This window comes from Bradyrhizobium sp. WSM1417 (assembly GCF_000515415.1).
Taxonomy (GTDB): Bacteria; Pseudomonadota; Alphaproteobacteria; order Rhizobiales; family Xanthobacteraceae; genus Bradyrhizobium.
In genome coordinates, this window is the sequence record NZ_KI911783.1 from 7,510,693 (window position 1) to 7,741,378 (window position 230,686).

A 230,686-nucleotide genomic window follows, 5' to 3' on the forward strand; every position below is an offset into this window, starting at 1 on the left:
CCAAGCGGTGTTAGAATGGCGATGTCGTTCTGGAATCCGATGACTTCCGCGGACAATTCACAGTTGTTCTCGGGATTGCGGAGCGCGCACAGGTCGCCTATGCGGGCGCCAGGTGCCGTTGCACGGATAGTTGTCCCGACGATTTGAAGGACTCGGCCGCGGACGCGCATTGCCGACGTCTGCGCCACAACCGTGCGAGCAAGCTGGAACAAGCGATCGATGCCGTCGTGCGAAGAATAAATGGCGGTGACTGCCCTTGGCTGCTCGGGTTGCCCGGAAATCACGGTGCAAAGGCCTTTAGGCTGCTGCGCAGGCCGGCTTCGATCGCCGCTAATTGGCTTTCGATCGTGGCGTCGACCAGTCCAGCATCGGTCTCAAGGATGCAGCCGGCATCTTTGACACGCGGATCAGAAATTACTTCGACGACGGCGCGCGACGTCGCCGTCGAGAGCAGTTCGTCCAATTGTCTGCGAACTGTTTCGACATGCGCCGGTGCCACGCGTAAGCGGACGAGGGAGCTATGACCTGTGAATTTGAGGCTATTCAAAGCGATCCGCACCGCCGCATCATCCGGCCCGATGGTATCGATTACCCGACGTGCGATCTGTAGGCCCATGTCGACAATCCGCTCTTGATTCTCCTCCATGATCCGCAGAGACGCCACCGCGATCGCGGTCAAACGTTGTTCGATGGCCGCTTGCGCCGTTGTCAGCGCGGCTTCCTTGGCTGCCGTCTCGATCATCCCTGCGCTTTCGCGCGCCTCATCCACCAGCGCGTCCGCATCGCGTCGCGCCTGAGCGAGCAATTGCTCTGCGTCTACGATCGTCTGTGCGTTTTCTGCCGGCAGGACGCGCCCTGGGCCCAGGATCCGGACCCTGCCAGACGTCAGTTGAACCAATGCGACCATGTTGGCATCTTTTTGCGGGCCAGGCGCCGCATCGCACGAAAGGCATCTTCGCCGGCACTGTCGTCACGGCAGGCGTCCGCCACCACCATCCAGATCGCTGCAGGTCGGCGCAATCGTAGTCGGGCCCGCAGCCCATGTGGAATGGCGCCTATTGCGAGGCCGAACATCACCGCACCGCGGTAGAGGAATGCGTTAGGCCCAACCGGCATCTCGGAAACGCTAACCGCGGACATCAGTTCGGCGGTCGGTCGCGGTAGCAAGACGGCATGCGAAACGAATGCCAAGGCCTCTTCTCCGAGAACGGCGCGTGCCGCCAAAACATCGGCCATCCGAAGAAGGCCGATGAGGCTGGACACGCCGGTCCAAGCTCCAGCGAAGCAGATAAGGCGTGCAGCGTCCGGCGTCGGCAGAAATGCGAGCCGGCTTCGTGGTGCGTTGCCGGCCGAAATAATCGCCGACGCTTCACCACCTTGGCCGCGAAGCAGCCAACGTCCAAGCTTGACGCGAATAAACGGGTCGGACTGAGCAAGGTCCAGAGGCATCCATTCGGGCCAATCGGTTGCTATTGTATCATCGAAATTGGCCGCAGGATCGGCGATGCAGCGCATTATCGCTCCCGCCCACGACGTATCGAGCCATTCATCCTGCATTGTTGCTGAGCTCATTGCGAGCATAGTCGGATTGTTCGCTTCGCCGAAGTTCATGACGCTGCCATAGCGTTCCCATGGCTAAAGCGCCGCCGCCATATGAGACAGACGAGCACTGCGTTGCCAATCAGCGATGCCGCCATGCCGGCGACGAGGCCGATCAAGAGGCGCGATGAGTCGCTACGTTCGAACGCTCCGGCAGTCACTTCCGTTCGACGAAGCGTGGTATTGTCCTGATTTGCCTCTACAAGGGCAACTGAGACATGATCATAGGACAGGCCCTTCACGCTATTTGCGACCAGCTCCTTGATCTTCGGCACGACCTGATCGATCGGGGCACCGGGCTTGTGACGGACGAGCACAGCGGCAGTTGGCGGGGCGGGCGGACTACGATCGTCACTCGCACTTTCCGGCAACACCGCGTGGACCCGGGCATTGAGCACGCCGTCGATACTGGACAGAGTCTGCGAAAGCTCCTGTGTGACGCCATAAATGTAGCGCACACGCTCTTCTGTGTCCGATGAGATCATCCGGTCCTTCTTGAAGAGAGTGCCCAAATCGGCAAAATGATCGCGAGGCCACCCGGCGCTGTCCAACACAGCCATGGCAAGCGGCACGTCTTCTGTTGGCACCACGAGCGAGGTCGTGCCGCCGGTTTCGGCCGTCCGTTCCGCGTGGATGCCTTGTCGCATCAGCAATGCAAGCATTTCGTTCCCCTCGCGCGCTGAGAGGTTGCGATAGAGCTCAATCTTCGATCCGCAGCCGACCAGCATGAATAGCACCAGAAGTGCCACCGCCCGCTTCAATACAAGAACCACGCCCCGCATCACCGTGGCTCATTGGCCGCTCAGGAAAGTGTCGAGAGTGTGGGTCGCCTTCCCAACCACCTTGGTCACAATGTCGTATTGCAGGCCCATAGCTGACAGCTGGACCTGCGCATCGAGCCATTCAGCCGAGCGGATGCTGCCCGCGTTCATGCCTTCGGCGGCCCTGCGCACACCTTGCATGGATTCTGTAAAACCGGCGCTCAGTTTTTCCATGCCACTGAGGATATCATCGGATAAGCGAGGAACGAGCGCCCCCCCGCCCTCCTCCGCAAGCTCGCCTCCAGCCATGATCAGCGGTTCGTCAGCTCGCTGCGATGGCACAGGCGGCTCGAGTGCGGCTCGAAACGCCTCGACGGATTCAGCCGATACTTTCGATGTCACTGGCACCTCGACCGCCAAAAACGCTGACCCTGTTTGCGGGAGGATACTACCTACGCTGCTCATTAGATGTCCTTTCCTGTGGTATGGCTGGCTCGGTCTGGTCCAAGGCTGTGAGGAACCCCTCGAGGCCGGGCTCGCCGCTTGGCAGGCTCCTGAGCACAGTATCGCGTTCGCTTAGCCGTCCATTAAGCCCAAGAGCCAGGGCCTGAAATGCCATCCCATATGCATCATTTGCTTTGGCAAGAGGATCGAGGCGGTCCAGCGCTGCTGCAACATCGCCTGCCGTCAGATCTGCGACCGCATAAGCAATGACACACTCCCGGCTGCCCGGCGCAATGACCTCAAGTCCCTTCGCGATCCGCCTCGCCCTCACCACGTCGCTCGTGACACAAGCCAAGAATGCCGTCTCCGTGAGACGTCGCAGGAGGCGGGAGCGGCTGTCGGGCGTCGCACAAGTCGACAACAAAGACATAGATGCCGAATCCCTTTCCCTAACCGAGTCATGTGTCGTTTGCCGATCATCCATGTTATGTCCTGCCACCGACCTCCGCCGGGAAAACATCGCGCCTGAGCTCCGAAAGGGCGCACGCTCGCAACACGGCCCGTGACCAAGCACTCACCTCGCCACCACATGACAAGAGCGTCTGCCGAGTGGCGTTGCGCGCTGGAAGCGATCTATTCTCATGATGATCTAATTCGGCGTCTCGCTCGGCGCCAATACAATACGGGCATGGAGTCATAACGGTAGCCTATGGATAATGGCGCCCTCCGTCAGCCGCTCGGTCCGGCACAAAGTGTGAGCTGCTCGCGGCGTTTCGTCCAAGGCGACTGCAGAACCCGATCCGCCGTCACTGCGATCCTCAACGTTACCTGCTTAAGGCCAAACATGCATACGGCCCGGCGACGAGTTCTTGCCGAACGAGTCATTTAACGCAACGACACGCATTTCCGGATTAGCGCCCCCGTCTCAAGCGCTCGCGCGGAGACGCACCGATCCATCGCGGGCGACTATGCCTTCATAGCGATCAAGTATTTCGCGCCATGTGCCGCCTCTAGTAGTGATGCCTGTCGGTGGCCTTGAGCGGCCAGCCCCGAGAGCAGGTCGTTGCCCCTTGAGCGGGGCTAGTGGCGCAAGCGGTTTCGAATCCTGCAGGCGCTACAGTGTGTTGGCAAGGAGACCGTCTGGGAGGGTCAATGAACCTCGATGACACGATGGAGGCTGCACGACAGACCATCGCACAGATGGATTGTCTTTTGACGCGGGCTCGCGAACAACTTGGCCGTTGTGCTTGGCCGTCGGGCGACACCAGCATGAGTGCCGCTTCAATTTCTGCATTTGTCGCCGATCAGGACGAAGCATTTCAAAGGGCGTATGCGGACGAGCAGGCGGCGCTCAGTCACATCCTGCCAAGCCCCCAATCAATGTCGCATGGTCCAAGCACCAAGCCGGCTCCACGGAGAGTGTGACATGATGAGGATGGCGGACGGTGAGCTATTGAATGGTGGTGATGCGACACACACCGAACGGCTGGCACAGCTCGCCATCGACTTCGTGGCAGGGCGCGCGGACCTAGCTAGCGTCGTTGGGATCACGGATGATGAGCTTGAGGCCTTATATGTATTTGGCCACCGCTACTATTCTTGCGGCAAGTATGAGGAGGCCCGGAATTTCTTTCGCTTCTTGTGCCTACACCGGCACATCGACGCACGATTCTGGTTTGGTCTGGCTGCTACTAGTCAGATGCTTGGGGACCCAGAGAACGCCATGCACGCCTATCGGTTCGCCGGGCTCCTGGATAGTGACGATCCGCAGATGCCGCTTCGTGCGGCGGAATGTTTCATCAAACTCGATCATCCCACAGCGGCCATCACCGCACTCGAGAATAGCTTGGCGCTGAGTGTCGGAAGGCCCGAACACAAGGCTTTGGCCGGGCGTGGGCTGATGATGCTTAACCGCCTCAAATCCCAACTTGGGTCCGGCCATGGATAGAGTGAACATGTGGGCGCTGACGAGCAAAACACTCCCCGAAGTCGGAACGCTGCCTTTCAGTGCCTCCGCCACCGGGCTTTCGGGCAATGGCTGCAAGACTGACGCCAACTTGTTGCCGCAATCAGTTTTCGGAGAGGCTGTCGCGTCAGGTTCGATTCCAGGATTATCGGCACCACGTGCGCTCGACACGATTGACCTCCTTACCACGTTTCTGGCTCTGAAGACCAAGATGACCGATGGACAGGTTGCAGCCGGAATAGAGGACGCGCGACACTGGGGAGAGCAGCAAAGGCAGTTGCACGAGCAAACCTCTAAAAGCAACATTGAAGCGGCAAAAAGATCGGCAGAAGCAAAGAAGAGCTCCGGCATCATGAAGCTCTTCGGATGGCTAGCGGTCGGATTGACGGTCCTGGCGGCCGTTGCCACCGGCGGAACACTTGCAGTCATGGCGGCGGCAGTTGGCGTTGGAGTAGCGACTCTCATTGAGACGGGGCACATCGATAAGATGACGGCGGCAATTGTGAAGAGTCTCGAGAAAGACGGAGTCGAGGGCGGCAAGGCCAACACCTTGGGCGCGGTCATCACGATTGGAATCATATTCGCTATCTCGGTGCTAACGGTCGGCGCTGGCTTTGCTAATGCAGGTGCGAGTGGATTGCGTATCACCGCCTTGATACCGTCTAACTCTGTCAAGGCTGTTCAGATAGGCCAAAGAGTTTCGACGGCGGCTCGAGTCGGCGAGGCAGTGGCATCGCTGGGCGAGGCTGGCGCCGGCATCGCCAATGGCCTTCAGCAGAAGGAGGCAACAGACGCCCAGGCGGAAACGTTGGACATTAGCAGGTGCATTGCAAGATTGAGATCACTGCAAAGCGATGAAATGGACTTCATCAAGCAGCTGCTTCTCGACAGGACGATGACCACACGGAGGGTTGCCGAGGCCATTGAGGGGCAGAGTGTCTCCAACGCCAATCTCGTAAGGCATTTCGCCTGACAGGCTTGCGTGGGGCCACTTATCGAACCTAGGGAATGTAGCGATGGTATTTGCGATTGAACCTGAAACGACCGTTGGCGGGTACGACCTGCTGGATGCTGCCGTGCATCAACAGCCTCCGTGGGTGCCGACCTCTGCTACGGTCCGCGGCAGAAACGTGCCAGAAGGCGAGATCCCACGCCCTCTTGCAGATCCCGTTGAGGGGACGCGGGGTTGGGGATCAGTTGGCGTACCGGATCTAGCGGACGTTGTGATCCACGAGAAGCTTTCCAATGTCCAGGTCAAGCTGAAGGACTTTGTTACGGGGAACGACATATCAGCGGTCGCGGCGCTTATCGTTCGGCTCAATGCGGAGTTCCGCGAGGCGGCGAGGTCGGACCGGTCGGCTGCGCTTGATGACGAGATTGCTGCGCAGGAAGCTGCTGCCAAGGCGCTTCGCAATTCAGGGCTATGCCAGTTATTTGGCGCAATAGCCACCTCTGGCGGCGGGATGTTAGGTGCCGGCGTGAACCTCAAGGGCGCTCGCCAGATTCAATCCCGCTTCGACGAGCTGTACAAGGCCAAGATCCAGACGCCGCTCTCGAAGTCTAGCGTGGAGACGCCAGCCCCGAACAGCCCTTCAGGTCAAGCGCAGCGCTTTGACAAACAAGGCGAGCCGGAGCTCTACGACAAGCCTCACGACAAAGCGCAATGTACCCAAGCACCGGAGCGCGACGCGCGGCCCTTGGAAGATAACATCGAGATGACCCGTCTTCATGGGAGCAAAACATCAAGCAGCAATACACCTAGCGACCCGCTTAGGCTGGACACGCCCCATAGCATGACGGATCCACTTGAGTTTACGCGCGTTGTCCAGGCACAGACAGCAGCCCAGCAGGCGGCCATGAGATGGAATGGCATGGGCACAATCGCAACAGAAGCCTTTAAACTTCCGGGAGCCGGTCTGAACATGGGCGCGACGCACTACCAGGAGGAGAAGGCGAAGCTGGAGGCGCGCGGCACCAAGGCGCGGGCGCAGATGGAGGAAGAGAGGGAATTCATGGCAAGCTATGAGTCGGCGATTCAGGATTTTCTCGGCAAGCTTGCAGAAATTCGTCGCGCCGATACCGAGGCGAGAAGCAAGATTGTCTATATGGCTTGAGTGCATCGTTTGGACAAAAAAACTTCTTAGTTTGAGAATGACGTAAGATGATCAAGGCAATGTCTGGATACCAGACCTATGCGTGGGCCAACAGCGCAGGAAATGTTCTGCCGGGTGGCCTGTCTTTGGGCTCGATTATGACGCTGGTTCTGATGCAACGGCATGACATTTACCAGAATCAAATCCGATCTCAAACCGACGATATGCAGGCGCGCAACAATTTGCTGAGAGAAATGAATAAGGCGTTGGCTGCCCTGCGGACCAATCGACCTACCGATGGAAAGTCGGTTAGAGACTACGGCAGCTTCGTCGATTGGGAGGGCAAGACTCAGGATGTGTTTGATTGGATGCAGGCAAACGGCATCGCCATGGAGTCGGAGAATTCCGACAAGAAAGGTGTGCAGTCGCAGTTCGACGCTGCCATCACCAACCTTAAGGCGGCGATTGACAGCGACAATAGCGAAGGGCAGGTGGCGTTGATTTTTATGCAAGGGCAGCTTGATAAGCTCAATCAGGTTGCAGCACTGATGTCTAACCTTCTTGCGAAAGATGAAAAGATCAAGGAGATCATTATTGGCAACTTTCGTTGAGGGGGGCCGCACCAGTAAATAGTGCAAGACGGGGTCCTCATCCCTGTTCTACCCAACTGTCCTCACACAGTTGCAATGAGCACAGGCGCAGCGGTGGATGGAATGTTGAATAGATGCGTATTCTTTCTCGGCAACGCTGCTTCCTCGATGCCTAGCAGGATTTTGCTAACGCTCCTTTGTCTACTGCTTACGCGATGTACCGGCTCCGACTCGATTGCTGAACGCGGTGTTCTGCTGGCTTCGCCAAGCGTCGGCTGGCACGCGTCGGAGCCCTCCTTCTCGGCGGGGAAACCGCAAGCACGTAGCTTTGAACTGCTGGCACAGCCGTCGACCCGGCCGGTCACCGCCTCGGTGGAGCGGCGGCTGCCCGTCACCTCCAACAGCACTCGCGTGAGCCTCGACTACGCCAATGCCGATATTCGGCAAGTTGTGAATGACGTCGTGGGCGACATTATGAGCATGCCTGTCATCATCGATCCGGGCGTTGGGGGAAAAATGACACTTCGGACTTCGGGCAAAGTCCCCGTGAGTGATGTGCCACGATTACTCGACCAAGCGCTAGCACCATACGGCTACGGACTGGCCGTGGTTGACCGCGGAGTTCGGGTGGGGCGCTTGGTCGATCTCGCCGGCGGAGTACGAAGCGATGTCCAAGTGGTTCCCGTGCGCTATGTCGATCCAGCCGATGTCATCAAGGTGATCCGACCAAACGTCGAGGAGAGCGTGCGTCTGACACCCGCGCCGGGAGAACAAGGTATTGCCATAAGTGGACCGCCGGGTTCGGTGAGTTCCGTGCGCGAACTCATCGGCTTACTTGACACTGATGCTATGGCTCACAAATCGTTCGCACTGTATACGCTGGCTCATGCGAGTCCGGCCGCCGTAGAGCGAGAACTCAGTTTCTTGTTCAACCAGAATGACCAGGGCAGAGCGCGCGTTCGGCTTGCGGCACTCGAGCGGCTGAACGGCATTCTTGTGGTAGCGGACGACCCTGTGCTAACTCAGCAAGTTCGTCGAGCTATCGCGAAGCTGGATAAGACGTCGGAAGCGGCGGCAAACGTTCACGTGCGTCCACTTCGGTACCGAAAGGCTACGGAAGTGGCGCAGGTGCTAGCACGAATCTTTGGCGCTCAGCCGCCCAGTGTCGTATCTCGCGCGCAGCCCGCGGGAGAGTTTGGGAAGTTGTCAATCGGAAGCGCATCCGATCGATCGAGTTTGCCCCTAAACGTTCCCGGCCTGTCGGACGAAAGATCGGATGCGGCCGCGTCAGCAACCCAAGCAAAGGACGATGCGGCGGTCTCCGCAGTCAGTCTTGGCCTGTCGGCGCCGGTCCGGATCCAGGCAGACCCCAGCCAAAATGCACTCGTGATCTTGGCAACGCCGACCGACTACAAAATCATCGAAGCCGCAGTCCATCGGCTTGACGTCAAGCCGCGGCAGGTCCTGATCCAGGTCATTGTCGCGGAGGTGCGGTTGAGCGATCATTTGCGATACGGTGTCGACTATCTTCTTTCCTCTCTGGATTTGGGTGCCGTTCCACAAGGTGGTTTGTCCTATGTGTTCCCAAATAGGGATGTCAACGTTGTGCTACGCGCGCTAAGCGGCCTCGGGGACGTCAAGGTCGTATCGGCGCCACGTATTCTCACAGTTGACAACCAAACCGCGACAATTGAAGTGGGCGATCAGGTTCCCGTCCTCGCGCGATCCTCACAATCCACGCTAAGCCAGAGTTCATCGATTGTGAGCGACGTCGAACTGCGCGACACGGGGGTCATTTTGGCCGTAACGCCAAGCATCGGCGCCGGGGGTAGCGTGACGCTCGACATCTTTCAGGAGGTCAGTACGGCGAACAAGAACACACTGACCAACGTCCAATCCCCGGTCATTTCGGTACGTCGCCTCCAAAGCACCGTATCGACACGAAACGGTGATACGATCGCGATTGGCGGTTTGATGCAGGATAGCACCAACCGGATGGAGTCTGGGGCTCCCGTGCTGAAGGACATTCCGTTGTTGGGACCTCTATTCGGTAGCACGGAGCACGCCAAAGACCGAACCGAACTCTTGGTATTACTGAATCCTCGGGTGGTTGAGAGTGGCCCCGACGCGCGGGCTTTGACTGAGGAGCTGCGGGAGAAGTTCGAATCGCTAGCGCCCGATCTCGGCCGCCACCTGATGCCCAAACGTAAGCGTGTTCTCAGTCCGCGGCTTTGAGGGCTTGGGCGCGGTAGGCGCAGGGCAGAAACTGTGCGATGTCGTGGTTGGGACAGCCGCCGGTGACCTTAATCAGGACGTCAGAGTCGGGCAAGCGGATCGACATCGTTAAGCTTTGCTGCCTTGACCAGGGACGCGACGACAGTCCAGTGTTGGGACCCACCGCCGGATCCGGCAAGCAGCGCGTTTTTTGTGGGGATGTCCCGATCGGTGTTGAAACGAATCTTGCGCGGCCGCGTCGAGTGCTGCTAGAGTTCGCGGGAAAGCCCGCCACGTCCACTCCCAGACTTCGCAAGGCCGAGGTGCGATCCGCGGGATCGTCAAGCCTCTCGGTCTGTGTGACCAGGTGCTGTTGGAACCCGCGTGAAAGCCCCGTCGCGCACAGTCCGAGGTCCTCCAGAGCGAGGACGCGATTTGCGGGCTCGTCAAGCTTGTCGGCGAGGGTGACGAGGCGCTCTGAAGTGGACCCCGGAAATAGGACCAGATCTTAAGGTGTGAAGCGTCCTGCTCTGTCACAACCGATGGAGCACGGATATGACCAAGTCACGCAAGAAGTTTGATGCCGTATTCAAGGCCAGAATTGCCCTGGAGGCGCTTCGAGAGGTCGCGACGGTGCCGGAGTTGGCGAAGCGGCACGGCGTTCACCCGAACCAGATTTACGGCTGGAAGAAGCAGGTTCTCGACAATGTGGCGAGCCTTTTCGCGCCCGGTGCGAGCGCCTTTGGGGATGGCGAGGAGGAGCACGAGCGCGAGACGGCGAAGCTCTACACCAAGATCGGCCAGTTGACGGTTGAAAGGGATTTCTTGGCCAAGAGGCCCGGGCGATGAGTATACCCGAGCGTAGGGCGATGGTCGAACGGCCGAGCGAGAATTTGTCGGTTCGCCGGCAATGTGCGCTGCTGAATCTGGCACGTTCGGGCGTCTATCGTCCCATTCCGGCGACCTGCGCCGACGATCTGGCCATGATGCGGCGGATCGACGAGTTGCATCTGAAGTGGCCGTTTTACGGCTCGCGGCGAATGGTTTTCGAACTCAACCAGGCGGGCCACGGCATCAACCGCAAGCGCGTGCAAAGGCTGATGCGCGTGATGGGGATCGAGGCGCTGGTCCCGCGCCCCGGCACCAGCAAGGCCACGCCCGGCCACAAGATTTATCCCTACCTGCTGCGCGGTGTCAGCATCACCGAGCCCAATGATGTCTGGGCCAGCGACATTACCTATATTCCGATGGCGCTGGGCTTTCTTTATCTGGTGGCGATCATCGACTGGGCCACCCGGGCGGTTCTGGCGTGGCGGCTGTCAAACACGATGGATACGGGCTTTTGCATCGCCGCGCTCGACGAAGCACTGGCGCGGCACGGCACGCCGAAAATATTCAACACCGATCAAGGCGCGCAGTTCACCAGCGCCGCCTTCACCGGCAGGCTCGAGGCCGCGGGCGTCGCGATTTCGATGGACGGACGCGGTCGCTTCATGGACAATATTTTCATCGAACGCTTGTGGCGCTCGATCAAATATGAAGAGATACATCTGAAAGCCTATGCTGACGGGCACGAAGCGCGCGACGGCATCGGAACGTGGATGAACTTTTACAATCATCGTCGCCCGCATCAGGCGATGAACAACCAGTTTCCCATGGCGGCATGGCGAGCCGGCACGGACAGGATCGAGGCGGCGAAGACTGTGGATATGCCGCTTCGCTTGGACAACGCAAACGCGTTGCCCACATACCCACAGCAGACGCAAACGCAGCAGCAGGAAGCTGCTTGATTTGAACGACAAAGGCAGGCGCGACTACACCTTAACTTCGGCGACACCTGGTCCCAGGTATGGGGTCCACTTCACTCCTGGAGTGTAGGCTCAAGCGTTGCCACCCGGCACCACATCCAGAGGCTCCGCCAGACGACGCTCGCCGCCTTGGAGGAACTCCTTGGACCAGCCATAATACATTGCGGCGGCGATGCCCTCGCCACGGCAGAGCTCGGGGATATTCTCCTCGCCCGCCGCCCTTCCAACACGAACGGATCTTATCTTCAGCTGAATACTGCCCGCGTCTCTGGCGCAGAATGTCCTTTAGCACTTGTTCTCCGAGCGCTTTGGGCGGTCCGGGTTTTCTGCTTCATATTCGCTCCTGGCGGCCACGATGAAGCAGTAATCCTCCTGCCCCTTCGCAAAACCGTAAATTTGTCTCTCAAGCCCTGACGGCGAACACATCACCGCTGCGATGCTCTGGATTAGAGCCGTCAATGCGGCCTAGCTTTCGCAAGGTGAATGGCTTTCAAACTAAGAAACCGGTTGAAGCGGTTGCGCCAACGCGGGGTCCATTTCACGGCATCCTATGGCCGGGAGGCGCGGTCGGCGGCGTACCGACACTCGATGTATCCAAGATCTGATGCTCACGATGTGCTTTTAACGCTAGCCATTCCGTCCATGAAATGGCATCCGCTTTTTCAAGAGGCTGTTCTTTTGCATACTGAAAAAATGTGTTCATCAGCTCGCTTTTCTCGTTCCGCAACACCTTGTTTAACGCCTTGCTTGTTGGAAATTCGTCGCGTCTTCTTAATTTTATCTGGCGTTCTATGATGTGCGCACATTGCACTTTGTCGGAATTGTGCAACATGTCTGCCAAGGTCATCAGCAGCGTTGTACGCCCTATGCCGCCCCGGCAATGAAAATGCAAATGAACATCACCCGCACGGGCGAGGTTTCGCAACTCCGATACAAGCTTATCTATTTCAGCATCGGTGGGGCGCGCATGATCTGGTGTCGGAATGCGCAGATATGCCACACCCTTTCTTTTAACTAATTCCTCTTCCGTTTCTATTTTCACTTTACCGAAATCGAGAACCTTTGGAGGCGCCGAAGAAGCCTTTCCTTTTACGACACTCCCGGATTCTATGGTCAGACCAAAAGGAAATTTAGTCGGTAGTTTTGCGAGCTTCTTTGTCTCCTTCGCGGGAATAATTTCAGCAGGCTTTTCCACGTTACCCCAGTTATAATTATCTGCAGCATACCAGGATATTGGTTCTCCATTTGCGAATCCATGGAACTCTTGCCTAGTATCTATAATGACGATCCGTTTTGGACGTGTCAGTGTAATTAGTTCTTCTAGCTGCCGCTCAGAAAATTGTTCACTCCCAGACAAGCTTAAACCGTCAAACCCAGTCAAGTCGCAACTCTCCATCCCGGATGTATCGGATGTGGTGCGAAAGGTAGAGGGTTCAATCATGTCATATACAAGCGTTGGGGGATTTTGGTCGGATATTTTCTTCGGTATTGTTGTCGGTGGAATTCTAAATGGCGTGCGTGACTCGACGCTCGATGAGGCTGGAGCGCGAGCGCCGAGATCGGAATCTGGCGCCGGCATTTGATATGAAAGACCGACAGGCTTGCCGGGACCACACCGCATAAGTCTCTCCTTTGAGCAGCAAAAAGATAGCCCCATCAAAATGACGCAGGCTAGGTACGGCAGGTCGCCGCGCACTACCCAGCTCCAGCACTGAACGGAGCGTGCACTCCGAGGCGCGGCAAACCAAGCACGAGCGAGCTGCGTTCCGCATCCTGACACGGCAAAACAAATCCTTCACCTACCGGCTTGCGGGGGGGGAGCGGTGGCGCTGTTTAACGCTTCGCCACTACTCGGGCTGCTTCCATGCGCGCGGAAGCCATCCTGCGCGGGCTCATCCACAGCTAGTAGCTCGTCGCAGTAATTTTGATTCTTTGGATATGCCTGGATAAGCGCTGCCCAGTTTGGTGCGAGCTTTGTCCGCTGTAAACATCCAGTTGATACGGGCGCGAATTTTGTTTCGCTGCCGCTCCCATGCTGCGATCTCGCTTCTAAGGCGCTTTGGATCGACGATCCGCCGGCCGAGACGCTGCCCTTGGAGCGCGCCGATCTAGATCTCGACCATATTGAGCCAACTGGCGTGTTTCGGGGTGTAGTGGAAACTCGATGCGGCGGGCCTCGGCGGGGCAAAGGCTTGTTAGAGCGCGCCGGGGGCATGGATCGACAGATTGTCTTGCACGACACCGATGCAGGCGGCCTTGGGGTCATGGACATCGACGAGTTCGCGCATGCCGTGAGCACGATCCACGGCGGTGCGCCGCTCGGTGACTTTGACCTTGCGCCAAACTCGATGCGGATCGAAGGCAACGAAGAGATTGGCCGTGCCGTTGCGGCGGTACCGCCGCCGCTCAGCATCGCCGCCAGTTCCTCTCGCTCGGCTTGGCTCAATTCGATCCGGTACCATACATTTATCGTTCGCCTCCCTATTGGGGGCTCCGGAGTCGATCCATGAGTCAAAAATCAGACGCACGCCCTACCAAGTAGCAGGGCCATGATCTGGCTTTCATCTATACCTACTTGCACGCGCTCGGACGCCCATGCATCGCGTTTTGGCATTGCGAAGCCGCGGTGTGCACGTGGCAGCGGTTTCACGCGAGCTCCAGGAACGCCTCGTCCCATGGCGGAGGGACTCGCCGATCCCACAAACCGCGTCTTGGCCTTGCGGAGCGTCGGGGCAGCCGTGGCGGAGCTTCCCCGCGAGCTCCAGCGGCGTCTGTCTGTCCTCGCCGAGAGTCTTCCTCAGCCTGCGGATCGGGCTCGAGCCTTGGCAGCATTGGGGTCGCAGGAGGTACGGGACGATTTGCAAGTCTGCCTCAACGGCCTCCGCTAAACGGCGCGACTGCTTCCAGTCAAGCCTCTGCCTCCAAAATCGGGGCGATCTTAGTCGGCCAGCACTCCAAACATAAAACGGCCTGCGTCTCACCCGACAAGCACGCCGCGACAACCCTTGCCAATTGCGGCATGTCATGCCGATCAGCCGTATGTGTGAGTAACCTCCGAAAATCGCTGGTCCCTGCTCATTCAAACCGGCTATTGGACGCTGAGCATGTTGTTCCTGAAAGGCATAACCTCATCAGCTGATCCCATATCGAAATTGTATTGGCTTCTGGTCGACCGTGAGTACATGGAGAAGTGGATGCTACTCCGTTGAGTGGCTGGCTGCTCTTCTCCTAGGAAGTAGGTTCCGACAAATACGATGTCCTGGAGACGTAGGCCCAGTGAAAACTACTGTTGTGATTCGGTAAGTCGCCGTGATGGTGAATGGTGTGTCCTGCCGAGCGCCTCAACGCGGCTGAGCCAGGTGGCCCAGTCCCACAGCGGTCAAAGTTAGCGGTGAGTTAGATGCAACTAGCGATAAGGGCTGCGATGTCGTGCATCACACCACGTGGCCGTTCAATTCCGGTGGCGGCCCCGGTGCCGACGTGTGTGCGTAGCAGGGATATAGCTTGGTTCTCGCAATTGATCGAAGAGGCGAATCTAGACGCCTGCGAGGGGGCCGATCGCGCACCTGATTGCAAGGATTTCGACAATGATCCGCATGATCTGGCCGAAAGCGAAAGCGCCACGTCTTCTTCCTTGATTGTCGGTTCGATCATCGGTGCCATGCCGGACCCTATACGGCGTCGGCGAGCGCCCGAAGAGCTTTCGCGATTGGTCGAACTCACTGAGTTGACCAGGAGGATTACCGAGCACACTTTGGTCAGCCAAGATTGTGCCGGCAATACCGAGGTGCAGATCATGCTGAACCGCGAATTGTTCGGCAATGCGCGTGTAATCGTCAGTTTCCAGCATGATACCCTAAGGGTTTGCATCGAATCGGAGCGGCTTTGGCCTATCCTGCAGGTACATGGTCATCCATTTGCGCGCGATTTGTCCGATCGACTTGAAATGCGCATCGTGATGGTCGTCTTCGCCCACAGCTCAATATCGGACGAACAAGGCAGCAACCGGCGATCTCGCGGATTTGAGACACTACTCTACTATGAAGTTGAGAAGCGCGCGTGATCGATCTGCCTTGCTATGGCCCACGTGAGGCCGTCGCCGTTTCGCGTCTTGCTACACGTCTGCCAGTCTCCTTCAACATCGCTGGCATCGACGTGGAAGCTGTCATGCCAGGTTCGACACCTCCGCGCCGTCCGGCGGATTACTGCCAGGCCGTGATGCGCCCAAGCGGCCACAGGATTCGCGTGGCAGTTGACTCGACGCTCCTTCCGGCGGCTGCTGTGCAACATTGGCCGGAAATTACCGCATTTCCTCCGGGTGACGGCCTGCGAGAAATCCTGTTCGACATTGTCTTCCGAGATCTCGCGATCCAGGTGGAACAATGGTGTGGGCATCGGCCGATCTGGTCTTCGGCCGGGAGCATTGAAGCGTTTCCCTACGCATTTGAGATTCTTCGCTTGGAGCGTCCGGGCGATATCCTCGGGATGGTCGAATTCGATGGCGGTGGACTGCAATGGATCGCCGACTGCTGCTCTACGCTTCCCGTCGTGTGCGCCGTGCTCGATGATCTGCCCGTTTCTGTCGATCTGCTGGTCGCCGGCATCAGCCTTATCTTGACGGATCTGCATCAACTCGCTTCAGGGGACGTCGTCCTGCTGGATACCACGCCCGTCGACCATGACGGCGTCATGACTGTTCTTCTATGCCTCTCTGGCGGTCCTTGCTTTCGAGCTTCGATCTTCGATGGCCGCCTTGCCATCCTTTCAACTGTGGACTGTATGATGGATAGACCGGATCCACTCCCGCCGGAAACCTTCGACAGCATTGATCTTCCTGTTGATGTGGATGCTGGACGTCTGACCATGCCGCTCAGGCAGCTTCGCGAATTGGCTGTCGGCCAAGTGCTGGATCTTGGTTTTGATGCCACTACCAACATCAGTTTGCGCGTCAATGGCCAGGTCGTCGCAACCGGTGAACTGGTGCGCATCGCCGAGCGAACAGGTGTGCGCGTGCTCGACCTGCGATTAGCACGAGCAGAACGATGATGGCGCAGCCTGATCCCGCGACGCTGATCGTCCTAATCGCCTGCGTCGCGATCGCCCCCTTCGTTGCTATTACCGTCACCTCTTACGTGAAGCTCGTCGTCGTCTTTGGGCTCATTCGCAATGCTCTCGGCGTTCAGAACATTCCGCCGAACATGGCGCTGAATGCGATCGCCATCCTGCTCTCGGTCTACATCATGCAGCCAGTGGCTAAAGGTGCGTATGAAGCAGTGCGCGACAAACCAATCGCATCCCAAGATATCCGCGAATTAGGGACAACGATAACGCTAGCTGCTGAGCCAGTTCGCAACTTTCTCCTGAAGAACACGTCGCAACGGGAACGGCAATTCTTCGTCAATGCGGCTCGGGGATTGTGGAGCAAGGAGGACGCCGCCGCCATAAGCGGCAGCGAATTTATGATTTTGATTCCGACCTTCATGACATCCGAACTGGAAGACGCGTTCAAAATCGGCTTCTTATTGTTTCTGCCGTTTATCGTCATTGATCTCGTCGTTTCGAACATCCTTCTGGCAATGGGCATGATGATGGTCTCGCCAATGACCATATCCTTGCCATTCAAGCTGTTCTTGTTCGTTGCCGTGAACGGGTGGCAGCGCCTAATTCATGGCCTCGTCTTCTCCTACGCGGGAGCAGCACCATGAATACCGCCACTCTCACCAACATTGCCATTGGCGCGCTCAAACTGACACTTGTCCTGTCGATGCCCACAGTCCTCGTCGCTACGGGCGTCGGGCTGATCGTCAGTGTTATGCAAGCTCTGACCCAAGTTCAGGAGCAGACACTCTCTTTCGCCGTGAAGCTGATATGCGTGAGCCTGATGCTGGCCGCCACCGCGAATTGGTTTGGTGAGCTTAGCCGGTATACGGTGAACATCTTCGACCAGATCGCCGGGATGTAAGTCTGGGGCCCAACGGACTTGCTAAATTTGCCTCTCTTCGCCGGGCGGCACGCAACAAGAACGACCCCACCAGCTGGGCAAGCGCTAGAGTAGTCCATTCCATGTCACCACTTGATCCAGCTCACCTGCGTACTTTCCTTGTTGTCCTGCCGCTTGCGATGGCACGGGTGACAGGGATGGTGCTTGTCATGCCCTTTCTGGGACGCGGTATGGTGACGGCGCCGGCGCGCAACGGCGTGATCATGGCATTGGCGCTCCCGGCAATGGGGTTTGCTTGGACAACGAGGCCTGCGGATCTCGACATCACACGTCTGATGCCGATCCTGGGCCTGGGGCTCAAGGAACTCTTGCTCGGGTGCCTCCTGGGCATGCCAGTTGCCGCGACTATGTGGGGTGTGGAAAGCGCGGGCACGTTCATTGACCATCAGAGGGGAGCCACGATGACAAGCCTCTTGAGCCCGGGAAACCTCAATCTGGACTCGCCGCTTGGGACCTTCCTAGCTCAGCTTTACGCTACATGGCTGTTCGTCAGCGGCGGCTTTTCCAAACTATTAGAAGCGCTCTATCGCTCCCATGAAATCTGGCCGCTGTGGAGCTTTCACCCTGCATTTGGTCCGGCCTTCGTCACCGGTATGTTAGATCTTGCAGACCTCGTGATGCTGCTGACATTGCTTCTCGCCGGTCCAGCCATTGTTGCGATGTTTCTCAGCGAATTCGGCTTGGCACTGGTCAGCCGGTTCGCGCCGCAACTGGAGGTCTTCTTTCTCGCTATGTCGGTCAAGAGCGCAGTTGCCCTTCTGCTGCTGATTCTATCGCTCACGATTGTTTTGGCCAATGCCGACAAGCATATGCCGTCGCCTGTCGCGATCGTCAATCGCGTCGCCAGGTGACTGTCGTGACCGGCAGAAAGACCGAAAAGCCGACCCCCAGGAGGCTGCGGGGCTTGCGCAAGAAGGGACAGGTTCCGCACAGTAAGGAAGTCGTGTCGGCGGCGGTGACCCTTGGGTTCTTCGCGCTGTTCTTCGCCTCTTTGCCTGGCCTAGTAGACCGACTTAAGGCAACGATCCTGTTGCCCGTATCGTTTCTTGAAGAGGACTTCCTAATTGTCAGCCGACAGCTACTCGAGTTTTATTTCGGTGAAGTACAAAGTATGGTCGCACCTTTCCTCGGCATCGTCCTAGTCATTGGCGTGGGCGCTAACCTGCTGCAGAACGGGGCGATTTTCTCCCCCGAGGCTGTCACGCCATCGCTGAAAAAGCTGAACCCCGGTGAGAATGTCAGAAGGATAGTCTCGCTGCAGAATCTCGTCGATCTGGGTAAGGCGATCGTGAAGGTGCTGATACTCAGCCTCGTCATAATGCTTGTGCTGCGCCAAGGTGTGCATGCGCTTGTGTGGACGCCGAGCTGTGGCATATCATGCCTAAGTGCCGTGACGGGTAACCTGCTGCTCGGGATCGCTAGTTATGTGGGGGCGAGCTATCTTGTGCTGGCAATTGCGGATTTTGCGTTCCAGCGATGGCAGTTCACGAACAAGAATTTGATGTCGCTGGACGAAGTCAAACGAGAAGCTAAGGAAAATGAGGGCGACCCTCTGATCAAAGACCGACGCAGGCGCCTCCATTCGCAATTGTTAGCCAGGGACGCGATTGAGCAGTCGCGTAGAGCGACCGTGTTGATCACCAATCCCACACATATTGCAGTGGCGATCTACTACGATCGGCAGCGCACCCCCCTGCCCATGATCGATGCCATAGGTACCGATCTCTTGGCGCAGCAAATGATTGATGCCGCGGCCGCTGCGGGGGTGCCGGTGATGCGAAACATTCCGCTGGCGCGCGCGCTCCTGAAGGACGGCCTGGTGGATGAGTATATTCCATCGCACCTGATTGTACCTCTCGCGACGGTTCTGCGGGCGCTCGGAAAACTGGCGGCTGAGACCGGTTATCGGTCCTGACTTCAGCTTGGTTCTCGCAGTTTTGAACAGCCCGCCGCCGGTGCGACGGATCTGCCGTTCTTGTAGCAGCCATAGGCAAGAGATATTGCTTCATAATGAACATCTATTTGTTCTCGAGATAATGCGCGTCTATCTTCATGTACGTGGGAGAGGAAATGGGCGCTGCCCAATGCGACGGTCCCATCGGGCTCGAGATCTTGCCGCCAAGATGCATGTCGACGCGAGTGGCCTCTCTTGGAGATCCGTTCGTCCCCTACTTATCAGCCTAAGGCGGAATAATCGATGCTCTTCGCGGTCGCTTGGACATTTATTGGCCATAGCACTAGCTGTGATGGTGACGGTACCGAGATGCTTGCGGAAGCATGGCGTTGGGGTTTATCGCGCGACGAAACGACTTCAGTTTGCCTAGTAGATAGTATTCGACGAGGTGACGCTGCGCGGAGAGATGTTTGTCGAGTGGGTACTTCGGCAACCGAATAGCGATCTTGAGAATAGCGGCTTGCGCGCCTTTGTCGGCGGCAGCCCGGATGATGATGGCTGTGGAGCACTAGGAAGAACTCATCCATTTGCCGCTTTGTAGGAGGTGAATCATGAGGGGTATTGACGAACGCGGCAAGGCGCCGATGGTGGGATATGAGACCAACGAAGCCAATGGCGCGGACGATTCTCCCACTGGGCCGGCGATTAATCTCGAAGGAAGCGGCCCGTCCCGTTCTGTCGTGGAGCAGACACGCTCTAACCCTCAAGGATCGAATGCTGCTGCGCTGCCTATCGAAGGGCACGGCCCTCATCTGACGATGGACGTACTCGGTGTAATTGCTGAGCAGCTCAGCCCGATCGATCCGTTGATGACGTCGAAGACAAGTCGCCGACTGCGTGATGCCGCCCAGCTATCTGCGGAGCTTCACGAAACGCGTCAGAACCTGACCAGAGGGCGGCAGGAGCACCTCGTCGCACTCGCCGAAGGGCTTAACGACCCCGAGCATCGCGTCTCCGTCATAGAGTACCTCGGGGAACGCATGGGAGAGCTTGCGCCAACGCTCCAAGGACGTCTCGTTGCCCTCGCCGAGGGGCTTAAAGCCCCCGAGCATCGCGTCTCGGCCGTGTGGGGCCTCGGAGCGCACGTGGCAAGGCTTTCGCCCGCGCTCCAAACGCGCCTCTTCATCCTTGCCGAGGGGCTCGACGACCCCGAGCATCGCGTCTCCGTCATCGGGGCCCTCGGAGCGCGCGCAGGACAGCTTACGCACGCGCAGCAGGAGCGCCTTGTTACCCTCGCCGAGGGGCTTGACGACCCCGAGCATCGCGTCTCCGTCATCGAGGGCCTCAGGGAACGCATCGGAGACTTTGCGCCTACGCTGCAAGAGCGCCTCGTTGTCCTCGCCGAGGGCCTTAGCGACCCCGAGCATCGCGTCTCGGCCGTGTGGGACATCGGAGCGGGTGCGGCAAGGTTTTCGCCCGCCCTCCAAGAGCGCCTCGTCGTCGTCGCCGAGCAGCTTAACGACCCCGAGCATCGCGCTCAAACTATGATGGGTATTGGAGCGCATGTGGGAGAGTTTGCGCCCACGCTCCAGGAGCGCCTCATCGTCCTCACCGAGGGACTTGACGACCCCGAGCATCGCGCCCAAGCCTTGGAGGGCCTCACGGGCGTCGGAGAGCTGGCGCCCGCGCTCCAGGAGCGCCTCATCACTCTCGCCGAAGGACTTCACGACTCCGCGCATAGGGCCTCTGCGGTGGAGGGCCTCGGAGTGCGCGTGGCAGACTTGGCGCCCGCACTCCAAAGGCGCCTCATCGCTCTCGCCGAAGGGCTAAACGAATCCAGCCATCGTGCTCAAGCCTTGGAGAGCCTTGGAGTGCGCGTAGGAGGGGTTTCACCCCCGCTGCAAGAGCGCCTCGTTACACTCACCGAGCAGCTTGACGAGCCCGAGGATCGTGTCTTGGCCCTACGAAGCCTCGGAGTGGGTGTGGAAGGGCTTGCGCCCGCGCTCCAGGGGCGCCTGCTCACCCTCGCGGAGCGGCTTAACGAGCCCGAGCATCGCGTCTCGGCACTATGGGCTCTTGGAATGCATGTGGGAGGGCTTTCGCCCTCCTTCCAGCTGCGCCTCGTTGCCCTCGCTGAGCGGCTGGCTCAGCCCGAGGATCGCATCTCGGCGCTATGGGCCCTAAGGGCGCATGTAGGCCGGCTAGCGGTCCCGGTCCAGGAGCGCCTCGTCGGCCTTGCCGAGGTGTTCAACAGTCCCGGGCATCGTGTCGTGGCCTTGCAAGGCCTCGGAGAGGGCCTGGCGGAGTTTGCGCCCGAGCTGCAGAAGCGCCTCGTCACCCTTACCGAGGGGCTGGACGACCCTGCGCATCGTGTTTCGGCTTTGCAGAGCCTCGGGGGAAACCTGGTACGGGTTGCTCCCGCAGTTCAGGAGCGCCTTGTTGCCCTGGCGGAGGGATTTAACGATCCTGAGCATCGGGTCTCGGCGCTGCGACATCTCGAGGCAGGCATGGGAGGACTCCCGCGCGACCTCCAGCGGCGCCTAGCTGCCATTGCCGAAGGCTTTGCCCAGCCTAGCTATGAGGCTCAAGCCTCGACGCCACTGTGGCCGTAGGAGGCGCGACGATCCGATGCGTAGATTCCGCAAACTCCGGTTTGACGATATCGCAACAAGACAGCGTGATTTCATTGGGGCGCTGGAGGGCTACAGCGTGAACGAGGCTAAAAATAGCTACCCCTTTGCATGGCGAGCCGCAGGGATTTAGGGATGCGCTGTGCTTTCCCGGCGCCGCCGATTCGATACCGGCCCCAGGATAAAGAGCCGCCGCTGGTAACGGTCCGGCACGTGCGGCTAGTTATCGCTTTTCTGGTCGTCCGTGAACAAGGCTCTAAGCGATTGAGCAGGAGTCAGTTTTCCGGTTGCGGCGGCATTTGAGATTGCAGGGATTGGGGGCTTGAGGCCCCCAAACCTTGCAATTTTGGTTTGTGGATTCCCTTTTGCTGCGGACCATGATTCTGTGTGCATCGGAGGGGCCGATGCGACCGAAGAAGCACAGGACGACGGGATCGAACGATCTGTTCCGGGCGCGGCTGGACCGTACGCATCCGACGGGGGCCGTCTTGCGTGACGGATGGTAATTCGCGAAGCGTGTGACCTTAAGTCTAGCTTTAAGGTCATCAGGTGATGCGGGTCGAGGTTTTGGGCGGGCTGGAGCGGCGGCGGCGCTGGTCGCAGGACGACAAGGCACGGATTGTCTGTCAATCGGCTTGCAAATTTGGCTCTGACGCATATTCGATGATCGTGTTTGTTTTTATGGCGCGCCAATCAGCCTAGCCTGAAGGAGATCGAGCTTAGCGCGCCCGTACATCTGCCGCTTGACCAGCTTGAGCTTGGTGATCTGAGCTTCCACTTGGCCATTGGACCACGGTTGCGTGATAGCCGCGTGCACCGCGCCCTTGTCGTTGGCGATCCCATTCGCGAACGAGCCAATGAGGCTCCGCTTGGATTCATCTATCCAAGGTTCGAGCTCGATCTCGGCCCTCTTTCGGATCATCGCGTGGAAGCGGCCAACGAGAGCGTTGGCATCGGCCAGCATAGGGACGCTTTGTTCAATAGCGGCAACCGTGACGGTCTCGGCCTTGGTTAGGTGGTCCCGCTTCATCGTCATCAACTGCACTATAGTCCGGGCGGCGGGGACCCTCTGCAATTGTTGACGGCTGATGGTCTCGGCGCGTCGCCGTCGCGTGGCCCATTCCGCCACCACGCGCAGCGATCCCTTAAAGCCTTGCCCTCTCAAACGGCGCCAGAGTTCGGCACCGTTACGACAGCCGCCTGACCACTGCGCGTCCAGGAACGGCAGGTGCCCATCCAGGGTGCTTTGACGGGTGCGGAAGATATCCGTACCGCCGCCGCGACTAATTTGGCGAACCAGATTGCGACTATGTCCTGTGCGGCGGACGATCTCCTTGAGCGGCACACCGTCGCTGACAAGAGCCGCGATTGCGGCATGGCTGTCCTGGCGCCGCAGATAACCCTGATAGCGAAGCTTTTCCGCGCAGGTCAGCAGTTTAAGATCGATCGTCGTCGCCCCGATTGCGGCTCGGATTTTGCTCATCGAACGGCGCACCGCTTCAAGGAAGGCCGCGCTCGCGTTTTCCATCAGATGCCAGCGGTCGGCGACCTGGATGGCGTTCGGCAGCGCCTTGGCTGCTGCCTCGCCATATCCACCACCGCGATCTCGCGACACAATGTTGATGCCCGGGTGCTTCGACAGCCACGCCTGAACGGTCGCCATTTCCCGGTCGGGTAGCAAGGCAACGATCCGCCGACGCTCCAAATCGCACACGATGGTCCCGTACCGACGATTTCTCCGGAACGCCCAGTCATCAATACCCACAACAAGCAAGGGATCCATCGGCATCGCCGCCCGCCGGCGGACCACCCGCAGCAAGGTATCGTTGCTGACAGGCAGCATGAGCCGCTTGGCGAAGCTTGCTGCCGGCCGGCCGCCGAGCGCCAACCCCAGGTGATGGACGATGTGTTCGAGCCGTGCCGTCCGACGCCGTCGAAGCGGAACGACGTCTTCTCCGAACCGCTCCGCGAAGATCCGCCGGCGGCAATGCGGCACCTCGCATGTGAAGCGCCGCGTGAGTAATCGGAGGCGCACCTTTCTGCCCGCTGATGGCAAATCGGCCACGTGCCGGATGTAGCGGCTATGGACTCGGCGCGATAGTGTCGCGCACAAAGGGCACTGGGCCTCCGCAGCCTCTGACCGAACAGCCAGAATAACCGAATCCTCTGAATCACTTACGCCATCAAAGACCAAACCACTCGGTACTAGCGATGAAATTCGAAAGCCTGTCCGCATGGCGCCGATTCTCCGTTGAAGAACCACAGTCGCCGGCGAACTTCATCAGAAATGAGTCAGAGCCAAATTTGCAAGCCGATTGACAGCCATGCCGGCGTAGCGACAGAGCGACCCCGAATCGCCCGGTTGAAGAGTGAACTCGGGGCCGCCCCTCCGCCGGCCCGCTGTTGGGGAGTGGACACGGCATCCAAGTGAAGCACCGGTTTCTGTCCCGAGCAACCGGACAGCGTTTCTGACGGGCTCTAGAGAGTCGCTGAGTGGCATTGCGTGAAGCGAAGGCCACCACCACAGGCGTGCCCGATGTGCTTCAACGAGCTGAAGCTCGACAAGGTCGAGCAGCATTGGTCCGGCTCAACCGAAGAGCCATCGCCAAATTTTGGTGACGGCTTGAGCCGGTCAGGCGGCGGCGGTTGTGGGCTGGCGGTCGGTCGACTTGGCGATGACCTCGATCCCGTCATTGAATGTCACACCGAGAACGAGTTTTGGCAACTGGTTATGACCATCGAGACGGCGCCAGGTTCTCTGCGCGCCCTCGACCAGTTTGAAGACCATCGCGAGCGCGGTCTTGTTGGATAGGCAGCCTTTCGATCGAATGGTGCGGTGGCGCACGGTGGCGAAGGTGCTTTCGATGGGGTTGGTCGTCCGCAAGTGTTTCCAGTGCTCGGCCGGGAAGTCGTAGATAGCCAGCAGCGTGTCCCGATCCTTGTTCAGGCAGTCTGCCGCCTTTTCGTATTTCAGCGCGTAGCTCCCGATGAAGGCGCCGAACGCCAGCTCGGCGGCGACCTTCGTTTCAGCCATCCAGATCTCCTGCAACGCGCGCTTGGCTTTCGGCTGCTGGGTCTTCGGCAACTTGGCGAGCATGTTCGCCGTCTTGTGCACCCAGCAGCGCTGCTCGCGCGTTTTCGGCCAGACCTCGCCGGCAGCTTTCCAGAAGCCGAACGCTCCATCGGCGATGACGAGCCGCGGAGGCACGGCGAGCCCGCGCCGCTTCAGATCAAGCAGCAGATCGCGCCAGTCGTACGCGCTCTCGCGGGCACCATTGGTGAAGCCGACCAGTTCCTTACGGCGTTCCGGCGTCGCACCGATCAGCACCAGGATGCACTGCTTTTCGTCTTCGAGCCGCGCCTCCAGATGGATGCCATCGGCCCAGATGTAAACGTAGCGACGCCCCTGCCACGCGGCGTGTTCGTCGATCCAACCGTCCTTCAGCCGACCGATGGCGGATGCCGACAACCCGGCAGCATCCTTGCCGAGCAGCGCCGCCAGCGCCTCCGAGAAGTCGCCGGTGGAGATACCCTTCAGGTAAAGGATCGGCAGCCGCGTCTCGATCGATTTCGAGCGGCGCATGTAGGGCGGTAGGATCTTCGAGGTGGTGCCGACCGAACGCGGAGAATTGACGCGATAAAAGCAAATGCACTCTTTCACTCACCGCGATGTAGAAGGATGACCATTACCTCTCCGTGGTGCCAAGACCTTGGCGGAGACCGTGGTCCTCGAGTCGTCGGAGCGAAGGGGTATCGGCGCTGGCCCATAGCCTACGAATCCAAGCCATAGTAACGACTGCCTTATGCGACCATAGCGGGCCATAGCTGGCATGCTCTGTTTTGTATGCCCCTGCTGTGCCCTCCGTGAAATTCCTTGCACAACAGAGCTGGGGATGTGGAGGGAAGGGTCTGATATCCGTTTCTCTTTTTCAAAAGGGCGTGTGCCCAGTCGATGTGGGGCACATGCCGAGGGAATGAGAGAACTAACCCCTTGGATAAAAGGGGCTAATGGTGGGCGCACAAGGGATCGAACCTTGGACCTCTCCCGTGTGAACCACAATCCGTAGACCCGAGCCAACCAAATCCGGCCATAGTTGAAATGTAAAAACCCCTTTAATTAATGTGGGTTGTAGCCCTATTCGGCCATATGAGCCCATAGGTGACCTTACTACATTTTGTATGCCCCCGTTGTGCCCGCCGTGGATTTTCCCTCGGGGCACAAAAACGGGGGAGGTCTGAGACCCGGTTCTGTTTGGGTCTGTGGATCCTCCCCGCGCGGGCACACGGCAAAAGGGGAGGGTCTGAGGCCCAGTTCTGTTCGAGGGCTGACCGCCCTTCTTGCGGGGCACGCTGGGCACAGAGAGAGGGAAGGAATCATGACGGAGCCGGCCAACCAGCTTACACTCACCGATACGGTGATCCGCAACGCAACGCTGCCGCCGGGTAAGGCGCAGCACTATCTCCACGACGACAAGCTGCCCGGCCTCGCCTTGCGCATGCGCGCCACCGGCGGCCGGACCTGGGTCTACCTCTTCACCAAGCCGGGGGTGAGGGGTACCCAGCGCAAGACCCTCGGCGCGTGGCCCAAATATAATGAGAAGGCCGCGCGCAAGGCCGCCACCATCGCAGCAGGCGAGGTCGTCAAGGGCTTGGACCCAAACGACGCGAAGCGCGAGGCGAGGCGGCAACAGGCAGCCGAGAAGCAGCGCACCACGCTCGCGACCCTCATTGTTGAAGATGGTCCCTACCAGACGTCCCTGACCGAACGTCAAGTGGTCAATTGGAAGCCAGCAATGTCGGCGCTGCGGCGCGGGCTCAAGGATCACGCCGAAAGCGGTGTGGGGGACCTAACGCGACGGCAGATCATGGCTGCGGTCGACAAGATTGCCAAGACCGGCAAGCGCGGTGCAGCTAGGGACTTGCGCAAGCACGTGCATACCTTCCTCGAATGGTGCGTCGGCGAGGGCTATGTCGAGCACAACGTACTCGCTGGCTATCGCGCGCCCAAGGAAACGCGCGCGCAAAGGGTCGGACGCCGAACGAAGGGTCGCGCGCTGACCGATGAGGAAATCATCAAGGTCTGGGATGCATCCGGCAAGCTCGGGGCTTTCGGTCTCCTGGCACGCATGTGTCTGCTCGGCGGCCCGCGCCGCAGCGAGCCTACCATGATCGAGTGGCAAAAGCACATCATGGACGGTCGAATCACCTTCGATGCGGAGTGGACCAAGATGGGGCTGCACCACGATGTGCCGCGCACTCACCTAGTTAACGAGGTGCTCACGGCCGCGAAACATTTCCAGCGGGCAACCTCCGACTATGTCTTCCCATCACCAAAGACCGGCGGCCAGATGTCCGGCTTCACCAAAATGGTCAACCGCTTGGTTAAGGAAGCGAGCGTCGCCAAGTTCACCATGCATGACTTAAGGCGCAGCTTGCGCACGATCATGTCGCGCTGCGGCTACGACAACGAAATCCAGCGGCTGTGTGTTGGGCAAAAGCCGGGCGGAATTGATCAGGTCTACAATCACGACGAACAGTGGATCATCCGCAAAATGGCGTTCGAAGCGGCCCACGACTACATTGCGGAATTGGTCGGCGCGAAACGGGTCGGCAAAATCGTGCGCCTTCAGCGGACGAATCCGCTTGACCCTATCAAGGCCGAGCTCCTCGGCCGTCTCCGTGAGCATTATGCGGCTGAGGCGCCCTAGTGGTCCTATCGCACTTGGCCAGATAGTCGCGCACCGCATCGACACGATAGAGGGGCCGGCCATCGACGTAGCGCCATTTCAGGGGGTGGTTCGGATCGCGCCGCCACTGCTCCAGTGCGCCGGGCGTGCGCCGGATAACCGCGGCCGCCTCTAGGGCCGTCAAATTAGAGCTGTTCGGCAATGTATCAAAATCGAAGGTCGCGGGCGGCGGCATGCCACGGTTCTTGCGAGGGCGCTTCGTGGCACGCGGCGTCTTGCTGGAATCTGCCGGCCCAAATAATTCGGTCCGTAGCTCTTCCTCCTTCTCTGGCATGCCTCCTCCCCCGAACCATGATCGGTCTGATGCAATAAGACCGTGGGCTGCTCCAGCAAGAAAGAAATCAAGCGCACAGGTATGGCTGCCGGATAGCTGTGGCGTGCAAAAAGGACGCCATTCTTTGCCGAGAGCTTGACTTGTGAATCGAAGACCGATCGCTATCCTAAATGTTGGCTGGAGGTCGCATAAGTGGGGCAATATTCCGATCGAAACACCATTGATTAACTGTCGATTCGGAAGGCGCACGACTTGCAACCAGACCGTTATGAGCGCACCACCATGGCGGCGGAAAATTCGAACAAAATCAGCGTTTCTCGATCAAGATCATTCACGTTTGTGCGCGTTTGTTCACGGGGTTCTGCCGGATAGCTGGTGGCATGGAGGGCCGCCGCAAACCACCAACCGGCCTCGAAGGACGGGTTTGCGTTTCGTCCGTCATGCCGCTATCGGGCTAAAAGCGGACTCGAAGGATAAGCCATTTCGGTAGCGATTGGACCCAGACCGGAAGTCGCAGGCGCTGCAAATCGCGAGTGCGGCGAGACAAGAATAATCAGATTACGGTGCACACTTAATCCGTGAGCTTTCGAGCCCATGCATTGAGTGCATTTGGCACCGCAATCGCGTAATCCCAAAATAGAAATTCACACCGAGCTTGATCGTGTCATCCTCGCGCCGGAAGGTATAGTTGAGGGCCGGCGATGGTGTCGGTTGGATTTGGCCACCGCTCCAAGCGCGCCAGCAAAAAAGAATTGGTGCTTTCTGCCTCGACTTTAGGTAGAGTTGCATGGGCATGCTGCCTTTGCGGCGCTCGACGCGAGAGCGCGTGGCTCTCCCGAGGAGATGTTTCATGATTGCAGTTCGACCGGGGACTGTCGTGCGCGCGATGATGGCGGCGACCGTGACGTTGCTGTCGGTGACGGCGGGGCTTGCGCGCAACGCGCAGAGCATCCAGCCGGCGGGTACCACGGTCGCGTTCGCCCAAACCATGTCGTGGTTCGACAAGACGCACTTTGCGGTCGGTCGCTGGGACGGGACCATCTCGATATTCCGGGTACCGAATGCAAATGAATTTGGCCCAGTGGTAACGCAGGCCATGGCTCTCCCGTCAGGGCGCGGCGTCGAGATGGTTGCAGCCGTCGACCAGGCGACGATTGCTTCCTCCGATACCAATGACGCGATCATTCTATGGCGTCGGAACGCGGCCACGGCCGGCGATACGGGGAAGGGGTTCCAAGCCGGCGAGCGGCTTACCTATGATCCCAGTTTCGGGACGGCCAACAGCGGGCTGTCTCTCGCTGTCGCGGGCCAAGACTACCTCGTTTCGGGTCATGAGGGTGGTTACATTCTGTTCTGGGCCAAGATGGCGGATGGTACGTTTAACCTCGCCAAGGCGGTTGATGCCCGATCGAAGTCGACTCCAGCTAATCCTTGGGGACTTCGAAACATCAGGGGCCTGGCAGCTTGGCGGAATTATATCCTAACTGGATCTGAAGACGGGGACATCGTCGCGCTCAGCGTCCCGGACGGCGATGAGCATTTCCGGCTGCGCTACAATGATAAGGCCCAGCGCGGCATCAACAATATTTCGGTACTCGGCGATTTGCTCCTTGTTGCAAACTGCGCCGTCGGCTCCAGCGATAAGAACCTCTGGCTGTTCGATCTTTCGTCGGGCACGCCGGTCCTAAGCGATGCGGAAAGTTTGGCCGTCGACTTGTCGAAGTCGCAGGTGTTCGACTTCGATGCGGTGCTCGTTAACGGCACGAATGGTCCGATCTTCTTCAGTAGCACTGAGGAAGGAATCCTGTGGGAGGGCGAAGTGCGTAGCGGGCAACTCGTTGTCACCGGTATCACAAAATCGTCTCCCGAGGGAGGATCGATCATCGCGCGTGCTCCGGACGGAGATCTCATCGCGGTAGCGACTTATGCGATCAGATTGTTCAAGACTAAATAAAAACCGGAAATGTTCGCCTCCGCTGACGGCTCCGTAGTGCTAGCCCCATTGTGCACAAATCTGCAGAAAGCAGCCGGAGGCATTTAATGCACTATCACCGTAGTCCCGCAATCCGGCATCGATTTGAAGAATCTTCAAGTGGGGCATCGCGGCGGCGAAGGGATGCCGACCAAGTGAATATTGAGATGGGCTTTTGAGCCCCATTCCATACCCTCCGTTCTTTGGAGAGCCCGCCGTTTTGGCTGCTATTAAAGGTTCTTCTTTCTATTGTTCAGCAATTGAGTCGCCATATATCGCTTTATTGCTGACCGGCGGCCCACATTTGATTTTCGGCTTGCTGGTCAGCCTTACCCCTTCTGTGAAACTCCGTGTACGATCTTTACAAGCCATTCCGGAACTACATGCGAAGGTTTCCGTTTGCGGATTCCATGGAAACGATATGGCTTTTTGCCGGGCACCTTGCGGGGCAGGGGCCGCAGGCTGACCGCCTTCGGCTTCCGCGTGAGCAAGGATGGCCGGACACACTGAAAGATACGATCTTTCCTTGGGATTTGGAGCTTTTGGCGCGTGAAACTATCCTTAATTCACCGACAATGGGTGGCGACAAGAGTCTTGGCCGATGGGAGGAGTTCGCGGGCGCAATCAACTTCATCCGTCACATCGACAACGAAATCTCAAGACAGAGTGACGGTGAGGAGGTTTTGCGCGAGCTTCACCGTATTGTGCATCGCCAATTTCATTGGCAACGGCCGCCCAGTGCTACGAGCATCATGCGCTACTACAAAATATTCGGTGGGAGCGAGCTGAAGCCGGCCGTTGAACAACAGACGGGCATTCCGATCCACAAATTTTATCTATTGGCGTTCGCCGTGTCAGGGGGCTTCCTAAGATCCGCCGGTATCAATATGGCGACTGACTACAGCGCGATCGGGGTAAGCAGAGAGGAGAGCGCCGCCTTCTTCCAAAAGATGTCTACAACACTTCCCGTGCTGCGTGAGCAAACGCGAGCCCTCCAAAGGTATGACGATGGATGGTTTTAGCTTGGAATCCCCTCCAAGCGAGACCCCTTGTCGCGTTTGATCCTTCGTACCCAGAACGCGCCTATTGCCCAATCCCTATGTACATGCTCCGCCGAACGTCAGACGGGCTTTTTTACGATCTTGTAAAGACGACCGGCTTCGACGATGCCTACGGCGCAGCCTTTCAGAGTTACGTCGGCACGGTTCTCGCGGAATTGCTCAAACCTCCGAAATTCGAAGTACTGGCTGAGGCGCCCTACGATCTTGGCAAAGCTTACCGCAAGCATGGTGTTGATTGGACGGTCCTCGACGCAACAGCGAATCTTTTTATCGAGTGCAAAACCAAGCGGTTGCGGCAGGACGCGAAGTTTATTGTCTCGGGTACCGGCCTGGAAAATGCCATGGACACGCTCGGCTCTTACGTAGTCCAGCACTACAAAAACATCGTCGATGCACTCGCGGCTAAAACCAAGTGGTTGCCGAACGAAAAACCGTGCTTTGCGATCATTGTCACTTTGGAGGATTGGTGGATTTTCACGCCGCCGATCGTGAGCATGCTTGACGACAGTGTCACACGTCACCTCGCCGAATCCGGTATCGATAGGTCAATACTTGAGCGTGTGCCGTTTACCGTTGCATCAATCGACGAATTGGAGATCGGGTGCCAAATAATGGCTGAAATCGGTATTGAGCCATTTCTCGGTATGAAATCCGGTGCCGAACACCGCGGCTGGTCTCTGTCCCCGTTTTCAATAGCAAAGTTTCCCGAGCAGGCGGCACGGGCAAATCGTCGCCTCTTTGGAGACGAATTCCTCAGTTTTGGCTCGAGCCTCACTAACGGCTCTCGCTAAATTTTCTTGTTCCTGGCAACTTCTATCGCGTCGATTGTTGGCCTCAGCCGGTGTTGCCGGCTTTAGAGTTTAAGGTGTTGCCCGTCGGATTGCGGGCAAATTGGCCCGACGGGCAATATCGCGCTTCACCGCACCCTCAAATCAGTGATTTAACTACGGCCATCCCTTTCCGGTAAGAGGGGCGGTCGCGCATCGTCACGAACGCGGGGCGGGATGTGGTGGACGCGAGAGCGTCGGCGCGCCATTACGGACGTTAGATCAATATGTGTAGCGGACTAAGCCTTGCCAACCGCGCGCTGTGTCACCATTGGAACTGTGACGATGAAGATTGTGAGAGAGATAAACGCGAATATGAGCAAGAGCGACGTGATATCTTTATGCGCAACTCCAGAGCCGCCGAGATTAGCAAGCCCGTGCCGCTCGGAGCCGTCATCCCTTTCCTGTTCCACTCGTGAAGGCGCAGTGAGCCTTTGATATGAGCGCGAAAGCACCAGGGCCGTCCGATACAACTCAGAGTGAACTCTATGTGGAGTACTGCAAGAAGGGCGAAATCATCCATCGTTTCGCAGAGAACCTGGCGCAGACGCTCGGTGTGTTCCATGGAATTAACAGCACAGGAAAGGCGCTTCGGTTCCAAGGAGAAGCGACGGGCGCTCTAAGCACCATCTTGTTTGACCAGTTGCAGATTATGGTGATCAGACTGAGCGCGTTATGCGACAACGGCACCAGAAATGATGACGCCTCGCTCGGACAGCTTGTGAGTGGCGTGAGCGTTCCCGGCTTCCAGCAATTCTTGATCGACAAGGAGACGCAATGGCAGTGTGCCGTTGGCCACAGGGCGGGAACGACAAGAGACATACCGAGGTTGATAAGGGTGCTGAAGGCGCGATGGTCCATCCTAAAGGCAGAGCAGGACGCTCTAACGAGGATAAAGCACTATCGGAACAAAGTTCTCGCCCACGCCACCACCGGGCTTGATCCAAGCCAAAGGGTTCTCATTCGCGATATCTGGCGCCTGTCTCGATCGACATTGAGCGTCGCCAAATACATCCGGCTATTGTTGGAGCGCGACGAGTGGAACTATCTGGAGCATTCAGAGGATGGCAAGAGCTGCGGTAGGACGTTGGTGCGTTCGCTACATCGCGACAACAAGGTAAGTGGACTCCAGAAAGGGGACAATTGATGGCTCTCAGCGAACGAATGAAGATCTTGCAAGATGCAATGTCCGCTTACAGCGACATGACGGTCAAGAGCTTCCGCACCATTGAAGCGCTTGGAGATGCTATCGTGCAACGTCTGCCGATCTATCTAGGGGAAGGCTCTGAAGCGCGTGGCGTGCCGCCTGAAGGCGAGTATCGAGAGGAGGCTGGCGACTACCGGGGTGCAAAATTCAGCACTCATGACAAAGGTACCTTGACGTTGGCCCCCATCCAGATGGGTGTTGCTGTGGGGATTCCGCGTACAAGCGCCAAGGGCAAGTTCTGGCCTCGCGTGGTGCTAGAATTTGAGATGATCGGTGACGCCATAACGGTCAGGATTGGCGATAGCCCGCGAGCGGTGCGAGGCATTCCACTCGACTTCAGCGAAGAGGACGTTGAACGGGTCTGCGAGGAGATTCACGAGTACATCAGGGTAGTATTGGAGAATCCCGTTAAAGTCGCGACTGCGGTGGGTAAGGGAAAACTTGGCTTCATCTAACGGCCACGGCAGAACGGTACTCATGGAAGCCACCTTCGGCAGCGCCGATTTGACGGACTATGCTTGGCGGCGCATAGCGCTCGCCCTCTATGCAAAGGGCCAAAGTTTCCTTGGCGCGTCCATTTTTCTGCAACGCCACGGGGGCGACGAATACGTAGTGCTCCACCTGACCAGCCAGGGCACGGAAATCATTGTGAAGGCGCTTCTGCTGCTTCTGGACTACAAGAAATTCGCTAAGCCGATCAGGAGATACGGGCACGATTTAGAAGGCGTTGCAGCAGAGGCTCTAAGGGTCTTTGGCCTCCATCCCATGCGTCCGGCGCTCGCGCAGGAAGTGAAAGTCCTGAATGTCTTCTATAAAGGAAACCTGCTCAGATATAATGGTCTTCCCGACATTTTCATCGATCCAAAGACAATCGGCCGGCATAGGTTGCTGAGGAGAACGACTGCTGTCATTCGGCTTGCAAATCGCGAAAAGAGCCGGCTCCGCAAATTTGAACAGGTCGATAAGTGGAGTTTCTGCCTGACAGCGGGCACGCTGATGCCTGCGAATCAGGAGCGACGATGAGCAGACGAGCACGCCGGAACCACACACCGGCCTTCAAGGCGAAGGTGGCGCTTGCCGCCGTCAAGGGCGACCGGACGATCGCTCAACTGGCCGAGCAGTTCGACGTCCACCCCAATCAGATCACGGCGTGGAAGGCGCAGCTGGAAGGCGGCGCGTGCGGAGTTTTTGGACCTGGCAGCGCTGCGCCCGCCGCGCCTGCGATCGACGTGAAGTCGCTGCACGCCAAGATTGGAGGTAAGCGCTAATTTCTCCGCACCTTTTGCTTTTGAGTGCCCTGATGCATGAGGTGTCCACCAAAATAGGTGGACACCTTGTGATGAGCGACGATGATCAGAAACTGCGGGTCAGGCTTGTCGGCCGGAACGGTCGCCGGCGTTACGAGGCGGCATCGAAAGAGCGTCTTGTCACGGCCTGCCTCGAGCCTGGGGTTTCGGTATCGAGGCTTGCACTCGAACATGGGGTCAACGCGAACCTCCTTCGGAAGTGGATCAAGAAGCACAGCGCGACCAGGTCGCTGCCGCCGTCCTCACGCCCGGCGTTCATCCCGGTTCAGCTTGAGGGGAAGGCCGAGCGGGACCTGTCGCGAAAAGACAGCGTGGCGACGGTTGATTTGCCGGCTTGCGATGAAGTGCGTGGTTCGAAACCCAAAGGGACTCCAGCTTTTTGTTCTCCGGCCAAAGTGAGCGTGTCGCTGCCGAACGGCGTGAAGCTCGCGCTGGAATGCGGCGATGTGGATGCATTAACGGCGATTATCGGAGCGCTGGGCGATGTTTAGACTGGGCGGTGACCTGCAGGTCTATCTGCACCGTGAGCCGATCGACTTCCGGGCTGGCATCAACAGCCTTGCGGTCCTGGTCCAGGAGACGATGGCGCTCGATCCATTCACTCCGGCGGTTTTTGCGTTCTGCAATCGCCGTTGCGACCGGATGAAGCTTCTGTTCTTCGATCGGTCCGGCTTTGTACTGGTCCTGAAGCGGCTGACCGAGGACAGGTTCCGATGGCCGCGCCGCCAGGAGGCGATCGTCACGCTGACGACGGAGCAATTGCACTGGATCCTTGACGGCATCGATATCGATGCGATGGTCCGCCATCCGGTGCGGCAATATCAGGTTGCCGGCTGAGCTCTCGAGTTGAGCGGTTGACGCGTCGGTACGGTTCAGATTCAAGAATCCGATGAATCGAACCGGCGATCCGAGTGTTGAAGTGCTGTTGGCACGCATTGCTGCGCTGCAGGCGGAGAACCATCAACTCGCCGACCGCGTCGCCAAGCTCGAGGAAGAACTGGCGCTGGCACGCCTGCATCGTTTTGCGCCGCGCAGCGAAAAGCATGTTGATCGTCTCTTCAATGAAGCCGAGCATGCCTCCGATGAGGATGACGCCGGCAGTGAAACGAACAATATCGCCGAACTTCCGGACACGGGCTTGCCGCCCGTCGAAAACACAACGGGAAAGAAGCGCGGCCGGAGGCCGCTGCCGGGGAACCTACCTCGTGAGCGCGTCGAGTATGACCTGTCCGACGATCAGAAGGCGTGTCCTTGCTGCCGTGGCCAGATGCATCGCATGGGCGAGGCTGTCACCGAGCAACTTCATATCGAGGTGAAGGCGAAGGTTTTACAGAATGTGCGCTTCAAATATGCGTGCCGCCATTGCGATCGCACCGGGATCCACGCCCGTGTTGTGACCGCGCCGATGCCGACGCAACCGTTGCCGGGCAGCGTTGCCACGCCCTCGACGCTGGCGTTCGCGCTGGTTCACAAATATGTCGATGGCACGCCGCTCTACCGCCTGGCGCAGGCCTTCGAACGTGCAGGTGTTCCTGTCAGCCGCGGCGCTTTGGGCCACTGGGTGATTGGCTCGAGCGAGAAGCATCTGCGTCGCATCTACGACGCCCTGAAGCTGCGGCTCAGATCACAACCTCTCATCCATGGCGACGAGACGACGGTTCAGGTCCTCAAGGAGAAGGACAAAAAGGCCACCAGCACATCGTACATGTGGGCTTATCGTAGCGGCAAGGGCAGCCACGAGCCGATCGTTCTTCTGGATTATCAGCCAGGCCGCGGCCAAATCCACCCGCAAGCCTTCCTCGGCGATTACCGTGGCATTGTGATGAGTGACGGCTATACCGCATGGCGCACGCTGGAAGGGGCCACCCACATTGGATGCATGGCCCACTCCCGGCGGCGCTTTGTCGATGCCCTCAAAGCCAGGAAGAAGGGCGGCGGTCCGCCCGAGCAAGCGCTGCGGTTCTTTGAACAGCTCTACCGGGTTGAAAGGCAGGCGCGGGACGGAACACCGGAGAAGGGTGAAACACAGGCCGACTGCATTCGCCGCTTCCGCCAGCAACATAGTGTCCCCATCCTCAATGCTCTCAAAGTATGGCTCGATGACATGGCCCCGAAGGTCTTGCCTGACAGCAAGCTCGGCGATGCCGTATCCTACACCCAGAACCAATGGGAATATCTGACGCGCTACACCGGGGACGGCAGCATGCCGATTGACAACAATCTTCTGGAGCGCGACATCAGGGTTTTTGCAACTGGCAGGAAGAGTTGGTTGTTCAGCGATACTGTGGACGGAGCCAAGGCCAGTGCCGTCGTCTATAGCCTGATGCTGTCCTGCCGCGCCTCACGTGTCGAGCCGTTAGCGTGGTTGCGCCACGTCCTCACCGAATTGCCTCAGCGCGCCGGCGACGCCGATATTACAGACCTGCTGCCCTTCAACTTCCACAAAGCCGCCACTGCCTGAACGGCCCGGTATCGCGCGATACCAGGGCAATCCATCAAAACCGCCGGCGTGCGAAGAAAATCGCGCTTACGATTGGAGAGCTGACGCTGGAGAACGATTTTTTAGAAGGAGCGCTCACCAAGGCGGGATTGCTGAGCGCAAAGCGATGATCGACCGTGAGCACCATCTGTCGATCACCAGGCAGGCGGAGGTACTGCAGATCAGCCGGGGCAGCATTTATTACCTGCCGCGTCCGGTGCCGGACGCCGATCTCGCGATCATGCGGCGTCTCGACCGGCTGCATCTGGAGTTTCCCTTCGCCGGCTCGCGAATGTTGAGAGGCCTGCTGGCTGCCGAGGGGTGCAAGATCGGCCGCCGGCATGTCAAAACGCTGATGCGGCGGATGGGGATAGAGGCGCTCTATCGCCGTCCGCGCACGACGAAGCCGGAACTCGGCCACAAGATCCATCCGTATCTGCTGCGCGGCATGGAGATCACACGGCCGAACCAGGTCTGGGCGATGGACATCACCTACATCCCGATGGCGAGTGGGTTCGTCTATCTCGCCGTGGTGCTGGACTGGGCAACACGCCGGGTTTTGTCGTGGCGGCTGTCGATCACCATGGAAGCAGCCTTCTGCGTCGAGACGCTGGAGGATGCCTTGGCCCGTCACGGCAAGCCGGAGATTTTCAACACCGACCAGGGCTCGCAGTTCACCGGACAGGCTTTTACCGGCGTGCTCGTCGACAACGGCATCGCGATCAGCATGGACGGCAAGGGCGCATGGCGGGACAACGTGTTTGTCGAACGGCTCTGGCGCAGCGTCAAATACGAAGAGGTGTATCTGCGGGCCTATGACAGCGTCAGCGAGGCTCGCAGTTCGATCGGCCGATATCTCGACTTCTATAACACCAGGCGTCCCCATTCGAGCCTTGACGGCACTACGCCGGATCAAGCCTACTTCACCCCACTGCCACTCCGCATGGCAGCCTAACCCCGGCAGAGGCTCCACCTATCGACGCGGAAACTCTGTTCAGACAACCGGGACCAGCTCTGTTGTCCATCGGGAAGAGACGGTTGAAAGGTGTCAGAAAACCGTATATATTTCTGACAAGAGAATGGCCATGCAACGGTTAACCGAACAGATTCTTGCGCATGCCGAAGGGCTGCCTGAAGGTACGCCCGTGGCGGCTAAGAGCTTACTCCACCTCGGTAATCGCGCCGCGGTGGATCAGGCCTTGTCGCGACTGACCGAGCGGGGCCGACTCATCCGAGCCGGCCGCGGTCTTTATCTGCGTCCCATCACGAGCCGGTTCGGCACGAGGGCTCCCTCCGTCCAAAAGGCGGTGGAGGCGCTCGCCAACCAGCGCGGCGAGGTCATCGTCCCGAGTGGAGCGGCGGCGGCCAACACTCTCGGCCTCACGACACAGGTGCCGGTCCGATCGGTCTATCTAACCTCTGGCCGCAGCCGAACGATGAACTTCGGCAAACAGGTCGTCGAGCTTCGCCACGCTCCGCGCTGGCAACTCGCCCTGGCTCACAAGCCGGCTGGCGAGGCGGTGCGAGCGCTGGCCTGGCTTGGGCCGGAAAAGGCGGAAGCCGCCCTGAAAACATTGAAGCGGAGGCTCCCGCCGGCCGCCTTCGGCGAACTGGTCGCAGCCGCGCCACAGCTTCCCACCTGGCTCGCGCGCAGCGTGGGAAAGGCAGCGCATGGCTGATGCCTTTCTCCTCCTTCCGGCAGCCGACCGCCGCGAGGCGCTCGGCGTCGCGGCCGATCGGTCTGGCCGGCCCGCGCACCTCCTGGAAAAGGACGTGTGGGTGGTTTGGGCGCTTGCGACCCTTTACGGCTCGGCGCTCGGCGAACATCTGGTGTTCAAGGGCGGTACGTCGCTATCCAAAGCCTATCAGGTCAGCCCTCTGCGAGGAACGCGTAGCAGAGCATTTCCGCCAGCGTGGTTTTGCCGACGGTGGGCCCGATATGATGACCACGTGGTCCGCCTCCAGCGTGTCGCGCGCGCCGTCGAAGCTCGGATTGGACGCGTAAATGCGGACCTTGGATTCGATCTCCTCCTTCGTGATCCTGGTGTAGGCGTGAGCGGCCGAGCGCACGACCTGGTCGAGAACGGCAGAGTCGGATAGCCAAAGCTTGATATGGGACTTGACGATGTCAGGATGTTTCCGGAATAGGGCGTTCAGGTCGCCCGGTCCCAGGATGTCTTCCTCCCGCGAAAGCAACGGCCCTATCGCCTCGGCGAGTTCGAATTTGTTCTTCGGCGTCAGCGGGCACGACGTCGCCAATATGTAGCGGCCGCGAGCCAGATCTTCGATGACGCGTCGCTCGCGCTTCATTTGCGACTTCAGCGAGGCGTAAGACGACCTTCCGTAGTGCTTCGCCTGCAGGATCGTGGCCGCGGCTCCCGGCGCACGACGCCCATCCATGCCGCCGTCGGGGCCCGCCGCAAAGGCCTCGAACCTCACGCCGAATTCCCGTCCTACGAGGTCGCGGACCAGATCTTCGAAATCCGCCGGCGAGAGGTTTCCGAAATCGTAGGCCACGACTCAGAGCTCATTGTAGATCGGGATCGATGGGGCGTGCGCGTCGACGGTTTCGACGACCTTTCGCTCCAGCGGAAGGTCGGCCTTTAGCTCCGCCCACATATTCTTGAAGCGCTGGACCGTTTCCGCAGCCGTATCGAGGACCAGCTTTTCTGAGACTTTCGCCTTCGCCGCCAGATGCTTCAGCTCGTCTTTGGAAAATTCGTCCATCCTCTTCGTGCGCGAGTAGTTCAGCGCCATCTTGTCGTCCGCAATGTAAGGGATTGTCGACAGCAGATCGTAGGCGGGCGACAGGACGGGCGTCCGGCGGTCGGGGTAGATCAACGACCAATTCTTCAGGTGCATGTCGGCGTTGCCAATCAGCGTGCTGAACACGAGGCGCCGGACGAACTCGGCGACGCCCGCTTCGCCGGTCTCGATGCCGAGAATGTGCGCGATCCCTCTGTAGTTGGCCTTGTTGTACTTTTCGTCCGGGAATACGCCGAATACCTGCGCGAAGTCCTCCATATGGACTGGGCCGTCAGCAGAGCGGTCGAACCGCTTGACGGCGAGTGCCCTTCCCTTCAGCTCGCCTATTCCTTCCGGCAGCCCCTTGATCGCCTCGACGTCGATCAGTTGGAGATCGGGCACTTCCATGCCCATCTTCTTCGCAAGGGTCATCATGGAATATTCGTTCTCGGGCACGCCTGCATATTGATGCGAGGGCAGCTTGACGATCCACGAGCCGCCGACGCCCTCGACGGGAATTGTCAGGCCGCCATGTTTGGGATCGTTCTTGAGCGCGGAGAACTTCAACTGGACGCCCGCGAGCGAGAAGCGCAGCATGTTCTGCCGCTCGTCCGGCGTGAGATCCTCGGCCACCTGAGGTGGCAACGCTTCTCCTTCCGCCGGATGGACCGACAGAGCGCCGGGTAGGTCCCGGCCGAGCATCCAGAGAAGAAAGAACTCACGCTTTTCCTTCACGCCCGCCCGTTCCGCGAGATAGCGACGCAGCGGGCCCTCGGGCAGCAGATTGGAGAAAAAGGGCGGAACGACCTGCTGATAGGTTTTGAACCCCGTGAGCAAGTTTCCAAACGGGTCCTTGAAGGATAAGCTCAATGTCGGGCGTACGACGTCGTCGATATAGTTCTGGTTGAAGGCAAGCAGCGATCGGTCGCCCTGCACGAGGGTGATGGTCGCGATCGGGGTGTCGTGTAGGCGGACGTCGAGGACCGATACGTCAGGCATCATCGTCCTCATCATCGAGAGCGTAGGCTGAACGGGGGGCTTCTACAGGATGTGCGATCCGATTGCGTAGATCTTGCAGTACGCCTGCGGAGTTTTCCAGCACGGAATTGGGTATCGGTTCGGAGCGGTAGCCTCTGAGTGTGTCGACGATGTCGTTGAGGAGGCTCAGGTCAGTTTTCGAAAGGTGGACCTGCTTCAAGAAGCGGAAGTATTCGGCGATGCGGTCTAGCGACGCGGAGCTGCCGTGGCGATTCCTCAGCTTGGAAACGATTCGTTCAGCCCTGACAAAGATGTCCGACGGGCCTTCATTGTTGGAGAAGTCGTTGGCGTTGGAGCGCAGAACGCCCTCCACCGCTGGAAGCAGCTTCTTGGGCACGAGTACGACTTCTAGGTCGAGCGCCCGTACCATCTGGATGAAGCTGGACAGGCCGGGTTCGAGGCGGCCGGTCTCTATTTGGGAGATGTGCGCTTGCGTCAGACCCGATCGGTCGGCCAACGCACGTTGGCTTATACGCTCTTGCGTACGTTTCGACTGAACGGTCCGGATAAGCTCTTCACTCAGGTAGGACATGATCTATAATCCTGATCAAAATAACCATCTTGATAAGAATAGTATATCGAAAGCCTAAAGAACTCAAGTCCAATAAGTATACTTATCAAACTCAAATTCTGATAACAAAAATATATCAACCTGATGAGCCTCCAAAGGGAGAGCCAAGCATCGCGACCACGGCGCGAGATCAGGCTTCCAGAACATCGTCGCAGTGCCGACAAGAATCTCGGCACCGGGGCCGAAGCCGCGCTGCTCTGCCGAAGAAGTCCGTCTCGTCTTCCACAGTGGTCCGGACCACCTGATCAAGCCCGCGCTCGAACCTCTCGCGGTTCGCCATCCCCACTCCCGGTGATCGACCGTGGCCATAGATCGTGCGCGCATCACGCTCGAAATCGGTCGGGACGCCGATAAGTCCGTCATTCCGAATTCTTTTTGAATTTGTCCCTAAGCCAATCCTGGTGATCGGGATGGCCCCAGCGCCAGAGGAGTTCGCCGTCCTGGGTGACCCTGACTCTGGGCCCGTTGAGCAGCTCGGCGACGGGATTCACGGGACAAAGCAGACGAAAGGGATGCTTGACCAGCGACGCCCCATCAAGTACGGGGTCGAGCCCCATCGCCTCGCCCAGATTGAACGGCGCGTTGCAGAGCCTTCTTTCGTAGCCCCTGGCGCGTACCTTAACGACGCGGTCGGCACCAGCCGCCCTGCTGCGGCGCTCGGCCATGATATCGATCCCGAGGATGGGGTGACCCGCGCGGACGAGCACCGTGCTGCCCTGACCTTCTTCCTCGCAAACGATGTCGAGGCCCCACATGTCGCGGCTGCCATGGATGCGAGCAGTCCCGTGCGGCATCAGGTTCTTGGCCCCCTTGTTGCGGCGCGAGCGGTTCTCGGGATGAAGGTGGGAGGCACGGTCGTTCCCTCCACCGTAGGCCTCGACATCGATCAGCATGATCGCGGTCTCGGCACCTCGGTTGTCGTGGTGCAGCACGCATCCGATCAGTCGCGGTGCCACCTCGGCGGCGGGCGGGGCGAAAAAGTCCGCATCGACCTCGACGTACTTCCTTCCGAAATATTCGGTCATCAAAATTCCTTTCCTTGGAAACGAAATCGCGTGGAATGCGAAGCGTCCCGGGCTCTATGATGCGTCCACAACATCAAATAGAGCTTGTAGTTGCATATATTCTCGAGCTTCAAAAATCTTGAGATCTCGTTTTCCGGAGTGTGCGAACGCGGAAGCCGCGCGGCGAGCGTCAGTTCTCCGACCAGCTCTACTTCGTCACCCACCTGGGCCGCTGAAATTGGAAGAGATCCCGGATCGGGCGGGCCTGCTGGAGCCGGCGTTGTCGAATAACTAGAAGCCTGGCTTAGCTGGCGCGAGGCCTGCCGGCGCCGATCCGCTCCGAGGATATGCCGAGCTGGCGGCTAGAGGCGACGTCGACATGGCGATACCAACAGATGATGATTAGCTCCGGCGGGCGTTAAATGGCGCTCGCGAGCACTGCGCGCTCAGGAGCGTGGAGCATCGAAGGTCGATGACCGTGATGCATACCTTCGCCCTCGGATCAACCCGGGGCTCGCGAGTTGATCAGCGGTTTCGGGGGTGACCGTGACGAGATGGTCGAGCATTGATGGCGCGGCGCAGCAAACGCTTGGGGGTCTAGTCGAAATACTTGGCCGCCCCCTTGTCGGCGCCGCGGAAGGGTGTATTTCCCAGCGCCCGTAATCTGGAGATTCCTATGAAGATGTCCCTGAAGATTCGCGCCTTCTTGGAAGAGCCGGCTTCGCTTGCAACGATCATCGCTGCCCTGCGCACCGGACGTGCGCCCGTGCGTGCCCTGGATACTCTGGTCACCGATCGCTTCGGAGATCTGACGCATGGCATGCGCCGCGCGTTCGGGAAGGAAGTCCGGTCCCTGGTGGAAACGCTCGGCGGGCAGCACCTCCGGACTGGTGCGCACCCTGTGAAGCCACAGCTCAAGTCCGGCTCAACCTACACATAATGAGGTGAGAGATGCCAGCCTACAATAAGCGGCGCCGCGAACGAGATTTCGAAGAAGGAATGGCGGAACGGAAGCAAGCCGCCGAAGACGCCCGCCGTGCTGGCTGGGTCTCCCATGATGATGACGGGCTGGCGGTCTGGACACACCCAGACAGGCCTGGCGTCAAGCACTACGGGCATGCCATTAACATCCCGGAACAAGATCGTCACTGATGAGAGGGCGCGAGGGGCCCTTATCTTAGTTCTCGATTGGCTGCCCGCGTCAAAGCTGAGACGATCGAACGGCTCTAGTTGATCACGCAGTCGGTCGGCCTCCGAACAACTAGGGTCTTCCTGGTTTTGAATTTCTATGCGTCGCGGACCACAGTAGCACGGTGTCGCCGCCGGGCAGTTTGCCTCTGGGGCGCGACCGCAAAGATCGTTATCGCCGATGCGGGACGAGTTATGAGCAAAAGACCGCGGGAAAACGACAATAAAAGTGGAAGTGCGGCAGGGGCGCTCGCGACCTTTCGTGTGCTGGTGAAACAGGCTCTCTCCATCGACGTGAGCAAGACCGAAGACCTCGATATTCAAGGCGTGCCTTGCCGGATCGCGATAAGGCCGGCTCACAACGATCTGGCGACGCAGAGGAAGCTCGGCGGAGCCACTCTTGCAGTCGAATTTCGGAAAGCCGCCGACTACGATCTGATCGCGGCCGCGCGCGACGGTTTCGAACTGATCGAGGACTTTCTTTCAGACAATCACGGTCGTATCGGGAACGACGTTCGCCCCATCCGAGATCGTCCAAGTCGCGAAACTCCGCGATGGCGGCAAGGGCGACTGCGACTTCGTCCAATTCCTGCCGCTTTCGGTCCGTCATTGGCACGAAGAGATAACGGACGACAAGCTGAACTCGGCGCGAAAGCTGTTGGCACATTGGGACGGCTTGGAGAGCGGCCGTCGGCTGCGCCGGGCGGCCCGCAGGTATCGCTTCGCGGCAGGCACTATGGACGACGGCGTTCTTGGAAGCCTATACGGGCCTCGAGGCTATGGAGAAGCCGCTTGCGATCGCGGCAGGACTGTCGCCCGGCTCGGAAGACAAGCAGGCTATCTGTCCGAAGTGTGGTCATAAATACTCTTACAAGCGGACGACGCTCGTCGGTGTTCGTGCGCTGGTCCATCGGACGACCGATCCTGCCCAAGCAGATGAGGATCACCTGGCGGATTGGAAACTGATGAATTCGCTCCGCAATGAGGTGCCCCACAGCCTCGTCGACGACTACCAACTGGAGGATCGACCTCTCAATGCGCTTATCGCGACGATGCACTATCTGCACGATGCGATCTGCACATGTTCACACTGCCCGGAGATCTCGTCAGCGCAGTACACGCTTGCGAGAGGGCCGGTCGACTTGATTCTTGTAGGGCGTTACGCGACATCCGAATGGCCGGTTCTCGAAGACTGGTCGCAGATTCTCAAGAATCCCGTCTACGAATGGGTACCGCACCCGGACTACACTGACCTGATCCCGGAGTTGCACTTCGAAGTGAAGGGCCTCGGAAGCGTCGGTGTCTGACCTGGGCGCTTGAGGAAGGCTTTTGCCGTCGCATCTATGAAAGACATCGACCGACAAAATTTCGAGCACGACTGAGGCGGCGACCGCAATCATAGCCTTCAGCGAGAGTTCCTGCACCGACGGCATCAGGCGGCGGCGAACGAGCGACGCTTTTGGCGCAGGTATCGTGATCTCCGGCAACGTCATTAAAGGCAGCGAAGAAGACCGGGCGAGGACGCAAGCAGGACCGGGCCAGCGTCGCCGGCGGGCAGAAGACCGGCCGCTCGGTCTCCGACGTCAAGAAAGCGGTCAAGAAGGTCGGCAACGCCCGCAAGCGAGTGGAGAAGCGTCTCGGCCCGTAAGCCCGCGATCGCGGGCGTCGATCACGACCGCCTTGTCAAACCCGGTTGGAAAATCGGTTGAAGGCGGTCAACGTCTGCAGTCGTGGCTCGACGTCGCGCAGATAGATGTCCTTTCTGAGAAAGGCGATCTCGTCGTCGAGGGCGGTCTCGCAGACGTCGATGTACCAGGATTTCGGCCGACCGTCGCTGCCGTCGGACCAGCGATAGCCGCGACGCTTGAGCGAGTCCTTGAGGTCGAACGGCGACTGCTCCGCCCAGACACGCACCGTTTTCTTCCGCGCGGTCTCGAGCAGGAGCGCGAGTGCCGACGCTCCGGTCGTCGGCAGCGTGAAGTCCAGGATCTCCAGCAGTGCGTGGCAGTCGTCGACGGCCCTGTGGGCCTGGTGGAAGTATCCGGCGCCGTTCAGCAGGTATCCGAGTTGGGCCCCTGCGAAGCCGAGCTTCCGCCAGTCGACCTCGGTCGCGCTGCAGGCCCAGGCTTTTTGCTCGAACACGGGCCAATAACGTTCGGCGAATTTGCGATCGAAGCCGGAATTGTGCGCGATCGCGATGACCGCGTCGTCGACGGATGCAGAGACCGCGACGTCGTCGATCCGGTGGCCGGCCACCATCTCGTCGGTAATGCCGGTGAGCGCCGTGATCTCGGCCGGGATGGGTTCGGACGGCTGGTTGAAGGCTGAGAAGATGTCCCTGACGCCGACGATGCGGCCGTCCGACAGATAGTCGAACTTGACCATGCCGAGTTCGATCACCTCATCCTTCTGGGCATCGAGGCCGGTGGTCTCGGTGTCGAGCAGCACGGCGGTCTTCGTATCCGGACCGAAAGGCGGAGTGAAGGGGACCCGCGGGACAAGGCGACGAAGGACTCGGTAGTCCGCCGACCTGCTCAGTGCGTCGGCCATAGCGGCCAGACTGATGGTATCCTGAAACATCGCTTCCCGAACGGCGTATGATCCGGATCGTACGATAGCGGCGAAGCGTCTTGCCTGGTACAGAAAAGTCGCGTAATGCAGAGGCTTTCCGCAGCGGTTGGCTCATGCCGGTCGCGTTGCGGGGTGATGAGAGATGATGGGCCTTCAAATCGGCCGCCGGACTTTTATTCCCGCGAATGTCCGGCAGCGAACTCGCCGTCATCCAGGACACCAAGTTTCTTCGCGAGCAGTTCGACCGGATGCTACTGAAACTGGTCGACGCGAGCGACGGCTACATCGACTACGCCTCTCTGCGTTTTCCATCCGCCCCTTGCGGACCCGCCGCAAATATGACCTTAACGGCGATCCCGGCCACCACCTGAGCGTGTTGGAGCCCGCCGGAGCAAGCGTTAAACCCGCGAGGATACCGATGATTCCGATCCGCTTCTCCAAACCGATGGGCCTCCGCCTGGATGGTCGGCGCCAGATCCGGCAGGACCCCCGGCTCGGTGTCGATCGTGCCCCGCGACGGCCTTTCGCCTTGCGGGGCACCTGTCCCGTGTAGAGGCAAACGCATGGCTCGGTTCAAAGATTGGTGCGATTCGCTCGACGGGAAGGTCGGGACCCATCACCGCCGGGTCATGACCGGAAAGACCGCGATGCTGGACGCCGGCATCGAGGCGACCGCAGCGGTCGTCCCCGGCCACTATGCGTCTGAGGAACGCGTCGTCCACGCCCTCCGCCGTCTCGGCAAGAAGGGCGCTGCGAAGCTTATCGAGGACAAGCTTCCGACGACGAAACAGATCCGGTCGGGCGATCTCGGGGAGATCTTCGCGACGGAGTGGATCGACGCGTACGGCGGAGGCTTTCGCGCGCCCGTTAAGCGCCTGCGCTGGAAGGACCACCGAAACATGGCGATGCGCGGTGACGACGTCATCGGCATGAAGCTGGACGACAAGACTCAACGCCTGCTGTTTCTCAAGACAGAAGCCAAGAGCTGCGGCAACCTCACTGTTCAGGTCCTCGCGGAGGCCCGTGCCGGCCTGGACAAGGACGGTGGGCTCCCATCGGCGCACGCGCTGACGTTCATTTCGGAGTGCCTATTTGGAATGAACGAGATTCAAATGGTCGACGCGATCGACGACGCGCAACGAAAGTACCGCATCTCGGCACAGAGCGTGACGCATCTGCTATTCGTCTTCACCGGCAACGCCCCGGAAAAGATGCTGACGACCGCTCTGCAAAATTATTCCGGCTTGATCGGCCAATGGGGGATCGGCCTCCACGTGAATGACCACGGAAAGTTCATAGCTGCGGTCTACGACAAGGTGATCGCCGATGCCAACGACGCCTGAAGCGATAGCGGCCGACATCGCGGAAGCGGCCACCGCCGGATTTCGCGGAAGTCTCATTGCGCGGGGCCAGGCGCGCGCGATCATCTGGCGCGACGGAGCCCTGCCTCCGGACGCCCCGGCATTCGCCCCGCAACTCAGCTACGATCTGCATTCCTACGGATACGCGCTTCTCGGACTCGGACTTCGCTTGCTGGAGCTCGGCGGCGACGCGACGCAAGCTAGAACGGCTTTCGAACAAGCCGCGACCGCGCTCGAGTCGGTGATCGCCAAGGGCAATCGCGGCGAGGTCGACCGCGACTTTCATTTCGTCATGGCGGCGGCGAGCTATCATCTCGCGCATTATTCGGCGCGCGCCTATTCGCTGTTGGCCATCGTCGAAGCCGACGAGAACTTCTCTCCGACGGAGCGGGTGCTCGCCCAACTCATGCGTCGGAATTTCCGCGGTTTCCGCCGTACCGCGCTTGACTATCGGGCCTCCGGAGAGGGCAGCGATGAGCACATCATCCACGCCATCCAGGTGGCGACGGAAGGCGTCGACGGAGCCGGAGGCGAGGATTTTCTATTCGACGGTCTCGATGCGGCGCTGACGGACGGGTTCATGGCGGCGATGTCCTTGTTCGCGCAGGCGGTGGAGCGCGGAGAGCGCGGTCTGCTCGACCATGCCTTGGAACGGCTCCGGACCGGCCTGACGATATGCGGCGAGTTGAACATGCTGCCGCAATGGTGGACCCACCGCGTCGCCGTCCATCTCATCGGAGATCTGTGGTCGAACACCTTCCACGAACGGTTGCCACGGCAGCCGGCCGGCGGAGAAGCCGCGGACTGGCCGCGCCTTCGCGAGCTCTTCATCGCGCTGTTGCAGAGCCGTCAGAGGTCGACGCGGCGTCGCGTGCCGTGGATCAGACCGACAATTTGGTCGTTTCGCTGCCAACCAGCGCCGGCAAGACCCGGATAGCGGAGCTCTGCATCCTGCGCTGTCTCGCCGGCGGCAAGCGGGTGGTCTTCGTCACCCCGTTGCGCGCTTTGTCGGCGCAGACGGAAACGACCCTGCAGCGCACCTTCGGTCCTCTTGGCAAGACGATATCTGCTCTTTAGGGCAGCATCGGCGTTAGCGGCTTCGACGAGGACGCCATCCGGGAGCGCGATATAGTCGTGGCGACGCCGGAGAAGCTCGACTTCGCCCTTCGCAACGAACCATCCCTTCTCGACGATGTCGGCCTTCTCGTCTTCGACGAGGGGCACATGATCGGCCTGGAGGAGCGCGAGGTCCGCTACGAAGTGCAGATCCAGCGGCTGCTCCGCCGCTCCGACGCGGCGACGCGGCGGATCGTGTGTCTGTCGGCCATTTTGCCTGAGGGCGACCAACTCGACGATTTCGCGGCCTGGCTGCGGCGGGACCAGTCGGGCGGCGTGATCAAGAACGATTGGCGACCGACCCGATTGCGGTTCGGAGAGGTCGTCTGGTCGAAATCGTCGTCCTCGGCGCATTTGAACCTGCGCGTCGGCGACGAACGACCATGGGTCCGGCGGTTCATCGTCGGAGCGGCCCCGCCGAACTGGGTGCGGCCGAAGCGCGAGCGCAAGATCCCGTTTCCTCGCGACCAGAAGGAGCTTTGCTCGCTGCGGCATGGCGCCTGGTCGAGGACAAGCAGACCGTTCTCGTCTTCTGCCCGCAGCGCCGAAGCGTCGAACCTTTCGCCGACGTCATCGTCGATCTGCACGAACGCGGCTCGCTTCGCTCTCTGCTCGAAGCCGACCCTGCCGTGCTTAGGACGGCGATCGCGCTGGGCGAAGAGTGGCTCGGATCTGACAGTGCGATCCTCAAGTGCCTCCGCATCGGGGTCGCGCTGCATCACGGCGCGCTGCCGACCGCCTACCGCAAGGAGATCGAGCGTCTGCTGCGCGAAGACGTCCTCAAGGTCACCATCTCGTCGCCGACACTTGCCCAAGGGTTGAATCTGTCCGCGACAGCCGTGATCATGCATTCCCTGCATCGCTCCGGCGAGTTGATCAAGACGTCCGAGTTCAAGAACGTCATCGGACGCGCCGGGCGGGCCTACGTCGACGTCGAAGGCATCGTGCTGTTTCCCATGTACGACGAAGCCGCGAAGAAGCAGAGGAGCTGGGAAGCGCTGATCGGCGATCTCAGCGCGCGCAACATGGAGAGCGGGCTGATCCAGTTGATCGCGGCTCTGCTGAACCGAATGCACGCCCGCATCGGCGGCGACATCAACCAATTAATCGAGTATGTCGTCAACAATGCGACAGCGTGGACGTTTCTCGAGATCGCCAATGAGAGCGCAGACGTACGCGAGAGGGCTTTGGAGGACTGGGAACGCCATGTCGCGACGTTAGACACGGCAATCCTGAGCCTGATCGGCGAGGCCGACGTGCCGGACGCCGGGATCGAGGCTGCGCTCGACGACATCCTGCAATCTTCCCTCTGGCATCGTCGGCTGCAACGTCGCGACGGCGCGATCCAGCACGCGTTGAAGGCGGGGCTGGTCTCGCGCAGCCGGCTCATATGGAAAATTCGACCGCGACACGACGTCGGGGGTACTTCCTCGCCGGGGTAGGTCTGTCCGCCGGACATTCGCTCGACGCCATCGCGGCGGAGGCGAATCCGCTCCTGGTCCGGGCCAACGCGGCCGTCGCGCAGGGCGACGCCGACGCGGCGATCAAGGCCATCACGCGGATCGGCGAGCTCGCCTTTGCGTTCCAGCCGTTCATTCCGGACCCCATGCCATACGACTGGCGCGACGTGTTGAAGACGTGGTTGCTCGGTCGGCCGCTCGCATCGACGGCCATCGGCCACGAAACGGAGACGCTGCAATTCATCGAGGGAGGACTGGTCTTCAGGCTTCCGTGGGCGCTCGAGGCCATCCGGGTCCGCGCCACGACGCACGCCGACACCGTCGACGGCATGTCGATCGACGACTACGATCTCGGCTACGCCGTTTCCGCCGTGGAGACCGGGACGTTGAACCGGTCCGTCTCTATCCTCATCCAGGCGGGTTTCAATTCGCGGCTCGCGGCGATCAAGGCGGTCGGCGACACCGGCGCGACCTTCGAGAGCGGTCAGGAGCTACGGCAGTGGCTGGCTTCGAAGGATGTCGACGCGCGAAGCGCGCTCGGCGATTGGCCGACCGTTGAGACCCATGCGATGTGGATCCAGTTCCTGCGGAGCTTCAAGCGCAGCGACAACCGCACGTGGGCGGATCGGCGGTATTGGGCGAACGTAGCCTGGCTCGGCGTTGCGCCTCCGCCGGGCACTCACGTCCAAATCCACGAATTCTCCGGACAGGCACGCGTGCTCGCAGCGGACGGCGCGCCGCACGCTCAAAGGGGACGTCAATCCCGAAAGGATCGGTTTGGCGCGAGCGCAGGTGTCGCTTGAGGCGGGAAGGATCGACATTTCGTATCTTGGTCCAGAGGACTTCCTTTCTGCTGGGCCCCCGTAGCGCCGACCACTCGTCAAGGAGCGCCGTGGCCGGGAGCAGATACGCTCTCGACGCGGCAGGTCGCCGTCGCTCCACATCCGCTCGTTCCAGCTTTCGCAAAGAAGTCTGTCGGCCTGCTGGATCATCGCCTCACCTTTGGCCCTCATCTCCACCGATTGGGCAGCCAGGATGTTGGCCATCGCGCGTGCCTTGCCGAGCTCTTTCGCCAGAGCCTTAACGGTGACGTCGACACCCGCCGAGACGAGGTGTACGGCGGTGACGTGTCGGAAGCTGTGCGGCGTCACATGCGTAGTCCGCAACGTTGGCGTGGTTTCGGCCGCCGCCTTCACATGGGCCGCAAGCTTGAACCGAACGTCGGATGGGCTGAGCGGCTCGCCATAGCGGTTGACGAACAACCGCTGGTCCAATGCACGCGGCTGTCGCTCCAGCAGCGTTTTCAGCAACAGCACGGTTTCCGGCCAGAGTGGGCAGATGCGTTCCTTGCGGCCCTTGCCGGTAAGACGAACGCAACTTGGGCTATCGAACCGGATCGCCCCGGGACACAGATCGAGAGCCTCCTGTATCCGTGCCCCGCTGTTGTAGAGGAACGAGAGCAGTGCGTGATCGCGTATGCTTTCGAGTGTGGAGCGGTTTGGCTGGGCAAGGATCGCTGCTACCACCGCCGGGGCCAGATAACAGGGGTCTGACACCGGAGCCGCTTAACCGGGATGTGAAGGATTTCCACGCACTGAGCGATCGATGCGGGGTTCTTGGTTGCGACGAAGTTGAAGAAGTTGCGGATCGCGGCAAGCCTGCAGTTGCGCGTGCCGATCGTACCGCCACGGTCGTGCTCGGCGTGACGGAGGAAGGCCGCCACCCCGTCGGCAGTCAGATCGGCCAGTGTGATCACCGCCACCTCCTTTTCCGCGCGTTGTGTGGCGAACCGCAGGAACAGCCGCCAGGTGCCACGCTAAGACCGGACCGTGTGGATCGATGCATTACGTTGCTCGACGAGCCATTCGTAGAAGAACGCACGCATCAAATCCGGGAACGCGTTCGCCTTGTTCATCGCCGCACCTCCTATCCCAGATCGAGGAGGAGCGCGGGTTGGCGCTTGCATCAGAGGTATCAGCGTATTTTCAGAGGCATCAGCGTATTTGAAATCACCGCTAGATTAAGGCTTCCAAATATATTCTTGCTTCATTCAGCGTGTTTTCCCAAGCACGTCGGGACGGGGTGCGGTTTGCCGCGCTCACCTTGTGCGTCACCCATAGTCAGCTCCTTTGGTTGCTAAGTTTCTCAGACATCAACCCGCCCTTGATCTCGTCGAGAAGATGCGAGTGTGGCTGGCCGATCCAGGTACAAAGGTAGTCCATGTGAACCAATCGCTCCTCCCTCTTCAGAGCTGGCGATTGTGGAAAGGCTTGCTGTCGCCTTTGCTCCGCCGGGCAATAGGGATCGCGCGCAAGCATGGTCGTGCCGCCCGTCATGTGCCGACGATACAGATATGACCTGGCCACGCATCCCCCGCCGCATTTGGCGAGCAACGAGCACCCGCTGCATCCCTCGACTATGTCCGGATTTGCGTTGCGCTGCCTGAACACGCGAAATTGCGGGCTGGAAATGATCTCCGACAGCTCATTCGTCAGCAGATCGAATTCCGATTTGTAGTCATGTAGATAGACGCAAGGACTCACATGGACCTTGCCGTCTGGCGAGATCGAGTGGATTCTGAATGACGTTCGTCCGCAAGGACATCGCCGAGCCTCCGAGGTGTTGGTCACCGCCGCGATGGGAGGTTCGCCCAGGTCCACGGGATCGCACAACTCCATCAGCCGGGCGAAACCGGCATAGTACATGCTCGGCGGAAGCGCGATCCTCATATGCGCGGGCTCGGTCGGCTTGATCGGGTTGATCCGGACGTTGGCGTCGTGCGATTTCGCTAACTTGGCGAGTGCTTCAATGTGCCCGATGGAGAAGTTCCAGTTCATCGCCGCCATGATGCAAGTCCGCGAGATGCCCTCGCGGCGGCAGATATCGAGCGCCTCCACAGCTTGCCGAAAGATGCTAGCTCCCCGATTTTCATTGTGTTCGTCTTCGAACGGCGAGTCGAACGAGATGTCGCAATCGTTCAACAGACGAAATTCCCGATAGTGATCCTTGTACAACCGCACCAACGATATGCCGCTGGTCGTGAGGCCCACCAGGATGTCCTCGTCCGCGAGCCTCCTGATGATGTAGGGCAGCAAGGTCGCCTTGGGGTTCAACCCATTGGTGAAGAGCGGTTCATTTCCGCCGAGATTGACCGTTTCAACGCCGTGCTTCTTCAATTGATCGACGATCCGATCGATCATCTCGACGGTAAGGTCGCTCCCCTTCTCCCTAGCATTCATGCTGTAGCAGTGCGTACAGCGATATGGACAATCGTTCCCCAGCGTCCAGCCGATATTCTTGATCGCAACCTCGCACTCGGGCAGGTCGCCGAACTCCTGCACCGGGCCCACGTTGAGCTTATAATGTTCGAGCCGGTCGAAGCTGATCGCGAATGGCTTTGACATTTTGAGCCTTCTCATCCGAAGAAAGGATTGGCGTCGGCGTCATACACCAGCCCGGCCGACGCGTAGGCGTGGTCAACCCGTGTCGCCAGCGTCTGGTATTTGATCTTGTTCCCTGCGACCTGAGCGTCAACAAGGCCATCGACGTCATGCTCACCCGACTCAACGGCGTCCAGGAGGAGTTCCATGAAGGCGAGGTCGTGCCGCCGCAGTTCGGTCGCAAGCGCGTGGAATTCGACCAGTTCCTCGTCCTCGAGTGCCTTTGGCGCGCTGATGGCGTCGATCGCTTTGTCGTAAAGGCGAAGATGGCTCTTGTGCCAGCGCTTTAGGCCCGTATAGGCCTGAACCACGTCTTCGTCGGCCAGACGATAGTTTCGGTTGCCAGTCCCATCGTCGTTGGCGTCGATCAGATTTCGTTTTCGCAGCAGCCTCGCGAACGGCGTTCCTTCGGCCGCATACATCTCGGAGAAAATTCCCTTGCTGATCGTCCAAACGTAGTCCGACATGCGACGGTGATTTTCCCGCAACTCTTCCATCGTCGTGCCGTGATCAAAGAGAATGTGCCCGGCTTGCACGTAGATGGCGTGTTTCTTGAAGACATCAAGGGCTTGCAGGTTTTGATCAACGCTTGCACTCTTCGCCATCCTCTTCAATGCGGATTCCGAATAATTCTCAATACCGCACGAAAACGCGAAGAAGCCGGCTCGCTTGAGCGGCCTAATTGCCTCGTCGGTCACGCGATCCGCTCTGATCGAACCTCGCAGGCGCACGCGCAGGCCTCGCGATTGAATATCGTCGGCAAGTTCACGGCACCACAGCTCGTCTCGAGGCGGCTCAATAAGGCTGTCGTCGATGACTTTGAAACACGTCGCCCCGAGGCGGCTAACCTGCTCCAGCTCGTCGACGAAGTTTTCGATCGAACGCTGCCTCCAATGCGAACCATCCGATACTTTCGCAAAGGCAACGATCGAGCAGAACGTGCAGTGGGCTGCGCAGCCGCGTGACGAAAGCACGGGCACAGCGCTCCGCCGCTCAAGTGAGGCGCGGATCGTGTCGCGGCTAGGAAAAGGTATGGCGTCAAGGTTCGCGACCGCTGGCCTGCGCCCGCTACGAACGATCTTGCCGTCGTGTTTGTAGCTGATACCTGAAATGTCGGAGAGGTCCAGTTTACCGAATGCGAAGTGCTCGCTCAACTCGCAGACAGTTTCTTCGGCCTCGCCGAGGACCACGACGTCGAACCCAGCGTTCAGGAACTCATCCGGGTGAAAGGTCGGCCCGTAGCCGCCGGCGATCGTCGGGGTTTGTAGATCACGCTGACGAAGCAGCTGCATGACTTCGATTGCCCGAGCCATATTGGATCGGTAGCAGGAAAATCCGATCCACAGCGGAACCGGCAGCAGGGCTATCGAATCTACGATCTCGTCACTCGTCAGACCGCCCAGCCAACCGTCGATGATTTGGACATTCGCCCCCTTGCTTCTGAGAATACTCGCCAGGTAACCGAGCCCCAAATTTTCCTCGGCGGTACGGTGCGTGATCGGCGCTGGCGTAGCCAGAACTATCGGCGGAATACCGCGTAAGGGTAAGACTGCCTCGCGCAACGCGAACCTCTCGGTATTGCTTGTGAGCTAGTTCGCGGTGCGGGTTACTTCATAATCGCTTCGGCCTCTGCACGAAACGCGTGGCGCGAGCCATCTCGTGAATAGAACATGTGGCCGCCTGGATAGACTACGAGTTTGACGCGCGGTGCTGAGGCAAATGGCGGCAATTGGTCGAGCACGATCTGTGATCCGAAATAAGGGGTGACGAGGTCAAACAGGCCGTGCCCGACTAGCAATTTCATCTTCGGGTCCGCTGCGAGAATCTGGCGCAGCTCCGACAGCGACTCCGGAGGCCCGCGGCCGTAATCCCAAGCCTGCCCGACCGCGTCGTTGACTAGCTCATAGGAGCCGTCCGGCCGCCAGTTTAGCTTGCGCGTAAGGAGATCGACAGTGGCGCTGGTCAGAGGTGCGAGCAGCGTGTCGCTCGACGGATCGTCGGAATGATGGAAATCCGAGTCCGGATACGGATCGAGGCCACGCACTGAAGCGTCATAATTGCCGATTAACTTGCCGTTCTTACGATCGAACTCACGGCCAAACGCGGCGGGGTCGAAGCGGCCCGCGAGCCTGCGACTCACCGCCTGATCGATGCCGGTCAGCGCCGCGACCTTGTCGGCCAGACGCGTGGTCGCTTCCTTGTCCGCCTGACCTTTGATGAGGTCGGTCAGAAACTCTCCGCGTGCATAAGCTTCCACGTCGGCGAGATCGGCTCGCTTTACCGGGCCCTCGGCTTCACGCAGCGTCGCGACATAGCTCGGCAGTGTTGCGATGTATTGCAGCAGGCCAGTGCGGGCGTAGTCGAAGATTGGCGAGACCATTATCAGGCCCTTGACGCCTATGCCCTGCTGCATCTGCAACTGGTGCACAACCTTTGGCCCACGAATGCCCCCATAGCTTTCACCCACGATGTATTTCGGCGACAACAGCCGGTCATGCTTTTCGAGCCAGCGACGGACCACCAGCGCGAGGGCGTTGACGTCGCCGTTAACGGAAAAGAGCCGCTTGCGCACATCATTGCCGGTCCCCACGAAACGGCTATAGCCTGTGCCCACGGGGTCGATAAACACCAAATCGGTGAAATCGAGCCAAGTCTCCGCGTTTGGCCTCACCTCCGGAAAAGTGGATGGCGTGACCTCGTCTGCATTGATCGGCAGCCGCCACGGTCCGGCATTGCCGAACTGCAGCCAAGCCGATGATGAGCCCGGTCCTCCGTTGAAGAAGAACGTTACCGGGCGCGTGCCGCGATCGGTGCCGTCAAGCTGATAGGAGGTATAGACGATGTCGGCGTCCGGCTCGCCCTTCTTGTCGAACAGGCGGATGGAGCCGGCCGTCGCGGTGAAAGAGAGCGTCCGCCCAGGGAGATCAAGCGTTTGCCTGGTGCTGGAGTCCGGCGGCAGGCGATGCTGCTCGGCCGCCGACGGCGTACTCGGCGCTTGGCCGGCGCGTTCGCCGGGGCCGGCGTTCTGGCCGGCTGGCGTTGTGGCATTGGCGGGCGGCGGCGGCGGATTGTCTGCCCGCACGCTCCCCATGATCCCGCAGGCAAAAAGGATCAACGCAAGAGAGGTGCTGCGCAGTGCGGTCGACGACATAGAGGTTCTCCTGTGCAGGGCTTGCACTGTTGGTGCGCAAGGCGTGTCTGTCAAAACGACCTAGTCACTAGCTCATGCGTGGAAACAACAAACCTACTAGAGTCAGTAGTTGTCACCGTCGGCGGGTGCAGATTATATGCCCCCACCATCGCCAATCGCCCCCGATTGGCGGCTTGACCGCTGATCAGCTCAACGCGCTCGGCCTGCGAAGTTCGAAGACCCGTGGAAGCTCCCGTCGTACACGTTTATCCTCCGCCACACCAAAGGGCGGCGACCAGAGCGAAAATCGCGGCGCCCGCAAAACCCTTAGTGACTGCTGACGTAGGCTTGCTCTGATTGTAGGTGATTCAACAGATCGGCCAGGTCGTCGGCGTCTTCCAGGGGAAGGCCATTTTGGGCGACGTCATTGATTAGCGCAGCAAAACCAGTGCGGATGTCGTAGGCCGTCCAGCCATTCGTCTCGGATCGAATATCGTATCGTACAGTCATTCCTCATCATGAGACGCGACATGGTTGTTTTCAAAATCCATGTTTGAGGGTTCAATCGAGTCGAGCGGAACTGTTCGAGCCGGATCAAGAATCTGACAGGCCGTTTCGATCGCTTCCAGATGGCGGTGGTCTTGTCGGGGAAGGGACTTGACGTTTGCCGTGGTTGGGAGTGCATCGCCGTGGTAGAGCCGCCCCCAGAGAGGGCTCTTCCAGCCGGCGAGGTCTCCTCGTGACAAACGAATAGTTTATTCCTGATTGGTACCTCGCATGTCGGGAAGTCGACCTGTGCGCATCGCATCGGCCTGGCCACCGGCTTGCCAGTGATTTCGACCGACATGTTAGGGCGTCATCCAGGGCGACCTTGGACCGGCGTGCCTGACGCCGTAGTAGAATTCTATCGTCGTCTATCGAATGACACGATCCATTGGTTCCCCGCGGGTGCATCATGAGAATATGCGGCCAATCATTCGGGAGAAGATCAGAGCGCAACGCCAAATGGGAGATGGTTTTCTATTTGAAAGTGCTGCGCTTCGCCCTGAATACCTAGCTGACTGGGAGATCGGCGATGCTCTGGTTGTGTGTTCCACGTTGAAGATCCCGTCCTGCGCGAGCGTATCGTGCATGGGAGCCGGTATTCGGAGCAAGGCGAACAAGTGAAAGCCGCAATAGAGAAGTTCGTGGAACGCTCGCTGCGCGAAAACACAGCCTTGGCTGAAGCTGCCAAGGCGCACGGCGTACCGCGAATTGACGTCACTAAACCCGAAAACGCCGATCCTTCAACTAAGGAGTTGGTGTCGCGTCTTGTCGGCTCGTCGGACCCATCTTGAGGTACGAGTCAACTGATGCCATTAGCCGGAGAAAACTGCATGCGCATGTACCACCAGGTGGACGCTTTCGCAGAGGGACTTTTCGCCGGCAATCCCGCAGCCGTTCTCGTTCCTTGACGGATGGCGAAGCTCCAATTGGTCGTCCGACAAGCACCATTTCAGCCTGCTCTTCCGATGAGAGTTCCATGCTACCGCATATCTGCTCTGCTCATTGCATGTCGGCTGTGGCGAGGCGTTGCCTTATTGGTATCGAAGCCCGTCTCTAGGGGCAGGACGGCATGGAACAGGAATTACGAGCGACGGTTGAGCGGGCGATTGTCGCGGCGGTTCGCGTTCACGAACCGCCTCGCTGCTCATCAATCATAGACGCGTCGTCGACACGCGGCGCATGCGGGAGTTGGCGCAGCCCTTGGCGGGTGATCTTCCTCCCTTCGCCTTCATGCAGGCCCCGCAGCCATCGCTCCGGCCCCACCCAAGAGCTTCACGTTGAGGCGGCCGCCGGTGAACAGCATGTCGTCGAGCGCTTCCTCGATGTCAGCTGTGGTCACTGAGTTTCCGCCGTCACGAGCGATGCATGATTGCGCAATGCGTCGCATCAGCTCCTTAATGAAAGCGGCGCTGACGCCCTCAGTGCGGCGCACCGTCTCGGCTACGATCTCCGCCTCAAGCGGCAGGCCCATGCCGTAAAGCCGGATCAGCTTGTCGCGGCCAGTCGTATCAGGCAGCGGCATCTCGATCGCCTGGTCGATGCGGCCGGGGCGACCGGCCAGGGCGCCCTCGAGTTGCTCGGGGCGGTTGGTGGTGAGCACAAAGAGGATGTCAGCGTCTTCCTTCAAGCCGTCCATTTCATTTAGGAGCTTGTTCAGCGCGGCCTCCTCACATGATGTCAAGTCGTCGCGCTTGCTGGCGATCAGATCGACATCCTCGATCACCACCATGGTAGGCTGCAGCAGGCGCGCGAGCGCCATATAGGCGCTCAGCTCACCGACCTCTTCGGCGGTGATGATTAGCGTGGTGTGTCCCGGTAAGTTGGTGGCGAGATAGCGGATGGTGTGGGTCTTACCGGTGCCGGGCGGGCCATAGAGCAGGATGCCCTTGCGGGTCGACTGGCCGAATCGGCGGAGTGCGCCACGCGTGGCGACAAAACTCAACACGTTGCGATCGAGCAATTTGATAGCCTGTTCCCGCAGGACCACGTCCTCGCGCCTCACTGGTGCCAATCGATGCACCATGATGCCTCTTGAGCGGCCGCTGTAATCCGCACCTTTCTCGAATGAGAGAATCTTGCCGCGATAAGAACGTGCCGCGTGTACCGCCCGTTCCAGTTCGTCAAAGCTGCGCTGAACAAAGGCTTCGCCGCCAGACCCCGCAGGGGCAACGATTTCAATCCGGATCCTCGGCTCTTGCTTGAACTCGAACTCAGTAGAGAGCACGACGGCATAGAAAAATTCGCTCGCCCGGCAAAGCCACAGTCCATTGTACAGGCATTTGACCGGCGCCGTCTCGCCAGTATCAACCTGGTGATATTGCGGTGGCACCAGCGAAATCGCATTCTGTCCACGCTTTTTCATCCGAGCGAATGAAAGCGTCTCGTACCTATGTTCTGCATAGGCGCCGAAGAAGCGGACCGGATCGGCGAATAGCTTATCGACCGCGACCTGAACATCGGCCTGCATGTGGCCCGGGAATTGCCGCACAGTTGTGGCGAGTTCGCTCGGCGGTATATTGGTGAAGTGCCACTCAAGCGCTTCGTAGGCATATTCGAATTGCACGTCGGACAGGTCGGAGCCGTCCGGTTCGCCCGCGGCTTCGCCCGTGATCAGCAGGGGACATCCTTCAGCTCGGATACGCTCTTGCGCCGCCTCGAGGAGCGCCTTTGCGACTGAGGGAGGATAGCGTCCGCAGACAGCCTTGCCATGCTGCAAGACGAGTTTGGCGAGCGCAATGGCATCCCGCTCCTGTTTGTCGAATACCTCGCGCAGCAGGCGTACCACGAAACCGAGAGTCGTCTTGCCGTCATTGTGCAAAAGAAGCTGAGTGGGCGCACCGCCTGCGCAGATATTGTCCACAAAGACCCCCGGTGCGTGTTCTAGTTGTTCGGCAGTGTTCGTCATGTGGTTTCCGATCTAAGCTCATCACCGGACTCTTCGGCCGGCTTAGACACGTTATGCAAATTGCTTGCCGCCGCGTTCCTTACGCTTCATCGGCTGAATCCATAAAGAAGACACGCAAAGCCGCCGCAATCCCTCGAAGACCTTTGTCAGCAACCCTACACGCGCCGCAAAGCCAACAGGCGCGATCTCGGACAATGTCAAGCTCGGGCGCGCTGGCATGCGACTTGCCAATTCCTATGCAACGACCCAGGCAAAAAGGATAGCCATGATCAATCTGACGGATAGCGCAATGAATGCGCTCAAGAGCTCGATCTCGGCTTCGGCGCAGCCGACGAGCGGCCTGCGCATCATGGTCGAGGCCGGTGGCTGCGACGCGTTCAAATACCGGATGAGCCTGGCCGACGAGGCTAAGCCTGACGGCACCGTGATCGAGCGCGACGGCGTCAAGGTGATTGTCGTCGACAATAAGGGCCCGTCCATAAACAACTGAGTCATAATTGCCACAGATCGCGAGGATTATTTGCGCAGGATTCACAATGATGAGTCGCGCGACAGCGTCGTGGGATGATTCGAGCCGCTCAGGCGCGCGCCGCGCGGAAGCGCTATCGGGAGATGGCCCCTGTTCTGAATGAACAGAGCCTCCGGCGCTTTGTCGCCCTGGAGGCAAAAGCGCTGGGACACGGCGTGGTAAGCTTGATGTCCGGCATCAGCGGATTGGCGCGCTCGACGATTTATCACGGACTTTCTGACATTCGCGACAACGTGGCGGTTCCGGCTGGACGTGTCCGTAAGGCGGCCGGCGGGCACAAGAAGAAGTCGCCCCGGGATCCAACCCTCGCGGCCGATCTCAAGCGCCTGGTCGACCGATGACGCAGGGCGATCCGATGCAGCCATTGTTGTGGACGACCCGCAGCCTGCGTAACCTCGTGACCGAGCTGGTGAAGGAGCGTCATAAGGTTTGTCCGACGGTTGTCAGCGAGCTTCTGCGCGGCATGGCTACAGCCTGCAAGCGAACAACAAGACACGAGAAGGCGGCCAGCACATCGATCGCGACGCGCAGTTTCAATACACAACACGCAGGCCACGACGTTCCTGGTGGCGAACGAACCGGTCATATCGGTCGACACGAAGAAGAAGGAATTGGTAGGCAATTTCAAGAACAACGGCCGGGAATGGCGTCGCCAAGGCAGGCCTGAGCTCGTCAACATTCATGACTTTATCGATCCCAAACTAAGCCGCGCCGTGCGGTACGGCGTGTACGACATCACCAATAATGTCGGCTGGGTCAGCGTCGGCACGGACCACGACACCGCCAGTTTCGCGGTCAATGCGATCCGCCGATGGTGGCCGGACGATGCGGAAGAAGCGTCATCCGACAGCCAAACACCTGATGATCACGGCCGACGGCGCCGGCAGCAACGGGTCTCGTGTACGGCTGTGGAAGGTCGAGCTTCAAAAACTGGCGGACGAGTTCAAGTTGCCGATCACGGTTCCTGCCGCCCGGCACCAGCAAGTGGAACAAGATCGAGCATCGTCTCTTCTTCTTCATCACCATCAACGCGGGGAAAGCCACTGCGTAGCTATCGCACGATCGTCCAGCTGATCGCCGCGATGACAACACATGCCGGCCTCAAGGTGTGCGCCGAGCTGGACGAATAGAAATATCCCCAAGGCGTCAACGTTTCCGATCTCCAGATGGCTGCCCTCAACAATGCACTAGCCAACCCCACCGTGCCGAACGGGAGTCCGCCCCGGCGGGATCGGTTGAATTCGATGCAGATCATAGTCCTACGCTCGAACTGCTCGTGGACGCGAATGGCGCCGTTGCTGGCGCCAGCGGGCTGCGCCGGCAGAAGCATGATCGCTGGACCGTGCGCGCCGAGGCGGTCGTAATTGCGACCGGCGGCTGTGCGCTCCTTAGCAAGATCCTGGGATCGAATGTTCTGACCGGCGATGGCTCATCTGATGGCCGTGCAGGTCGGCGCTGAATTCAGCAGCATGAAGTTCTCCAATCCATATGTAATCTCGCCGGCCAAGACGCTGTTCTGCGGTTGGGCGACATTCACTTATGAAGACGGCAGCGTTGTCCCCGGTGCGGCGTCGAAGGGCGGGCGCTTGGCCATCGCCCACGCGCTGCTCGAGGGTGCGATCTATGCGCGGCTCGACAAGGCTGACGATGACGTACAGCGTCAGATGCGCGCGTCGCAGCCGAACTTTTTCCTGCCGTTCGATCGTACCGGTATCGACCCGTTTAGGGATCGTTTTCCAAATCGTGCTTAGGCTCGAAGGCACCGTCCGAGGCACCGGCAGCTTTGCATCTTGACGACAGTTGTGCGACCAACGTACCAGGGCTCGCCGCAGGCGGCGCAGCGACGCGCGAGTTGATCTGCGGCGGTTTTACCAGTGGGGCAGCCACAATGCCGCTTGGGCCGTATCGTCGGGAAGCTGGGCGGGGAGGGCGCTGCCGATTACGCCAGGCAGCTTGGTACGACCACCAAGCGAAAGCCGTCGTCTGCGGGCACCGTCGTCCTTCGTAGTCGGTCGCCGCGCGCGTTCGCACCAGCGGCGCTCGCTAGAGCGGTTCAGGACGAGGTCTTTCCATATGAATTGAATTACCTCTGGGATGCGTCACGCCTGGATCGAGCACTGGCGCGCCTCGACGTCGCATGGTTCGGCGTTTCGCAGGCGGATGCGGCGAACGCAGCCGATGTGTTGCGGGATCGCGACGCACGGCCATGCTGGCGACCGCCAGGTGGATCTATCGGAGCGCGCTGGGCGTGAAGGATGTCTAACAGTGTCATTACGTGACGACAGGCGGTCTGGACGATGTCTGGACCTCGGTCCGGCCCCACGCTAAGCAAGCCTATGCGGAGCCGCGGAATGATCGAGGTCGTCGATCGAGGTCATCGATCTTGAGCGCTGCACATCGTGTGACATCCGTGTCAACGTGTGCCCGACCAACGTCTTTGACAAGACGGACGGAATTCCGGTCAGTGCCCGCCAGGAGGACTGCCAAACCTGCTTTCTTTGCGAGCTTTGTTATCCCGAAGATGCGCTCTGGGTCTTGCCCTTTGACGATGAGACCCAGCCCATCGAAGTCGCCGCGCTCAAGCGAACGGCGGCGATGGGCAGCTATCGCCGAGCTGTCGGTTGGACCGAGGAGACGCGGGATCACCGCGGCATCGACCAGAGCTACCTGCTCTTTGGTCAATGAGCGGCGGTGCCTGCCGGGCCCTATAGGCTGCGGAATCTTTGCCGCGGGAATCAATAACTTGATTGATCATTTCATTTCGCATCCCAAACATTCTCGCCGCTACTGATGCAGCCAACGGCGCCACGACTGACACGAGTCGCAGACCTATATCCTTGAGCGCCAGATAGCGCTAGAGTAGTGACTTTCGGAGCCGCTGGGAAAAACTCGGCGGCTGTTCCTTAAGATGCATGCGCTCGCGCGCGTTCGCGGGCTTCGCGGCGATGCTGGCGACGTTCGCGTCGCAGCTTGCCTGGCTCCATTGGCTGCGGCAACGCTGGAACTGGCGGGCCTGCCGTTTCCATTGAGGCCTTCTCAAATGCGTGGTGTTCGCTTCGGCGCGCCTCCATGGATTCGAGCACGGCTCGTCCTTTGACAGTGATCCTCCAGCCGCCTTTTTGACGCTCAATGAGGCCGTCCGAAAAAATGTCGAGCCCCGGCACGCGCGCGCCCAGCCGCTTGGTGCGCTCGGCCCATTCCGGGCCGCTGGTGGCGAGGATGGCCATGTCGCGCTTGAGGTCCGCCATTACCGCGAATCCTTCCGGGTAACTCACCAGGATCTTCAAAACCGTCACCTGCATATTCACCCCGCACCTCGCCCGATCAACGCCACATGATCGGCGCTTGTGTCAGGGCTTTCCGGCCTATCTGCCGCAGCTCGTCCGGTGTCGTTTCGCCGGTCTTTGCGGCTTCGAGGATCTTGCAGGCCACGTGGGTGCGAGCGCCGGTCTCGTCCCGAGGTAGGTTTTCGCAGACCTCGTCGAGTACCGCTCGCAATAGAGCGGTTGTCGCTTGTTCAAACATGGTACGCCCCTCTGAAAGCCCGATCCTAGCGCAAGTGTTTCCATTTTGGGATTCACGAATGTTAACTGATGAACTTTGCCGCACTGCACACGACCAGCGCCTGCGCCAGCAGCGCGGTTCCCAATCCGCACATTACAGCTCGCGGAGACCTGTCTCGTTCGCGCGATGAACGTGGGTCGCCCGGCGAGCCCATTCCTTGCTTTGGCCGCCCAGCGTGTCACGATCAGATCGACACCGGTGTTAGGGTGACGGAGATAGTGCCGAGCACTCCAAACTGCAGAGCCACGTTAGTCATCGTCTCGACGAACTGCGGAACAAGGCCAGGAAGAAGGCGGCTGTTTTCGGATTCCGCGCCTCAACGACGATGCCTTCGCGCAACGCGCGGCGGGCGCCGGTCGTCCGGACTTGGGTCGGTGCGGAAGCGCTGGCTTTCCTCCAGGTCTTGATGCCGAGCAGATGAGGTAGAAGGCGCCGGCTATCTTCAGCGCCGTGAATGCTTCGGCGCCCGCCATCACCGCGGCCGAGATGCCGACCGCGGCAGCGAGCACGTGCACCGGACCACCAAGACCCAAGCCGACGCTGGACGCCAAGTCCTCGCTCCGGCCGCTTTGGTCGAGCGATCGGTAACGGAAGGTGCCACCCGAATGTCCTCTGCACTGGCGCGTAAAGCCATAGGACGGGTTGATGCCGCATCCTGCATGCGTGCCTGACACCATCGCCCTGCACTGGGCCGCTCGGTTTGCTGTCGCCCGCGATTAAAGAACGGACGACTTAGATACCGACAACGAAACCTTGTCCCGCGTCGAGGCGGTTGTCGGTTCCAAACCAATGTTGTCGTGTTGCCGACGTGAGACAATGCGAATAATCAGCAATTTTCAGTTTGGCGCGTTGCTTGCTTTGTTCGCGCGGTCGGCGTCGATCGCTTGCGAAGGCATCGTGCATGGTTTGGCAACACTAAGCGAAGGCGAGGAGAGGCTATGTCGCGAACTGAGATAGAGCGATTTATCAACGATCTAGGGAAAAAGGGCAATCTGCTCGAAAACGCAAAACCGAGTGCTACAGGCCTTGCATCAATTGTAGCGGTCGGAAAAAGCCACGGCTACAATTTTACCCTTGATGAAGCGAAGAGTTACATCCGGTGTCGAAGCCGACAGGAGTTGATTAGTAAGCAGCTCGATGCGACTGCCGGCGCCAAACCTGATTCGAGTGTTGCGATCTCGACCGGCGTTGTGCAGGCCGCTGGGTTGGCCAGGCCCGCTGCGGAGGTGCCTGTGAGCGGCGTACAGGTCGCGAAAGCGCACTCTAGCTTCGCCTCGGCAGTCCAGCCCGTCGCTGTTGTTCTGGTTGTTGTTGTTGCGGTCGTGGCCTGACATGCCTTTCGCTCTGACCGTATGGCTCGTGCTCAAGGAGACGAGAAGGGCGACGAGAACATGAAAGCAGGCCTCGTCCGGGGTGAGTTCATTGCCATTAGGTTATAAGCTGCTGCTTCAAGGTTTATCCCTAACGTGATGACGCGCGCTGCCACCGAACACTACCGACAGAGTTTTGACCGTCGCACCCCCGAGCAACTGCGCACGCTGTCGCACGTCAAGCGGTTCATGGAGCGGTTAGCCGGTGACATCGAGTTCCGCAAGGCGCTTTCGGAGAATGCCCCTCGTACGGTAATAGAGCGCTACGGCATCGAAGTTGACCCAATGGAAATATTGCCGCTCTGGCACGGAGACTACCAAGAATACCGCTTCAAGCCGGAGTCTACCCAGTGGCCGCTGGCCACGATGTGGGACGAGCATCTGCGCGAGATGTTGCGCCATCGCGACCTCCTGCGCGACGAAGGCGAAATGTCGACGATTCACCCTCGTTTCCATGCTTGGCGCGAGCGCCAAATCCGGCGCTGCAACGACGAATTGGGTGCAGCGGCGCTGTCGGTCACGTACCCGATCATCGCTTTCGAGTTGAGCGAAGGCTGCACCGTTGGTTGCTGGTTCTGCGGCCTCTCTGCGGGCCGATTCAAAGGCTATTACGATTACAGCAAAGAGCAGGCAGAGCGTTGGCGTGGCGTAGTCGGCGTCGCGAGCGAGATGTTTGGTTCGGCAGCCCGTACTGGCTTCTGCTACTGGGCTACAGATCCTATGGACAACCCACACTACGATCGCTTTCTGTTCGACTACTATCGGATCACGGGCGCATTGCCGCAGACAACGACCGCTGCGCCGCTTAGGGATCAGGCACTCACCAGACGCGTGCTCAGACTGTTCAACCTGTATGGCACCACGCCGAATCGTTTCTCCGTGCTGAGCAACGCACATCTCAATCAGATTCATATGACGTTTTCGCCAGAGGAGCTGCTAGCGGTCGAACTCATCTTGCAGGGCAAGGAGGCGCCGACCGCAAAGGCTTTCGCCGGACGCGCGCGCGAGCGGAAGGGGAAGCTCAGGTCCGCCATCAAAGATGATGCAATTGGGTTGCTGGAACGCGATCATACCACGATCGCGTGTGTTTCCGGCTTCCTCGTAAATATGCAGCAGGGACGTTTGCAACTGGTGACGCCGGTACCGGGGAGCGAACGCTGGCCTCTCGGTTACCGCATCTTGGGTGAACGTTTCTTCAGGACGCCTGACGAGTTCGGGGAGGGACTGCAGAGCATGATCGACCAGTATATGCTCGAGAGCCCAGCCCCCGACCTGCCGATCCGCTTCCGCAGAGACCTGCAATACAAAGCAGGGATCGGGTACTTCCAGCTCCGCGCCGGCAACATGGAACACCGGGTGCCCGACGACGTCGCTCCGATTTCCGTTGGCGATCTCATCGCGTTCGGCAACTGCACAGCTTCGGAGCTGATTAGGCGGGTCACGACTGACGGAACGAGCGTATTTGCAGTCGCTGATTTGCTCGATCGGTTGTACGCGGCCGGGGTAATCGAAGACGACCTCGACGACCGCTTTGCCTGGCAGACCAGCAATTGGACGAAGAGCCGCATCGAAGCTGCCAAATACGCAGGCTGCCGCACGGACATAGATCATGCCGATTCGCACTGAGGTACTAGGACAGTATCTAAGAGCTGCGGCATCTTACCATCTCGCAGTGTGGAGTGGGGTGGCAGGCCGTTTTGCATCCACCGTCCACCGCTTCATGGCGCGCACAACCGACGTGACCGCAGAACTTGTTCTTGGCGTGCCGGGCTCCCCTAGGCGGCTCGAACTCATTCGGTCTACCATCTGCCTGAGCTCCGCCGGATGGGCTTTGGTAGCTCCACGCTGGACTCGACCGAAGGACTTCCGCGCTCGCGGCTTCGAGCCAAGTCCTCATTTTTTGCGCATCGGCGAGTACAACTGGAACGCTGAACGCTCTTCGTCAAGAACGGCTCGACCCGACCTGACCCTTGGCGTGGCGCCGCTTAATGTCGGGAGCGGAGCGGTGTCGGCTCATTCACCGCTCGGCTCTAGCACCCTCCCCCTGGACTTGCGCGTTCACGCTTTCCAGTCTCCAGGCAAATGAACGTGACACGGAAGATGGCTCGAAGCGCGCTGCCTATGGCATTCGCTGAATTAGGTTGACTTCATGTTCACGGCTCCAATCACGGAGTCGCGCAGAAGTTCGCATTGCCGTCCACCGCATGAGCCTGTGGCCGGGCGAACGCGCCTAGCCTACATCACCACAAATAATGTGGCATCACATGAGTATCGATGTGCCAATCGTCTTAGTCAACATGCCTATGTCGGCAGTCGAAAGACCGTCGTTGGCGCTTGGTCTCCTGAAGTCAGCGCTGACCCAGGCTGGGCTGCAAGCCACGATAGCATATCCCAACATCTGGTTTTTAGAATACATAGGCATTGCCGACTATGGGTTTCTTGAGAGTTGCCCGCCAGAGGAGGCGCTGGTTGATTGGCTGTTCGCGGGCGTCGCTTTTCCCGACTTCGAGCCTGAAGAAAGCGCCTTCCTGGATCTTTATTTCGAGCGCAACCCGATACACGCAGGCAAATCTTTGGCCGAGCGTCGCGCGAATTTCCTCAGGCTGCGCTCGGTAATCGGCGGGTTTATTGATTGGGCGGCTGACAAGATATTGGACCAGCGGCCGGCCATGGTCGGGTGCAGCTCGACCTTCACCCAGCATGTTCCCTCGCTGGCGTTGCTGCGCCGACTGAGCGAGCGCTCACCGGATCTTGTCACTCTCATGGGGGGCGCAAACTGCGAGTCGGTAATGGGGCGGAGCACTCACATGCGTTTCCCATGGGTCGACTATGTCGTGTCGGGCGAGGCCGACTTGCTGATCGGCCCGCTGTGTTGGGACATCCTTAATCGCGGCAGAGACATTCCGCCTGCTGACCTGCCATTTGGCGTTTTCGGTCCGGCGCATCGCGAGGCCGGTTATCCCGCGGCGTCGACGCGCGACTTAGTGCCCCGCGCAGTGATCGAGAACATGGGTGACCTGCCGCTGCCCGATTTCTCGGACTATTTTGCCGAGCTCAACGCGTCGCTCTACGCCGACCGCATCCATGCCGGGCTGCCGATGGAGTTCTCTCGAGGCTGCTGGTGGGGCGAGCGGAGCCACTGCACGTTTTGTGGGCTGAACGGCGGATCGATGACCTATCGCCAGAAACCCGCGAGGCAGGCCGCAGAAGAGATGATTGAGATGTCGGCGCGCTACGGTTCGTCGCGCATCGAAGCGGTGGACAATATTCTGGCCACTGACTACCTAAAAAAGGCGCTGCCTCGCCTCACCGGGCTACCCGAGAAGCTCGCGATCTTCTTTGAGGTCAAAGCCAACCTGAAGCGCCACGAAGTGGAGAAGCTGGCTGCCTCCGGCGTCCGCTGGATCCAACCGGGTATTGAGAGCCTGGATACTCGTGTTTTGAAGCTGATGCGCAAAGGAACGAGCTCAGCACATAATGTCCAACTCTTGAAGTGGTGCCGTCAGCACGGTGTGCGGGTCAGTTGGAGTTTGCTGTGGGGCTTCCCCGGCGAGAGCGACGCATGGTATGCGGACATGGCTCCTTTGCTACCGCTGCTGCATCATCTACAGCCGGGACCGGCGGTGCGTTTGCGTTACCAGCGCTACAGCCCCTATCACTACGCGGCCGAGAAACATGGATTGAAGCTGCGCCCGACCGTCTCCTATCGCTACGTCTATCCGTTGTCGGAGCGCGATCTGGCGGATCAGGTTTACTACTTCGAAGACAGTGAAGACGACGACGTCGGTGGTCATTTCGCGGCGCTCAACGCTAACCGCCGCCCGGGGCTAAGCGCTGTCGCGAAGGGTATCGATGCCTGGCTGAAAGCCTGGTACGAGCCGAAGTTGTCTATGCTGTCGATGCGGGACAGCGGCGACGAGATCATAGTCGAGGACACGCGAGCCATTGCAGTCGAGCGCGAACACCGGGTCAGGGGCCTCGCCCGGGAAATTCTTCTGGCTGCGGACGAAGGCTCGCCTGAAACCCGCCTGCGCGAACAGCTGAGCGGGACGAATGTAATGCAGGCCGAGATTGACGCTGCGATAGCTGACATGATCGCTCGCAAATTGATTGTGCGGCTGGACGCGCGGCTGGTTGGGCTCGCGCTCTGGCATCCATATACGCCAATCCCTCCGATGACTGCGTTCCCTGGAGGCTATTTCGACCGACGTGCCGCGCCATTGAGTACCTCGTGTGAATGAGGAAAACTGCGGGGGGCCCTCGGAGGGAGACGTTTCCTCTGGGGCGCACGACGAGGTGCCAAGTATGGCGGAGCGGAGATTTCGGGGCTTTGGAAGTATTGTCTCTGTATGTTCCTCCGGACTGGCAGCACGGCGAACAGTGGGCACCGGAAGAGCTCAAGGAGGGAATGCGCTTGCACAACGTGTTTGCCAAGCGTGTAAGAGCCAGAGGCAAGTCGAACCCTGAACCTCCTCCGAATGAGTGAACACCTGTAGTAGGCTCGTTGAGCCCGGAGGTGTCGAATGGAACGTCAACGTCGCTCGTTTACTGAGGAGCACAAGCGCCGGGCCGCCGAACTGGTGGTGTCGCGGTCGCTCGATCGGTTCGGTTTCCTTCGACGCCTCCACAAAAATGGGCAGGCACATAATCGCTATCTTCTGTTCGGGTAGCTGAAGCGAAAGGGCTTGAGCTGCCGCGTCAAGGTAAGGACGTCTGGCAACGACTTCAGCGTGACCGCGTGCTCGCGGGTCACAAAGCCAGTAACAGGCGCGGGCGTCTGGCAAAGGAGCTTAAGCGCTTCAATCTCACTCTAGGCGGGCTCGGGTCAGGACATGGGTTCCTTCTCGACGCCGGTCTACGATCTGGTTATCCGCAACCTTGAAGCGGCGAAAGATCAACGCCGCGCTCGCAATCCGTACAAATTGGCCAGCGTTGTCGAGCAGCCAAAATCTGTTGGGAAAGCCGGCGCATCCGTGCCAGCAGCAGCAAAAAGTCGGGCGAAGCCTCATCGAAAACGACGTCGAAGTCGTCGCAGGCATGAACCAAACCAAAAAGAAAAACCGCCTTGGGAGTAGTGGATCGCGGTTCTACTGGACTAAGCCGAAGACGACCGAGGTAATCTTTCAGTTCTTGAATCGACTTATTCAGGGACGCTGATGCTCCCTGCTTAAATTGCTTCGAGGTTTTGGCCATCCAAGCCCTCCCTTGTTTCGTTGCGTCGAAGATACGTTCACATAGAAAGACCCGCTCAACGATTTCTTGGAGCGGGTATTCGAATCGGGGAGGGATTCGAACCCTCGGAACGCCTCGCGGTGTTCGTCTCCTTCGCAAGGAGATGCCTTCGGCCTCTCAGCCAACCAGCCATAACGTATGGCGGCCTGTCCCAAATGGGCACATCTCCCCGAGATTTCAAGACGCCAGCGCGAGGAAACCCCCAAACGATATCAACGACCACCAAAAGGAAGGATTGAGGCCCGCAGCCTTTAGATTGGTTCGAATTGCTCTTTTGGCCATGCCGAATGCAGCAGGTCAAACTTCATATTGTCGGGACGCGGCTAAACCCACAATGAAGTCGCGTCGCCAGGATGGACTCTGGATCGGAGTATCCCGCCGTAGCGGTTCGGCCGTCATCGGCCGCCTCGGCGAATCTTCTGAGCAGCGAAAATGCATCCGATCAAGCCGCCGCCGCGCGCGCCAGGGCAAGCGAGTCGGTATTGGCTCCGCCGATTGCGTCTGCAGTGCCGAGAAGCGACTCATGATCTTCTTCTACTGGGCATCTCAGTTCATGGGCTCTCTTTTGTCCCGTTCTGGTCTTTTCGATCATGCCGCGCCCGGCTGTTGAAAGTCCTGCGACCTAACCCGTCACGAGCGCCGGAAAGTTATCTTCGTTCGCTGTAGAATCCCTTATTTTGGCTTCCCGGTCTTCACAGTTCCAGTTTGCGCGCTATAGTTGCATCATGTCGTCGACTACATTTATAGCTTCTTTTTCCAACATTCGCCGTTGATTTTGGGGTTGACAGAATATAAGGAATTCCCTATATGCTTGTTTCGTTTGATGATCCCGGATTGGGAGGCGCGGCTGATGAGTTGGAGCAGCTTGGGCACAATTTCGCTTGCGAGATCCTGCTCTACCTCCAGAAAGTCCACAGCGGATCAGTGGATAGCAGGAATCTGTTGCCCTTCTATACGTATAGGGGCGTGGAGATGTTCCATGCTTCCGCGGCGGCTAAGTTTGCGATCTTCGCTGTCGAAGTCGATGATGATGGCGATGTGACGGTAACGCTAATGCTCGCGGCTGAGCATGGCGTGCCGATGTACGCTGGAGGGTCTTCCTGGAATGGCGGCGATTATAATGCCTTGAAGACCGGAATACTGAATGCGCGAGCTTCAGTTTGGTTCGTATGAAGAGTGGAGGCTGCAATGGTCAAGCTCAAAGTCGACAAAAGTCACAAACGTAGAATGCGAGCCGTTGCTGAGGTTAGCAGTAAGGGGCGTGGTCGTTCGCTTGCTGATCTGGTCGAAAGAATCGAACGAGCTGAAGCAAGCCTTGCAGCTGAAAAGGAACTGTCTAGTGCGGCAATGCGTGCTGGCGAACTAGTTCGGGCCATGCGCAAGGATGCCAGATTCTCTCAGTCACAATTGGCGGATAAGTTGGGTATTAGCCAGGCTCGAATTAGCGAAATCGAATCGGGAGTCGGGACCCAGGGGCCAACTTGGGATCTGATGGAACGAATTTCGGTTGCGTGCGGCAAGACGCTTGGCGTTGCTGCCTCTAGCGATGACCTGGAACTCGCGGCGCACATGCCAATGGCTATGTAGTCTGATCCGTCGATGAGAGCCTGAGATACATGGCGTACTCTTGGTGGGACGCGCTCAAAGACGTGCTCGGCGCCGCGAGTCCAGTATGTATCGCCGTGCCGTGGTTCAGAGACTTTTGGCTGCGCGCTCGCAGATCGAAACTCGAGCAAGTCGAAGCAACAGGACGGCTTGGCAGGCTGAAGGCGTCTGTCGAAGGTTCAATCCGCCAGAAAATTGAGTCCCCCAAGCTGGCCGACATAGTGTGGACCACACTTGGGCTAATCCTAATGTTCATAAGCTTCATGATTGCCATTATTCGAGGCCTCGCTGATCTCTTGGGCGGAGCTTAATGCAGCGTTCTCCAATGACGCGTGCGTTCAGAACACTGGTCGGCATCTGCGCGCGGTAGTTGTTGCGGCATGTTTCTCACCAAAGCCAGACTGCGCTAACCCGTAACCGTCCGGTGAGGGCCGCGGGATAATCGCGTGGCGCGGTGGCCCGATCAGGCCGCAGACTGAACGGGGGTTCTCTTCCATTCCCAAGGCAGCAGCTCATTGAGCCGACCTTGCCGGGTGCTGGCGATGCGGGCCAGGACGTCCGCCAGCCAGGCTTGCGGATCGAGGTCATTGAGCTTTGCCGTCATGATCAGCGTCGCCATGACGGCGGCACGGTCGGCACCGCGTTCGGAGCCGGCGAAGAGCCAGGACTTGCGGCCGAGGGCAAAGCCGCGCAGCGCGCGCTCCGCCGCATTGTTTGTCAGGCAGATCCGTCCGTTGTCGACGAAGCGGGCGAACCGGTCCCAGCGGCGCAGCATGTAATCGATTGGCTTGGCGACCGATGAGGAGTTCGACAGCCGGGCACGCTGCTCGCGCAGCCATGCTTCCAATGCAATCACAAGCGGGGCGCTTTGTTCGTTGCGCACCCGCAGCCGCTCTTCGGCACTTTGGCCGTTGATGCCACGCTCAATATCGAACAGCGCATCGATGCGCTTGACCGCCTCCAGGGCAATCGGCGAGATCGCCGCGGCGTTCCTGTCTCGCCTCGCATTGGCGGCGATATCCGCCAGCTCGAAGAACTGCCGCCTGGCATGGGCCCAACAGTGTGCGGGCGTGATCGGCCCTTGCGCGCGCGAAGCGTCATACAGCTCATTATAGCCGCTATAGGCGTCGGCCTGCAGGATGCCGTTGAAGCTTTGGAGATGCCGTGTGGGATGCTCTTGCCGTCGGTCGCGTGAGGCATAATAGAGCGCCGCTGGCGGCGCCCGGCCACCAAACGGCCGGTCGTCGCGGACATAGGTCCAGATATGCCCCTTCACCGTCTGGCCCTTGGCCAGGATCGGCACCGTGGTGTCATCGCCGTGCAACCGCTCGGCGGCCAAGACGTGGCGCTCGATCAACCCATAAAGCGGATGCAGGGCCGTCGCACAGGCGCCGACCTGGTCGGCCATTGTCGACAGGCTCAGATCGATGCCCTCTCGGGCGTAGCGCTCGCTCTGCCGGTTCAAGGGCTGATGCTGGCCGAACTTCTCGAACAGGATCATTGCCAGCAGGTTCGGCCCGGCAAAGCCGCGCGGCGTCACGTGGAAGGGCGCTGGCGGCTGGGTGATCGTCTCGCAGTTCCGGCACGAGAACTTCTCCCGCACCGTCTGGATCACCTTCCATTGCCGGGGAATGACCTCCAGCGTCTCGGTGATGTCCTCGCCCAGCTTTGACAGCTTCGATGAGCCGCAACAGGGGCAGCTCTCCGGTGCGGCGACCACGACCCGCTCGCGCGGCAGATGATCGGGGAACGGTTTGCGCGACGGGCGCTTACGCTCGAAGGATTGTACGGTCTGCGTCTTGGCCGCCGCCCTCTCGGCTGCGAGTTCGTCTTCGGTCGCGGTTGCTTCCAACTCTTCGAGCTCAAGCTCCATCTGTTCCAGGAGCCGTGCCTTGCGCTCCGAGCGGCTGCCATAAATCTGGCGACGCAGCTTCTCGATCTCGAGCTTGAGGTAACTGATCAGGGCCTCGGCCGCCTTCGCGTCGGCAGCTTCCGCTTTGGCGCTCGCCGCGACCGCTTCCGCTTGAAGACGAGCGGCACGCTCCGCGAGGATCATCACATGCGCGGCGGCAAGATCGGTGGGGAGCGATTCAGATGTGGTCACGACGATGATGGAATCACATCCATCACGATCCGCAAGCTCAAAGCCTCATCCGACCGATGTCGGCCGCCACGTCTCTTGTGGGTGCCGCCAGTCGATCCCGGACAAAAGATAGCCGAGCTGCGCCGACGAGATCGTCACCACACCCTCCGCGGGGCTCGGCCAGATGAAGCGCCCCCGCTCCAAGCGCTTCGTGAACAGGCAGGCGCCCTGGCCGTCATGCCAGATCACCTTCAAAAGATTGCCCCGGCGACCGCGGAAGCAAAACAGGTGACCGCCAAGCGGATCGCGATGCAAGATTTCCTGAACCTGCAACGCCAGCGACGGAAAGCCCTTCCGCATGTCGGTATGGCCGGTCGCGAGCCATACCCGCACGCCGGCCGGCAACGGGATCATCGTGGCCGTCCATCAGTCAGCGCTGCCACGACTGCCCTCAGCGTCGCCGCGTCAACCGCGCCCGTGATCCGCATCCGAGCCCCGGCCGAGAACTCAATCTCGATCGTACCGCAGCTTCCGGAGGGAGCCGTCAACGATTGCCGGTCGGGCGCAATGGAGACTGCCGCAAAACGGACTTCGCCATCCTGCCGCTGCATCGGCTCGGGCCCGCAAGCGAGGACGCCTGTGCGCGCCTGCCGCCGCCAGGCCGTAACCAGATTGCGGTGAACGTCATGTCGCCGAGCAACCTCGACAACACTGGCTCCAGGCGCCAGACTCTCCTCAACGATCCGAAGCTTCTCGGCACTCGTCCACCGCCGTCGCCGCTCTGGACCGGACAGAACCGTAACCGTCGTCACGTTTGCTCATTTGCTTGCGAATTAATGAGCAAATCATCTCACGCTCGAACCCGATCCGGGAAGGCGGCCTCCACCGGAGCCTTACGCTAACCCGATGATAGCTCTAGTGGGCCAGGCTGACTCGAACCTGCAACCAGGACGCCGCGTGAGCATGACGAACCTCACGGGCGACGATGTGCGTTTCGGCCAGCGGCGAGGACGCCTGCGAACTGTCATGGATCTCGACATTTCGGCCGATGCAAGATCAAGAAAGCTTTGCAGAGGTATTGGCCGGCATTCTCGTTAGTGGCGCGGACCAGATCGCCGTCGACCTCCGTGTCGATTGAGCGGCGGCGATAGCCAAATCGTATTTCTCTCAGCCGGTTGTCCGTTTGATCTTAGCAGACCATCGTCGACCGCTCGAGAACGGTTTCCTTGATGCGGCAACCGCGGCCTGCCGGAATGCATAAGACCGTTTATGGCTCCTGTACATGAAACCAACAGGTCACCCCGGCCCATTGGCCGGGGCTTTCGATCCGCGTTTGAACGATAGATCAGTATTTGAGAAGAATCGGACCGCCGAACTTATAGTTGAGCCGCGCAGTCATAAGGTCGAAATCCTGGCGGATGCGATCGGTCCCACCAGCGGGCGCGGCGAAGTTCACCGCCGCGGGCTGCATGAATAAATGATCGTACTCGAAGCCAAGCGACCAGTTCGGCGCGAAACCGTACTCGATGCCGGCTCCTAACGCGCCGCCCCAAAGAACGTGCTCGCTGTTCCCAAGCGGCGCGCCCGTGAGGTTCGAGCTGATCTGATAGGTGTTGCTCGTCACTGCGCCGCCGCCTTTGGCATAAAGCAGTACGTTATCGAAGGCATAGCCGATTTGCCCCGTGACGAGACCGAACGCATCAACCTTGGTGTGGTTGACATCCGAAAACGCGACGATGACATTCGAGCCGGTCAAATCAGCCCAGTTTCCCTGGCCTTCAACACCAAGCACGATCTGGCCCATCTGCCATCGATAGCCGATCTGGCCACCAACGGTCACGCCGGTCGCATCATGACAGCCCTCGGGCGTGCCGCCATTGAAAGCCCAGCAATTCGAGCTTGAGCCCAATCCACCGTTCATACCGAGATAGTAGCCGCTCCAGTCGTAGATTGCAGCGGCGACACGCTGCGGAGCTATGGTGTAGAGAGGCTGGACGGGCTGTGCAGCCAGATCCGCGCCAAATGCGGGCGCCACCGCGTCAAGCGCCACAATGCTCACAGTCGCGAGCAACAAGTTCTTCATTTCTACTCTCATGTCCCTTGAGTGCCCCGAGCCCCGTGCGTCTTAACAACGTCCGCGCGAATTGCTGTAACTGCATCGCAACATTTGCGCCGAAAGAAATGCGTGAACCGAACGCTGCGTCAGGTTGCTACGTTGCAGATCATCTCCAACTGCCTCGCAAGGCTCCTGCGGGTGCGAGCGTAGATTGCGTGGGCGTGAGCAAGAGCGGGCTGCTGATCTCAGCGGAATAAGCGCACGGCAACCCGAGCGCAAGAGCTTTAGATTGTTCGCAATCGCTCGAGCATAGCTACTTCAAGGTCCATGAAATACTAATTTCGCCACCTCGCGTGCCGCTATCGCTGCGGTGACGCGGAGCGCGAAAGCTTTAGCGTCGGCAAGATTTGATCTTCCCCCGAAAAAGTGGACGGGTTTAAGCAGCTTTTAGCTCCATTTCGATCGGGGCGATATATCCGATGGCGGAATGGAGCCTTGTTCGGTTGTACAACGAGGTTTGAGAACGCCCACAGGACCGTTCTTCGCGAAGTTCTTTATCGGCATCATCCTTGGTTTGGTTGCCGAGTTTGCGTTCATGGGACCGTCGACAGGGCTGGCGAGGGCGCCTTCCGCTGCACGCTGGATGGATCGCAAGCAGATCGTTGGCTGGAGGTTCCAGCATGGATGTTCGACCGAACGGCATGCCCTGAGGCGGAGCTTTTGGCAGCTCGGCCATTTGTCAGCATAACCGCATTTGCCGCGCTTTCTGCGCTTCTCGATCCGGCGTTGATGGATCGAACGCCATCAGCTGCCCTGCTTTCTAGCGCATCCAGAGCCTCTCACGACCAGAATCGGGGAGAGACCCATGTCACGGCAGACGGCAATGCCAGGGAGCGGATACCGACACAATCGACAACCGCGGCCGCAGCAGCAGATGGATCTGTTCGGGAGCGGCCTGTCGAACGGCGCCATCGGCGCACCAGCATGGCTGGAGCTGCCGGCGGAAGCCCGGGCGGCCCTCACAAGCCTGATGACGCAGTTGATCCTCGACCATGCTGCGATGACAGCGACGCCGCCCGCGATGGGGGGCGATCATGATCTCTGACAAGGTCAGGCCTCATCATCTGGAGCGTAAGGCGATTCTTTACGTGCGCCAATCCTCGGCACATCAGGTGTTGCACAATCGCGAGAGCAGCGCGTTGCAATACGCCATGCGGGACCGACTGACGGCGCTCGGTTGGTCTGAGATCGAAGTGATCGATGATGATCTCGGTCGTTCAGCCGCCGGCGGCGTGCAACGCGCCGGTTTCGAGCGAATGGTAGCGGAGGTTTGCCTCGGTAAGGTTGGTGCGGTTTGCGCCCGTGAGGTCTCGCGCTTCGCCCGCAACAGCCGGGATTGGCAGCAACTCATCGAGATGTGCCGCGTGGTCGATACCGTTTTGGTCGATCAGGAGACCATCTATGCGCCGAGGCACACGGCAACGACCGCCTGCTGCTCGGGCTCAAGGGCAGCCTCAACGAGTGCGAGCTGGATCTGTTGCGCCAGCGCCCGCTTTCGGCCCGCTACGAGAAGGCGCGCCGGGGCGAGTTGGTTGTGGCGGCGCCCGTCGGCTTCGTGAAGGCCGGTGACCGCTATGAGAAAGATCCGGATCGGCGCGTCTAGGAAGCGATCCAGTTGGCGTTCGACAAGGTCGAGGAACTGGGCAGTGCCCGACAAGCGCTCTCTGCTGGCTCCACGAGTACAATCTCGATCTGCCGGTGAAGCAGCCCAATGGCGACACAGCCTGGCGGCGACCGAGTTACTCCGCCATCCACCGGATCATTGAGAACCCGGTCTACGGCGGCGCCTATGCCTATGGTAAGACGGCTGTGGCGGCGGGATACAGCGCTGAGGGCGTGAGCGTGAAGATCCGCCGCAAGACGCGGAACGAATGGCTGGCGCTGAAGCCCACACCCACGACGGATATGTGAGCTGGAATAGGTTCGAGGCGATCCGCACCATGGTCAGCAGCAACGTTCCCACCGGTCGGCATCACGGCGCACCCAAGCATGGTGACGCGCTGCTGGCCGCTCTGATCCGGTGCAAGCGCTGCGGCCGCAAGCTCACACTCCGCTACTCCGGCATGAGGCACCATATCCCACGCTACAGCTGCAGCCGCGCCTGGATGGACAATGGCGGTCCTCACTGCATCGCCTTCGGCGGATTGCGTGTCGATGATGCAATCGAGGAAGCACTGCTTGGCTTCCTCGGTCCGGGCGCTATCGCCGCTGCAACCGCTGCCGCCAGGGAAGCCGGAGAACGACGGGATCAGGTGCGCGATGCGCTCAGTTGCGATCTGGAAGCGGCGCGCTATGCCGCAGACCGGGCTTTCCGGCAACACGATGCCGCTGACCCCGCGAACCGGTTGGTGGCGAGTGAGCTGCAAGCGCGCTGGAACAGGGCACTCGCTCACGCGGCGGAGCACCGAAATGCCTCGCCCAGAGCATCGATCAGCTTGGGATGTTCGATGCCAACGTTAGCCTCCGCGGCAGAAGGGCTGCCACATAATTTCCTCGTTCGTTCGGTCGGTCGGCCAAACATACATGTCTCGAAGCCATCGGTGTGCAGATCACGGCATCATTTCCATACTGCTCCGAAGAAAGAGTGCCAACCGAGTTGCTCGGTGATCAGAACCAGGAATCCACCAGGTGAACAAGCTGGGAGCCCGCTGTATAGAAGGCTTCCTGCGCTGCACGAAAACGCTGGCGTTCGACGACAGTGACCCGCAACGGCAGATCGTTCTCAGCGATCTGCCCCAATATGTACGAAGCCAAAACGCTGCCAAACACTGTGCCTGGTGCGATTCCGCGGGCCGTTATAACCACTGAAACCGATGACGTTGCGGTCCAGCTTGTGAAGCGGAGCAAATTGTCCGAGGTCATTCCAATCATGCCAAACCAGCCGGTTTCAAACTGGACGCCCCGAAGTCCTGGAAAAGGCTTGCGCAACGATCTTTGGGCCCGGGCCCGGTGAATAGAACGTCCGATCCGTTCAAGCGCGCCAACACTGCCAAACACGAGTCGCCCGGAGCGCTCGAGGCGAAATGAAGAGAGGACCTCTCGAGTGTCCCACGCGCCCTGCCGCTCAGGCAGGATCGCGCTTCTCAGATCGTCGGGCAGCGAAGCGTGGCAAAGTTGAAATAGGGCAGTTGAGTGTAAGCGCTTAGCCGCAACCCTATTGAGGCTGGCTTGACGTTTTGCGGAATCGCCACGGCATGAGGTCTTTGATGCGGCTATGGGGATGGCCGTCGATGATCGTCTCGAGTGTTTCGGCGATGTAGGCGGCCGGGTTGACGTCGTTGAGCTTGCAGGTGGCGACGATCGAGGCGAGCAAGGCCCAGTTTTCGGCTCCGACCTCATGACCGGCGAAGAGCGCATTTTTTCTGGTCAGGCAGACTGGCCGGATGGCGTTCTCGACAGGGTTCGTGTCGAGCTCGAGGCGCCCGTCTTCGAGGAAGCGGGTCAGACCTTGCCAATGATTGAGCGCGTAGCGGATGTCCTCGGCGAGCGTCGAACCGCTGGAGATCATCGACAGCTGCTTCTCGAACCACATTTTCAAAGCGGCGACGAGAGCCAACGAATGCTCCTTTCGTGCGGCGAGCCGGATGTCCGGCGATGCACCGCGCACCATGGCTTCGATGGCGTAAAGCTGTGCGATGTGCCGAATGGCGGCCTCGGCGATCGGCGATTTGCTATTGCGGGCCAATTTGACGAAGCGTCGGCGCAAGTGGCTCCAGCAATGCACGAGCGTCCAAGGCCCTTGCAGTCGAGCGACTTCGGTCAGTCGATCATAACCGTCATAGGCATCGCATTGCAGGAAGCGTCCGCCAAAGCCATCCAGGAATTGCTCAGCGAAGGCACCGCTGCGACTGGGGGCATATCGGAACAGCACGATCGGCGGACTTGGGCCGCTGTGGCCGCGGTCGTCTGAGGCAATCGCCCAGAAGTAGCCTTTCTTCGTTTGGCCGCGCCCCGGATCGAGTACCGGCGCCTTGGTCTCGTCCATGAACAGCCGATCCGCCATGGCCAGGTGGTGGCGCATGTGTTCCGCGATGGGCTGAAGATGGAAGCAGGCGCGGCCGGACCAGTTGCCCAGTGTCGCCCGATCAAGCCGGATGCCCTGGCGCGCATAGATCTCGGCCTGACGGTAAAATGGCGTATGGTCGCCAAATTTGGAGACGATCACATGCGCGATGGCCGCTTCGGTCGGCAGCCCGCCGGGCACGACGTGCTCCGGTGCGTGCGCCTGCACGACGGGGCCGGAGCAGCGGCGACAGATGTATTTTGGGCGGCGTGTGACCAGCACGCGCCATTGCGCCGGGATCACGTCGAGGCGCTGGCTGACGTCCTCGCCGATCTTCGTCATGGCGCCGCAACCGCACGGGCAAAGCGTACTCGCAGGCTCGATGATCCGTTCCACCCGCGGCAAATGGGCAGGCAGGCAGCCGCGATTGCGATGAGAACCTTGATCCGGCGCGCTCCGCGATCGGCCCTTGATCACAGCCTCGGCTCTCTCCTGCGCCGCGTCCAGGATGCCTTGCGCGATCTCCACGTCTTCCAGCGGCAAGTGATACTGATCTGGCCGCAGCTTCTCGGACGTCGCGCCGAACTTCTCGCGTCGCAATTCGCCGAGAATGACCTCCAACCGACGCCGCGCCTCTTCCGACGTCGCCAGCGCCGCCTGATGTTCGCTCAAGGCCGCCTGCGTTTGCGCCAAAAGCGCTTTCAATTGTTCATTTTCGTCGCGCAGCGCCGCGATGCTCATGCGCTATTTCGAGCACATCGCCGCCGCGCGTGCCACATTCAAAATAGCTGCCGAGTCATTCTGCCGCAGTTATCCAGCCGCCTGGGGACGCCGCGCTTCTTCCGGGCGGACCAACCTCCAATCCAGCCCCTCGAACAGGGCTGCGAACATCGCCGGCGATATCCGTATCACGCCGTCTGCGATCGTTGGCCAAACGAACTTGCAACCTTCAAGACGCTTGTGCACCAACACCAGACCCGTTCGATCCCAGACCAAAATCTTGATCCGGTCCGCTCGTTTCGATCGGAACACGAAGGCTGCGCCGCTGAACGGGTCGAGACGAAGCATCTCCTGCACCTTCGCCGCAAGCCCATCGTGGCCACAGCGGAAGTCGATCGGCCGCGTCGCGATGTAAATCTTCAGATCGGCACCGGCCGCGATCATCGTGACGCTCGCATCGCGCGGATCACACGGGACAGCTGCTCGCCATCTATGGCTGTGTCCGTCCGCAGCACGACATCGCCGATCGAGATCTCGAGCTTGATCGCCGGAACCTGACGCTCCTCCAACGCACCTTCCACGACCAGCGGCGCGAATGTCGGCTGCGATGCCTCGCGCGGCGGCAACATGCCTCGCTGTCGAAACCGCCGCCGCCAATCGTAGATCTGCCAGCGCGTCGCTCCGTGCTTGCGCGCCACCTCGGACACCTGGGCACCGGGTAACAGACTCTCGGCGACGATCCGAGCTCTCTCGGCTTCCGAACGTACGCGGCGCCCCGATGGTCCTTCAAGAACCTCCAGCCGGCTCACCGACCCCCTCGTTGAGCCGTCCAAATGGACGTCCTTTTTGCTGTCCAATCCCATCCCAAACCTCCGTCCAAGCCGGAGGCTTCTTTCGCACGTTCATTCGAATTCTGAAGCAAGGGTATCGGCTTCGCGCTTACAGTTGAGTCTGTTCCTGCCGTACCTCAGACCAAAGTCCTTTGCCATAAGCATCCGTTGCGACGACTACCCAAGTCGGCCTCTACAGATCCGCTTTCCGTGCTGATTCTCCAGCGCAACCCGTTGTGCTGCGCCGTGACAGCCTCGCTTTGCGTAAATATCCTGGCTCCCATCGCAAGCGCGGCCCGCGCCAACCCTCGCACACAGGCCAATGGCTGTATGGTGCCGGCGCGCTTATCGAGCAGCGCGCCGGTGTAGTCGCCACCACCTACTTTGCTGCGTGTTGCCTCCGCATTTAGCACTAAGACGGGCGCTCCACGCTTCTGCCACTGTTCGGCACGGGCCTCAATACGTCCGACCGCACAATGCAAGGTGCCGGCACGTTCCACTTCACATTCGATGTCGTGCTTTTCGATGAGCTCGAACACCGTCTGCGGTCCGCGGCCGAGTTGTTCAAGCAACCGTTCTCCAAAGGGCGCGTCGAGCGTGTCCGGAAGTGCGTCAGGCATGAGCCACATACCCGCATTCACGAGCCCGACGTTCTGCCCGGAGCCTCCGAATCCTATTTCAGACGCCTCCAAAAGCGCGACATGCGCTCCTCCTTCAGCAAGATGGAGGGCCGCCGACAATCCGGTATATCCACCGCCAATCACGACGATATCCGCCGCAGTGTCAGCGGTAAGCGGAGCAGTTTCTGGTGCTGGTGGCGCAGCGACCACAGTCCGTGTGATCGTCGATTGTTTCGCATCCGCCAATCCCCTTACAACTAGCTTCTGGATCGACCCAAGGTCCAGCAGCTATCGCGAATACGGTAAGCTCTGGCGGACCTCTCTAGTCTGCAAAACTGACGTGGCAGCGCCACACGGGCAAGCAAATCGCAGGCCAAAGGACAGTTCGTCAGCACCGCGAGGATGGGGGTGAGCTTCTAAGTTTTTGATCGCTCTTGAGGGGGCCCGCAGCACCCACGCGCGGTGGGCCGGAGCCTCCGACTGCACGAACCAAGACCAAGCCTCAGCTCATTGACGCTTGCCGTGGAACGCGCCTCCTGTGCGAGACAATGGTCCAAAAGGGCAGTATCCGCCCGGCTCGGCGGCAATGTAGTCCTCCCACATCTAACGGATTGTGGGTGCCCACACCTCCCATAAGCCTCCAGCCAGGCAACGATGTTTCGCCTGTATTTTGGTTTCCTGCACTCATCTATGTGAACGGAAACGGCCACATGTCCCCAGCGGACTTCGCCTTGGGAACGCCAGGGCCACGCCCTCCAATCCCAGTGGCAAACGGGTTACCACAAAGCAGTCGGGACTGTGCCGGGCCAGCTTATTGGTGATTGATGCCTCAGTGTCTATGTTGCCTCTCACCGTTGCATAGCGCGTGACCGTGGTACGGTTGGTCTCTGCAAGGTCACGCCATTGTGGGCCTACCAATGCGACTCTGGAGGGGACGATTTGACCGATCTTGACGGCGAAATCCGGGACGGCGGGCACCACATGCAAGTCCGCGTTTATTTTGAGGACACAGATTTCAGCCAGATCGTATATCACGCGAACTATCTACGCTTCATGGAGCGCGGCCGAACGAACTACCTTCGGCTTTTGGGGACAGATCATCGCAGGTTGTTCGAGGCTAGCGGCGAGGAGCTGAGCGGCTTCGCCTTCGTGGTGCGTTCTATGAAACTGGACTTCTTCAAACCTGCCTATATGGATGATGTGATTGATGTGATCACGGCTCCTGAGGAGGTGAAGGGGGCATCGATCGCGCTACACCAACAGTGCAGGCGTGGAGCCGACTTGCTAGTCCAGGCGCGTGTGCGTGTGGCCTTCGTCTCGGCTGGCAAAGCTCAACGCATCCCCAAGAGCCTGAGGGATGCCATGGAAGCGAGCGTTAAGGGCGCTTTTCAGGCGGGCTGATATTTGGCTGTGGAAAGACGCCCCAAGAATCGGCGCAGCCAGCTGAAAAACGGCTTTCGCGTCCGTCGCCTGTGCAATAAGGCGCGCAATTCCGTCCAGCGTTTGCCGGACATTGATTTGGCGTGACAGCCGCTGATAGCGGGCGATCTTGGCGTCGTAGGGATGCACTGCTCACACATGGCTTGCGCGCAGAGTCCTGTTCCCGCAACCACCGACGCTTGCGATAGCAAGCCATCCAGAGCCCCCGGCTTCCGATATTGGGATCTCGGTCAAGGCCTTGGCCTTGTTCGTTCGCCTTGGTTGACGACGACACCACCACTCCCTGAGCCGGCTGCAAAGGCGGCGAGAGCGTACCCGGCTGTGCGCTACGACAATTTCGTCGCGGCACTTGGGGCGGCTCCGCCAATGGCCGAAGCTGCGACAGGAGATCCCGGACAAGGAGGCCGAGCCGACGTGAGGGTAGGGGCTTAAGAGTCCGATGATCGCTCACCGCGTGGACGAAAATCCAGCCGGGGCGGAGATTTAAGACCGCGCATCGCAAGCAGTTCCTGAGCAAGAACCGACAGCGCGCAGCCGATCTCTTCAACGCCCGGGGATGCATCGTTCTCAACATGGGCTGGAGAGAATGCGAGGACAGGAGTCCCAGAGACGATCATTGTCCGGACTCAAACTCGGGTGTGAAGATCCTTGGGCAGCGTCCGATTGGGGCATGGCACTCAACGTCAGCCGCCGGTAATCACCCTTCTTGCAGACCTTCAGTACAAAGGCTGGTGTGAAATCTCGGATCCTCTGTTTGACCCCCATAACCCAATCAGGGCTGCCTTGCGCACCCCAGGCACACTCATAGCGGATTTCGTTGTACCCGTCGGTTCCTTCCAACGCGAGAAATGCAGCAAGCCTTGCAAGGAGCGGATCATCGGCTTGCTCGGTTGCGAGGAAAAGATCGTCACCAAATCGCTCAAGAACCCGTCGCGTGACCCGAATATTCGGAATCACAGTGTCGGTATCGTCGTGGCCTGCGGCAAATTGCGTCCGAAATAGCCTCAATCATGATCCCTTCGCTCCGGTCCGCGACGGCTTCATAAAAGTCGAGCGGCGGGATCGGAATTCCGTGGCTCGACAACTTGCTAGCTGTCGCGAACACGACTCGCGGAGCAATCCTAGCCGCCATCCGCGGTGTGGGTTGAGGGCCCGCTTATTGTCGCGCGTGCCGAACGACCAGATTCTAGATCCCTGATTTGACCTGATATTCCTACATCTAGTTGGCCTAAACTGTCGACGGAAAATTAGGTTCGGACCTGCTCGATGGACCACCACATCGCAGGACGGACACTAGCGGACATTCAACGGCGCAGGTAGGTATGTCGCCCCCTGGCCGAGTATGTGGATATCGCGCGTTTCCTTTGTCCAAACAGGCCAGGCCTGGAAACAAGATGGCCACTCGCCGGGAGACCATGCATGGAGGAAACTCGAAACAGGCCTGTAAACCAGCACTACGTGCCATAGTGCTACCTGCGCCAGTTCGCCATGAGCATGGGAAGGCTCACCACGTATCCGTCTTCGATCGCAAGAAGGCCCGGAGCTATAAGAACAACACCCAGGATGTGGCATGCCTGAACTACTTCAATCGCATCCAGCTCGACGGTATGGATCCGGACGCGCTCGAGGCGGCATTGCGCAAGATTCCAGTGAGTTGATCCTCGACGTTTCCTGCCTAACTCGGCTTGATGTTGTTATCGTTGGACATGGCATATCGCTCCTTCGGTGGAGAAGTGGAGGCCTCAAGCACCCCCCGATATGCCGCCTTCCCGATTCCCGCCGTGGCCAACTTTCAGCGATAGCTCGCGGGCGGAAACATGACCGGCTATTCCCAGGAGATCGATCATCTGCTTCAATGCGTTGGCTTGGTCGACGCACCTCTCCGGAAGCTGCGAAGGTCAGACCGTTCGGGCTGAAAGGCCTGAACTAGAATTGGCACGGCGCTCGCAGGATCGCTGTCGCCACATACGAAAACATCAGCGGCCGCGTAGGACCTCTCAGGCCAAGTATGCAAGGTAATGTGCGATTCAGCCAACAAGGCTATTGCGGAGACGCCGTGACCCGGACAAAACTTATGAACATGAAGGTGGAGTAATGTCGCACTCGCCGCACGGATGGCTTTTCGAATTGCGTCTTCCGCAATGGCCGCGTCGTCGAGGTTCTTCGCTCCCCATAGGTCGATGAGTATATGCGTCGCACCGGTGGACAGAGCCGGTGAGGCGTCCTTCTCGTCATCAATAGTCATTAAGAGATCTCCATTGAATTATCGGCCCAATAAGCTGAGCTATTCGGGATTTAGGTGACGAGGTGATCAGGCGCTTAGTTTGTCGGCACTTGGATGATCTCAATGACTCGTTGAATCCGAATTGCGAGGACCTTGGGCAACGGATTTGTGCCTTTGAGCCGCCGCCAGGTCCTTGATGCGGCGATCACCAGCTTGAATACCATCAGCCTGGCGGTGGTGTACTGCTGGCTCAAGGTCCGCCGAATTGGCTCTACCGTTTGCGACCAGCGTGATCGTTGTCGCTCCCAAAAAAAGAACTCCAGATCGCATCAAACACCCCGCGGCGCTTTCCCGATCCACTACCGATCGAGCTGGCACCGGTGATGGCACCGCGAATGAAGCAAGCAGTGTGCCGCTTGGAAGTGAGCGCTCTCCAGTTGCTTGGTACCGGGTGCATGCGTCAACTTGCGGACAATGGTCTTAAAGCTGACCTGCTGTAGCGTCCGACAGCATGCTGCGCAGCAGAAGCCGCCTTTCCCGCTGCGGCAGTAGAAGGAGACTTTTGTTGGCCTGCACAGATTTTCGATCTATCGAGGCACAGGCGAAACGGTGAAAGCCAATGAATATTGCCGGCGAGCGGAGCCGGCCTGGACGCTGGACCCGTCTACCCACGCAGGGATTGCACCGGCTACGCCGCGGTTATCGAAATCCGGCTCGTGGGAAAAATCGTCACGAGGGATCATCACGCAACGCGACACACGCAGGAAAGGCTCATCATCAGCATCTTCCAGCTGAACACGAACATGAGGGCGGTAATAACAGGTCGGCTCCGGCTTAGCCGCAGTGCTAAGCGGCTTCGTCGCAACATTATTCGTGTCGGTTCTGCTGTAGCCGCCGAGACGGAAACTTCTGTGACGCGTGAAGAGAACTGCCGAGCATGCATGTCGTGGAGACTAAGCGAAGGCGCTACCCGCAATTCAATTCCGGTTCGGAAAAGCCGGAACGCCCTTTGGCGTAGACTGGACGTTGCCTGCGCGTCCACAGCAAACGTTTCTGAGCGCACTTTCGTGTGCACCAAGGCCGACCACTGCGAACATCAGCAGACCAAGGACCGCGGGGCGGATGGTTCTGCACGCCCACGGCTCGTTACGCTGCCCATAGCTATCTCGTTATAGCCACGAGCGTCAAAATGTTTGAGCGCTTAACGACTATCCTTCAACCGTTATGCAAACAACGCCGGCCTCGTGGAAACGGTAACACACCTCTTTGTTGGTTCTTGCACAATCGATGTCATCGCTTGGGCGCCGCAGGCGACCTGCAGTCCGGCCAACGCCAAGCCCGCTTCCATGAGGAGAGCACAAATGCAAGAAACCACAAGCCCGAACGAGTCTCTGAGCGCGTTGGTCGCGGGTGCCATGCAAACTATCACGTGTCTGCTACAAGATCCGGTAGATGCCAACGCCAGCTTGAGGCCCTAACGTCCGGCAGTGTTCCCCTGCCGATCATCGAGGAAATCGAAGTGAACGCAAAGGACGAGAAGCTAAGAACGGGCAAAACGGCGCAATATGACTGGCAGAACCAGGGCGGCTACGGAATGCACACCTCAATCAGCATCCTCGGTGTTCTGATTTGAGGGCCGCAGAAGGCGATAAATGGCGAGACGCGTATGCCTACGGAAAATCGATCAGGCAAAAATCAGCTTGTGGAACGTCAGCCGGTCGACGCGATCACGGCGATCGATCGCCTTGCAAGATCGGATCCGGAGAGGGTTGCGCTGAGGTACGGCGCAGACGAACTTACGTACAAGGCGCTGCGCGTAAGATCGGAATGCCTCGCGAGGACGTTACGAGAGCGGTGCGCTCGCGGCACAGTGATTGGCTATTGGGGTGAGCGGGACCTCGACTGGGCGACGGCAGTAGTCGCAATTTTGAAGGCTGGATCAACGTACCTGCCGCTCGATCCATCCTTACCGGCTCCGCGTACATCATTCATGATCGAGCAGAGTCGCTGTGCTCTGATTATGGGATCAGGCCAGCTGGATTCGGTCAACCCAATCCGGGCTAGCAGCAAAGGCGCCACGGAATTCATGACGATAGAGGCGGCGCTGTGCAAGGGCCAGACTTCGTCTGTTGTGCCATCATGGAGCGAGGATGGACTTGCTTACATTCTGTTTACCTCTGGTTCAACGGGCCGTCCTAAGGGGGCAATGATCGAGCGTGCAGCCCTAAACAATCATCTGGCGGCAAAGATTGATGCCCTAACCCTCACTCGGACGGATTGCATTGCGCAGACGGCATCGCACTGTTTTGACATCTCGTTGTGGCAGCTTTTGGCGGGGCTTTGCGTCGGAGGCTGTACCGCGCTCATTGATGATGCGACAGTGAAATCGCCAATATCGCTTCTCAAAGCGATTCAGGGACACGGCGTGACGGTAGTTCAACTCGTCCCCTCGATGCTTGCAGTATTTGTTGAATATTTGAAGCCGCTTGCGGCGGCTGATCGAGCGCTGGACGGTTTGCGGATTATTTCGACGGTCGGAGAACCTTTGACACCCGCACTGGCGCGCGCGTGGCTTGACTTATATCCGCGCGTCCCCATTCTCAACCACTACGGGCCGACCGAGTGCGCGGACGGCGTCACGCATCATCTGGTTTCCGCGCCGCCTGCGCTGGCTGAAGCTTATGTGCCGATCGGCAAGCCGATTACTAATGTTGAGGTTTATATCGCCGACGGGCCGCGGCTGTGCAAGGCGGGAGAGGTCGGTGAAATCTGCGTTAGCGGTGTTGGCGTCGCTGCTGGTTACGTCAATGACGACGTCCGCACCAAGGATGCCTTTGGGCCAAACTCGTTCTCAAACGTCCCGTCCTTGCAGCGCCTATACAGGACAGGCGATCTCGGGCGCTTTCGTTCCGATGGTCTTTTGGAATGTCTCGGTCGACGCGACCGTCAGGTCAAAATCCGCGGGCACAGAATTGAGCTAGGAGAAATCGAGGCTCGCCTCTCCGCTCATCATTCGGTGCGTGGCGCCGTCGCGGTCGCCTCCGTCTGCGCAGGCGTAAAGCTTACGGCGAGAGACATAACCAGGGCTGAGGAGGAAAGCGGGACGAGACGACTCATCTCGTATGTGTCCGCTCCAGCTGAGGTAACGGAAGGCGAGCTTCAGAACTTCCTTGCTGAAGCGCTGCCCATCTACATGCTCCCAGAAAGAATCATCCACGTCGACGGTATTCCACTGACCAGTAATGGAAAGGTCGATATTGGAGCATTGCCCGACCCGACCAGCCTTCGCCCTCCATTGCCGACGCGATTCGAGGAACCGCAAACCGACCTCGAAGCGCAGCTGTGCCAGATTTGGTCCGGTGTTCTGCGCATTGAGAACATTGGTGTGAATGACCAGTTCATAAGCCTCGGTGGAGACTCGCTCCGGGCAATGCTCATATTGGGCCGTTTGCAGACCGAGCTCGGAGTGAGAACGGATTTCAGGCTGGTCCTGAATGGAACGATCCGATCTCTTGCGGCTTCGATCTCGGCGCGAGCCGAATCTAGGCCGTGCACAGCGCCCGCTTGCGGAAAGCTGCTTACACGATCGCCTCTGACGCGAGTTCAAGAGCACCTGTGGTTTCTTTCGCAGCTCGATCCGTCTGCCAGGAACTACATCATTCAGGGCGGCCTGCGAATGCGGGGCAGCATCAATCTGGTCGCGTTCAATCGCGCCTGGACCGATGTCGTTCATTCTCATCAGGCACTTTCGGCACGCTTTATCGACGAGGACGGTCCGGTTCAGCTTTTTGATGCTCCGCACTGCGCAAATCTCGAATTGACTGATGCATCGCAACTCACGTCGCAGGAGGCTGAGAAGCTGATCGCAGAGCTAAGGCGAACAGAACTGAACGGCAGCTTTGATCTCAGCCAAGGCCATCTGTTTCGCGCGCGCATGATCATTTTTGGCCCTGAGAACCATCTCATACTGATCACCGCTCACGAAATCATCATCGATGCCTGGTCGATCTCTGTTCTGCTCAGGGATCTTCGACAAAGGTACGTGGACGCCGCGGCGTTTCTGCCAGACAACCGAGTGTCACTCTCGACCTACGCGGTCTGGGAAACACAACACGCTACTCCGGAGGCGCTTGCCAACCAATGTAGCTATTGGCGTCGTCAGATTGGTGATGATCCGCCGGTGCTTTCGCTTGGAACGGGACGAGCGCGGCCGCAGACAAATTCGTATCGCGGCGCATCGCATGCGGTGCTACTTGGCAGGGAGCTATCCCATCAGATAAGGGAGTTTTCGCGCCGGCATAGGTGCACCACGTCGACAGCACTCCTCGCATGTTTCAAGCTTCTGCTGCGGATGTACAGCGGTCAGGATGATATCATCGTTGGCATACCGCACGTCGTACGGGATCAACCTGGCAGTGCCGAAATTGTTGGTTTCTTCCTGAACATGCTGCCAATCCGCTACGCGATCGATGTGGGCCAGTCCTTTGCGGTTCATGCCTTGCGCATCCAAGCACTGGTCAGCGATGCCATCGCAAATTCGGCATATCCGTTCGGCTGGATGGTAAGGGATACCAAGCTATATCGCGAAGCGGGACGATCACCGATCTTCCAAGTTATGTTCAACATGTACTCCGAGGCCGCGGAGCCACTTGGCGAACATGAGTTGGATCTGACATTCCGCGAATACGAGACCGGCTACGCAAAATTCGATCTGACATTGTACGCACAAGATCAGGGCGAGGAAATTGCCCTCCAGCTAGCGTACGCGGAAGACCTATTTTCCAGCGATCTGATTATCCGCATGGCCGACAATCTGCGCCGCCTGATTGCAGCCTGCATTGAGAAGCCGCTTACGCCCATTCAAGATCTGAGCTGCCTCAGCGAGTCAGACGTCGCTATGCTGGACGCGCTAGAGGGCTCGGCGCAGTCGTATGAGACCGAATGTCCGCTTGTCCAAGCGTTCGAGCAAATCAGCGTCTCTAATCGCAACCAGGTGGCATATTATGGCGATTTCGGTGAGATCACATTCGGCCAGTTGCGTGAGCGCGTAACAGCTATCAGGTCGTTACTGCGGACTTCTGACGTGGGCGCTGGCGACATGGTCGCCATGCTGATCGACCGGTCGGCTGACGTTGCCGCTGTTATTCTAGCCGCACGAGCTTTGCAGTCCATTGTTGTCCCTATATCGCCGGATTATCCGCGTGATCGGATCGAACATATCCTGCGAGATAGTCAAGCAAAGCTTTTGGTTCACGCAAATAGCCCTGAGCCTGCTTTTGAAGTGCCGTCGAAATGTTTATTGACGCTAGAAGCGTGCGGCGCGCCCGCGCGCGGTTTTGAGTGCAGCGACAAACCACCAGATCAGGGAATTGCGAACCTTATATACACGTCGTCCTCAACCGGGAAGGCGAAGGGAGTTCTTATACCGGAATCGGCAATCCTCAATCGACTGAACTGGATGTGGCGACGCTTTCCCTTCGATAGTACCGACGTGATGGTTGTCCAGAAGTCCGCATCAATTGTTGCGTCCGCTTGGGAGTATTTTGGAGGCCTTCTGAGAGGCGTGCCCGCGCTGATCCTGACCCAAGAGCAGTTGCTGGATCCAGATCTGTTGTTGTGCACGCTGGCCAGACATCGCGTGACACACTTGTTTGCCTCGCCGCCACTGCTGTCCGGCCTCATTGCTTCCCAAGAACGGCACTCGCGACCGACCTCCTTGCGCTTGGTCACGAGCAGCGCCGAACCGATGCCTTCCTCGCTCCCTGTTCGCTGGCGTGAGTATTTCCCGGACGTGCCGTTGTGGAACTTCTATGGTGCTACGGAATGTGCATCCAATGCGGCAGTTTACGAAACATCGGATGCCTGCGACGGCTCGTCGCACGTCCCCGTTGGACGCCCAATCGATAACGTCAAACTCTACGTGCTCGATGCCCGGTTGAAGAGAGTCCCCGTCGGAGCCGCCGGCGAACTCTGCATCGCGGGACGCTGCGTGAGCGCTGGGTACTGGCGGGATCAAGATCTGACCAACCGCTGTTTCGTGCCGAATCCGTATGACGGCGGGCAATACCGCGTTCTTTATCGAAGTGGCGATATCGCGCGCATCTCAACAAGCGGCCTTCTTGAGATTTGCGGCCGATCGGACAATCAGATCAAAGTGCGGGGCTTTCGCATCGAGCTGGAGGAGGTCGAATCGGCCCTTGAGTCTCATGCGGCAATCGCAAAGGCCGTGGTCGTCGCAGAAGACATCGATGACCAGCGTCGCTTGACGGCAAGCTTGGTGCCGGCTCGCGACGGTCTAAGCTCTGCAGATATTGTCACCCACTTGCGCCACACATTGCCGTCCTACATGATTCCCGCCTCCTTCCGTTTGGTTGACAGTATTCCCCTTACGGCGAGCGGAAAGATAGATCGTGCTCGCCTGTCGTCCGTTCCTTACCGCGAGGTCGGGCCTGTGCCATCTGCTGAGCTCTGCACGAGGAAGGAGCGTATTCTTGCTGCGATCTGGCAGGATCTATTAGGCGCCAAGTGGGTCGGACTCGATCAAAGCTTCTTTGATATCGGCGGCGACTCTCTTCTGAGCGTGCGCTGCGTCACGCTGGCGCGCAAAGCCGGGCTGAATCTCACTGTCGACCAACTCTATCGAACACCGACCATCAGGGAATTGGCGGCAGACGAAGCGGCAGTTGCACTCGATACCTTCCTTTCTGGGGATGGCTCGTTGCCAGTTACCCCCGCGATCTCATCTTGGAGCCGTCTCGTCGGCTTCGATGAGCATTTCAACATCGGCGATCTGTTCTTCTTGCCCGGCGCAATCCTGAATATTCGAAGTCTGGAGCGCTCCCTTGCGCATGTCATGGATAGGCACGAAGGCCTCAGACTCCGTATTGCGCGAACCGACGATGGTCTACGTCTGACAATCGGGCCTTCCGTGACCGAACGCCTGGTGGAGGAGATCGATCTTGTCGGAATGGCCGACCCACAGCAACGTAAGGCAGTCGAGAGCATCTCAGCAAGACGTCAACACATGTTTCGGTTTGACGGCCAGACGCCTCTTGTTAACGTCACGGTGTTCCGCACATCGGAAAGCGGCGACTACTATCTGCTGGTCCTGATGCACCATTTTGTAGCGGACGGGATAGGCTATCGACTGTGCCTGGAAGCATTGGATGCGGCGTACGCCCCGGCCTCAGGCCACGCCGTGAGTGATCCCGAGAACATACAAATGCTCTCTGCATGGTTGAAGCGCCTTGAGCACTACGCGAACAGCGAAGCGCCAGCCGAACTCAGCTACTGGGAGAGGATTGACTACCATCAGTTCAATTTGCACGCCGGCGCCACCCTATTGGGCGGCGCGAGCTTTTCGAAAGTGACCGCGAGAGAGCTTCATTATGCACGCCTTGAAGGTCGCATGGATGAAGCGAATTGCCGCTCCCTTTGGGAAGATCAGGGCAAGTACCATCTTGAGATTGACGAAGAAGCGACAGCTGATCTCCTCAACATTTCAGCCAGATTGGCGCACTGTCAGGACTTTGATGTGTTTCTTGCCGCCATTTCTGGCGCCTTTGGGCGCGTTTTCGGCAATTATTCGCTCTGGATCGATAGTCTTACCTCAACCCGAGGTCGGCTGTTCGACGATCTCGATCCATCTCAGATCATCGGTCATATCAGCGAGCTCGTTCCGCTTCCCTTGAGTCTCACCGGAACGGAGCCCCGTCACGATCGTGCTCGTTCAATATACCGCCAGCGCAATGCCCTGCCGCGCAGCGGAATAGGCTTTCGTGCCATGAAATTCCTAAACCGAGATCCAGCCGTCCGGAGCCGGATCGATCGCCTGCCTTTGCCCAGAATTGGAGTGAATTATCGAGCGGGTTTGCAGCGCCATTTTCCACGCCGTTTCCTAGGCAAGGAACCTTCTCCACTTTGGATCGGCGAAGACATGGATGAAGGGGCCGTGATTCACCTCTTCTGGTTCGATGTCGGATATCAAGCCGGCCATCTACAGATCGAAACGAGGTATGATCCAACCCAAGTCAGCTATGAGGTGACCCGTAATCTTTGCATGGTGTTGCAACAGGAGCTGTTGCAAACGATCAGCGAATTCCGAAGAGCTGGGGGCACCTTCATCCATGAATGAGCCGGATGCAATTTCGCCAATCGAGAGCGATCGCAATGTGATGCCAAAGAAAAAGCAGCACATCGATCTATCGGATCCCAATCTCTCGAGCCTTATCCTGCGGCTCGCCATTCCGTCTGTTGTTGGCTTATCGATCCACGCGTTACAGCAGGTCGTCAACGCGATCTTTGTTGGCGCACTTGGCGCGCAGGCGCTCGCAGCTGTCAGCATGACCTTGCCGATCGTGGTTCTGCTCGCGGCCGTCGGGCAGGGGATCGGTGTTGGAGCAGCGTCGTTCATATCTCGTCATCTTGGCGCCGGTGAATACCTGGAGGCGAGTCGAGGCGCAAGTACTGCACTCGCGCTCGCCGCCCCGATCGGTATCATAGTTACCGTCGCTGTGCTTCTGAACCTGCGAGGGATCTTCGTAACGCTCGGAGCAAGTCCAACCATCATGCCCGTGGCGCTCGACTACGCCGGGACGCTTTTGTTCGGGTACACCCTGATGCTTCTAAACATTGTCAACGGCTTCATCGTCAGAGCCGAGGGCAACACACGATTCAGCATGTGGACGATGATGACCGCCTTCATACTGAACGCGGTGCTTGATCCCGTCTTCATATTCTTGCTGGACTTGGGTGTGCGAGGCGCAGCCCTCGCAACGCTGGTATCTCAGATCGCTGCTATTAGCCTCTATATCGCGTATTTTACGAAGCTTGGCGGAACAGTTGTCGTCAGGATATCTCACATATCATTGCGAGCAGATCGCATCAGACAGCTCGCGTTCATAGGGGCGCCGTCGACGATCACCAGTATCTTATCTGCTATTGCCGTTATGCTCTTGTACGGAGCTGCTGCGCCGTTCGGCGACGATTCGATCGCGGCCGTGGGAATAGCTGTGCGAATCTTGACGATGGGCGCACTACCTATCACCGGCTTCTGCATAGGCTCTCAAGCTGTCCTGGGTTTCGGTTGGGGCGCACGCGACTTTGCTCGTGTATTGAAGGCTGCGAAGTTCATGCTCGCCATGACCGTCGCTCTTGCCGTCGCGTATTCTGTGGCCGTTGTGAGTTTTGCGCGACCTTTGGTCAGGCTGTTCAGCGATAGCGATAAAGTCACGGAAATTGCCGTCTCGACCTGCATCGTCTTCCATCTGTTTTTTGGACTGTTTGGTGTTGAGAAGTTTGTGGCGACGATGCTTCAGTCGTTCGGGAGAGCACGCCTCAGTGCGGTTGTGTCCTTGGCAAGGCAGGGCTATCTCTTCATACCGGCCGTACTGTTATTCCCGGTCATATCGGGTTTCAACGGACTGTTGGCCAGCCAAGCAATCGCTGAGCTGGGCGCCGGAATGATCGCGCTGTTTGTCTTGTTCCACGAATTCGCTGAGCTCAGACGAGCGCTCCGGCATCCTATTTCAAGAGCGATCGAGATCGCGGGGTGACCTGACAAGAGACGTCATCGGAGCTCAGAGCAAAAGGGCCTACATAGCCGGAGAGGTGTTGCGCTCCAAATAAAGTGTTATTCGGCTTGCAATATGGGCTCTGTGTCATATGTGGAACGGCCGGGATCGCTTCCTCACCGGTCAGATGCCTAATTAGCGCTGAGAACCGGATTCGCAGCAATGTCGAGGCTCTCCCGCATTGCCCACTTGAGCATTGAGGATAGGGCTGTACGGATAGCGGGTTGCTGAGATCGCTCCATGAGCTGATGCGAGGTCAGCGATGCGAGCCGAGAGATGGCGGCGAGTGATCTGAAAACTGACACGGATGCAGGGGTCGCCAACTGGCCAACAAGTAGCGTTCTATTTCCGAATTGGTCGGGGCTTCAGCCTTTGTTTGGGGCTCCGGAGATATTGATCCGCGATTGCCGGAGTGGGTCGGCCGCCTGCAGGCGCGCCTTGGCTTTCTCGTCGACCGGGTCGTTGCCATTGGCAACCAGGCCCAAAAGCCGCTTGGCCTCCTTGCGTGCACGCTCTGGTGTCCAAGGGGCGCGTGAGGACCGATGGTGACGAAGCGCTGCCGACCGAACACTCGGTACTTTGAGAACGTATGTCGCTTTTGTCGTGTTGACGTTTACGGCGGGAAACGGCACGCCTTGATCATCCGCATGGGGCAATACCGGATACGGTTGATGACGAAGACCAAAGGCATGTCTAAAGTCTGGATGTATACGCGTCGTACGATGCTGTTGGGCAGTAGCTTCTTGGGTAGCGCGTTGTTCGGGGGCGTTACACTGCCTACACCCAATCGGCCGCAGCGCAAGGTTGCCATGATGTTGAAGGCGGCCGACTCTTCCTTCGTCGTTGGGTGCACACAAGACGGCATTACCTCGTTGCGTTACCGTAACGACACGTATGACACGGATTATGTCCTGCCTGGAGCCGTGCTGGGGACGGCTCACGCTAGAGTTCGGCGTGCCGGATCCGAGTGGCATACGCTTCGAACCGGCGTTGATGCAACAAAGCCGATGCATAGCGCGGCACTTGAACTAGCAGCCCGCGATGCCGGCGTCCTTCTCACGACCCGGCTCGCAGTCGACGAGGCTGGATTGACGTGGGAGATCATGCTGCGGAACGACGGCATGGCGAGCGTGGAGGTCGGCGACCTCTATTTGCCCATGCCGATGAACACCGAATTTCCGGCAGGGCAACCGGTGTCGGGGGCTGTTTTGAAGCACAGCTTCGTCTCAGGGCATGGATCGCACATCTTCTGGATTCGCGGCAACAGCACCGGTCCCTTCCTCATGCTCTTACCGGAAGCGGACACGTCACTGGAATATTGGAATGTCCACAAGGATTCGGCCGAAGCCAGTGGGACGTGGTGCGCCTACATCTTGGGCGGGGCGGCCGCCGGCGAGGCAGTGGCGGGCGGGACTCGCTGGCGACAGCCGACCCATTCCCTGTCCCTGTCGCCGGCAGAGCAACGGCATTACCGTCTCCGCTTCCAATGGGTTGCTGATTATGAGGCGGCGCGCAGGGCTATCGCGGACGCCGGTCTGGTGGACGTGGAGGTAATGCCGGGCATGACGGTTCCCAACGACCTGCATGTCGACATCGCGCTCGCGTCCTCCATTCCGGTGGAGCGAATCGAAGCGGAATTTACCGGCGACACGGTGGCGCAACGATTGCCGGATCGGGCCGGCAGGCGACTATGGCGGGTCCGGTTTTCGCGATTGGGCGAGAACCGACTGACCCTGCACCAGCCGGGTGCGCGCCATACCTTTCTTGAATTCTTCGCTACCGAACCCGTCGAGACGATGATGAAGAAGCGCGCAGCCTTCATCGTGAAGCGGCAGCATCGTGACTCGTCCAAATGGTACGACGGTTTGTTCGGCGAGTGGAACATGGAGACGCAGGTCCTGCTTGGCCCGGACAATTACGACCGGATCAAGAGCGGGCGCATCTACGAGGTGACGTGCGACGATCCAGGGCTGAGCAAGCCCGCTTACCTCGCGACCAAGAATGCCGAGCATCCGGATGCGGCGGAAGTGGCGGCGCTGGACCGGTATATCGATGCGTTCGTCTGGGGCGGGCTGCAACGTACCACACAGGAGGCATACGCCTACGGCCTCTACGGGATACCCGATTGGAAGCAGAACCGGGAAAGCAGCGATCCCGGCCCAAAGGGCCGCCTGCACATCTGGCGGCCTTATGACTATCCGCACATCTTCGCGATGTATTTGGCCATGCACCGCATCGCGCGTGACCATCCCGCGATCCCCACCCGCCAGAGCGCACGAGATTATTTGGTGCGCGCCTACGGTACCGCGCTGGCCATGTTCACGGTGCCGATGCGCGTGGTCATGTGGTCTGCCTACCGCACCGGCTTCTACAACGAATGTGTGATCCCCGAACTTCTTTCGGCGCTCACGACGGCGGGCTTGATGCGCGAGGCGGCGACGCTGGAGGCGCACTGGGCGCGTAAGGTGCGAGCCTTCGTCGATCCGAAGGCGGACCTGTTCGGGTCGGAATATCCGTTCGATTCCACAGGCTTCGAATCAACGCAGGCACTGGCGCGCTCGGCCCTTGACGACCCTGTCGCCATGGGGGTTTCGAAGGCGGCAGCCCTTGCCTTCGCGGAGCGTCAGATCGCTGCAAACCTGTTCTGCCGTGGCTGGCTGGAACCTGCTTATTACTACCTGGGCAGCGATTATCGCGGGACTGCGGGCGACGCCTATACGCTGACCTACATGGCGCAGATGGGCGGCTGGGCGCTGCTTGATTATGCGCTGAACGATGCAGACGACCCGCATCCGCTCCTTCGTCTGGGCTATGCGTCACAACTCAGCGCGTGGGCCTTGCTGAACAGCGGCCCTGCGTCGGCCGGTCATGGCTATTGGTATCCGGGCGAGGAGAATGACGGCGCGGCCGGTGGCGGCTTCGAGCCGGCGCCGAGCGGGACCACATGGCTCGGTCAGCCGCATCACCGTGGAACGTGGTATTACTCGTGCGAGATCGACCTGGGATTTTGTGGGGCCGTCCGCGCTGCTGCGACGATCGTTGCCGACGATCCCATCTTTGGGCAGGTTTGTCACGGCGGCATCTTGGAGACGTTCGCTCACACCCTGCGTATCTGGCCACGTGATGGCGTGCGGCGACGGCTCAACGTGCGGCTCCAGTCTCTCCGATTGGACCTGGTGCTGCTTGACGCCCGATTCCGGGCGGATGGACCGATCATTCTGAATTTGGAGGAGGGGTGGATCAGCCTTACGCCTGAGCCCTTTGCCCCGTCTGCATCGGGAGTGACGTTCGAATTGCGGAACGATGACGGAAGGAAGCGCAAGGAAGTCGTCGACATCACGGACAGCCGGATCGTCGTCCGCTTGCCTGCGGCGCGCTTACCGCCGGTTCAGGTTCGCTAGTGTTTCCGAATATGGGGTGCGATCGGCACTTATGGCCTGCTGTTCCACGCGGCTTCCGAGGCGATGACGATCATCGCCGCAAATCCCGGGCATCTCGGCGCACGTATCCGTGCCACTGCGGTGCTGCATACCTCGGGTTCGGCGATGATCCACCATCCGCACATCCACATGATCGTGCCGGTTGGGCATCGGCGCAAAATTAAACAATCGTCGAAATATGGAAAAAGTGAATGCCGTGGCCGCGCTGGCCGCGCTCTCCCGGGAGAATCGCCTCTAGCTCGGATATCTCGCACTATCTTGGCACAAGCGCTCAATTGAGCCGACAGTTTTCCTGCGTTGCAACGGACACACGCTGCCGTGCCGCCGAGAAGCGCGAGACGAGTCGGGGATTTCAGGCAGCAAAAAAGGGTCTCCGGTGGGCCTTTGAACTTTGAACGGTCCCGGGTGGTTGTCATTCGGCCTGCAATATTGGCTCTGACTCATTTCTGATGAAGTTCGCCGGCGACTGTGGTTCTTCAACGGAGAATCGGCGCCATGCGGACAGGCTTTCGAATTTCATCGCTAGTACCGAGTGGTTTGGTCTTTGATGGCGTAAGTGATTCAGAGGATTCGGTTATTCTGGCTGTTCGGTCAGAGGCTGCGGAGGCCCAGTGCCCTTTGTGCGCGACACTATCGCGCCGAGTCCATAGCCGCTACATCCGGCACGTGGCCGATTTGCCATCAGCGGGCAGAAAGGTGCGCCTCCGATTACTCACGCGGCGCTTCACATGCGAGGTGCCGCATTGCCGCCGGCGGATCTTCGCGGAGCGGTTCGGAGAAGACGTCGTTCCGCTTCGACGGCGTCGGACGGCACGGCTCGAACACATCGTCCATCACCTGGGGTTGGCGCTCGGCGGCCGGCCGGCAGCAAGCTTCGCCAAGCGGCTCATGCTGCCTGTCAGCAACGATACCTTGCTGCGGGTGGTCCGCCGGCGGGCGGCGATGCCGATGGATCCCTTGCTTGTTGTGGGTATTGATGACTGGGCGTTCCGGAGAAATCGTCGGTACGGGACCATCGTGTGCGATTTGGAGCGTCGGCGGATCGTTGCCTTGCTACCCGACCGGGAAATGGCGACCGTTCAGGCGTGGCTGTCGAAGCACCCGGGCATCAACATTGTGTCGCGAGATCGCGGTGGTGGATATGGCGAGGCAGCAGCCAAGGCGCTGCCGAACGCCATCCAGGTCGCCGACCGCTGGCATCTGATGGAAAACGCGAGCGCGGCCTTCCTTGAAGCGGTGCGCCGTTCGATGAGCAAAATCCGAGCCGCAATCGGGGCGACGACGATCGATCTTAAACTGCTGACCTGCGCGGAAAAGCTTCGCTATCAGGGTTATCTGCGGCGCCAGGACAGCCATGCCGCAATCGCGGCTCTTGTCAGCGACGGTGTGCCGCTCAAGGAGATCGTCCGCCGCACAGGACATAGTCGCAATCTGGTTCGCCAAATTAGTCGCGGCGGCGGTACGGATATCTTCCGCACCCGTCAAAGCACCCTGGATGGGCACCTGCCGTTCCTGGACGCGCAGTGGTCAGGCGGCTGTCGTAACGGTGCCGAACTCTGGCGCCGTTTGAGAGGGCAAGGCTTTAAGGGATCGCTGCGCGTGGTGGCGGAATGGGCCACGCGACGGCGACGCGCCGAGACCATCAGCCGTCAACAATTGCAGAGGGTCCCCGCCGCCCGGACTATAGTGCAGTTGATGACGATGAAGCGGGACCACCTAACCAAGGCCGAGACCGTCACGGTTGCCGCTATTGAACAAAGCGTCCCTATGCTGGCCGATGCCAACGCTCTCGTTGGCCGCTTCCACGCGATGATCCGAAAGAGGGCCGAGATCGAGCTCGAACCTTGGATAGATGAATCCAAGCGGAGCCTCATTGGCTCGTTCGCGAATGGGATCGCCAACGACAAGGGCGCGGTGCACGCGGCTATCACGCAACCGTGGTCCAATGGCCAAGTGGAAGCTCAGATCACCAAGCTCAAGCTGGTCAAGCGGCAGATGTACGGGCGCGCTAAGCTCGATCTCCTTCAGGCTAGGCTGATTGGCGCGCCATAAAAACAAACACGATCATCGAATATGCGTCAGAGCCCAAATTTGACCCCGCATTGCCTCATCCAGAATGTTACTGGACAACTTCTCGCCGACCACCTGCCGTTGCAGAATGACCCGGGCATGCCGCAGTTTTTCGAGGAGGTTAGCCAGTTCCTAAATGGTGTGGTTTGAGCAAACGACGCGGCGCTTGGGACGTAACCACGCTTCGGCCGTTTGGAACGGTCAGCAAGCGTAAGACATGCAGGCTGCACAATATCTCGCCTCCTGATCGATACTCGCAGAGGTTTGCAATGGGGTCCTCGTATTTCGGAGCCCACAAGCGATTAGCAGAATGCGCTGGGCTGTTCGCCTTGGTAGGCCTGCCTCTCAGTTCTCCGGCTATAGCCGATGTGTATCCAGTGACGGGGATCTGGGTCACTCTCGATCCCAACTTCCCTATCGGAGTCGATGAAGCTTGCTTCACCGTCCGACTGTCTGGCGTCGAAGCGGTAGGTCGGCATTTGATAGCTGAAATGCTTATATTCAATGGGGACAAGCGGTACGACGTCACGCCGAGTACGCAGCTAGTCAGCTCACTTTCCTCCGCTAAGCCTGCACCGAAAGGTTATTGGATTACTGAAACACCCGATGCTAGGAGGCGGCTCTGGTTTACTCGAAAGATCACCTATCTTCTGACGATTGTTAATCCCACGACGATTGAGATTGGGAAAAACTCGCACAAAACAAAATTTGTGAGATGCGGACCAGGCAAACTGCCAACTTGACAAACGATCAATGCACTGCGCAAGGGGGGCAGCGTGTTCGAGGTTGTCCGCAACATGGGCACCTCCGTCGAAATCATTCAGGAGTACCATGGAAGGCGACAGCTGCCGCTTTCGCTACGCAGTTGGGGGATTAATTTTGGAGGGGCTTGCTACGTAAAGTTCGAGGAGCGTCTCCGACTGTTCCTTGAACAACACTCCGCCTTCTCTAAAAAATTCAGCTGTTATGGCGAGAAGATCCTGAGGGGACTTAGCCCCAGCAAACAGTCCGACAAAGTGCCATAGGAATCTCGTATTTCGTTCTGCCATCTCCAACAGCTGTTTTTGTTGAGACCAGGGGAATGCAGAGCCAATTGCGAAGGCTTCGGGAACGTCTCTAGGGAAGGAAACAAGAGTCTGCGTTTCAGTCGAAACAACTTCATGAGACCCCTCTGCCGCAACTTGTTCAGGAATGTTTGCGACCTCAATCAGCGGGTCAACAGTCTCCACCTCGGCAGAAGCGACCTTGGGGGCTTCGATGTTCAGGTCAACCGGCTTGACATCTTCTTCAGAAGATTTCGAAAGAGCGGTAGAGCTCTTCAACTTTCGATCTTTGGTTCGCTTGCTCATCTGACAGCTCACTTATCGGTGCAGTCTCCTCGGAGGCCACACGGCTTGCCTTCGACTAGATAGCGACTCGAAACACGAGCTAATTATACATCGTTCTGCGACGCTGATTTGCTGGACGGCAACATTCCGCTGCCAAGTTCCTTTATCGGATCTTGTGCGATGGAGAACTGGGCTTTTAGATACTCGCTCTGCAGCCGCATGAACTCATTCACGTCGGATGCATGGATCAGTTTTCGTGTATGCTCCAAGGCGGCTTTCATGTTCTGCTCTGTGATCGACAGAGTTTTCTTCGAGAAGTCTTTGGCGGGAGCGGGGACCATCTCGACTGACTTCGCTGCGGCATCCAGAAAGGCGGCAATAGCCTTCTCCGCCTGATCAACGCTGTTTTCAGCCATTTCCTTGACTTGAGACCGAACTTGGATACCTAGGTCAGACATGAGAAATCCTTACTTGGGGCAATCAGATCCGGTGCAGCCGAGCAGTCTAACAAGGCCAAGCTGAGGCAGGGATCGGACCACTTCAGTGCTGCGGTCCTAAGATTCCGTTGTTGGTATTCCCGAGATCTTGCACGGCCTTGTTCATCGTTCTGTCGTTTGCGTACCTGCTGGCTGGCGATGAACTACCGTTGCTCCCGTTGGTAGCGGGCAGAACTGGGAATTCGGTTTCCAGTCGTGCCATGACTAAGGGCGTTGCTCGTGTTTGGCCCGGGTGAGCCAGCCGTACCGTTCACGGTCCCACCGCTCGAGCTGGATCCCGCAGCCGTGTTGCCAGAGCCGGTTGCTCCGCTCGAAGAACCAGCACCACTTCACCCTCCCCCTCCGCTGCCCTGCGGAAAACTTAAGGTGCTAGTGCAGGTGAGAGCTCCTGCAATGAGAAGAGCGGTCACTTTCATGGCAGTTCTCCGGGATTCGATCCCATAAAGCTCCGAACGTCTCGTCTCGTTCCATTCGAAGGTTTGGCCGATCGCCTCGGTTCCTGAGCCGAAGCGGGGGAACCATCTGCGCGATGTTCTATTGTCCTTCGGGCAGGGAAGCTGAGGAGCTTTCAATGAATGGGATCATTTATATTGTCGGCTTGATCGTTGTGATCGGGATCGTTCTGTCGTTCTTCGGCCTGCGCTAGTCAGCACTGTGCGGCACCATCGAGTGCAAAGCAGTATTGTCGGCGTCGGACGAGGTTCACCTATTGCTTTATTGGCCCGTCCACGCATTAGACGGCGCGTCCATTTTTGCGAGACTTTGCCGCCGTATTCAACAGCTAAAGCCGTACCCTTCGCCTTTTTCGCTTGTTGTGCCGCTCACACTTGTTGAACCGCTGAAATTTATTGCAGTTCTTGTGGCAGGGAGTGGCCACACAATCTGGACGACGGTTACAAAGATTAGAACGTTGCAATCTCGGCGGTCAGCTCGGCAGAAGGTCGTCGGTGACATCGGAAAAAATTTGTAACGATCTGGCTGCGGCACTTCTGTGCCGTCAATGCGGTATGCAAGAGCGTGGCCGACACTGCCCGTTCAAGTAAATGAAACACGAGAATACGGTCGTCCCAGCTTTACGTTTCGACGTTCTCGCCGTGGGCGGCGACGATCTTCGCGGCCTGCCACTGCATCTGCGAAGATAAATTTGCAGCGCCTGCTGGCGCGCCGGCCGGACGGGATCACCGTGGCGCCCTTTGAGCGGGGCGAGATTGGTCCCGATCTTTACCGGCCGCCTGCGGCATGGGCTTGAAGGGCTTGGTCTCAAAGCACCGCGATCGGCCTGACCGGGGCGCCGACAGAAGCATTGGGTAAGGTGAAGAATAGGCAACACCCCGCCATGAATCGCGAACTGTAGCCGCACGCCCTCTTTAACTTCCTCGCGAATCAGATTCGTATGGCCTGAGGCGCAGGGGGGTGGAGATGAAGTTCATTTTCACGGAAGCTGGCGGCAATAAGCCAGTTCGGAAGTGCGATCTTTGCTTACAGCCGATGAGGTATTTGGGCGAACATGCGAGATCTTGGCTGTTCAGGTGCGAGGATTGCGCGCTTGTCAGCACAGACAATATTCATCCTCCGCAAGCCGCCTTGGAAGGATCTCCTCGCTCGCCGCATGCTATCTGACGGTTCGCCGCGCGAGGCGTGGCATTTAAGTCTCAAGTCTTCCGCATCGCGCAGGAATGACGTCAGGCGATGTTGCCTAGTCTAACCGCCCCCTGTTAGCTGCAGCGGCCGAGCATCCATTGCCCTGGGGTTGCAGGAAGACCATGGCGCCCGGCCGCCTGGTCGCAGAGCGGCTGCGACCAGGCACCATATAACCGCGAGTCGCTAAAACATTCGCCTTCTTCCTCGAGTGACACATTAAAATTCTGCATAAAAAGCCGGCCTCGCGGATCGGCAAGCGTGCGCCGCGATACGCTGCGGGTAGGGCTGGGAACGGCGTGCTCACTGCGCCGTTGGCTGAGTCGCTGGTGCCCAAGCCGGCGGAGCGGCCCCGGTCATACCGGCCACCCCTTCGAAGCCGGGGCCGTCTCTCCCTGTTCCGGAGTAAGCGTATGCGTTCCTCGCCCTCGATCGTGCCGCTCGATCGCCTCGATCGCGATATCTATCTCGTCTTGGAAGATTTCGGAGCGCGCGCGGGCTGCGCCTGGCGGGAGACGGACGAGCAGGATACCGACTTCGAGACGCTCATCCGCGATCTGCTTTCTGGCCAATACGCCTATCCGGTCCGCATCGTCGCGTTCAATGCCATCGAGGGTTGGTCTCGCGATGCGACCAGCGAGGTCGCGGACGAGCTGGCTGAGCGCGACGTAGGCGACCCCGAGATGGCGCCGGCGCTGCGTGCCTTCATAGAAGCGAATGCCAGCCGACCGTTTGCCATCCAACTGGCGCTGCCGCTGCGCGGAGCCCCTTGACCATGGCGCATCTGCCCCCCGCCGAGAGGATCGAGCAGAGCTATGACCTTGCCATGATAGCGCTGGCCGATTGTCTCACGCAGGAGCGCGATGCAGCAGCGACGGTCGACCGGCTGATCCGCATTCTCGACCGCGACAGTCTCCGCGAGGCAATTACGGAGGTCCTCGTCAATGCTCGCGTTCATCCTAGGATCCCGGCGCGACCACGACTGTATGGATCTACGACCAGGGCGAGGACCTGAAGGTGTTCGCCAATGAGGAAGCCGCGCGGGCCTGGATTGACGAAAACGATCCGGATGGCGTCGCGTTTGAGTACGAGGTGGCCGGCGTGAACCGTGGCATAGAAAGCGGCCGCCGCTGAAGGTCCTCAAAACAAGGCAGCCCCGGCGTGCCTAGGAGCCCGGGGCCATAACCTCAGCTTCCGGTGCGGCCGGTCGTTCGGTTACGGGAGTTAAGTTAAAAGGAGTTCGGCAGAGCCGCTTTGAGATTGCTCAATGACGACGGAACCTTGGACGGGCGTTCAGTTCGTGTGTTTCCGGAAGCCCGCCGGTCGAGCAAGGCGCTGTCATCAACCTGTGGCATAATCATTGCATAGTCGAACACGGAGTGGGATTTCAGTGCCCGGTCTGAGACAAGAGCGCTGCCGGGGGGACCTTCATTTCGAGCCCGGCGGCGCTCTTTCTTATGCTGTTTAAGCGTTTGAAACCGCGCCAACATGGCGAGGCAACGACTGCACTCCGAAGTTGGCGCGGATCAAGTCCGCACGTCCGCGTCGATATCAACCCGCTGCTGGATCTCGCCCAACTGCGCCCCCGACTTCAAATTTCATCTCAAATCTATGAACTAGTTCACAATTGCTTCTATTCGCGGGGGCGCAAAACTCCAGCTTCAGCGGAGCAATTAAATCATGAGCTATTCAAATGGAAAGCGCGTTCCGCGGCGCATTGTGATTGCCTGTTTGCTCGTCCTATCTGGAACAGCCTTGGTGATCGTGGCGCCCTCCTATCTGAACTTCCGAACCCACACTGCGTCGGACATGGCGTGCGCCGCTGATGGCTACTGCTGACGGATCGGCAGTCCATCACGATCATCGCCAGCGTCGGGCACGACGATATTAGGTCACCTGGAAAATCTCGCTGTAGTGGCGAATATGCGCGAAGGTCCTGCCCGGCGCCTCGGCCTCAGCTTCACCCATCCGGATGCAAACTCTGCACTTGGAACTAGAACGCGGCGCCTGATGGCTCCAAGTGCAGGAATCCCCTTCAGAGCACCCCATGTGGAAAAAGGAAAGGGAATCAGAATGCGCGCACTGATGATCGCATGTATCGTCTCCGCCTCCATCGGCGCTGCTAGGGCCGCTGACACCACGGCAGACAAGACAAAGCAAAAAGACAAGTGCAGCCACATGCTCATGGACGGGCAGTTGGTCGATCTACCCGTTGACGCGAGCGTTTGCGTCCGCTCGCCTGCGCCATACACGAACGAATACGCACTGCTTCACTGCTATCCGCCCCTTCAAGAGGTCGAGCTCGTAAAGCACGGTGATTCCCGCTGTCTTGGAAAGTACGAAAATCGCGAGCGCAAAAATAGGTGACGCAAACCAATCTGTTCGCTCTGGTCCGAGTCAGGCCCAGAAACGTTTCAGAGTGGTTACGCCGCACCAACCGGGTGCCGTGAGGACCGGCGCCGGCGCACGTGGCATCAGCGATTGAGAGCGTGCGGAATTTGATAACGCTCTAGCCGTTCGATGCCCTTCTGAATCTCGCGCTGCGAGAGCCAAAGCTCAAACAAGAAGAGCGAGCCAGCAAGCGCAGCTAAGCCGATACTGAGCCTCATCATTGCGATAAAATGCTCCGCTCGTCTCCAAGGTTCCCTCCAACTTTCGGAGCAAAAACCGGAAACTCAGCGGATCTCATTCACTTAATGATGATGCGAGGTCGTCGCGCAGTGCTCGCGGAGCAGCGCTAATGCTACGGTCTTGCGTGCGGAGCGCTGCAAGAGGACCGTGCCCGAGGCGAACATTCGTCGGGCTCCGGTGTCCTATAGGCACCCGGAGTGACATCCTGGACTACCGGGACGAACTCCAAAGGCTGGCGACCGTGGAGCAGCTGGAAAGTCTCACCACAAAGGATCAGGGGCAAGCTCGATGAGCTCCGCGCCGTGACGGTTACGCGACGACGTCAGCAAGCCTGCTTTTCGTTACTGGTCCGTCGTGAAGCGATGGCACTAGCGGATCATCCGAACCATTTCGCCCCAAACAACACGAAGGTAAGTCATTAGGGGAGTACGGATCTCTGAACTAAAGACAGCTCGCGGGGCTGGTTCAAGCGTTTAAAGGGGCAATTAACCTACTGGGTTGTTAGGTGATTTCAACATCCGCCGGCGACGTGACCATGAGCCACAGTCTCGTCCCACCAGAGATAAAGCAGGAGGTGATTAGAAACTCGCCTGGCGGTGCTCCAGCTAAGTATCGCGACGCCGCTTCAAAGGAGTCAAAAGGGCCAGCAGCATCCCAGATCTCGCCTCCGAGTTGCTGGCTAATCATGATCTCACGTCTTCGTTTCATAGCTTCTGACACTCACGCCCTACGCTAGTCTGCGAACAGGAAAGATCAGGTAAATCGGAATGAGAGGCTACTTTGATGCAATTTGCGCATCAGATGCAGTCTCGACCTAAGCTACATTGTCCGGACACGTGATTTGGCTGATGCTTCGAAGCTCAGCCCCATGCATTTTGATCGGATCAAGCCGCCGCATGGAAACAACACGCTGCCTCGATATCTAGAGAAGCGGTTCGGCTCATGTCCGAACTGAACATTCCGATCATCCCGACAAATTTCACGGTCTGGTTTACATATGTTCTCGGTCGCTCTCCTGCCCTGCGCAAGACGATTGTTGAAGCGAGAACCCCTGTCGCCGATTTCTAAGCTGACGAAGAGATCAGTAGGTTCGTTGCGACAGAAGGCGCTGAAGCTCGGGATCGGGCTCGGTCATCAGCGGTAGACTTTGCTTCTGATTACATTCGGCAACAGAGAGAGACCTAGCCGAAAGCTAGAAATTGCCACTCATCACACTCCGGCCCCTTTCGCTCAGCGATCGCCCCAGTCGCTCCGGGTGGAACCTTATAGTCGCTTGCGCTTTGGTTCCACCAGCGTGCATAAGTACAGGCGAACGATGTTCAGGTGGTCCAACTCGCCTAACCGAAAGATCCGCGACGACCGGAGATACCTGGAGACGAGAGCTCGTCGCCTCTTGCAGAGTTATCTAACGTCGAGTGAATTGCACAAGCAGCAATACTACCAGGTGATCGCCGGGGCGGCTGCTGCGTGTCAGGCCGGAGTTTCTGATCCGAGCTTAGAAAATGAGACGCTCGCCGAGTTGGCTGCGGAGGCGGCCATGAAAGTTGTAAAAATCCGTGTTCCGGAAGCAAAGGATGAGCACGATCACTCGGCTGTACTGATTACGGATGCCTACGCAACGGTGGCCATTGCATACCGCCGTGCTGCTGCCGCCTACACAGCTGACAAAGAAATGGAGCAACTAGGGACCGCCGCTGTGCATCTGGTCACGATAGCGAATTCATTTATGAATGCTGAATCGGAGCAGCCAACGACGCACTGATGCGCCGTTCAGTTCCCTCTCTCCCCACGTAACCTTGCGCAAAGCGTTTCTCCTAAGCTGCTCGTAAGGGCTTGCTTGTATCGTTGTCGCCAACAAGAAAGGGTGGGCGGCATGTCGATTGCATTTCGGGTCTTTGTCCTTGTGGTCTGTGCTTACGCCGGTTGGGAAACCCCAAGCATCCAGTTCGGCGAATTTCGAGAGCCTCAGCAGCAAGGGCGTTCTCCAACCGGATAAACCAAGAATGAACAAACCAAAGCTTCACGTCGAAAGTCCGCAACCCCGCCAAGTACAGCGATGCTGAAGATCGAGATCTACGATGCAGCATCGAAGTCACGGACGCCGGCGAGATAGCTACCTCTGCACCGCAGCATGCGTAATAACCATGTTCTCCGTTTTAATCTATCTTTAGCTTTCTGCTAACAATCCCGGTCTCAAGGTCGTCGCCAAAACGGAGGCGTCCTATGCCTTTCATGAGATACTTTGGATTTGTCGGCAGTGCTCTCGTCCTATTGCTGATCGGAGTCGGCTGGTGCTTCCCGCAACAGCCAACAGAACCGATTACCAGTGACACAGAGCGGCCGGCAATCAGGATCACTTCACTCGAGCCGTTACCTGAGCGGGTAGTAATCGACACCAGTTTGCCGACTACTGAGGTGCCGCCGAGCATCAGTGCCGCTCCATCGATAACCACGAGCAAATCCGCTAATCAGGGACCGCAGAGCGCATCTGCTGAATTCGACGTTAGCCCTATCCCAGCAGTTCCAAGGTCAGTTGGCGAGGCCTCCAAGACGAAGCATATCGCAAAACGTCAACCTGCGGAAAAAGTCGCCAAGCATCGAGCAGCGCAGCCGTTGAATATTGTGCCCGCACCAATGGCAGGGGTGCACGGTACGGCGCCTGATACGAGGATGTCGTTGCTGGACACGCTGAAGGAGCGATTGGGGCAAACGCTTTTCAGCTTCAACTGAAGACCGAGCGACCTCAGTTACCAGAAAGTCTCGGGACTTATCTCAAGCCTTTTACCCTCGATGCAATCCAGGCAAGCTTGGTCTGAATGAACCGAAGAAGTCCGGCGCTCGCCCGTCCCCTCGGTCGGCGGCCCCGCCCATATTGAGCGATAGATCCCTGGGCAAAGCTCATCCTCGCTCGCTGACGGGAAAAGCAGGCCACGCTGAGGCCGTTAGATATGTTGTCGCTGTTCGAGCGTCATTGATTCAGCCCAGTTCGGGCCGAGGGCGACGTGACGTTTCGCTGCTGCGAGACAAAGTTGGCTTCCCTGATGGGAGGCACCCCACAGCACGCCGATCTCCGTTCTGTCGAAGGTCCGATCATGCGATTAAGCCTCGCCCGCGGCGGCCGCGCTGTCTGGTCGGGCGAGTTTTAATGTTGGGGGCTTGTTTCGGGGCAGCAAAGAAGAAGCCTTTCTACGCAGGAGGGAAACATGAAAAAATTCACCCTCAGAGTAAGTCGACAGGGTCTTTTGGCGGCTTGCGTTGCTGCCGGTATTCTGGCGGATCGTGGTCGAGTAGCTCAGCCATTTGGCTTTCGCCCTCACAGATCCGGGCGGGCGGCTTTCCCGCACCCGGCTCTTCCCGAGGGTAACCCGCGTCATATCCGAGCCTGCGCCCAAGTGCGTGTGATGCGTGGAACGGGCAGACGGAAGCGTGCCGTCAGGGCCTCGAACTCCGACCAGCCCATGCGCCGACTTTTCTGACTGCGCCGTCTCAGACAGCGCAGCCAAGTCCGACGCACTTCGCGGTAGAAGCCGTTGAGCGCTGGATAATTGTGCGGCCTGCCATAGTAGCCGTAGTGTCCACGCAGCACTGCGGCGAACCACTCGTGCTGGGTGGCCAACGACTCGTGCATGAGCCGCCAGGCTTCCTGGCGCAACGCCGTCAGCTTGCGCGTCAGGCGTTTCCCTTCCGTCTTGTGCTTCACGATAAACCGGCCGTCCCGGGTCCGCCCGCAATAGTGGGTGAAGCCGAGGAAGGCGAAGGTCTCGGGTCGCCGCTCGCCGCGCCGCTGACGCGAGAGGGCCGCAAACCGACCGAACTCGATCAACCGCGTCTTGCCCTCATGAAGCATCAGGCCAAAGCTGGCCAGCCGCGCCTTGAGCGCCAAGAGCATCTCCTGCGCATCCGCCTTGCTCTCGAAGCCCATGACGAAGTCGTCCGCATAGCGCACGACCACAACGCGACCGCGTGCGCAGCGACGGCGCCATTGATGGGTCCAGAGATCGAGGATGTAGTGCAGAAAGATGTTGGCGAGGAGCGGACTGATGCCCGCCCCCTGCGGGGTACCCCTGTCCGTTTCTTGCTTCTCGCCGCTCTCAAGAACGCCGGCCCGCAGCCACAGCTCTATCAGCCGCAATATGCGAGGATCGGCGATCCTGTGCGCCACCATCCGCAACAGCCACTCGTGGTCGACCGAGTCGAAGAAGCTGCGTATGTCGGCATCGAGCACCCAGTTGACGCGCTGGCTCATGATCGCCGTGTGCAAGGCATCAAGCGCCATATGAGGATTCCGCCCCGGCCGGAAGCCGTAGGAGAACCCGAGGAAGTCGACCTCGTAGACGGCGCTCAACACCTCGGCCACCGCGCTTTGGACGATCTTGTCCTCTAACGTCGGCACACCGAGAGGCCGCTTACCGCCATCGGCTTTGGGGATGTAGACTCGCCGCACCGGCTGTGGCCGGTAGCGACCCGTGTGGACCCGTCCGCAGAGCTCGCGGATGTTATCCGTGAGCCTCTCTTCGTACTTCGCCACCGTTACCCCATCGACCCCCGCGCTGGCCTGCCGCTTTTGTCGTCGAAACGCCCGAAGCAGAGAGTCCTCGTCGACATGGTGCAGCAAGGCCGTGAACCGGGTTTGGGCAGCCTGCTTGGCCGCCACGTTCACCCGCTCGAGGTTCGGCGGCAAGGCAACCCGGCTCTGTGTCCGGACCTTGGCCTTCTCGCGCGGGCTCCCCTCGGGCTGGCCCCTTCCCTCCATACGTCTCGTTTCCTTCGACGACTTCATAGGTACTATGGGCCAGTCCGACTCCCGACCTCAGCTCGGACCGCGGCTCTGGCAGTGCCTTGCCGCTGTCCCCCACTGGAGACCGATCCAGTGGACCCGGTCGGGCCTCTCATGTTCCGATGATTGCCTTCCATGCGTGATGCGGCCATCGACCCCGACGGAGCGGCATCGTCTCGCATAACGACAATGCTCATGCTGCCTTCGTGCTTAGGGAACACACTCGGCCTCCGCGAACATCCACCTTTCGAGGCTCGTTCCCGCACCCCGCATGGCTCCTGTCTACACTTCAGACCTCGCGTTGCCGCGACGCCCGCAAGACTCGGTCCCGGCTTGCCTGCTACGGCTTTGGCCGGATGGGACTTGCACCCACAAGCACTCATCAGCTTGGCATGACGTACTCCCGTGGCGTGGTGTAGCTGGCGGTGGATCACCGCGTTCGCCGGCGAGAGCCGGGCTGGTCAGCTGGCGATAGCCGTGAGGCTGACGCTCGGATCATCGCTCAACGGCGCGATGGTTTCCAGTGTCATGTAACGGGCACGCTGGACCGCCCATTCATCGTTCTGTTCGAGCAGGATCGCGCCGATGAGGCGGACGATGGCATCCTCGTTGGGGAAGATGCCGACCACCTCGGTGCGCCGCTTGATCTCGCCGTTGAGGCGTTCGATCGGGTTGGTGGAGTGCAGCTTGGTCCGATGCTGCGGCGGGAAGGTCATGTAGGCCAGCACGTCGGCCTCGGCCTCGTCGAGGAAGCCGGCCAGCTTCGGCAGCTTTGGCCGGAGCTGGTCGGCGACCTTGCGCCACTGGGTTCGCGCGGCCTCGGCATCGTCCTGTGCGAATGCTGTGGCAATGAAGGCGGAGACGACACGCCGTCCGCTCTTGCCGGCATGCGCCAACGCGTTGCGCATGAAGTGGACGCGGCAGCGCTGCCAGCTGGCATTGAGCACCTTGGCAACAGTGGCCTTGATGCCTTCGTGGGCGTCGGAGACGACCAGCTTGACGCCACGCAGGCCGCGGCGGGCGAGCTTGCGCAGGAACGCGGTCCAGAACGTCTCGGCCTCGGACGGGCCGATGTCCATGCCCAGCACCTCGCGCCGACCGTCGCTGTTGACGCCGACCGCGACAATCACCGCGACCGAGACGATGCGGCCCTGCTGGCGCACCTTCACGTAAGTGGCGTCGATCCACAGATACGGCCAGTCGCCTTCAATCGGGCGGGCGAGAAAGGCCTTCACCTTGTCGTCGATCTCGGCGCAGAGCCGGCTGACCTGGCTCTTGGAGATGCCGGTCATGCCCATGGCCTGCACCAGATCGTCCACCGAACGGGTCGAGACGCCCTGCACATAGGCTTCCTGAACCACGGCGGTGAGCGCCTTCTCGGCCATGCGGCGCGGCTCGAGGAAGCCCGGGAAGTAGGAGCCCTTGCGCAGCTTGGGAATGCGCAGCTCGACCGCACCGGCGCGGGTCTCCCAGGTCCGGTCGCGGTAGCCGTTGCGCTGGGCCAGACGCTCGGGGTTCTTCTCGCCATAGGCCGCCCCGGTCTGGCCTTCCACTTCCAGCTCCATCAGCCTTTGGGCCGCAAAGCCGATCATCTCGCGCAAGAGATCGGCGTCAGGGGTCTTCTCCACGAGCGTGCGCAGGTTCATCATGTCGGCGGTCATCGGTGGTTCCTCTGGTTGCGTTGGCGTATCGCAACCCGATCCTACCGGAGAACTGCCGGTGACCACCGCAAAGCCGCCCGCCCGCTACGGCGCTATTTCGAGGCGCGCGTCCGGGCGGCTTTGCTCTACCGAGCTACACCACTACCGGGGACACGACCTTCTGGCGCTCTCCAATACGGCCGCTTCGGCAGCCATCGCTTGCAGAGGTGACGTTTGCTGGCATGTTCATACGGGCTCCGCATACCCGCCGCCGCCGACAATTGTCATCCATCCTGACTATTGGAGGCCGCCGACTCCGACCGTCGTTATTCGCGAGCACTGGCGTCCGGTCGAGCGCTTCACCCGAGAGTACATCGTTCGGGACTATGGCGAGCTCGACGATCGAGAATGGTAGTCAGCTCGCAGAACGGACGCCGGAACACCTGCCGTACGTTGCATCGAGCTAGCTCCCGACCATCCCCGCCAGGGTCGGGAGCAAGCGTTCCGAAAAGCTGGCGAGTTCGCTCTCAAGCTGAGCTCGTTTCCGGCCGTAGCGGGACAAAACGGCCGACCGGACGCAGCCGATCGGAAACACGCAGTCTAGCTTCTCCGCGGGAGTTAAGGACCGACCGCGTCGCAAACAACTATCTAAAATCCAAACGCATGACGTATTTGCCGCAGCATAGCCATCGCCGCATCGGTGTACCGACCGTGAGTTAGGTATTGATCCACCTGCGCTGTACTGATCAGCGCAACGACTGCGACCATGAAGCCCTTAAACATTGGGCCTCTCCTACAAGAGACCGCCAACCGGGCGCGTCGAAGTAATAGACTATTTTCAGAATGCCCTGCCGCATATGGCGGCCTGTACGTAATGGTGACACTGACCAGTAACCAAGCCCTTAACCGGGCCGCAAACCGATGCTTTGCTCAATTTCGATAGCGTTCTCTATGCAACTTGCATAGCGCAATACCGGCTGCTCACAATCGGATAAACCTTTCTTAAGCGCTTCGGGGTGAAACTTTGAACACGGACATTCTAGGAAGGGTCGCCCTGGCGCATGGCTGTCATGGCAGCGCTGGTCCGAGTGGGCCTGTGCCGTCCCTCGCGTGTAGCTGTATTTTTCGTAATCGCTTTTTGATCAACGTTTCGACGAACCAACATCAGAATGGCCGACCTGCAAACGATTTGTGACGACGTCGTCATTACTGCGATTTCAGCGGGCGTTAGCAGGGGAGATCTGAGACAAGTCCCTTGTGCCAGAGACTGCCTGACATTTTTGGCGACCTTATTCAGGCCGCACGCAGGGAGGCGGCGCACCTATTTCGAAGCAAATGATTTGGATTGGGGGATAGCAGATAATGAGAGACAATCGACAAGCGAACCGTGTTCGCTTTGAGCACAAGCATATCGTCAGCATCATGGGTGTCGATGGGACATGGCGGCGAACCTGCATTCTTCTCGACGCCTCTGGAAGCGGTGCCAAACTTGAGGTCGAGGGTTCAATCGAGCCCCTGAAGGCGCAGGAATTCTTTCTGGTCCTATCCTCCACTGGTCTGGCATTTCGGCGCTGCGAGCTGATTTGGGTCGATGGGGCTCAGGTCGGCGTTCAGTTTGTCATCGGAAAGGCAAAGGGCAAGGCGATTGCAGAGAAGCGTCTCGTCGGTTCGCAATGAGACAAGTTCGGATTAAGCCATGATCGGCTCCGAGGAGCGATAGGTCTGTTGTCGGGACACGTTTCGAGATGAGCGAGCTGGGGATCATTCAATTCCCAGATTTAGCCCACAAGACCGGTACGGTTGTCGAAGTCAGCAATCGCACCACCGGCCTGACGGTGCTGTTCGATGGTGCCGCAAGACCGACCGTCCTAGACCAAATCTATATAGCTCTTCTGTCCGAGTAGCCGGTTCGCCTTCTCTGACTTTCGTTCCGAGCCGACAATCCCGATGCTCGTCCGTACTCGCAGTTGGGCCAACGGCGACTTCAACCCGTAAATTCCCCCCAAGCGCCGCACCATGAAAACACCAAAGCCAAAACAATGGACGGACCGCGAGGCCCAGCAATTGTCCAAGCTGGCGCGGACGGGAGCTGGCGTATCGAAGATTGCAGCCGAGCTCGGCCGTCACGCAGGGTCAGTGAGGCGAATGGCGCGAGCGATGGGGATACTGTTGAAGAAGTAGCCGTCGATATCCGGTTCGACCGCCAACATCGGCCGAAGAGCGGATGGGCTCCGAGGTCGCAGATGGGCCAAGCGACCTCGCAACCTGATGGAGGACACCACCGATTGAGCCGTCTGCCCGGTAGATTTCGCTGAGTGTTCGCGACCGACTAGGGCCTCTTTGATTTGGATCAAGGGTCGGCTAACACCTTGGGCACACCCTACATCGGGCTGGATACGGATATGGCACCGAAATCGGCGATCGTGATCGTGCTCGATGACGATGCGTCATTCCTGAAGGGCGTGGCGCGGCTGTTGGCGCTCGATGGCATCGAGGCCGGGACGTTCAGTTCAGCGGAGGCTTTGATTGAGAGCGGGCGCGCGCAGACGGCTACCTGTTTGTTGCTTGACATCAACCTCGGCGGAATTTCGGGGATCGAGCTGTATCGCCGACTTACGGCATCGGGATCGAAGTGTCCTGTCATCTTCATGACGGCGAACGACGACGTAGCCACGCGCCACGAGGCGGTGGACGGAACTGCTCAATGTATCCCGCTGGCAGGTCCCTTTGAGATCGCGCGCGTTGCAGCTTCAAGACGGGCCGCGATCTCGCTCATCCGGCGCGCCAGATCTTGGAGCGTTGTTGGCTGTACTGGGCCGGCGACCCTTGGGGAATTCAGCTCCGTTTGCAGGTGCTTGAACTCTGCTTTGCACCGCTCCAGCTCGGCGAGAAGCATTGCGAGATCATCCATTTGGCCGAATGCGCCTCATTCCGGTGAGCTGGGGCCGTCGTACCAGATCAGGGGCAGGCGCGGCACTTGGGAAATTTACGGGTGGGCCGACCCGCTCTCCGCCGCAGGTCGATGATCCCGAGACACACATCTGGGTAGGAGATCAGCCGGCATTCCTGCTGGGTTGGCGGTTGGCGCGTGGGTACTGCGGCTAGTCTGTGTCTGTGGGTGGACCCGCTGTCCAGGTTAGATCGGCGTGGCATCGTGGGGTTTTCTTCGCCGATTTTGACCCGAAGCTCACGCCAACCTTGATCTCACGTGACCGTAGTTGCACAATTTGATCTTGTCGTGGACGACATAATGAACAAAGCCATTATTGCTATCGGGCTTGGGCTTGCCCTGTCGGTCGCAGCATTCGCGCAACAGAACTCGGCTAAGGAACAGCTTGTTGGTGCGTGGACGCTAGTCGCTGTTACCAGTGAAATGGACGACGGCCAAAAAGGCGAACCCTTCGGTCCTTCCCCAAAGGGCGTGATGATTTTCTCAGAGGACGGCCATTTCTCGCTTTTCCAATCGCGCGCGGAAATTCCAAAGATTGCGGCAGCACCTACGCGAACGTCGCCGCCATTCCCAATCAGAAAAGAACGATTACTTTGCTAAACTCCGACGAACTAAAATTCGACAATCCCCGAACTCCAAACGGTATGACGCTGCGAACCACTTGGAAGCGCGCAGCGGCGCCGCAGTAGAATTTGAACGGTGGCAATCGCACCCGACATAACGCCACTTTGTAAAAAACCGGAAAAACAACCGGCTGGTTCTCGTCAAATGGTGTCAGAGCGTTGGGCACCAGACGAAAATCGGCCCCGACCAACACGGGGGGCTGGCGGTCGGGGGCCGTCCATTCCAGTGCGCCACAGGCGGCGGTCGTGGGCACACGCGCTGACGTTCGCGTAGCGACAACCCGGTACACCAACTGGCGCGCGCTCTTTCAGGCCGCACCGTGTGGATTGACAACCGTATAGCCACGCAACGATCGCGCGTGCATCCTCGTCGCGTGTCCGCCTGAGTTGGCGTCATACGCCATCCAAATGTCGCCTCCGAGATGCTGTTCTAATACGAAGACGTGCCCACGGCGTGCCGCGACCATTCCGGGCGACGGCGACGTACGCGGAAAGCGTAGCCAGTTGGCTGCGAGGTTTAATTCAGGCACCACACGACCAAACACGCGCAGCGCTGCGCCACAACCACAGAATGCCGCCGGGCAGCCGGGCGGCCGACCCCCGACGATCCGGCTCTCAGCAGGGACACTCATCGCCAAGCTGTTGGCTGCGGTTACCACGAGTTGTTTGGGACGATACGCCTGCAGTGAATACTGCGAAATTCGTTCGCCGCGCGGCTGCGCGGACGAGAAGTCACATGGCATGATCACGTTGCATTCGGGCGCGTGGCCGATGCGGTAGGGTCTTGCTTCCGAACAGATCGAGCTGAGGACAACGAAGAAACACGCAGAAAATACTTGCTTGAACATTGCAGGGCTCCAAAATGAGGTCCTGCCCCGAGTACCAAGCAACAAACAACAATTTGGCCGAAAAGCGGCCAAGGTAACAGCGATCGCGGTCCAATCTCGTCAACCCTCACGGCCAGACGTTGCGACGCTATTGATTAACTCGCAGAGAGAGAGAGCCTTGCACTCGTCCGACTGTCAAGTCTGCTCCGGGGTGACCACCGGCAACGCTCGGATCGAGCATATACTTTCCGCTTCGCGCCCCTGAGCGGCTGCAGGTGTAGATGGAGCCCTAACAAAAGGCCCCGACGCATTCCACGTCGGTCCCTTAAGATGGTCGAGCCGGTTACATCCGCCGTGGCCTCTGATGCTTGATGAGTCGATTACCGCCCACGATCTAGTGCAGAGCGTGGCACAGCGTCCGCAATGAGCAAGGCCGTTTGAACAGTCGTCATAACACGTGCCTCGATGTTAATGCCACGAGGCTCCCGCACCTGGACTGGTTGCTTGGGCAACGATTAAAAGTCGAACCGCTCGTTCCTGCGCGCCATGAAGATTTTGGAAGCCACGAGCCGCGGCGAAATGTCAATTCATGATCGTAAGCAGATCCGAACCAACCCGCCGTAGCTCTCGCTTTTCGCGACCGGTCAGTCCGAGCTCTCACGCACCAGCCGGGCAATTCTGCGAGGACCATCCCACACCTCTACGGCAGGGTACGTATCAAGAAATTTCTCTGCTCGCGTTCTGGCGTCTTCATCCGTCGGACTGTCGATTTGATAAACCGCCCGAGCAACGCCGGATAAATCGACCACATACGCAACGTACCGCATGGCAGTTCCCAAGTGCCGGAAGCTACAATACGACTCCGCCAACTGTGGCGGCCTTCGTTTCATCTTACTTTCGAACCTTTGACGAACGCCGGCTGGTCATCGAGATTTGCTCTTGGACAACCTGCCGCGCCTCCACCTCGCCTGTTGGCTTAGGAGGGCAGGAACTCTCTTTCGGGGGTTCTCTTGCCAGCCATCGCAGCATTCTAGAACAATTTACGAGGCTCCCAAGATCGACCTATGGCTTAGGAACCAACCGGCGCCGACGGACCCGAATACCCGTTTCGGTTGGAGTTCGTTCCGCAATGGGGACCGGGGCGCCCCCTTCCCCCGGTTTCAGAGAGCCATGCTTGCGCAGGGGTCGAGGCCGTTCCGCGCGACGAGCGCTGCATTCACAAGATCCTCCGGCATCCGTTCTTCAGGGGCTTGCGCGAGGATCTGTAATGGCGCGCCTCACCCCCGCCGAAAATGGTTCGCTACAGAGGAAGTGGCGCAGGCTTGGATTGATGAGAACGATCGGGAGGGCGTCGGCTTCGAGTACGAGGTGATCGGCGCGCCCGCGTGACCTTCATTGGCAAGCCATGTCGCAGAGCCAGCGCGCGGCCGCCCGGCGGATAGGATCGAGAGAACAACCTCTCGCGCCAATTGTGCCGAAACATACAGCCAGCCAGGGCGCGCGCGAAGGCTGCGGCGAGGTCATCCGAGGTTCAGGAAGGAACGTCTAAGGTTGCTCAGCGGGGATGGGCTCCGCCGGAGTAGCATGGATGAAATACAAACTTACACTTGCCGCAATAACCGTTCTCTGTGGGGCGGCATTCTCAACTGCAACGGCATCGGCAATGCCCGTTGCTCCGCTGGGACAATCAAACATCGCGAACGTTGAGAGGGTAGCTCTGGTTTGCGGCCGGCACGAATGCGTCCGAACTCGCCCGGTCTATCGTCCTGCCTATCGCCGCGCGTAGTCGTCGTTCGTCGGCCTTATGCCCATCGGTACTATCGGCGCTACTGATCAGAGGTTTCGTTCACGTAAACTGGAAAACGCATCCGTCAAAACGGCAAGCAGACACAGGCTCCGCTCGATCCGGAGAGGGCGGCGGGATGGGCGAAATCCTTCGCTTGCGCGAGCAGATCAAGAAGGCGGTCGCCAAGCGCAAGAAGAAGATCAGACGGGTCCACTGAATGCCCTGAAGGAATGGACGCTGCAGCAGCCAGTCGCCTAGACCACGACCATGCACCGCGAACTAAAAGAGATACTGATTGGATCGACCGCCATGGGCAATCATTCGTTGGCCGGCATTCGCAGATATCGTTGACGGTATCCTTGGATTTTATCGGGCAACCCTTTTCGCATTCGGCGTCATGCTGGGCTCTGGTCGCTGAACGCCTTCCAGAGAGAACCCGCTCCGGATAGAGGCTTCCCTGACCTTAGCCGCCGACCCGGACCTTCGATTGGTCTCAGAGCGCAGCCTTACATGCGGCCAGAGCGGTGATAATGAATAGGCCGCAGCCGCAACGAACCGCGGCGAGAGGTTGGGTCACCGGTTTGAAAGACTCACCCGATCCGTAGATTTAGGCGAGCGCGGCTAAAGTCTGAGAACCGTCTCTGCCAGCATGCTCACCTCACACCGCGCACAATTGCGTTGCGGAAGAGCGCGCCTGAAGCACTGACGAAATTGCGAGTTGCGGACCGCACCTTGGAGGGATGATCAACAGGTCCTTGAGCGCCATAACTTAGATTCTTTTTCCGCAAGCTGCCGCCATACGATATCCGCACTGGCCATGTTCAATCTTCAAGAGGCTGGTACTTCTATCCAAATGGTTGTGCCGGAAAACTAGAGCCCCCGTTGGGAAGCCCCCCGAGCTGGGGCCTTTCTCTTGTAATGGTGCCGAGTCTTCGGCTCAGACGGCCACCTTGAAACTCAAACGGCCCCACGAGGGGGCCGCCAACCCGCTGATCGGGTTTTCCTCCAGCAGTCGGGGGGCGACCTGTCTGGCTGGGGGCCTCAGACAGACGCGCTGCCAAGCAGATCGTTCCACTTACGTTTGACTACGGAGCCCCACACCGGGGGACGTACGATCGGACGTCGACCTTAATTGCCGTTGTGCTCACCCTAAAGTTGGGATTGGATCATCGCTTTCGGGATTTTTTAATCCGATGGCCGTGCATTTGATTGTGGCGAAACTCCTCAGAGACGAGCTTGCCTTGCGCGGTATCCGATCGCTGACCATCGGCGAATCAGAGGCGATTGCTACCCGCATATTCGAAAGGATTACCGAACTTGAGCTGGAGCTCGCTGCCCGGGACTTCAACTCCACAAGTCCGGACAAACCGACCTGACGAGCGGGTGATGGGCCAGCAGGGGCTTGTCTCGAAGCGCCGCGAACAAGGCCTTACCGCAGTAATTGGCACGCAAAAACCCGCCGGCTCGGGAGCCGGCGGAGTTTGATTGCGATTGTTGGCGATCGGCGGGCACCGATCACTGGATCGAGCTAGCAGAGTCGCCGGCCGAGCGCGAGGCAGCAGGCTTTGATTTTTGACGCTACGAAGCAGGGCTCAGTTGCGCACCGCCTTACCTTGAAGCGCCTGCGCTCCATATGGCTAGGCGACTCTCAGATTTTCAGCGGACATTTTGCCCTTGTTGCTCATTTCCTCGTAGCTCACCCTCGCACCCTCGCTGAGCGTGCTCAGTCCCGCCCTTTCGACGGCCGAGATGTGAACGAAAACATCCTTGCCGCCATTGTCGGGCTGGATGAAGCCGTAACCTTTGGTCGGGTTGAACCACTTTACAGTACCTATCGCCACGCACGTCTCTCCTAAAAAATGAAAACGTCCCAGCTTGCCAGAAGCTGATCACAACGAAAAGAGGCCGGCGGCCCTCGTCCGCACCACGGAAGCTGTTGCGCGAGCGCAACGTCTTCCATGTTCCGCTTTGGAACAGATGTTTTGAGACTCAACCCGCAAACCCAGTTCTGGAATCATCACGCTACCCGCGGCTGGCAGTGATCATTCCGTAAGCACTCAATTTTCCCGGAAAAATAGAGCCGCAGGACCGTGAAAGATCCTGCGGCCCTTTCCATCTCGGCGGCACATCGAGTGTCTTAAAGGAGCGGAGAACGCAGAGTATCGTAGGCCTCCGGTGGAGGCTTACGATACTAAGAACGCATGGCGGATGCTGAGGCTCGACGCAGTCGATATGTGCTTCCGGTCATGGCGCCATGGCGGCTAACGGTCGCGGCAATGCAAGCGTGTTGATGCGCATCCTGTTGGCAGTGAACGACGCTGAGAGATCGGTTCGCGTCTTGCGCTTGACGTTGGTCACGCCGTCTTTGATGCGCCTTCCATGTCCTTGGCGATGATTCGACAGCAATCTTCCGCATCGCCCTTGCGCCTATGTCGACTGCGCTTCGAACTGCACTGCGCATTCCGCGAACAGACAACTCTCTTGCCCACTGTTCCAGCTTGCTCGCATTAACAGTCACGTTGATCTGCGTCGTTTCGCCTTTGCTAACCTATTAGTTAGTTGACGACTACACGCGATGTGCTAACAGCCGCGCTCAAATCACGTTAATGGAAGCGATCAGTGAGAACAGCGAAGACGAAGAAGATCAAGACGCGTGCTCGCCGCGAATGGACTGCGACTGACCTAAAAGCGCTGAAGGGTCATTCGAAGCAACGGACACCCGTGGTGAAGATATCCAAGCAGATGAAGCGCACCGTTGGCGCCCTTCGTCAGAAAGCCTTGGTGCTGGGCATTGGCTTGGGGCATCAACGCTAACTGCTTTCGGGCGGGTCCCCCTTCGTCGGCTCGCGCCGGTTTGGCATCATGGCGGCGGCGCGGTCGCACTCTCGAGATGCGCGCACCGCGAGGCGTGGGAAGAGCCCAATTGTCGCAAGGCGGTCAGTGAAGAGGTACCTCCTCCTAGATTGAACATATTCACTTGCGTCAATGCGCGGCTTTCGATTCTGGTGGATGATACGGTCAAGCCTGCGGCCGCCAATTTCCGGCAGGCTTCTGGCCCCAGCGCGCGCGCCCCCCTGCTAGGAACCTGCCGCTGGGGCCTTCTCACGCTTGCTGTTTCAGCTCGCACGTTGGCACCGCAAGGACACCTGATTACATCGGTCGCGTGACCAGCACCAAGATCCGCAAGCACGAGGCCGTGCCCGACACCGGCAGTTTCGAGGTGTATTTCGACGACGGGCGGCCGGGCATTTTCGTCTATTGGGACGACGTGCCGAGCCGCCGGCTACCCCCCCCCAAATCTCGACCCGCGCGCCGCCCTGGAAGAGGCGCGGCAGATCGGGCGGCGCGAGCGGGACAAGCTGCTCGATCAATAGAGCAGTGGAGGCAGCATCACCCTGAGGGAGAATTGGTATTGCTCGGGCCGGTCAATGTGCGATGAACTCGCTCGGCCTGCTCCCTTGTCAAATTGGCCGCAAAGCCCACTTCGGCGCCGATCAGTGCCGGGCCCTTGCGCTCCCGGTCGTAGACCATCCAACCTTTTCCACCTGCGCGAATAACAAATCTGCTCTGCGACGGCACATGGTCATTCACGATCAACGTCCCCGGTTTGCACACAGCGCGCAGAGAACCCCCGGGCGTGCCGCATTCGGATCTGAGCATCGTCGCGACTCACCTGACGGTTCTCGCATCAGAAGTTGAACGCGCAATCGCGGACAGTGTGAAGCGCATCTGATGAAGGCGGGCTGGCGCGGCACAGCTGCGGGAGAGCCTCCGGGTCGCTTCGTCTCTCACCAGAGCGTCAGCCGATCCAATTGACCAGCTAAACCCCGCAAAGAAAGCTTGGTGTTCGGGAATGTTGGCCGCTGAGCAAAGTGTCTTGTACTCTGCTTGGCAAAATCCCTGTATTAGGCGGCCGTAATCATGTGGCTCCAATTAGTGAAATTCCTGATAGCTGATTGCAATCACACGTGATGACGCGTGAAGCGGCTGGCCCGCTGCGGGTCGCACTCCATAAAGGCCGGCGATGCCCAACCCCAAGGCTAGCGGGGGAGCGGCTCCGGGGCGTGGCTACTTCGACCCGGCTCCCGGATTTGCAGGCGCGGCGGATGGCGCAGTTGCCGGAGAACCGGTGCTCGAGCCGGTGGATGTGGCCGGGTTCGTCGAGCTGCTCTTCGTTGTGGGCGCGCTGGTCTGGTTAGACGCGGTGGTGTGGTTATCAGAGCTGTAGAAAATCGCGGCGATACCCGCGATCATGACAATTGTGTCGCGCGGCGATCAGGATGGAAGAGCGCGTCAATCAAGGTGAGAGAGTTTCGCCGGGCTCGTGACGAAGGGAGGGCGTAGCCCGACCGGAGTTACGAGCCCGGCGTCGGCGCGATCCGCTAGGGACCGCGCCGACTGGTGATCGCGGCCGGCAGGTTATGCAAGTGGTTCTTCCGCCAAGAGGAATCACTCGCTTGCCCGGCCGACACATCACAGATCACCAAATGAGGCTCTACATGAAGAACCGTCAGACCGACAGCCCGCCAGTGGCGGCGGCCAAGGCATCATTCAGTGCGGCGACCGCTTATCGGATCGAGAGAGATCCCCGACTTCCGTCGCAAAAGAAGGCTCCCCGCGGCCGGCGACGACCGGACCCGTTGAGCGAGGTGTTCGAGACCGAGATCGTCCCGATCCTGAAGTCGGCACCTGGCTTACGCCCGGTCGCGGTCTTCGAGGAGATGCTCCGACGTCATCCTGATCTCGGCACCGGTATCCGTCGTACCCTGGAACGTCGTATCCGTGCCTGGCGGGCGATCCATGGCGAGGAGCAGGAGGTAATCTTCCGCCAGATCCATGAGCCTGGCCAGCTCGGCCTCTCCGACTTCACAGACATGGGCGAGTTGGGTGTTACGATCGCGGGCGCACCGCTGGATCATCGTCTCTATCACTTCCGTTTGGCCTATTGCGGCTTCGGGCACGCTCACGTCGTGCTTGGCGGCGAGAGCTTCGTTGCCCTGGCCGAAGGCCTGCAGAATGCCCTCTGGTCGCTCGGTGGGGCGCCGCGGGAGCATCGGACCGACAGCCTGTCGGCCGCATTCTGCAATCTCGATCGCGATGCACGGGATGATCTGACGCAGCGATACGAGGCCCTTTGTGCCCATTACGGCATGCGGCCTTCCCGCAACAATCGAGGCGTGGCCCACGAGAATGGCTCGATCGAAGGGCCCCACGGTCATCTTAAGCGAGCAATCGCGGACGCCTTGCTGCTGCGCGGAACCGTCGACTTCGACGATCTTGCCACCTATCGCGGCTTCATCGATGAGATCGTCAGCCGCCGCAATGCCCGCAACGCCAAGCGGATCGATAGCGAGCGCGTGGTATTGCAGGAGCTGCCCGATCGCCGCACCTCCGACTACGAAGAGGTGATCGTCCGCGTGACGTCTTCGGGCGGCTTCACCCTGCGCAAGGTGTTCTACACGGTTCCATCGCGCCTGATCGGTCACCGGCTGCGGGCACGGCTCTACGACGATCACCTCGACGTGTTCGTCGGTGGCACGCATCTCCTTACCTTGCCGCGCGGGCGGCCGCATCCCAACGGCAAGTACGACCAGGTCGTCGATTATCGGCACGTGATCCATTCCCTGCGGCGCAAGCCAATGGCGCTGCTCAATCTGGTCTATCGGGACAGGCTGTTCCCGCGCGAGGGCTATCGAAGAACCTTCGACCGATTGCGCGAGCGCTTACCGGACAAGAAGGCCTGCCGGATCATGGTCGATCTCCTCGCGCTCGCTCATGAGCGCGGCTGCGAGGCCGAGCTCGCCGATCAGCTCACGGCCGACCTTGACGCCGGCCGACTTCCCGAACTCAACCGGCTGCGCGCTCACTTCGCTCCTGACCCCGCCCACCTGCCGAACGTCGTGGTGCAGCTCGCGCCGCTTGCCACCTACGAATGCCTCATTGGTACCGCCGAGACCGGAGGTGCCGCATGAGCGTGGCCAACACCGTTGATACCGCGCGCCTCAATCTGTTGCTCAACGAGCTCCGCCTGCCAGCCATCAAGGTGCTGTGGGCGCAATTTGCCGAGCAATCCGACAAGGAAGGTTGGCCGGCGGCCCGCTTCCTGGCCACCATGGCCGAGCACGAGATCGCCGAACGCGGTCGCCGGCGCACCGAACGCCATCTCGTCGAGGCCAGGCTGCCAGCCGGGAAGACCTTCGACAGCTTCGACTTCGAGGCCGTGCCGATGATCTCGAAGGCGCAGGTGATGGCGCTCGCCGCCGGTGACAGCTGGCTGGGCAAGGGCGCCAATTTGCTCCTGTTCGGGCCGCCCGGCGGCGGCAAGAGCCACTTGGCGGCAGCTATCGGCCTGGCCCTCATCGAGAACGGATGGCGCGTCCTCTTCACCCGCACCACCGATCTCGTGCAAAAGCTCCAGCTGGCTCGCCGCGAGCTTAACCTCGAGGCCGCCATCAACCGCCTTGATCGCTTCGATCTCCTGATCCTAGATGATCTTGCCTACGTCACCAAGGACCAGGCCGAGACTAGCGTGCTATTCGAACTCATCAGCGCACGCTACGAGCAGCGCTCGATGCTGATCACCGCCAATCAGCCGTTCGGCGAATGGAACAAGGTCTTCCCGGACCCCGCCATGACGCTCGCCGCCATCGATCGTCTCGTTCACCACGCCACCATCGTTGAGATGAACGTCGAGAGCTATCGCAGACGCACCGCGCTCGACCGAAAACGCGGTCCGGGACGGCCGACCTCGCACGCGACACCCAAAACCGTCGCTGATTGACGCTCCGCGACAATCAGAGTTCAACAAAACTCTTGCGCACGACAATCTGCGCGGCAATCATTACTTCGCCGCGACACTGACTCGCCATCCAGATTGCCGCGCCTTCCCATCCAGATCGACGCGCTACACAATTGCGACAACCACCCAGGCTATTGGGCTGCTCCGGTAGTTCTGATCTCGACTGTTCATGATCCACTCCTAACCCCGCGAGCAAGAGACCCTGCATCCGCTGCACTAATAATGGTTTGAAAGAAGCTGCCGAGCAGGGACTCAGCAGCCCTCTTTCGTGTCGGTCACGAGGCAAAAGGTCACCGACCAGTTGGATCCTGGCTCGCGCCCGGACGAACCCTTTGCGGGCCACCCTGGCCGCTGCTCGTTCCGCCGCTGTTTGCGCCGGCGGCGCTAGCTCCAGCGGGCGCCAGGCGCGTGGGCGAAGCCGATCGAGGCACCCGCAAGCATGGCGCACATCGCCACCGAGAAAATTGTCTTTCGCATATCGTCAACTCCGTTTTGCGGTTGTGTTCGTCAACCGAAGCTAATTGCCGCCCTTCCTAAGAGATGACGCTAAGCTTGATCTGTGCGGCCTTATCGGGCGCCGCTGAGATTTTTTTTGGCGCGCGCCCAACCCGGCTCCAGCAACAGCACCTCGGTTCGTGCAAGCCACGACATACTCATGCTCGGCGAGAGCACTCCGGTCCCCCGTAGGCGCTTGGGCGCGGCGCCCACGGCGCCCGGCTGCCTATCTGGAGCTGTGGGGCATTGGCAGCCGGGCCGAGTGGGCATTCGAGGAAAGCCCACGCGCTCGCTCGACCACGCCGGTGCCGTGCCGTTCCTGCGGAGCGCACGATCATTGCTCCGAGTTTCGGTGGGGCGCTTCCCCGCAGCGCGCCTCCATCACCAACTCCAGCCGGCTCGCGAACCGCACGACGGCCAGAGCGTCCTTGGCCTTTTCCGGACGTCGAAAAAAAGCGGCCCCTGCGTCGGGGCGCGCAGGAGCCGGGGTCAAATACTCCGGTTTGCAGGGGGGCTTGAAGCCGGAGCACCGTGACAACGGCGTGCATTGCCGCTTGTTCCCGACTCGCATAATGCGGCAAAACGCCGATCTTTTCGCAGATGCGTATGGCCTACGAGCTTTGCTTGGTGACCGCCGTCAAGCAGGTCCCATCCGTGGATTGCCGAAGCGGCGCTGAAGAACCGCCAGAAGCATTTTGTGGTCGACGGTGAGGCCGTGATTTTGGGTGTCGACGGCGGGTCCGATTTCAATGCGCTTCACTCGCGCAAGCCATGTGCGCTCGCCGCACAAATCTGGCGTTCGATCTTGGCGCGCCGTATGATGCACCCGTGAGTGCACGCGAGGTACAGCCATGACCACAACGGAAGCCATGAAGCACATCCATACGATCACGAAGGATGCGCATCTGCTCCCCGACAGCCAGCGCCTGCTGGTACTCGATCGGATAATCCAGATTTGCCTGAAGGCATCACTCACTCTGGCCGAGGATGCCAGCCTGTCATCCCAGCGTCCGCCTGTGCATTCGCTGAACTAGACCTGGCGTTCCTCTTCTGGTGGCTCGCTTGGAGCCGGAAGCCCGTACTTCTCTGCGCGCTGCGCCGCGAGCCTGCGATAAGCCTTGGCTTGCTGCTCGAACTGCGCCTTAACCTCCGGGTTGCTTTCCTCGGCGGCCATGCGCTCAAAGGTGAGCGCGTGCTCTAGGTATTCGTTCAGTAGCTTCATCGTGGCTCCCCAATGGGCCCGCCCATCATGCCGCTACATAAATCGATTCAGACGGCTGCCCATTAACCGGAAGACCCCGGGGGAGGCGGTGCATTTTCATTTCGAAGATTTTGAAACCTGGGTGGGCCGCTGTTCCAGAGCAGCGGCCCTTCACTTTAGGACCCTCTGGAGCGGCTTACGCTCAGCCCGCGTCAGGAGGCTTTTCTCAGAAGGGCCTCGCGCTCGGCACCCGCAGGGAGCTGTGCAGCCTGCTTTTTGAGCTTGGCGGCCAGACTTGCCACCCACGACACCCTCCTTGCGCAGCGGTGGATTGCTCCTAAGCGCAAGGAACGTAAGTTCAGTTCCGAACGAGGACGAACTTAGCCTTGCCTCCTGTTACCATGGCTGGCTGCCATCTTCGTTCAACTAGGGTTGAACAAATGGAAACTGCAATTCAGGCGTTACGGCACCTTGCCGACGAATGTGAAAACCGCACCAAGCTCGCTGCTGATCAGGACAACAAAGTCACTCTGATCCTCTTGGCGATGGACTGCCATTGGCTGGGGGGGAAAGCTGAGCGGTTCAAAGCGGCTCGCTTGGATAGATCCGCTTGAACTGAGACCAATCTGGTTAGCAGTGTCGTCCATTCAGCCGGCTTGCTTAGTGCCGTTCCCAAAGGTGGAGGGCCGCTGCTCTGGAACAGCCTTCGAAATGAAATGCTCAGCCTGCTAGGGCCTATCGTAAGCTCGCAGCGTAGCGCGCAGAGCAGTACGGATTTCCAGCTCCAAGCTTGCCTCAGCCACCAGAAGAGGAATGATAGCTCTAGTGCAGCGAATGGTGCGAGGGCATGGTGCCGTTCCCGGCCTCAGCGAACTTGCAACACACCTCGACGATCCCCGGCGAGGACCACCCGGCGCTGCTTCTCAGGAAGCAAATGCGCGTCAGTGGCTAGCCCTTGGATCTGCTTCAGGGCTTCCGCCGTGGTCATGGCAGCACCTCGCGTGCACTCAGGCGGCATCATACGGGGCGCGGGTTCGGATGCCAATTTTGACCGGATTCTTTTTGGGCATCTAAGCTAACGCGAGCCCGTTTCCCAAGCGCGGTCGCCGCATCGCTTCTGCTCGACCGGCCGTCAGCGCCCTCCGCGAGGCGGCTTACAGCATCAGCCAAGCCATTCCAGCAATCAGAACCAAAAAACCGGTGAGCGCCGTCACCGCAAACCCATACTCAACTCTGTCCATGACCGCCCCTATACGCACCATCAAAATGATGCCTTACGCCGGGACACCTGAACAGCACATTTGTGAATCGGCCGGGTCAGAAATCGCTCCGCAGTACGAAGCCGCACCAGCGCCTCGCGCTCAGATCAGCACGATCATCGCCGCCGAGACCGCCGCGACCAGGAGAAGTAGGCCCGCGATGATGATGCCGAGCCAGACCACTTGCATGGCGGGCAACTAAGGGCGGGCTGAAAGGTTCCTCGGCGCCACAGCTGCGGCCCGCGGCGGTAGCAGACTGCCGCTGATGGTGGACGCTCATGGCCGCACCAGGATCAGGTCGTCGAGCGAGGCCGTCCGTGTAGCCGTAGCGGTGCTTGATCTCGTCACCGGCCATAAACATCGGCGGCCGGGTGTCCTGGAAGTCCAAGACCATGTGGACCACGACGTATTCGCCCCTCCCATTCGCTGGAGTACTTCGCCGTCGGTGCCACGGTCACGCGGCTGCCGAGCTGGATCTCGCAGACGGCGATGATCTGGCGGAGCAGGCGTCCCGCTTGGTCACCGCGTTCATGGCAGCTCCTACGGCCGCTCGGCCTTGAGCCCCTGGAGGATCCGCCACCACAGGCCGGCGGCGCTCTCGCATTCCGAGACGGGTGGCACGACGTCGAGACCGTGTTTGGGCTGGAGCATGTTGCCGATGGCCTTGTCCTCGGGCCAGCTGGCGCCGTGGTCGAGGCACTTCAGCACGTACGGCGAGGGCAGCTCGACTTGGTTCTTCATCGCGTCGAGAAGCTCGTACTGGAAATCGAGCGCGTCCTGCAGCTCGCGACGGAGCTGGTCGGGCGACAGTCGGTTGATGTAGTTCTCGTCGACCCACTTGCTCATAGATGATCTCCAAGGTTCCGCTGAAACTCGCGCAGGAAAGCGTTGGCATCGTCGAGGTCGGCCGGCAACTTCGTTGCCCTACAGCGAGGTCCGGCGGATCATGCGCCGGTCGTTGCCGAGCTGCTCAAGATCTTTAGTTTAGCTCGCCGAGGTTTTGCAGGTGTTGCGTCATGTGCCATTTGTGGAATTACGGATTTCATAGCAACCGAGGCGTTCGCGCAGGGGCACAACTGCCTGCATCAGGCGGGGTTACGCGCAAGATTTTGTCGCAGGTTGATGGACATGTCCCGGGTTATGCGACGATCATCATGGATGTGACCACAGAGGCGGGGGTGCCCGTTGCACGTCATACGCATCCGGGCATCGAGTCGAGCTACGTCCTGGAGGGAGGACGAGGCGAGGCCAAGGCGAGTACGGACAGGCAGCCTATTGCCAAGATCGTCTTCATGACCCTTCTCCGAGTTGCTTGTATCCGGAGATCAAGTCGCCTGGAGGAGGGCCGTTCCGGACCGGATGGCCGATGCTCGCTGATTACCGCGTACGCACGCACCCCGCTTCCCAGACGCCCCCTCGCCCATCCTTGATTCAAAAGACCCGCTCGATCGGCCGACCGGATCGGGGATGCGGGAACGGTCCAAAGCTTCGGTAGTTCGCAGAATGGCATCAGATGTGAGGTTTCGAGGAGGATTCAGTTGCGAATACTCGTCGTCGAGGACGACCTCCTCATACGCGAATTCGTCGTGGAGGCTCTGCGGGAGGAGGGCTACGAGGTCATCCACGCGGCCAATGGCGAAGACGCGCTGGAATGGTGCGGGAAGCGGGTCGCCGACGTGCTCGTCACCGACGTCAGGATGCCAGGGCGCGTCGACGGCTGGCAGATCGCCGAGCGTTGCCGCGAGCAGGATCCCGACCTCCCGGTGATCTACACGAGTGGCTTCTCGCCCGTCGCGCCGCGCCCCGTGTCCGGCAGTCTGTTCCTGCAAAAGCCCTATGATCCCGCGGAGATCGTCAGAGCCGTGAATACCATGGCCAGGCGAGCTTCGCCGAGTTGAGGGGAGAGCCGTCTGGGGAGATCAGTCCAACGCTAATGCGTTGTCTGTTGGCCTTCGATCATGCGTCTGGATTCGCGCGACCAGACGACTCGAAACGGGCGGCTCCCGGCAGCTGCGGCCGGTAGGCGGAAGCGAGCAGCATCAGAAACAGCGCGCGATCTGCTTGGTACTTGGCCGCCACCCGACTGCCCTCCGCCCCCTGCATGACCGGACGGCCCTCAGTCGTGCAGAGACACCATTGAAACGTGCGGCGGCGTTGGCTCAGGTGAATCTCAAAAAGCGGGAGCTGATGCGGCATGACTCTCGTTTGTCTTTGCTTGGCGGCCGAGGTTCAGTGTTAATGAAAAAGGCTTTGATAGCTCTAGGCATTGGAGATAGCTTCGTATCCGGAGCTCGGATTCCTGCTCGGTTGCACGGAATGCGAGTGAGCGGCGGGCCAAGGCCGTCCCGTACCCCAACTCCCATCGCTTGAGCAAACCATTCGCCGGACGGGAGCGATGCTTCCGATCGGATCATTCAGGCTGCCCACATGTCGCCTTCGCCCAGTAGGATCGCCCTCTTCATCGACGGCGCCAATCTTCACGCCACCTCCAGGACGCTCGGCTTCGACGTCGACTACCGGCGCCTTCTGAACGAATTCCAGAGCCGGGGTACCCTGCTCCGCGCCTTCTACTACTCGGCCATCGTGGAGGATGAGGAATTCTCCTCGATCCGGCCGCTGCTGGATTGGCTCGATTACAACGGCTACACCGTCGTGACGAAGCCCACCAAGGAATTCGTCGATCCCTCCGGAAGACGCAAGGTCAAGGGCAACATGAACATCGAACTCGCGGTCGATGCCATGGAGCTCGCCGGCAAGCTCGACGAGATGGTCCTATTTTCCGGCGACGGCGATTTCCGCTCCTTGGTCGAGGCCGTCCAGCGTCGTGGCGTCCGGGTCACGGTGGTCTCGACCATGGCCAGCCGGCCGCCGATGGTCGCCGACGAGCTGCGCCGCCAGGCGGACGTCTTCACCGACCTGGTGGAGCTGCAAGCCAAGATAGGCCGGGACCTGTCCGAGCGCCCGCCAGCCCGCGAGCGCGGCGACGTCCGTGGTACGCCGCTGCGGCGCACCACCGCGGCGCCGCCGCGTGCGGAACCCGACGAACTCATTCCGTAGGTCATGGAGCTCACCAGCCCTGCGCGCGAAATCGCAGGGCGCTTCTTGGGCGCCCCTTTCCGCACTCGACCGAGCTTCGATCATGAACTCTTCGCGCCGCTCTCCTGGCTCGGCCTCCTGTTCGGCTGCGATGGCCACATCGTGGGCGCCTCGCCCAGGGCCCTGCGACCGACCTGCTTCAGGTTCGACATCGCGGTCTCGCCACGGGTCGCGGCTTCGAGGATTTTCGAGGCGACGTGCGTGCGAGCGGTGGTCTCACGGCGGCAAACGTTCTGGCAGACCTCCTCGAGAACTGCGGGCAGCAGCGCGGTGGTTTCGGCATCGAAGATCGGAGATCTCCCCCAGCGATGCAGCCATGACGCCTAGAATTTCCCAACCTGAGATTCACGCAAGTTATGGCGACCAAAAATCCGCAGGGCGACTAAAGCCGACCGAAATGAGGTGGCCCCGATTCTTGGGGGCTGGGGCTTGGCCGCGCCAGGATGGAGCTCGCTCGTGTCGCGCGTGAGAACGATCCAACTTGCTTGATCCTTTACGTGTCCGGAGATAGCGCGCATCGGTGGTCCGTCAAGGGCGTGCCGCAAAGCGTCATGTTGGCCAAACCCTTTGGGCCCGTGCAATCGGTGGAGGCCACGTCAGGTCTCCTCACCCGCCTGCGTTCGTTCCCATCCTAGAAAAACGAATGCGCTGCGGCCACTTTGGCCCTAAGCTGCCTCAAAATAATAATCCACGCCCCACGCGAAAGGGTGGTCTAGGTGTCCGTCGAATTCCGAAATAACGTGCAGGTCCGCGGCCGCGGTGAGCGGGCCATGATGTTCGCCCACGGCTTCGGGTGCGACCAGAACATGTGGCGCTTCGTGGCGCCGCCGTTCGAGTCGGATTTCACCACGGTGCTATTCGACCACGTCGGAGCCGGCCGTTCGGACCTCACCGCTTACGACCATCGAAAGTATTCGACGCTGTCCGGCTACGCCGATGACGTCGTCGAGATCGGCCGCTCGCTGCGCCTGAAGGATGCCGTATTCGTGGGGCATTCCGTCAGTGCGATGATCGGAGTGCTTGCCGCGGTCAACGATCCGACACTCTTCGAAAGCTTGGTGCTGGTGGGGCCTTCGGCGCGCTACATCGACGATGGCGACTATGTCGGTGGCTTCAGCGCGCAGCAGATCGAAGAGCTTCTTTCGTTTCTGGAGGAGAACCACATGGGATGGTCGGCGCAGATGGCTCCTGCCATCATGGGCAACCCCGACCGGCCTGAGCTTGGCGCGGAACTAACCAACAGCTTCTGCCGTACTGACCCCGCCATCGCCAAGGAATTCGCCCGGGTCACCTTCCTCTCCGACAACCGCGCAGACCTGTCCAAGGTCAAAGCGCGCACGCTGATTCTCCAGTGCAGCGAAGACATCATCGCTGGGCAGCAGGTCGGTGCATACGTCCAACGCAACATCCCGAATAGCGAACTGGTCGTTCTGAAGGCGACCGGCCACTGCCCGAACCTGAGCGCCCCCAAAGAGGTCGTCGCCGCAATCCGAGATTTCGTCTGAGTGAATAACAATCATCCTGCCGATACCGATTTCGAAGACCTCTACGAAAACGCGCCCTGCGGGTACCTCTCCGTTCGTCCGGATGGCCGCATCGATCGTGCCAATCGGACTCTTGCGGACTGGACGGGCTACGCGCCAGATGACCTGCCCGGGATGCGGCTGAGCGATCTCCTGAACATGGCGGGGCGCATATTCCTGGAGACGCACGTGGCTCCGTTGTTGCGCATGCAGGGCTTCTTCGACGAGTTCGCGCTCGATCTCCTTACCAAGAGTGGTGCACGGTTGCCGGCGATCGCCAACGCCCGTGAGCGGCGGACCGATGCCGATGCGCTCCTGTTCACGCGTCTTACGATCATGCGGGCTGCCGACCGGCGCCGGTTTGAGCGCGGGCTGATCGACGCCCGAAAGGAAAGCGAGGAGCTCAAGACGGCTCTGGAAGAGCGCCTGCGACAGGAGCGTGAAAATGCCGAACTGCGCGAGCAGTTCATCGCCGTCCTCGGCCATGACCTGCGTAATCCGCTCGCATCGATCGCGGCCGGCGCACGTCTGATGCTCAAGGCCGAGACGCCGGAGGACGCGCTCCGGCTCGAGGCCATGATGCAGAGCAGCGTGGGCCGCATGGCCAAAATGATCGAAAGCGTCATGGACCTGGCTCGGGGCCGCCTCGGGGGAGGAATTTCGCTTTCGAAGGCCATCACCGCCATCGAGCCCGTGCTCGACCACGTCGTGGCGGAACTGGCCGCGGCCCATCCGGATCGCAGCATCGAGACTCATTTCGAGGTCGAGACACCGTTCTACTGCGATCCGGCCCGCATCGCCCAGTTGCTCTCTAACTTGCTCGGCAATGCAATCAGTCACGGGGCACCGGACCGGCCTGTGCGTGTCGATTCAAGTGCCGGCGGAGGACACTTCGAGCTCTCGGTGGCTAACAGCGGGGTGGCCATTCCGGAAGAGGCGCGCAAGCGCCTGTTTCAGCCGTTCTATCGGGGAGAGGCGCACGGGCCCTCGCAAGGGCTCGGACTTGGCCTCTACATCGCAGCCGAGATTGCCAGGGCCCATAGTGGCTCGATCGAGGTTACTTCGTCCGAAGCGGAGACCAGGTTCACGTTCCGCATGCCGCTCCAATGGGAGGGGGCGCTGCGCCCCTAGCCGTCAGGAGCGGTCGCACCGCGAGAAGACTGGGCCAGCCCGCCTAGGCGGCGCGAATAGCCCGGAGTACCAGGCCCTCTGCAGCTGATTGGCCCCTGCTTAGCGAGGACGGTGACTTCGGCGCTTTGGGGGCGTCCGGCGCAGACAGGCGATGCTCAGCAATCAGACAGACACTCCGGGCAGGTATCGCCGATGGAGCCAAGGACGCCGTGGATCTCGGCGGCGGCCTGCGCCGGGGACGAACTCTCGGGCGGATCGCGCCTGGCGATATCGAAGGCCCGTTCGCGCGCGTGCGGATCGGCGCGGTCCTTCGCCCAGCCGTGCTCCTCGCATTCGTGGATGGCGCCGGCCATCACGCAGCCTGCGCTGAACCTGCTAATGTACCGACTCCAGGGGCGCGTCTACGACCACACGCTTAAGCAGCAGGCCTGCTCGAAAGGGGAAACCTAAACCGCGCCCGAAGAAGGAGCGCCCCAATTTGCCATTGTCCTTGCGGAAGTCAGCGATCGTCTTGAAATCCGGCGTCAGCTGACCGGTCAACCAAATCATCTCGATATTGCGCTGGCATTCCCGCTCCAAGCGCCGGCTCGACGGAACTCGATTGAGATAGCCGTAGATGTAAAGCTTGAGCATCGTACCGGGGTGATAGCTGGGTCGGCCCGTGTCGAATGGCTGGACGCCGATGAACCCGAGCTTGCCGAGATCGAGACTCTCGACGAACACGTCGACCGCTCGCACTGGATTATCCACGGTCACATAGTCATCGAGCGATGCCGGAAACAGCATGCTCTGCCCGCTATCCACCCCTTCAACAAAGCGCTTCATCGGACCTCCCCGCAAGTGCGGGGAATCCTATCGCGCGAATCACCGGAAACAGAACGCTTTCACACGGCCTGGGCCAAGAGCCGACGTTAGCCAGCGCGTTGATCAGTTTTTGAAGTTTTGGCTTTCGCCACGGGCTCCGCTATCCAGCACCGGGAGCCGAGGCAATTAGTAGGAGCGCCAGGAGCGCGAAAGCTTGGTGGCAGCGCGCATAGGAATGGTGACGTTGCTTCTTTGGAGGCCACGACGCCGTACGCCGACGTGACGATCAGGTCGACTTTCCGTCGCGCGAGTTCAGCCGCATATTCCGTAGTTCGCTGAACGTCGCCCGCTGCCCACCTATACTCGATCGTGACGTTCCGTCCATCTATCCACCCAAGTCTGACAAGCGCTGGGTGAATGCGGCTACCCATGCACCATGGGAGGATTGTGTTCCTGCCAACACAAAACCAATCACGGGTCGCTTTGCAGGCTGTTGTGCGTTGCTTCTAATCGGCCGAGCGGCTGCTGCGCCCACGAGAAGAGTTAGAAATTGCCGTCGCCTCATCTGACGTCTCATCGCGTGAGAATTGCTTACCTTAGCACATAAAATCCAGGAGTTCGTGCGGACAGCGCGAAAGGCGTGACAGAAAAAGGCGAAAGATTATAGCAGGTTGCCAGCCCCCTAATGGGATGGTCCGGCCGTGCTCCTGCCCCGCCCCGGCGAGATCGAGGCACTGGCCCGTCAAGATCAGGCCTGTTCGCGCCTGATGACGGTGCCTGGCATCGGGCCGATCATTTCGAGTGCCATGGTGGCGGCTATCGGCACTGGAGACGTCTTCTCCAAAGGCCGCGACTTCGGCGCCTGGCTTGGACTGGTGCCCAAGCAGATCTCGACGGGAGATCGCACGATCCTCGGCAAAATCTCGAGGCGCGGCAATCGCTACCCGCGCGTTCTGTTCGTACAGGCGGCATGGGTTGTGCTGGTCAGGATAAAGAACTGGGAACGTTACGGGCTCAGATCCTGGATCGAAGCCGCCAAGAGGCGGTTGCACCACAACGTGCTGGCGATCGCGCTCGCCAACAAGCTTGCCCGCATCGCCTGGGCGGTGCTGGCTAAAGGACGCGCCTTCGAACTGACGAGGACCGACGATGCAGGCGTCCAACCCGCTTGATCCTCGCGCCGTGCTCGGCGCGGTCAAGGCGCAGCCTGGCCACGCCGGAGCCAGCCGCAAGCCAAGCGCCGGCCTTGACCGCCCCTGCGCGCGACGCGATCGACGCTCTGCGGGCCGGGACGAAGGAACGGCCCTTGGCTCGAACAAAGGAACTGCGCGATATGAGGAGCAGGCGATGACGTAACCCATCAACAGTTTCCAGCCGAGGTCTGCGAGAGGATGAGACGAGATGGAGATTCGGTCTTCCCGGCGCATGCGAACACTGGTGACCCGAATAGCTCGATCGAGGCCTGTCCGTTAATGAGAACGCACGCGCACGCGCTGATAGCCATGATGGCCCCGGAGCACGACACGCTCCAATCAGAGGCCGGATATAGATTGATGCAAGACCGCTCACCGCCAATCCGACGAAATCTTCTTGCTACGCACGGCCGGACCATACATTGGGTCAAACAGAAAAGTGACAGCCAATCGGACCCGTTTCCGTCTGCACGCCATGAGCGGACATGATGGCGCTGCTCGGCAGGTTAGCTGCGGCCAAAAGCTGCCCTCCGGCCAAGTGCAGTTTTGTCCCTTCGCGGCTCCGGGTAGCATCCCCCGAGACGTATCCGCGTCGAGACCCTCATGCTAGATTTCCTGCGTCATACCGGACAGAATAACAACATGCCTGATAGCGTCTACAAAGTCATTGAACTGGTCGGTACAAGCGGCGACTCATGGGAGAAGGCGGCCGCGAATGCGGTCGAACAAGCTGCAAAATCTCTCCGAGATCTTCGCATTGCAGAGGTCGTCAAGCTCGATATGCAGCTGGATGACAAAGGAAAGTGGAAGCCTATCGCGCCAAGCTCAACGTATCGTTCAAGTTCGAGGGCTCCTGAGCCTCAGCACCTCGCCGCCACGTGCAGGGCCAGGAGGACCGATTGGAGAAGGCGCGCGGTGCCCGGTCCGCCCAACCGGACACTGTGGCCCATCTCGGAAGTTGGACATAGTCCGACTGGGAGCGATATGCTTTGATGCGTTGGGGCGTGTGGCTCGTGGTGGCCTCATGTACATGGTCATTCGCAAGTATACCAAGGTTCGTTCGGTGGCGGACGCCGCTCGCCGCGCCAAGAGCGGTGTCGGCCAGATCCTAAGGCAATCGCACGGATTCAGATCTTACCATGTGCTGGATGCGGGTGACGGTGTTGGCATCGCCGTGATGATGTTTGACGACCGAGAAAGCGCCAATGCAGCGAACGCCAAGATACTGGCGTTTGTTCAAGCAAGTCTACATGACCTCGACCTTGGAGTTCCCGAAATCACCACGGGCAAGGTTTTGGTGAACATAGAGCCGAATGAGTCCTCGGGGATAAAGTAGCTGAACGCTGTCATTTGCGTGGTGGATGCCACCGCCTTGCTCATGTCGTCGACTTGATGTCCCCCGTTGCGTTTGCGGAGCAGCAACATGAAGCAACACACCTCCGAAGCATTTTCCATCCCAGCGACCTACTCGACAACGTTCGTCGGCACCGCGATGCCACCAAGAGATCCCGATGAAGACGACGAGGACGAAGACGACGAAGAGGAAGATGACGCTGACGAACCGCCGGTCGTGCGCGAGCCGGATGAAGACTAGCCTAGCGTGTTCGGCAGTCCACGCTATAATATCTCGCATGGGCTGGGATGCGAAAAACATAGCGCTCCTCAACAGGCGCTGGTCCGCAGGACAGAGCGCCGCGCAGATAGCGCGTCATCTCGGGTGCAGTCGTAACGCTGTTTGCGGCATGTTGACCCGTCTGGGGCTGAAGCGTGGCCACAAGCCGCCCACGGCAACGCCCAAGATAAGGCCGCCCCTGAAGCTGAGGCCGACGTCGTCGGCAGCCTGCGCCCGTTCAGTCGCACGGAAGGTGTCGCGAAACACAGCGGAGAGGCAGCAGCCCAAGGAATTCAGCAAGCAGCAGCTCTACTCCATGCTGGCAGAGGCGGTCAGAAACACTGGTTAAGAGCTCACCACGAACGTCTGCTGGGTCAAAAAAGCGGACCACCATCCACCGGTACCCGCGCCCGCAAGGCTGGGGCGGTTGGTCATCCGAGGTTCAGGGACGAACGTCTAAGGCTGGTTAGCGGGGATGGGCTCCGCTGGAGTAGGATGGATGAAACTTACACTTGCCGCACTGACCGTTCTCGGTGGGACCGCATTCTCAATTGCAACGGCATCGGCGATGCCCGTTGCTCCGCTTGGACAATCAAACATCGCGAGCGTTGAGACAGTAGCCCTGGTGTGCGGTCGGCACGGATGCGTCCGAACCCGCCCGGTCTATCGTCCTGCCTATCGCCGCGGCGTAGTCGTCGTTCGTCGGCCCTATGCCCATCGATACTATCGGCGCTACTGAATTCCGTAAACCGCCGCACAGAAACAGGCGGCCCAACTGAGGCGGCCTTAACCTTGTGTTCCGCAGGCGGAAAGTTTGCGTTCGCAATGTGTTCCGGGCCCTGTTAGATACCTTGATCTACCTCAAGGTAAGCACAAAACGAAAACCCTGGTGGCTGTCAACCGAGGCAGGCTTACTGCCTTGTATGGCGCTTCAAAACAGCGACGCGCCGATCTCGCTGCCACAATTCCAAATCGTGGCGGTCGAGCATCTGGGTGGCTTTCGCCTTGGCTTCATCGTCGTCAGCGCAGTCGAGCTCTTGGACTCCACTGATATGTCCGTCCTGGCTGTAAGCGCGGTAGTCCATCGTGCTCGTTCCCCGTTGGGAACACCCTGTCACGCTGGAGCCGCCCGCGAACTAACATAGATCGACAGACCTAAGAGCACGCCGACTGAGGCGGTTGCGACGGAGCTTCTCGGCGATCGGGCGTGCATCCCGTCCATGTCAAGTGCGCTGTCATCCATTTTGCAACAGCAACCCGGTTCCGTTAATGGAAACAACGATTTTATGTTGCACCGGACACATGACGGAGTAGGTTTTTAGATCCCGGGGCTGGTCCATATTTCACTTGTCTATTTAACCCGGCTTTTTTTGACCTGCGCGGGCCGCAGCGATTTAACCTCCCGCTGCGGCCTTCGTATGTGCGGTTAGGCGGGCCAGCGCGAACCGACTGGCAGTGCCTTCTGTTCAGCAAGCCGCGGCCTGCCTGCGACGTGGCACTGATGCTGGAAGGGCCCGCGGCTCCGAGCGTTGGCTTAACGAAATTATCAGGATGCCATCGCGGCACCGAGGCACAGCGCGGTAAGTCCGGCGGGCACGCCTGAGAAGGTCGGAATCGTCGCTGCACGGATTTCCGGTGCAAGCGCGGAAATTCGAGTCCCAGCTTGCAAACCGAAATGGCCTCTGCACAGTTCCTGTAGCCCCGCCCCGCTGTTGTCTGGTACCCCCGGTCAGCTGTTGTTGCGCAAGAAAACGTAGTCAGCGGAATAGGGAACGCTGAGATAAGCGCCTGCAGTTTCACAAGGTCCTTGCGTCATGCCACCTTTGGTGTTGATGCGCTCGACCGTCGCGGCTTCGGACAGTACGCCGCTGCCGCGATGTTCAATGGTGTCAAGCCTCAGCCAGGCAATGTCGTTTGCAGTCTCGCCGGGCGCGGCGGAGACCACTCTGGCCTTCACGCCGCTGCCGTCGATGTGATCCCAACTCGGACCGGCAGAGTGCAAGCCGATCGACTTCCCGTCGGCGATGAGCGTGGCAACCGGCTCGCGAAATTGCCAGCTGAGCGCGCGAGGCTCCGACGGATATTTTTCGGACTCCGGCCGGCACTGGTAGATCTGGGCGCCCTCGGCATGAAATGTTGCGATCACTGCGCCGGCGCGCGCGACGATCGATCCAGTACTCTCCGCCGACACCTTGGCGACCAGCCAGGCACCGACGAGGCAGACCACGGCGACCGTCAGTTTTAAGACACCAATCATCGATTCTCTCCAGTTTAGATCCAAACATGGTTATGTCTCGACCTCATCCTTAACGCAGCCGGCATTCAGCGTTCGCGCAGCATCTCCTGGCGATAGCGGCGCAACGGCGACAGAAGATAGCTCAGGACGCTCCGCGATCCGGTCTTGATCTCGACCGTCACCGCCATGCCGGGCGACAAGTTGACCATCCTGTCGTCGATCTGCATTCGGGTGCGGTCGAGCGAGATGCGCGCGCTGTAGTTCAACTCCTGACCTTTCGGCTCACTGGATTCGCTGGTAGCCGCGAGCGGCCGTTCACCGGTGCGGTCCTGGCGGTCACGAATTACGGCGTCCTGCGACACCGAAATGACCTGGCCATGCAACAGGCCATAGCGGGTGAAATTGAAGGTATCGACCTTGATCTCGGCTTGTTGTCCGGCTCGAACGAAGCCGATGTCGCTGTTTGACACCATGGCCTCGATCTCCAGCCGGCTGTCGCTCGGCACCACCACCACCAGGGGCTGCGCTGCCGTCACCACGCCCCCGACCGTGTGAACCGCGAGTTGTTGCACGACGCCGTCCACCGGGGCGGTCAACAGCTGCAGCCTGGTTCTCTGCTCCGCCTTGATCAGATCCTGGGCGAGCCCGCTGGCCTTCTGCTCGGCCTTGGCGAGTTCGTCGGACAGGGTATGCCGATATTCGGCCCCGGCCTGACCGCGCGTCTCGCGAATGGCGGCAACGGCGGCTTCGGTCTCATGCAGATGGCTCTTCTGCACATTGAACTCCTCTTGTTGCTCGACCAGCAGCTGTACCACCTCGAAATAACTCAGCTTCGAGCCCAGCTCTTTCTCGACCAACGTCTTCCGAATCTCGACGCGCGACTGGATCACGGGAATGATCGTCTCGAGCTTGTGGATCGTTGCTACCGTGGTCGCCTGCTCAGCTTCCTTCTGCGCCTGTTGACGGAAAAGTGCTGCGAGTTTGGCTCGATGTTCGGTCACCTGGTTCAGCAAAAGCTGGCGTTGGGTGCCGATCAGCTCGGGCTCTGCGCCGTTCGGCGGCACAAATTCACCCATGGGATTATCGCCGTCGGAAAGCGCCGCGCGCAATCGTGCGATGTTGAGCCGCTCGGCAAGCAGATCGTTGTGCAAGTGGTCGCGCTCGGCTTCATTGGCCGTCGGATCGAGCTCGATCAGGACGTCGCCGGCCTTGACCGCTTGCCCATCCTGGACCCGGATCGAACGCACCACGCCGGTCTCGAACGGCTGCACGATTTTGGTACGACCGCTGGGGAGGATTTTTCCCGTTGCCGCCGCGACAATATCAATGGTGCCCCACCAGGCCCACAGCAGCGCTGTGCAGAACAGCACAATGATGGCGGTCGCGATGGCGCGTCCGATCGGCGACGGCGGCGTTTCCACAATTTCAAGTGCAGCCGGCAGAAATGCCAGTTGTTCGCCGCGCCGGTGTCGCGGAGACCGGAACGGGACCACGCGTGGCGTGGGCGCGGCGGGCAACAGTGATTCAGTTGACTTCATGGAAGCCCCCTTGCAAGCGATGCAGCGATGCATACCGGCCGCCGGTTTTGATCAAAGTGTCGTGGCTGCCGTCCTCGACCAGTCGGCCTCGGTCTAGCGTGACGATGCGATCCGCCGTCCGGACCGTTGAAAGCCGGTGCGCAATCACGAGCACCGTCCGCCCGTTGGCAATGGCCTTCATGTTGTGCTGGATGATGCGCTCGCTCTCGTAGTCCAGAGCGCTGGTCGCCTCGTCGAAGATCAGGATCCGTGGATTGGTGACCAGCGCGCGCGCAATGGCGATGCGCTGGCGCTGGCCGCCGGATAGCGTCGAGCCGCGCTCGCCGACCACGGTATCGTAGCCGTCGGCGAGCTCGAGGATGAACTCATGCGCGCCCGCGAGCCGCGCCGCGGCGACCACGCGCTCCATCGGCATCGCCGGCTCCGCGAGCGCGATGTTGTCACGGACCGAGCGGTTGAACAGCACGTTCTCCTGCAGCACGACGCCGATCTGGCGGCGCAGCCAGGCGGCATCGGCCATCGCCAGATCCATGCCGTCAACCAGCACACGGCCTCGCTCCGGAACGTACAGCCGCTGGACCAGTTTCGCGAACGTGCTCTTGCCCGATCCCGAAGGGCCGACGATGCCAATGGTCTGGCCTGCCGGCACGTCGAAACAGACGTCGTGCAGAACTTCCTGCCCATCGATGCGATAGCGGAACGAGACATGGTCGAACTTGATATCGCCGCGGATCGCCGGCAGCCGAGCGCGACCGGCCGAATAGCTCGGCTCGGCGGTGGTGTTGAGGATGTCGCCAAGCCGGGCGATCGACAGGCGCGCCTGGTGAAAATCCTGCCATATCTGTGCGAGACGCAGCACCGGCGCACTCACCCGACCGGCCAGGATGTTGAAAGCGACGAGTTCGCCGACCGAAAGGCTGCCGTCAATCACGAGCCTGGCGCCGAAATACAGCAGGCTCGCCATCACGATCTTGTTGACCAGCTGCACGGTCTGGCTCGCGCTATTGCCGAGGCTCAAGACCCGGAAGCTCGCGGCCACGTAGCCGGCGAGTTGCTCTTCCCAGCGGCGCTGCATCTGCGGTTCGACCGCCATCGCTTTCACCGTCTCGATTCCGGTGACGCTCTCGACCAGGAACGCCTGGTTCTCGGCGCCGCGGCGGAATTTCTCATCCAGCCGTCGCCTGAACAGTGGCGTCGCCGCGGCTGAGATCGCGATATAGAACGGGAACGACCCAAGCACGATCCAGCTCAACAACGGCGAGTAGAAGAACATCACCCCGAGAAAGACAAAAGTGAAAAGCAGGTCGATAACCAGCGTCAGCGCCGAGCTGGTGAGGAAGTTGCGGATGTTTTCCAATTCACGGACCCGCGCCACGGAATCGCCGACCCGCCGCGCCTGGAAATAGGCCATCGGCAAAGCCAGCAAATGGTGAAACAGCCGCGCGCCGAGTTCGACGTCGATGCGGTTCGTGGTGTGCGCGAATAGATAGGTGCGCAGGATTCCCAGTACGGTTTCGAAGACCGAGATCGTCACCAGCCCGAGCACGAGAACGTCGAGGGTGCTTAGAGAACGATGCACCAGCACCTTGTCAATGACCACCTGGAAGAACAGTGGCGAGACCAGGCCGAGCAGCTGCAGGAAGAACGAGGCGACCAAGACTTCGCCCAAGAGACGTCGATATTTCTGAATCGCGGCGAGGAACCAGGTGATGTCGAACCGCCGGGTGATATCCGATAATCCGGCGCGCCGGGCCATCAGGATCAGACCACCATCCCAGACCGATACGAGTTCGTCCCGCGTCATCAACACAGGCCGGGGCGCCAGCGGCGACTGCACCAGCACCCTTTCCTCGCCTGCCTTGGCGAGGAGCAGGAATCCGCCATCGCGGAGCGATGCGATGGCGGGCAAGGGCGTGCCACCCAGCCGTGACCAATCGGTTCGGTAGGCGCGTGCCTTAAGGCCGAGATCCCTGGCGCATCGGAGCATCTCCGGTGCGCCGATCTTGTCCGTTCCGAGCCGATGCGCGATCTGTCCGGCATCGGCCGCAACGCCCTGGAGATGCAGCAGCGTCACAAGCGCCTCGAGACCTGGATCGGTCGGTCTCGGGCCGTTGGTTTCGATTTTCATGGTGCTCTCCAGGGCGAAGTGGTTTCAGCTCAGGCAGCGTGCGGCAGTGCGAGCTGCGACTGCTGGGTCGCCGAGGGATCGGCGATCGGGACCGCATCGTGACCTTCTCCCGCCGAGACCAGGCTCGACGCCATGAACTGACCAAGCAAGGCGGCACCCGCGGCCGGCGAGCTTGTCGCAACGGCGGCGGCTCGGCTCACCGGCGCCTGGATCTGGATGTTGTTGCCAGACCCACCGTCGAGGATATCCTGACCGCCTCCGCCGATCAGAATGTCATCTTCAGCTCCGCCGCTAAGGGTGTCGTTGCCGGCACCACCAAGCAGGACGTCGGCACCGTCGCCGCCATTGGCGATGAGCTGCACGTTTGCCGAGAGCGTGGACCCAATGATGACATCATCGCCGCCGAGGCCATTGATGACGAGACGATCGGTTGCCTCGAAACCGGTGATCGTCACGTCATTGGCAAGACCCGTCACCGTGACCACACCGTTGTTATCGCTGATGTTGATCACGTCACTGGCGTTGGTCGCGTTGATAACGACCGTGTCGACCTGGCCGTCGCCGACACCACTGCCTGGCGTCGATTCCAGGTTGATGGCGACGTGGTTGACACTGGTCTTGGACAAGTCGTCCACCGTGATGGTGTCCGCGCCGCCCAGGGCGTTGACATCGATGGTCTCGATGTTGGTGAGATTCATCGTGACCTGACCGACGTCGCGGGTGAGCGTCGCCCCTCTGCCATTGGCCGAGATCTCCATGCTCTCGTTGGCAATTGAGCCGTTGAACACGAGCGTATCGTTGCCCGCGCCGCCGTCGACCGCGTCGCTGCCGTCTCCGGGATTCCAGACGAAGGTGTCGTCGCCCGTTCCCATCGAGGCCATGTCATTCCCGCGGCCGCCGGTGACGGTGTCGTTGCCGGCGCTGCCGGTGATGATGTCGTTGCCGTCACCGCCATTGATGGTGAGGTTGACCTGCCCGGCATGGAGCCCGGAAGCGTTGATGATGTCGTTTCCGGCACCTCCATTGACGACGAGTTGATCGAGGCTGACGTCGGTGCCGTTGATCGTCACCTGCGCAGCCAACCCGTTGACGACAACCGATGAACCGCTGCTGGCGATAGTGATTTTGTCGTCACCAGCGGTGCCATTGACGTTTACGGTGTCGGCAAGGCCGTCACCTTGACCGCTGCCCAGCATGCCTGACAAGTCGATTGCGACTTGCTTGGTGTCGGTTCCCGTGAGGTCGCCGACATTGACGGTGTCGGTCCCACCGAGGGTAGCGAGCTGGATATGCTCCACGCCGCCGAGGTCCATGGTGACGTTGCCCACGTCACGGAACATCCTCACCCGCGAGCCATTGGCGGAGATGTCGATGTTCTCGTTGATGTTGGCACCGTTAAAGACCAGCGTATCGGTGCCGGCCCCGCCTTCGACAATGTCGCTACCGTCACCCGGATTCCAGATGAAGGTGTCATTGCCGTTGCCGAGATCGGCGAAGTCGTCGCCACGGCCGCCGATCACGGTATCATTGCCGTCGCCGCCGATCAGACGGTCGGCCCCGGCGCTGCCGGAGATGGTGTCATTGCCGGCCCCGCCATCGATCACGAGCTGCACACTTCCGGCGGCGAGACCGGCTGCGCTGATGACGTCGTTGCCAGCACCGCCGTTGATGGTGAGCCGGTCGTTTGCGCCCTCCGCGCCTGTAAGGGTGACCGTCGCCGGCAAACCGGCCACCGTGACCGAGCCTCCCGTTCCAGTTACTTGAATGCTGTCATTGGCGGCGGTGCCGTTGACGGTCACGGTGTCGGCCGCGCCGTCGCCTACGCCGCTGCCGGGCACTCCCGCAAGGTCGATATTGACCTGGGTAACACCGGTACCGGTGAGGTCGCCGACCGTGAGGTTGTCGGCTCCGCCGCGAGCCGCGACGTTGATATGCTCCATGCCGTTCAGATCCATGGTGACGTTGCCGACGTCGCGGGTGAGCTTGACCCGGCCGTGATTGGCCGTGATGTTCATGCTCTCACTGATGTTGGCGCCGTTAAATTGGAGCGTATCGGTGCCGTCCTGGCCTTCGACAGTGTCGCTGCCGTCGCCTGGATTCCAGACGAAAGTGTCATCGCCGCTGCCGAGGCGTGCAACGTCGTTGCCGCGGCCGCCGGTGATGACGTCATTGCCATCGCCGCCGAGCAGCGTGTCGTTGCCGTCGCCGCCGGTGATGGTGTCGTTGCCGGCGCCGCCGTCGACGGTGAGGCTGATCAGGTTGGCGAGACCGTTTCCGGCGGTGAAGACGTCATCGCCGCCGTTCATGTTGAGCACGAAATTCTCGGTGGTGCCGATGTCGAGCGAAAACGGCGCCGGGCTGATGCGGTCGAAACGTACGCGGCTGCCGTTGGCGGTGAGCGTGAAGATCTCGGCCCCATTGCCGCCATTGACTTCGGCGGTATCGTTGCCGTCGCCGCCCTCCATCAGGTCGGTGCCGTCGCCCGGGTTCCAGATCATGCGATCGTTGCCGGCCTGTCCAAACATCTGGTCGTTGCCAGCGCCACCGATCAGCGTGTCGTTGCCGTCGCCACCGAACAGCAGATCGTCGCCGCCTTTGCCGAGCAGCGTGTCATTGCCGGCCTGGCCGAACAGCAGGTCGTTCCCGGAGCCTCCGATCAGGGTGTCGTTGCCATCCCCGCCGAACAGCTGAACGGCGGGCATTGCACCGTTGGTTTCGTCGACTGCAATCGTGTCATTGCCGCCTTGGCCGAACAGTTGAATCAGCGTGGTGGTGGAAACCGACGGCGTGCCGCCAAGGACGGTAACCGCGCCGCCGTTGATAAGAATCTTGCCTGCTGGGTCGCGGCTGGCGACGATGCTGTCGTCGATCGCGTCGCCAAACACCGACAGCGTGCCAGTGCGAGAGGAAAAAGAAGCTGTGATGGCCATCGTGGTCGTCCTTTTCAGAGTCGATTGTTGTGCAAATGCGCGTTGGGGATGATGGATCTGCTGGGATTTCGTGCTGAAAGTTATGTTCAGGAGATTCCGGCGCTCACATCGAGGCCGCAGGTCGCCAACAGGCCTGGCGAAGGACTCGATCTGGTAGCCGTTGTCACCTCCGTGATTTGAGGCGCGCATGCGCGGTTGCAGGGCGACCAGTAGTGGCGCCCCAGCGCTACGGAAGTATTTCAGGAAAGGATAATTGTGTTACGGCTGTAACCTGGCGGGCGTTCGCAAGCAGCGCGCCAATGCCGAGGCTAGCTCCGTATGGTCGAGGGGCCACCGCAGCACCTCGGAGATTCCAGAATGCGCCAGCACGTCGATGCCGGCGTCGACCGCGGTCGCTAGCAGTACCGGCTGTAGCGGCGATGCTTCATGCAGGGCCAGCGCCAGATTCAGGGCGGCTTCAGGCTGCAAACCCTGGCTGACCAGGATGATGTCGAACCGATGGGGTTCGAAACGGCATGCCGCAAGGGCATCCGCCGCGAGCTCAAACCCGACCGGCTCGTAGCCCAACGCCGCCAGTTTTTCTTCATCGCGGAGCAGGCGATCTCGCTCGCTTTCGACGATCAACACGGTTTCGCCGGATCCTAGCTGCAGCGCCGACCCACTATCCGCCGCGATTGTGTCTGCCGCCACGGCAGGCAGCCAAATCTCAAATCGACTTCCGCAACCCAGTTCACTCTGAACGTTGATGGCTCCATCATGATCACGAACGATTTCGCGAACCGTTGCGAGACCGAGACCGGTTCCTGCGACACGCGTGGTGAAGAACGGCTCGAACATTCGTCGCGCGACGCGTTCGTCGATTCCGCCTCCATCATCAGTTACGGAAATGCAAACGTAGTGGCCGGGTGAGAGTTCGCCGTCATTCATAGTAACGAGAGCGGCCACGTGTTCGCTCTTCGCGGCCACCCGAATGCACCCGTTGTCATCCATCGCTTGCGCGGCATTGCTGCAAAGATTGAGGATTAATTGCTGCAGCTGTGCAGGCTCGCCTGATACTGCGACGTCAGCAGCGACTTCTTCGAAGACCAGTTCAATATCCGGTGGCAGCGATGCCCGCAGCAATGAGGCAGCCTCCTCGAACAAGGTGCGCACCTCCAGCGGTCGGGCACGCCCGTCGGCCCGACGGCCGAACGTCAGAATATTGTCAACGAGATCGCGACCGCGCTCGGCGGCCCGGCGGATCTCATCGATATGCTGGGCCGGTTTGGTACCGCGGATGAGTTGCGGCTCCGCCATCTCCGAATAGCCGAGGATGGCGCCGATGATGTTGTTGAAGTTATGCGCAATCCCGCTGGCCAGTGATCCGATTACCTGCATGCGACGGGCCCGCTCGAGCCGCGTCGTGAGCTTGCCCTGCTCGCGTTCCAGAAATTCGCGCTCGAGCGCGTTGGCCACGGCATCACCAGCAAGCTGCGTGATCGGGACAGGAGAAATCTTGTTTCTTATCGGCCGGAAGCGATCAAAACCCATGATCCCGCGTACCCGCCCCGGTCGGACCAAGGGCAAACAAGCCCAGGCACGCACGCCGGCCTCCGTCAGCGCGTCCCTGGCCGCACCAACCGGCAACGCGCTCGCGTCCGCAATGGTCACACTTTCACCTGCGCCAAGCTGCTCGGCGACTGAGAGTGCCTGTCGAGGCCAGCCGGGCGGAAACGTTACTCCATCCCTTGACCATGCGTGTATCCGGACCGGCTTCTCGTCCAGAACCACATAGGCGCGATCCGCATTGACGACACGGCTAAACTCACAAAGCACCTGCTTCAATCGCGTCCCGGTCTCGGCCGGCGAGCAGTTGATCAGACGCGTCGAATTCTCGGCGATCACGTGTTCGAACGCGGCGCGTCGGCGCAACGCAAGGGCGCGGGCACGAAGCCGAACCCCGACGAATACCAGGACGACCACCAGCAGCAAGGATACCAAATACAACAGGAGCCTGAAGCGCTGCTCGGAGGCTTCGACAGCTGAACGGTGACTGGAGAATACAATGCGGACCGCCTGCAGGTAGTGTCCGCCGGGCACCGCGATAAAAGCCTTCAGCGTCGCGTCGATCTCGGGCAAGAGGCCATACAGCAGCCGCGTATGCGCCAGCATCGCACGAGCGACTTCCGCGTCTGGCCCGTCGGCGGGGGCCTGTGCCGCAAACCCGTTAATCCGTTGTTGGAGCGCCTTGAGAGCGTCGGCCGACGTGTCGCGCGCGAGGTAAAGGATCGCGGCCCCCAGTTCGGCGGCCGCTGCGGCGAGATGCTCGTCGTGCACGCGGAATGCCGGACTTGTGCTCAGCAGACCAATATAGGATAGCGAGTTCTGCAGCAATGCGTTGCTGGTCTTGAATCGCTCCATCAATTCTTCCTGGCGGATAACCGCGGCTCCGAGAAGGTCAACCGGGCCGGTATCGAGACGCTCGATTTGGGCGTGGGCGCGAAGCCGACTGACCGCCTCTTCCATGTCCCGTGCCGCGATGACGAGACTGTCGTAGTCGCGCAGCAGCCCGGTCCGCGCCTGCAGAACGTCTCGGTGGAGCGAGGCTTCGGCAAGCGCATAATCGTCGAACACCCGCAAGATCGCCGCGTAGGCCGGCGCGTTTGAATCGATCCCACGCAGCAACAGCCAGGTCAGCAGGGTTAGCAGCAGCGAAACTCCAAATACGCCTGGCAAATTCCTCATGGCCGCACGTTGCCGGTACCGGGCGCGGCCGGCCGCAGCTCTTCATTTCGATAGGTGCCGGTCAATGTCTTAAGGAACGCCACGATGGCCGAGGTTTGCTGGTCTGTCAGGATGCGGTCTAGCTGGGCCACGCCCATCGCCTTCACCGCCTCGGGCAACGTCGGCGCGCTGCCATCGTGGAAATAGGGCGCCGTGGCCGCAACGTTTCGCAGGCTCGGCACGCGGAGCAGTTCGGGAGCTGGCGAGCCCAGCGGGTGAAACACGCCATGTCTCTGAAACAGGTTGCCGCCGACGTTGACACCTTGATGGCAAGTGACACAGCCCAGCGATTTGAATAATTGATAGCCAGACAATTCCTCTGCGCTAATCGCATCGGTTTCTCCAGTGAGCCACCGGTCGAAGCGACTGTTCGGCGTGGTGAGGGATCGCTCGTACGAGACGAGCGCATCCACTACGGCGGCAGCGTCGGGCTCCTTGCCGTAGACATCGCGGAATTGTCTTGCGATTTCCGGGTCGTCGCGCATCCTGGCGGCGACTTCGTCCGGGCTCGACCCCATGATCGCGGGATTGCGCAGGATGTGCTCGGCCCCTTCCTCAAGCGAGCGCATGTTTCCCTCCCAGTTCAGACGAAAATTTAAGCCCGCGTTGAAGACCGTGGGCGTGTTGAGGGCCGATGTTTGCCCCTCTCGAGTGTCGCTGATGTTGGCACTGGCGCCGTTGGTTCCTATGTCGTGGCATGACGAACAACTTTGTGTGCTACTGCGAGATAGCCGTTTGTCGCTGAACAACTTCTCTCCGAGCAACACCCGCTGTAGCTCCTGGCCATGGGCAAGGGGAATTGGCGTGATCGGCTCCTGGACGGCGCCCACCGGAGGGTTTGGCGATTGAGCGGCGGCCAGTCCCGCGGTAATGAGGCAGAGATAGAGCAATGAAATTCCGCGCCAGCGGATCGAGGTCGCTAGCGCTCGGAGGATCGGCGGAAGGGTTGAGCGTGATGGGCGGTTCATCGTCGACGGACGCAGGCCTTCGCGGAAACGTTGAGCGTCAGGTGTGCGTTCTCGTCGTAGAGGACGACCCTGCCTTACAGCGCATGATCCTAAACTATTTCGGAGAGAACAACATCCGTACCCTGCTGGCGTCCAATCGCCAGGAGATGGTCGACCGGCTCGGCGATACCGAGGTTAACCTGGTGATCCTCGATCTTCGGCTCGGGCTCGAGGACGGTCTCGACCTGTTGCGAGAGGTCCGGCTTGGCTCCGACGTACCGGTCATCATCATAACCGGTCACCGCCGCGATGACATCGACCGCGTGGTCGGATTGGAGCTCGGTGCCGACGACTACCTGACGAAACCATTCAACCTGCGCGAGTTGCTTGCGCGTGTCCGCGCGATACTGCGACGGTTCGATGCCGGAAGAGCCGCTCCGGCTCGTGCCCCCGAGCGGGGACGCTTTCGATTTTCCGGCTGGCAGCTCGACCGCAGGATCCGACAGTTGACTGACCCGGCCGGCACCCCCGTCGCTTTGACGAAGGGGGAGTATGCGATGCTGCTTGCATTTCTCGAAGCGCCACAACGTCCGCTTAGCCGCGAGCAACTGCTGCAGGCGACCCGCGTTCACGAAGATGTCTTCGATCGCAGCATTGACGTGCAGATTCTTCGATTGCGGCGCAAGCTCGAGCGTGATCCTAGTGCCCCGCGTGTGATACAGACCGAGCGCGGCGTCGGATATGTGTTCGCCGTCCCAGTGGACCGCATTTAATCGGGACAGACGGCGAAATGTGGCGGAGCTGCGCATTCACGGCCCAGCCATTAGCCCTAGCGCGGTGCGACTTCGATTTCTCGAGGCAATGGCCGTGCCGTCTGCTGGCCCGAAGTGCATCACTCGGAGATATCCCTGACCTTGATGTGTTCTTGGCGATCAGTCGCGGGCGCGGCTCGGCGACGCGCGCTCCTGCTGAACAAGGACGTGCGCGTGGGGGAAACCGTGCTGATGAGCTGAATTACGGTGCCAACATTCTTGAGCGCGTCACGAACCATTCCCAGGCGCGTGCGAACCAATGGAGGCTGAGCAGCTTGGGCTTTACGATCAGGAATAGCCGGTGAACAAAAGCCAAGCTCAACGCATAGGCCAGCACGATCATTACCGTACCAGTCACCCAGTGGTCCTCTCCGACGAGAGCCACGCCCAACATTTTGGCGGGCTCCACCGTGCACACAGGTACGGCTAAGACGGCGAGTGACTGGTAAGGTCCAAGCTTCTCGATCCTTCGCCTGATCCGGCTGCCCCTCACGCTCGTTACTCCGTCTCCCGGGGACAAAACCGCAACCCCGATGGAGGAACTCGCCTCAATCAACAAAGGTCCCGCCGATCACGGGTTTCTCTGCGCTGGCGTTCACCAGCGAGCCGCCGGTGCCGCAGTCGTGTGATGCTGGAAGCCCAACGCATCGGTTAATCCCGATATCGGCAGAACTCGTCGCCGTTTTCATACTCGATGCAGGTTTTGACGCGAGGATAAGGCCGCATTTCTCCATGATACCGGCCTTCATACCGTCCCTCGCCGCGGCCCGGCGAAGCGTATCCAGAACCGCGGTCAATATCATCATCCTCGCGACGCCAGTTTTGGCCGATCGTTCGGTGGTCCTCGTCTTGGTCCATCATACGGCCCATCTGCCGATGCATCTGACGCATGCGATCCATATCCATGCGGTCATCGCCGCGACTTTGCCGGGTGGTCCAATCTCGATTGATGCGGGTGTCCTCAGCGCTCTGGCGGTCGCGATCCCGTGCCTGTTCTGACTGTTGCGGTGTACGGTCTGGTTGAACGGGGGTCTTTTGCGCTTGGACTTTGTCCGGCTGTTGCGGCGCTACTTCCGGCCGAGCTTGGGGAGAAGTTTGGTTAGCATCAGGCGCTGTTTGCTGAGCAGAGGCAGCAACGGGCATGAAACTAGAGACTACAAGCAGGATGGCAGCCATATCTGATCGACGCATGATCTCACCTCGCAGTTTGCTCTCTAACCTCGTGAGGCGGTTTTCGTTCTTATGAAGCCGCGGCTTTCTGAAACGTCAGGGATGATGACGCTCACGTCACGGGTCCTCCTCAGCACAACGGATTCAAGATCCTTCAACTTACATGGACCAAACCGAGGGCCATTCGGGCCAGGCGCACCGTCCGGTGTCGCTGGTAAACCGATCCGAAAGTGTACTTGCTTCGACTGCCGCCTTCGCCCATCTCGGCCCTCCCGACGGGCGGAGCGTCGGCTGGGATCTGTCCGCGCCTTCAACAAAGCGTCCCATCCGTATCCCCCATCAGGAAACGGAGGAATCGTAGCCGACTCGTGGCTTTTCACACAGCCAGGTTCAAAAGCGGCGGTCGCAAAGTTTGGCGACAAGGTCAGGTATGGGCCCACAGGCGAGATGCAGTGTGGCATCACTCTACCAACAGCAGGCCGCGCTTCTTATCGCCGTCGAACGTATTTACAGCGTCGAACAGCCGCTTCCGCTCGATCAGCCATGGCTGAAAGTTGAAGCTGACATCGAGCACGAAGACGACGTCCTCGGCTTCGAAATAGCCCCCAATTGGGGAATGATGTCCGCCACCTGAACGAAAAATTCGAGTACGATCGAAATTGACGATGTAGCGTGGCCCGGATCATTGGACCGACGGAGATGCTCTAGAAACTGGTTCTCACTGAGATCGCGTAGGACCCTGACTTTTCGGCTCGTGTTGGCCCCGGGCGACTTTGGCCAGCTCATCGAGCGTGAGACCCATGATGCATACGCCTGTCCATCAGCTCCATGTACCGGCCATCACCTGGCCCTCCGTCCTTGCCGCCTCGCCAAGCGACCGGTACGCATTCGCAACAGCTGCAGGTCCGCAGCGAGAGCCATTTGACTGCAGTTAACGTGTCTTTGAGATGTAGCTGACACGGGCAGGTGCCACGCACGCTCCATAAGCTCCGGAGTACGCGTTACCGATGTCGCTATGGCGTCTGACGGCCGTGCGATTGACCGACCACCACGGCCCCGGCAAAAACCAGACCCATGGCGATAACCATGCTGCCGATACTGACGTAGCGCCATCGCTTCATGGGTCATACCTGACTGACAATGACGACATTGGCCTGCACTTTATTTTCAAGCTAACTCGAGGGCGGGAGATTTCACGTAAGCGTCCCTTGGAGGGCAACGGCTCTCGATGACGGCAGTCAGCCTGTCCCGTTGAGGGCCAATAAGCGAGGCGAGAAAGAAGCCGCCGAGACGAAGAGCTTCGCTGGCACGCAGTGGGACCACCGGACGAGATTAAAATCAGGACCTGTCGTGCGCGTACTTCTCCAAAAGCAGCCGGTTATATTCATCTCTCACGGCTCTTCGCGAAATATGCCCTTTTCGGTCTTTGGCAATCTTCAGAAGATCAGGATCTGTGGGTGCCCGCGATTTCCGCCCAAATCTCGCAAAGAGTCTGGTAGCAGGCGCCGACCCCCTTCCAAACAGCCGGTCAAACCATCGCATTGTGTCCTCCCGGACAGACCGCCCTTACAACAGTATCACCATGGATTTGGGGGTCAAAAGGACAGCACTGCTGCATCTTTTGAAAAGCTTGCCACCATACCGCAGCAAAAGGCTTGAGCAATGCCGAGTATCGGTCGCTGTTACACCGCGCAGGTTTCCGGCTGGTGCGGATTGTGCCGGTTATGGACGCGCAAGCTTCGGGCTGTTCGAAGCCGCTCCCCTCGATCGAGCATCCGAACCTATAATTATCAGTCGAACGCGCGACAGAGTCCGCTTGAAGATCTTGCACGCCCGGCGCGGGTCCGATCGAAAGGCCCGACCATCTCAGATCGGAGCTTTTGTCCGTCTGGTGATAGTGGCAGCTGGCTCACCGCTCGGTTGTCAAAACGGACCAACAGCGTCGACTAGCAGATTGTTGAAACGTACGCCGCTGACGTGCGATCGCGAGTCATTGCCTGCCGACAACAGCACGGGAGCAGTGGCGGCGCAATCCGAACCATCCGCTGAAATGGCGATATATCGATGGCAGCCGCTCTATCGTGTTGATGCACTGTTGACTGTCTGGCCAAGTGCAATGGAGCTACTAAGGCGCCTCAGCCGCAAAATGCTCACGGAGACGCCCGAGGAGCTCGGCCTTGATCGGGTCAAGCGGATTCGTCCGCTGCAGACGCACGATTTTGCCGACCCGTTTCGCACCGACCAACTCGGCAATGTAGTCGTGAGCCGCTTCGAACGCCATCTTGCGGATGATCCACTGTTCGTCATGATTGTAGACCTGATCGATTCCGCTTGGCTTTTGCCCAACACACAGCCGCTGGATTTCGTTGTCGTAGCCACAGCGTGACATGATGGTGCGCAAGCTGCGCCTCAAGTCATGCATGGTGAACTTGGCGACGCTCGCTTCCTTGACCAGGCGGTTGACCATCTTGGTAAAGCCGGACATCTGGCCGCCCGTCTTTGGCGACGGGAAGACATAGTCGGAGGTTGCCCGCTGGAAATGCTTCGCGGCCGTGAGCATCTCGTCAACCAGGTGAGTGCGCGGCACATCGTGGTGTAGCCCCATCTTGGTCCACGCTGCATCGAAAGTAATACGGTCATCCATGATATGCTTTCGCCATTCGATCATCGTAGGCTCACTGCGCCGCGGGCCACCGAGCAGGCACATCCGTGCCAGGAGACCGAAAGCCCCGAGCTTGCCGGTTGCATCCCAGACCTTGATGATTTCCTCATCACTCAGCGCGCGACCCTTCGTTCGGCGTCCGACCCTTTGCGCCCGGGTTTCCTTGGGCGCGCGATAGCCGGCGAGCACGTTGTGCTCGACATAACCTTCGCCGACGCACCATTCGAGGAAGGTATGCACGTGCTTGCGCAAGTCCTTGGCTGCGCCGCGCTTACCGGTCTTGGCAATCTTGTCGACCGCAGCCATGATCTGCCGTCGTGTCAGGTCCCCCACGCCGCTCTCGGCGTGATCCTTGAGCCCGCGCCGCAACGCCGACATTGCTGGCTTCCAGTTGACCACTTGACGTTCGGTCAAGGACGTCTGGTAGGGACCAGCTTCAGCAATGAGGGTTGCGAGCGTGGTGCTCTGCTTCTCGGCTGCCTGTTGCCGCCTCGCCGCGCGCTTCGCGTCATTCGGGTCCAAGCCCTTGACGACCTCGCCTGCGGCGATGGTGGCGGCCTTGCGCGCGGCCTTCTCATTATATTTGGGCCAAGCGCCGAGAGTCTTGCGCTGGGTCCCCCTCACCCCGGGTTTGGTGAAGAGGTAGACCCAGGTCCGGCCACCGGTGGCGCGCATCCGCAAAGCGAGGCCGGGCAGCTTGTCGTCATGGAGATAATGCTGCGCCTTGCCCGGCGGCAGCACTGCATTGCGGATCACCGCATCGGTGAGTGTCAGCTGGTTGGCTGGCTCCGTCATCATTCCTCCCTCTCTCTGCCCCGGTGTGCCCCGCAACAACGGCGGTCACCCCTCGAACAGAACCGGACCTCAGACCTCCCCCGTTTTTGTGCCCGAAGGGAAAATCCTCGGCGGGCACAACGGGGGCATACAAAATGTAGTAAGGCCACCTATGGCCACACAGGGCCGTAACCAACGTCAATTAACGAGCTTTTTACATCTCAACTATGGCTGGATTTGGTTAGCTGGGGTCTACCGATTGTGGTTCACACGGGAGAGGTCCAAGGTTCGATCCCTTGTGCGCCCACCATCCACCTTCCTGAACCCTGCTGATTGCGGACCCACTGTCGACGCCTGTCGCGACCGTCTCAATCAAAAACGTCGAAAACAACCCCATGCACAGTAGCGGACCCGAGCGAAATCAAGGGGTTACTCTTTTCCGAATATTTCCGATTCTTCGGGTACCACCGGCGTGACATGGTCAACCGCGGCGAGTGAAAGCTACCCCGCCCTTGCCTGAAGGCGGAGACCGATTTATCTTACTTTGGTCTTACCAAGGAGACCGCATGGCTTCCGACAAGCTGACAACGACCGTCTCGACCAAGGGCCAGGTCGTCCTGCCGAAAGCCATCCGCGATGAGCGCCGCTGGCGTGCGGGCACGCAGCTCACGATCGAGAGCACGCCGGACGGAGTGCTTCTCAAACCGGCCTCGCTGTTCCCGCCCGCCAAGACCGCGGATGTCTTCGGCTCGCTACCCTATCGGGGCAAGCCAAAGAGCGTGGAAGAGATGGAAGCGAGTATCGCCGCAGAGGCGCGACGACGTCATGCTCGCGATTGATACCAATCTCGTTGTTCGCTACCTCACGGGCGATCATCCCCAGCAATCGAAGAAAGCCAAGGCGGTCATCGACGGAGAGGAAGTCTTCGTCAGCACGACGGTGATGCTGGAAACCGAATGGGTCTTGCGCAGCGCTTATGGTTTTGACGCCAAACGCGTGTGCAAGGCGCTTCGCGGTTTCGGTGGGCTTGCAAACGTCGTGTTCGAGGATGCCGGGCTGGTCGCGTTTGCTCTGGATCGAATGGACGACGGTATGGATTTCGCCGATGCGCTTCATCTTGGGCGGGCCGCTTCCTGCGATGCGTTCCTGACATTCGATCAGCGCTTCGTCAGATCAGCAAAGGCGATCGGCTTGGCGAAGGTCCGTTTGCCGTAACCGCGCTTGCTCTGCGCGAAGGCGCGTCACCACGCGATACGCGGCGGTGGGATACGCCTTTTCCGAATCAACTTGCGCCGTCGGGCAAAACACCGGCATGATGGCATCGTCGCGGGCGCTGAAGTCTGATGGCGGGTCAAGCGGCCCGCGCCGGCCGCCAGGCCGCGTACAGACCGACGAGCGTCCCGATAGCGACCAGCGCTGCCGCCAGCAGCAGCTGCAATTCCCCGTCGTCGGTGGTGCCTACGGACGATACGAGTCTGCTCACGACGACGAACAGAACGCCCACGGAGGCTGCTGCACCCACCGCGAGATAGGCAAGCTCGCGCGTCAGGTTGCGGCCGAGAAGTCCGAGTGCCGTGAAATACATCGCGCAGGCGTTGGGATGAACGAACAGGGCAATGCGCGCGTAAGGACCGTAGGCGTCGAGCAGGGTCTCACAGCGGTTCAGTGCCGCCTTTGAGGCGACCCGCTGCAACAGCGGTCGGAAAAAACGAGCCTGCCCGTAACTCAGAACGGCGCCCAGGATGATGGCCAGCCACGCCACGATGAAAACGGAGATGTCCGCGGGCTTCGGATTGAGCGCCACGGACATCAGGATAAGAGCGGTTCCGGGGAAATAGCCAAAATACGGGAAGACCGCCTCCAGCAGCACGCAGACGAATATGAAGGCCGGAAACCACGCCGAACCGGTCGCATCCTGGACGATGGCGTTCAGGTCGAAGAGGTTTGTCCTGTACAGGACGAGGTACATGCCCATGGCCAACCCGGCCAGCGCGTAAAACGGCAATGCTCCCGACAGAAACCGCCTCATCCAGCTAGCGCGCCTTGTTGCGCGGACACAGCGGAAACCATCGACAAACGCCCCCTACCCAATCGACAAAATCTCGATCTCCTGCGCACCCGATCCCACGACATCCCCGACCGCCTTCCCCATCAACGACTTTGCCACCGGCGCCACGAACGAGATCGAGCCGGCCTTGGGGTCGGCTTCGTCCTCGCCGACGATGCGATAGGTTTGCACGCGGCCATCGGCGCGGCTGAAGGTCACCGTGCTACCGAAGGCGACGATATCGGTCGAGGCCGGGGCGGGAATGACCTGCGCCGTGCGCAGCCGTTCGGTAAGATAGCGGGCGTCACGCAAGGGCACCGCCGATTGCCGGCGCTTTTCGTTGACGTCCTCGATGGCTTGCGCGGCTTCATAGGCCTCGCGCGCGTCCTGAAGCTGCCTTTGCAAGGCCTGCAAGCCTGCTTCCGTCACGAGGTTCGGATGCGGCGAGATCGGCCGATCCGGCAACAGCGTCTCGGCGGCGGTTTCCGCGCTCTCTTCTTTGGTAAAGGCAACGCTCAAGTCGAAAATCCTGTCGAACTGTTCGGGCTCAAGGCCCGCGCCTTCGCGCCGCGAGGACTCGCGGCGGGCAAAAGCTGGCGATCGTCCCGGATCATATCTCAAGTTCGACGAAACGGCGCAGCTTGAAGACGATGTCCGGCATGGCCTGGCGGAACCGCGTAGCATCCCGGAATGTGGTCGAGAACGGCGCGAAGGTGATCATCGCGTTCCAGTGCCTGTAACCATAAACCGTCACGGAGGCGCCGGTCGCCGGAAAATTCTCGAGCTTGCGCAGTTCACCCAGGACGAGATCGGCGATCGCTTCAGCAGGCAGCAATTGCTTGCCATCAGGCGTCGTGGCGATCTTCGCCGGTGGCTCGACCGGCTTCGCGGCAGCCGGCGTCGCATCGGGCGCGTCCTCGGAATTGTTCTCCGAGTTGTTCTCGAGCTTGGCCGGCGGCGTATCGGGGGCGGGCTCGACCAGCTCAAACCCGTTCGTCGGCGCGGTCGGCGGCGGAACCTCGATGAGTGGCGGCGGCGCGACACTTTCTGCGGCGCGCTTGTTACCTCCCAGGATGCTGCTGATCATGGCCAGAAGGCCAGCATCCCTCACGTCGTCACTCATAACTCCCCCCAGGCTTCAGCCTACTCTAGCACCGCTCGCGTGGACCGCCACTGGGGATGTATGGCCGGATTCCGCCCGGCCAAGGTCCTATATTCACGCGATGGCGCCGGCGGCGCGACGAGCGATCACGCCGCGCCGCCCTGCGATCCGTCACTGCTTATCGAACGGAACGTATTGCTGGTACTGCTTGGGCACCGAGCTGCGGTAGCGCGCGGGCACCGTGCCGCTGTCGACCGAGTGGTCGATCTCCTGCTGCCGCGTCATCTTCTTCTTCGCCGGCTTCTTCGACGCACTCTTCTTGGAGTCGGTCGGCTGGCTGGAAGCGTCGTTGGTTGCGCCCGGCGCGGTCGTCGTCGCTGCCGGCGCGGCATTTGTCGTCGCAGGCGCCGCGGTTCCGGCGGCGGCTGGTGCGCCCTGCGCCAACGCGAGCGGTGTCTGCATGAGAAGCGCCAGCGCTGCTGTCGCAGCCAGCAAGTATGATTTCTGCATTAGAACCTCCAAAAGACCTGATCCGAATAAGGCAAGCGTAGTTCTCCGGGATCGACGCGTGCAAGTCCGCTCACGATAGGCCGGAACCCCGTCGTGAACTGTGGCCGAGATCACATTGCCGACGGCAGGCTGCGTCATGATGTGCCTTGTCGCGAACGCAAGGCATTCCGGCGACACCAATACAGGCATGACTGCGCAAACAGACGAGCCAGGCTCGCTGACATTCCTACCCACTCGCTCTCGAAGGAGACTGACATGCGTCGCACCATCCTCACTCTCGCATCGCTCGCGGCCCTGATGGCCGTAGCATCCCCGGCCGCCCAGGCACATCCTGCGAATGATCGATATTGCATCCAGGGCCGCTCGTGGGGTTACCCCGGCAACTGCCAGTTCGCCAGCTATCAGCAGTGCCTCGCCACCGCGTCCGGCACGTCGTCCTATTGCGGCATCAACCCGCGCTACGCGTTCTCGCAGCAGCGCGACTACTGACGAATTGGCGGCGTGCGCGCATGACGCGCGCGCCGCCACAATTTTTGCGTGAAGCCGATCCATTTCGCCGACGCCTCGGCGAATTGAAACCGTGCGAAGCCGCATCGGTCCGTCGATGACGAGAATGTTATCCGTCATCGCCACGAAGAAATTCACGATGCGCAGCCGTGGCTTGCGGGAAAGCCGCACCTACCGAAAATTTCGATGCCGGGCAATTGTGATCCATCTCGCTCGTGGCAGGCGTGATCGCGCCTAGGCTGCAAATCCCAGCGCGAGAAACTTGAGCCCGAACTGTTTCATCCCGACTTTTCAGGAAGGTGTTTCAATGAGCAGCCGCCACGCAATTGTTCCGCGCGGTCTGAACGCAACGCGTTCGCCGCTTTCGCAAGGCCGCTTCGGCCGCATGTTCCGCAAGCTCGCACCGGCCAAATTCGGCCCGAACGATTCCGACACGATCGCAAACCTGTCGGCGCTCGCCGACAAGATGATCGCCGGCTTCGACGGGCCGAAGGACGGGCCGGACGCGGAAGAGAGCGGCATTCCCTCGCTCTACACATATTTCGGCCAGTTCATCGACCACGACATCACCTTCGATCCGGTCAGTTCGCTGACCAAGCAGCAGGATCCCGACGGGCTCGTCGACTTCCGCACGCCGTCGCTAGACATGGACAATCTCTACGGCCGCGGTCCGAACGACCAGCCTTACATGTATGACGGCATCAAGTTCCGGCTCGGCGAGAAGGTCACCGGCGCCGGCGTGGCCGACGCCGTCGATTTGCCGCGCTTCAAGGGCCGCGCGCTGATCGGCGATCCCCGCAACGACGAGAACAGCATCGTCTCGCAATTCCAGGCCTTGATGCTGCGCTTTCACAACCGCATGGTCGACGACAATGACAGCCTGTCGTTCGAAGACGTGCAGCAGCGCGTTCGATTCCACTATCAGTATGTGGTGCTGAACGACTTCCTGCCGCGCATCGTCCACGCCAGTGTGCTGGACGAGCTGAAGACCGCAGGTCACTACGACCGCAGCAAGCTCGCTTACTACCATTGGAAGACCTATCCGTTCATGCCGGTCGAGTTCTCGGTCGCGGCCTACCGGCTCGGGCACTCCATGATCCGCCCCGGCTACCGGTTGAACGACGCGCCCAACATGCTGCTGCAGATCTTCCCCGATCCCAACAATCCCGACCACAACGCACTGACCGGCTTCCGTGCCATGGGACCGGGACGCGCCATGGACTGGGGCCGCTTCATCGATCTCGATACGCGCCCCTATGGCGTCGAGGACGACGACACCAATCCCGACAACAAGAGACGGCTGCAGTTCGCCTATCGCATCGATGCCTCGCTGGTGGACCCACTGCGCAAGCTGCCGCCGGAAGTCGCCTCCAATCCGGCGTCGCTGGCGCTGCGCAATCTCGAGCGCAGCTGGCGGCTCGGGCTGCCGTCGGGCCAGGCCGTCGCCAAGGCGATGAACCTGTCGCCGCTGAGCGACGACGAGATCATCATCGGCAAGGCCGTCGACGAGCCCGGCGCGGGCGATCCGCAAGTCAAGATCGCGAGCATCGCGAACGGCGTGTTCGCCGACAACTGCCCGCTGTGGGCCTACATCCTCGCCGAGGCGCGGCAAAACATGACGGACATGGCAATCTCCGCCACCGGGGGGCCCGCCACCGTCAAGACACCGCAGCTCGGACCGGTCGGCGGTCGCATCGTGGCCGAGGTCTTCCTCGGCATGATGTTCGGAGATAATTCCTCCGTACTGTCGCTCGACCCGCAATGGACGCCGGTGACCGGCTCCGGCTTCGCGCTGAAGGACCTCGTCGCCTACGCGCTCGGCCAGGGCGATCCGCTGCATTGAGCGGGTGAGGGACGATGATGCAAGGCCGCTCGTCGTGCGAGCGGCCTTGTGCCCACTCGCCTCGACGCGCGGGCGGATGGATCCTGGCAGGCGTGCTTCCCTAACGCAAATCTGTCCGCTTCCTGTTGACTCGCATGTCGAATGGAGAAATCCTTTAGCAACGCAATTGCCATTGCCAATCTCAGCAGTACCAACTTCGGCGCCCTCGGTTTTGTCGGCGCCATCTGACCAGATTTATTCTGAACAGAAAACGGAGGGGCCGATGCGCGCGCTCGCCTTGAGAACCATTTCTCTTCTCGCCCTCGCTACCCTAGGCTCGATTTCCGGCACGCCTGCCGCACGCGCGGAGGACGGGGCCGATGAGCAATTTGGCAAGGTGCACTTCCAGACGTCCTGCAACGAGGTGGCGCAGCGCCGCTTTGATCGCGGGATGCGTTATCAGCACTCGTTCTGGTACCGGCCCGCAAAGGAAATTTTCGAGGAGACGTTGCAGGCCGATCCGGAATGCGCGATCGCCTATTGGGGCATTGCCCTGAGCCTGCTGTACAATCCGCATTTTGCCGCGCCGAAGGAAAACCTCACCGGAGGTCTCGCCGCGCTGCAGAAGGCCAAGGCACTCGGCGCCAAGAGCGAACGCGAACGTGACTATATCGACGCGCTACTGGCCTTCTATTCGGGCGACGAAAAGACGACGTTTGGCCAGCGCGCGCAGTCCTATCTCAAGGCAACCGAAGCCGTCGCCGCGCGCTATCCCGATGATGACGAGGCGCAGATCGCCTACGCCATCACGCTGAATGTCACGGCGTCACCAAACGACAAGTCCTATGCCAACCAGCTCAAGGGCGCCGCTATCCTGGAGCCGATCTTCAAGCGCCAGCCGCGGCATCCCGGCGTCGCGCATTACCTGATCCATCTCTATGATTATCCGGCGATCGCAGGGCAAGGACTCGACGCTGCCAAGCGCTATTCCGAGATCGCGCCGGCGGCACCGCACGCCTTGCATATGCCGTCGCACATCTTCACGCGCGTCGGCTACTGGAACGAATCCATTGACGCTAATAGCCGTTCCGCCAAGGCTGCCAAGGAGGGCAAAGACCCCAGCGAGCAGCTGCATGCCGACGACTATATGGTCTACGCGCTGCTCCAGCTTGCGCAGGACAGCCGAGCCAGCGACGTCATCGCGGACATGATTGCGACCACTGGCTATGCGCCGGCTGTTCGCGCAGGTCCCTACGCGATCGCGGCCAGCCAGGCGCGCTATATGGTCGAGCGCGGTGATTGGCAGGGTGCTGCCGCGCTGAAGGTCGAGCCGAGCCGGTTTGCCTATGTCGACGCCATCACCTATTTCGCCCGCGCCCTCGGCGCCGCGCGCTCCGGCAATGCAGACGCAGCAACGGCGGACATCGCAAAGCTGGCGGAGTTGCGGGACAAGCTGCAGCAGGACAAGGACGCTTATTGGACCGAAATCGTGGACATTCAGCGGCAGGTCGCGACTGCCTGGCAGCTCAACGCCTTGGGGAAACAGGCGGATGCGTTGGAAGCGATGCGCCTTGCCGCCGATGCCGAAGACAAGACCGAAAAATCCATCGTGACGCCGGGTCCGCTTGCCCCCGCACGCGAGCTTTACGGGACCATGCTGCTCGAACGCGGCATGGCGACGGAGGCATTGGTCGCGTTCGAAAGCACCATGCGCAAGGAGCCGAACCGCTTTGGCGCGACGATCGGCGCCGCTCACGCGGCTGAGAAAGCGGGGGATACTGTGAAGGCCCGCCAGTATTACGCCAAGGTCGTCGAAACGGCGAAAAATGGCGACTCATCTCGGGAAGACCTCGCGGCCGCACGAAAGTTGATGGCTCAGAATTAGCAAAGGTGCCGCGGCAACTTCCATGCGCCTGACAAGCAAATTCGTTGCAATCAGCGCAGCCAGTGCGCTGCTCTGCGCAGCCGCAGCGCTCTGGATATTGCGATCCGGCGAATCGGCACGCGCAACAGCTTCCGCCGGCGAGGTCCGCCCGGTGTGGACGGAAATCGACTGGCCTTTCGGCGCGGATCCCTGGGGGAAAGGGAAGGCGTTTCGCTGCAAGGCCGAGGATTGCGGCGGCGAGGTCCAGCTCTACGTTCGCCCCAAGCTCGGCTTTTGCAATTGCGCCACCGGCGTTGCCGACGACGGCGACCTCGAACAGATGGGCGACCTGGCGCTGATTGGGAGGGCAACGCCGACGGCTGCCGGCCGAGAGATCGTCGTCGGTCCGATGCGCGGCCGCAGCCGGGCATATCGCGTTGAGGGGAACCCGAAGGCCGCGCTCTCACTCGCCTTCAATCAACGCTGCGACATGGTGGCCGCGACGGCTTTGCTCGCACCGGGCGCGACCGCGTCACTGGAGCCGGCGGTGCTGTCATTCCTCAATAGCGACCGCATGCTGAAATGGGCTGAGATCGCGCTTGGGTTATGACTCAAAGCAATAGCTGAATTAAAGCGACAATCTCGGCACGCGCCTTACCGCGCGGCCCTCAGGCCAATCTCCTCCAGCCGCGTCGCGAACCAGCGCGACAGCGGCTGATCGAGCACGCCGCTGACATAGACCTCCGAGATCGTCACGTGGTCCTTGTCCAGCACCAGCAGCACGCCGATCCAGAAGGCGAACCAGACATGCGCGTCGGTCAGCGCCATCAGCTTGTGCTGGTCGTGATCGAGCGCGGTGTGATTGCTCGCCTTGCGGATCTCCACGGTCAGCAAATTGTTCGGGATCTCGCGCTGATGCACGACGACATCAGGATAGATCGACTTGCCCAGGTGATCGTCGGTCGAGATGATGGTGCCGTGCGGCAGATGCAGCGTACGCTCGCCGAGCCGGTCGTAGTTGCAGTCGACCGACCAGCCGGAGAATTGCTTCTCCAGATACACGGCGAAGCGGTGCGTGATGGCACGCTCGCCGATGTCCTTCGCGAACAGGAAGGCTTCGTGGGCGTAGAAGTCCCGGAGCGCCGCGATCACCTTGTTCAGCTCGGTCTGCATTTTGGCCCCGGCCCATTTCAACCTTATGCGTCCCGACCGGTCTCTCGCTCCCTCGCCCCGTTCTTACGGGGAGAGGGTGGGGTGAGGGGCCGTCTCCGCGAGTTTGGTTGGAATGATAGGTCGAACGCGCGCGGCGTGCGAGTCGGATGGTTTTTTGCGTAGGTTAACAGCTTGCCTTGCCCCTCACCCGGATTGCTACGCAATCCGACCTCTCCCCGCAGAAGAGCGGGGAGAGGTTGAACCTTACATCTGGACTTCGATCAGCCGCGGTCCGGGCTCGGCGACGGCCTCGGCCAGCGCCTTGTTGAACTCGTCCGCGTTGGTGACGGCGCGGCCGGGCACGCCCATGCCCTTGGCCAGCGCCACGAAATCCAGCGTCGGCCGGTCGAGGCGAAGCATGTCGTTGGCGCGCTGGCCGGGCTCACCGGCGCCGACATTGTCGAACTCGCCGCGCAGGATCTGGTAGATGCGATTGGCGAACACGATGGTGACGATGTTGAGATTCTCGCGGGCCTGCGTCCACAGCGACTGGATCGTGTACATTGCGCTGCCGTCGCCGACCATGCAGATCACCTTGCGGTCCGGGCAGGCGATCGCAGCGCCGATCGAGAGTGGCGTCGAGAAGCCGATCGAGCCGCCCATGTTCTGGAGCCAGTCGTGCGGCGCGGCTGCCGCCGTCGGCGGGAAGAAGGCGCGCCCGGTGGTGAGGGATTCGTCGACCAGGATCGCATTCTCAGGAATCGCATAGGCGATCGACTGCGCGATCGAGGCGTGGGTCAGTGCGCCGGTCGGCTTGAGCAGCTCGGCCGCGGCCTGCGGCTTGACGTCCTTCGCGCTGGCCTTGACCGCGCCGGCGAGCGCTTCCAGTGCTGCGACCGAATTCTCACCCCAGGAGGTCATGCGATGCACGTCGCAGCCCTCGGGCTTGAGGATGCTCGGCTTGTTCGGATAGGCGAAGAAGGCCACGGGATCGTCGGACTCGACCAGCACGATATGGCGGAACCTCGCCAGCATTTGCAGCGCGTTGTCGATCACGTAATGGATGCGATCGATCGAGAAGCGGCCGCGGCCGCGCGCCATCCTGGGACGGAAGGTCGGGCCCATCACGGTGCAGCCGGTCTTGGCGGCGATACGCTCGGCCAGCGCCAGGCCCTGCTCGCTCAGCGCACTGCCGGTCATCAGCAGCAACGTGCCCTCGCCGTCGCCGTGCAGGATCTTTGCGGCCTGCTCGACCGCCTGCGGCGAATAGCTCGCGCGCTGCTGCTCGGCCGGAACCTCGGCGATGCCGTCCGCTTCGTTCCAGGCGGTGTCGGCGGGCAGGATCAGGGTCGCGATCTGCGGCGGCGCGCTCTTGGCGGCGGCGATCGCCGCGGCACCGTCGGCGGCGACCGATTTGGAGTCCGGCGAGGTCCGGACCCAGGACGACATCGGCCGGGCCAGGCCCTCGATGTCGGAGGTCAGCGGCGCGTTATAGCCGATGTGGTAGACGGCGTGCTGGCCGACGATGTTGACGATGCCGGAATTCGCCTTCTTGGCGTTGTGCAGATTGGCAAGGCCGTTGGCGAGGCCGGGACCGAGATGCAGCAGCGTCGAGGCCGGCGTGCCCTTCATGCGGAAATAACCGTCGGCGGCGCCGGTCACCACGCCTTCGAACAGGCCGAGCACGCAACGCATGCCGGGCACGCGGTCGAGCGCTGCGACAAAATGCATCTCTGAGGTGCCGGGGTTGGAGAAGCAGACGTCGACCCCGCCCTTGACCATCGTCCGCACCAGACTTTCCGCACCGTTCATCCGTCAGCTCCCGCAACCGGCAATGTTCCAACAATCCGTCCGATCAATCATTGTTCGCTCGTCTCGTCAAAGCAATAGCCGGCATCGCCGCCCTGCGATGCGCCCGTTTGGCTAATGCTTTCCGGCAAATTGGCATGGTTGCCGATTTGGTAACGCCATTCATTAAGGATGCCTCCCTCACGGTGCCGTGGCTTGCGGAAAGCTCGCAAATATGGCCTGTGACTTCGGTTGAATCGATTTTTTTGCTGGGGGAAACAATGATCCGGTTTTTTGCCGCGCCGATTGCCGCCATAGCACTGCTGTCGGCGACCGCCGGCGGCGCCTTCGCCGAGGAGTTCGACTCCCGCGACATCATGGGCGGCGGCCCGAATTTCTTCCGCGGCGGCTCGAGCCCGGTTCCCCGCACCACCGTCATTTACAACGGCAATTACGCCCCCGGCACGATCGTGGTGAACACCTCGGAGCGCCGGCTCTATCTGGTGCTCCAGAACGGTCAGGCCCTGCGTTACAGCATCGGCGTCGGCCGCGACGGCTTCCGCTGGGGCGGCGTGCACAGGATCACCGCAAAGAAGGAATGGCCGGACTGGACGCCGCCGTCGCAGATGCTGGCCCGCCGGCCGGACCTGCCGCGTCACATGAAGGGCGGCGTCGAGAATCCGCTCGGCGCGCGCGCGATGTATCTGGGCTCGACGCTCTACCGCATCCACGGCTCCAACGAGCCGGAGACGATCGGCCAGGCGGTATCCTCGGGCTGCTTCCGCATGACCAACGACGACGTCACCGACCTCTACGGCCGCGTCGGCGTCGGCACCACCGTGGTCGTGCTGAACAACTAGCAGGAACCGGCGGGCGCGTGGATATGCGGTCTTGTGCGTCGGTTCCGAATACGGCAGCGTCTCCTGGCAATGAGCGCATTGGCCCCGCCTTCGTCCGGCTTTCGCATCGCCCTGCTGGCGCTCGCCACCTTCGCGTTCGTCCCTGACACCGCTACCATCGCCCTCGCGGGCGAATTGCCCGCGATCGCCTCGCGCCAGCGCGCCGAGAAGAAGAGCTTTACCGACGGCGAGATCGTCGATGGCTTTCTCAAGACGGCGTTCGGCGCCGAATATCATCTCGCCGGCCGCGTCGACCGCATCCGCAAGTTCGACGGGCCGGTGCGCGTGTTCGCCGAGAGTGACCGCGCCGACCGCAAGGCGCAGCTCGCGAAAGTCGTAACCGACATCGGCAAGCGCGTGCAGCATCTCGACATCGCCATGATCGAGAGCAGCGAAGCGGCGAATGTGCGGGTGAAGCTCGTGCGCGACCGCGATCTGTTCCGCACCATCTCGAGCTTCTACGGTGCGGAGAAGGCCCGCGAGATCCGCACCTCGCTCGATCCGCAATGCCTGTCCGGCTTTCGCAAGAACGACAATTTCGAGATCGAGCATTCCGACGTCATTCTCACCGTCGACAACGGCGATTTCACCTTCCTCGACTGCGCCTATGAGGAGCTGCTGCAATCGCTCGGCCCGATCAACGACACCGCGAGCGTGCCCTGGACCATGTTCAACGACAACGTCTCGATGGGCTATTTCGACGTCTACGACCAGTACATCCTCAATTTGCTCTACGATCCCCGCATCAAGGCCGGCATGACCGTGGCTGAGGTCAAGGCCGCGCTGCCCGACGTGCTCACCGATGTACGCGTTTGGGTGAGGCGCGTGAACGATCTGAAGGAATAGAGGCGCTCTTCCCCCACAAGGGAGAAGAGAAAACAGTCACACCTTCTTCGCCTTCGACATCAAAAATTGCTGGCGCATCACGTTGTTGCTTCCGTCGAAATATTCGGAGATCAGCGCCTCGAACTCGCTGCGAAAACTCCGCAGCTTGTCCGGCTCGTCCTTGTACTGGGCAATGAGCTTGATCAAAGGCCCGATCGTCGCTTCCATGGTGCGGCGGAAATGCTGCGGGCTGAGTGCGGACGGCGTCATGATGTCCATGTCGAAGGCGATATCCTTCGCTTTCCCCGCGAGACGTTCGGCGACGATCTTGGGATCGCCCCACGACACCGGTGATGCCACGCCCTCGGGCGGCGGCAGATGGCGGCCGATCAGTGCGAACATCCGTCCGACATAGAGATGCGGCGGCCAGGTAGAGAAGGCGATGGTGCCGCCCGGCTTCAGCACGCGCAGCATCTCGCCGATGGCGACCTCGGGACGCGGCGCGAACATGTGGCCGAACTGGCTGAGCACCACGTCGAACTCGTTGTCGCCATAGGGCAGGCTTTCGGCGTCGCCTTCGGCCAAGTCGACATCGAGGTTCGCCAGCTGCGCGTGCTCGCGGGCGCGTTCGATCAGGACCGGCGACAGGTCGAGGCCCCTGACCTTCGCACCGCGGCGTGCCGCCGTGATCGCGGCGACGCCGGTGCCGCATCCGACGTCGAGCAGCCTTTGGCCGGTCGCGACCCCGGCGAAGCTGACGAGCTTGGCGGCCGAGGGTGTCGTGAACACTTCCATCGGCGTGAACAGCGACCAGGCTTCCTTCTGGACTGCCTTGAAACCAGCAAACGGGTCTTGGTCGGCCATGGAACTCTCCCTTCGCTCGATGTCGGCCTTCATGAGGCTGACGACAGATGCCAAAGGTTCAACGCGGTCCCATGACGGCGACGGCTTCGCCTCGTCGCGTCCTATTGCACCAGATCGGCAACGATGGTCGCGGCCTTGAGGCCGGTGCCGGTGAGGACCGCGACCGTGGTCTCGTTCGCCTTGATGGCACCGGTGGCGGATAGTTTGTCCAGCGCGGCGGCAGCACTGGCGCTGGTCGGCTCGGCGAACAGGCCCTGCCGCGCAAGGCGCCGCAGCGCGGCGACGATCTCATCCTCGGTGAGTGCGACGGTGCCGCCGCCGCTCTCGCGCAACGCGCCGATGATCTCGCGCAGACGCAGCGGATGCTTGATCGCGGTGCCTTCGGCGATGGTCTTGTTCACCTCGCGCGCGACAGGCGTGTCGAGGCCCGCCTTGAAGCTCGCATCGATCGGCGAGCAATTGAGCGGCTGTGCCGCAAACAGGCGCGGCAGCCTGGTGATCTGACCGGCTTTCAACAGCTCACGGAAACCAAAGGCGCAACCCAAAAGGCTGCTGCCGGCGCCGACCGGGACGATGACGTTGTCGGGGGCGCGGAAGCCGAGATCTTCCCAGATCTCATAGGCGAGCGACTTGGTGCCTTCGAGGAAGAACGGTTGCCAGTTGTGGCTGGCATAGAAGGTCTGGCTCGACTGCCGGATGGCCTCGGCCTCCGATTCCTCGCGCGGGCCCTCGACCAGCTGCACCGCGGCGCCATAGGCGCGGACCTGCGCGATCTTGGCCGGTGACGTCGATGCAGGCGCGAGGATCTTCACGCGCATGCCGCCGGCGGCACCTAACCCCGCCATCGACGAGCCGCCATTGCCGGACGAGTCCTCCAGAATGGCCTCGACGCCGATCTGACGAAGGAAGGACAGCATTACGGCGGAGCCCCGGTCCTTGAAGCTGCCGGTCGGGTTGAACCATTCGAGCTTGAAGAACGGGCGCAGCTCGCCCCAGGCCTGCTGCACCAGCGGCGTGCAGCCTTCGCCGAGCGTGATCGGAGTCTTGATCTCGACCGGCAGCGCCGCCCGGTAGCGCCAGAGCGAGCGCGCCCGGCCGTCGATGTCCTCGCGCGACATCCCTGCCCCCGGCGTCACCAGCAGCGGCGTGCGCTCATCCGAGCACCAGCGCGGCTGGTCCAGCGGATAGAGGTTACCGTTGCGAGGGTCGATGTAGGCGGCGGCGGACATGGCGGTCTCCAAGGAAGGCGATAGGGCAAAGGCGATCCGTACGTTGGGTTTGATGACACGTTTTGTCCGGAAACTCGACGCCCGCCACGCAAGCCGTGCGGCGCCTCTTGAAAACTCGAAAACCATAATTACTTCATCAGCTTACACCGATGGCGACGAGCTCCGCCAGTGCAGTGGCGTGGCATTCGGGCAAGCGCTGCCGGGTCGCGGGACGACGGGAATTTGGCCGCGAGCCGCCCTGCCCTGCGCAGCACGATTAACTTGTCTGTCGCGACTGCCCGCTACAATATGTTGGATTGAGCTCGCGCCGCCGGTGTTCCGCATCGGCAGCGCGACGAGCCAAGGCCCGTCCGAGCGGCGGGCCGTTGGCTTTTTGGGAGTTTGGTCATGAGCCGCGCGAACCGTACCGACCACATCCGCCTCACCTCCCATCCGGAGCCGGGCCGGACAGCCGCATTCCCGATCCACTGGGGCGCCGCCGATGCACGCGCCCGCGGACCGATCATCGGCACGGTGTCGCGCGCCGGGGATCGCAACGTGATCGGCAGCCATGGCGGCTCCTATGCGATGTACCGCGCGCTCGCGGTGTCCGCCGGCGCGCTCGATCCGATCCGGCGTCCTGACCTCACCAACACCTTTCCGGCCGCGACCATCGGCCCGTTCCCGCAGTGGAGCGATCCCGCCAAGATCGTCGCGCTCGATCCCTGGGGGCATCTCGTCGCCGAGAATTTCGGCAAGGACATCGCCGAGGGCATCGACATCAGGCCGAGCATCGCGGTGACGCGTGCGCGGCTGGACCTGCCGGAGATCCGCGAGGCGCTCGCGGCCAAGCGCCTGCGCGCCGACGGCGACGTCGTGCACGCCAATGGCAGCGTGTCGGTGGTGAAGATCGCGATCGATCCGGTCTGGTATCTGCCGGGCCTTGCGGAGCGCTTCGCGACCAATGAGACCGAGCTGCGGCGCACGCTATTCGAGCAGACCGCCGGCATGTTCCCCGAGCTGGTGACCCGGCCGGACATGAAGGTGTTTCTGCCGCCGATCGGCGGCACCACCGTCTACATGTTCGGCGACGTCACCAAGTTGCCGGACCATCGCACCAAGATCACCTGCCGCGTGCATGACGAGTGCAACGGCTCCGACGTGTTCGGCTCCGACATCTGCACCTGCCGCCCCTACCTCATTCACGGCATCGAGGAATCCGCGCGTGGCGCGCAGGAGGGCGGGCTCGGGCTCGTGATCTACAACCGCAAGGAAGGCCGCGCGCTCGGCGAGGTCACCAAATTCCTGGTCTACAATGCGCGCAAGCGCCAGGAGGACGGCGATGCCGCCGCCGCCTATTTCGAGCGCACCGAATGCGTTGCCGGCGTCCAGGACGCGCGCTTCCAGCAATTGATGCCCGACACCATTCATTGGCTGGGCCTGAAGCGCATCGACCGCTTCCTGTCGATGAGCGACATGAAGCATGACGCGCTGACCTCGCAGGGCATCGACATCGTCGAGCGCGTGCCGATCCCGCCCGAGCTCATTCCCGCCGACGCCTATGTCGAGATCGCCGCGAAAAAGGCCGCCGGCTATTACTCCACCGACATCGCGCCGGAGAAGGACGTCGACGGCGTGGTCGGGCGTTCGCTGGAAAAATACTGATCGATTGATGGCAGACGCTCTGGAATTGCAGGCCCGTTCGCTGCTCAGCGCAGCAGCGGTTCGCGCGCGTGCCGGCGAGATGTTCGAGATCGGCCTGAACGGCGGGCTGACGCATTTCACGATCGATCTCGATCGCATGGATGGCGTTGCCGACGCCGTGCTCGCGGTGACGCGCGAGGCCTATCCGACGCTGGAGATTCCGTTCCATGCGCGCTGGCGGCATTTCGTGCTCGGCGGTGTCGACCGTTGGGCGCGGCTTGCGGATTCGGCGTCGTGGACCGATCGCGCGGCGCGAGCGCGGGCGGAGTTCGACCTTGCCATCGTCAGCGTGCTGCTCGATGCCGGCGCGGGGGCGGCGTGGCGATATCGCGACGCCGTGACGGGACAGAGCATCGGCCGATCCGAAGGACTCGCGATTGCAAGCCTCGACATGTTCGCGAGCGGTCTTTTCTCCCGCGATCCCCGCGCACCTTTCAGGGCCGATGCCGACGTGCTCGCGCACCTGCCGCTCGCCGCGCTCACATCCGCTTTTCAGGTGAGCGATGCCAATCCGCTGCTCGGGCTCGAGGGGCGGATCGATCTGCTGCGACGCCTGGGCAAGCTGGTGACGGAGCGCGCGGACGTGTTCGGCGCGCACGATACGCCGCGGCCGGGCGGGTTGTTCGATCACATCGCGGCACAGGCCAAGGGCGGCGCGATTCCCGCGCCCGCGATTCTCTCGGCGGTGCTGAACCAGCTCGGACCGATCTGGCCATCGCGGCTCGAGCTTGCCGGGATTCCGCTCGGCGATTGCTGGCGCCATCCGGCGATCAAGGCCAGCGATGCGACCGCGGGCCTCGTGCCCCTGCACAAGCTGTCGCAATGGCTGAGCTATTCGCTGATCGAGCCGCTCCAGCGTGCCGGGTTTGACGTCACCGACATCGACGGCCTGACCGGGCTTGCCGAATACCGCAATGGCGGCCTGTTCGTCGATCACGAGCTGCTGCGCCTGCGCGACGCCGCTGACGCTGAGCGTGCGCATGCGGTGGACTCCCTGCTCGTCGTCGAGTGGCGCGCGCTGACCGTGGCGCTGCTGGACCGGCTCGCCGAACTGGTCCGCGCCAAACTCGGCCGCACTCCTGAGACATTGCCGCTCGCCAGCATTCTGGAAGGCGGCACCTGGGCCGCGGGCCGCGCCATCGCCTTCGCGCGCCGCCCCGACGGTTCGCCGCCGCTCAAGGTGATCAGCGACGGCACGGTGTTCTAGTCTCTCGTTCGAGTTCGCGGAAACAGACCCCTCATCCGGCGCTTCGCGCCACCTTCTCCCACAAGGGGAGAAGGGAGAAAGCAAGAGCACCCGTCATGCAAGGCGTCACGATCGTCGATCATCCGCTGGTGCAGCACAAGCTGACCCTGGTGCGGGACAAATCGATCTCGACCAAATCGTTTCGGGAGCTGATCAAGGAGATCGGCATGCTGCTGTGCTACGAGGTGACGCGCGACCTGCCGCTCGCCGATACCGTCATCGAAACGCCGCTGGCGACGATGCATTCGGCCAAGATCGCGGGCAAGAAGCTGGTCTTCGTACCGATGCTGCGCGCCGGCACCACCTTCGTCGACGGCATGATGGATCTGGTGCCGACCGCGCGCGTCGCACATATCGGCCTCTATCGTGAGCCGCACAGCTTTGCGGCGGTCGAGTACTTCTTCAAATCCCCATCCGATCTCGGCGAACGCCTGGCGATCGTGGTCACGCCGGTGGTTGCGACCGCCAATACGGCTGTGGCCGCGATCGATCGGCTGAAGGAGCGCGGCGCCAAGGACATTCGCCTCGCCTGCCTGATCGCCGCCCCCGAAGGGCTCGAACGGCTGCGCGGACTGCATCCGGACGTCCCGATCTGGACGGCCGCGGTCGACGAAGGTCTCGACGAGAACGGTTTCATTTTGCCGGGCCTTGGCGACGCCGGCGACCGCGCCTACGGGACGAGATAGGCGCCGGCCTGCAAACCGCGTCACGTTAGGAACAGCTTCGCCCGCGCAAGGTTTTCCTGCTCTACGATGGAGAGTACGATGACCTATCAGGATGACGACCGCAGGGTAGACAGAGCACGCCGCAACAGCCCGGTGGGCTGGGCGATCGGCGCGATCTTCGTGATCGCCGTGGTCGCGGCCGTCTTCTTCTACAATGGACGCGACGTCGGTCCGCAGACCACGACCACCAGCCCGAACAACGCGCCGAGCGTCACCACGGGCTCAACCAATCCGGCCGCCCCGGCAAAGTGATACGAGGGCCGCTCCGTCAGGTCGGCGGCCGCGGCGGCAGATCCTTCGCGTCCGCGGGCGCGGGCTTCTCCTTGAGGTCGGCGATCAACCGTTCCATTTCGCCGATCTCCCGCACCTGGGCTTCGATGATGTCGTCGGCCAGCTTGCGGACTCGGGGATCCCTGATGTGCGCGCGCTCGCTCGTGAGAACCGCGATGGAATGATGCGGGATCATCGCCTGCATATAGGCAACGTCGGTCACGGTCTGCTGGCTACGAACGAGCCAGAGCGAAACCGCAAACACGATAGCGCTGGCAGCCAGAATGGCGACGTTCGCCGTACGGTTCCTGTACATGCCCCACATGAAAGCGAGCATCACGGCGGCCATGACGGCGCCCATCAGCAACGCCATCCACGTCCGGGTCTGGCTATACCAGACGTGATCCAGAGCGAAGGTGTTGAGATACATCAGACCGAACATGATCACGGTGGAAGCCGCGATCATCGTGACGAAACGACCGTAAGCCATGAGGAACTTCCCGCTGTTTATGGGAGATAACCACTCTCCGAGGGATCGTTCCTCGCCGACGGGTGATTTGTCGCGGGGCCGACGCCTCGGCGGCAAGAGATTCAGATCTTGCCGCTGCCGCAGATCCCCTTCAGCGCCTGCCACTCCGCATCCGTCAGCAGCGGCGGGCCGCTGGCGGGGCGATCCTCCTTCGTCATGCGCGCGAGCCGGCCCTCCGTCAGCGGATGGCTCGCCAGGATCGACGTGAGGCCGCCGCCTTCCTTGCCGGTGATGCGGAACATCAATTCGGCCGCAGGCTTCGGCGAGCGGCCGAGCTTGTGCATGATCTCGATGGCAAAACTATCCGCAGCGGTCTCGGCCTCACGCGAATAGGAGGCCTCGACCACGCTGCGCGAGGCGAAGATCACGGCGCTCGAGCCGGTGACGTCGCCGAACAACAGGCCGATCAGAAACGAGGTGCCACCGTTATAGATGAGGCCGCGCATGTTGTCGTAATGCTTGAGGTGACCGAGCTCGTGAGCGAGGATGCCGGCAAGCTCGTCCGGGCTTTCGGCCTTCTCGAGCATACCTTTCAGCACGAACACCTTGCCACCGGGCAGCGCGAACGCATTCGGCACCGGGGTCGGCAGCACGCCCGCGGTCATGGAATCGTCATCGAGGCCGGCGGCATCGCGCAGCCGATTGACGAGTTTGAGGAAGGCTGCCTTCCCCGCCGCATCCTCGCACGCATTGCGGCCGAAGATGGTCTTCACCTGAACCTCCGACGCATCGCCGATGCGCCGCTCGATTGGTTTCGGGACCAGCGGCGCGAGGCGGTCGGCAGCGAGCGGCACGCCGAACAGCACGACGCAGACGATGGAGACGGTGGCAGCCATCGACCAGCCGACGATTTTTGCGACGCCACGGCGCGAGGTCTGGTGGTCGTCGAGCCGCATGCAGCGGGCAGTCACGTCTGAGGCGAGCAAAGCGTCGCGGATTTCCAGCCGCGCCAGCGGCGGCGCGGAAGCGCAGGCGAGCCGCAAAATGCCGGGCGGGCTATCGGCGCGGCGGATGTCGGCATAGGCCCAGCGAACGGGCGCACCCTCTTCGAGGATCTCGAGCGCGTCACTGAGCGTCAGCGTCACCTGCCGCCTGCGGCTCGACACGCCGTCGAAGAAGATGGTCGGCTTTGCGGATTGCGCCGGGGCCTCAGCGAATACGTCACTCACAGCTCAGAATCCCGCGACATCGAGTCCATCGGCAAAGCCTTCGCCGAGCGCGCTGGCAAGCTCGGCGCTGCCGCGCACATCCGCGGCGGCGGCGATGTTGTGCACATCGACGGTTTCCAGCACCTTGGCCCAGAGATCGCGCTGGAGATAGACCCGCATGACGATGTTGAGGGCCAGGGCGAGTGCGAGGTAGCCGACGACCATCATCACCAATGTCGGGATGCTCTTGCCGGCATTGCCGGGCCCCAACGCCTGCTCGACCGAAAGACCACTCAGCGTGACCACGAGCATGGTTGCTCCGCCGATATAGGCGGCGAAGATGGCCGAGAGCAGCGTCCACCAGCCGATCACCTTCCAGTACAGGCCGTAGAATGCGTTGTGCGGCAGTTGCGAGGACAGGCTGACGTCGCCGATGCGGATGCCGTCGAGCCACCAGCGCCACTCGCGCGCCTTGAACTCGGCATAGAAGAACGGCGCGAGCGGAAAGATCACCATTGCAATCGGGCTCAGCAGCCACAGCCACCAGGCGCGCTTGAAGAAGGTCCAGCCGTCGGCTTTGAAATCGCCGCTCAAATCGCCGTAATGAGTGTGCCGCATCTTGTAGCGTTCGAGCGAGGCCTCGCGCCACGGCAATGCGAGCCCGAGCGTCAGGAACACCAGCAAGCCCCACAGCATGGCGCGGAACGAATAGGCCCAGCCCGATCCGTCCATCCAGAACCGCACGCCGCGCCAGACCGTGCGCGTCAGGCGATAACGCCGCGCGCGAAAGATCGCAAACTGGCCGAAGGCATAGAAGCTGATGAACAGCGGCGTCGAGGCAAAGCCCTGCCAGCGCTCGAACTCGATACCGACAAGGAAGTAAGCGAGGTAGATCGGCACCAGGATCGCGAGCGCGAACAGGAAGCCGACCAGGAGCTCCTTGGCCCGCCCGGTATATTCGGCGGCGTCGCCATCAACCGCGGTGTTCGCCCACAGATGACGGCGGATGTCGGTGACGAGCCAGAACCGGTAGAAGCCGAAGGTGACGAGCTCGAGCATGGCACCCTTGGTGACCAATTTGCGAAACTCGGTACGGTTGCCGGTGAAATCGACCCCCGTGGGCGGCAGCGGCGGGGGTAAGGGTTCGGAGCCGATGGGGGCCCATTGCATGTCGTTCACGGCGGCAACCTCGGGATGCGGACCTGGTTCGATCAAACTATAGATCAGAGATTAGTCGATCCCCAAGATGGGCGGGTTCGATTTAGCTCGATTCCGGTCGATTTCTGGCACGATTCCACGGCCGAGGGCGTGCGCGAGATCACGTTCGCGAATGTCCCGTAGATGGGGTAACGGGCCGGCTCCGGATGGAGCGCAGCGCAATCCGGGACAGCGGCAGTGGCGCCCCGAACCCCGGATTACGCTTATGCTCCATCCAGGCTACTGGCGAGACCGTGTGGCAAAACTCGCCCTTGCTCCGGCGCAGACAACCGGCTGTAATTGCAAATCAAATACCGCAGCGCAGAATTCAACGAGAACGCGCGGTTCATGTCAGGGAGAGCGGTCATGCATGGGACCATCGAAAGCGCGGCGAAGCTCGACGCGTTACGCGCACGCGCAACGTCACTGCCGCTGGAGCAGTTCGATCCGGGCGACCCCGAGCTGTTCAGGACCGATACGTTCTGGCCCTATTTCGATCGCCTGCGTCGCGAAGATCCCGTGCACTATTGCAAGGACTCGATGTTCGGCCCGTATTGGTCCGTGACGCGCTACAACGACATCATGGAGATCGAGACCAATCATTCGGTGTTCTCCTCAGCCTCCTCGCTCGGCGGCATCACCATCCGCGACATCGATCCGGAACTGCGCCGCGAGAGCTTCATCTCGATGGACCCACCGCGCCACGCGGCGCAGCGCAAGACCGTGGCGCCGATGTTCACGCCGACCCATCTGGACAACCTCGCGCTGAGCATCCGCAAGCGTTCGGCCGAGTGCCTGGACAATCTGCCGCGTGGCGAGGTGTTCGACTGGGTCGACCGCGTCTCGATCGAGCTCACCACGCAGATGCTCGCCGTGCTGTTCGACTTTCCCTGGGAGGATCGCCGCAAGCTGACGCGCTGGTCGGACATCGCGACCACCATTCCCGGACCCGACGGCCTCGTCGCCACCGAAGACGAGCGTCAAGCCGAGCTGACGGAATGCGCCGGCTATTTCACGCGATTGTGGAAGGAACGGATCGAGCAGCCGCCCAAGAGCGACCTGTTGTCGATGATGGCGCACGGTGCCGCGACGCGCGACATGGACGCGAAGAACTTCCTCGGCAATCTGATCCTTCTGATCGTCGGCGGCAACGACACCACCCGCAACACCATGTCCGGTTCGCTCGACGCGCTGAGCCAGCATCCGGAGCAATATCGCAAGCTGCGCGAAAACCCCGCGCTGCTCGACAGCTTCGTGCCGGAAGTGATCCGCTGGCAGACACCGCTGGCCCATATGCGGCGCACCGCGCTTGCGGACTTCGAGTTCCGCGGCAAGCAGATCAAGAAAGGTGACAAGGTCGTGATGTGGTACGTCTCGGGCAACCGCGACGCCGACGCGATCGAAAAGCCCTACGAATTCATCATTGACCGCGCGCGGCCGCGCACGCATCTCTCGTTCGGTTTCGGCATCCACCGCTGCGTCGGCTTGCGGCTTGCCGAACTCCAGCTCAAGATCATCTGGGAAGAAATCCTCAAGCGATTCGACCATATCGAGGTGGTCGGCGAACCCAAGCGGGTCTATTCGAGCTTCGTGAAGGGTCTCGAAAGCTTGCCGGTGAAGATCGCGGCGTGATGTGGCATACGCCGGTGCTTCTCTCCCTCGCCCCGCTTGCGGGGAGAGGGTGGGGTGAGGGGGAATCTCCACGAGGACGGTGACCGCCGACTCGTGGAGACTCCCCCTCACCCGGATCGCATCTAGCGATGCGATCCGACCTCTCCCCGCAAGCGGGGCGAGGTGAACTGCGTCTCGGCGTCCGATTCAAACACTGGAGAACCACCATGAACATCCAAGCGCCGGTTCAAGTGGACAAGGCCGAACGCATGCGCAGGGCTCGCGAAGAGGCCTATGCGACCCCGCTGGCGCAGTTCCACCCGGGCGCGCCCAGACTGTTCCAGGACGACACCTTGTGGCCGTGGTTCGAACGGCTGCGCAAGGAAGAGCCGGTGCATTACTGCACCAACGCGCCGATCGAACCGTACTGGTCGGTGGTGAAGTACGACGACATCATGCATGTCGACACCAACCACGGCCTGTTCTCCTCTGACTCGACGCTCGGCGGCATCGGGATCCGCGACGTGCCGGAAGGTTACGACTGGCCGAGCTTCATCGCCATGGACCAGCCGCGTCATTCGTCGCAGCGCAAGACGGTGTCGCCGATGTTCACGCCGACTCATCTGGACGAACTGGCAAAACTGATCCGCCAGCGTTCGCAGACCGTACTAGACAATCTGCCGCGCAACGAGACCTTCAATTTCGTCGAGCGCGTCTCGATCGAGTTGACGACGCAGATGCTGGCCACCCTGTTCGACTTCCCCTGGGAGGAACGGCGCAAGCTGACGCGCTGGTCCGATGTCGCGACCGCGCTGCCCAAGAGCGGCATCGTGGCCTCGGCCGAAGAGCGCCGCCGCGAGATGGACGAATGCTACGCCTACATGTCCAAGCTCTGGAACGAGCGCGTCAATTCCGCGCCGCGCAACGATCTGCTGTCGCTGATGGCGCACAACGACGCCACGCGGTTCATGGATCCCGACAATCTCATGGGCAACATCATCCTGCTCATCGTCGGCGGCAACGACACCACGCGCAATACCATGACGGGCTCGGTGCTGGCGCTGAACGAGAACCCGGAGCAGTACGACAGGCTGCGCGCCAACCCGGAACTGATCGATTCCATGGTGCCCGAAGTGATCCGCTGGCAGACCCCGCTCGCGCATATGCGGCGCACCGCGCTGCAGGACACCGAAGTTGGCGGCAAGCACATCAAGAAGGGCGACCGCGTCGTGATGTGGTACGTCTCCGGCAACCGCGACGAGGAGATGTTCGAGAGGCCGAACGAGTTCATCATCGATCGGCCGCGGCCGCGCACCCACCTCTCCTTCGGCTTCGGCATCCACCGCTGCGTCGGCATGCGCCTCGCCGAGCTCCAGCTCAAGATCGTCTGGGAAGAGATGCTGAAGCGCTTCGACCGCATCGAGGTGGTCGGCGAGCCCAAGCGGATCTATTCGAGCTTCATCAAGGGATACGAGTCGTTGCCGGTGAGAATCCCGGGGTAGGCTCATCCTCCGTCATTGCGAGGAGCCCTTGCGACGAAGCAATCCAGACTTGTAACCGCGGAGGGATTCCTGGATTGCTTCGCTGCGCTCGCAATGACGAGGTTTTGGCGGCACGTGCGCGCCAAACTGGCGACGCACCTCCCCGGCTATAAAATTCCGGCATGACAGCTCGCGCCAGATGCGAAGGCGAGATCGCGCGCGACTGGTCTACGACACCGGCACATCTAACTCAACTTGATGTCCCACACGCCGTCCTTGCGGCAGGCGGCGACCTCCTCGCGCAGGAGGGCGGTGACGGCAACCGAGGCCGTCGAGACCGGACGGTCGATCGGAGAGGCGAATATGAGCTCGCGCGTCATCGGCTTCGAGACGAGAGCGGTTTCCAGCCGCCCGTCCGCGACCTCGCCGCGGACGGATGATGGCGGCAGCAGCGCGAAGCCGAGGCCTTCCTCGACGAGGCTCGTGAGCACGCGGAACGAATCCGCTTCGAGCTGGACGTTGAGCTTGATCTTGCGTTGCGCCGCCGCGTGCTCGATCAGCGCACGGAGGCCGTGGGAATGACTGGGCAGCACCAACCGTTGCCGCAGCAGCCAGCCGACATCGACGCTCTTCTTGCGCGCGAGGCCGCAGCCGCGCGGACCCACCGCGACGATGTTGTCGCGACCGAGGCTCTCCACGTTGAGATGCAGATCGGCGGAGCGGCCGTAGAGGATGGCGAGATCCATCTCGCCGCGATGCAGCCATTCGACGAGATGGCCGCTGTAGCTCTCGACGATGCGCAGCGAAATGCCGGGAAACTTTTCGACGCAGCGCCGCGCGAAGCGCGCCGACAGCACGCAGCTCACGGTCGGGACCAGGCCGAGCACGACCTGGCCGGACGGCGGCCCCTTGGACGACTGGATGTCGTCGCGGATCTGGTCGATCTGCCGCACGATGCCGGAGGTGCGCGCCAGCAAGAGGCGGCCGGCATCCGTGAGCACCATGCCGCGGCCGTTACGGGTGAACAATTCGGTGCGCAGCTCGTGTTCCAGCAGCTTGATCTGCCGGGAGAGCGCCGGCTGCGCCACGCGCAACGTGTCGGACGCCTTGGAGAGGCTGCCGAGCTCCGCCACGCAACTGAAGGTCCTGAGCTGACGGAAATCCATGCTTGCCAATCCTGGAAGGCTACTCCATACGCTATAGCAAATGCGCATAGGGGGCTGGCATTGTTTTCACAACGCCAGAGGATCGGCCGGCGTTATCCTAACTGCCGCACATACGGGAAACCCCATGAGTGAAGAACACCACACCGAAGATCACGCCGACATCCGCGAGGCCGTTGCAAAGCTGTGCGCGCAGTTTCCCGGCGAATACTGGCGCAAGCTCGACCGTGAGATGGCCTACCCCAAGGCCTTCGTCGAGGCGCTGACCGAGGCCGGTTATCTCTCGGTGCTGATCCCCGAGGAATATGGCGGCGCAGGCCTGAAGCTTTCTGCGGCCGCGGCGATCCTCGAAGAGATCCAGCGCGCGGGCTGCAACGGCGGCGGCTGCCACGCCCAGATGTACACGATGGGCACCGTGCTGCGGCACGGCAATGACGAGCAGAAGGCAAAATATCTTCCGAAGGTGGCGAGCGGCGAATTGCGGCTGCAGGCCTTCGGCGTCACCGAGCCGACCAGCGGCACCGACACCACCTCGCTGAAGACCTTCGCCCGCAAGGACGGCAATGCCGGCTACGTCGTCAACGGCCAGAAAATCTGGACCAGCCGCGCCGAGCATTCCGACCTGATGCTCCTGCTGGCGCGCACCACGCCGAAGGACCAGGTCAAGAAGCGCACCGACGGTCTTTCCGTGTTCATTGTCGACATGCGCGAGGCCAAGAACAACGGCCTCGAGATCCGCCCGATCCGCACCATGATGAACCACGCCACCACCGAAGTGTTCTTCACCGACATGAAGGTGCCGGCGGAAAATCTGATCGGCGAGGAAGGCAAGGGCTTTCGCTACATCCTCTCCGGCATGAATGCCGAACGGATCCTGATCGCGGCCGAATGCGTCGGCGATGCCAAATGGTTCATCGCCAAGGCCACCAACTACGCCAAGGAGCGCAGCGTTTTCGGCCGGCCGATCGGCCAGAATCAAGGCATCCAGTTCCCGATCGCCAAAGCCTATGCGGCGATGCGTGCGGCCGAATTGATGGTGAAGGAAGCCACGCGCAAATACGAGGCCGGGCTCGACTGCGGCGCGGAGGCCAACATGGCAAAAATGCTCGCGGCCGATGCATCGTGGGAAGCGGCGAATGCCTGCGTCCAGACCCATGGCGGCTTTGGATTTGCCGAGGAGTACGACGTCGAGCGCAAATTCCGCGAGACGCGGCTCTATCAGGTGGCGCCGATCTCGACCAACCTCGTGCTGTCCTTCATCGCCGAGCATGTGCTCGGCATGCCCCGCTCGTACTGAGGCAGCCATCATGGGAGCTCTTGACGGGATCAGGGTGATTGCGGTCGAGCAGGCGGTGGCGGCCCCGTTCTGCTCGTCGCGGCTGGCGGATGCCGGCGCGGAAGTCATCAAGATCGAGCGGCCCGAAGGCGATTTCGCCCGCGGCTATGACGCGGCCGCCAAGGGCCAGAGCAGCTATTTCGTGTGGCTGAACCGCGGCAAGCAATCGGCGGTGGTCGATCTCGCCACCAAGGAAGGCTGCGCTGAGCTGGAAAAACTGATCGCGAGCGCCGACGTGCTGATCCAGAATCTCAAGCCGGGCTCGATGGACAAGCTCGGCTTTTCGCGCGAGCGGCTGCTGAAGGATTATCCCAGGCTGATCTCGTGCACGATCACCGGCTATGGCGACGACGGCCCCTATGCGCACCGCAAGGCCTATGATCTGCTGATCCAGGCCGAGAGCGGCCTTGCCTCGATCACCGGCAATCCCGACGGTGCCTCACGGGTCGGCATGTCGATCGTCGACGTCGCGACCGGCGCGACCGCGCATGCGGCGATTTTGGAAGCCCTGATCGGACGCGGGCGTACCGGCAAGGGCGCCGACATCCGCATCTCCATGTTCGACGTGATGGCGGACTGGTGTACCGTGCCGCTGCTCAACTCGGAAGCCGGCAATCCGCCCAAGCGCATGGGGCTGCGCCATCCCTCGATCGCACCCTATGGCGTGTTCACGTCCAGCGACGGCAAGGACATCCTGATCTCGATCCAGAGCGAGCGCGAGTGGAAGACGCTCTGCGCAAAGGTGCTGGACCAGCCGGATCTGCCTGCCGATCCGCGCGTTGCCAACATGGTCGAGCGCGTGCGCAACCGCGATTTCACCGACAAGACGGTCGCGGATGCCTTCGCCAAGATGACGCGCGACGAGCTGCTCAAGCGGCTGTCCGATGCCGACATCGCCTTTGCCGAGGTCAACACCATGGCAGACCTCGCCAAGCATCCGCATCTGCGCCGCATCGAGGTCGACACACCGCAGGGGCCCGTCAGCTATCCCGCGCCGGCGCCGATCATTGTCGGCGAAACGCGCAGCTATGGTGCCGTGCCGGCGATCGGCGAAAGACCGGCCAAAAAATCGTAACAACAAGAGCGAGGCATCATGACCGAGAAGCTCGACATCGATCATCTCAGGCAATGGATCGGCCGCAGCGAAGAGGCCACCGACACCGTCACTGCGCAGCTCGTGAAGAGTTTGCGCGCGACGCTGTTCCAGGAGGTCGGTTCGCCCAAGGCCGGCGATGCGGCGCCGTTTACGGTGCATTGGTGCCTGGCCCAGCCGGTGTTTCCGATGTCGATGCTCGGCCCTGACGGCCACCCCACCCGCGGCGGCTTCCTGCCGCCCGTGCCGCTGCCGCGCCGGATGTGGGCCGGCGGCGAGATCGAGTTCCTGCAGCCGCTACGCGTCGGCGATGAATCGACGCGGACCTCGCGCATCGCGAACGTGCAGGTGAAGACCGGCTCGACCGGCACGCTGTGCTTCGTCTCGGTCGAGCACAGCATCTCTTGCCCACGCGGCGTCGCCATCCGCGAGCGGCAGGACATCGTCTATCGCGAGATGACGACGACGCCCGCGCCGGCAAAGGCCCCGCCTCCGCCGCCCAAGGCGCAGCATCGCGAGACGCATGTCTCCGATCCCGTGCTGCTGTTTCGATATTCCGCGCTGACCTTCAACGGTCACCGCATCCATTACGACCGCGACTACGTCACCAAGGTCGAGGGCTATCCGGGCCTGATCTTCCACGGGCCGTTGCAGGCGGCGCTGATCATCGAGATGGCGGCGAAGCTGCACGGCGGCAAGGCGCCGAAGAAGTTTTCGTATCGCGGGGTGCAGCCGCTGTTCGAGGGCTCGGAGTTCTCCATCAACGCCAACGAGACCGCTGATGGCATGGAGCTGTGGACCGCGAACGCGGAAGGGCAGCCGACGATGAAGGGGACGGCGGTGTGGTGACACACTGCTGCTTCTTCTCGTCATTGCGAGCGTAGCGAAGCAATCCAGAATCCCTCCGCAGTGGCAGTCTGGATTGCTTCGTCGCAAGGGCTCCTCGCAATGACGGGTGGGGCTGATAGCGCCAACAAACATCAGGGAACGGAAACCATGGCGAAGAACGGCAAGACCGGCAGCAAATCCGTCACCGTCAAGCAGGCGACGCTCGACCTGCTGCGCTCCTTCGGCATCAGACGCGTGTTCGGCAATCCCGGCTCGACCGAGCTGCCGTTCCTGAGCGACTGGCCCGACGACATCGACTACGTTCTGGCGCTTCAGGAGGCCTCCGCGGTCGGCATGGCCGACGGCTATGCGCAGGCGACGCGCAATGCCGGCTTCGTCAATCTGCATTCGGCCGCCGGCGTCGGCAATGCGCTCGGCAACATCTATACCGCGCATCGCAACCAGACGCCGCTGGTGATCACCGCGGGCCAGCAGGCGCGCTCGATCCTGCCGTTGCAGGCGTTCCTCTATGCGGAGCGTGCATCCGAATTCCCGCGGCCTTATGTGAAGTACAGCGTGGAGCCGGCGCGGCCCGAAGACGTGCCGGCCGCGATCGCACGCGCCTATTACACCGCGATGCAGCCGCCATGCGGGCCGACTTTCGTCTCGATTCCGGTCGACGATTGGGCGCATGCGACAGCTCCCGTCGAAGCCCGCAAGGTCAGTCGCGAGATAGCGCCTGAGGCTGACGCGATGAAGGCGCTGGTCACCGCGCTCGGTTCAGCCAAGCACCCTGCCCTTGTCGTCGGCCCCGGCGTCGATCGCGCCGGCGCGGTCGATCTGATGGTGCGCGTGGCCGAGAAAGCCAGGGCCAGCGTCTGGGTCAGCCCGTTTTCGGCGCGCTGCTCGTTCCCGGAACGCCATCCCCAATTCGCGGGCTTCCTGCATGCCTCGCCGGCGCAATTGTCGGACGCGCTGCGCGAGCACGACCTCGTCGTCGTGATCGGCGCGCCCGTGTTCACCTTCCACGTCGAAGGCCACGCCGCCATCTTCGACGGCGGTGCGACGATCTTCCAGATCACGGATGACCCGGACGCCGCAGCGGTGACGCCGGTCGGAACCAGTATCATCGCGACGATGAAGCCGGCGCTCGCAATGCTGCTCGAGCTCTTGCCGGAGAGCAAGCGCGCGGCACCGAAGGGGCGAACGCTGCCGCCGGCACCGCAGGCCGCCGATCCGCTCCCGGTCGAATTCCTGCTGCATTCGCTGTCGCAGGCGATGCCCGGCGGCGCGTCGCTGGTCGAGGAAATTCCCTCGCACCGGCCGGCGATGCAAAAGTTCATGCCGATGCGCGGCCAGGACAGTTTTTACACCATGGCGAGCGGCGGGCTCGGCTACTCGCTGCCGGCCGCGGTCGGCATGGCGCTCGGCAAGCCGAACAGCCGCACGGTGTGCCTGATCGGCGACGGCTCGGCGATGTATTCGATCCAGGCACTGTGGACCGCCGCGCAGCGCAAGCTGCCGCTCACCATCGTCGTCATCAACAATTCCGGCTACGGCGCGATGCGCTCGTTCAGCCAGGTGATGCAGGTGAGGAACGTGCCGGGACTGGAGCTGCCGGGGATCGATTTCGTCCGGCTCGCCGAGGGCATGGGTTGCCATGCGGTGCGGGTGAGCAAGGCAGCTGAGCTGGGCGAAGCGCTCGAGCGCGGGATGGCATTCGACGGGACCAGCCTCGTCGAGGTGATCGTGGATTCGGCGGTGCCGGTGCTGTACGGGCAGAAGCATTAGGAGCGCACGTAGCTTCATGCCGTCGTCCTGGCGAAAGCCAGGACCCACTACCCCAAGAAGTAATTTGGCGAAGACTTGTCGTTCGGTACTGCTACTACGGCAAGATCGGTAGACCTCGCGGTATGGGTCCTGGCCTTCGCCAGGACGACACCGGAGGTCATGGCGCGCCTCTTCCCTACCTCCCGAACTCGTCGCGCATCCTGGCCTGGATCTTGGCCATGCCGCCGATCCAGCGGTCGTAATTCTCGGTCTTCTTGCGCACGTAGCCGAGCACCTGCGGGTGCGGCAGGATCAGGAACGTCTCCTGCGCGAGGCCGGCGAGCACGTCCTCGGCGACCTGCTCAGGCGAGAGATCACCGTCGCCGGATTGCGGGCCCTTGGGGATCGAACGCAGCATGTTGGTGTCGACGCCCTGGGGGCAGAGGATCGAGACGCGGATGTTGTGCGCCTTGTGCGAGATCGCGAGATTTTCGGCAAAGCCGACCGCGGCATGTTTGGTGGTGGAATAAGCGGGGCTACCGACCTGCGACAGCAGGCCCGCGGCCGAGATGGTGTTGAGGAAATAGCCGCCGCCGCGCGCCTTCATGCGCGGGATCAGATGCCGCGCCGCATAGACATGCGCCATGACGTGGATAGCCCAGCTGCGCTGCCACGGCTCGTCGGAGGCGCCGCCGGCATTGACCGACATCGGGTCGAAGCCGCCGCCGATGCCGGCATTGGAGCAGAACAATTCGATCGGGCCGAACTGCCGCTCGGTCTCCTCGATGACGTGGGCAATATCCTTTTCCTGCGCGACATCGCATTTGAAGGCCGCGCCATCCACCGTGGCTGCAACCGCCCGCGCATTGTCCGCGTCCATGTCGGCGACGACGACCTTGGCCGCACCGGCCTTGTGAAAGGCCTCGCACAGCGCCTTGCCGATGCCGTTGGCGCCGCCCGTGACGACCACGACCTTGCCGGTCACCTGCATGCGACGTCTCCTCTTGTCTTATACCGTTTTGGCTTATTCCGCTTCGCGGAGCTTGCTCAGCTCAACACGAGATCGAGCACCGCGGTATAATGGCACGCCGCGCCGGCCAAGACAAAGCCGTGCCAGATCGCATTCTGGAAGCGCAGCCGCCGCCAGGCATGGAAGATCACGCCAAAGCTGTAGAGCAGTCCGCCCGCAAGGATGAAGCCCAGCACCAGCGCGGGCAGCGCCTTGACCACGGAATCGTAGAGCATGATGCCGCTCCAGCCCATGGCGAGGTAGATGCCGACCGCGACGCGGTCGAACCGGCCGGGATAGAGAAGTTTCAGCACGATGCCCAGGATCGCCACACACCAGACACCAGTGAGCAACACCAGCGCGAAGCCGCTGTCCTTCACCTCCAGGATGAACGGCGTGTAGGTCGCCGCGATCAGGAGGTAGATCGCCGAATGGTCGAATCGCCGCAACAGCCATTTGGCCGGCGAGATCGGCCAGAGATTATAGGTCGCCGACAACACCAGCATCGAGAGCAGGCCGGCGACGTAGATCGAGACCCCGACGATGTCGGTTGCGTCGGCATAGAGCACCGTCAGTACCACCAGCACGGTCGCAGCGACGATGCCGCAGAGCACGCCGATCGCGTGGATCACGCCGTCGGCGATCAGCTCGGCGCGGTCGTAATGCCAGCCGATCGCGTCGGCGGCTGCGTGGACGGAGGAGGATGCGAGCTGTTTCAGTTGGAAGACGGTCATGGCAATCCGCAAGGTGAGACAATACCCTCTTGTATGGGTGTTTTGGGATCGGCGCGTCGTTCAAACGGGTGATTTGCCGACAAAGACGGTGGAAGTATGAAGCTTGATTTTCCTCAGGCAGTTGCCACTTTTGTGACTAGTCCTTTTTACGTATCCGCCCTCGCCCGAGATTCCCAACGTTCATATGGCATTTAGTTTCCAGGATATGGTCGAAGAAGCGCGCCTGTCGGCGAGGGCGCTGATCGACTATGGCGAGCACTTCTTCAATCCGACCGTGCGGCTCGGGGTCACCGGCCTGTCGCGGGCCGGTAAGACGGTGTTCATCACCGCGCTGATCCACGGTCTGACGCGCGGTGGTCGGTTTCCGGTATTCGAGGCCTATTCATCCGGGCGGATCGCGCGGGCGCATCTGGCGCCGCAGCCGGACGACGCCGTGCCGCGCTTTGCCTATGAGAGCCATCTGCGCGCGCTGATCGAGGAGCGGCGCTGGCCGAGCTCGACCGTCGACATCAGCGAGCTCAGGCTCGTCATCGACTACCAGCGCCCGAACGGCGCCGACCGCACGCTGACGCTCGACATCGTCGACTATCCCGGCGAGTGGCTGCTTGACCTGCCGCTGCTTCAGAAGAGTTTTGAGCAATGGTCGGCCGAAAGTCTCGCGCTGTCGCGCGAGGCGCCGCGCGTCCATCTTGCCGCGGACTGGCACGCGCATCTCGCAACCCTCAAGCCCGAGGCGCGCGAGGACGAGCAGGCGACGCTCACGGCCGCAAAGCTGTTCAGGGGCTATCTGCAAGGCTGCCGCGACGAGCGGTTTGCGATGAGCCTGCTGCCGCCCGGCCGCTTCCTGATGCCGGGCAATCTCGCCGACACACCGGCGCTGACCTTTGCGCCGCTTGACGTGCCCGCGGGCGGCCAGGCGCCGGAGGGATCACTGTGGGCGATGATGGTACGCCGCTACGAGGCCTACAAGGACGTCGTGGTGCGGCCGTTCTTCCGGGATCATTTTGCCCGGCTCGATCGCCAGATCGTGCTGGCCGACGCGCTCGCCGCGTTCAACGCCGGCCCCGAAGCGCTGCACGATCTCGAAGCCGCGCTCGCGGGCATTCTCGACTGCTTCAACATCGGCCGCAGCACGATCCTCTCCGGCCTGTTCCGGCCGCGGATCGACCGCGTGCTGTTCGCGGCGACCAAGGCGGATCATCTGCATCATTCCAGCCATGACCGGCTCGAGGCCGTGCTGCGCCGCGCGGTGACCCGCGCCGTTGCCCGCGCGGAAACGACCGGGGCGGAGATCGACGTCGTCGCGCTCGCCGCCGTCCGCGCCACGCGCGAGGCGCAGGTCGCGCATGGCCGTGACAAATTGCCGTCGATCTTGGGAACGCCGGCCGCCGGCGAAAGCGCCGGCGGCGAGTTCTTCGACGGCAACACCGAGGTGGCAACCTTTCCGGGCGACCTGCCGCTGGATCCCGAGCCGCTGTTCAACGGCACCGACGCGTTCCGCGGGCTCTCGACCGAGGCCGCCGGGAAGAGCGATTTTCGCTTCCTGCGTTTCCGTCCGCCAAAGCTCGAACGCGAGGGGGCCGACCAGCCGGCGCTGCCCCACATCCGCCTCGACCGTGCCTTGCAGTTCCTGATCGGAGACAAATTGTCATGAACGACCGATCAAAGTCACGGCGACCGGCGACGTTCCGGCTCGACGACCCCGGCGTCGTCGTTACCGGGGCCGACGAGACGACCCGGCTCGGCCGCACCACCATCCAGATCACGCCGGAGCCGGATCCGGCGAATTTGCCGGTGCCGATCGCAGCGACGCTTCCGACGCGACGCGGCTTTCCCTGGGGCACATTGTTCTGGTCCGGCGTTGCCGGGCTGACGCTGCTCGGGGTCGGACTCGGCGTCGTCCGTCTGATCGAGGATCTGTTCGCGCGCAGCGAAAGCCTCGGCTTCGTCGGACTGGCGCTTGCCTTCGTCACAGCACTTGCGCTCGCGGTGGTGACCGGACGCGAGGCGTTCGGGCTGGCGCGGCTGGCAACCATCGAAAAACTGCATCAGCGCGCGGCCGCCGTCCTTGCCAGCGACGACCGCAAGGAGAGCCGAATCATCGTGCAGGATCTGCTCAAGATTGCACATCAGAACCCGCAGCTCGCGCGCGCCCGTGCCGCACTGGAGAGCCACGCCGGGGAGATTATCGACGGCGCCGACATGATCCGGCTCGCCGAGCGCGAATTGATGTCGCCGCTGGACATCGAGGCGCGGCGGCTGGTGTCGTCAGCCGCGCAGAAGGTCTCGATCGTGACAGCGGTTTCGCCGCGCGCGCTGATCGACGTGTTGTTCGTGTTCGTGGCGTCGCTGCGCCTGATCCGCCAGCTCGCTTTTCTCTATGGCGGGCGTCCCGGCGCGCTCGGCATGATCCGCCTGCTCCGCCACGTCATCGCCCATCTCGCCATTACCGGCGGCATGGCCGCGAGTGACAGCCTGGTGCAGCAGATGCTCGGCCACGGCATTGCGGCGAAGCTGTCGCAGCGGCTGGGCGAAGGCATGCTGAATGGATTGCTGACGGCGCGGCTGGGCCTCGCCGCGATCGACGTCACACGGCCGCTGCCGTTCGCGGCACTGCCGCCGCCGAAGCTGTCGGATCTCGCCACGGATCTGCTGCGGAAGAAGGAAGAGGAGTGATCTTTCGCCTCTCCCCGCACGCGGGGAGAGGGAGAGGGCCAGCACGCGCCACTGGAACAGCGGCGAGTTCGTCGGCGGCGACAGCTCCGGCGTCCAGCCTGAGAGCTTCTCCAGCACATAATTGTCCATCACGAGACCCCGCCAGCGGCGCTCGACTTGACCGAGCGGCTCGCGCTTGGCGGGGATGTTCTCCCACAGCGATGAGCGGTCGTCCGGTTCTCGCCCAACATAAATGCCGGCGTGGCCCTTGATCCGGTCTAGGCCGGGATCACGAAAGTCCTGGAAGCGGCCGCGCTCGTTGATCTCGATCACGGGCACGCGGCCCCTAAACAGCCAGCGCATCATGGCATAGGTGCGGTAGTCCGTCGTGGCGATCCAGGTCGCGCCGGTCTCGTCCAATGCGGCCTGTGCGCGCGCGGCGACCTGCTCGTAGCCGGACTCGGCACCGATCGGATCAATCTTGCCGAGAAAATTCCAAGGCGCGGCGACGTAATAGAGGAACACGATGACAACAAAAGCGATGCCCGAGACCACCGCCGTGTTGGCCCAGAACAGCGACGCCCTGATCATCCGCGCCGATCTTCCTTCGCCCGACAACATGGTGAGGTTGACAGCGGCGGCGGCGAAACCGACCGGCCACATGAACATCGGCCAGGTGTCGCCGACGCGGAGGGTCAGGGATTTCGCGAGAAAATAGAGAAACGGCACCAGGACCGCGGTCGACAACAAAATCGCGACCGGCTCGCGCGTGCGATAGCCGCGCCACGCCGTCATCACCACCCCCGTCAGCACCACCGGCAGCATGACGAAGCCGACCAGACCGAATTGGAGGCCGATGTAATCGCCGAAGGTGCGGAGCGAGATGCCGTAGCTGGTGGTGGCGCGCACGCCCTGGAAGCGGATCGCGGCCCAGTCGTGTTGCACGTTCCAGATCAGGACAGGCGAGAATACGGCGATTGCGATCAGGATCGCGAAATACGGATAGGGGCTGCGCAGCCAGCGCCAGCGCCAATCCGGCACCAGCAGAAAGGCGGCAACCGCCGGCGCGAACATGATCACGGTGAATTTCGACAGCATCGCCAGCCCGGCGAACAGGCCGGCCGCGAGCCACCAGCGGCCATCGCCGCCCTGCGCAAGCCGCACCAGGCACCACATCATCGCCACCGCAAACGGGATCATGGCGACATCGGGCGCGACCTTGGCCATCAGCAGGCCGTAATAGAGCGCGGCCTCCGGCATCAGCACCGCGAGCACGACGGCGCGCACATCATGGGTGAGGCGGCGGACGATATCGGCGAGCAGGAGCTGCGTCACCAGCATCGCGACGATGCCGCCGAAGCGCACACCGAGCGGGGTGTCGCCGAAGATCGCGGTGCCGAACCGGATCAGCCAGGCGATCCCGGGGGGATGATCCAGGAAGCTGAGCGCCGTCTCCTGCGACCAGGTCCAGTAATAGGCCTCGTCCGTGCGCAGCTCGATGGCCGAGGCGTAGGCGATGCGCAGCAGCGTCATCGCGGCGATGATCGCCGCGGCCATGACGAACGGCCGGCGCGCCGCGCCAGCGGGGGGCATCGTGATGTCGGGAGCTGTCGTCACGGCGGCGCTTTTCGCCAACCTGGGAGGGGGAGTCAATGTTGGGGGGACCGAAGCTGGGACCGCATACACCGCTGTCGTCCCGGGGCGCGACGCAGTCGCGAGCCCGGGACCCATAACCACAGGAAGGGGTTCGGCGCGAGCTGATAACCACGAGCCGTCGCCAAACTTTGCCCTGTGGTTATGGGTCCCGGCCTTCGCCGGGACGACAGCGGAGGGGATTGGCGGGCACGGCGCTCAAGTGCGCTTTTGCCTACCCTACGATTTCGTAACCTTGCCGCGGATGTGATCCCGCAAGCTGGCCATCCCCGGAATTAAACGCGACGCTGGCTGTTCTCCTTCATGAACTGATACAACAGAATCATGGCCGCAACCGCATCCTCACGATTTTCCGAGCTTTCCCGCGCCATCAGCGTGCGCCAGGTGCGGCTGGTTTGCGGCGTCATCCTGTTCGCTTATGTGGTCAGCCATTTCCTCAACCATGCGCTCGGCAACATCTCGGTCGATGCCATGGAGATCGGGGTCTACTACCACACGCTGTTCTGGCAGTTCCTGCCGGTTGCGATCACGTTCTACACGGCGGCGCTCACGCATATGGGGCTCGGCATCTACGCATTGTATCTGCGCCGGCAGTTCCGCTGGCGGACGGTCGAGCCGCTGCAGCTCGTGCTGGGCTTGAGCATCCCCGCGCTGGTCATGGGGCATGTGATCGGCGTGCGGCTCGGGCAGACGCTGTACGGGCACCAGAAACTCTATCCGCAGGAACTCTATCTGTTCTTCGTCGCGTCGAATCGTATCTGGACGATGACGATCCTGCTTCTCATCGCCTGGGTGCACGGCTGCATCGGCATCTATTTCTGGCTTCGCCTCAAACCGTTCTTCACGCGCGCGGCGCCCTATCTGCTCGCGGCGGCCGTGCTGATCCCGACGCTGTCGCTGCTGGGCGTCTACCAGGGTGGCCGCAGCGTCGAGATCGAGGCCGACGACGGGGAATGGCGGACGCATAATCTCACGCGGCGCCAGGTCGGCACGGCTGCCGAGGCCACGACGCTCGACCGCATCACCGGCGGCCTCACCGCCGGTTATCTCGGATTGCTCGCCTTGGCGCTGGCCGCACGCGGCGTGCGGGCCTTGCGCGAACGACGCGGTGGCATGATCGCGCTGTCCTACGGCAACGGCAAGACGGTGCGCGTCCCCAAGGGCCTCTCCGTGCTGGAAGCGAGCCTGCGCCACAATGTGCCGCATGCCAGCGTCTGCGGCGGCCGCGCCCGCTGCTCGACCTGTCGCATCCGCATCATCGGCGATCATGACGCCCTGCCCGAGCCGTCGCAGCGCGAGGCGTTCGTGCTCACCCGCGTCGGCACCAGCGACCCCTCGATCAGGCTCGCCTGCCAGCTGCGGCCGACGTCGGATCTCTCCTTCTTCCAGCTCTTCACCGCGCATACTCTGACGGCGAGCACACGGGCCTCGACGCCCGCCAGAATCGGCCAGGAGCGCTATCTCGTCAGCCTGTTCGTGGACATGCGCGGCTCGACGCAGCTGGCCGAGAAGCGGCTGCCGTTCGACACCGTGTTCATCGTCAACCGCTTCCTCGGCGCCGTCTCGCAGGCCGTGATCGAGAATGGCGGCCAGCCGAACCAGTTCGTCGGCGACGGCATGCTGGCGCTGTTCGGGTTGAGCGCCGATCCGCAAGAGGCCTGCCGGCAGTCGCTGAAGGCCGCCGCCGGTATCGCCAGGCAAATCGACGATCTCAACGAGCTCCTGAGCCACGATCTGCGCCAGCCGATCCGCTTCGGCATCGGCATCCACGGCGGCGAGGTCATCATCGGCGACATCGGTTATCGCGATCACATCGTGTTCACGGCGCTGGGCGACGCCGTCAACGTCGCGGCCCGCCTCCAGGACATGACCAAGACACTGGCCTGCGAAGCGATCGTCTCGGAGGAAGTCCGCCGCACCGCGGGCCTTGCCGACGATGCGCTGCCGCAGCAGGAGGTCGCGATCCGCGGCCGCGACGAACCGATGGCCGTGCGCGTTGTCGCGGACGCCAGGGCGCTGTCGGTGCTGGTTGATCAGGGCGAACGCGTCGCGGCGTGATTTCTTTACCTCTCCCCGCTTGCGGGGAGAGGTCGGAATTCGCGCATAGCGCGGATTCCGGGTGAGGGGGTACAGGTCTCGCGGCAGTCGCACGTGTGGAGAGAGGCCCCTCACCCCAACCCTCTCCCCGTAAGAACGGGGCGAGGGAGCGTACCTTCACCGCGGCGACGGCCCAGCTCAATCTCGTCACCGCGTAACACCGGCTTGCTGCAACGCAGCGGCATGGGCCTGCTGCGAAAGCACGAATTGACTTCAACCGAGTCGTTGCGACACATGAGTGCGAGATCGCGGTGATGACCGTGATCCACCGAAAAGCTCCGGGAGGAGACCACATGTTCGATCGACGCGACCTGCTCAAAGGAGCGGGCCTTGCCGCTGTTGCGACTGCACTGAACTCGACCAAAGCGCTGGCACTCGACACCGTCGCCCTGCCCTTCGCCAATGGCGAACGTCCCTTGGTGAAATATCCGCAGAAGCGGCCGATGATCGGCCTGACCAGCCGCCCGCCGCAGCTCGAAACGCCGTTCGCGGTATTCAACGACGGCCCGATCACGCCGAATAACGCGTTCTTCGTGCGCTATCACCTGTCCGACCTGCCCTACAGTCTCGACCCCGACAAGTTCACGCTCGAGGTCAAGGGCAAGGTCGACAAGCCGCTCAAGCTGTCGCTGAAGGACATAAGGAAGATGAAGGCGACCGAGATCGTCGCCGTCAACCAGTGCTCCGGCAACAGCCGCGGCTTCCTGGATCCGCGCGTGGCCGGGGGCCAGCTCGCCAACGGTGCGATGGGCAATGCGCGCTGGCGCGGCGTGCCGCTGAAGGCGGTGCTAGCGATGGCGGGCGTGCAGAGCGGCGCCAAGCAGGTCACCTTCAACGGCATGGACGGTCCGGTCAGCGACAAGACGCCCGATTTCGTCAAGGCGCTCGATATCGATCACGCGAGCGACGGCGAGGTGATGCTGGCCTATGGCATGAACGGCGAGGACCTGCCGTTCCTCAACGGCTTTCCGCTGCGCCTGATCGTGCCCGGCTATTTCGGCACCTATTGGGTCAAGCACGTCAACGAGATCACCGTCATCGACAATGTCTATGACGGCTTCTGGATGAAGTCGGCCTACCGCATTCCGGACACGCCGAACAATGCGGTCGAGCCGGGCACCGCACCGAAGGCGACGATCCCGATCAACCGCTTCACCATCCGTTCCTTCATCACCAGCGTCCCCGACGGAGCCAAGCTGAAAGCAGGCGGCACGACGCTGCGCGGCATCGCCTTCGACGGCGGCAAGGGCATCAAGGAGGTCGCGGTCTCCACCGACGGCGGCAAAACCTGGACCAACGCCAGGCTCGGCAAGGACCTCGGCAAATACTCGTTCCGTGAATGGACGCTGCCGGTGAAGCTCGCGGCGGGCTCGCACGAGCTCAAGGTGCGCGCCACCGGCAATGGCGGCGAAACCCAGCCGGATACGCCGCGCTGGAATCCGGCGGGTTATCTACGCAACGTCGTCGAAACCGTCCGCGTCACCGTGGCTTGAGGGGAATGATCATGCAGCGCACCGTTTTCCTCACCATCACGCTCGCCCTCGCCGCCGTGGTGGGTTCTGCACTTGCAGCACCGGTCAATTACAAGACCCCCGATGAGGTCGCGGCGTTCAAGCCCGGGCCCAATCTTGAAGTCGTGCAGGGCAATTGCAGCGCCTGCCACTCCGCCGACTACATCAACACGCAGCCGCCGATGAAGGACAAGAAAGGTTTCTGGCAGGCCGAGGTCACCAAGATGATCAAGGTCTATGGCGCCCCGATCGACGATGCCGATGTCGGCAAGATCGTCGATTATCTGGCCACGACTTATTGACGGATGGCGCGCGGCGCGCGGACCAAGTGACCGCGAAACGGGCAAATCCGGCAAAAACGCCGCGAAGTTGAGCGGAATTCGGCGAAAGGCCGATGTGGTTTGAGCTACCAAGCCAGCCACATTCCGCGTATCGTATTAGGACCGAACCGGCCGGTTGGCGGGGACTGGCGGTTCGCGATCTCGGAGGAAGACCCGCGGAGAAGTCGTGATGGCTAAAGGTACGGTCAAGTGGTTCAACCCGACGAAGGGTTATGGATTTATCCAGCCTGCGTCGGGCGGCAAGGATGTGTTCGTGCATATCTCGGCAGTGCAGAAAGCCGGTCTGTCGTCCCTGAACGAAGGACAGACGGTGGAATATGAAGAGATCGCAAACCGAGGCAAAAGCTCCGCAGAGAACCTCAAAGTATAAGCCCGCCGGCTGTTGCTACCTCCCGGATCGATCCGGGAGCCGGGCCAAGAAATTTCAGAAGACGGTCAGTGCATTCGACGACAGGCGTTGCGATTGCACACGGAAAACTATTTGCCCGCGAAGACCGCCCGTTCAACGCCACAGCAATGACAATCGCGACGGCACTTCGTTAGTCCACCGGCAATGGTGCGTCGCGCTTGATCTCTTCCATCACCGCATAGGTTCGCGTTTCGCGCACGCCCGGCATCGACAGCAAGGTCTCGCCGAGGAAACGTCGATACGCGGTCATGTCTGCCAGCCGCGCCTTCACAAGATAGTCGAAGCCGCCGGCAACCATGTGACACTCCAGCACTTCGGGCGCGAGCTTCACCGCGCGGGCAAAACGCTCGAAATTGTCGGGCGTGGTCTTGTCGAGCAGCACTTCGACGAACACCAGGAGCCCAAGGCCGAGCCGGTGCGGGTTGAGCCGCGCGCCATAGCCTTCGATAAAGCCCTCTCGCTGCAAACGCTTCAGCCGTTCGCCAATCGAGGTCGGCGACAGCCCAATGCGTTCCGCGAGCTCGACATTGGCGATTCGCCCATCCTGCTGCAAAATCGAGAGGATTTTCCGGTCTGTTCGATCTAATTCCATACTTTATGAGGCCAAATGGGTGCGAGGCTTCATTTCCTAAGCCAGATCAGCTAAATTGTCTATCGAGCTAAGGTAACGCCGGCATTATCCTGGATCGGAGCCACAGGACACGCCATGCCGAACATTCCGCCTCCCTTCTCCGCCGCCTACGCGCCCGATGATGCCGATATCGCCGCGCGCCTTTTGCCGTCTGCGCATCTCGGCCCCCCGCAGGAGGCGCGGATCGATCGCACCGCGACGCGGCTGATCGAAGCCATCCGCAAGCGCGACGACCGGCTTGGCGGTGTAGAGGACATGCTGCGGGAGTTCGCACTCTCGACCAAGGAAGGGCTGGCCTTGATGGTGCTGGCCGAGGCGCTGCTCCGCGTACCGGACGCGCGCACCGCCGACCAGTTCATCGAGGACAAGCTCGGCGAGGGCGACTTCATCCATCACGAGACCAAGTCCACCGCATTCCTGGTCAACGCCTCGGCCTGGGCGCTGGGCCTCTCGGCGCGGGTGATCCAGCCCGGCGAGACGCCCGACGGCACCATCGGCCGTCTCGTGAAGCGGCTGGGCGCACCCGCCGTGCGCACCGCCACGCGCCAGGCGATGCGGCTGATGGGCAATCATTTCGTACTGGGGGAGACCATCGCGCAGGCCCTGGAGCGAGCCCGGCCGCGCTCCGGCGAGAGGGCGCGCTATTCCTTCGACATGCTCGGCGAAGGCGCCCGCACCGCCACTGACGCCAGGCGCTATTTCGACGCCTATGCCAGTGCCATCGAGACGATCGGCAAGGCGGCGGGTCACCATCCCCTGCCCGACCGGCCCGGCATCTCCGTCAAGCTCTCGGCGCTGCATCCGCGCTTCGAGGCGATCAGTCGCGACCGCGTGATGAGCGAACTGGTGCCGCAATTGCTGGACCTGGCGCAACGCGCCAAGGCCCATGACCTCAACTTCACCGTCGATGCCGAGGAAGCCGACCGGCTGGAATTGTCCCTCGACGTGATCGCGGCAACGCTCGCCGATCCCTCGCTTGCCGGTTGGGACGGATTTGGCCTCGCGATCCAGGCCTACCAGAAGCGCGCCGGCGACGTGATCGACTATGTCGACGCGCTCGCCCGCGCGCATGACCGCAAGCTGATGGTGCGGCTGGTCAAGGGCGCCTATTGGGACACCGAGATCAAGCGCGCGCAGGAGCGCGGGCTCGACGGCTACCCCGTGTTCACCCGCAAGGCGATGACGGATCTGAACTACGTCGCCTGCGCTCAAAAGCTGTTGAGTCTGCGGCCGCGGATCTTCCCGCAATTCGCCACGCACAACGCGCTGAGCGTCGCGACCGTGCTAGAGCTTGCCGGCGCGAACGGCGGCTTCGAATTCCAGCGCCTGCATGGCATGGGCGAGGCGCTCTACGAGCAGCTCGCCAAGGATCACCCCGAGATCGCCTACCGCACCTACGCCCCGGTCGGCAGCCATCGCGACCTGCTCGCTTATCTGGTGCGGCGACTGTTGGAGAACGGTGCCAACTCCTCCTTCGTGGCACAGGCGTCCGATTACCGCGTGCCGGTTACGGCGCTGTTGCAACGCCCGGCGGATGCCATCGTCCGGCCGCAGCAGGCGTCCCATCCGAAAATTCCGCTGCCGGGCGATCTGTTCGCGCCGGAACGGCGCAATTCGCGCGGCGTCGAATTCGGCGCGCGCGCCGCGCTCGACCGGTTGCTGACGGATGTCAAAGCCGAGACGATCGACCTCAAGCCGATCGCCGACGCGACGCCCGATCAGGCCAATGCGGCAGTGGCTGCAGCGCGCGCCGGCTTTGCCGCCTGGAGCCGGACACCCGCAGCCGCGCGCGCGGCGGCGCTGGAGCAGGCCGCGCATCTTCTGGAGAACCGCGCGCCCCATTTCATCGCGCTGCTGCAACGCGAGGGCGGCAAGACGCTCGACGATGCGCTGTCGGAGCTGCGCGAGGCCGCCGACTTCTGCCGCTATTATGCCGCGCAAGGCCGCAAGCTGTTCGGCAACGATGTGGCGATGCCGGGCCCGACTGGCGAGAGCAACGCGCTGGCCATGCGCGGCCGCGGCGTCTTCGTGGCGATCTCGCCATGGAATTTTCCGTTGGCGATCTTCCTCGGCCAGATCACGGCCGCGCTGATGGCCGGCAACAGCGTGGTGGCCAAGCCCGCGGAGCAGACCCCGCGCATTGCGGTCGAGGCAGTGCGGCTGCTGCACGAGGCCGGCATCCCCGCAAGCGCGCTGCACCTCGTCGCCGGCGACGGCCGCATCGGCGCCGCGCTGACGGCGCACCCCGATATCGCGGGCGTCGTTTTCACCGGCTCGACCGAGGTCGCGCGCAGCATCAATCGGGCGCTGGCGGCCAAGGACGGGCCGATCGTGCCGCTGATCGCGGAGACCGGCGGCATCAACACCATGATCGCGGATGCGACCGCGTTGCCCGAGCAGGTCGCGGACGACGTCGTCACCTCGGCGTTTCGTTCCGCCGGCCAGCGCTGCTCGGCGCTGCGGCTGCTGTTCGTGCAGGAGGACGTCGCCGACCGCATGATCGAGATGATCGCGGGCGCGGCGCGCGAGTTGAAGATCGGCGACCCCAGCGACGTCGCGACCCATATCGGTCCGGTGATCGATATCGAGGCCAAGCAGCGCCTCGATGCGCACATCGCACGAATGAAGGGAGAGGCGCGGCTGCATTTCGCCGGCACCGCGCCGGAAGGCTGCTTCGTCGCGCCGCATATTTTCGAGCTTGGCGATGCTGGCCAGTTGACCGAGGAGGTGTTCGGCCCGATCCTCCACGTCGTGCGCTACCCTGCCGAAAATCTCGAACGCGTCCTGCAAGCCATCGAGCGCACCGGCTACGGGCTGACGCTCGGCATCCATTCCCGCATCGACGATACCATCGAGGCGATCGTCGACCGCGTCCAGATCGGCAACATCTACGTCAACCGCAACATGATCGGCGCCGTGGTCGGCGTGCAACCGTTCGGCGGCAACGGCCTCTCCGGAACCGGCCCGAAAGCCGGCGGCCCGCACTACCTCGCGCGCTTTGCGACCGAGCAGACAGTGACGATCAACACCGCAGCAGCCGGCGGCAACGCTGCCCTGCTCGCAGGGGATGAGTGAGCCGCGGCGAGGAGCGTTGCATCCCGCCGAAACATCGGTCTAATGCTGCCCGCGACGTGGCCCTCGCCAATTCCAGCGCGCGGGAAACAACACGAGCAAGGGAGCGATTCCGCGATGGAAAAGGGCATTTTTGCAGGGCTCAAGGTGCTGGATTGCGCGAGTTTCATCGCAGCACCAGCGGCCGCGACCGTGCTGTCGGATTTCGGTGCCGATGTCGTCAAGATCGAGCCGCCGGGCGCAGGCGATCCCTACCGCAATCTGCCCAACATTCCGGGCTATCCGACCAGCGAGCACAATTTCGCCTGGCTGTTGGAAGCGCGCAACAAGAAGAGCATCGCGCTCGACCTCGCAAAGCCGGAAGCGCAGGCCGTGCTCTACAAGCTGGTGGAAGAGGCCGACGTCTTCATCACCAACATGCCGCCGCCGGTGCGCGCCAAGCTCGGCATTACCTACGACCACCTCGCCCATCTCAATGATCGCCTGATCTACGCCTCCTTCACCGGCTATGGCGAAAAGGGCGAAGAGGCCAACAAGCCCGGCTTCGACAGCAACGCCTATTGGGCGCGCTCCGGCCTGATGGACCTCGTCCGCGCCGACACCGACACGACGCCGGCTCGCTCGGTCGCCGGCATGGGCGACCATCCCTGCGCCATGGCATTCTACGGTGCCATCGTCACCGCGCTGTACCAGCGCGAGAAGACCGGCAAGGGCTCGCATGTCGCCTCCAATTTGATGGCGAACGGCGTATGGGCTGCGAGCGTGCTGGCGCAGGCCAAGCTCTGCGGCGCCAAGTTCGCCGAGCGGCGGCCGCGCGAGCGCGCGTTGAACGCGGTCGCCAACCACTACCAGTGCAAGGACGGCCGCTGGCTGATCCTGTCGCTGCTGAGCGAGGAGAAGCAGTTTCCGACACTGGCCAGGTGTCTCGGCCGCGAGGACCTCATCACCGATCCGCGTTTCGCCACCAAACCCGACCGTCACGCCCGCTCGGTCGAACTGATCAAGATCTTTGACGAGACCTTTGCGACCAAGGATCTCGCCGAATGGCGCAAGATCCTCGACGGCAACGGACTCGTGTTCGGTATCGTCGGCATCCTGGACGACATCCCGAACGACAAGCAGATGCTCGACAACGAGGTTCTGGTGCCGTTCGAGAACGACACCATGCTCACCATCTCCAGCCCGATCTGGATCGACGGCGCCAAGAAAGTGCAGCCGCGCAAGCCGCCCGGCGTCGGCGAGCACAGTGACGAGATTTTGCGCGGCGCGGGATACGACGACGCCGCGATCAAGCAGCTGCGGTCGCAGGGGGCGGTGGGGTAGGCAATACGCTGCCACACCCCCGTCATTGCGAGCGCAGCGAAGCAATCCAGAATCCCGCCGCGGACGCATTGCTGGATTGCTTCGCTACGCTCGCAATGACGATGTCAGGAGATCGCGGTATAATAGTCGGGAAAGTAATCGCGAGGTCCCATGCCCAGTTACCGCCTGCACTACTTCCCCGAATCCGGCAACAGCTACAAGCTGGCGCTGATGCTGACGCTTTGCGGCGAGAGTTTCGAGCCGGTCTGGACCGACTTTGGCGGCGGCGTCACGCGCACGCCGGAATGGCGCAAGAGCGTGAACGAGATGGGCGAAATTCCCGTGCTCGAAGTCGACGGTGTGAAGATGACGCAGACTGCGCCTCTCCTGCTCAAGCTTGCCGAGCAGTACGGGCGTTTCGGTGCCGACACGGCGGAGGAAAAGTTCGAGCTGCTGCGCTGGCTGTTCTGGGACAACCACAAACTCACCGGCTACATGGCGACCTACCGCTTCATGCGCGCCTTCACGCAAAGCAACGATCCGCAGGTGCTGAAACACTTTCGCAGGCGGCTCGAAGATTTTCTCGGCATTCTCGACGGCCATCTCCAGCACAACGAATTCGCGATCGGCACCAGGCCGACCGTCGCCGATATCTCGATGATGGCCTATCTGCACTATCCGAGCGACGAGCACGGCTTCGACTTCGCGGAAAGCTATCCCGCCATCCACGCCTGGCTTGGCCGCATGGCCGCTCTGCCCGGGTGGAAGCCGGCCTACGAGCTGCTGCCCGGCAAGCGGATGACGAACTACGCGAAGTGAGCGTGCCGTCTACTTCAGCGCCAGCCAGCCGAGCGTGAGCAGGATTCCGCCGATGATGACGACGACCGTGACCGCCCAGGTGCTGACGCGGATGCTGCCGGTGACCTGCTTGGCCTCTTCATTCTGCGCGATCTCGCGATTGCGCTCCTTGTTGGCTTCGCTGGAGTCCGTCATGGGTCATCCAAATCGCTTGTGGGCTTAACGCGTCTTGATGAAGCACATGCCGATGCGGCGCGAGGCCGCGGCAGCCTGACAGGTCAATCCTTTAGCACAGCTCCATGACGTAAAACTCCTGTCGGCCGATCCCGATCCCGCATTTTCCAGGGAACAATGCGCGCCCCAGCCGTCCTGATATTCGGTCCCGGCCAGCTCAGTGCTGCCGCGGGTCTGCGGCCGGCTGGCAAATCCGCGTGAGAAATCAGGGCGTTTGCCTGCGGCCATCGCGGTCACGATGTCGCGGCGGCGGACCTGGTCGCCAAGAAAATGCGGCGAGGCCGGCACGATGGTCGCATTGGACGGCTTGTCCGCAAGCCAATCGACGCCCGGAAAATGAAAGCCGCCGATGCCGCGGGTCTGGTGGCACCCGGCGCAGGTGACGTCATTGAGGCGGCGCTGGAAGCCCGCGACCGAGCGGACGTTCTGCATGTCGATGCCACGCGCCGCCGCCTGCTTCAGCGCACCAACCACGTCGTTGTCGGAGAAGACCGGCTCGCCTTGCCCCTCTCCGTTGCCCTCCCCTTGCATCATCCCGAACTCCGGCTGCAACGGAGAAGCATCAAGGCCGGCTGGCGTCGGCACGATTGCAGCCTTGGCCAGGAATTTTTCGGGGATCAGCACCGTGCCGCGATCGAAGTCGCGAAGATGATCGGGCGCGAGCAGCCAATCCCTGAAGTCGCGCCGGAGATCATCGTCGGCGAGAATACGGTCGCGGTCGATCTGGTTCTCCAGCGTCGACTCCGCGAACGTCTTCGAGGCGGCGTCGTACTTGAACACCTTGAGCAGATAGTCGGAGCGGAAATCGTGCAGCGCCGATTTCGCCGCAACCGAGATCTGAATGTTGGTCTCGATGCGATCGAGCATCGCATCGTAAGGGAAGAAGTCGCTGCCGATCAGCCCCTGCCAGTCGCCATTGCCGAGCCAGCGTCGCGCCACCTCGGCGCAGGTGATCGGCGAGCCGCTCGCATCCGTCTGCCGCGCATCGCGCGCTTTCATTACCAGATTGAACGTCATCGGCAGCCGTGTGGCTGTCCTGCCGCTATCCGGCTTGGTCTCGAAACGCGCGAGACGATAGATCAGCCTGATCTCGCCGCAAGACTCTTCCGAGACATAGGCCCGGTCCATGCGGTTGACGATGCCGGCCAGCACGAAACGGGTGTCGCGGGATTTCAGATTGGCGCGATCGAACAATTGTACGTCGAGGCCCTCGCCGACGCCGATGGTCTCGGTCGGATATGCCGCCTTCTGCCGCGCGACGTAGCGGTCGATCTCGGCGTCGATTGCGGGACGAATGTCCTTGAGCTGCGACAACTCCGAGAACATCAGATCGGTCGTCAGCGGAAGGCTCGCGTTCCGCTCCGGCCACAACAGGCGCGAGATCGTGAATGCGTCGTGCTGGTCGAGCTCGCGCAGGAGATCGGGATCGGTGATCGCCGTGCCGCGTGCCAGTTGCGCGTTCTCTGCGGCCAACAACGACAGGACGCCGCCGAAAAATACGGCGGCGGCAACGAGAATTCGCAAGGCGCGGCTCATGCCTCAGGTAACACCGCGCAGGGACGACTATTCAAGCAAAAAGGCGCTTCACCTGGTGGTGAAGCGCCTCTTCGAAAGTCGGATGATGAGCGGCTCAGCGCGCGACGATCAGCCCTTTGCTGGTGACGACCACCCACCGGCCGTCCTGACGGCGGATCGCATCGACACGGCCGACGCCCGGGATGGGGTCACCGGCATAAACCTCGTAGAGGCCACCGCGGCCCTCGACCAGTGCGCCGCCGTTGGAGACGTCGCGCAGCACCCAGCCTTCGACCGTCGGCAGCCGGCCGACCTCGGTCTTGGGTACAGCGGGAGCCGGCGCGGCTGCGGGGGTGGCAACCTGGGCCGGTGCGATCGAGCCGGTGGTCTCACGGGCGGGCACGGCGGCTGCGGCCTGTGCGGGCGCCGCCGGCGGGGTGGCGCGGAGCTTGTCGACGGTCTCCGACAGCTTCGCGATTTTGGCCATCGGCTCGGCCTGCGCCTTCTCGAGCTTGTCGAGGCGGTCGTTGGTCCGGTTGAACTGGCCAAGGCCGGTCTTGGAGGTATGCTCGGCGTTGGCCTTGAGCGCGACGACATCGGCATCGATCCGGGCGACCGAGGATTCCAGCGCGCTGGTGTCGGCAACCTGTGCCGGCGCGGGGCTGGCGAAGTGCATCATCCCTGCGGTCGCCAGCGCGCCGCTGATGGCGCCGACGCTGGCCGCAATCGCCACCACTGCGGCCATCGCCGACAGGCGGCGCTTGCCGCCGGTCTCGCGTGGCTCGTCCGCCTTCACATGCGGCGCAAACGCCTCACGGTCCCAGGACCGCTCCGCGGGTGCCATGACAATGAGCTTGCCGGGCTTCGGCTCGGACTTGGTCTCGGCTTTGGCTTCGAACTTCGGCACCTCGATCCGCGGCGGCTCAATCTTGACCGGATCAGGCTTCGGCGGCGTCTCGTGGTCGGGGGCAATCGAGGGGGCCTCGACGCCGGCAGCAGCCTCGATGGCCCGCGGCACGGTCGCTGCGGCTTCGACGACGCCAGTATCCTGGGCGGCCTGCTCGGGCATTGGTTCGCTCACGGCTCAAATACTCCAGTCTCGGTTGACCTTTTGGTAACTTTCATTGCTTGCGAATTCCTTACCTGCGGACCCGCTTACCAAAATTTTAGGAACTCATCCGGGGCCGAATTGGGCCGGCAAAGTGGAACCGGTGTGACGGCGTGCAACAAATCGTCAGCCGATGCTGCCCTGCGGTAGGGCACGCTCCTGCCAGAACAGGCTGTTTGCCCGCCCCTGTTACCCCGCTAACATGACTGCCTGTCAGTCAGAACGGCTGCAGAGGCCCTTGGGGGGTGTCATGACGATCGAGAAGTGCATCAACGAGTTTGGCGTCGATGACATCATCTTCGAGGAAGGCTCGACCGGCCGCGAGCTGTACGTTGTCCTCGACGGGGAGGTCGAGATCGCCAAGTTCAGCGGCGCCAGCAAGACCAGCATCATCAAACTCGGCAAGGGCGAATTCTTCGGCGAGATGGCCGTGATCGACGGCTCGGCACGTTCGGCGACCGCCATCGCGGCGGCGCCGAACACCAAGGTGATGAGAGTCAACCACGCCCGCTTCGTCTATCTCGTCAGCCAGCAGCCGGCGTTTGCGCTGATGGTGATGGACGCGCTATCGAAGCGCCTGCGCGCCGCCAACGCGGTCAGCTACCGGGCGGCCCAATCATGAGCGACGGCAAGCCGACGGCCTTTCCGGTCCTGATGAAGAACGACACCTGCTCGCTGATTCAGGCGGCGGACGACGTCTACCAGATCCGTTTCTCCAATCGCGCCGCCAACGTCTATCTCGTGCGCGGCTCGGCGCGGACCATCCTGATCGATACCGGGCTGTCCTCGAACTATGCGGCGATGGTCGAATGCCTGAACTTTGTCGGCTGCCCGCCGGAGAAGATCGACATGGTGGTGCTCAGCCACGAGCATCTCGACCACATCGGCGCGGCCTGGCACTTCAACGAGCGCCGCACCTTCGTCGCCGCCCATCGCCTCGCCGCCAACAAGATCATGCTGCGCGACGACTTCTCGATGCTGCGAAAGATGTTCAACGAGCCGAACGTACCTGTTAACATCGACATCTGGCTCGAAGAGGGCAATCTGATCGACCTCGGCAATTTCCGTCTCAACGTGATGCACACGCCCGGCCACACCTCGGCCTGCATCACGCTGTTCGACCAGGACAAGGGGCTGTTGTTCGCCGCCGATACGCTCATGCCCGGCGGCGTGATGGGCGGCGTGTTCGGCTCGGGCAGCATCGCCGACTACATCGAATCGCTGGAGCGGCTTAAAGGATTGAACGCGAAGATCCTGCTATCAGGCCACGGCCGGCTGTCGGACACGCCGCAGGAAGACGTGCGCATCGCCATCGCGCGGTCGCACGGCTTGCTGGAGGACACCGCACAATTGTTCGACGCACTGGATGCGCGCTCGAACTTCGAGCCGATCATGCAGTCGGTGCGGGATCTGAACAAGCTGGACGATTAGGGGGGCGTGCGGGCGTTGGTCCGCAAGGCAAAGCACCGATGTCCCCACAACGTCGTCCTGGCGAAAGCCAGGACGACAGCGGGACTCCATCACCGCCTGCTTGTAGCGGCTACATCACCACCGGCGCATCCGGGAGCTCGTTCGCATGCGGGCCCCGCGGCGGGAAATGCCTTGCCAGCTCCCGGGACACCGCCTCGATGCCGCCGATCACGCCGCGCTCGAATTGCCCCAACCTGAACTCCGCCTCCATCGCGCGGCAGATGCTCTCCCAGCCCTCGGCGCCAACCTTCGCATCAATACCGCGATCGGCGATGATCTCGACATCGCGGTCGGCGAGCAGGAGATAGATCAGGACGCCGTTGTTGTGCGCGGTGTCCCAGATGCGCAGTTGCGCGAACACGTCGAGCGCGCGCTCCCGCGCCGGCTGGTTGCGAAACAGCGGCCCGCCGTCGAGCGCGCCTTCGACCACGAAGCGCACCTGGCCGGAATGGCTGGCTTCGCCGCGCTTGATCGCCTGCTCGATGCGGTCGAGCACGTCTTTCGGGAACACCTGCTTGGCACGCCAATGATGCTGAAGCAGATGCCGGGTGATGCGCCTGATGCTCATGACTACCAGCTCCCCGAGGCGCCGCCGCCGCCAAAACTGCCGCCACCGCCGCTGAAGCCGCCGCTCGACGACGATCCGCTGCTCCAGCCGCCGGATGACGAGCCGCTCGACCACGAGCGGCCGCGCGAGGATCCCGTGCCCGATCCCGCCCCAAACAGATCGGCGATAAACGTCAGGACAGCGCCGAGCACACCGACGCCCAGTCCAATGGCCGCGGAGCCGATCACGAACCAGGCGAGGGCACCAACGATCGCTCCGGTTATCCCCGAACCGAACAGCCGCCCGAACATCGAGCGCAGGATGCCGCCGATGACCAGCGGGCCGAACAGCAGGAAGTAGAAAAGCGGCTCGACGTCGTTCCAATCGCCGAAGTTCACGCTGCGCGATGGCGTCGGCAACGGCTCGCCGTCCATGACGCGGATCATGCGATCGACGCCCGCCGTGATGCCGCCGGCGAAATCGCCACTCCTGAACTTCGGCGTGATGGCTTCGTCGATGATGCGCCGCGACGTGACGTCGGTGAGCGCACCCTCGAGGCCGTAGCCGACCTCGATGCGAAGGTGTCGGTCGTTCTTGGCCACCACGAGGATGGCGCCGTCGTCGACCTTCTTGCGTCCGATCTTCCAGGCCTCCGCAACGCGGATCGCGAACTGCTCGATGGTCTCCGGATCCGTCGTCGGCACGATCAGGACGGCGATCTGGCTGCCTTTGCGCGTCTCGAAGTCCTGCAGCTTTTGCGACAGCGCGGCGATGTCGCCGCTGGAGAGCGTGCCGGTCTGATCGACCACGCGGCCGGTGAGCTGGGGTATGGCGACATCGGCTGAGGCGGGAAGCGCAAAGGTGAACAGGAGCGCGACCGCGATGGCAACACGCCACCACACAGTCGCTGTCATCGCCCGGCTCGACCGGGCGATCCAGTATTCCAGAGACGCCAGCGGGATATGGTGAAGCCGCGGCGTACTGGATTCCCCGCTTTCGCGGGGAATGACAGTGGTGGGTGGGGCTGCGCGCATGCGCAAAATAGCGCGCACTTACTTGGACGGCGCCGGCGCCGGATTGAAATCGACCTTCGGTGCGGTCGAGATTTCCTTCTCGTTTCCGACCGAGAAGTTCGGCTTCTCCTTGTACCCGAACATCATCGCAGTGACGTTGCTCGGGAATGAGCGGATGGTGACGTTGTAGTCCTGCACCGCCTTGATGTAGCGGTTGCGCGCCACCGTGATGCGGTTCTCGGTGCCCTCGAGCTGCGACATCAAATCCTTGAACAGCGCATCCGACTTGAGCTGCGGGTAGTTCTCGGTGACCACGAGAAGCCGCGACAGCGCGCCGGAGAGCTCGCCCTGGGCCGCCTGGAATTTCTGGAATGCGGCGGGATCGTTCAGCACCTCGGGCGTCGCCTGGATGCTGCCGACCTTGGCGCGGGCATTGGTGACGCCGAGCAGCACGTCCTTCTCCTGCTGCGCAAAACCCTTCACCGAGTTGACGAGGTTGGGCACGAGATCGGCGCGGCGCTGATACTGGTTCACCACCTCGGACCAGTTGGCCTTGATCTGCTCGTCCTCGCTCTGGATCGCGTTATAGCCGCAATTGGTGAGGCTCAACGAGGCCAGCGCCGCCAGCACGGTCAGGATCTTGCGCATCAAATTTCTCCCGGTGGAATCGGGCGCAAGCTACCAGATTGCATGCGCGAGATGCCAGACATCTTGCGTCCGGGCCGAGGCCTGTGAAAAGCAGCCGATGTACGCAAGCCTCTTGCTTAATCCCGGCCGTAATAGTCAACTTGAGGGAACGATAATACCGGCTCGGGAACGCCAGGGGAACGCGATGAGTTCGTTCGAAACCATCCTCGTGGAGAGGCCGGAGCCGGCGATTGCCCGGATCGTGATGAACCGGCCCGATGCGCGCAACGCGCAGAACCTGCAAATGACCTACGATCTCAACGCCGCCTTCGATGAGGCGGTGCAGGACGACGCGGTCAAGGTGATCATTCTCGCCGGCAACGGTCCGCACTTCTCCTCGGGCCATGACCTGCGGGCCGGCAGCAAGAATGAAGCGGGCGTGGATTTTCCGCCGATCGGAAATTGGGGCGGCTTCGCCGAACCAAACGCGCATGGCCGCTTCGCGCGCGAGCAGGAGATCTATCTCCAGATCACGCGGCGCTGGCGCAACCTCGCCAAGCCGACCATTGCGGAGGTTCACGGCAAGTGCATCGCCGGCGGCCTGATGCTGGCCTGGGCCTGCGATCTCATCGTCGCCAGCGACGATGCGCAGTTCTGCGATCCCGTGGTCACCATGGGTGTCTGCGGCGTCGAATGGTTCGTGCATCCCTGGGAGCTCGGCCCGCGCAAGGCCAAGGAATTTCTGTTCACCGCAGACAGCTGGAGCGCGCAGGAGGCGCACCAGCTCGGCATGGTCAACCGGGTTGTGCCGCGCGCCGAGCTCTCATCGCAGGTGCTGGAGCTGGCACGCCGGATCGCATCAAAGCCGTCCTTTGCGCTGAAGCTGACCAAGGAGGCGGTGAATCGTTCGGTTGACGTGATGGGCCAACCGGCCGCAATCGACCAGGCCTTTGCGCTGCATCAGCTCTGTCACGCGCATAATCTTCAGGAATTCGGCATGGTGGTCGATCCATCCGGCCTGCATCCTTCCGTGCGCAAGCCGTCGGCAGCCGCGGAGTAGACGGGATGGATCTCAATCTCACCGATGAGCAACGGCTGCTGCGCGAAAGCGCGGAGCGCTTCGTGGCCGAAAGCTACGATGCCGCTCACCGCCGCAAGATGGCGGACGATCCGCTCGGCTTCAGCCCGGCGGTGTGGAAACAATTCGCCGAGCTCGGCTGGCTGGCGTTGCCGATCGCCGAGGAGTTTGGCGGGCTCGGCGGCAGCGCGGTCGAGATCGGCATTTTGATGGAAGCGTTCGGCCGCGGGCTGGTGTCGGAGCCGTACATCGCAACAATCGTGCTTGGCGCTGCGTTGATCGAGCGATGCGGCAGCACGGCGCAGAAACAGGCAATCCTGCCGAAGATCGCGGATGGATCGTTGAAGCTCGCGCTCGCGCATTCCGAGCGCGCGGCACGGTTCGATCTTGCCAAGGTCGCAACCACCGCCCACAAGACGGCGCAAGGCTGGCGCCTGGCCGGCAGCAAGATTGCCGTGCTCGACGGCCATGCCGCCGACGAGATCATCGTCTCCGCGCATATCCATGATCATCAGGGGCCATCGGCGCGGATCGGCCTGTTCCTGGTGCCGGCGACGACGCCGCGTGTTGCGATCTCCGACTACGAGCGCCTCGGCGGCGGGCGCGCCTGCAACGTCGCGCTGTCGGACGTGCAATTGTCGGAGGATGCCTTGCTCGGCAACGGGCATGACGCGCTGGCGGCCATCGAATGGGCTGTTGACCGCGCCATGGCTGCACTCGGCGCCGAGGCCGTCGGCATCATGCAGGTGCTGCTGGACACCACGCTGGAGTACACAAAAATCCGAAAGCAATTCGGCCGGCCGCTCTCGGCGAACCAGGTGATCCGCCACCGCCTGGCCGACATGGCAGTGCAGGTCGACGAAGCCCGCTCGATGGCGCTGCGCGCCGCGCTGAAGGTCGGCGCCGATCCGGTCGAGCGCGCGCGGGCGGCGTCGGGCGCGAAGGCGAAGATCGGCAGATCTGCGCGCTTCGTCGGCGAGCAGTCGATCCAGCTTCACGGCGGCATGGGCGTCACCGAGGAGCTCGAGGTCGGCGCTTATTTCAAGCGGCTGGTCGCGTTCGACACCCTGTTCGGCGGCAGCGCGCACCACTATGGCCGCCACGCCCGGCTTGGCCGCAGCACCGTGCCGGCCTGACACTGGGAGAGCATCATGGACCTGTCGTTCAATGCCGAGGAGCGCGCCTTCCAGGATGAGGTGCGCGGCTTCATTGCCAGAAATCTCACCGAGGAGATGAAGCGCGCGACCGCGCTGACGCCATCGGTGTTCTCCGACCCCGATATCGGCATGGCCTGGCAGCGCACGCTGCACAAGCAGGGCTGGGGCGCGCCGGGCTGGCCGGTCGAGCATGGCGGTCCGGACTGGACGCCGGCGCAGCGCTGGATCTTCGAGACCGAAAGTGCGCGGGCCGGCGTGCCCAATGTCAACGTGATGGGCGTTAAGATGGTCGGCCCCGTCATCATCGGTTTCGGCTCGGCGGAGCAGAAGAACTTCTACCTGCCGCGCATTCTCTCCGGCGAGGACTATTGGTGCCAGGGCTATTCCGAGCCGGGCTCCGGCTCCGATCTCTCCTCGCTGAAGACGCGCGCAGTGCGCGATGGCGACGACTACATCATCAACGGCACCAAGATCTGGACCACGCATGCCCACCACGCCAACCGCATGTTCGCGCTGGTGCGCACCAGCGACGGCCCGCGGCAGCAAGATGGCATCAGCTTCATCCTGATCGACATGAAGACGCCGGGCATCACGACGCGCCCGATCCTCACCATCGGCGGCGACCACGAGGTCAACCAGGTATTCTTCGACGACGTCCGCGTTCCCATGGCCAACCGCGTCGGCGAGGAAGGCAAGGGCTGGACCTACGGCAAGTACCTGCTCGAGTTCGAGCGCGGCTCCGGCATCGCGTCGGCAAAATTGCGCGAGGGGCTGAAGGCGGTCGCGGAGCTGGCTGAGTCCGACCTGACGGGGCGCGCGATTGACTGTCCCGACATCGCGACGCGCATCTCCGAGGTCGAGGTCGATATCGACGCGCTGGAGATGACCGAGCTGCGCGTGCTGTCGGCACTGCAGACCGGACAGAACCCCGGCGCGGTCTCGTCGATCCTGAAGCTGCGCAACAGCGAGATCCGCCAGGCTGTGACCCGGCTTGGTGTTGACGTGATCGGCCATGACGCCCTCGCGGTCGAGCCGATGCGTCCGCTTTACAGGCTCAACCATGAGCCGCCCATGCCGGAGGAGATGCTGACGGTGATGCCGGAATATCTCAACGGGCGGGCGTATACGATCTTCGGCGGCACCTCGGAAATTCAGCGCGATATTATCGCGAAAATGATGCTGGGGATCTGAGGGGCACTGGCGCTACATTCTCCGCCGTCGTCCCGGCGCAGGCCGGGACCCATACGCCGTGACGAAGTTGTAGCGCGAAGCTGGTAACTACCCGTCTTCGCCAAATTTGAATCGGTGGTTATGGGTCCCGGCCTCCGCCGGGACGACAATTGAGATTGCTGCGAGGGCGTAAGCTAGAACTAGCTCGCCACCTTCGCGTTCTTGATCGCCTGCCAGATCTTCTGCGGAGTCAGGGGCGTGTTGAGCTGGGTGATGCCGAGCTCGGCGAGCGCATCCATCACGCCGTTGGTGACGCAGGGGGGACCGCCGATGGCACCGGATTCGCCGCAGCCCTTGGCCCCCAGCGGATTGGTGCGACAGGGCGCGGAATCGTCCAGCGTCACCACGATCGGCGGAACGTCGTCGGCGCGCGGGATGCAATAGTCCTGGTAGCTCGCGGTGAGCAGCTGGCCATCGGAATCATAGGACACGCCCTCGTACAGCGCCTGGCCGATACCCTGCGCCACGCCGCCATGGATTTGCCCCGTCACCAGCATCGGGTTGACGGCGACACCGACGTCGTCGACGGTGGTGTAGCGCACGACCTTGGACACGCCGGTCTCCGGATCGATCTCGACCTCGCAGATATGCGTGCCGTTCGGCCAGCTCGGACCATCCACCTCGCCTTCGGAATCGACGCTGAGCTTTGCGCCGCCTTCTTTCTCGGCAAGGTCGAACAGGCTGATGCGGCGGTCGGTGCCGACCACGGTGAGCACGCCGCCCTGGTATTCGATGTCCTCGATCGAGGTCTCTAGCACGTTCGCCGCCTTCTCGCGCGCCTTCTGGATCAGATCGTTGGAGGAGACCGCGACCGCCGTGCCGCCGACGAACAGCGAACGCGATCCGACGCTGCCAAAGCCCGTCGCCAGATCGGTGTCGCCCTGGACCACGTCGATCTTGTCCATGGGGATGCCGAGCGTGTCGGAGATCATCTGGGTGTAGGTGGTCTGCAGCCCCTGCCCCATCGCCATGGTGCCGGAATGCAGCACGACGCGGCCTTCCGACGTCGCGTGCAGGCTGACCTTTTCGGTGTGGGCGCGGCCGCCGGTCCATTCGATATAGGAAGTGAGCCCGCGGCCATAGAGCAGGCCCTTCTTCTTCGCCGCCTTCTTGCGCGCGGCAAAGCCATCCCAATCCGCAAGCTTCACGGCACGGTCGAGCATGTGCGCGAAGGCGCCGGAATCGTAAACCTGGCCCGCAGCGTTGGTGTACGGCAGTTGCGCCGGCTTGATGTAATTCGCTTTCCGGATCGCGCGCGGATCCATGCCGATTTTTCGTGCAGCCGCGTCGAACAGGCGCTCGACGATGAACACGGCCTCCGGACGGCCCGCACCGCGATAGGCGCCGACCGGCGCAGTGTGGGTCATCACCGACTTCACCTCGAAATGCACCAGCGGCAGATCATAGACGCCGGTCTGCACGAACGGCCCCAGCACCAGCGGGATGATATTGCCTGCACCTGACGAGTAAGCTCCGGTGCAGCCGATCGAGCTGACGCGATAGGCCAGCACCTTGCCCTTCTCGTCGAGCGCGAAGGAAGCGGTCGAGGTCAGATCGCGGCCGTGGGTGCCGCCGACGAATTCGTCGGTGCGGTCGCCGCGCCAGCGGATCTTCCTGTTCAGCTTGGTTGCGGCATAGGCGACGATGCCGTCCTCGGGATAGAGATTGGTCTTCTGGCCAAAGCCGCCGCCGATATCGCCGACCAGGACGCGCACGCTGTCCTTCGGACGCTTCAGCACGGCCTCGGCCAGGACGTCCCGGGTCGAGGCGGGCGTCTGCGATTGCACATGCAGCAGAAGGCGGCCGGACGTCTTGTCGATCTCGGCAATGGTCGAGCGCGGCTCCATGGCCGACGGCACCAGCCGCTGGCTGACGAGGTCGAGCTCGACGGTATGCGTCGCCCTGGCAAAAGCCTCGTCCACCTTGGCAGCATCGCCGTAAGCCATCGCGCCGACGATGTTGTCGGGCGCCTCCGGCCACACCAATGGCGCGCCGGGCTTGACCGCCTCGACCGGATCGACCACCGCCGGCTGCACGTCATATTCGACCACGATCGCTTCGGCTGCGCTCTGCGCATCGGCTCGCGAGGAAGCCACCACTGCGGCCACGGCCTCGCCGGCGTAGCGCACGATGTCGTGCGCCAGCAGGCGGCGTGGCGGCACCGTCATCGGCTTGCCGTCAGGGCGCTTGAAGATGCTCAGCGTCGGGATGACGCCGATGTCGTCCTTGACGAGGTCGGCGCCGGTGTAGACCGCGGTCACGCCGGGCATCGCAGTGGCGGCGCCGGTGTCGATCGAGACGATCTTCGCGTGGGCATGCGGCGAGCGCAGCAGGTACAACCACAGCGCGCCATCTTCGGGCTTGTCGTCGATGAACTGCCCCTTCCCGGTGAGCAGTCGCTGGTCTTCCAAACGCTTGACGGGCTGCCCCGCTCCGAAACGCAAATTGCCGGGAAGAATGTTCATTCCGTGGGGTCCCTTAATCTCAAAAGCGGCCGCCTTTTAGCGGATCGAGGCATGCGAGGCCAGCCGCGGTTTTGGGCGGTATATCCACGATTTCGTCATGCCGGGCATAGGCGAGCGGAGGCGAAGCCGTCCTATGGACGCCTAGCCTAGCTCCCGCAGGGCCGCTTCCACGATCTTGCGCGCATCGGCGGTGAGTGCGGCCTGCGGCGGGACGGGATCACCGACGTCGTAGCCCTGGAAGGCCAATCCGGCCTTGATGCAAGCCGCCAGGTTGAAGCGGGCAAAAGCCTCGTTGATGCGCCACAGCCTGCGCTGGAGCGCCATCGCCTCGTCCCAGCGGCCGGCCTTGCAGAGGTCGTAGAGCGCGACGCTCTGGCGCGGAATGATGCACGCCGGGCCCGCCATCCAGCCGAGCCCGCCGATCAGCATCACGGCGGCCGGGATATGGGCGGAGGCCGAGAACACCCGCAAGGCATCGCCGCAGCGGTTCATGATCGAGAGCAGCCGGCCGGTGTTGGTCGAGGCGTCCTTGATGTAACCGATGCGCGGATGTTCGGCGAGACGCGCGATGACATCGAGGGTGAGATCGGAGCGCTGGAATTGCGGATTGGTGTAGATGACAACGGGGATGTCCACGGCATCGGCGATGGCACGGAAATAGGATTCGATTTGGGCATCAGCAAGCGGGAAATACGCTTCCAGGATCGCCAGAATGCCGTCGGCGCCGAGCTCCTGATACGCTATCGCCTGCGCCACCGCGTCAGCCGTCGAGGTGGAGGCAACGCCCGCAACAACAGGCACACGTCCCCTCGCCGCCTCGATCGTGGTCTGCACGACCGCTGTGCGTTGGGCGGCATTGAGATAGGCGAACTCGCCGGTCGAACCGAGCGGGGTCAGACCGTGGACACCGGCGCCGATTAGATCGTCGCAGAGTTTTGCGAGGACATTGGTGCGCACCGTACCGTCGCTATCGGCGGGCGAGACGAGATATGGAAAGACGCCGTGGAATTCGGACATGTCGGACCTGATCGCGGAATACTGGTTCGACCGGTCTTAGCAACGCCGGCGCAGGCGATCAAACCCTGATCAGCCGCACCCGTGTGCCCCAGGGATCAACCGCCTCCACGCCATTCGCCAGCGCCGTGACTTTCGCGCCGCCCTTGCGCAGGCGCTCGTCCTGCGCGGCAAGCAGCTCCGGCTTCTCCGTCACCAGCGAGAACCAGGCGAGCCCTGTTGCCTGATCGTCGCGTTGGCCGGCACCCTGGCTCTGCCAGACGTTCATGCCGAGGTGATGATGGTAGCGGCCCGACGACAGGAACGCGGCACCGTTGCGGCTGCGGGTCGGGTCCAGGCCGATGGCACCGTGGTAGAAGCGCTCGGCCTGCGAGGTCGCCGACGCGCAGATGCATGTGGCCGATGCGCAGACCGTCCGGCGCCTTGGCATAATCAGGCACGCGCGTATTGGTCAGCGACAGCAGGTCGGGAATGTTGAGCTCGTCGGCCGCCATCTTCACGCTGCCCTCGCTCCACTGCCATTGCGAGGGATCGCGGTCGGCATAGACCTCGATGCCGTTGCCTTCGGGATCGTCGAGATAGACGGATTCGCTGACGAGATGATCGGCAAAGCCCGAAAGCGGCACGCGATGCGAAGCGGCTGCCACCAGCCAGCGCGCCAAGTCCTTGCGCGTCGGCATCAGGAAGGCGGTGTGGTAGAGGCCGGCGGCGTTGCGCGGCTCGATTGTGGCATCGGGACGGGCCTCCAGCACCAGCAGCGAGATGCCGGCCGTGCCGAGGCTAGCGGCAGTTGCCGAGCGCTCCATCACGGTAAGGCCGATCACGTCGCGATAGTAGTCGGCGACCTTGTCGAGATTCTTCACCCGGAGGGTCACCATCCCGACCCGCATCGGCGTGCGGCTGGCATAGGTCGGCCCATCGCCCTCTGGTGCGCCCTCAGCGCGCGCCGCGCCCGCAGCCGCCATTGCAAGCGAGCTGGCGCCGGCGAGTTGAAGCAGGGTGCGGCGGGTGAGGTCGATGGTCATCAATCAGGGCTCGTAAAAAGGCTTGAGGTCGTACGGCACAAGGTAGAGCCGATTGCTACACGTTCCCGTGAGCGGCTCCCAATCACATGTTCGTCGGCAGTGGTCTTATCAATCAGCTTCCCTGCTCATTTCCTGGCCATGCGGCCAGTTACGCGATCGCCCGCGACATCCCAGATTGAGGACAGCTTACAGGAGCCCGCCATGACCGACTCAACTCCCCTGACTTCGCTGTCGTCCGCGCTCGCGGACGTGGTGTCCCGCACCGCGCCGTCCGTCGTCGCCGTGCATTCGCATCGCTCCCGCGCCACCGGCTTCGTCTGGAAGCCCGGCCTGATCGTCACCGCCGACGAGGCGCTGGCCGATGAGGGGGACGTCGAGATCGGCGTCTCCGACGGCAGCACCGCAGCCGCCACGATTGCAGGCCGCGACCATACGACGGATATCGCCCTGCTGCGCGTCGATACGGCGCTGACCCCGGTCAAGCTGGCCACAATTGTCCCGCCCCTCGGCGCGTTGTCGATCGTCGTCGCCACCAACCGCGATGCCCCGAGCGCCGCGCTCGCAATGGTATCGGCCTCCGGCAAGAGCTGGCGCTCGCTGCGCGGCGGCGACATCGACGCGCGGATCGAGCTCGACGTCCGCTTGCGCTCCAGCCAGCAGGGCGGCCTCGCGCTCGATGCATCGGGCGAAGCCTTCGGCATGGCCGTACTCGGCCCGAGGCGCGTGCTGGTGATCCCGACGGCCACGATCGAGCGGGTCGCGGCACAGTTAGAGGCCCGCGGCCACATCGCACGCGGCTATCTCGGCCTCGGGCTGCAGCCGGTCCGGCTCGACGACGGTGTCGGCGCGATGGTGATGAATGTCGACAAGGCCGGCCCTTCGGCGACGGCCGGCATCCGCCAGGGTGACGTCATCGTCGCCGTCAACGACCAGAAACTGTCCGGCGTACGCGCGCTGTCGCGTACGCTGGGTCCGGCGAGTGTCGGCACCGTGGTCGATGTCGCGGCGCGCCGCGGCGGCGAGCCGGTCAGCTTCAAGGTCACGATCGGCGAGAGGCCGGCGGCGTGAGCGAGGACATCGCGCCCGAGATCGTTCTGGCTTTGGAGATCGACGATCCCGCCCTCGCCGATCGCCTGGCTGCTCTGCTCGGCAATATCGCCGGGCTTCGCCTCGCCGAACCCGGGGAAAAGGCCGCCGCGACGATTGTCACCCGCGATCCGCGCATCATGCCTGAGGACATCGCGCTGACGCAGCGCGAGCTCGATGTGCTGGCGTTGATGGCGGAAGGTGGCTCCAACAAGATGATCGCGCGTCAGCTCGGCATTTCCGTCCACACAGTGAAATTCCATGTCGGCTCGCTGCTCGATAAGCTCGATGCCACCGGCCGCACCGATGCGGTGGCACATGCGGCACGGCGCGGCGTGATCGAGCTCTAGGGCGGGTGCGGCGGGAAGCTGAGCTGGACCGTCAGGCCCGGCGCGTTGTCGTGCAGGGCAATCTCGGCGCCATGGAGGCGAGCGACCGCGGCAACCAAGCTTAAACCAAGGCCGTTACCCGGGGTATAGCGGCTCTGTTCGAGCCGGTAGAAGCGTTTGAACACCTGATCGCGCTGATCCGCCGGAATGCCCGGACCGTCGTCGACGATCGCGATCACTGCCCCCTCATTGGCACTGCGGCAGGTGACGGTCACCTGCCCGCCCTTGCAGCCGTGCTTGATCGCGTTATCGACGAGATTGGCGATGGCGTCGAACAGCAGGTCGCGATCGCCAATAATCGCCACCTCGCGGTCGCCGCCCAGGCTGAGCCGCGTCGCAACCTGTTCGGCGGCGGCATCGTAGAGCTCGACGACCTCGCCGGCAATTTCGGCGAGGTTGAGGGTGCGAAACGCGCTGCGCCGGGCGCGGGTCTCGATCTCCGAGATGCGGGTGATGGAGGCAAACATGCCGAGCACCGCGTCGAGATCGGCGATAGTGTCACCAATCAGCGCCGCGTCGGCCTCGCCGTTGCGCGAGGCGTGATAAGCTTTTTCCAGCCGACCCCGCATGCGCGTCAGCGGCGTGCGCAGATCATGGGCGACGTTGTCGCTAACCTGCTTGACCTCGCCCATCAAAGTCTCGATGCGGTCGAGCATCTGGTTGAGGTTTTCGGCGACGCGGTCCCACTCGTCGTGACTGCCGCGCAAGGGAATGCGCTGGTCGAGGCCCGACATCATGATGGCGCGGCTGGTGGCGTTGATCTCCTCGATCCGCCCGACCGTGCGGCGCGTCACCAGCACCGCGGCGAGCCCGGCGAGCACCAGCATCAGCACGGCGACAGCGGCCATTGCGAGCTCGATCATCGCGGTGAAGCCGCTGTGATCGCCGGCATCGCCGACACGGTTCTGCACATAGGCGATCGTGCCGAAATAGACATAGGCCATGATCGCCGCGACGATCAGCCCGAACGCCGCGATCGCGATCAGCGCAAGGCGGAAGGTGGAGGAGCGGAGCGTTTTAGCCAGGAGCACGGAGACAATATCCGATGCCGCGGATGGTGTGGATCAGCGGATAGGCCTGGGCGTCATCGACCTTGCGGCGGACGCGACCGACGTAGACGTCGATGATATTGGTGGAGGGATCGAAGTGCAGATCCCAGACATGCTGGAGCAGCATCGCACGCGAGACGACGCGCCCCTCGTTGCGGACGAGATATTCGAGCAGCTGGAATTCCCGCGGCAACAGCGGAATCTTCCGGCCGCGGCGGCTCGCGCTCCGCGCGATCAGGTCGATGGCGAGATCGCCGACCCGCAGGATCGTCTCCTTGGCAACGGTGTCGCTGCGCCGGCCGAGTGCCTCCAGCCGCGCCAGCAATTCGGTGAAGGAGAACGGCTTGACCAGATAATCGTCGCCGCCGGCGCGCAAGCCGCGCACGCGGTCGTCGACCTCGCCGAGCGCGGAAATGATCAGGAACGGCGCGGCGATGCCGTCGTGGCGCAACTGGCGCATCACGGTGATGCCGTCGATGTCGGGCAGCATGCGGTCGATGGTGATCACGGCATAGTCGCGCGCGGCGCCGTGGCTGAGGGCTTCGCGCCCCGTGGCGGCGAGATCGACGTCGTAGCCAGAAATCGTCAGCTCCTCGACGAGCTGGCCTGCGGTTTCCGCATCGTCCTCGACGACCAGAATGCGGCGGTGAGCTCCGGACATGACAAACTCCGCGCGACGATCGCCACCAGACTATCCCGTTCCGGGGCTGAGCGGAACCGCCCGATGACGATCGCGACAATGGTGCGGTACGGCGATGCTAGTACCAAGAGTCTCCGCACACATTGACCCATTGCCACCCGTAGGGCGTCAAGCTCCTGCGCCAGCAGCCGTCATTGTAGCCGGCATAGTAATAAGGCGCACCGAAGACGGGGAAACGACGGAAGTGAAGGTGGTGGAAGGCATGATGGCCGTGCCAGCCGGCACCCGCAAAGCGCGGTCCGATCGCGCCATGCGCAAAGCGCGGTCCACCGAAGCCTGCTCCGCCAACATGGGCAAAGCGCGCACCGCCCATGCCGCCCACATGCATGCCGCCGAAGCCACCGGCGTGCATGCCGCCGCCGAAATGCCCACCACCGCCGAAATGTCCGCCGCCACCGAAGCCACCATGTCCACCACCGCCACCACCTCTGGCAAGCACAGGCGAAGCGAGCGCCATCACCGCTGCGATCGTCACCGCGGTGAGGCCTTTGAGAATCCTGTTGTCCATCGAAGCGTCCTCCGTGCTGCACGGCGATACCTGCCGCGCGAGGAGGCTCAGATGAGAGGAAGGGACTGGCAGCTTCAACTTACAAACGCGCCAGATTCTGACGCGGGAGTTAGGGAGACGGACCCGCGCTCTCGCCCCGTCATTGCGAGGAGCCCTTGCGACGAAGCAATCCAGAGTGTTGCCTTGGAGGCAGTCTGGATTGCTTCGCTTCGCTCGCAATGACGACATGGATAGAACTCTCCAATTGTGGAGCAGCTCAACCGTAGGGGCGATCCGACCTCTCCCCGCAGAAGAGCGGAGAGAGGGTTAGAAGCTACGCCCGCTTGCCGCCGTTCTTCTCGGCCGCGCGGCGCAGCGCTTCGGCGAGGGCGCCGCCGCCGGAAGACTCCTGCTGGCGCGGGGCCGACGACGTCATGCGGGAGGGGTTGCGTGAGCTGTTGTCCCGCTGCATGCCGGGCGCGTCCTTCTTGGCGCCGACCTCGTCGTCGAGCCGCAGCGTCAGCGAGATCCGCTTGCGCGCGACCTCGAAGTCCAGCACCTTCACCTTGACGATGTCGCCAGGCTTCACCACCTCGCGCGGATCCTTGATATAGGTCCTGGACATCGCCGAAATGTGCACCAGGCCGTCCTGGTGCACGCCGATATCGACGAAGGCGCCGAACGCGGCGACGTTGGTTACGGTGCCCTCGAGGATCATGCCCTTCTTGAGGTGCTTGATCTCCTCGACGCCGTCCATGAACACCGCGGCCTTGAACGCCGGACGCGGGTCGCGGCCGGGCTTCTCGAGCTCGCGCAGGATGTCGGTGACGGTCGGCAGACCAAACGTCTCGTCCACGAAATCTTTCGGCTTCAGCGTGCGAACGATGTCGCTGCTGCCGATCAGCGCCTTGATGTCGCTCTTGGTGGCGCTGAGAATTCGGCGCACCACCGGATAGGCTTCCGGATGCACGCCGGAGGCGTCGAGCGGGTCCTCGCCGCCGAGGATGCGCAGGAAGCCCGCGCACTGCTCGAACGCCTTGGGGCCGAGCCGCGGCACGTCCTTCAGCGCCTTGCGTGACTTGAATGGACCGTTGGCATCGCGGTGTGCCACGATGCTTGAGGCAAGGCCGGAACCGACGCCCGACACGCGCGCGAGCAGTGGTGCCGAGGCGGTGTTGACGTCGACGCCGACCGCGTTCACGCAGTCTTCGACCACGGCGTCGAGCGATTTGGCGAGCTTGGCCTGGCCGAGGTCGTGCTGGTACTGGCCGACGCCGATCGCCTTGGGTTCGATCTTGACGAGCTCGGCGAGCGGATCCTGGAGCCGCCGCGCGATCGACACCGCACCGCGCAGGGTGACGTCGAGATCAGGCAGTTCCTCCGAGGCAAAAGCCGACGCCGAATAAACCGACGCGCCGGCTTCCGACACCACGATCTTGGTCATCTTCAAGTCGGGCAGGCCCTTGACGAGGTCGGCCGCGAGCTTGTCGGTCTCGCGCGAGGCGGTGCCGTTGCCGATCGCGATCAGCTCGACGCGATGTTTCAGCGCGAGCTTGCCGAGGATCGCAAGCGCCTCGTTCCACTGCCGCTGGGGCTCGTGCGGATAGATCACGGCGGTATCCACCACCTTGCCGGTCGCATCCGTGACGGCAACCTTGACGCCGGTTCGGAAGCCGGGATCCAGCCCCATGGTGACGCGGGTGCCGGCCGGCGCGGCGAGCAGCAGGTCGCGCAGGTTCGAGGCGAACACGCGCACGGCCTCGGTCTCGGCGGCATTCCACAGCCGCATGCGCAGGTCGATGTTGAGATGCACCTGGATCTTGGTGCGCCAGGCCCAGCGCACGGTGTCGATCATCCAGCGGTCGCCGGCGCGCTTGAGGTCAGCGATGCCGAACCGCTTCATGATCTTCAGCTCATAGACGCTCGGCACGCCCGGTGGCGATGGTTCGGTCTCGGCCTGGATCTGGAGATCGAGGATCTCTTCCTTCTCGCCGCGGAACATCGCGAGGATGCGGTGGGAGGGCAGCTTCGTCAGCGGCTCGGAGAACTCGAAATAGTCGGCAAACTTTTCGCCCTCGGTCTTCTTGCCGTCGCGCACCTTGGAGGTCATGCGTGCGTTGGTCCACACCTCCTCGCGAAGCGCGCCGATCAGGTCGGCGTCTTCGTCGAAACGCTCGACCAGGATGGCGCGGGCGCCGTCGAGTGCCGCAGCTGCATCCGCAACGCCCTTCTCGGCATTGACGAAGGCTTCGGCGACGAGCTTCGGATCGTTGGTGGGCTCGGCCATGAGCTGATTGGCGAGCGGCTCGAGGCCGGCTTCCTTGGCAATCTCGGCCTTGGTGCGGCGCTTCGGCTTGAACGGCAGATAGATGTCTTCGAGGCGCGCCTTGCTGTCGGCGGCGAGAATGGAGGCTTCCAGCGCGGCATCGAGCTTGCCCTGCTCGCGGACCGATTCGAGGATGGCCTTGCGGCGGTCCTCGAGCTCGCGCAGGTAGCCCAGGCGCTCCTCCAGCGTGCGCAATTGCGCGTCGTCGAGCGCACCGGTCGCTTCCTTGCGGTAGCGGGCGATGAAGGGAACCGTGGCGCCGCCGTCGAGCAGCGCCACTGTCGCCTCGACCTGCTCCGCCCGAACCGCAAGCTCCTGCGCAATTTTCTGGTTGATATTTGCCACGCGAGAACCCCTCTATCCAAGCACGCATCGCGGAGGCGAACCACCGGCTGCGGGACGCCGCTTATGGACCAATCGGGGTTGATTCATCAAGGTGCGGCGGACGACCGTCGACAAGGGATTTTTTGTTGAGCCGATGCGATCTCGCCACAATCATGGGAGCGACGTAGACGGCGCACATATCCCCGTCGTCCTGGCGAAAGCCAGGACCCATACCGCGTGATTCATCGATTATGGGCGGCAGGCGTACCGAACGACGAGTCTTCGCCAAACTCACCCCTGGGGTAATGGGTCCTGGCTTTCGCCAGGACGACGAGGAGGATGCCTCGACACCTTGACAGACACCCTCGTTCAACGGCTGTTTTGTCCGCCGGGCTCCTGAACCCATGTGAGGACTATCATGCGGACGACATCGGTCGGCGTCTTCAAGGTCGCGACCAAAGGCCCGGGCGACGTCTCGGGATTGATGAGCATGATCGGCTCCGGCGCGATCGATCCGGCATCGATCCTGGCGATCCTCGGCAAGACCGAAGGCAATGGCGGCGTCAACGACTTTACCCGGGAATATGCCGTTGCCGCGCTGTGCACGGCGCTGGCGCCGCAACTCGGCCTGTCGGCGCAGGAGGTCGAGCAACGCATCGCTTTCGTGATGTCCGGTGGCACCGAGGGTGTGCTGAGCCCGCATATCACCGTGTTCACGCGCCGGGACGTCCAGCAGCGCCCGGCAGGCATCTCCGGCAAGCGCCTGAGCATCGGCATGGCGCACACGCGGGATTTTCTCCCTGAAGAGCTCGGCCGCTCCGCTCAGATCACGGCGACAGCCGACGCCGTGCAGGCCGCGATGGCGGATGCCGGCATCGCCGATCCCACCGACGTCCACTTCGTGCAGATCAAGTGCCCGCTGCTCACCAGCGATCGCGTCGAGGCGGCGAATGCGCGCGGCCACAAGACGGTGACGACCAGCGCCTACAGCTCGATGGCCTATTCGCGCGGCGCTTCCGCGCTCGGGGTCGCGGTCGCCCTCGGGGAGATCGCAACCGACATTCGCGACGACGACGTGCTGCGACGCTACGATCTGTTCTCGAACGTCGCCTCGACCTCGTCCGGAATCGAGCTGATGCACAACGTGGTCATCGTGCTCGGCAACGCGATGTCCTCGACGAGCGAATTCGAGATCGGGCATGCCGTGATGGGCGATGCGATCGACGCTGCCGCGGTGCTTGCGGCGCTGGAGAGCGTCGGGCTCGGTGCCGCGCCGCAGACGACGACCGGCCGCGAGCTCGTCAACATCTTCGCCAAGGCCGAGGCCTCGCCTGATGGCAGCGTGCGCGGCTTCCGCCACACCATGCTGGAAGATACCGATATCAGCTCGACACGCCACGCCCGGGCTGCCGTCGGCGGCCTGATTGCCGGCCTCGCCGGCACCGCTGCGGTCTATGTCTCCGGCGGCGCCGAGCACCAGGGCCCCGCGGGCGGCGGGCCGGTCGCGGTGATCGCAAAGCTCTCGAATTGATGCGTCCGCATGCAATGCGGGATTACCTCTCCATCCGGCGCAACCCTGCCCTTCGCGCCGCCTCGGTTGATTAAAGTGTTCCTGTGCGAAACTAAGGTGGCGCCGCACGAAGAGGTTTGGATCGCATGACTTTTCCGATGAGCTGGAACGAATGGGCGCAGCACGATGGCGTGGGGCTGGCCGCGCGCGTCCGCAAGGGCGAGCTCACGGCAAAGGAGTTGGCGCGGCAGGCTGCCGCGGGCGTCGCCAAGGTCAACCCGGCACTGTCGGGCGTGGTCGAGTTGTTCGATGACGTGATCGCCGATCCGGCCAAGGACGGCGCCAATCTCGCCGGCCCGTTCGCCGGCCTGCCCTTCCTGATGAAGGACCTCGGCCCGACCATGAAGGGCCGGCTCCAGGAGATGGGCTCGCTGTTGATGCGCGGCAATCGCGCCGGCGCCGATACGTTCCTGACCGGCAAATTCCGCCAGGCCGGACTGAACCTGATCGGACGCACCACGACGCCGGAATTCGGCGTCTGCAGTTCGGCCGACAATCCGGCCGTCTATGTCACGCGCAATCCCTGGGACACCGACTACACCACCTGCGGCTCGTCGGCGGGAAGCGCCGCGATCGTGGCCGCCGGCGTGGTGCCGATCGCACACGCGACTGACGGCGGCGGCTCGATCCGCATTCCCGCCGGCGTCAACGGCAATATCGGGCTGAAAGTCTCGCGCGGCGTGTTCTCGCTCGCACCGCACATGTCCGATCTCACCGGCCTTGTCTCGATCCAGGGCTGCCAGTCGCGCTCGGTGCGCGACACCGCCGCCTTCGTCGATCACGCAAGGGGAGCGGCGCCCGGCGAGTTCATGCCGTTCTGGACCACGGCGCAGCCATATTCCGAGATGATCAAGCGCGATCCGTCAAAACTTCGCATCGCGCTGTCGCACAGCTGGGGCGACTACACCGCGACGCCCGAGATCGCCGCCGAGCTGGCGAAGGCCGGCCGCTTCCTCGAAGGCCTCGGCCATCACGTCGACTACGCATTGCCCGAGCTCGACTTCCGCGCCGCGTTCCAGGCGCAGACCACCTGCTACATCTCGAATTTTGCCGTGGTGATCTCCAACATGCTCGCCGCGCGCGGGCTGGAAAAGCCGCCGGAAGATCTGATCGAGCCGATGAATATCCGGATCTGGGAAGCCGGCCGGCATACGAGCTTCGCCGAGCGGGCGAAGATGCAAGGCGTGTTCAACACGACCTCGCGCGCATTCGGCGCCTTCTTCGAGCAGTGGGACGTGATCCTGACGCCGATCACGGCGCTGCCGACGCCGAAGGTCGGCACGAGGGAATATCTCACCACCTCCGACAATCCTGACGTGCTCGACTGGTTCGGCAATCTCTGGCGCTTCTTCGCCTTCACGCCGCTCGCCAATCTCTGCGGCATGCCGGCGATCTCGATGCCGATGGCCACGCAGGATCACGGCCTGCCGCTCGGCATCCAGGCGATTGCGAAACAGGCCAATGACGGCCTCCTGCTGCAACTCGCCGCCCAGATCGAGCGCGCGCTCGACGGCAAGTGGAACGACGGCAGGAAGCCGAAGGTGCATGTGAGCTGAGCGAGTTGATCGCATTAACTTGCGATCCGCTAACTGCCTCAGTTCTTCACCGTCGGGATCTCCTCCGGCCGGGGCTGCTGCTGGCCCTGCTGGTACATTGCCAGTGCCTTGTCGAGCGCTTCGCGCAGCGCCAGCGCGGCGGCCACGCTGCAGCGCAGATGCGCGGTCTGGACCACGTCGACCCTGACGGCGGCGCCGACCGGCATCAACAGGTTTGCGGCAAGTTCGATCTGAATCGCGCCGTTGTGGTGGCCGAAGCAGGATGCACCGTCGAAATAGATGATCGGCGCCCGCTCCGAGCTCGAGGTCGAAATGATGACAGGCCCCTGGCTGGTGGCGGGCGTTTCGGGATCGGCCATGGGCACTCCTTGCGGCTAGTCGAACGAACGGGGCGCCCACCATCGTTGCTTCGGCCCGCCCTGTCGAGGCCAAACCGCCGCCGGCACGCCTGCCGTGGGACGCGCATCCGGGGTTTTGCGCCGCGCCCGCCACTGGTCTAGAACGTCGTCATGTCCAGCTCACCGACCACACTTTCGTTCGAGGACCTCGCCGAGGCGATCAAGGGCCGCCGCTCCGATTACGGCCATATCAGCGGGCTCCAGCTCGACCGGTTCGCGCCTCGCGAGGCCTGGTCCAGCCTGCCCTACCGTCCGGTCTTCGTCGGCGACACCGAGACCGGCGTCCTGCATGGCGGGGTCGTCACCGCGATGCTCGACGAGAGCTGCGGCATGGCGGTGCAGCTCGCGCTTGACGGCACGAGCGCCATCGCGACGCTCGATCTGCGCATCGACTATCAGAAGCCGGCGACGCCCGGCCTCGCCATCAAGGCGCATTCGGTCTGCTACCGCACCACACGTTCGATCGCCTTCGTGCGCTCCACCGCCTATCAGGAGTCCGAGGACGATCCTGTCGCAACCGCGACAGCATGCTTCATGATCGGCGCCAACCGAACCAACATGCTCGCGGATCGCAGGATGGATTCGCCCGGCATCCCGTCGCTGGAGGCGCCGGACGATCCGGAAGGCCCGTTCGCCAACAGCCCGTTCGCGCGCTGCCTCGGCATTCGCGTCAACGATGACGACACACTGACGATGCCGTTCTCGCCAAAAATCATCGGCAATCCGATCCTGCCTGCGATCCATGGCGGCATGACCGGCGCCTTCCTTGAGACCACCGCGATCTTCGGAGTGGCGCGCGAGCTCGGCGCCGCCGCACTGCCCAAGCCGATCGGACTGACCGTCAACTATCTGCGCTCCGGCCGCGCGCTCGACACGTTCGCCAACGTCTCGATCGTCAAGCAGGGCCGGCGCATCGTCGCCTTCGAGGCGCGGGCCTGGCAGGACGACGCGAACAAGCCGATCGCCACCGCCTTCGGCCATTTCATGCTGCGGCCGACGCCCGGAAACGACGAGGAATAGGCGCATTTTCCCTTGACGGCCAAGGTCTGCGCCCCAACGATAGCGCGTTTTCTGCGAGAGGTATTGGGTTGCGGCATCCGCTCGACATCATCGCCATGTTCGCCGCGCTCTGGCTGCTGGCAGCGATGGTGCTCGACGCGCTGACGCCGAAGGAGCTGACGACGGTGATGATCGGCATCGCCATCGGACCTGCCGTCGTCATCACCGCCGTGTTCTATTATCTGCGCTGCCCGCGCACCGATTTCGCGGTGATGTTCGCAGCCCTCTGGCTGATCTCCGACATCGGCATCGCGTTCATCTCGCCGGCGCAGCTGCCGCATTTCCTGATCGCGCTCGGCTTCTTGCCGGCGCTGCTGATCGGCATCGTCCTGCACTGGCAGCGCTTCCAGCGCCGCCATGAGCGGCTGCCGGTGCCATCGGTCAAGCGCGGTTAGCGCGGCAGCAAATTGGTCTTGGCGAGATCGACGACCTCGTCGCCGCGGCCGTTCATCACGGCGCGCAAGACCCACAGGCTGAATCCCTTGATCTGTTCGGGCGTGATGGTCGGCGGCATCGACAGCTCCTGCTTCGCCGTGACCACGTCGAGCAGCGCCGGTCCGTTGTGAGCCAGCATCTCCTTCACCGCGCCCGGGAGCTCGCCGGGATCCTCGACGCGCCGCGCAAAGATGCCCATCGCGCGCGCCATCGCAGCGAAGTCCGGATTCTCCAGATCGACATTGGTGTCGACGAATCCGGCGGCCTTCATCTCCAGTGCGACGAAGCCGAGCACGCCGTTGTTGAAGATGACCACCTTCACCGGCAGCTTCATCTGCGTCAGCGTGATCAGATCGCCCATCAGCATGGTGAAGCCGCCATCGCCGGAGAGCGAGATCACCTGGCGGCCGGACTGCGCGGCCTGCGCGCCGATCGCCTGCGGCATGGCATTGGCCATCGAGCCGTGCACGAACGAGCCGATCAGCCGGCGGCGGCCGTTCATCTCGAGATAGCGCGCGGCCCACACCGTCGGCGTGCCGACATCGGCGGTGAACACCGCATCATCGCTCGCGTGGTCGCTGATGATCTTCGCGAGATATTGCGGATGGATCGGTTTACTGCCCGGCGTGCCCTTGGCGAGCGAGTCCAGGCCCTCGCGCGCCTTCTTGTAATGCGCGACGGCGTCGTCGAGATGCTTGCGCTGCGTCTTGGATTTCAGAAGCGGCAGCAGCGCCTCGATGGTGAGCTTGACGTCGCCGACGAGGCCGAGGTCGATCTTGCAGCGAC

The 230,686-nt window shown here is 61.3% G+C and carries 190 protein-coding genes, 1 tRNA gene and 22 pseudogenes (2 of these 213 running past the window's edge); 119 read left to right on the top strand and 94 right to left on the bottom strand.

All coding sequences use genetic code 11. The features are described 5' to 3' along the window. The 5 genes in view from sctN to BRA1417_RS0136725 are tightly spaced (at most 9 nt apart) and all read right to left on the bottom strand, a layout consistent with a single transcriptional unit that may run on beyond the window. Positions 1-284: the 5' end (the start) of a type III secretion system ATPase SctN gene (gene sctN / locus BRA1417_RS0136705; RefSeq protein WP_305728111.1), read on the bottom strand. Its footprint begins 1,096 nt before the window's first position; the window shows 284 of its 1,380 coding nt (coding positions 1-284); its start codon is at positions 282-284; the stop codon falls past the left edge of the window. After that, a complete protein-coding gene (locus tag BRA1417_RS0136710; RefSeq protein ID WP_027520082.1) occupies positions 281-907 on the bottom strand; it encodes a FliH/SctL family protein in 627 nt (208 codons plus the stop codon). The genes sctN and BRA1417_RS0136710 overlap by 4 nt, the downstream gene beginning before the upstream one ends. Beyond that, the gene (locus BRA1417_RS0136715) at positions 886-1,611 is read right to left on the bottom strand and encodes a hypothetical protein (protein WP_027520083.1); all 726 of its coding nucleotides are present in this window, start codon (positions 1,609-1,611) and stop codon (positions 886-888) included. Before BRA1417_RS0136715 ends, BRA1417_RS0136710 begins: the two co-directional genes overlap by 22 nt. Beyond that, positions 1,608-2,381 (bottom strand): type III secretion system inner membrane ring lipoprotein SctJ, encoded by a 774-nt coding sequence (sctJ, locus tag BRA1417_RS0136720; RefSeq protein ID WP_027520084.1) that lies wholly within the window; start codon positions 2,379-2,381, stop codon positions 1,608-1,610. The genes BRA1417_RS0136715 and sctJ overlap by 4 nt, the downstream gene beginning before the upstream one ends. Before the next feature lie 9 nt (positions 2,382-2,390). Further along, complete coding sequence (locus BRA1417_RS0136725) at positions 2,391-2,762, bottom strand: EscI/YscI/HrpB family type III secretion system inner rod protein (RefSeq protein WP_198034890.1); 372 nt, start codon at positions 2,760-2,762, stop codon at positions 2,391-2,393. A gap of 1,194 nt (positions 2,763-3,956) precedes the next feature. Here BRA1417_RS0136725 and BRA1417_RS45155 point away from each other — a divergent pair. The 7 genes from BRA1417_RS45155 (at position 3,957) to BRA1417_RS41425 (ending at position 11,457) form a co-directional block, all read left to right on the top strand. Next, positions 3,957-4,229 carry a hypothetical protein gene (locus BRA1417_RS45155; protein ID WP_198034891.1) on the top strand — a complete coding sequence of 91 codons (273 nt, stop codon included), beginning with the start codon at positions 3,957-3,959 and terminating at the stop codon, positions 4,227-4,229. A gap of 1 nt (position 4,230) precedes the next feature. Next, positions 4,231-4,752 carry a SycD/LcrH family type III secretion system chaperone gene (locus tag BRA1417_RS0136735; protein ID WP_198034892.1) on the top strand — a complete coding sequence of 174 codons (522 nt, stop codon included), beginning with the start codon at positions 4,231-4,233 and terminating at the stop codon, positions 4,750-4,752. A 7-nt stretch (positions 4,753-4,759) separates the two neighbouring features. Further along, complete coding sequence (locus BRA1417_RS0136740; protein WP_156949077.1) at positions 4,760-5,743, top strand: hypothetical protein; 984 nt, start codon at positions 4,760-4,762, stop codon at positions 5,741-5,743. A gap of 43 nt (positions 5,744-5,786) precedes the next feature. Continuing rightward, complete coding sequence (locus BRA1417_RS0136745; RefSeq protein ID WP_027520089.1) at positions 5,787-6,884, top strand: hypothetical protein; 1,098 nt, start codon at positions 5,787-5,789, stop codon at positions 6,882-6,884. 47 nt (positions 6,885-6,931) lie between these two features. Further along, on the top strand, positions 6,932-7,474 hold the full coding sequence (locus tag BRA1417_RS0136750; RefSeq protein WP_027520090.1) for a hypothetical protein: 543 nt from the start codon (positions 6,932-6,934) through the stop codon (positions 7,472-7,474). Between the two features lie 390 nt (positions 7,475-7,864). Beyond that, complete coding sequence (locus tag BRA1417_RS0136755; RefSeq protein ID WP_198034893.1) at positions 7,865-9,688, top strand: secretin N-terminal domain-containing protein; 1,824 nt, start codon at positions 7,865-7,867, stop codon at positions 9,686-9,688. 534 nt (positions 9,689-10,222) lie between these two features. After that, positions 10,223-11,457 (top strand): IS3 family transposase gene (locus tag BRA1417_RS41425; protein WP_371260012.1). Its coding sequence is split into 2 segments (ribosomal slippage): positions 10,223-10,502 and positions 10,502-11,457, totalling 1,236 coding nucleotides; the frame shifts between segments, so codons are not numbered across the junction. A gap of 126 nt (positions 11,458-11,583) precedes the next feature. On the opposite strand, the pseudogene BRA1417_RS45800 reads toward BRA1417_RS41425, so the two are convergent. From BRA1417_RS45800 to BRA1417_RS45805, 3 genes and pseudogenes are all read right to left on the bottom strand, one after another. After that, positions 11,584-11,767, bottom strand: a pseudogene (locus BRA1417_RS45800) (IS3 family transposase); the annotation flags it as partial. Positions 11,768-12,013: 246 nt separating this feature from the next. Further along, positions 12,014-12,856, bottom strand: coding sequence for a hypothetical protein (locus BRA1417_RS43370; protein WP_198034894.1), 843 nt, complete (start codon positions 12,854-12,856; stop codon positions 12,014-12,016). A 511-nt stretch (positions 12,857-13,367) separates the two neighbouring features. Further along, positions 13,368-13,871, bottom strand: a pseudogene (locus tag BRA1417_RS45805) (transposase); the annotation flags it as partial. A gap of 1,004 nt (positions 13,872-14,875) precedes the next feature. Between BRA1417_RS45805 and BRA1417_RS0136790 the strand changes: the two are divergent. The 6 genes from BRA1417_RS0136790 (at position 14,876) to BRA1417_RS0136815 (ending at position 19,391) form a co-directional block, all read left to right on the top strand. Beyond that, positions 14,876-15,538, top strand: coding sequence for a hypothetical protein (locus BRA1417_RS0136790; protein ID WP_156949078.1), 663 nt, complete (start codon positions 14,876-14,878; stop codon positions 15,536-15,538). Further along, positions 15,535-16,521 carry a FliM/FliN family flagellar motor switch protein gene (locus BRA1417_RS0136795; protein WP_156949079.1) on the top strand — a complete coding sequence of 329 codons (987 nt, stop codon included), beginning with the start codon at positions 15,535-15,537 and terminating at the stop codon, positions 16,519-16,521. The genes BRA1417_RS0136790 and BRA1417_RS0136795 overlap by 4 nt, the downstream gene beginning before the upstream one ends. Continuing rightward, the gene (sctR, locus tag BRA1417_RS0136800) at positions 16,518-17,180 is read left to right on the top strand and encodes a type III secretion system export apparatus subunit SctR (RefSeq protein ID WP_027520097.1); all 663 of its coding nucleotides are present in this window, start codon (positions 16,518-16,520) and stop codon (positions 17,178-17,180) included. Before BRA1417_RS0136795 ends, sctR begins: the two co-directional genes overlap by 4 nt. Further along, entirely contained in the window at positions 17,177-17,437 is a 261-nt protein-coding gene (sctS, locus tag BRA1417_RS0136805) for a type III secretion system export apparatus subunit SctS (RefSeq protein WP_027520098.1), read from the top strand. Before sctR ends, sctS begins: the two co-directional genes overlap by 4 nt. 101 nt (positions 17,438-17,538) lie before the next feature. Beyond that, positions 17,539-18,327 carry a type III secretion system export apparatus subunit SctT gene (sctT, locus tag BRA1417_RS41430; protein ID WP_084462409.1) on the top strand — a complete coding sequence of 263 codons (789 nt, stop codon included), beginning with the start codon at positions 17,539-17,541 and terminating at the stop codon, positions 18,325-18,327. 5 nt (positions 18,328-18,332) lie between these two features. Further along, positions 18,333-19,391 (top strand): EscU/YscU/HrcU family type III secretion system export apparatus switch protein, encoded by a 1,059-nt coding sequence (locus BRA1417_RS0136815; protein WP_027520099.1) that lies wholly within the window; start codon positions 18,333-18,335, stop codon positions 19,389-19,391. Positions 19,392-19,773: 382 nt separating this feature from the next. On the opposite strand, the pseudogene BRA1417_RS46390 reads toward BRA1417_RS0136815, so the two are convergent. Beyond that, positions 19,774-19,914 (bottom strand): annotated as a pseudogene (locus BRA1417_RS46390) (IS5/IS1182 family transposase); the annotation flags it as partial. A gap of 67 nt (positions 19,915-19,981) precedes the next feature. Here BRA1417_RS46390 and BRA1417_RS0136820 point away from each other — a divergent pair. Next, positions 19,982-21,982: a hypothetical protein gene (locus BRA1417_RS0136820; RefSeq protein WP_027520100.1), complete on the top strand. Its 2,001-nt coding sequence runs from the start codon at positions 19,982-19,984 to the stop codon at positions 21,980-21,982. A gap of 697 nt (positions 21,983-22,679) precedes the next feature. Here the strand turns inward: BRA1417_RS0136820 and BRA1417_RS0136825 are convergent. Both BRA1417_RS0136825 and BRA1417_RS41435 read right to left on the bottom strand, forming a co-directional pair. Then, positions 22,680-24,236 (bottom strand): ISL3 family transposase, encoded by a 1,557-nt coding sequence (locus tag BRA1417_RS0136825; RefSeq protein ID WP_027520101.1) that lies wholly within the window; start codon positions 24,234-24,236, stop codon positions 22,680-22,682. Between the two features lie 396 nt (positions 24,237-24,632). Next, positions 24,633-25,601, bottom strand: a pseudogene (locus BRA1417_RS41435) (IS256 family transposase); the annotation flags it as partial. A 775-nt stretch (positions 25,602-26,376) separates the two neighbouring features. On the opposite strand from BRA1417_RS41435, the gene BRA1417_RS0136835 reads away from it, so the two are divergent. From BRA1417_RS0136835 to BRA1417_RS43385, 14 genes and pseudogenes are all read left to right on the top strand, one after another. Beyond that, the gene (locus tag BRA1417_RS0136835; protein ID WP_027520102.1) at positions 26,377-27,708 is read left to right on the top strand and encodes an integrase arm-type DNA-binding domain-containing protein; all 1,332 of its coding nucleotides are present in this window, start codon (positions 26,377-26,379) and stop codon (positions 27,706-27,708) included. Between the two features lie 1,163 nt (positions 27,709-28,871). Then, positions 28,872-29,975, top strand: a complete 1,104-nt coding sequence (locus BRA1417_RS0136840; protein ID WP_156949081.1) for a hypothetical protein — start codon at positions 28,872-28,874, stop codon at positions 29,973-29,975. Between the two features lie 368 nt (positions 29,976-30,343). After that, positions 30,344-31,015: a hypothetical protein gene (locus BRA1417_RS0136845; protein ID WP_156949082.1), complete on the top strand. Its 672-nt coding sequence runs from the start codon at positions 30,344-30,346 to the stop codon at positions 31,013-31,015. A gap of 77 nt (positions 31,016-31,092) precedes the next feature. After that, a complete protein-coding gene (locus tag BRA1417_RS0136850) occupies positions 31,093-31,845 on the top strand; it encodes a hypothetical protein (RefSeq protein WP_027520105.1) in 753 nt (250 codons plus the stop codon). Positions 31,846-32,320: 475 nt separating this feature from the next. Then, complete coding sequence (locus BRA1417_RS0136860; RefSeq protein ID WP_027520106.1) at positions 32,321-33,028, top strand: hypothetical protein; 708 nt, start codon at positions 32,321-32,323, stop codon at positions 33,026-33,028. Continuing rightward, positions 33,028-33,543, top strand: coding sequence for a hypothetical protein (locus BRA1417_RS0136865; protein WP_027520107.1), 516 nt, complete (start codon positions 33,028-33,030; stop codon positions 33,541-33,543). The genes BRA1417_RS0136860 and BRA1417_RS0136865 overlap by 1 nt, the downstream gene beginning before the upstream one ends. Before the next feature lie 22 nt (positions 33,544-33,565). Further along, positions 33,566-34,111 (top strand): hypothetical protein, encoded by a 546-nt coding sequence (locus BRA1417_RS0136870; protein ID WP_027520108.1) that lies wholly within the window; start codon positions 33,566-33,568, stop codon positions 34,109-34,111. Further along, positions 34,108-34,344 (top strand): annotated as a pseudogene (locus tag BRA1417_RS41440) (transposase); the annotation flags it as partial. The gene BRA1417_RS0136870 and the pseudogene BRA1417_RS41440, both read left to right, overlap by 4 nt. An 83-nt stretch (positions 34,345-34,427) precedes the next feature. Then, positions 34,428-34,886: a transposase gene (locus BRA1417_RS0136880; RefSeq protein ID WP_027515863.1), complete on the top strand. Its 459-nt coding sequence runs from the start codon at positions 34,428-34,430 to the stop codon at positions 34,884-34,886. Beyond that, positions 34,879-35,232 (top strand): IS66 family insertion sequence element accessory protein TnpB, encoded by a 354-nt coding sequence (gene tnpB, locus BRA1417_RS0136885; RefSeq protein WP_027515864.1) that lies wholly within the window; start codon positions 34,879-34,881, stop codon positions 35,230-35,232. Before BRA1417_RS0136880 ends, tnpB (BRA1417_RS0136885) begins: the two co-directional genes overlap by 8 nt. Positions 35,233-35,284: 52 nt before the next feature. Next, entirely contained in the window at positions 35,285-36,856 is a 1,572-nt protein-coding gene (locus BRA1417_RS0136890; RefSeq protein ID WP_027515865.1) for an IS66 family transposase, read from the top strand. Between the two features lie 68 nt (positions 36,857-36,924). Beyond that, positions 36,925-37,829: pseudogene (locus BRA1417_RS0136895) on the top strand (IS3 family transposase); the annotation flags it as partial. 130 nt (positions 37,830-37,959) lie between these two features. Next, a complete protein-coding gene (locus tag BRA1417_RS0136900) occupies positions 37,960-38,553 on the top strand; it encodes a DUF6088 family protein (RefSeq protein ID WP_027520110.1) in 594 nt (197 codons plus the stop codon). Next, positions 38,546-38,746, top strand: a pseudogene (locus tag BRA1417_RS43385) (nucleotidyl transferase AbiEii/AbiGii toxin family protein); the annotation flags it as partial. The gene BRA1417_RS0136900 and the pseudogene BRA1417_RS43385, both read left to right, overlap by 8 nt. On the opposite strand, the gene BRA1417_RS0136905 reads toward BRA1417_RS43385, so the two are convergent. The 4 genes from BRA1417_RS0136905 to BRA1417_RS0136920 all read right to left on the bottom strand — a co-directional run bounded on the left by BRA1417_RS0136905 (position 38,726) and on the right by BRA1417_RS0136920 (position 42,253). Further along, positions 38,726-39,391: a restriction endonuclease gene (locus BRA1417_RS0136905; protein WP_027520111.1), complete on the bottom strand. Its 666-nt coding sequence runs from the start codon at positions 39,389-39,391 to the stop codon at positions 38,726-38,728. The pseudogene BRA1417_RS43385 and the gene BRA1417_RS0136905 sit on opposite strands and share 21 nt — an antisense overlap. 3 nt (positions 39,392-39,394) lie before the next feature. After that, positions 39,395-40,618 (bottom strand): type II toxin-antitoxin system HipA family toxin, encoded by a 1,224-nt coding sequence (locus BRA1417_RS0136910; protein ID WP_027520112.1) that lies wholly within the window; start codon positions 40,616-40,618, stop codon positions 39,395-39,397. Then, positions 40,611-41,189 (bottom strand): helix-turn-helix domain-containing protein, encoded by a 579-nt coding sequence (locus BRA1417_RS0136915; protein ID WP_027520113.1) that lies wholly within the window; start codon positions 41,187-41,189, stop codon positions 40,611-40,613. Before BRA1417_RS0136915 ends, BRA1417_RS0136910 begins: the two co-directional genes overlap by 8 nt. Before the next feature lie 398 nt (positions 41,190-41,587). After that, positions 41,588-42,253: a DNA-3-methyladenine glycosylase gene (locus BRA1417_RS0136920; protein ID WP_027520114.1), complete on the bottom strand. Its 666-nt coding sequence runs from the start codon at positions 42,251-42,253 to the stop codon at positions 41,588-41,590. Between the two features lie 655 nt (positions 42,254-42,908). Here BRA1417_RS0136920 and BRA1417_RS0136925 point away from each other — a divergent pair. From BRA1417_RS0136925 to BRA1417_RS43390, 4 genes and pseudogenes are all read left to right on the top strand, one after another. Further along, positions 42,909-43,172 carry a hypothetical protein gene (locus tag BRA1417_RS0136925; RefSeq protein ID WP_027520115.1) on the top strand — a complete coding sequence of 88 codons (264 nt, stop codon included), beginning with the start codon at positions 42,909-42,911 and terminating at the stop codon, positions 43,170-43,172. An 11-nt stretch (positions 43,173-43,183) separates the two neighbouring features. Continuing rightward, complete coding sequence (locus BRA1417_RS44510; RefSeq protein ID WP_156949083.1) at positions 43,184-43,384, top strand: hypothetical protein; 201 nt, start codon at positions 43,184-43,186, stop codon at positions 43,382-43,384. A gap of 788 nt (positions 43,385-44,172) precedes the next feature. Next, positions 44,173-44,727, top strand: a complete 555-nt coding sequence (locus BRA1417_RS0136930) for a hypothetical protein (RefSeq protein WP_156949084.1) — start codon at positions 44,173-44,175, stop codon at positions 44,725-44,727. A gap of 191 nt (positions 44,728-44,918) precedes the next feature. After that, positions 44,919-45,068: pseudogene (locus BRA1417_RS43390) on the top strand (DUF3606 domain-containing protein); the annotation flags it as partial. 35 nt (positions 45,069-45,103) lie between these two features. Here the strand turns inward: BRA1417_RS43390 and BRA1417_RS0136935 are convergent. Beyond that, positions 45,104-46,000, bottom strand: a complete 897-nt coding sequence (locus BRA1417_RS0136935; RefSeq protein WP_027520117.1) for a 3'-5' exonuclease — start codon at positions 45,998-46,000, stop codon at positions 45,104-45,106. A gap of 176 nt (positions 46,001-46,176) precedes the next feature. Between BRA1417_RS0136935 and BRA1417_RS0136940 the strand changes: the two genes are divergently transcribed. The 3 genes and pseudogenes from BRA1417_RS0136940 to BRA1417_RS46395 all read left to right on the top strand — a co-directional run bounded on the left by BRA1417_RS0136940 (position 46,177) and on the right by BRA1417_RS46395 (position 50,795). Next, the gene (locus BRA1417_RS0136940) at positions 46,177-46,362 is read left to right on the top strand and encodes a hypothetical protein (RefSeq protein WP_027520118.1); all 186 of its coding nucleotides are present in this window, start codon (positions 46,177-46,179) and stop codon (positions 46,360-46,362) included. A gap of 276 nt (positions 46,363-46,638) precedes the next feature. After that, positions 46,639-47,334 (top strand): Hachiman antiphage defense system protein HamA, encoded by a 696-nt coding sequence (locus tag BRA1417_RS0136945; protein ID WP_245286321.1) that lies wholly within the window; start codon positions 46,639-46,641, stop codon positions 47,332-47,334. Further along, a pseudogene (locus BRA1417_RS46395) lies at positions 47,318-50,795 on the top strand (DEAD/DEAH box helicase). Before BRA1417_RS0136945 ends, BRA1417_RS46395 begins: the two are co-directional and overlap by 17 nt. Positions 50,796-51,073: 278 nt before the next feature. Here the strand turns inward: BRA1417_RS46395 and BRA1417_RS45835 are convergent. From BRA1417_RS45835 to BRA1417_RS0137000, 5 genes and pseudogenes are all read right to left on the bottom strand, one after another. Continuing rightward, positions 51,074-51,484 (bottom strand): annotated as a pseudogene (locus BRA1417_RS45835) (tyrosine-type recombinase/integrase); the annotation flags it as partial. After that, complete coding sequence (locus BRA1417_RS45840; protein WP_245286322.1) at positions 51,448-51,684, bottom strand: hypothetical protein; 237 nt, start codon at positions 51,682-51,684, stop codon at positions 51,448-51,450. The gene BRA1417_RS45840 and the pseudogene BRA1417_RS45835, both read right to left, overlap by 37 nt. A 364-nt stretch (positions 51,685-52,048) precedes the next feature. Next, on the bottom strand, positions 52,049-53,332 hold the full coding sequence (locus BRA1417_RS41455; protein WP_198034896.1) for a radical SAM/SPASM domain-containing protein: 1,284 nt from the start codon (positions 53,330-53,332) through the stop codon (positions 52,049-52,051). 11 nt (positions 53,333-53,343) lie between these two features. Beyond that, positions 53,344-54,930, bottom strand: a complete 1,587-nt coding sequence (locus tag BRA1417_RS0136995) for a B12-binding domain-containing radical SAM protein (protein WP_198034897.1) — start codon at positions 54,928-54,930, stop codon at positions 53,344-53,346. Between the two features lie 44 nt (positions 54,931-54,974). Beyond that, positions 54,975-56,519, bottom strand: a complete 1,545-nt coding sequence (locus tag BRA1417_RS0137000; RefSeq protein ID WP_027520128.1) for a S10 family peptidase — start codon at positions 56,517-56,519, stop codon at positions 54,975-54,977. Positions 56,520-57,586: 1,067 nt separating this feature from the next. Between BRA1417_RS0137000 and BRA1417_RS44515 the strand changes: the two genes are divergently transcribed. Further along, positions 57,587-57,835 carry a hypothetical protein gene (locus BRA1417_RS44515; protein WP_156949085.1) on the top strand — a complete coding sequence of 83 codons (249 nt, stop codon included), beginning with the start codon at positions 57,587-57,589 and terminating at the stop codon, positions 57,833-57,835. Positions 57,836-58,272: 437 nt separating this feature from the next. Here BRA1417_RS44515 and BRA1417_RS0137010 read toward each other — a convergent pair whose 3' ends face one another. Beyond that, on the bottom strand, positions 58,273-59,949 hold the full coding sequence (locus BRA1417_RS0137010; RefSeq protein ID WP_156949086.1) for an ATP-dependent Clp protease adaptor ClpS: 1,677 nt from the start codon (positions 59,947-59,949) through the stop codon (positions 58,273-58,275). Between the two features lie 51 nt (positions 59,950-60,000). Beyond that, positions 60,001-60,144 carry a hypothetical protein gene (locus BRA1417_RS44520; protein WP_156949087.1) on the bottom strand — a complete coding sequence of 48 codons (144 nt, stop codon included), beginning with the start codon at positions 60,142-60,144 and terminating at the stop codon, positions 60,001-60,003. A 70-nt stretch (positions 60,145-60,214) separates the two neighbouring features. Between BRA1417_RS44520 and BRA1417_RS41460 the strand changes: the two are divergent. The 4 genes and pseudogenes from BRA1417_RS41460 to BRA1417_RS0137040 all read left to right on the top strand — a co-directional run. Continuing rightward, positions 60,215-60,406, top strand: a pseudogene (locus BRA1417_RS41460) (HesB/IscA family protein); the annotation flags it as partial. Between the two features lie 107 nt (positions 60,407-60,513). Continuing rightward, positions 60,514-61,605: pseudogene (locus tag BRA1417_RS45845) on the top strand (ISAzo13 family transposase); the annotation flags it as partial. Positions 61,606-61,914: 309 nt separating this feature from the next. Beyond that, positions 61,915-62,229, top strand: a complete 315-nt coding sequence (locus BRA1417_RS45850) for a hypothetical protein (RefSeq protein ID WP_245286323.1) — start codon at positions 61,915-61,917, stop codon at positions 62,227-62,229. A gap of 667 nt (positions 62,230-62,896) precedes the next feature. Next, on the top strand, positions 62,897-63,163 hold the full coding sequence (locus BRA1417_RS0137040; protein ID WP_245286324.1) for a 4Fe-4S ferredoxin: 267 nt from the start codon (positions 62,897-62,899) through the stop codon (positions 63,161-63,163). A 218-nt stretch (positions 63,164-63,381) separates the two neighbouring features. On the opposite strand, the gene BRA1417_RS0137045 is transcribed toward BRA1417_RS0137040, so the two are convergent. Together BRA1417_RS0137045 and BRA1417_RS0137050 are read right to left on the bottom strand one after the other, a co-directional pair. Further along, complete coding sequence (locus BRA1417_RS0137045) at positions 63,382-63,786, bottom strand: hypothetical protein (RefSeq protein ID WP_027520136.1); 405 nt, start codon at positions 63,784-63,786, stop codon at positions 63,382-63,384. 16 nt (positions 63,787-63,802) lie between these two features. After that, complete coding sequence (locus BRA1417_RS0137050; protein WP_027520137.1) at positions 63,803-64,003, bottom strand: hypothetical protein; 201 nt, start codon at positions 64,001-64,003, stop codon at positions 63,803-63,805. 977 nt (positions 64,004-64,980) lie between these two features. Between BRA1417_RS0137050 and BRA1417_RS0137055 the strand changes: the two genes are divergently transcribed. The 3 genes from BRA1417_RS0137055 (at position 64,981) to BRA1417_RS0137070 (ending at position 69,653) form a co-directional block, all read left to right on the top strand. Continuing rightward, complete coding sequence (locus BRA1417_RS0137055) at positions 64,981-65,373, top strand: Nif11 family protein (RefSeq protein WP_027520138.1); 393 nt, start codon at positions 64,981-64,983, stop codon at positions 65,371-65,373. 138 nt (positions 65,374-65,511) lie between these two features. Continuing rightward, entirely contained in the window at positions 65,512-67,038 is a 1,527-nt protein-coding gene (locus tag BRA1417_RS41475; RefSeq protein ID WP_035969055.1) for a radical SAM family RiPP maturation amino acid epimerase, read from the top strand. A 638-nt stretch (positions 67,039-67,676) separates the two neighbouring features. Further along, on the top strand, positions 67,677-69,653 hold the full coding sequence (locus BRA1417_RS0137070) for a RiPP maturation radical SAM C-methyltransferase (RefSeq protein WP_027520139.1): 1,977 nt from the start codon (positions 67,677-67,679) through the stop codon (positions 69,651-69,653). 625 nt (positions 69,654-70,278) lie between these two features. Here BRA1417_RS0137070 and BRA1417_RS44525 read toward each other — a convergent pair. Beyond that, positions 70,279-70,605 (bottom strand): hypothetical protein, encoded by a 327-nt coding sequence (locus BRA1417_RS44525; protein WP_156949089.1) that lies wholly within the window; start codon positions 70,603-70,605, stop codon positions 70,279-70,281. A gap of 83 nt (positions 70,606-70,688) precedes the next feature. Further along, positions 70,689-70,771 (bottom strand) — tRNA-Arg (locus tag BRA1417_RS0137080). Between the two features lie 680 nt (positions 70,772-71,451). Here BRA1417_RS0137080 and BRA1417_RS0137085 point away from each other — a divergent pair. Next, the gene (locus tag BRA1417_RS0137085) at positions 71,452-71,817 is read left to right on the top strand and encodes a hypothetical protein (RefSeq protein ID WP_027520141.1); all 366 of its coding nucleotides are present in this window, start codon (positions 71,452-71,454) and stop codon (positions 71,815-71,817) included. Between the two features lie 15 nt (positions 71,818-71,832). Beyond that, a complete protein-coding gene (locus BRA1417_RS43415) occupies positions 71,833-72,231 on the top strand; it encodes a helix-turn-helix domain-containing protein (RefSeq protein ID WP_084462423.1) in 399 nt (132 codons plus the stop codon). Between the two features lie 481 nt (positions 72,232-72,712). On the opposite strand, the gene BRA1417_RS0137105 is transcribed toward BRA1417_RS43415, so the two are convergent. The 4 genes from BRA1417_RS0137105 to BRA1417_RS0137125 all read right to left on the bottom strand — a co-directional run bounded on the left by BRA1417_RS0137105 (position 72,713) and on the right by BRA1417_RS0137125 (position 76,415). After that, positions 72,713-74,305: an IS66 family transposase gene (locus BRA1417_RS0137105; protein WP_051448530.1), complete on the bottom strand. Its 1,593-nt coding sequence runs from the start codon at positions 74,303-74,305 to the stop codon at positions 72,713-72,715. 93 nt (positions 74,306-74,398) lie between these two features. Beyond that, entirely contained in the window at positions 74,399-74,746 is a 348-nt protein-coding gene (gene tnpB / locus BRA1417_RS0137110; RefSeq protein ID WP_027520144.1) for an IS66 family insertion sequence element accessory protein TnpB, read from the bottom strand. Next, positions 74,743-75,144, bottom strand: coding sequence for a transposase (locus BRA1417_RS0137115; protein WP_027520145.1), 402 nt, complete (start codon positions 75,142-75,144; stop codon positions 74,743-74,745). The genes tnpB (BRA1417_RS0137110) and BRA1417_RS0137115 overlap by 4 nt, the downstream gene beginning before the upstream one ends. A 533-nt stretch (positions 75,145-75,677) precedes the next feature. Next, positions 75,678-76,415 carry an outer membrane protein gene (locus BRA1417_RS0137125; RefSeq protein WP_027520146.1) on the bottom strand — a complete coding sequence of 246 codons (738 nt, stop codon included), beginning with the start codon at positions 76,413-76,415 and terminating at the stop codon, positions 75,678-75,680. Positions 76,416-77,322: 907 nt separating this feature from the next. On the opposite strand from BRA1417_RS0137125, the gene BRA1417_RS42085 reads away from it, so the two are divergent. From BRA1417_RS42085 to BRA1417_RS43425, 4 genes are all read left to right on the top strand, one after another. Beyond that, entirely contained in the window at positions 77,323-77,493 is a 171-nt protein-coding gene (locus BRA1417_RS42085; RefSeq protein WP_198034899.1) for a hypothetical protein, read from the top strand. Beyond that, on the top strand, positions 77,483-78,007 hold the full coding sequence (locus BRA1417_RS45855) for a recombinase family protein (RefSeq protein ID WP_245286325.1): 525 nt from the start codon (positions 77,483-77,485) through the stop codon (positions 78,005-78,007). The genes BRA1417_RS42085 and BRA1417_RS45855 overlap by 11 nt, the downstream gene beginning before the upstream one ends. A 139-nt stretch (positions 78,008-78,146) precedes the next feature. Beyond that, positions 78,147-78,359, top strand: a complete 213-nt coding sequence (locus tag BRA1417_RS45860; protein ID WP_245286326.1) for a recombinase family protein — start codon at positions 78,147-78,149, stop codon at positions 78,357-78,359. Between the two features lie 29 nt (positions 78,360-78,388). Next, positions 78,389-79,150 (top strand): zinc ribbon domain-containing protein, encoded by a 762-nt coding sequence (locus BRA1417_RS43425; RefSeq protein WP_198034900.1) that lies wholly within the window; start codon positions 78,389-78,391, stop codon positions 79,148-79,150. Here BRA1417_RS43425 and BRA1417_RS41485 read toward each other — a convergent pair. From BRA1417_RS41485 to BRA1417_RS41490, 5 genes and pseudogenes are all read right to left on the bottom strand, one after another. Continuing rightward, the gene (locus BRA1417_RS41485; protein WP_245286383.1) at positions 79,056-79,445 is read right to left on the bottom strand and encodes a hypothetical protein; all 390 of its coding nucleotides are present in this window, start codon (positions 79,443-79,445) and stop codon (positions 79,056-79,058) included. The genes BRA1417_RS43425 and BRA1417_RS41485 overlap by 95 nt on opposite strands. 157 nt (positions 79,446-79,602) lie before the next feature. Beyond that, on the bottom strand, positions 79,603-81,192 hold the full coding sequence (locus BRA1417_RS0137155) for an IS66 family transposase (RefSeq protein WP_007601229.1): 1,590 nt from the start codon (positions 81,190-81,192) through the stop codon (positions 79,603-79,605). 69 nt (positions 81,193-81,261) lie between these two features. After that, entirely contained in the window at positions 81,262-81,615 is a 354-nt protein-coding gene (gene tnpB / locus BRA1417_RS0137160; protein WP_007601228.1) for an IS66 family insertion sequence element accessory protein TnpB, read from the bottom strand. Then, on the bottom strand, positions 81,612-81,980 hold the full coding sequence (locus BRA1417_RS0137165) for a transposase (RefSeq protein WP_245286198.1): 369 nt from the start codon (positions 81,978-81,980) through the stop codon (positions 81,612-81,614). Before BRA1417_RS0137165 ends, tnpB (BRA1417_RS0137160) begins: the two co-directional genes overlap by 4 nt. Positions 81,981-82,113: 133 nt before the next feature. Then, positions 82,114-82,860, bottom strand: a pseudogene (locus BRA1417_RS41490) (NAD(P)/FAD-dependent oxidoreductase); the annotation flags it as partial. A 742-nt stretch (positions 82,861-83,602) separates the two neighbouring features. Between BRA1417_RS41490 and ybgC the strand changes: the two are divergent. The 4 genes and pseudogenes from ybgC (at position 83,603) to BRA1417_RS0137185 (ending at position 85,719) form a co-directional block, all read left to right on the top strand. Then, the gene (gene ybgC / locus BRA1417_RS0137175; RefSeq protein ID WP_084462540.1) at positions 83,603-84,022 is read left to right on the top strand and encodes a tol-pal system-associated acyl-CoA thioesterase; all 420 of its coding nucleotides are present in this window, start codon (positions 83,603-83,605) and stop codon (positions 84,020-84,022) included. Positions 84,023-84,275: 253 nt separating this feature from the next. After that, positions 84,276-84,479 (top strand): annotated as a pseudogene (locus BRA1417_RS45865) (CopG family transcriptional regulator); the annotation flags it as partial. A gap of 230 nt (positions 84,480-84,709) precedes the next feature. Then, a complete protein-coding gene (locus BRA1417_RS44540) occupies positions 84,710-85,063 on the top strand; it encodes a hypothetical protein (protein WP_156949091.1) in 354 nt (117 codons plus the stop codon). Positions 85,064-85,455: 392 nt separating this feature from the next. Next, positions 85,456-85,719, top strand: a complete 264-nt coding sequence (locus BRA1417_RS0137185) for a hypothetical protein (RefSeq protein ID WP_027520153.1) — start codon at positions 85,456-85,458, stop codon at positions 85,717-85,719. Positions 85,720-85,913: 194 nt separating this feature from the next. Here BRA1417_RS0137185 and speD read toward each other — a convergent pair whose 3' ends face one another. Both speD and BRA1417_RS45870 read right to left on the bottom strand, forming a co-directional pair. Next, complete coding sequence (gene speD / locus BRA1417_RS0137190; RefSeq protein ID WP_027520154.1) at positions 85,914-86,306, bottom strand: adenosylmethionine decarboxylase; 393 nt, start codon at positions 86,304-86,306, stop codon at positions 85,914-85,916. Between the two features lie 74 nt (positions 86,307-86,380). Next, a pseudogene (locus BRA1417_RS45870) lies at positions 86,381-86,524 on the bottom strand (IS256 family transposase); the annotation flags it as partial. A 1,427-nt stretch (positions 86,525-87,951) separates the two neighbouring features. Here BRA1417_RS45870 and BRA1417_RS41495 point away from each other — a divergent pair. The 5 genes and pseudogenes from BRA1417_RS41495 to BRA1417_RS0137225 all read left to right on the top strand — a co-directional run bounded on the left by BRA1417_RS41495 (position 87,952) and on the right by BRA1417_RS0137225 (position 101,349). Next, positions 87,952-94,419, top strand: a complete 6,468-nt coding sequence (locus BRA1417_RS41495; protein WP_051448448.1) for a non-ribosomal peptide synthetase — start codon at positions 87,952-87,954, stop codon at positions 94,417-94,419. After that, positions 94,412-95,839 (top strand): MATE family efflux transporter, encoded by a 1,428-nt coding sequence (locus BRA1417_RS0137210; protein WP_027520156.1) that lies wholly within the window; start codon positions 94,412-94,414, stop codon positions 95,837-95,839. The genes BRA1417_RS41495 and BRA1417_RS0137210 overlap by 8 nt, the downstream gene beginning before the upstream one ends. Positions 95,840-96,528: 689 nt before the next feature. Then, positions 96,529-99,258 (top strand): DUF5695 domain-containing protein, encoded by a 2,730-nt coding sequence (locus BRA1417_RS41500; protein ID WP_035969784.1) that lies wholly within the window; start codon positions 96,529-96,531, stop codon positions 99,256-99,258. Between the two features lie 75 nt (positions 99,259-99,333). Beyond that, positions 99,334-99,576 (top strand): annotated as a pseudogene (locus tag BRA1417_RS46080) (transposase); the annotation flags it as partial. A gap of 216 nt (positions 99,577-99,792) precedes the next feature. Then, positions 99,793-101,349 (top strand): ISL3 family transposase, encoded by a 1,557-nt coding sequence (locus BRA1417_RS0137225; protein WP_027520101.1) that lies wholly within the window; start codon positions 99,793-99,795, stop codon positions 101,347-101,349. 875 nt (positions 101,350-102,224) lie between these two features. Here BRA1417_RS0137225 and BRA1417_RS0137240 read toward each other — a convergent pair. Beyond that, entirely contained in the window at positions 102,225-102,716 is a 492-nt protein-coding gene (locus BRA1417_RS0137240; RefSeq protein WP_156949094.1) for a hypothetical protein, read from the bottom strand. Positions 102,717-102,799: 83 nt separating this feature from the next. Beyond that, positions 102,800-103,153, bottom strand: coding sequence for a phasin family protein (locus tag BRA1417_RS0137245; RefSeq protein WP_027520158.1), 354 nt, complete (start codon positions 103,151-103,153; stop codon positions 102,800-102,802). 2,090 nt (positions 103,154-105,243) lie between these two features. On the opposite strand from BRA1417_RS0137245, the gene BRA1417_RS0137255 reads away from it, so the two are divergent. The 4 genes from BRA1417_RS0137255 (at position 105,244) to BRA1417_RS44555 (ending at position 110,191) form a co-directional block, all read left to right on the top strand. Then, a complete protein-coding gene (locus tag BRA1417_RS0137255; protein WP_027520159.1) occupies positions 105,244-105,603 on the top strand; it encodes a hypothetical protein in 360 nt (119 codons plus the stop codon). Between the two features lie 2 nt (positions 105,604-105,605). Beyond that, entirely contained in the window at positions 105,606-105,845 is a 240-nt protein-coding gene (locus BRA1417_RS45220; RefSeq protein ID WP_027520160.1) for a hypothetical protein, read from the top strand. Positions 105,846-108,854: 3,009 nt separating this feature from the next. After that, positions 108,855-109,223 (top strand): hypothetical protein, encoded by a 369-nt coding sequence (locus BRA1417_RS0137285; protein WP_156949095.1) that lies wholly within the window; start codon positions 108,855-108,857, stop codon positions 109,221-109,223. Positions 109,224-109,684: 461 nt separating this feature from the next. Next, positions 109,685-110,191, top strand: a complete 507-nt coding sequence (locus tag BRA1417_RS44555) for a hypothetical protein (RefSeq protein ID WP_156949096.1) — start codon at positions 109,685-109,687, stop codon at positions 110,189-110,191. A gap of 640 nt (positions 110,192-110,831) precedes the next feature. On the opposite strand, the gene ltrA is transcribed toward BRA1417_RS44555, so the two are convergent. The 3 genes from ltrA to BRA1417_RS46085 all read right to left on the bottom strand — a co-directional run bounded on the left by ltrA (position 110,832) and on the right by BRA1417_RS46085 (position 114,661). Next, positions 110,832-112,241 carry a group II intron reverse transcriptase/maturase gene (gene ltrA, locus BRA1417_RS0137290; protein WP_027520163.1) on the bottom strand — a complete coding sequence of 470 codons (1,410 nt, stop codon included), beginning with the start codon at positions 112,239-112,241 and terminating at the stop codon, positions 110,832-110,834. A gap of 458 nt (positions 112,242-112,699) precedes the next feature. After that, positions 112,700-113,899, bottom strand: a complete 1,200-nt coding sequence (locus BRA1417_RS0137295) for an IS256 family transposase (RefSeq protein WP_027520164.1) — start codon at positions 113,897-113,899, stop codon at positions 112,700-112,702. A 627-nt stretch (positions 113,900-114,526) separates the two neighbouring features. Continuing rightward, entirely contained in the window at positions 114,527-114,661 is a 135-nt protein-coding gene (locus tag BRA1417_RS46085) for a hypothetical protein (RefSeq protein ID WP_256379220.1), read from the bottom strand. 576 nt (positions 114,662-115,237) lie between these two features. Between BRA1417_RS46085 and BRA1417_RS0137300 the strand changes: the two genes are divergently transcribed. The 4 genes from BRA1417_RS0137300 to BRA1417_RS41510 all read left to right on the top strand — a co-directional run bounded on the left by BRA1417_RS0137300 (position 115,238) and on the right by BRA1417_RS41510 (position 117,428). Further along, entirely contained in the window at positions 115,238-115,555 is a 318-nt protein-coding gene (locus BRA1417_RS0137300; RefSeq protein WP_156949097.1) for a PilZ domain-containing protein, read from the top strand. 68 nt (positions 115,556-115,623) lie between these two features. Next, positions 115,624-115,782 carry a hypothetical protein gene (locus BRA1417_RS44560; RefSeq protein ID WP_156949098.1) on the top strand — a complete coding sequence of 53 codons (159 nt, stop codon included), beginning with the start codon at positions 115,624-115,626 and terminating at the stop codon, positions 115,780-115,782. A 498-nt stretch (positions 115,783-116,280) separates the two neighbouring features. Then, entirely contained in the window at positions 116,281-116,904 is a 624-nt protein-coding gene (locus BRA1417_RS43450) for a response regulator transcription factor (protein ID WP_084462544.1), read from the top strand. Between the two features lie 224 nt (positions 116,905-117,128). Continuing rightward, complete coding sequence (locus BRA1417_RS41510; protein WP_156949099.1) at positions 117,129-117,428, top strand: lipocalin-like domain-containing protein; 300 nt, start codon at positions 117,129-117,131, stop codon at positions 117,426-117,428. Between the two features lie 331 nt (positions 117,429-117,759). Here the strand turns inward: BRA1417_RS41510 and BRA1417_RS45170 are convergent, their stop codons facing one another. Continuing rightward, positions 117,760-118,299: a hypothetical protein gene (locus BRA1417_RS45170; protein WP_198034901.1), complete on the bottom strand. Its 540-nt coding sequence runs from the start codon at positions 118,297-118,299 to the stop codon at positions 117,760-117,762. A gap of 2,958 nt (positions 118,300-121,257) precedes the next feature. On the opposite strand from BRA1417_RS45170, the gene BRA1417_RS0137330 reads away from it, so the two are divergent. Further along, on the top strand, positions 121,258-121,440 hold the full coding sequence (locus BRA1417_RS0137330; RefSeq protein ID WP_027520166.1) for a hypothetical protein: 183 nt from the start codon (positions 121,258-121,260) through the stop codon (positions 121,438-121,440). Between the two features lie 261 nt (positions 121,441-121,701). Here the strand turns inward: BRA1417_RS0137330 and BRA1417_RS0137335 are convergent, their stop codons facing one another. Both BRA1417_RS0137335 and BRA1417_RS43465 read right to left on the bottom strand, forming a co-directional pair. Beyond that, positions 121,702-121,905, bottom strand: coding sequence for a cold-shock protein (locus tag BRA1417_RS0137335; protein WP_027520167.1), 204 nt, complete (start codon positions 121,903-121,905; stop codon positions 121,702-121,704). A gap of 1,549 nt (positions 121,906-123,454) precedes the next feature. Continuing rightward, a complete protein-coding gene (locus BRA1417_RS43465; protein WP_198034942.1) occupies positions 123,455-123,655 on the bottom strand; it encodes a hypothetical protein in 201 nt (66 codons plus the stop codon). Between the two features lie 830 nt (positions 123,656-124,485). Here BRA1417_RS43465 and istA point away from each other — a divergent pair. From istA to BRA1417_RS44565, 4 genes and pseudogenes are all read left to right on the top strand, one after another. After that, the gene (istA, locus tag BRA1417_RS0137355) at positions 124,486-126,036 is read left to right on the top strand and encodes an IS21 family transposase (protein WP_084462430.1); all 1,551 of its coding nucleotides are present in this window, start codon (positions 124,486-124,488) and stop codon (positions 126,034-126,036) included. Then, positions 126,033-126,845, top strand: a complete 813-nt coding sequence (gene istB / locus BRA1417_RS0137360; RefSeq protein ID WP_027520171.1) for an IS21-like element helper ATPase IstB — start codon at positions 126,033-126,035, stop codon at positions 126,843-126,845. Before istA ends, istB begins: the two co-directional genes overlap by 4 nt. A 1,153-nt stretch (positions 126,846-127,998) precedes the next feature. Further along, positions 127,999-128,127 (top strand): annotated as a pseudogene (locus tag BRA1417_RS45885) (DNA ligase); the annotation flags it as partial. An 82-nt stretch (positions 128,128-128,209) separates the two neighbouring features. Beyond that, positions 128,210-128,392, top strand: coding sequence for a hypothetical protein (locus tag BRA1417_RS44565; RefSeq protein ID WP_027520172.1), 183 nt, complete (start codon positions 128,210-128,212; stop codon positions 128,390-128,392). On the opposite strand, the gene BRA1417_RS0137375 is transcribed toward BRA1417_RS44565, so the two are convergent. From BRA1417_RS0137375 to BRA1417_RS0137400, 3 genes are all read right to left on the bottom strand, one after another. Further along, the gene (locus BRA1417_RS0137375; RefSeq protein ID WP_027520173.1) at positions 128,389-128,580 is read right to left on the bottom strand and encodes a hypothetical protein; all 192 of its coding nucleotides are present in this window, start codon (positions 128,578-128,580) and stop codon (positions 128,389-128,391) included. The two genes, BRA1417_RS44565 and BRA1417_RS0137375, sit on opposite strands and share 4 nt — an antisense overlap. A gap of 440 nt (positions 128,581-129,020) precedes the next feature. Next, on the bottom strand, positions 129,021-129,206 hold the full coding sequence (locus BRA1417_RS41515; protein WP_035969060.1) for a hypothetical protein: 186 nt from the start codon (positions 129,204-129,206) through the stop codon (positions 129,021-129,023). Between the two features lie 1,152 nt (positions 129,207-130,358). Next, positions 130,359-130,664, bottom strand: a complete 306-nt coding sequence (locus BRA1417_RS0137400; RefSeq protein WP_027520174.1) for a hypothetical protein — start codon at positions 130,662-130,664, stop codon at positions 130,359-130,361. Positions 130,665-131,356: 692 nt separating this feature from the next. On the opposite strand from BRA1417_RS0137400, the gene BRA1417_RS0137405 reads away from it, so the two are divergent. Beyond that, on the top strand, positions 131,357-131,716 hold the full coding sequence (locus BRA1417_RS0137405) for a response regulator transcription factor (protein ID WP_027520175.1): 360 nt from the start codon (positions 131,357-131,359) through the stop codon (positions 131,714-131,716). Positions 131,717-132,245: 529 nt separating this feature from the next. Continuing rightward, the gene (locus tag BRA1417_RS0137415; protein WP_027520177.1) at positions 132,246-132,875 is read left to right on the top strand and encodes an NYN domain-containing protein; all 630 of its coding nucleotides are present in this window, start codon (positions 132,246-132,248) and stop codon (positions 132,873-132,875) included. Between the two features lie 80 nt (positions 132,876-132,955). On the opposite strand, the gene BRA1417_RS45890 is transcribed toward BRA1417_RS0137415, so the two are convergent. Next, a complete protein-coding gene (locus tag BRA1417_RS45890; protein WP_084462433.1) occupies positions 132,956-133,204 on the bottom strand; it encodes a hypothetical protein in 249 nt (82 codons plus the stop codon). Between the two features lie 426 nt (positions 133,205-133,630). Between BRA1417_RS45890 and BRA1417_RS0137425 the strand changes: the two genes are divergently transcribed. Continuing rightward, on the top strand, positions 133,631-134,419 hold the full coding sequence (locus BRA1417_RS0137425) for an alpha/beta fold hydrolase (protein ID WP_027520179.1): 789 nt from the start codon (positions 133,631-133,633) through the stop codon (positions 134,417-134,419). Next, positions 134,420-135,568 (top strand): PAS domain-containing sensor histidine kinase, encoded by a 1,149-nt coding sequence (locus tag BRA1417_RS0137430; protein WP_027520180.1) that lies wholly within the window; start codon positions 134,420-134,422, stop codon positions 135,566-135,568. It begins immediately after the preceding gene. A gap of 155 nt (positions 135,569-135,723) precedes the next feature. Here the strand turns inward: BRA1417_RS0137430 and BRA1417_RS41520 are convergent, their stop codons facing one another. Both BRA1417_RS41520 and BRA1417_RS0137440 read right to left on the bottom strand, forming a co-directional pair. After that, positions 135,724-135,948, bottom strand: a complete 225-nt coding sequence (locus BRA1417_RS41520; RefSeq protein WP_051448451.1) for a hypothetical protein — start codon at positions 135,946-135,948, stop codon at positions 135,724-135,726. A gap of 97 nt (positions 135,949-136,045) precedes the next feature. Further along, a pseudogene (locus BRA1417_RS0137440) lies at positions 136,046-136,393 on the bottom strand (transposase); the annotation flags it as partial. Between the two features lie 698 nt (positions 136,394-137,091). Between BRA1417_RS0137440 and BRA1417_RS41525 the strand changes: the two are divergent. The 5 genes and pseudogenes from BRA1417_RS41525 to BRA1417_RS0137460 form a co-directional block, all read left to right on the top strand. Next, positions 137,092-137,544, top strand: a pseudogene (locus tag BRA1417_RS41525) (IS110 family transposase); the annotation flags it as partial. A gap of 663 nt (positions 137,545-138,207) precedes the next feature. Further along, positions 138,208-138,558: a dodecin family protein gene (locus tag BRA1417_RS46105; RefSeq protein WP_305728118.1), complete on the top strand. Its 351-nt coding sequence runs from the start codon at positions 138,208-138,210 to the stop codon at positions 138,556-138,558. A gap of 31 nt (positions 138,559-138,589) precedes the next feature. Continuing rightward, positions 138,590-138,901, top strand: coding sequence for a hypothetical protein (locus tag BRA1417_RS0137450; protein WP_027520182.1), 312 nt, complete (start codon positions 138,590-138,592; stop codon positions 138,899-138,901). Positions 138,902-138,988: 87 nt separating this feature from the next. Further along, positions 138,989-139,159 (top strand): hypothetical protein, encoded by a 171-nt coding sequence (locus tag BRA1417_RS45175; protein WP_198034902.1) that lies wholly within the window; start codon positions 138,989-138,991, stop codon positions 139,157-139,159. A 37-nt stretch (positions 139,160-139,196) separates the two neighbouring features. After that, on the top strand, positions 139,197-139,526 hold the full coding sequence (locus BRA1417_RS0137460; RefSeq protein ID WP_027520183.1) for a GcrA family cell cycle regulator: 330 nt from the start codon (positions 139,197-139,199) through the stop codon (positions 139,524-139,526). A gap of 562 nt (positions 139,527-140,088) precedes the next feature. On the opposite strand, the gene BRA1417_RS45180 is transcribed toward BRA1417_RS0137460, so the two are convergent. The 7 genes from BRA1417_RS45180 to BRA1417_RS41535 all read right to left on the bottom strand — a co-directional run bounded on the left by BRA1417_RS45180 (position 140,089) and on the right by BRA1417_RS41535 (position 151,662). Next, entirely contained in the window at positions 140,089-140,262 is a 174-nt protein-coding gene (locus BRA1417_RS45180; protein ID WP_198034903.1) for a hypothetical protein, read from the bottom strand. A 644-nt stretch (positions 140,263-140,906) separates the two neighbouring features. Then, complete coding sequence (locus BRA1417_RS0137470; RefSeq protein WP_035969062.1) at positions 140,907-141,434, bottom strand: DUF3455 domain-containing protein; 528 nt, start codon at positions 141,432-141,434, stop codon at positions 140,907-140,909. 65 nt (positions 141,435-141,499) lie between these two features. Then, positions 141,500-142,951, bottom strand: coding sequence for an HlyD family type I secretion periplasmic adaptor subunit (locus BRA1417_RS0137475; RefSeq protein WP_035969063.1), 1,452 nt, complete (start codon positions 142,949-142,951; stop codon positions 141,500-141,502). Continuing rightward, positions 142,938-145,079 carry a type I secretion system permease/ATPase gene (locus BRA1417_RS0137480; protein ID WP_027520186.1) on the bottom strand — a complete coding sequence of 714 codons (2,142 nt, stop codon included), beginning with the start codon at positions 145,077-145,079 and terminating at the stop codon, positions 142,938-142,940. The genes BRA1417_RS0137475 and BRA1417_RS0137480 overlap by 14 nt, the downstream gene beginning before the upstream one ends. A 29-nt stretch (positions 145,080-145,108) precedes the next feature. Continuing rightward, complete coding sequence (locus BRA1417_RS0137485) at positions 145,109-148,009, bottom strand: calcium-binding protein (protein WP_027520187.1); 2,901 nt, start codon at positions 148,007-148,009, stop codon at positions 145,109-145,111. Positions 148,010-148,267: 258 nt separating this feature from the next. Beyond that, the gene (locus BRA1417_RS0137490) at positions 148,268-150,733 is read right to left on the bottom strand and encodes a two-component system VirA-like sensor kinase (protein ID WP_027520188.1); all 2,466 of its coding nucleotides are present in this window, start codon (positions 150,731-150,733) and stop codon (positions 148,268-148,270) included. After that, the gene (locus BRA1417_RS41535) at positions 150,730-151,662 is read right to left on the bottom strand and encodes a cytochrome-c peroxidase (RefSeq protein ID WP_245286328.1); all 933 of its coding nucleotides are present in this window, start codon (positions 151,660-151,662) and stop codon (positions 150,730-150,732) included. The genes BRA1417_RS0137490 and BRA1417_RS41535 overlap by 4 nt, the downstream gene beginning before the upstream one ends. Before the next feature lie 65 nt (positions 151,663-151,727). Between BRA1417_RS41535 and BRA1417_RS0137500 the strand changes: the two genes are divergently transcribed. Further along, positions 151,728-152,492: a response regulator gene (locus tag BRA1417_RS0137500; protein WP_051448454.1), complete on the top strand. Its 765-nt coding sequence runs from the start codon at positions 151,728-151,730 to the stop codon at positions 152,490-152,492. Positions 152,493-152,733: 241 nt separating this feature from the next. Here the strand turns inward: BRA1417_RS0137500 and BRA1417_RS44570 are convergent, their stop codons facing one another. The 4 genes and pseudogenes from BRA1417_RS44570 to BRA1417_RS0137525 all read right to left on the bottom strand — a co-directional run bounded on the left by BRA1417_RS44570 (position 152,734) and on the right by BRA1417_RS0137525 (position 157,158). Continuing rightward, a complete protein-coding gene (locus BRA1417_RS44570) occupies positions 152,734-152,925 on the bottom strand; it encodes a hypothetical protein (protein ID WP_156949100.1) in 192 nt (63 codons plus the stop codon). A 257-nt stretch (positions 152,926-153,182) separates the two neighbouring features. Further along, on the bottom strand, positions 153,183-153,707 hold the full coding sequence (locus tag BRA1417_RS44575; protein WP_156949101.1) for a hypothetical protein: 525 nt from the start codon (positions 153,705-153,707) through the stop codon (positions 153,183-153,185). Positions 153,708-154,161: 454 nt separating this feature from the next. Continuing rightward, a pseudogene (locus BRA1417_RS43485) lies at positions 154,162-154,822 on the bottom strand (phytochelatin synthase family protein). A 1,004-nt stretch (positions 154,823-155,826) separates the two neighbouring features. Next, on the bottom strand, positions 155,827-157,158 hold the full coding sequence (locus BRA1417_RS0137525) for an integrase arm-type DNA-binding domain-containing protein (RefSeq protein WP_027520192.1): 1,332 nt from the start codon (positions 157,156-157,158) through the stop codon (positions 155,827-155,829). Between the two features lie 545 nt (positions 157,159-157,703). Here BRA1417_RS0137525 and BRA1417_RS0137530 point away from each other — a divergent pair. Both BRA1417_RS0137530 and BRA1417_RS0137535 read left to right on the top strand, forming a co-directional pair. Further along, the gene (locus tag BRA1417_RS0137530; protein WP_027520193.1) at positions 157,704-157,976 is read left to right on the top strand and encodes an AbrB/MazE/SpoVT family DNA-binding domain-containing protein; all 273 of its coding nucleotides are present in this window, start codon (positions 157,704-157,706) and stop codon (positions 157,974-157,976) included. Continuing rightward, complete coding sequence (locus BRA1417_RS0137535) at positions 157,963-158,352, top strand: type II toxin-antitoxin system VapC family toxin (protein ID WP_027520194.1); 390 nt, start codon at positions 157,963-157,965, stop codon at positions 158,350-158,352. Before BRA1417_RS0137530 ends, BRA1417_RS0137535 begins: the two co-directional genes overlap by 14 nt. 136 nt (positions 158,353-158,488) lie before the next feature. Here BRA1417_RS0137535 and BRA1417_RS0137540 read toward each other — a convergent pair whose 3' ends face one another. The 4 genes from BRA1417_RS0137540 to BRA1417_RS0137555 all read right to left on the bottom strand — a co-directional run bounded on the left by BRA1417_RS0137540 (position 158,489) and on the right by BRA1417_RS0137555 (position 160,796). Beyond that, on the bottom strand, positions 158,489-159,166 hold the full coding sequence (locus BRA1417_RS0137540; protein ID WP_027520195.1) for a hypothetical protein: 678 nt from the start codon (positions 159,164-159,166) through the stop codon (positions 158,489-158,491). 54 nt (positions 159,167-159,220) lie between these two features. After that, a complete protein-coding gene (gene greA, locus BRA1417_RS0137545) occupies positions 159,221-159,703 on the bottom strand; it encodes a transcription elongation factor GreA (RefSeq protein WP_027520196.1) in 483 nt (160 codons plus the stop codon). 91 nt (positions 159,704-159,794) lie between these two features. Continuing rightward, entirely contained in the window at positions 159,795-160,307 is a 513-nt protein-coding gene (locus BRA1417_RS0137550; protein WP_027520197.1) for a hypothetical protein, read from the bottom strand. 150 nt (positions 160,308-160,457) lie between these two features. Then, on the bottom strand, positions 160,458-160,796 hold the full coding sequence (locus BRA1417_RS0137555) for a hypothetical protein (protein ID WP_027520198.1): 339 nt from the start codon (positions 160,794-160,796) through the stop codon (positions 160,458-160,460). Positions 160,797-161,051: 255 nt separating this feature from the next. Here BRA1417_RS0137555 and BRA1417_RS0137560 point away from each other — a divergent pair, with 255 nt between their 5' ends. From BRA1417_RS0137560 to BRA1417_RS0137580, 4 genes are all read left to right on the top strand, one after another. Continuing rightward, positions 161,052-161,285 (top strand): DUF3551 domain-containing protein, encoded by a 234-nt coding sequence (locus BRA1417_RS0137560; RefSeq protein ID WP_027520199.1) that lies wholly within the window; start codon positions 161,052-161,054, stop codon positions 161,283-161,285. Between the two features lie 325 nt (positions 161,286-161,610). Further along, positions 161,611-163,146, top strand: coding sequence for a heme peroxidase family protein (locus BRA1417_RS0137565; protein ID WP_027520200.1), 1,536 nt, complete (start codon positions 161,611-161,613; stop codon positions 163,144-163,146). Between the two features lie 262 nt (positions 163,147-163,408). Beyond that, entirely contained in the window at positions 163,409-165,010 is a 1,602-nt protein-coding gene (locus BRA1417_RS0137575) for a hypothetical protein (RefSeq protein ID WP_027520201.1), read from the top strand. Positions 165,011-165,032: 22 nt separating this feature from the next. Next, positions 165,033-165,599, top strand: coding sequence for a hypothetical protein (locus tag BRA1417_RS0137580; RefSeq protein WP_027520202.1), 567 nt, complete (start codon positions 165,033-165,035; stop codon positions 165,597-165,599). A 44-nt stretch (positions 165,600-165,643) separates the two neighbouring features. Here the strand turns inward: BRA1417_RS0137580 and BRA1417_RS0137585 are convergent, their stop codons facing one another. Further along, a complete protein-coding gene (locus BRA1417_RS0137585; protein WP_027520203.1) occupies positions 165,644-166,162 on the bottom strand; it encodes a hypothetical protein in 519 nt (172 codons plus the stop codon). Positions 166,163-166,405: 243 nt separating this feature from the next. Next, complete coding sequence (locus tag BRA1417_RS0137590) at positions 166,406-167,953, bottom strand: acetolactate synthase large subunit (protein ID WP_027520204.1); 1,548 nt, start codon at positions 167,951-167,953, stop codon at positions 166,406-166,408. Between the two features lie 257 nt (positions 167,954-168,210). Here BRA1417_RS0137590 and BRA1417_RS0137595 point away from each other — a divergent pair, with 257 nt between their 5' ends. Both BRA1417_RS0137595 and BRA1417_RS0137600 read left to right on the top strand, forming a co-directional pair. Continuing rightward, positions 168,211-168,789, top strand: a complete 579-nt coding sequence (locus BRA1417_RS0137595; RefSeq protein ID WP_027520205.1) for a L,D-transpeptidase — start codon at positions 168,211-168,213, stop codon at positions 168,787-168,789. 69 nt (positions 168,790-168,858) lie between these two features. Next, a complete protein-coding gene (locus BRA1417_RS0137600) occupies positions 168,859-169,674 on the top strand; it encodes a DUF2927 domain-containing protein (RefSeq protein WP_027520206.1) in 816 nt (271 codons plus the stop codon). 36 nt (positions 169,675-169,710) lie between these two features. Here the strand turns inward: BRA1417_RS0137600 and BRA1417_RS0137605 are convergent, their stop codons facing one another. Further along, a complete protein-coding gene (locus BRA1417_RS0137605; protein ID WP_027520207.1) occupies positions 169,711-170,517 on the bottom strand; it encodes a class I SAM-dependent methyltransferase in 807 nt (268 codons plus the stop codon). Between the two features lie 101 nt (positions 170,518-170,618). Beyond that, the gene (locus BRA1417_RS0137610; protein WP_027520208.1) at positions 170,619-171,746 is read right to left on the bottom strand and encodes a threonine synthase; all 1,128 of its coding nucleotides are present in this window, start codon (positions 171,744-171,746) and stop codon (positions 170,619-170,621) included. Positions 171,747-172,133: 387 nt separating this feature from the next. Between BRA1417_RS0137610 and BRA1417_RS0137615 the strand changes: the two genes are divergently transcribed. The 4 genes from BRA1417_RS0137615 to BRA1417_RS0137630 all read left to right on the top strand — a co-directional run bounded on the left by BRA1417_RS0137615 (position 172,134) and on the right by BRA1417_RS0137630 (position 175,652). After that, entirely contained in the window at positions 172,134-173,390 is a 1,257-nt protein-coding gene (locus tag BRA1417_RS0137615; RefSeq protein ID WP_007614497.1) for a GTP cyclohydrolase II, read from the top strand. A gap of 7 nt (positions 173,391-173,397) precedes the next feature. Further along, positions 173,398-174,636, top strand: a complete 1,239-nt coding sequence (locus BRA1417_RS0137620; protein ID WP_027520209.1) for a URC4/urg3 family protein — start codon at positions 173,398-173,400, stop codon at positions 174,634-174,636. 95 nt (positions 174,637-174,731) lie between these two features. Then, on the top strand, positions 174,732-175,361 hold the full coding sequence (upp, locus tag BRA1417_RS0137625; RefSeq protein ID WP_027520210.1) for a uracil phosphoribosyltransferase: 630 nt from the start codon (positions 174,732-174,734) through the stop codon (positions 175,359-175,361). Positions 175,362-175,439: 78 nt separating this feature from the next. Further along, on the top strand, positions 175,440-175,652 hold the full coding sequence (locus BRA1417_RS0137630; RefSeq protein ID WP_027520211.1) for a hypothetical protein: 213 nt from the start codon (positions 175,440-175,442) through the stop codon (positions 175,650-175,652). Between the two features lie 16 nt (positions 175,653-175,668). On the opposite strand, the gene BRA1417_RS0137635 is transcribed toward BRA1417_RS0137630, so the two are convergent. The 3 genes from BRA1417_RS0137635 to BRA1417_RS0137645 form a co-directional block, all read right to left on the bottom strand. Then, positions 175,669-176,160, bottom strand: a complete 492-nt coding sequence (locus BRA1417_RS0137635; protein ID WP_027520212.1) for a DUF305 domain-containing protein — start codon at positions 176,158-176,160, stop codon at positions 175,669-175,671. A 101-nt stretch (positions 176,161-176,261) separates the two neighbouring features. Beyond that, complete coding sequence (locus tag BRA1417_RS0137640; protein WP_027520213.1) at positions 176,262-177,368, bottom strand: M48 family metallopeptidase; 1,107 nt, start codon at positions 177,366-177,368, stop codon at positions 176,262-176,264. 3 nt (positions 177,369-177,371) lie between these two features. Beyond that, positions 177,372-178,517, bottom strand: coding sequence for a DUF898 family protein (locus tag BRA1417_RS0137645; RefSeq protein ID WP_027520214.1), 1,146 nt, complete (start codon positions 178,515-178,517; stop codon positions 177,372-177,374). Positions 178,518-178,910: 393 nt separating this feature from the next. Between BRA1417_RS0137645 and BRA1417_RS0137650 the strand changes: the two genes are divergently transcribed. Together BRA1417_RS0137650 and BRA1417_RS0137655 are read left to right on the top strand one after the other, a co-directional pair. Then, complete coding sequence (locus tag BRA1417_RS0137650; protein ID WP_027520215.1) at positions 178,911-180,176, top strand: cytochrome P450; 1,266 nt, start codon at positions 178,911-178,913, stop codon at positions 180,174-180,176. Between the two features lie 206 nt (positions 180,177-180,382). Next, entirely contained in the window at positions 180,383-181,657 is a 1,275-nt protein-coding gene (locus BRA1417_RS0137655) for a cytochrome P450 (RefSeq protein WP_027520216.1), read from the top strand. Between the two features lie 224 nt (positions 181,658-181,881). On the opposite strand, the gene BRA1417_RS0137660 is transcribed toward BRA1417_RS0137655, so the two are convergent. Then, positions 181,882-182,802, bottom strand: coding sequence for a LysR substrate-binding domain-containing protein (locus BRA1417_RS0137660; protein WP_027520217.1), 921 nt, complete (start codon positions 182,800-182,802; stop codon positions 181,882-181,884). A gap of 124 nt (positions 182,803-182,926) precedes the next feature. On the opposite strand from BRA1417_RS0137660, the gene BRA1417_RS0137665 reads away from it, so the two are divergent. The 4 genes from BRA1417_RS0137665 to mdlC all read left to right on the top strand — a co-directional run bounded on the left by BRA1417_RS0137665 (position 182,927) and on the right by mdlC (position 187,847). Further along, positions 182,927-184,096, top strand: a complete 1,170-nt coding sequence (locus BRA1417_RS0137665; protein WP_027520218.1) for an acyl-CoA dehydrogenase family protein — start codon at positions 182,927-182,929, stop codon at positions 184,094-184,096. Positions 184,097-184,106: 10 nt separating this feature from the next. Continuing rightward, a complete protein-coding gene (locus BRA1417_RS0137670; RefSeq protein ID WP_027520219.1) occupies positions 184,107-185,210 on the top strand; it encodes a CaiB/BaiF CoA-transferase family protein in 1,104 nt (367 codons plus the stop codon). Between the two features lie 18 nt (positions 185,211-185,228). Beyond that, positions 185,229-186,077 (top strand): MaoC family dehydratase N-terminal domain-containing protein, encoded by an 849-nt coding sequence (locus BRA1417_RS0137675; RefSeq protein WP_027520220.1) that lies wholly within the window; start codon positions 185,229-185,231, stop codon positions 186,075-186,077. A gap of 147 nt (positions 186,078-186,224) precedes the next feature. Further along, entirely contained in the window at positions 186,225-187,847 is a 1,623-nt protein-coding gene (gene mdlC, locus BRA1417_RS0137680; RefSeq protein WP_027520221.1) for a benzoylformate decarboxylase, read from the top strand. Positions 187,848-188,022: 175 nt separating this feature from the next. Here mdlC and BRA1417_RS0137685 read toward each other — a convergent pair whose 3' ends face one another. Together BRA1417_RS0137685 and BRA1417_RS0137690 are read right to left on the bottom strand one after the other, a co-directional pair. Then, complete coding sequence (locus BRA1417_RS0137685) at positions 188,023-188,817, bottom strand: SDR family oxidoreductase (RefSeq protein ID WP_027520222.1); 795 nt, start codon at positions 188,815-188,817, stop codon at positions 188,023-188,025. Positions 188,818-188,873: 56 nt separating this feature from the next. Continuing rightward, positions 188,874-189,569 (bottom strand): hemolysin III family protein, encoded by a 696-nt coding sequence (locus BRA1417_RS0137690; RefSeq protein ID WP_027520223.1) that lies wholly within the window; start codon positions 189,567-189,569, stop codon positions 188,874-188,876. Between the two features lie 184 nt (positions 189,570-189,753). On the opposite strand from BRA1417_RS0137690, the gene BRA1417_RS0137695 reads away from it, so the two are divergent. Together BRA1417_RS0137695 and BRA1417_RS0137700 are read left to right on the top strand one after the other, a co-directional pair. Next, on the top strand, positions 189,754-191,223 hold the full coding sequence (locus BRA1417_RS0137695) for a YcjX family protein (RefSeq protein ID WP_027520224.1): 1,470 nt from the start codon (positions 189,754-189,756) through the stop codon (positions 191,221-191,223). Continuing rightward, on the top strand, positions 191,220-192,245 hold the full coding sequence (locus BRA1417_RS0137700; RefSeq protein ID WP_027520225.1) for a YcjF family protein: 1,026 nt from the start codon (positions 191,220-191,222) through the stop codon (positions 192,243-192,245). The genes BRA1417_RS0137695 and BRA1417_RS0137700 overlap by 4 nt, the downstream gene beginning before the upstream one ends. A gap of 36 nt (positions 192,246-192,281) precedes the next feature. Here BRA1417_RS0137700 and BRA1417_RS41545 read toward each other — a convergent pair. Continuing rightward, positions 192,282-193,817, bottom strand: a pseudogene (locus tag BRA1417_RS41545) (glycosyltransferase family 39 protein); the annotation flags it as partial. Between the two features lie 384 nt (positions 193,818-194,201). On the opposite strand from BRA1417_RS41545, the gene BRA1417_RS0137710 reads away from it, so the two are divergent. The 4 genes from BRA1417_RS0137710 (at position 194,202) to BRA1417_RS0137725 (ending at position 198,196) form a co-directional block, all read left to right on the top strand. Then, positions 194,202-195,935, top strand: a complete 1,734-nt coding sequence (locus BRA1417_RS0137710) for an adenylate/guanylate cyclase domain-containing protein (protein WP_027520226.1) — start codon at positions 194,202-194,204, stop codon at positions 195,933-195,935. Between the two features lie 332 nt (positions 195,936-196,267). Next, entirely contained in the window at positions 196,268-197,467 is a 1,200-nt protein-coding gene (locus tag BRA1417_RS0137715; RefSeq protein WP_027520227.1) for a molybdopterin-dependent oxidoreductase, read from the top strand. A gap of 11 nt (positions 197,468-197,478) precedes the next feature. Beyond that, on the top strand, positions 197,479-197,787 hold the full coding sequence (locus BRA1417_RS0137720; RefSeq protein WP_027520228.1) for a sulfite:cytochrome C oxidoreductase subunit B: 309 nt from the start codon (positions 197,479-197,481) through the stop codon (positions 197,785-197,787). A gap of 208 nt (positions 197,788-197,995) precedes the next feature. Continuing rightward, on the top strand, positions 197,996-198,196 hold the full coding sequence (locus tag BRA1417_RS0137725; protein ID WP_007596519.1) for a cold-shock protein: 201 nt from the start codon (positions 197,996-197,998) through the stop codon (positions 198,194-198,196). A gap of 169 nt (positions 198,197-198,365) precedes the next feature. Here BRA1417_RS0137725 and BRA1417_RS0137730 read toward each other — a convergent pair whose 3' ends face one another. Beyond that, positions 198,366-198,827, bottom strand: a complete 462-nt coding sequence (locus BRA1417_RS0137730; RefSeq protein WP_007596520.1) for an Lrp/AsnC ligand binding domain-containing protein — start codon at positions 198,825-198,827, stop codon at positions 198,366-198,368. Between the two features lie 114 nt (positions 198,828-198,941). Here BRA1417_RS0137730 and putA point away from each other — a divergent pair, with 114 nt between their 5' ends. From putA to BRA1417_RS0137745, 3 genes are all read left to right on the top strand, one after another. Next, positions 198,942-201,941, top strand: a complete 3,000-nt coding sequence (gene putA / locus BRA1417_RS0137735; protein WP_027520229.1) for a bifunctional proline dehydrogenase/L-glutamate gamma-semialdehyde dehydrogenase PutA — start codon at positions 198,942-198,944, stop codon at positions 201,939-201,941. A 114-nt stretch (positions 201,942-202,055) separates the two neighbouring features. Continuing rightward, on the top strand, positions 202,056-203,261 hold the full coding sequence (locus BRA1417_RS0137740) for a CaiB/BaiF CoA-transferase family protein (protein WP_027520230.1): 1,206 nt from the start codon (positions 202,056-202,058) through the stop codon (positions 203,259-203,261). A 150-nt stretch (positions 203,262-203,411) separates the two neighbouring features. Continuing rightward, on the top strand, positions 203,412-204,059 hold the full coding sequence (locus BRA1417_RS0137745) for a glutathione S-transferase family protein (RefSeq protein WP_027520231.1): 648 nt from the start codon (positions 203,412-203,414) through the stop codon (positions 204,057-204,059). Positions 204,060-204,068: 9 nt separating this feature from the next. Here the strand turns inward: BRA1417_RS0137745 and BRA1417_RS45185 are convergent, their stop codons facing one another. The 3 genes from BRA1417_RS45185 to BRA1417_RS0137760 form a co-directional block, all read right to left on the bottom strand. Continuing rightward, a complete protein-coding gene (locus tag BRA1417_RS45185) occupies positions 204,069-204,233 on the bottom strand; it encodes a hypothetical protein (protein WP_198034904.1) in 165 nt (54 codons plus the stop codon). Positions 204,234-204,257: 24 nt separating this feature from the next. Next, positions 204,258-205,808, bottom strand: a complete 1,551-nt coding sequence (locus BRA1417_RS0137755) for a hypothetical protein (RefSeq protein WP_027520232.1) — start codon at positions 205,806-205,808, stop codon at positions 204,258-204,260. A gap of 94 nt (positions 205,809-205,902) precedes the next feature. Then, positions 205,903-206,856, bottom strand: coding sequence for a hypothetical protein (locus BRA1417_RS0137760; protein ID WP_027520233.1), 954 nt, complete (start codon positions 206,854-206,856; stop codon positions 205,903-205,905). A 289-nt stretch (positions 206,857-207,145) separates the two neighbouring features. Here BRA1417_RS0137760 and BRA1417_RS0137765 point away from each other — a divergent pair, with 289 nt between their 5' ends. Together BRA1417_RS0137765 and BRA1417_RS0137770 are read left to right on the top strand one after the other, a co-directional pair. Beyond that, entirely contained in the window at positions 207,146-207,517 is a 372-nt protein-coding gene (locus BRA1417_RS0137765) for a Crp/Fnr family transcriptional regulator (protein ID WP_027520234.1), read from the top strand. After that, complete coding sequence (locus tag BRA1417_RS0137770; protein ID WP_027520235.1) at positions 207,514-208,326, top strand: MBL fold metallo-hydrolase; 813 nt, start codon at positions 207,514-207,516, stop codon at positions 208,324-208,326. The genes BRA1417_RS0137765 and BRA1417_RS0137770 overlap by 4 nt, the downstream gene beginning before the upstream one ends. 109 nt (positions 208,327-208,435) lie before the next feature. On the opposite strand, the gene BRA1417_RS0137775 is transcribed toward BRA1417_RS0137770, so the two are convergent. The 3 genes from BRA1417_RS0137775 to BRA1417_RS0137785 form a co-directional block, all read right to left on the bottom strand. After that, entirely contained in the window at positions 208,436-208,933 is a 498-nt protein-coding gene (locus BRA1417_RS0137775; protein ID WP_027520236.1) for a TPM domain-containing protein, read from the bottom strand. A 2-nt stretch (positions 208,934-208,935) separates the two neighbouring features. Beyond that, the gene (locus BRA1417_RS0137780; RefSeq protein WP_027520237.1) at positions 208,936-209,826 is read right to left on the bottom strand and encodes a YgcG family protein; all 891 of its coding nucleotides are present in this window, start codon (positions 209,824-209,826) and stop codon (positions 208,936-208,938) included. Between the two features lie 138 nt (positions 209,827-209,964). Then, positions 209,965-210,573, bottom strand: a complete 609-nt coding sequence (locus BRA1417_RS0137785; protein ID WP_027520238.1) for a LemA family protein — start codon at positions 210,571-210,573, stop codon at positions 209,965-209,967. Positions 210,574-210,757: 184 nt separating this feature from the next. Between BRA1417_RS0137785 and BRA1417_RS0137790 the strand changes: the two genes are divergently transcribed. Genes BRA1417_RS0137790 through BRA1417_RS0137800 form a run of 3 tightly spaced genes read left to right on the top strand, consistent with a single transcriptional unit; the run spans position 210,758 to position 213,978 of the window. Further along, the gene (locus BRA1417_RS0137790) at positions 210,758-211,612 is read left to right on the top strand and encodes an enoyl-CoA hydratase (RefSeq protein WP_027520239.1); all 855 of its coding nucleotides are present in this window, start codon (positions 210,758-210,760) and stop codon (positions 211,610-211,612) included. Between the two features lie 5 nt (positions 211,613-211,617). Next, a complete protein-coding gene (locus BRA1417_RS0137795; RefSeq protein ID WP_027520240.1) occupies positions 211,618-212,766 on the top strand; it encodes an acyl-CoA dehydrogenase family protein in 1,149 nt (382 codons plus the stop codon). A 15-nt stretch (positions 212,767-212,781) separates the two neighbouring features. Next, positions 212,782-213,978 (top strand): acyl-CoA dehydrogenase family protein, encoded by a 1,197-nt coding sequence (locus BRA1417_RS0137800; protein WP_027520241.1) that lies wholly within the window; start codon positions 212,782-212,784, stop codon positions 213,976-213,978. Positions 213,979-214,157: 179 nt separating this feature from the next. Here the strand turns inward: BRA1417_RS0137800 and BRA1417_RS0137805 are convergent, their stop codons facing one another. The 3 genes and pseudogenes from BRA1417_RS0137805 to BRA1417_RS41550 all read right to left on the bottom strand — a co-directional run bounded on the left by BRA1417_RS0137805 (position 214,158) and on the right by BRA1417_RS41550 (position 218,521). Beyond that, positions 214,158-216,482, bottom strand: coding sequence for a xanthine dehydrogenase family protein molybdopterin-binding subunit (locus tag BRA1417_RS0137805; protein WP_027520242.1), 2,325 nt, complete (start codon positions 216,480-216,482; stop codon positions 214,158-214,160). A 141-nt stretch (positions 216,483-216,623) separates the two neighbouring features. Next, positions 216,624-217,499 carry a dihydrodipicolinate synthase family protein gene (locus BRA1417_RS0137810; protein WP_027520243.1) on the bottom strand — a complete coding sequence of 292 codons (876 nt, stop codon included), beginning with the start codon at positions 217,497-217,499 and terminating at the stop codon, positions 216,624-216,626. Between the two features lie 58 nt (positions 217,500-217,557). Then, a pseudogene (locus tag BRA1417_RS41550) lies at positions 217,558-218,521 on the bottom strand (VOC family protein). Between the two features lie 201 nt (positions 218,522-218,722). Here BRA1417_RS41550 and BRA1417_RS0137820 point away from each other — a divergent pair. Together BRA1417_RS0137820 and BRA1417_RS0137825 are read left to right on the top strand one after the other, a co-directional pair. Beyond that, positions 218,723-219,589, top strand: a complete 867-nt coding sequence (locus tag BRA1417_RS0137820; RefSeq protein WP_027520244.1) for a S1C family serine protease — start codon at positions 218,723-218,725, stop codon at positions 219,587-219,589. Further along, positions 219,586-219,957 (top strand): response regulator transcription factor, encoded by a 372-nt coding sequence (locus tag BRA1417_RS0137825; protein ID WP_007614569.1) that lies wholly within the window; start codon positions 219,586-219,588, stop codon positions 219,955-219,957. Before BRA1417_RS0137820 ends, BRA1417_RS0137825 begins: the two co-directional genes overlap by 4 nt. Here BRA1417_RS0137825 and BRA1417_RS0137830 read toward each other — a convergent pair. The 4 genes from BRA1417_RS0137830 to BRA1417_RS0137845 all read right to left on the bottom strand — a co-directional run bounded on the left by BRA1417_RS0137830 (position 219,954) and on the right by BRA1417_RS0137845 (position 224,903). Next, positions 219,954-221,027, bottom strand: coding sequence for a HAMP domain-containing sensor histidine kinase (locus BRA1417_RS0137830; RefSeq protein ID WP_027520245.1), 1,074 nt, complete (start codon positions 221,025-221,027; stop codon positions 219,954-219,956). The two genes, BRA1417_RS0137825 and BRA1417_RS0137830, sit on opposite strands and share 4 nt — an antisense overlap. Further along, complete coding sequence (locus BRA1417_RS0137835; RefSeq protein ID WP_027520246.1) at positions 221,014-221,706, bottom strand: response regulator transcription factor; 693 nt, start codon at positions 221,704-221,706, stop codon at positions 221,014-221,016. Before BRA1417_RS0137835 ends, BRA1417_RS0137830 begins: the two co-directional genes overlap by 14 nt. Positions 221,707-221,803: 97 nt before the next feature. Then, entirely contained in the window at positions 221,804-222,253 is a 450-nt protein-coding gene (locus tag BRA1417_RS0137840) for a hypothetical protein (protein ID WP_027520247.1), read from the bottom strand. A 313-nt stretch (positions 222,254-222,566) separates the two neighbouring features. After that, a complete protein-coding gene (locus BRA1417_RS0137845; RefSeq protein ID WP_027520248.1) occupies positions 222,567-224,903 on the bottom strand; it encodes a Tex family protein in 2,337 nt (778 codons plus the stop codon). 397 nt (positions 224,904-225,300) lie between these two features. On the opposite strand from BRA1417_RS0137845, the gene BRA1417_RS0137850 reads away from it, so the two are divergent. Then, positions 225,301-226,413, top strand: a complete 1,113-nt coding sequence (locus tag BRA1417_RS0137850) for a ring-opening amidohydrolase (RefSeq protein WP_027520249.1) — start codon at positions 225,301-225,303, stop codon at positions 226,411-226,413. A gap of 125 nt (positions 226,414-226,538) precedes the next feature. Next, positions 226,539-228,008, top strand: a complete 1,470-nt coding sequence (locus BRA1417_RS0137855; protein WP_027520250.1) for an amidase — start codon at positions 226,539-226,541, stop codon at positions 228,006-228,008. A gap of 38 nt (positions 228,009-228,046) precedes the next feature. On the opposite strand, the gene BRA1417_RS0137860 is transcribed toward BRA1417_RS0137855, so the two are convergent. Continuing rightward, positions 228,047-228,367, bottom strand: coding sequence for a hypothetical protein (locus BRA1417_RS0137860; RefSeq protein WP_027520251.1), 321 nt, complete (start codon positions 228,365-228,367; stop codon positions 228,047-228,049). A gap of 150 nt (positions 228,368-228,517) precedes the next feature. Between BRA1417_RS0137860 and BRA1417_RS0137865 the strand changes: the two genes are divergently transcribed. Together BRA1417_RS0137865 and BRA1417_RS0137870 are read left to right on the top strand one after the other, a co-directional pair. After that, positions 228,518-229,426, top strand: a complete 909-nt coding sequence (locus BRA1417_RS0137865) for a PaaI family thioesterase (protein WP_027520252.1) — start codon at positions 228,518-228,520, stop codon at positions 229,424-229,426. A 68-nt stretch (positions 229,427-229,494) separates the two neighbouring features. Then, on the top strand, positions 229,495-229,860 hold the full coding sequence (locus tag BRA1417_RS0137870; RefSeq protein WP_027520253.1) for a hypothetical protein: 366 nt from the start codon (positions 229,495-229,497) through the stop codon (positions 229,858-229,860). On the opposite strand, the gene poxB is transcribed toward BRA1417_RS0137870, so the two are convergent. Beyond that, positions 229,857-230,686, bottom strand: partial view of a ubiquinone-dependent pyruvate dehydrogenase gene (gene poxB, locus BRA1417_RS0137875; RefSeq protein WP_027520254.1) — the 3' end only. Its footprint extends 907 nt past the window's final position; only the last 830 of its 1,737 coding nucleotides appear in the window; its start codon lies beyond the right edge, outside the window — the gene reads right to left on this strand; its stop codon occupies positions 229,857-229,859. The genes BRA1417_RS0137870 and poxB overlap by 4 nt on opposite strands.

Coding starts and splice junctions, on each gene's coding strand:
- BRA1417_RS0136880 (WP_027515863.1), top strand. CDS start 34,428: ATGAGCGACGATGATCAGAAACTGCGGGTCAGGCTTGTCGGCCGGAAC.
- BRA1417_RS0137590 (WP_027520204.1), bottom strand. CDS start 167,953: ATGAACGGTGCGGAAAGTCTGGTGCGGACGATGGTCAAGGGCGGGGTC.
- BRA1417_RS0137855 (WP_027520250.1), top strand. CDS start 226,539: ATGACTTTTCCGATGAGCTGGAACGAATGGGCGCAGCACGATGGCGTG.
- sctR (WP_027520097.1), top strand. CDS start 16,518: ATGATGGCGCAGCCTGATCCCGCGACGCTGATCGTCCTAATCGCCTGC.
- ltrA (WP_027520163.1), bottom strand. CDS start 112,241: ATGAAGTCGTCGAAGGAAACGAGACGTATGGAGGGAAGGGGCCAGCCC.
- BRA1417_RS0137475 (WP_035969063.1), bottom strand. CDS start 142,951: ATGAAGTCAACTGAATCACTGTTGCCCGCCGCGCCCACGCCACGCGTG.
- BRA1417_RS41510 (WP_156949099.1), top strand. CDS start 117,129: ATGAACAAAGCCATTATTGCTATCGGGCTTGGGCTTGCCCTGTCGGTC.
- BRA1417_RS0136745 (WP_027520089.1), top strand. CDS start 5,787: ATGGTATTTGCGATTGAACCTGAAACGACCGTTGGCGGGTACGACCTG.
- BRA1417_RS0137185 (WP_027520153.1), top strand. CDS start 85,456: ATGGCCACTCGCCGGGAGACCATGCATGGAGGAAACTCGAAACAGGCC.
- BRA1417_RS45155 (WP_198034891.1), top strand. CDS start 3,957: ATGAACCTCGATGACACGATGGAGGCTGCACGACAGACCATCGCACAG.
- speD (WP_027520154.1), bottom strand. CDS start 86,306: ATGACTATTGATGACGAGAAGGACGCCTCACCGGCTCTGTCCACCGGT.
- BRA1417_RS0137525 (WP_027520192.1), bottom strand. CDS start 157,158: ATGACGGAGCCAGCCAACCAGCTGACACTCACCGATGCGGTGATCCGC.
- BRA1417_RS45170 (WP_198034901.1), bottom strand. CDS start 118,299: ATGTTCAAGCAAGTATTTTCTGCGTGTTTCTTCGTTGTCCTCAGCTCG.
- BRA1417_RS0137480 (WP_027520186.1), bottom strand. CDS start 145,079: ATGAAAATCGAAACCAACGGCCCGAGACCGACCGATCCAGGTCTCGAG.
- BRA1417_RS0136835 (WP_027520102.1), top strand. CDS start 26,377: ATGACGGAGCCGGCCAACCAGCTTACACTCACCGATACGGTGATCCGC.
- BRA1417_RS0137490 (WP_027520188.1), bottom strand. CDS start 150,733: ATGAGGAATTTGCCAGGCGTATTTGGAGTTTCGCTGCTGCTAACCCTG.
- BRA1417_RS0137810 (WP_027520243.1), bottom strand. CDS start 217,499: ATGTCCGAATTCCACGGCGTCTTTCCATATCTCGTCTCGCCCGCCGAT.
- BRA1417_RS0137695 (WP_027520224.1), top strand. CDS start 189,754: ATGGCATTTAGTTTCCAGGATATGGTCGAAGAAGCGCGCCTGTCGGCG.
- BRA1417_RS0137550 (WP_027520197.1), bottom strand. CDS start 160,307: ATGAGTGACGACGTGAGGGATGCTGGCCTTCTGGCCATGATCAGCAGC.
- BRA1417_RS0136825 (WP_027520101.1), bottom strand. CDS start 24,236: ATGCGGACAGGCTTTCGAATTTCATCGCTAGTACCGAGTGGTTTGGTC.
- BRA1417_RS43425 (WP_198034900.1), top strand. CDS start 78,389: ATGGTCAGCAGCAACGTTCCCACCGGTCGGCATCACGGCGCACCCAAG.
- BRA1417_RS0136920 (WP_027520114.1), bottom strand. CDS start 42,253: ATGACCGAATATTTCGGAAGGAAGTACGTCGAGGTCGATGCGGACTTT.
- BRA1417_RS0137710 (WP_027520226.1), top strand. CDS start 194,202: ATGGCCGCAACCGCATCCTCACGATTTTCCGAGCTTTCCCGCGCCATC.
- BRA1417_RS0137865 (WP_027520252.1), top strand. CDS start 228,518: ATGTCCAGCTCACCGACCACACTTTCGTTCGAGGACCTCGCCGAGGCG.
- BRA1417_RS45175 (WP_198034902.1), top strand. CDS start 138,989: ATGAAGCAACACACCTCCGAAGCATTTTCCATCCCAGCGACCTACTCG.
- BRA1417_RS0137775 (WP_027520236.1), bottom strand. CDS start 208,933: ATGAGCATCAGGCGCATCACCCGGCATCTGCTTCAGCATCATTGGCGT.
- BRA1417_RS0136715 (WP_027520083.1), bottom strand. CDS start 1,611: ATGAACTTCGGCGAAGCGAACAATCCGACTATGCTCGCAATGAGCTCA.
- BRA1417_RS0137610 (WP_027520208.1), bottom strand. CDS start 171,746: ATGTCCGCCGCCGCCTACATCGACCCTCGCAACGGTAACCTCTATCCG.
- BRA1417_RS0137740 (WP_027520230.1), top strand. CDS start 202,056: ATGGAAAAGGGCATTTTTGCAGGGCTCAAGGTGCTGGATTGCGCGAGT.
- BRA1417_RS0137000 (WP_027520128.1), bottom strand. CDS start 56,519: ATGTCGTCGACCGCACTGCGCAGCACCTCTCTTGCGTTGATCCTTTTT.
- BRA1417_RS0137805 (WP_027520242.1), bottom strand. CDS start 216,482: ATGAACATTCTTCCCGGCAATTTGCGTTTCGGAGCGGGGCAGCCCGTC.
- BRA1417_RS0136840 (WP_156949081.1), top strand. CDS start 28,872: ATGATTGCAGTTCGACCGGGGACTGTCGTGCGCGCGATGATGGCGGCG.
- BRA1417_RS0137790 (WP_027520239.1), top strand. CDS start 210,758: ATGAGTTCGTTCGAAACCATCCTCGTGGAGAGGCCGGAGCCGGCGATT.
- BRA1417_RS44565 (WP_027520172.1), top strand. CDS start 128,210: ATGACCACAACGGAAGCCATGAAGCACATCCATACGATCACGAAGGAT.
- putA (WP_027520229.1), top strand. CDS start 198,942: ATGCCGAACATTCCGCCTCCCTTCTCCGCCGCCTACGCGCCCGATGAT.
- BRA1417_RS0136945 (WP_245286321.1), top strand. CDS start 46,639: ATGCTGGACGCCGGCATCGAGGCGACCGCAGCGGTCGTCCCCGGCCAC.
- tnpB (WP_027515864.1), top strand. CDS start 34,879: ATGTTTAGACTGGGCGGTGACCTGCAGGTCTATCTGCACCGTGAGCCG.
- BRA1417_RS0137620 (WP_027520209.1), top strand. CDS start 173,398: ATGGCAGACGCTCTGGAATTGCAGGCCCGTTCGCTGCTCAGCGCAGCA.
- BRA1417_RS0137675 (WP_027520220.1), top strand. CDS start 185,229: ATGACCGAGAAGCTCGACATCGATCATCTCAGGCAATGGATCGGCCGC.
- BRA1417_RS0137690 (WP_027520223.1), bottom strand. CDS start 189,569: ATGACCGTCTTCCAACTGAAACAGCTCGCATCCTCCTCCGTCCACGCA.
- BRA1417_RS46105 (WP_305728118.1), top strand. CDS start 138,208: ATGCCTGATAGCGTCTACAAAGTCATTGAACTGGTCGGTACAAGCGGC.
- istA (WP_084462430.1), top strand. CDS start 124,486: ATGCAAGTGGTTCTTCCGCCAAGAGGAATCACTCGCTTGCCCGGCCGA.
- BRA1417_RS0136890 (WP_027515865.1), top strand. CDS start 35,285: ATGAATCGAACCGGCGATCCGAGTGTTGAAGTGCTGTTGGCACGCATT.
- BRA1417_RS43415 (WP_084462423.1), top strand. CDS start 71,833: ATGGTCAAGCTCAAAGTCGACAAAAGTCACAAACGTAGAATGCGAGCC.
- BRA1417_RS0137580 (WP_027520202.1), top strand. CDS start 165,033: ATGCGCCTGACAAGCAAATTCGTTGCAATCAGCGCAGCCAGTGCGCTG.
- BRA1417_RS0137760 (WP_027520233.1), bottom strand. CDS start 206,856: ATGCCCGAGCAGGCCGCCCAGGATACTGGCGTCGTCGAAGCCGCAGCG.
- tnpB (WP_027520144.1), bottom strand. CDS start 74,746: ATGATCCCGTTGCCGGCCGGCGTGCGGGTATGGCTCGCGACCGGCCAT.
- BRA1417_RS45855 (WP_245286325.1), top strand. CDS start 77,483: ATGATCTCTGACAAGGTCAGGCCTCATCATCTGGAGCGTAAGGCGATT.
- istB (WP_027520171.1), top strand. CDS start 126,033: ATGAGCGTGGCCAACACCGTTGATACCGCGCGCCTCAATCTGTTGCTC.
- BRA1417_RS44575 (WP_156949101.1), bottom strand. CDS start 153,707: ATGGCTGCCATCCTGCTTGTAGTCTCTAGTTTCATGCCCGTTGCTGCC.
- BRA1417_RS0137085 (WP_027520141.1), top strand. CDS start 71,452: ATGCTTGTTTCGTTTGATGATCCCGGATTGGGAGGCGCGGCTGATGAG.
- BRA1417_RS0137400 (WP_027520174.1), bottom strand. CDS start 130,664: ATGAGCAAGTGGGTCGACGAGAACTACATCAACCGACTGTCGCCCGAC.
- BRA1417_RS43450 (WP_084462544.1), top strand. CDS start 116,281: ATGGCACCGAAATCGGCGATCGTGATCGTGCTCGATGACGATGCGTCA.
- BRA1417_RS0137840 (WP_027520247.1), bottom strand. CDS start 222,253: ATGGACAACAGGATTCTCAAAGGCCTCACCGCGGTGACGATCGCAGCG.
- BRA1417_RS0137785 (WP_027520238.1), bottom strand. CDS start 210,573: ATGCGCAAGATCCTGACCGTGCTGGCGGCGCTGGCCTCGTTGAGCCTC.
- BRA1417_RS0137240 (WP_156949094.1), bottom strand. CDS start 102,716: ATGAGCAAGCGAACCAAAGATCGAAAGTTGAAGAGCTCTACCGCTCTT.
- BRA1417_RS0137780 (WP_027520237.1), bottom strand. CDS start 209,826: ATGACAGCGACTGTGTGGTGGCGTGTTGCCATCGCGGTCGCGCTCCTG.
- BRA1417_RS0137500 (WP_051448454.1), top strand. CDS start 151,728: ATGGGCGGTTCATCGTCGACGGACGCAGGCCTTCGCGGAAACGTTGAG.
- BRA1417_RS0137575 (WP_027520201.1), top strand. CDS start 163,409: ATGCGCGCGCTCGCCTTGAGAACCATTTCTCTTCTCGCCCTCGCTACC.
- ybgC (WP_084462540.1), top strand. CDS start 83,603: ATGCAAGTCCGCGTTTATTTTGAGGACACAGATTTCAGCCAGATCGTA.
- BRA1417_RS0136735 (WP_198034892.1), top strand. CDS start 4,231: ATGATGAGGATGGCGGACGGTGAGCTATTGAATGGTGGTGATGCGACA.
- BRA1417_RS0137460 (WP_027520183.1), top strand. CDS start 139,197: ATGGGCTGGGATGCGAAAAACATAGCGCTCCTCAACAGGCGCTGGTCC.
- sctJ (WP_027520084.1), bottom strand. CDS start 2,381: ATGCGGGGCGTGGTTCTTGTATTGAAGCGGGCGGTGGCACTTCTGGTG.
- BRA1417_RS0137795 (WP_027520240.1), top strand. CDS start 211,618: ATGGATCTCAATCTCACCGATGAGCAACGGCTGCTGCGCGAAAGCGCG.
- BRA1417_RS0137375 (WP_027520173.1), bottom strand. CDS start 128,580: ATGAAGCTACTGAACGAATACCTAGAGCACGCGCTCACCTTTGAGCGC.
- BRA1417_RS0136790 (WP_156949078.1), top strand. CDS start 14,876: ATGCAACTAGCGATAAGGGCTGCGATGTCGTGCATCACACCACGTGGC.
- BRA1417_RS0137715 (WP_027520227.1), top strand. CDS start 196,268: ATGTTCGATCGACGCGACCTGCTCAAAGGAGCGGGCCTTGCCGCTGTT.
- BRA1417_RS0137770 (WP_027520235.1), top strand. CDS start 207,514: ATGAGCGACGGCAAGCCGACGGCCTTTCCGGTCCTGATGAAGAACGAC.
- BRA1417_RS0136740 (WP_156949077.1), top strand. CDS start 4,760: ATGTGGGCGCTGACGAGCAAAACACTCCCCGAAGTCGGAACGCTGCCT.
- BRA1417_RS0137745 (WP_027520231.1), top strand. CDS start 203,412: ATGCCCAGTTACCGCCTGCACTACTTCCCCGAATCCGGCAACAGCTAC.
- BRA1417_RS0137645 (WP_027520214.1), bottom strand. CDS start 178,517: ATGCAATGGGCCCCCATCGGCTCCGAACCCTTACCCCCGCCGCTGCCG.
- BRA1417_RS44570 (WP_156949100.1), bottom strand. CDS start 152,925: ATGTTGGGCGTGGCTCTCGTCGGAGAGGACCACTGGGTGACTGGTACG.
- BRA1417_RS0137055 (WP_027520138.1), top strand. CDS start 64,981: ATGTCGCGAACTGAGATAGAGCGATTTATCAACGATCTAGGGAAAAAG.
- BRA1417_RS41455 (WP_198034896.1), bottom strand. CDS start 53,332: ATGTCAAAGCCATTCGCGATCAGCTTCGACCGGCTCGAACATTATAAG.
- BRA1417_RS42085 (WP_198034899.1), top strand. CDS start 77,323: ATGGATCTGTTCGGGAGCGGCCTGTCGAACGGCGCCATCGGCGCACCA.
- BRA1417_RS0137050 (WP_027520137.1), bottom strand. CDS start 64,003: ATGTTTGAACAAGCGACAACCGCTCTATTGCGAGCGGTACTCGACGAG.
- sctT (WP_084462409.1), top strand. CDS start 17,539: ATGTCACCACTTGATCCAGCTCACCTGCGTACTTTCCTTGTTGTCCTG.
- BRA1417_RS0137660 (WP_027520217.1), bottom strand. CDS start 182,802: ATGGATTTCCGTCAGCTCAGGACCTTCAGTTGCGTGGCGGAGCTCGGC.
- BRA1417_RS0137155 (WP_007601229.1), bottom strand. CDS start 81,192: ATGAGCATCGCGGCGCTGCGCGACGAAAATGAACAATTGAAAGCGCTT.
- BRA1417_RS0137730 (WP_007596520.1), bottom strand. CDS start 198,827: ATGGAATTAGATCGAACAGACCGGAAAATCCTCTCGATTTTGCAGCAG.
- BRA1417_RS0137615 (WP_007614497.1), top strand. CDS start 172,134: ATGAGCCGCGCGAACCGTACCGACCACATCCGCCTCACCTCCCATCCG.
- BRA1417_RS0136915 (WP_027520113.1), bottom strand. CDS start 41,189: ATGTCCTACCTGAGTGAAGAGCTTATCCGGACCGTTCAGTCGAAACGT.
- BRA1417_RS0137565 (WP_027520200.1), top strand. CDS start 161,611: ATGAGCAGCCGCCACGCAATTGTTCCGCGCGGTCTGAACGCAACGCGT.
- BRA1417_RS0137070 (WP_027520139.1), top strand. CDS start 67,677: ATGAGTATCGATGTGCCAATCGTCTTAGTCAACATGCCTATGTCGGCA.
- BRA1417_RS0136900 (WP_027520110.1), top strand. CDS start 37,960: ATGCAACGGTTAACCGAACAGATTCTTGCGCATGCCGAAGGGCTGCCT.
- BRA1417_RS0137720 (WP_027520228.1), top strand. CDS start 197,479: ATGCAGCGCACCGTTTTCCTCACCATCACGCTCGCCCTCGCCGCCGTG.
- BRA1417_RS0137725 (WP_007596519.1), top strand. CDS start 197,996: ATGGCTAAAGGTACGGTCAAGTGGTTCAACCCGACGAAGGGTTATGGA.
- BRA1417_RS0137105 (WP_051448530.1), bottom strand. CDS start 74,305: ATGATCCTCGCGGAGCGTGCCGCTCGTCTTCAAGCGGAAGCGGTCGCG.
- BRA1417_RS0137650 (WP_027520215.1), top strand. CDS start 178,911: ATGCATGGGACCATCGAAAGCGCGGCGAAGCTCGACGCGTTACGCGCA.
- BRA1417_RS45220 (WP_027520160.1), top strand. CDS start 105,606: ATGGCGCATCTGCCCCCCGCCGAGAGGATCGAGCAGAGCTATGACCTT.
- BRA1417_RS0137535 (WP_027520194.1), top strand. CDS start 157,963: ATGCTCGCGATTGATACCAATCTCGTTGTTCGCTACCTCACGGGCGAT.
- BRA1417_RS0136910 (WP_027520112.1), bottom strand. CDS start 40,618: ATGCCTGACGTATCGGTCCTCGACGTCCGCCTACACGACACCCCGATC.
- BRA1417_RS0136925 (WP_027520115.1), top strand. CDS start 42,909: ATGAAGATGTCCCTGAAGATTCGCGCCTTCTTGGAAGAGCCGGCTTCG.
- BRA1417_RS0137415 (WP_027520177.1), top strand. CDS start 132,246: ATGTCGCCTTCGCCCAGTAGGATCGCCCTCTTCATCGACGGCGCCAAT.
- tnpB (WP_007601228.1), bottom strand. CDS start 81,615: ATGATCGCGGCCGGTGCCGATCTGAAGATTTACATCGCGACGCGGCCG.
- BRA1417_RS0137685 (WP_027520222.1), bottom strand. CDS start 188,817: ATGCAGGTGACCGGCAAGGTCGTGGTCGTCACGGGCGGCGCCAACGGC.
- BRA1417_RS0137245 (WP_027520158.1), bottom strand. CDS start 103,153: ATGTCTGACCTAGGTATCCAAGTTCGGTCTCAAGTCAAGGAAATGGCT.
- BRA1417_RS44510 (WP_156949083.1), top strand. CDS start 43,184: ATGCCAGCCTACAATAAGCGGCGCCGCGAACGAGATTTCGAAGAAGGA.
- BRA1417_RS0137255 (WP_027520159.1), top strand. CDS start 105,244: ATGCGTTCCTCGCCCTCGATCGTGCCGCTCGATCGCCTCGATCGCGAT.
- BRA1417_RS45185 (WP_198034904.1), bottom strand. CDS start 204,233: ATGACGGACTCCAGCGAAGCCAACAAGGAGCGCAATCGCGAGATCGCG.
- BRA1417_RS0137555 (WP_027520198.1), bottom strand. CDS start 160,796: ATGCAGAAATCATACTTGCTGGCTGCGACAGCAGCGCTGGCGCTTCTC.
- sctS (WP_027520098.1), top strand. CDS start 17,177: ATGAATACCGCCACTCTCACCAACATTGCCATTGGCGCGCTCAAACTG.
- BRA1417_RS45180 (WP_198034903.1), bottom strand. CDS start 140,262: ATGGACTACCGCGCTTACAGCCAGGACGGACATATCAGTGGAGTCCAA.
- BRA1417_RS0136940 (WP_027520118.1), top strand. CDS start 46,177: ATGTCCGGCAGCGAACTCGCCGTCATCCAGGACACCAAGTTTCTTCGC.
- BRA1417_RS0137585 (WP_027520203.1), bottom strand. CDS start 166,162: ATGCAGACCGAGCTGAACAAGGTGATCGCGGCGCTCCGGGACTTCTAC.
- BRA1417_RS0137210 (WP_027520156.1), top strand. CDS start 94,412: ATGAATGAGCCGGATGCAATTTCGCCAATCGAGAGCGATCGCAATGTG.
- BRA1417_RS0137485 (WP_027520187.1), bottom strand. CDS start 148,009: ATGGCCATCACAGCTTCTTTTTCCTCTCGCACTGGCACGCTGTCGGTG.
- BRA1417_RS44555 (WP_156949096.1), top strand. CDS start 109,685: ATGCCTTTCATGAGATACTTTGGATTTGTCGGCAGTGCTCTCGTCCTA.
- BRA1417_RS45850 (WP_245286323.1), top strand. CDS start 61,915: ATGGCCGTGCAGGTCGGCGCTGAATTCAGCAGCATGAAGTTCTCCAAT.
- BRA1417_RS41495 (WP_051448448.1), top strand. CDS start 87,952: ATGCCTACGGAAAATCGATCAGGCAAAAATCAGCTTGTGGAACGTCAG.
- BRA1417_RS0136935 (WP_027520117.1), bottom strand. CDS start 46,000: ATGTTTCAGGATACCATCAGTCTGGCCGCTATGGCCGACGCACTGAGC.
- upp (WP_027520210.1), top strand. CDS start 174,732: ATGCAAGGCGTCACGATCGTCGATCATCCGCTGGTGCAGCACAAGCTG.
- BRA1417_RS0137850 (WP_027520249.1), top strand. CDS start 225,301: ATGCGGACGACATCGGTCGGCGTCTTCAAGGTCGCGACCAAAGGCCCG.
- BRA1417_RS0136850 (WP_027520105.1), top strand. CDS start 31,093: ATGTACATGCTCCGCCGAACGTCAGACGGGCTTTTTTACGATCTTGTA.
- BRA1417_RS0137755 (WP_027520232.1), bottom strand. CDS start 205,808: ATGAGCCGCGCCTTGCGAATTCTCGTTGCCGCCGCCGTATTTTTCGGC.
- BRA1417_RS0137605 (WP_027520207.1), bottom strand. CDS start 170,517: ATGGCCGACCAAGACCCGTTTGCTGGTTTCAAGGCAGTCCAGAAGGAA.
- BRA1417_RS41500 (WP_035969784.1), top strand. CDS start 96,529: ATGACGAAGACCAAAGGCATGTCTAAAGTCTGGATGTATACGCGTCGT.
- BRA1417_RS0137600 (WP_027520206.1), top strand. CDS start 168,859: ATGAGCGCATTGGCCCCGCCTTCGTCCGGCTTTCGCATCGCCCTGCTG.
- BRA1417_RS0137225 (WP_027520101.1), top strand. CDS start 99,793: ATGCGGACAGGCTTTCGAATTTCATCGCTAGTACCGAGTGGTTTGGTC.
- BRA1417_RS0137800 (WP_027520241.1), top strand. CDS start 212,782: ATGGACCTGTCGTTCAATGCCGAGGAGCGCGCCTTCCAGGATGAGGTG.
- BRA1417_RS0137820 (WP_027520244.1), top strand. CDS start 218,723: ATGACCGACTCAACTCCCCTGACTTCGCTGTCGTCCGCGCTCGCGGAC.
- BRA1417_RS41475 (WP_035969055.1), top strand. CDS start 65,512: ATGACGCGCGCTGCCACCGAACACTACCGACAGAGTTTTGACCGTCGC.
- BRA1417_RS0137530 (WP_027520193.1), top strand. CDS start 157,704: ATGGCTTCCGACAAGCTGACAACGACCGTCTCGACCAAGGGCCAGGTC.
- BRA1417_RS0137010 (WP_156949086.1), bottom strand. CDS start 59,949: ATGACGAACACTGCCGAACAACTAGAACACGCACCGGGGGTCTTTGTG.
- BRA1417_RS0137295 (WP_027520164.1), bottom strand. CDS start 113,899: ATGACCGCCGACATGATGAACCTGCGCACGCTCGTGGAGAAGACCCCT.
- BRA1417_RS0137330 (WP_027520166.1), top strand. CDS start 121,258: ATGGCCGTGCATTTGATTGTGGCGAAACTCCTCAGAGACGAGCTTGCC.
- BRA1417_RS0137595 (WP_027520205.1), top strand. CDS start 168,211: ATGATCCGGTTTTTTGCCGCGCCGATTGCCGCCATAGCACTGCTGTCG.
- BRA1417_RS44525 (WP_156949089.1), bottom strand. CDS start 70,605: ATGGCCAAAACCTCGAAGCAATTTAAGCAGGGAGCATCAGCGTCCCTG.
- BRA1417_RS44560 (WP_156949098.1), top strand. CDS start 115,624: ATGAGCGAGCTGGGGATCATTCAATTCCCAGATTTAGCCCACAAGACC.
- BRA1417_RS0136750 (WP_027520090.1), top strand. CDS start 6,932: ATGATCAAGGCAATGTCTGGATACCAGACCTATGCGTGGGCCAACAGC.
- BRA1417_RS0137655 (WP_027520216.1), top strand. CDS start 180,383: ATGAACATCCAAGCGCCGGTTCAAGTGGACAAGGCCGAACGCATGCGC.
- BRA1417_RS0137540 (WP_027520195.1), bottom strand. CDS start 159,166: ATGAGGCGGTTTCTGTCGGGAGCATTGCCGTTTTACGCGCTGGCCGGG.
- BRA1417_RS0137560 (WP_027520199.1), top strand. CDS start 161,052: ATGCGTCGCACCATCCTCACTCTCGCATCGCTCGCGGCCCTGATGGCC.
- BRA1417_RS46085 (WP_256379220.1), bottom strand. CDS start 114,661: ATGTTTAAGGGCTTCATGGTCGCAGTCGTTGCGCTGATCAGTACAGCG.
- BRA1417_RS0137700 (WP_027520225.1), top strand. CDS start 191,220: ATGAACGACCGATCAAAGTCACGGCGACCGGCGACGTTCCGGCTCGAC.
- BRA1417_RS0137125 (WP_027520146.1), bottom strand. CDS start 76,415: ATGAAGAACTTGTTGCTCGCGACTGTGAGCATTGTGGCGCTTGACGCG.
- BRA1417_RS0137860 (WP_027520251.1), bottom strand. CDS start 228,367: ATGGCCGATCCCGAAACGCCCGCCACCAGCCAGGGGCCTGTCATCATT.
- BRA1417_RS0137450 (WP_027520182.1), top strand. CDS start 138,590: ATGTACATGGTCATTCGCAAGTATACCAAGGTTCGTTCGGTGGCGGAC.
- BRA1417_RS41515 (WP_035969060.1), bottom strand. CDS start 129,206: ATGGACGACACTGCTAACCAGATTGGTCTCAGTTCAAGCGGATCTATC.
- BRA1417_RS0136860 (WP_027520106.1), top strand. CDS start 32,321: ATGAGCGCGAAAGCACCAGGGCCGTCCGATACAACTCAGAGTGAACTC.
- BRA1417_RS0137470 (WP_035969062.1), bottom strand. CDS start 141,434: ATGATTGGTGTCTTAAAACTGACGGTCGCCGTGGTCTGCCTCGTCGGT.
- BRA1417_RS0136820 (WP_027520100.1), top strand. CDS start 19,982: ATGAGGGGTATTGACGAACGCGGCAAGGCGCCGATGGTGGGATATGAG.
- BRA1417_RS0137835 (WP_027520246.1), bottom strand. CDS start 221,706: ATGTCCGGAGCTCACCGCCGCATTCTGGTCGTCGAGGACGATGCGGAA.
- BRA1417_RS0137635 (WP_027520212.1), bottom strand. CDS start 176,160: ATGGCTTACGGTCGTTTCGTCACGATGATCGCGGCTTCCACCGTGATC.
- BRA1417_RS0137765 (WP_027520234.1), top strand. CDS start 207,146: ATGACGATCGAGAAGTGCATCAACGAGTTTGGCGTCGATGACATCATC.
- BRA1417_RS0137670 (WP_027520219.1), top strand. CDS start 184,107: ATGGGAGCTCTTGACGGGATCAGGGTGATTGCGGTCGAGCAGGCGGTG.
- BRA1417_RS0136710 (WP_027520082.1), bottom strand. CDS start 907: ATGGTCGCATTGGTTCAACTGACGTCTGGCAGGGTCCGGATCCTGGGC.
- BRA1417_RS0136870 (WP_027520108.1), top strand. CDS start 33,566: ATGGAAGCCACCTTCGGCAGCGCCGATTTGACGGACTATGCTTGGCGG.
- BRA1417_RS0137630 (WP_027520211.1), top strand. CDS start 175,440: ATGACCTATCAGGATGACGACCGCAGGGTAGACAGAGCACGCCGCAAC.
- BRA1417_RS0137665 (WP_027520218.1), top strand. CDS start 182,927: ATGAGTGAAGAACACCACACCGAAGATCACGCCGACATCCGCGAGGCC.
- mdlC (WP_027520221.1), top strand. CDS start 186,225: ATGGCGAAGAACGGCAAGACCGGCAGCAAATCCGTCACCGTCAAGCAG.
- BRA1417_RS0136865 (WP_027520107.1), top strand. CDS start 33,028: ATGGCTCTCAGCGAACGAATGAAGATCTTGCAAGATGCAATGTCCGCT.